Source organism: Tardiphaga sp. 285_C5_N1_2, assembly GCF_052076065.1.
GTDB lineage: Bacteria > Pseudomonadota > Alphaproteobacteria > Rhizobiales > Xanthobacteraceae > Tardiphaga > Tardiphaga robiniae.
Window position 1 is genome coordinate 5,799,553 of the sequence record NZ_CP197241.1, and the last position, 223,039, is coordinate 6,022,591.

Annotated in this window: 223 protein-coding genes and 4 tRNA genes (1 of these 227 cut by a window edge); 96 read left to right on the forward strand and 131 right to left on the reverse strand. The window is 61.8% G+C overall.

Going from position 1 to position 223,039, the window contains the following annotated elements; translation table 11 throughout:
- The 10 genes from accD to aroA form a co-directional block, all read right to left on the reverse strand.
- Positions 1–541, reverse strand: partial view of an acetyl-CoA carboxylase, carboxyltransferase subunit beta gene (gene accD, locus AB7951_RS27405; RefSeq protein ID WP_093757882.1) — the 5' portion only. Its footprint begins 389 nt before the window's first position; only the first 541 of its 930 coding nucleotides appear in the window; the start codon lies at positions 539–541; its stop codon lies off the left edge, out of view.
- A 105-nt stretch (positions 542–646) separates the two neighbouring features.
- On the reverse strand, positions 647–1,483 hold the full coding sequence (gene trpA / locus AB7951_RS27410; protein WP_439062048.1) for a tryptophan synthase subunit alpha: 837 nt from the start codon (positions 1,481–1,483) through the stop codon (positions 647–649).
- Positions 1,480–2,697, reverse strand: a complete 1,218-nt coding sequence (gene trpB, locus AB7951_RS27415) for a tryptophan synthase subunit beta (protein ID WP_120287734.1) — start codon at positions 2,695–2,697, stop codon at positions 1,480–1,482. The genes trpA and trpB overlap by 4 nt, the downstream gene beginning before the upstream one ends.
- Positions 2,697–3,353, reverse strand: coding sequence for a phosphoribosylanthranilate isomerase (locus AB7951_RS27420; protein WP_120287733.1), 657 nt, complete (start codon positions 3,351–3,353; stop codon positions 2,697–2,699). Before AB7951_RS27420 ends, trpB begins: the two co-directional genes overlap by 1 nt.
- 57 nt (positions 3,354–3,410) lie before the next feature.
- Positions 3,411–3,800 carry a LapA family protein gene (locus AB7951_RS27425; protein WP_199711988.1) on the reverse strand — a complete coding sequence of 130 codons (390 nt, stop codon included), beginning with the start codon at positions 3,798–3,800 and terminating at the stop codon, positions 3,411–3,413.
- Positions 3,801–3,887: 87 nt separating this feature from the next.
- Positions 3,888–4,199, reverse strand: a complete 312-nt coding sequence (locus AB7951_RS27430) for an integration host factor subunit beta (RefSeq protein WP_089266402.1) — start codon at positions 4,197–4,199, stop codon at positions 3,888–3,890.
- A 161-nt stretch (positions 4,200–4,360) separates the two neighbouring features.
- A complete protein-coding gene (gene sppA, locus AB7951_RS27435; protein ID WP_120287731.1) occupies positions 4,361–5,341 on the reverse strand; it encodes a signal peptide peptidase SppA in 981 nt (326 codons plus the stop codon).
- Positions 5,342–5,541: 200 nt separating this feature from the next.
- Positions 5,542–7,245: a 30S ribosomal protein S1 gene (gene rpsA / locus AB7951_RS27440; RefSeq protein WP_068730324.1), complete on the reverse strand. Its 1,704-nt coding sequence runs from the start codon at positions 7,243–7,245 to the stop codon at positions 5,542–5,544.
- Positions 7,246–7,507: 262 nt separating this feature from the next.
- Positions 7,508–8,146, reverse strand: a complete 639-nt coding sequence (gene cmk, locus AB7951_RS27445; RefSeq protein ID WP_093757876.1) for a (d)CMP kinase — start codon at positions 8,144–8,146, stop codon at positions 7,508–7,510.
- Between the two features lie 111 nt (positions 8,147–8,257).
- Positions 8,258–9,607 carry a 3-phosphoshikimate 1-carboxyvinyltransferase gene (aroA, locus tag AB7951_RS27450; protein ID WP_199711987.1) on the reverse strand — a complete coding sequence of 450 codons (1,350 nt, stop codon included), beginning with the start codon at positions 9,605–9,607 and terminating at the stop codon, positions 8,258–8,260.
- A gap of 147 nt (positions 9,608–9,754) precedes the next feature.
- On the opposite strand from aroA, the gene AB7951_RS27455 reads away from it, so the two are divergent.
- From AB7951_RS27455 to AB7951_RS27465, 3 genes are all read left to right on the forward strand, one after another.
- Positions 9,755–10,168: a TIGR02300 family protein gene (locus AB7951_RS27455; RefSeq protein WP_068730321.1), complete on the forward strand. Its 414-nt coding sequence runs from the start codon at positions 9,755–9,757 to the stop codon at positions 10,166–10,168.
- An 81-nt stretch (positions 10,169–10,249) separates the two neighbouring features.
- Positions 10,250–10,325: transfer RNA gene (locus tag AB7951_RS27460), tRNA-Ala, on the forward strand.
- Between the two features lie 203 nt (positions 10,326–10,528).
- On the forward strand, positions 10,529–10,765 hold the full coding sequence (locus AB7951_RS27465; protein WP_089266885.1) for a GIY-YIG nuclease family protein: 237 nt from the start codon (positions 10,529–10,531) through the stop codon (positions 10,763–10,765).
- A gap of 23 nt (positions 10,766–10,788) precedes the next feature.
- On the opposite strand, the gene AB7951_RS27470 is transcribed toward AB7951_RS27465, so the two are convergent.
- Positions 10,789–11,247, reverse strand: a complete 459-nt coding sequence (locus AB7951_RS27470; RefSeq protein ID WP_120287729.1) for a MarR family transcriptional regulator — start codon at positions 11,245–11,247, stop codon at positions 10,789–10,791.
- Between the two features lie 161 nt (positions 11,248–11,408).
- Between AB7951_RS27470 and AB7951_RS27475 the strand changes: the two genes are divergently transcribed.
- The 10 genes from AB7951_RS27475 (at position 11,409) to AB7951_RS27520 (ending at position 20,141) form a co-directional block, all read left to right on the forward strand.
- On the forward strand, positions 11,409–11,834 hold the full coding sequence (locus AB7951_RS27475; RefSeq protein ID WP_120287728.1) for an organic hydroperoxide resistance protein: 426 nt from the start codon (positions 11,409–11,411) through the stop codon (positions 11,832–11,834).
- A gap of 222 nt (positions 11,835–12,056) precedes the next feature.
- The gene (locus tag AB7951_RS27480) at positions 12,057–13,265 is read left to right on the forward strand and encodes a CaiB/BaiF CoA transferase family protein (protein WP_120287727.1); all 1,209 of its coding nucleotides are present in this window, start codon (positions 12,057–12,059) and stop codon (positions 13,263–13,265) included.
- Between the two features lie 166 nt (positions 13,266–13,431).
- Positions 13,432–14,745, forward strand: a complete 1,314-nt coding sequence (gene ugpB / locus AB7951_RS27485; RefSeq protein WP_120287726.1) for a sn-glycerol-3-phosphate ABC transporter substrate-binding protein UgpB — start codon at positions 13,432–13,434, stop codon at positions 14,743–14,745.
- A 105-nt stretch (positions 14,746–14,850) separates the two neighbouring features.
- Positions 14,851–15,732: a sn-glycerol-3-phosphate ABC transporter permease UgpA gene (gene ugpA / locus AB7951_RS27490; protein WP_089266387.1), complete on the forward strand. Its 882-nt coding sequence runs from the start codon at positions 14,851–14,853 to the stop codon at positions 15,730–15,732.
- The gene (ugpE, locus tag AB7951_RS27495; protein ID WP_089266386.1) at positions 15,732–16,580 is read left to right on the forward strand and encodes a sn-glycerol-3-phosphate ABC transporter permease UgpE; all 849 of its coding nucleotides are present in this window, start codon (positions 15,732–15,734) and stop codon (positions 16,578–16,580) included. Before ugpA ends, ugpE begins: the two co-directional genes overlap by 1 nt.
- A gap of 6 nt (positions 16,581–16,586) precedes the next feature.
- Positions 16,587–17,684: a sn-glycerol-3-phosphate import ATP-binding protein UgpC gene (locus AB7951_RS27500; RefSeq protein ID WP_120287725.1), complete on the forward strand. Its 1,098-nt coding sequence runs from the start codon at positions 16,587–16,589 to the stop codon at positions 17,682–17,684.
- Positions 17,685–17,842: 158 nt separating this feature from the next.
- Complete coding sequence (locus tag AB7951_RS27505) at positions 17,843–18,268, forward strand: Hsp20 family protein (RefSeq protein ID WP_068730313.1); 426 nt, start codon at positions 17,843–17,845, stop codon at positions 18,266–18,268.
- A gap of 106 nt (positions 18,269–18,374) precedes the next feature.
- Positions 18,375–18,641 (forward strand): DUF1150 family protein, encoded by a 267-nt coding sequence (locus tag AB7951_RS27510; protein ID WP_089266380.1) that lies wholly within the window; start codon positions 18,375–18,377, stop codon positions 18,639–18,641.
- A gap of 357 nt (positions 18,642–18,998) precedes the next feature.
- The gene (locus AB7951_RS27515; protein ID WP_439062046.1) at positions 18,999–19,586 is read left to right on the forward strand and encodes a hypothetical protein; all 588 of its coding nucleotides are present in this window, start codon (positions 18,999–19,001) and stop codon (positions 19,584–19,586) included.
- A 27-nt stretch (positions 19,587–19,613) separates the two neighbouring features.
- The gene (locus AB7951_RS27520; protein ID WP_120287723.1) at positions 19,614–20,141 is read left to right on the forward strand and encodes a hypothetical protein; all 528 of its coding nucleotides are present in this window, start codon (positions 19,614–19,616) and stop codon (positions 20,139–20,141) included.
- 112 nt (positions 20,142–20,253) lie between these two features.
- On the opposite strand, the gene ptsN is transcribed toward AB7951_RS27520, so the two are convergent.
- The 7 genes from ptsN to AB7951_RS27555 all read right to left on the reverse strand — a co-directional run bounded on the left by ptsN (position 20,254) and on the right by AB7951_RS27555 (position 26,801).
- Positions 20,254–20,715, reverse strand: a complete 462-nt coding sequence (ptsN, locus tag AB7951_RS27525) for a PTS IIA-like nitrogen regulatory protein PtsN (RefSeq protein WP_089266376.1) — start codon at positions 20,713–20,715, stop codon at positions 20,254–20,256.
- 223 nt (positions 20,716–20,938) lie between these two features.
- Positions 20,939–21,544 carry a ribosome hibernation-promoting factor, HPF/YfiA family gene (gene hpf / locus AB7951_RS27530; protein ID WP_089266375.1) on the reverse strand — a complete coding sequence of 202 codons (606 nt, stop codon included), beginning with the start codon at positions 21,542–21,544 and terminating at the stop codon, positions 20,939–20,941.
- 59 nt (positions 21,545–21,603) lie between these two features.
- On the reverse strand, positions 21,604–23,280 hold the full coding sequence (gene rpoN, locus AB7951_RS27535) for an RNA polymerase factor sigma-54 (protein ID WP_441256097.1): 1,677 nt from the start codon (positions 23,278–23,280) through the stop codon (positions 21,604–21,606).
- Between the two features lie 90 nt (positions 23,281–23,370).
- Positions 23,371–24,387: an LPS export ABC transporter ATP-binding protein gene (lptB, locus tag AB7951_RS27540; RefSeq protein WP_120287721.1), complete on the reverse strand. Its 1,017-nt coding sequence runs from the start codon at positions 24,385–24,387 to the stop codon at positions 23,371–23,373.
- Between the two features lie 197 nt (positions 24,388–24,584).
- The gene (locus tag AB7951_RS27545; RefSeq protein WP_120287720.1) at positions 24,585–25,265 is read right to left on the reverse strand and encodes an LptA/OstA family protein; all 681 of its coding nucleotides are present in this window, start codon (positions 25,263–25,265) and stop codon (positions 24,585–24,587) included.
- Complete coding sequence (lptC, locus tag AB7951_RS27550; RefSeq protein WP_089266371.1) at positions 25,262–26,011, reverse strand: LPS export ABC transporter periplasmic protein LptC; 750 nt, start codon at positions 26,009–26,011, stop codon at positions 25,262–25,264. Before lptC ends, AB7951_RS27545 begins: the two co-directional genes overlap by 4 nt.
- A 175-nt stretch (positions 26,012–26,186) precedes the next feature.
- Positions 26,187–26,801 (reverse strand): ribonuclease D, encoded by a 615-nt coding sequence (locus AB7951_RS27555; RefSeq protein WP_068730302.1) that lies wholly within the window; start codon positions 26,799–26,801, stop codon positions 26,187–26,189.
- Between the two features lie 162 nt (positions 26,802–26,963).
- On the opposite strand from AB7951_RS27555, the gene AB7951_RS27560 reads away from it, so the two are divergent.
- Positions 26,964–27,782: an NYN domain-containing protein gene (locus AB7951_RS27560; RefSeq protein ID WP_120287719.1), complete on the forward strand. Its 819-nt coding sequence runs from the start codon at positions 26,964–26,966 to the stop codon at positions 27,780–27,782.
- Between the two features lie 33 nt (positions 27,783–27,815).
- On the opposite strand, the gene AB7951_RS27565 is transcribed toward AB7951_RS27560, so the two are convergent.
- From AB7951_RS27565 to AB7951_RS27575, 3 genes are read right to left on the reverse strand one after another with little or no spacing between them, the layout of a single operon-like run.
- Positions 27,816–28,196, reverse strand: a complete 381-nt coding sequence (locus AB7951_RS27565) for a cupin (protein WP_089266367.1) — start codon at positions 28,194–28,196, stop codon at positions 27,816–27,818.
- A gap of 24 nt (positions 28,197–28,220) precedes the next feature.
- Positions 28,221–29,720 carry a 4-hydroxyphenylacetate 3-hydroxylase N-terminal domain-containing protein gene (locus AB7951_RS27570; protein WP_120287718.1) on the reverse strand — a complete coding sequence of 500 codons (1,500 nt, stop codon included), beginning with the start codon at positions 29,718–29,720 and terminating at the stop codon, positions 28,221–28,223.
- Between the two features lie 51 nt (positions 29,721–29,771).
- A complete protein-coding gene (locus AB7951_RS27575) occupies positions 29,772–30,302 on the reverse strand; it encodes a flavin reductase family protein (protein ID WP_210269356.1) in 531 nt (176 codons plus the stop codon).
- A gap of 202 nt (positions 30,303–30,504) precedes the next feature.
- On the opposite strand from AB7951_RS27575, the gene AB7951_RS27580 reads away from it, so the two are divergent.
- Positions 30,505–31,044 (forward strand): MarR family winged helix-turn-helix transcriptional regulator, encoded by a 540-nt coding sequence (locus AB7951_RS27580; protein ID WP_158596735.1) that lies wholly within the window; start codon positions 30,505–30,507, stop codon positions 31,042–31,044.
- Between the two features lie 27 nt (positions 31,045–31,071).
- Here the strand turns inward: AB7951_RS27580 and AB7951_RS27585 are convergent, their stop codons facing one another.
- From AB7951_RS27585 to AB7951_RS27615, 7 genes are read right to left on the reverse strand one after another with little or no spacing between them, the layout of a single operon-like run.
- Positions 31,072–31,761, reverse strand: coding sequence for a response regulator (locus tag AB7951_RS27585; protein WP_089263002.1), 690 nt, complete (start codon positions 31,759–31,761; stop codon positions 31,072–31,074).
- Positions 31,758–34,478 (reverse strand): DUF4118 domain-containing protein, encoded by a 2,721-nt coding sequence (locus AB7951_RS27590; protein ID WP_439062045.1) that lies wholly within the window; start codon positions 34,476–34,478, stop codon positions 31,758–31,760. The genes AB7951_RS27585 and AB7951_RS27590 overlap by 4 nt, the downstream gene beginning before the upstream one ends.
- A gap of 40 nt (positions 34,479–34,518) precedes the next feature.
- The gene (locus AB7951_RS27595; protein WP_093757851.1) at positions 34,519–35,124 is read right to left on the reverse strand and encodes a K(+)-transporting ATPase subunit C; all 606 of its coding nucleotides are present in this window, start codon (positions 35,122–35,124) and stop codon (positions 34,519–34,521) included.
- 11 nt (positions 35,125–35,135) lie between these two features.
- Complete coding sequence (gene kdpB, locus AB7951_RS27600; RefSeq protein WP_120287716.1) at positions 35,136–37,259, reverse strand: potassium-transporting ATPase subunit KdpB; 2,124 nt, start codon at positions 37,257–37,259, stop codon at positions 35,136–35,138.
- Between the two features lie 20 nt (positions 37,260–37,279).
- A complete protein-coding gene (gene kdpA, locus AB7951_RS27605) occupies positions 37,280–38,983 on the reverse strand; it encodes a potassium-transporting ATPase subunit KdpA (RefSeq protein WP_089263010.1) in 1,704 nt (567 codons plus the stop codon).
- Positions 38,984–39,011: 28 nt separating this feature from the next.
- The gene (locus AB7951_RS27610) at positions 39,012–39,101 is read right to left on the reverse strand and encodes a K(+)-transporting ATPase subunit F (protein WP_081421711.1); all 90 of its coding nucleotides are present in this window, start codon (positions 39,099–39,101) and stop codon (positions 39,012–39,014) included.
- Between the two features lie 10 nt (positions 39,102–39,111).
- Positions 39,112–39,270 (reverse strand): hypothetical protein, encoded by a 159-nt coding sequence (locus tag AB7951_RS27615; protein ID WP_158596734.1) that lies wholly within the window; start codon positions 39,268–39,270, stop codon positions 39,112–39,114.
- A gap of 211 nt (positions 39,271–39,481) precedes the next feature.
- On the opposite strand from AB7951_RS27615, the gene AB7951_RS27620 reads away from it, so the two are divergent.
- The 3 genes from AB7951_RS27620 (at position 39,482) to AB7951_RS27630 (ending at position 41,607) form a co-directional block, all read left to right on the forward strand.
- Positions 39,482–39,937 (forward strand): hypothetical protein, encoded by a 456-nt coding sequence (locus AB7951_RS27620; protein ID WP_441256098.1) that lies wholly within the window; start codon positions 39,482–39,484, stop codon positions 39,935–39,937.
- Positions 39,938–40,051: 114 nt separating this feature from the next.
- The gene (locus tag AB7951_RS27625) at positions 40,052–40,975 is read left to right on the forward strand and encodes a 2-dehydro-3-deoxygalactonokinase (RefSeq protein WP_439062043.1); all 924 of its coding nucleotides are present in this window, start codon (positions 40,052–40,054) and stop codon (positions 40,973–40,975) included.
- Positions 40,972–41,607: a 2-dehydro-3-deoxy-6-phosphogalactonate aldolase gene (locus AB7951_RS27630; RefSeq protein ID WP_120287715.1), complete on the forward strand. Its 636-nt coding sequence runs from the start codon at positions 40,972–40,974 to the stop codon at positions 41,605–41,607. The genes AB7951_RS27625 and AB7951_RS27630 overlap by 4 nt, the downstream gene beginning before the upstream one ends.
- Positions 41,608–41,757: 150 nt before the next feature.
- On the opposite strand, the gene AB7951_RS27635 is transcribed toward AB7951_RS27630, so the two are convergent.
- A tRNA-Leu gene (locus AB7951_RS27635) sits at positions 41,758–41,844 on the reverse strand.
- A gap of 163 nt (positions 41,845–42,007) precedes the next feature.
- On the opposite strand from AB7951_RS27635, the gene AB7951_RS27640 reads away from it, so the two are divergent.
- A complete protein-coding gene (locus tag AB7951_RS27640) occupies positions 42,008–42,976 on the forward strand; it encodes a complex I NDUFA9 subunit family protein (protein ID WP_439062042.1) in 969 nt (322 codons plus the stop codon).
- A 69-nt stretch (positions 42,977–43,045) separates the two neighbouring features.
- Here the strand turns inward: AB7951_RS27640 and AB7951_RS27645 are convergent, their stop codons facing one another.
- Positions 43,046–43,855 (reverse strand): undecaprenyl-diphosphate phosphatase, encoded by an 810-nt coding sequence (locus AB7951_RS27645; protein WP_170849629.1) that lies wholly within the window; start codon positions 43,853–43,855, stop codon positions 43,046–43,048.
- 205 nt (positions 43,856–44,060) lie between these two features.
- On the opposite strand from AB7951_RS27645, the gene AB7951_RS27650 reads away from it, so the two are divergent.
- Positions 44,061–44,753 (forward strand): glutathione S-transferase family protein, encoded by a 693-nt coding sequence (locus AB7951_RS27650; protein ID WP_068730287.1) that lies wholly within the window; start codon positions 44,061–44,063, stop codon positions 44,751–44,753.
- The gene (queG, locus tag AB7951_RS27655; RefSeq protein ID WP_120287713.1) at positions 44,702–45,937 is read left to right on the forward strand and encodes a tRNA epoxyqueuosine(34) reductase QueG; all 1,236 of its coding nucleotides are present in this window, start codon (positions 44,702–44,704) and stop codon (positions 45,935–45,937) included. Before AB7951_RS27650 ends, queG begins: the two co-directional genes overlap by 52 nt.
- Here queG and AB7951_RS27660 read toward each other — a convergent pair.
- Together AB7951_RS27660 and AB7951_RS27665 are read right to left on the reverse strand one after the other, a co-directional pair.
- Positions 45,897–46,367, reverse strand: coding sequence for a nuclear transport factor 2 family protein (locus tag AB7951_RS27660; RefSeq protein WP_120287712.1), 471 nt, complete (start codon positions 46,365–46,367; stop codon positions 45,897–45,899). The genes queG and AB7951_RS27660 overlap by 41 nt on opposite strands.
- Before the next feature lie 66 nt (positions 46,368–46,433).
- Positions 46,434–47,216 carry an alpha/beta fold hydrolase gene (locus AB7951_RS27665; RefSeq protein WP_120287711.1) on the reverse strand — a complete coding sequence of 261 codons (783 nt, stop codon included), beginning with the start codon at positions 47,214–47,216 and terminating at the stop codon, positions 46,434–46,436.
- Between the two features lie 309 nt (positions 47,217–47,525).
- Between AB7951_RS27665 and infC the strand changes: the two genes are divergently transcribed.
- Entirely contained in the window at positions 47,526–48,065 is a 540-nt protein-coding gene (gene infC, locus AB7951_RS27670; protein WP_086936983.1) for a translation initiation factor IF-3, read from the forward strand.
- A gap of 114 nt (positions 48,066–48,179) precedes the next feature.
- Here the strand turns inward: infC and AB7951_RS27675 are convergent, their stop codons facing one another.
- Complete coding sequence (locus AB7951_RS27675) at positions 48,180–48,326, reverse strand: hypothetical protein (RefSeq protein WP_158596733.1); 147 nt, start codon at positions 48,324–48,326, stop codon at positions 48,180–48,182.
- Between the two features lie 293 nt (positions 48,327–48,619).
- On the opposite strand from AB7951_RS27675, the gene rpmI reads away from it, so the two are divergent.
- The 6 genes from rpmI to AB7951_RS27705 all read left to right on the forward strand — a co-directional run bounded on the left by rpmI (position 48,620) and on the right by AB7951_RS27705 (position 54,724).
- Entirely contained in the window at positions 48,620–48,820 is a 201-nt protein-coding gene (gene rpmI, locus AB7951_RS27680) for a 50S ribosomal protein L35 (RefSeq protein ID WP_068730283.1), read from the forward strand.
- A 68-nt stretch (positions 48,821–48,888) separates the two neighbouring features.
- On the forward strand, positions 48,889–49,248 hold the full coding sequence (rplT, locus tag AB7951_RS27685; protein ID WP_068730282.1) for a 50S ribosomal protein L20: 360 nt from the start codon (positions 48,889–48,891) through the stop codon (positions 49,246–49,248).
- Between the two features lie 206 nt (positions 49,249–49,454).
- Positions 49,455–50,537, forward strand: coding sequence for a phenylalanine--tRNA ligase subunit alpha (gene pheS / locus AB7951_RS27690; RefSeq protein ID WP_089263024.1), 1,083 nt, complete (start codon positions 49,455–49,457; stop codon positions 50,535–50,537).
- Positions 50,534–52,939: a phenylalanine--tRNA ligase subunit beta gene (gene pheT, locus AB7951_RS27695; protein ID WP_120287710.1), complete on the forward strand. Its 2,406-nt coding sequence runs from the start codon at positions 50,534–50,536 to the stop codon at positions 52,937–52,939. Before pheS ends, pheT begins: the two co-directional genes overlap by 4 nt.
- Positions 52,936–53,703: a sulfite exporter TauE/SafE family protein gene (locus AB7951_RS27700; RefSeq protein WP_244558212.1), complete on the forward strand. Its 768-nt coding sequence runs from the start codon at positions 52,936–52,938 to the stop codon at positions 53,701–53,703. Before pheT ends, AB7951_RS27700 begins: the two co-directional genes overlap by 4 nt.
- A 73-nt stretch (positions 53,704–53,776) precedes the next feature.
- Positions 53,777–54,724, forward strand: a complete 948-nt coding sequence (locus AB7951_RS27705) for an MBL fold metallo-hydrolase (RefSeq protein ID WP_441256099.1) — start codon at positions 53,777–53,779, stop codon at positions 54,722–54,724.
- Between the two features lie 25 nt (positions 54,725–54,749).
- Here the strand turns inward: AB7951_RS27705 and AB7951_RS27710 are convergent, their stop codons facing one another.
- Entirely contained in the window at positions 54,750–56,153 is a 1,404-nt protein-coding gene (locus AB7951_RS27710) for a flavin monoamine oxidase family protein (RefSeq protein ID WP_120287708.1), read from the reverse strand.
- 194 nt (positions 56,154–56,347) lie between these two features.
- On the opposite strand from AB7951_RS27710, the gene AB7951_RS27715 reads away from it, so the two are divergent.
- Complete coding sequence (locus AB7951_RS27715) at positions 56,348–57,235, forward strand: YiiX/YebB-like N1pC/P60 family cysteine hydrolase (protein ID WP_120287707.1); 888 nt, start codon at positions 56,348–56,350, stop codon at positions 57,233–57,235.
- Positions 57,236–57,244: 9 nt separating this feature from the next.
- Here the strand turns inward: AB7951_RS27715 and AB7951_RS27720 are convergent, their stop codons facing one another.
- Genes AB7951_RS27720 through AB7951_RS27730 form a run of 3 tightly spaced genes read right to left on the reverse strand, consistent with a single transcriptional unit; the run spans position 57,245 to position 60,424 of the window.
- Positions 57,245–58,096: a carbohydrate ABC transporter permease gene (locus AB7951_RS27720; protein WP_068730277.1), complete on the reverse strand. Its 852-nt coding sequence runs from the start codon at positions 58,094–58,096 to the stop codon at positions 57,245–57,247.
- Positions 58,097–58,109: 13 nt separating this feature from the next.
- Positions 58,110–58,988: a carbohydrate ABC transporter permease gene (locus AB7951_RS27725; protein ID WP_089263663.1), complete on the reverse strand. Its 879-nt coding sequence runs from the start codon at positions 58,986–58,988 to the stop codon at positions 58,110–58,112.
- A gap of 53 nt (positions 58,989–59,041) precedes the next feature.
- Positions 59,042–60,424: an ABC transporter substrate-binding protein gene (locus AB7951_RS27730; RefSeq protein ID WP_089263039.1), complete on the reverse strand. Its 1,383-nt coding sequence runs from the start codon at positions 60,422–60,424 to the stop codon at positions 59,042–59,044.
- Positions 60,425–60,564: 140 nt separating this feature from the next.
- Between AB7951_RS27730 and AB7951_RS27735 the strand changes: the two genes are divergently transcribed.
- Positions 60,565–61,317, forward strand: a complete 753-nt coding sequence (locus AB7951_RS27735) for a sulfate transporter family protein (RefSeq protein WP_120287706.1) — start codon at positions 60,565–60,567, stop codon at positions 61,315–61,317.
- On the opposite strand, the gene nth is transcribed toward AB7951_RS27735, so the two are convergent.
- Positions 61,314–62,090, reverse strand: coding sequence for an endonuclease III (nth, locus tag AB7951_RS27740; RefSeq protein ID WP_120287705.1), 777 nt, complete (start codon positions 62,088–62,090; stop codon positions 61,314–61,316). The two genes, AB7951_RS27735 and nth, sit on opposite strands and share 4 nt — an antisense overlap.
- Positions 62,091–62,112: 22 nt before the next feature.
- Between nth and AB7951_RS27745 the strand changes: the two genes are divergently transcribed.
- Together AB7951_RS27745 and AB7951_RS27750 are read left to right on the forward strand one after the other, a co-directional pair.
- On the forward strand, positions 62,113–62,631 hold the full coding sequence (locus tag AB7951_RS27745) for a DUF2244 domain-containing protein (protein WP_120287704.1): 519 nt from the start codon (positions 62,113–62,115) through the stop codon (positions 62,629–62,631).
- 81 nt (positions 62,632–62,712) lie between these two features.
- Positions 62,713–63,594: a methylated-DNA--[protein]-cysteine S-methyltransferase gene (locus AB7951_RS27750; protein WP_439062041.1), complete on the forward strand. Its 882-nt coding sequence runs from the start codon at positions 62,713–62,715 to the stop codon at positions 63,592–63,594.
- A 43-nt stretch (positions 63,595–63,637) separates the two neighbouring features.
- On the opposite strand, the gene AB7951_RS27755 is transcribed toward AB7951_RS27750, so the two are convergent.
- From AB7951_RS27755 to AB7951_RS27765, 3 genes are all read right to left on the reverse strand, one after another.
- Entirely contained in the window at positions 63,638–65,005 is a 1,368-nt protein-coding gene (locus AB7951_RS27755; protein ID WP_120287703.1) for an MFS transporter, read from the reverse strand.
- 76 nt (positions 65,006–65,081) lie between these two features.
- Positions 65,082–66,611 (reverse strand): aldehyde dehydrogenase, encoded by a 1,530-nt coding sequence (locus AB7951_RS27760; protein ID WP_120287702.1) that lies wholly within the window; start codon positions 66,609–66,611, stop codon positions 65,082–65,084.
- On the reverse strand, positions 66,608–67,258 hold the full coding sequence (locus AB7951_RS27765; RefSeq protein ID WP_115032048.1) for a GntR family transcriptional regulator: 651 nt from the start codon (positions 67,256–67,258) through the stop codon (positions 66,608–66,610). Before AB7951_RS27765 ends, AB7951_RS27760 begins: the two co-directional genes overlap by 4 nt.
- A gap of 171 nt (positions 67,259–67,429) precedes the next feature.
- Here AB7951_RS27765 and AB7951_RS27770 point away from each other — a divergent pair, with 171 nt between their 5' ends.
- Positions 67,430–68,221 (forward strand): alpha/beta fold hydrolase, encoded by a 792-nt coding sequence (locus AB7951_RS27770; RefSeq protein WP_120287701.1) that lies wholly within the window; start codon positions 67,430–67,432, stop codon positions 68,219–68,221.
- Positions 68,222–68,247: 26 nt separating this feature from the next.
- Here the strand turns inward: AB7951_RS27770 and AB7951_RS27775 are convergent, their stop codons facing one another.
- The 8 genes from AB7951_RS27775 to dnaK form a co-directional block, all read right to left on the reverse strand.
- The gene (locus tag AB7951_RS27775) at positions 68,248–68,871 is read right to left on the reverse strand and encodes a 2,3-bisphosphoglycerate-dependent phosphoglycerate mutase (protein WP_089263055.1); all 624 of its coding nucleotides are present in this window, start codon (positions 68,869–68,871) and stop codon (positions 68,248–68,250) included.
- A gap of 22 nt (positions 68,872–68,893) precedes the next feature.
- The gene (gene dapB / locus AB7951_RS27780; protein WP_089263057.1) at positions 68,894–69,709 is read right to left on the reverse strand and encodes a 4-hydroxy-tetrahydrodipicolinate reductase; all 816 of its coding nucleotides are present in this window, start codon (positions 69,707–69,709) and stop codon (positions 68,894–68,896) included.
- Positions 69,710–69,829: 120 nt separating this feature from the next.
- Positions 69,830–70,132 (reverse strand): DUF1330 domain-containing protein, encoded by a 303-nt coding sequence (locus tag AB7951_RS27785; RefSeq protein ID WP_120287700.1) that lies wholly within the window; start codon positions 70,130–70,132, stop codon positions 69,830–69,832.
- 23 nt (positions 70,133–70,155) lie between these two features.
- Positions 70,156–70,872 carry an orotidine-5'-phosphate decarboxylase gene (pyrF, locus tag AB7951_RS27790; RefSeq protein ID WP_089263059.1) on the reverse strand — a complete coding sequence of 239 codons (717 nt, stop codon included), beginning with the start codon at positions 70,870–70,872 and terminating at the stop codon, positions 70,156–70,158.
- 6 nt (positions 70,873–70,878) lie between these two features.
- Positions 70,879–71,457 (reverse strand): NADPH-dependent FMN reductase, encoded by a 579-nt coding sequence (locus AB7951_RS27795; RefSeq protein WP_093757831.1) that lies wholly within the window; start codon positions 71,455–71,457, stop codon positions 70,879–70,881.
- Positions 71,458–71,502: 45 nt separating this feature from the next.
- Positions 71,503–72,105 carry a class I SAM-dependent methyltransferase gene (locus AB7951_RS27800; RefSeq protein WP_093757830.1) on the reverse strand — a complete coding sequence of 201 codons (603 nt, stop codon included), beginning with the start codon at positions 72,103–72,105 and terminating at the stop codon, positions 71,503–71,505.
- Positions 72,106–72,197: 92 nt separating this feature from the next.
- Positions 72,198–73,340 carry a molecular chaperone DnaJ gene (gene dnaJ, locus AB7951_RS27805; protein ID WP_120287699.1) on the reverse strand — a complete coding sequence of 381 codons (1,143 nt, stop codon included), beginning with the start codon at positions 73,338–73,340 and terminating at the stop codon, positions 72,198–72,200.
- 183 nt (positions 73,341–73,523) lie between these two features.
- Complete coding sequence (gene dnaK, locus AB7951_RS27810; protein WP_120287698.1) at positions 73,524–75,422, reverse strand: molecular chaperone DnaK; 1,899 nt, start codon at positions 75,420–75,422, stop codon at positions 73,524–73,526.
- 380 nt (positions 75,423–75,802) lie between these two features.
- Here dnaK and AB7951_RS27815 point away from each other — a divergent pair, with 380 nt between their 5' ends.
- Together AB7951_RS27815 and pncA are read left to right on the forward strand one after the other, a co-directional pair.
- Complete coding sequence (locus tag AB7951_RS27815; protein WP_120287697.1) at positions 75,803–76,747, forward strand: hypothetical protein; 945 nt, start codon at positions 75,803–75,805, stop codon at positions 76,745–76,747.
- An 85-nt stretch (positions 76,748–76,832) separates the two neighbouring features.
- Positions 76,833–77,549 carry a bifunctional nicotinamidase/pyrazinamidase gene (gene pncA / locus AB7951_RS27820; protein WP_120287696.1) on the forward strand — a complete coding sequence of 239 codons (717 nt, stop codon included), beginning with the start codon at positions 76,833–76,835 and terminating at the stop codon, positions 77,547–77,549.
- A 54-nt stretch (positions 77,550–77,603) separates the two neighbouring features.
- Here the strand turns inward: pncA and grpE are convergent, their stop codons facing one another.
- Together grpE and hrcA are read right to left on the reverse strand one after the other, a co-directional pair.
- Entirely contained in the window at positions 77,604–78,203 is a 600-nt protein-coding gene (gene grpE, locus AB7951_RS27825) for a nucleotide exchange factor GrpE (RefSeq protein WP_120287695.1), read from the reverse strand.
- A gap of 105 nt (positions 78,204–78,308) precedes the next feature.
- Positions 78,309–79,397, reverse strand: coding sequence for a heat-inducible transcriptional repressor HrcA (hrcA, locus tag AB7951_RS27830; RefSeq protein ID WP_120287694.1), 1,089 nt, complete (start codon positions 79,395–79,397; stop codon positions 78,309–78,311).
- A gap of 153 nt (positions 79,398–79,550) precedes the next feature.
- Here hrcA and rph point away from each other — a divergent pair, with 153 nt between their 5' ends.
- Genes rph through hemW form a run of 3 tightly spaced genes read left to right on the forward strand, consistent with a single transcriptional unit; the run spans position 79,551 to position 82,094 of the window.
- Positions 79,551–80,273, forward strand: coding sequence for a ribonuclease PH (gene rph, locus AB7951_RS27835; protein ID WP_093757824.1), 723 nt, complete (start codon positions 79,551–79,553; stop codon positions 80,271–80,273).
- Between the two features lie 35 nt (positions 80,274–80,308).
- Positions 80,309–80,944 (forward strand): RdgB/HAM1 family non-canonical purine NTP pyrophosphatase, encoded by a 636-nt coding sequence (gene rdgB / locus AB7951_RS27840; RefSeq protein ID WP_441256100.1) that lies wholly within the window; start codon positions 80,309–80,311, stop codon positions 80,942–80,944.
- On the forward strand, positions 80,931–82,094 hold the full coding sequence (gene hemW, locus AB7951_RS27845; RefSeq protein WP_120287692.1) for a radical SAM family heme chaperone HemW: 1,164 nt from the start codon (positions 80,931–80,933) through the stop codon (positions 82,092–82,094). Before rdgB ends, hemW begins: the two co-directional genes overlap by 14 nt.
- A gap of 3 nt (positions 82,095–82,097) precedes the next feature.
- Here the strand turns inward: hemW and AB7951_RS27850 are convergent, their stop codons facing one another.
- A complete protein-coding gene (locus tag AB7951_RS27850; RefSeq protein ID WP_120287691.1) occupies positions 82,098–83,312 on the reverse strand; it encodes a penicillin-binding protein activator in 1,215 nt (404 codons plus the stop codon).
- Between the two features lie 225 nt (positions 83,313–83,537).
- On the opposite strand from AB7951_RS27850, the gene rsmI reads away from it, so the two are divergent.
- Genes rsmI through gshB form a run of 3 tightly spaced genes read left to right on the forward strand, consistent with a single transcriptional unit; the run spans position 83,538 to position 85,872 of the window.
- A complete protein-coding gene (gene rsmI, locus AB7951_RS27855; RefSeq protein WP_120287690.1) occupies positions 83,538–84,494 on the forward strand; it encodes a 16S rRNA (cytidine(1402)-2'-O)-methyltransferase in 957 nt (318 codons plus the stop codon).
- A complete protein-coding gene (locus AB7951_RS27860; RefSeq protein ID WP_120287689.1) occupies positions 84,481–84,894 on the forward strand; it encodes a YraN family protein in 414 nt (137 codons plus the stop codon). Before rsmI ends, AB7951_RS27860 begins: the two co-directional genes overlap by 14 nt.
- Positions 84,895–84,930: 36 nt before the next feature.
- The gene (gene gshB / locus AB7951_RS27865) at positions 84,931–85,872 is read left to right on the forward strand and encodes a glutathione synthase (protein ID WP_120287688.1); all 942 of its coding nucleotides are present in this window, start codon (positions 84,931–84,933) and stop codon (positions 85,870–85,872) included.
- Positions 85,873–85,884: 12 nt separating this feature from the next.
- Here the strand turns inward: gshB and AB7951_RS27870 are convergent, their stop codons facing one another.
- Positions 85,885–86,067, reverse strand: coding sequence for a hypothetical protein (locus AB7951_RS27870; RefSeq protein WP_141137046.1), 183 nt, complete (start codon positions 86,065–86,067; stop codon positions 85,885–85,887).
- Here AB7951_RS27870 and AB7951_RS27875 point away from each other — a divergent pair.
- Positions 86,066–87,046, forward strand: coding sequence for an MBL fold metallo-hydrolase (locus AB7951_RS27875; RefSeq protein ID WP_089263086.1), 981 nt, complete (start codon positions 86,066–86,068; stop codon positions 87,044–87,046). The two genes, AB7951_RS27870 and AB7951_RS27875, sit on opposite strands and share 2 nt — an antisense overlap.
- Positions 87,047–87,118: 72 nt before the next feature.
- Here the strand turns inward: AB7951_RS27875 and AB7951_RS27880 are convergent, their stop codons facing one another.
- Positions 87,119–88,153 (reverse strand): diguanylate cyclase domain-containing protein, encoded by a 1,035-nt coding sequence (locus AB7951_RS27880; RefSeq protein WP_439062040.1) that lies wholly within the window; start codon positions 88,151–88,153, stop codon positions 87,119–87,121.
- Positions 88,154–88,335: 182 nt separating this feature from the next.
- Between AB7951_RS27880 and AB7951_RS27885 the strand changes: the two genes are divergently transcribed.
- The 4 genes from AB7951_RS27885 to AB7951_RS27900 all read left to right on the forward strand — a co-directional run bounded on the left by AB7951_RS27885 (position 88,336) and on the right by AB7951_RS27900 (position 93,963).
- The gene (locus AB7951_RS27885; RefSeq protein ID WP_120287686.1) at positions 88,336–89,874 is read left to right on the forward strand and encodes a YifB family Mg chelatase-like AAA ATPase; all 1,539 of its coding nucleotides are present in this window, start codon (positions 88,336–88,338) and stop codon (positions 89,872–89,874) included.
- 107 nt (positions 89,875–89,981) lie between these two features.
- Positions 89,982–90,464 (forward strand): hypothetical protein, encoded by a 483-nt coding sequence (locus AB7951_RS27890; protein WP_120287685.1) that lies wholly within the window; start codon positions 89,982–89,984, stop codon positions 90,462–90,464.
- A 163-nt stretch (positions 90,465–90,627) separates the two neighbouring features.
- Positions 90,628–92,874 (forward strand): ATP-binding protein, encoded by a 2,247-nt coding sequence (locus tag AB7951_RS27895; protein WP_439062039.1) that lies wholly within the window; start codon positions 90,628–90,630, stop codon positions 92,872–92,874.
- 138 nt (positions 92,875–93,012) lie between these two features.
- Positions 93,013–93,963 (forward strand): GNAT family N-acetyltransferase, encoded by a 951-nt coding sequence (locus AB7951_RS27900; RefSeq protein ID WP_120288088.1) that lies wholly within the window; start codon positions 93,013–93,015, stop codon positions 93,961–93,963.
- 4 nt (positions 93,964–93,967) lie between these two features.
- On the opposite strand, the gene coaA is transcribed toward AB7951_RS27900, so the two are convergent.
- Genes coaA through hisB form a run of 7 tightly spaced genes read right to left on the reverse strand, consistent with a single transcriptional unit; the run spans position 93,968 to position 98,621 of the window.
- Entirely contained in the window at positions 93,968–94,921 is a 954-nt protein-coding gene (gene coaA, locus AB7951_RS27905; RefSeq protein WP_089263094.1) for a type I pantothenate kinase, read from the reverse strand.
- Between the two features lie 28 nt (positions 94,922–94,949).
- Entirely contained in the window at positions 94,950–95,270 is a 321-nt protein-coding gene (locus AB7951_RS27910) for a phosphoribosyl-ATP diphosphatase (RefSeq protein ID WP_089263096.1), read from the reverse strand.
- A gap of 48 nt (positions 95,271–95,318) precedes the next feature.
- Complete coding sequence (gene hisF, locus AB7951_RS27915) at positions 95,319–96,080, reverse strand: imidazole glycerol phosphate synthase subunit HisF (protein ID WP_068730242.1); 762 nt, start codon at positions 96,078–96,080, stop codon at positions 95,319–95,321.
- A gap of 10 nt (positions 96,081–96,090) precedes the next feature.
- Entirely contained in the window at positions 96,091–96,822 is a 732-nt protein-coding gene (gene hisA, locus AB7951_RS27920; protein WP_120288087.1) for a 1-(5-phosphoribosyl)-5-[(5-phosphoribosylamino)methylideneamino]imidazole-4-carboxamide isomerase, read from the reverse strand.
- Complete coding sequence (gene hisH / locus AB7951_RS27925) at positions 96,819–97,469, reverse strand: imidazole glycerol phosphate synthase subunit HisH (RefSeq protein ID WP_120287684.1); 651 nt, start codon at positions 97,467–97,469, stop codon at positions 96,819–96,821. The genes hisA and hisH overlap by 4 nt, the downstream gene beginning before the upstream one ends.
- The gene (locus AB7951_RS27930; RefSeq protein ID WP_089263100.1) at positions 97,466–97,996 is read right to left on the reverse strand and encodes a DUF2628 domain-containing protein; all 531 of its coding nucleotides are present in this window, start codon (positions 97,994–97,996) and stop codon (positions 97,466–97,468) included. The genes hisH and AB7951_RS27930 overlap by 4 nt, the downstream gene beginning before the upstream one ends.
- Before the next feature lie 31 nt (positions 97,997–98,027).
- Positions 98,028–98,621: an imidazoleglycerol-phosphate dehydratase HisB gene (gene hisB, locus AB7951_RS27935; protein ID WP_120287683.1), complete on the reverse strand. Its 594-nt coding sequence runs from the start codon at positions 98,619–98,621 to the stop codon at positions 98,028–98,030.
- Between the two features lie 201 nt (positions 98,622–98,822).
- On the opposite strand from hisB, the gene hslV reads away from it, so the two are divergent.
- From hslV to hslU, 3 genes are read left to right on the forward strand one after another with little or no spacing between them, the layout of a single operon-like run.
- Entirely contained in the window at positions 98,823–99,395 is a 573-nt protein-coding gene (hslV, locus tag AB7951_RS27940) for an ATP-dependent protease subunit HslV (RefSeq protein ID WP_120287682.1), read from the forward strand.
- Complete coding sequence (locus AB7951_RS27945; protein WP_439062038.1) at positions 99,392–100,003, forward strand: DUF2585 domain-containing protein; 612 nt, start codon at positions 99,392–99,394, stop codon at positions 100,001–100,003. The genes hslV and AB7951_RS27945 overlap by 4 nt, the downstream gene beginning before the upstream one ends.
- Before the next feature lie 41 nt (positions 100,004–100,044).
- Complete coding sequence (hslU, locus tag AB7951_RS27950) at positions 100,045–101,346, forward strand: ATP-dependent protease ATPase subunit HslU (protein WP_089263106.1); 1,302 nt, start codon at positions 100,045–100,047, stop codon at positions 101,344–101,346.
- A gap of 49 nt (positions 101,347–101,395) precedes the next feature.
- Here hslU and AB7951_RS27955 read toward each other — a convergent pair whose 3' ends face one another.
- Genes AB7951_RS27955 through AB7951_RS27965 form a run of 3 tightly spaced genes read right to left on the reverse strand, consistent with a single transcriptional unit; the run spans position 101,396 to position 104,419 of the window.
- The gene (locus AB7951_RS27955) at positions 101,396–101,992 is read right to left on the reverse strand and encodes a Smr/MutS family protein (RefSeq protein ID WP_120287681.1); all 597 of its coding nucleotides are present in this window, start codon (positions 101,990–101,992) and stop codon (positions 101,396–101,398) included.
- Entirely contained in the window at positions 101,989–103,746 is a 1,758-nt protein-coding gene (gene mltA / locus AB7951_RS27960) for a murein transglycosylase A (protein WP_439062037.1), read from the reverse strand. Before mltA ends, AB7951_RS27955 begins: the two co-directional genes overlap by 4 nt.
- Positions 103,724–104,419, reverse strand: coding sequence for a Tim44/TimA family putative adaptor protein (locus tag AB7951_RS27965; protein ID WP_068730234.1), 696 nt, complete (start codon positions 104,417–104,419; stop codon positions 103,724–103,726). The genes mltA and AB7951_RS27965 overlap by 23 nt, the downstream gene beginning before the upstream one ends.
- 504 nt (positions 104,420–104,923) lie before the next feature.
- On the opposite strand from AB7951_RS27965, the gene secB reads away from it, so the two are divergent.
- Positions 104,924–105,403, forward strand: coding sequence for a protein-export chaperone SecB (gene secB / locus AB7951_RS27970; RefSeq protein ID WP_068730233.1), 480 nt, complete (start codon positions 104,924–104,926; stop codon positions 105,401–105,403).
- Between the two features lie 61 nt (positions 105,404–105,464).
- Here the strand turns inward: secB and dnaQ are convergent, their stop codons facing one another.
- Genes dnaQ through AB7951_RS27990 form a run of 4 tightly spaced genes read right to left on the reverse strand, consistent with a single transcriptional unit; the run spans position 105,465 to position 108,259 of the window.
- Positions 105,465–106,166 carry a DNA polymerase III subunit epsilon gene (dnaQ, locus tag AB7951_RS27975; protein WP_089263111.1) on the reverse strand — a complete coding sequence of 234 codons (702 nt, stop codon included), beginning with the start codon at positions 106,164–106,166 and terminating at the stop codon, positions 105,465–105,467.
- Positions 106,167–106,198: 32 nt separating this feature from the next.
- Positions 106,199–106,798, reverse strand: a complete 600-nt coding sequence (gene coaE / locus AB7951_RS27980; protein WP_439060250.1) for a dephospho-CoA kinase — start codon at positions 106,796–106,798, stop codon at positions 106,199–106,201.
- Between the two features lie 16 nt (positions 106,799–106,814).
- Positions 106,815–107,423, reverse strand: coding sequence for a Maf family protein (locus AB7951_RS27985; protein WP_120287678.1), 609 nt, complete (start codon positions 107,421–107,423; stop codon positions 106,815–106,817).
- Positions 107,420–108,259: a pyruvate, water dikinase regulatory protein gene (locus AB7951_RS27990; RefSeq protein WP_089263669.1), complete on the reverse strand. Its 840-nt coding sequence runs from the start codon at positions 108,257–108,259 to the stop codon at positions 107,420–107,422. The genes AB7951_RS27985 and AB7951_RS27990 overlap by 4 nt, the downstream gene beginning before the upstream one ends.
- A 472-nt stretch (positions 108,260–108,731) precedes the next feature.
- On the opposite strand from AB7951_RS27990, the gene hemJ reads away from it, so the two are divergent.
- From hemJ to mnmG, 4 genes are all read left to right on the forward strand, one after another.
- A complete protein-coding gene (gene hemJ, locus AB7951_RS27995) occupies positions 108,732–109,154 on the forward strand; it encodes a protoporphyrinogen oxidase HemJ (protein ID WP_116659673.1) in 423 nt (140 codons plus the stop codon).
- A 274-nt stretch (positions 109,155–109,428) separates the two neighbouring features.
- Positions 109,429–110,694 carry a transcription termination factor Rho gene (gene rho, locus AB7951_RS28000; protein ID WP_068730228.1) on the forward strand — a complete coding sequence of 422 codons (1,266 nt, stop codon included), beginning with the start codon at positions 109,429–109,431 and terminating at the stop codon, positions 110,692–110,694.
- 234 nt (positions 110,695–110,928) lie between these two features.
- Positions 110,929–112,263: a tRNA uridine-5-carboxymethylaminomethyl(34) synthesis GTPase MnmE gene (mnmE, locus tag AB7951_RS28005; RefSeq protein ID WP_120287677.1), complete on the forward strand. Its 1,335-nt coding sequence runs from the start codon at positions 110,929–110,931 to the stop codon at positions 112,261–112,263.
- A gap of 337 nt (positions 112,264–112,600) precedes the next feature.
- Positions 112,601–114,472 carry a tRNA uridine-5-carboxymethylaminomethyl(34) synthesis enzyme MnmG gene (gene mnmG, locus AB7951_RS28010; protein WP_120287676.1) on the forward strand — a complete coding sequence of 624 codons (1,872 nt, stop codon included), beginning with the start codon at positions 112,601–112,603 and terminating at the stop codon, positions 114,470–114,472.
- Between the two features lie 32 nt (positions 114,473–114,504).
- On the opposite strand, the gene AB7951_RS28015 is transcribed toward mnmG, so the two are convergent.
- Both AB7951_RS28015 and AB7951_RS28020 read right to left on the reverse strand, forming a co-directional pair.
- Positions 114,505–114,693, reverse strand: coding sequence for a hypothetical protein (locus AB7951_RS28015; protein WP_092141968.1), 189 nt, complete (start codon positions 114,691–114,693; stop codon positions 114,505–114,507).
- Between the two features lie 85 nt (positions 114,694–114,778).
- Complete coding sequence (locus AB7951_RS28020) at positions 114,779–115,312, reverse strand: DUF4269 domain-containing protein (RefSeq protein WP_120287675.1); 534 nt, start codon at positions 115,310–115,312, stop codon at positions 114,779–114,781.
- A 102-nt stretch (positions 115,313–115,414) separates the two neighbouring features.
- Between AB7951_RS28020 and rsmG the strand changes: the two genes are divergently transcribed.
- The 3 genes from rsmG to AB7951_RS28035 all read left to right on the forward strand — a co-directional run bounded on the left by rsmG (position 115,415) and on the right by AB7951_RS28035 (position 118,005).
- Entirely contained in the window at positions 115,415–116,125 is a 711-nt protein-coding gene (gene rsmG, locus AB7951_RS28025) for a 16S rRNA (guanine(527)-N(7))-methyltransferase RsmG (RefSeq protein ID WP_120287674.1), read from the forward strand.
- Positions 116,112–116,966, forward strand: a complete 855-nt coding sequence (locus AB7951_RS28030) for a ParA family protein (RefSeq protein WP_068730223.1) — start codon at positions 116,112–116,114, stop codon at positions 116,964–116,966. Before rsmG ends, AB7951_RS28030 begins: the two co-directional genes overlap by 14 nt.
- Before the next feature lie 148 nt (positions 116,967–117,114).
- Positions 117,115–118,005: a ParB/RepB/Spo0J family partition protein gene (locus tag AB7951_RS28035; RefSeq protein WP_120287673.1), complete on the forward strand. Its 891-nt coding sequence runs from the start codon at positions 117,115–117,117 to the stop codon at positions 118,003–118,005.
- Here the strand turns inward: AB7951_RS28035 and holA are convergent.
- From holA to AB7951_RS28055, 4 genes are all read right to left on the reverse strand, one after another.
- Complete coding sequence (gene holA, locus AB7951_RS28040; protein ID WP_439062036.1) at positions 118,002–119,030, reverse strand: DNA polymerase III subunit delta; 1,029 nt, start codon at positions 119,028–119,030, stop codon at positions 118,002–118,004. The genes AB7951_RS28035 and holA overlap by 4 nt on opposite strands.
- Before the next feature lie 9 nt (positions 119,031–119,039).
- The gene (locus tag AB7951_RS28045; RefSeq protein WP_089263131.1) at positions 119,040–119,591 is read right to left on the reverse strand and encodes an LPS assembly lipoprotein LptE; all 552 of its coding nucleotides are present in this window, start codon (positions 119,589–119,591) and stop codon (positions 119,040–119,042) included.
- The gene (leuS, locus tag AB7951_RS28050) at positions 119,578–122,187 is read right to left on the reverse strand and encodes a leucine--tRNA ligase (RefSeq protein ID WP_441256101.1); all 2,610 of its coding nucleotides are present in this window, start codon (positions 122,185–122,187) and stop codon (positions 119,578–119,580) included. The genes AB7951_RS28045 and leuS overlap by 14 nt, the downstream gene beginning before the upstream one ends.
- Before the next feature lie 181 nt (positions 122,188–122,368).
- A complete protein-coding gene (locus AB7951_RS28055; RefSeq protein ID WP_120287670.1) occupies positions 122,369–124,066 on the reverse strand; it encodes a diguanylate cyclase domain-containing protein in 1,698 nt (565 codons plus the stop codon).
- A gap of 75 nt (positions 124,067–124,141) precedes the next feature.
- Here AB7951_RS28055 and AB7951_RS28060 point away from each other — a divergent pair, with 75 nt between their 5' ends.
- Complete coding sequence (locus AB7951_RS28060; protein WP_120287669.1) at positions 124,142–124,870, forward strand: YggS family pyridoxal phosphate-dependent enzyme; 729 nt, start codon at positions 124,142–124,144, stop codon at positions 124,868–124,870.
- Between the two features lie 9 nt (positions 124,871–124,879).
- On the opposite strand, the gene AB7951_RS28065 is transcribed toward AB7951_RS28060, so the two are convergent.
- Positions 124,880–125,389, reverse strand: coding sequence for a L,D-transpeptidase family protein (locus AB7951_RS28065; RefSeq protein WP_439062035.1), 510 nt, complete (start codon positions 125,387–125,389; stop codon positions 124,880–124,882).
- Positions 125,390–125,638: 249 nt separating this feature from the next.
- On the opposite strand from AB7951_RS28065, the gene AB7951_RS28070 reads away from it, so the two are divergent.
- Positions 125,639–126,325: a response regulator transcription factor gene (locus tag AB7951_RS28070; protein ID WP_068730214.1), complete on the forward strand. Its 687-nt coding sequence runs from the start codon at positions 125,639–125,641 to the stop codon at positions 126,323–126,325.
- Between the two features lie 72 nt (positions 126,326–126,397).
- Positions 126,398–126,847: a cyclic nucleotide-binding domain-containing protein gene (locus AB7951_RS28075; RefSeq protein WP_089263672.1), complete on the forward strand. Its 450-nt coding sequence runs from the start codon at positions 126,398–126,400 to the stop codon at positions 126,845–126,847.
- Between the two features lie 6 nt (positions 126,848–126,853).
- Here AB7951_RS28075 and AB7951_RS28080 read toward each other — a convergent pair whose 3' ends face one another.
- The 8 genes from AB7951_RS28080 to tesB form a co-directional block, all read right to left on the reverse strand.
- Positions 126,854–127,669 (reverse strand): exodeoxyribonuclease III, encoded by an 816-nt coding sequence (locus AB7951_RS28080; protein WP_120287667.1) that lies wholly within the window; start codon positions 127,667–127,669, stop codon positions 126,854–126,856.
- Between the two features lie 66 nt (positions 127,670–127,735).
- Positions 127,736–128,590 carry an outer membrane lipoprotein carrier protein LolA gene (locus tag AB7951_RS28085; protein WP_309941581.1) on the reverse strand — a complete coding sequence of 285 codons (855 nt, stop codon included), beginning with the start codon at positions 128,588–128,590 and terminating at the stop codon, positions 127,736–127,738.
- A 193-nt stretch (positions 128,591–128,783) separates the two neighbouring features.
- The gene (locus AB7951_RS28090; RefSeq protein ID WP_120287665.1) at positions 128,784–131,270 is read right to left on the reverse strand and encodes a DNA translocase FtsK; all 2,487 of its coding nucleotides are present in this window, start codon (positions 131,268–131,270) and stop codon (positions 128,784–128,786) included.
- Positions 131,271–131,308: 38 nt separating this feature from the next.
- Positions 131,309–132,538 carry an aminotransferase class I/II-fold pyridoxal phosphate-dependent enzyme gene (locus tag AB7951_RS28095; protein ID WP_120287664.1) on the reverse strand — a complete coding sequence of 410 codons (1,230 nt, stop codon included), beginning with the start codon at positions 132,536–132,538 and terminating at the stop codon, positions 131,309–131,311.
- A gap of 294 nt (positions 132,539–132,832) precedes the next feature.
- A complete protein-coding gene (locus tag AB7951_RS28100; protein WP_089263149.1) occupies positions 132,833–134,272 on the reverse strand; it encodes an ammonium transporter in 1,440 nt (479 codons plus the stop codon).
- A 54-nt stretch (positions 134,273–134,326) separates the two neighbouring features.
- The gene (locus tag AB7951_RS28105) at positions 134,327–134,665 is read right to left on the reverse strand and encodes a P-II family nitrogen regulator (RefSeq protein ID WP_068730208.1); all 339 of its coding nucleotides are present in this window, start codon (positions 134,663–134,665) and stop codon (positions 134,327–134,329) included.
- A gap of 468 nt (positions 134,666–135,133) precedes the next feature.
- Positions 135,134–135,472 carry a P-II family nitrogen regulator gene (locus AB7951_RS28110; protein WP_089263151.1) on the reverse strand — a complete coding sequence of 113 codons (339 nt, stop codon included), beginning with the start codon at positions 135,470–135,472 and terminating at the stop codon, positions 135,134–135,136.
- A 170-nt stretch (positions 135,473–135,642) separates the two neighbouring features.
- The gene (gene tesB, locus AB7951_RS28115; RefSeq protein WP_089263153.1) at positions 135,643–136,518 is read right to left on the reverse strand and encodes an acyl-CoA thioesterase II; all 876 of its coding nucleotides are present in this window, start codon (positions 136,516–136,518) and stop codon (positions 135,643–135,645) included.
- A gap of 142 nt (positions 136,519–136,660) precedes the next feature.
- Between tesB and AB7951_RS28120 the strand changes: the two genes are divergently transcribed.
- Positions 136,661–137,881 (forward strand): ubiquinone biosynthesis hydroxylase, encoded by a 1,221-nt coding sequence (locus tag AB7951_RS28120; protein ID WP_120287663.1) that lies wholly within the window; start codon positions 136,661–136,663, stop codon positions 137,879–137,881.
- Between the two features lie 25 nt (positions 137,882–137,906).
- Here AB7951_RS28120 and AB7951_RS28125 read toward each other — a convergent pair whose 3' ends face one another.
- Entirely contained in the window at positions 137,907–138,869 is a 963-nt protein-coding gene (locus AB7951_RS28125; protein ID WP_439062034.1) for a LysR family transcriptional regulator, read from the reverse strand.
- A gap of 102 nt (positions 138,870–138,971) precedes the next feature.
- Here AB7951_RS28125 and gstA point away from each other — a divergent pair, with 102 nt between their 5' ends.
- From gstA to AB7951_RS28140, 3 genes are read left to right on the forward strand one after another with little or no spacing between them, the layout of a single operon-like run.
- Positions 138,972–139,598, forward strand: a complete 627-nt coding sequence (gene gstA, locus AB7951_RS28130) for a glutathione transferase GstA (RefSeq protein WP_120287662.1) — start codon at positions 138,972–138,974, stop codon at positions 139,596–139,598.
- Positions 139,595–140,293, forward strand: a complete 699-nt coding sequence (locus AB7951_RS28135; protein WP_120287661.1) for a glutathione S-transferase family protein — start codon at positions 139,595–139,597, stop codon at positions 140,291–140,293. The genes gstA and AB7951_RS28135 overlap by 4 nt, the downstream gene beginning before the upstream one ends.
- Positions 140,294–140,300: 7 nt before the next feature.
- The gene (locus tag AB7951_RS28140; protein ID WP_439062033.1) at positions 140,301–140,630 is read left to right on the forward strand and encodes a DMT family transporter; all 330 of its coding nucleotides are present in this window, start codon (positions 140,301–140,303) and stop codon (positions 140,628–140,630) included.
- Positions 140,631–140,647: 17 nt separating this feature from the next.
- Here AB7951_RS28140 and AB7951_RS28145 read toward each other — a convergent pair whose 3' ends face one another.
- From AB7951_RS28145 to trxA, 3 genes are read right to left on the reverse strand one after another with little or no spacing between them, the layout of a single operon-like run.
- Positions 140,648–140,848, reverse strand: a complete 201-nt coding sequence (locus tag AB7951_RS28145) for a Trm112 family protein (protein ID WP_068730204.1) — start codon at positions 140,846–140,848, stop codon at positions 140,648–140,650.
- A gap of 47 nt (positions 140,849–140,895) precedes the next feature.
- On the reverse strand, positions 140,896–141,570 hold the full coding sequence (locus AB7951_RS28150; protein WP_120287659.1) for an LON peptidase substrate-binding domain-containing protein: 675 nt from the start codon (positions 141,568–141,570) through the stop codon (positions 140,896–140,898).
- Positions 141,571–141,600: 30 nt separating this feature from the next.
- On the reverse strand, positions 141,601–142,539 hold the full coding sequence (gene trxA, locus AB7951_RS28155) for a thioredoxin (protein WP_414716828.1): 939 nt from the start codon (positions 142,537–142,539) through the stop codon (positions 141,601–141,603).
- Between the two features lie 298 nt (positions 142,540–142,837).
- Here trxA and AB7951_RS28160 point away from each other — a divergent pair.
- The 4 genes from AB7951_RS28160 to AB7951_RS28175 all read left to right on the forward strand — a co-directional run bounded on the left by AB7951_RS28160 (position 142,838) and on the right by AB7951_RS28175 (position 145,715).
- Positions 142,838–142,912: transfer RNA gene (locus AB7951_RS28160), tRNA-Gly, on the forward strand.
- Positions 142,913–143,072: 160 nt separating this feature from the next.
- Positions 143,073–143,522: a hypothetical protein gene (locus tag AB7951_RS28165; RefSeq protein WP_170849625.1), complete on the forward strand. Its 450-nt coding sequence runs from the start codon at positions 143,073–143,075 to the stop codon at positions 143,520–143,522.
- Positions 143,523–143,779: 257 nt separating this feature from the next.
- On the forward strand, positions 143,780–145,048 hold the full coding sequence (locus tag AB7951_RS28170) for a PQQ-dependent sugar dehydrogenase (RefSeq protein ID WP_120287658.1): 1,269 nt from the start codon (positions 143,780–143,782) through the stop codon (positions 145,046–145,048).
- A gap of 76 nt (positions 145,049–145,124) precedes the next feature.
- The gene (locus tag AB7951_RS28175; RefSeq protein WP_120288085.1) at positions 145,125–145,715 is read left to right on the forward strand and encodes a cytochrome c4; all 591 of its coding nucleotides are present in this window, start codon (positions 145,125–145,127) and stop codon (positions 145,713–145,715) included.
- 55 nt (positions 145,716–145,770) lie between these two features.
- Here the strand turns inward: AB7951_RS28175 and panE are convergent, their stop codons facing one another.
- The 5 genes from panE to AB7951_RS28200 all read right to left on the reverse strand — a co-directional run bounded on the left by panE (position 145,771) and on the right by AB7951_RS28200 (position 150,370).
- Positions 145,771–146,694: a 2-dehydropantoate 2-reductase gene (panE, locus tag AB7951_RS28180; protein WP_120287657.1), complete on the reverse strand. Its 924-nt coding sequence runs from the start codon at positions 146,692–146,694 to the stop codon at positions 145,771–145,773.
- A gap of 151 nt (positions 146,695–146,845) precedes the next feature.
- A complete protein-coding gene (locus AB7951_RS28185) occupies positions 146,846–147,583 on the reverse strand; it encodes an SDR family oxidoreductase (protein ID WP_120287656.1) in 738 nt (245 codons plus the stop codon).
- Between the two features lie 13 nt (positions 147,584–147,596).
- Positions 147,597–148,211, reverse strand: coding sequence for a 2-hydroxychromene-2-carboxylate isomerase (locus AB7951_RS28190; protein ID WP_199711986.1), 615 nt, complete (start codon positions 148,209–148,211; stop codon positions 147,597–147,599).
- Between the two features lie 103 nt (positions 148,212–148,314).
- Positions 148,315–149,679 (reverse strand): MATE family efflux transporter, encoded by a 1,365-nt coding sequence (locus AB7951_RS28195; RefSeq protein WP_439062032.1) that lies wholly within the window; start codon positions 149,677–149,679, stop codon positions 148,315–148,317.
- Positions 149,680–149,764: 85 nt separating this feature from the next.
- Positions 149,765–150,370 carry a DUF2239 family protein gene (locus tag AB7951_RS28200; protein ID WP_439062031.1) on the reverse strand — a complete coding sequence of 202 codons (606 nt, stop codon included), beginning with the start codon at positions 150,368–150,370 and terminating at the stop codon, positions 149,765–149,767.
- A gap of 108 nt (positions 150,371–150,478) precedes the next feature.
- Here AB7951_RS28200 and AB7951_RS28205 point away from each other — a divergent pair, with 108 nt between their 5' ends.
- Positions 150,479–151,144, forward strand: coding sequence for a glutathione S-transferase (locus AB7951_RS28205; RefSeq protein ID WP_120287653.1), 666 nt, complete (start codon positions 150,479–150,481; stop codon positions 151,142–151,144).
- On the opposite strand, the gene AB7951_RS28210 is transcribed toward AB7951_RS28205, so the two are convergent.
- From AB7951_RS28210 to ggt, 3 genes are all read right to left on the reverse strand, one after another.
- Complete coding sequence (locus AB7951_RS28210) at positions 151,141–152,040, reverse strand: amidohydrolase family protein (protein ID WP_120287652.1); 900 nt, start codon at positions 152,038–152,040, stop codon at positions 151,141–151,143. The two genes, AB7951_RS28205 and AB7951_RS28210, sit on opposite strands and share 4 nt — an antisense overlap.
- Positions 152,027–153,331 carry an MFS transporter gene (locus tag AB7951_RS28215; RefSeq protein ID WP_120287651.1) on the reverse strand — a complete coding sequence of 435 codons (1,305 nt, stop codon included), beginning with the start codon at positions 153,329–153,331 and terminating at the stop codon, positions 152,027–152,029. The genes AB7951_RS28210 and AB7951_RS28215 overlap by 14 nt, the downstream gene beginning before the upstream one ends.
- An 80-nt stretch (positions 153,332–153,411) precedes the next feature.
- Complete coding sequence (ggt, locus tag AB7951_RS28220) at positions 153,412–155,157, reverse strand: gamma-glutamyltransferase (protein WP_120287650.1); 1,746 nt, start codon at positions 155,155–155,157, stop codon at positions 153,412–153,414.
- A gap of 106 nt (positions 155,158–155,263) precedes the next feature.
- On the opposite strand from ggt, the gene AB7951_RS28225 reads away from it, so the two are divergent.
- A complete protein-coding gene (locus AB7951_RS28225) occupies positions 155,264–156,655 on the forward strand; it encodes an MFS transporter (RefSeq protein ID WP_120287649.1) in 1,392 nt (463 codons plus the stop codon).
- A gap of 12 nt (positions 156,656–156,667) precedes the next feature.
- Here the strand turns inward: AB7951_RS28225 and purH are convergent, their stop codons facing one another.
- From purH to AB7951_RS28240, 3 genes are all read right to left on the reverse strand, one after another.
- Positions 156,668–158,260, reverse strand: a complete 1,593-nt coding sequence (gene purH / locus AB7951_RS28230; protein WP_120287648.1) for a bifunctional phosphoribosylaminoimidazolecarboxamide formyltransferase/IMP cyclohydrolase — start codon at positions 158,258–158,260, stop codon at positions 156,668–156,670.
- A 100-nt stretch (positions 158,261–158,360) separates the two neighbouring features.
- Entirely contained in the window at positions 158,361–160,052 is a 1,692-nt protein-coding gene (locus tag AB7951_RS28235; RefSeq protein WP_089263676.1) for a heparinase II/III family protein, read from the reverse strand.
- A gap of 183 nt (positions 160,053–160,235) precedes the next feature.
- Entirely contained in the window at positions 160,236–161,576 is a 1,341-nt protein-coding gene (locus tag AB7951_RS28240; RefSeq protein ID WP_120287647.1) for a transcription antitermination factor NusB, read from the reverse strand.
- Positions 161,577–161,771: 195 nt separating this feature from the next.
- On the opposite strand from AB7951_RS28240, the gene AB7951_RS28245 reads away from it, so the two are divergent.
- Both AB7951_RS28245 and AB7951_RS28250 read left to right on the forward strand, forming a co-directional pair.
- Positions 161,772–162,002: a DUF1674 domain-containing protein gene (locus AB7951_RS28245; RefSeq protein ID WP_115033144.1), complete on the forward strand. Its 231-nt coding sequence runs from the start codon at positions 161,772–161,774 to the stop codon at positions 162,000–162,002.
- Between the two features lie 111 nt (positions 162,003–162,113).
- Positions 162,114–162,629: a thermonuclease family protein gene (locus tag AB7951_RS28250; protein ID WP_439062030.1), complete on the forward strand. Its 516-nt coding sequence runs from the start codon at positions 162,114–162,116 to the stop codon at positions 162,627–162,629.
- Between the two features lie 63 nt (positions 162,630–162,692).
- Here AB7951_RS28250 and AB7951_RS28255 read toward each other — a convergent pair whose 3' ends face one another.
- From AB7951_RS28255 to acs, 3 genes are all read right to left on the reverse strand, one after another.
- Positions 162,693–163,208 carry a L,D-transpeptidase gene (locus AB7951_RS28255; protein WP_092141032.1) on the reverse strand — a complete coding sequence of 172 codons (516 nt, stop codon included), beginning with the start codon at positions 163,206–163,208 and terminating at the stop codon, positions 162,693–162,695.
- Between the two features lie 273 nt (positions 163,209–163,481).
- Positions 163,482–164,603 (reverse strand): Kelch repeat-containing protein, encoded by a 1,122-nt coding sequence (locus tag AB7951_RS28260; protein WP_439062029.1) that lies wholly within the window; start codon positions 164,601–164,603, stop codon positions 163,482–163,484.
- 38 nt (positions 164,604–164,641) lie between these two features.
- On the reverse strand, positions 164,642–166,591 hold the full coding sequence (acs, locus tag AB7951_RS28265; protein WP_199711985.1) for an acetate--CoA ligase: 1,950 nt from the start codon (positions 166,589–166,591) through the stop codon (positions 164,642–164,644).
- Positions 166,592–166,942: 351 nt separating this feature from the next.
- Here acs and AB7951_RS28270 point away from each other — a divergent pair, with 351 nt between their 5' ends.
- Positions 166,943–168,049, forward strand: coding sequence for a DNA topoisomerase IB (locus tag AB7951_RS28270; RefSeq protein ID WP_439062028.1), 1,107 nt, complete (start codon positions 166,943–166,945; stop codon positions 168,047–168,049).
- Between the two features lies 1 nt (position 168,050).
- On the opposite strand, the gene AB7951_RS28275 is transcribed toward AB7951_RS28270, so the two are convergent.
- From AB7951_RS28275 to tsaD, 4 genes are read right to left on the reverse strand one after another with little or no spacing between them, the layout of a single operon-like run.
- Entirely contained in the window at positions 168,051–168,758 is a 708-nt protein-coding gene (locus AB7951_RS28275; protein WP_120287644.1) for a class I SAM-dependent methyltransferase, read from the reverse strand.
- Positions 168,725–169,138 (reverse strand): EVE domain-containing protein, encoded by a 414-nt coding sequence (locus AB7951_RS28280; protein WP_120287643.1) that lies wholly within the window; start codon positions 169,136–169,138, stop codon positions 168,725–168,727. Before AB7951_RS28280 ends, AB7951_RS28275 begins: the two co-directional genes overlap by 34 nt.
- Positions 169,139–169,145: 7 nt before the next feature.
- Positions 169,146–170,126, reverse strand: a complete 981-nt coding sequence (locus tag AB7951_RS28285) for an NAD(P)H-dependent glycerol-3-phosphate dehydrogenase (RefSeq protein WP_120287642.1) — start codon at positions 170,124–170,126, stop codon at positions 169,146–169,148.
- 10 nt (positions 170,127–170,136) lie between these two features.
- Positions 170,137–171,210: a tRNA (adenosine(37)-N6)-threonylcarbamoyltransferase complex transferase subunit TsaD gene (gene tsaD / locus AB7951_RS28290; protein ID WP_120288082.1), complete on the reverse strand. Its 1,074-nt coding sequence runs from the start codon at positions 171,208–171,210 to the stop codon at positions 170,137–170,139.
- Positions 171,211–171,355: 145 nt separating this feature from the next.
- Here tsaD and AB7951_RS28295 point away from each other — a divergent pair, with 145 nt between their 5' ends.
- The 4 genes from AB7951_RS28295 (at position 171,356) to AB7951_RS28310 (ending at position 175,275) form a co-directional block, all read left to right on the forward strand.
- On the forward strand, positions 171,356–172,102 hold the full coding sequence (locus tag AB7951_RS28295) for a uroporphyrinogen-III synthase (protein ID WP_439062027.1): 747 nt from the start codon (positions 171,356–171,358) through the stop codon (positions 172,100–172,102).
- 56 nt (positions 172,103–172,158) lie between these two features.
- A complete protein-coding gene (locus tag AB7951_RS28300; RefSeq protein WP_120287640.1) occupies positions 172,159–173,322 on the forward strand; it encodes a hypothetical protein in 1,164 nt (387 codons plus the stop codon).
- Between the two features lie 7 nt (positions 173,323–173,329).
- A complete protein-coding gene (locus AB7951_RS28305; protein ID WP_120287639.1) occupies positions 173,330–175,045 on the forward strand; it encodes a heme biosynthesis HemY N-terminal domain-containing protein in 1,716 nt (571 codons plus the stop codon).
- 154 nt (positions 175,046–175,199) lie between these two features.
- A tRNA-Thr gene (locus tag AB7951_RS28310) sits at positions 175,200–175,275 on the forward strand.
- A 56-nt stretch (positions 175,276–175,331) separates the two neighbouring features.
- Here AB7951_RS28310 and AB7951_RS28315 read toward each other — a convergent pair.
- The 6 genes from AB7951_RS28315 to AB7951_RS28340 are packed head-to-tail and all read right to left on the reverse strand — an operon-like array spanning position 175,332 to position 179,907.
- A complete protein-coding gene (locus AB7951_RS28315) occupies positions 175,332–176,150 on the reverse strand; it encodes an ABC transporter ATP-binding protein (protein WP_246297923.1) in 819 nt (272 codons plus the stop codon).
- Positions 176,147–176,947 carry a pyrimidine utilization protein D gene (gene rutD / locus AB7951_RS28320; protein ID WP_120287638.1) on the reverse strand — a complete coding sequence of 267 codons (801 nt, stop codon included), beginning with the start codon at positions 176,945–176,947 and terminating at the stop codon, positions 176,147–176,149. Before rutD ends, AB7951_RS28315 begins: the two co-directional genes overlap by 4 nt.
- A gap of 31 nt (positions 176,948–176,978) precedes the next feature.
- Positions 176,979–177,770, reverse strand: a complete 792-nt coding sequence (locus AB7951_RS28325) for an ABC transporter permease (protein ID WP_089263216.1) — start codon at positions 177,768–177,770, stop codon at positions 176,979–176,981.
- Between the two features lies 1 nt (position 177,771).
- On the reverse strand, positions 177,772–178,158 hold the full coding sequence (gene rutC, locus AB7951_RS28330) for a pyrimidine utilization protein C (protein ID WP_093757765.1): 387 nt from the start codon (positions 178,156–178,158) through the stop codon (positions 177,772–177,774).
- Positions 178,159–178,165: 7 nt separating this feature from the next.
- Positions 178,166–178,894, reverse strand: coding sequence for a pyrimidine utilization protein B (gene rutB / locus AB7951_RS28335; RefSeq protein WP_120287637.1), 729 nt, complete (start codon positions 178,892–178,894; stop codon positions 178,166–178,168).
- Positions 178,894–179,907: an ABC transporter substrate-binding protein gene (locus tag AB7951_RS28340; protein ID WP_120287636.1), complete on the reverse strand. Its 1,014-nt coding sequence runs from the start codon at positions 179,905–179,907 to the stop codon at positions 178,894–178,896. Before AB7951_RS28340 ends, rutB begins: the two co-directional genes overlap by 1 nt.
- Before the next feature lie 133 nt (positions 179,908–180,040).
- Here AB7951_RS28340 and AB7951_RS28345 point away from each other — a divergent pair, with 133 nt between their 5' ends.
- From AB7951_RS28345 to AB7951_RS28390, 10 genes are all read left to right on the forward strand, one after another.
- On the forward strand, positions 180,041–180,955 hold the full coding sequence (locus AB7951_RS28345; RefSeq protein WP_158596732.1) for a LysR family transcriptional regulator: 915 nt from the start codon (positions 180,041–180,043) through the stop codon (positions 180,953–180,955).
- 77 nt (positions 180,956–181,032) lie between these two features.
- Positions 181,033–182,325 carry a glutamate-5-semialdehyde dehydrogenase gene (locus tag AB7951_RS28350; protein ID WP_120287634.1) on the forward strand — a complete coding sequence of 431 codons (1,293 nt, stop codon included), beginning with the start codon at positions 181,033–181,035 and terminating at the stop codon, positions 182,323–182,325.
- A gap of 30 nt (positions 182,326–182,355) precedes the next feature.
- Positions 182,356–182,985: a nicotinate-nucleotide adenylyltransferase gene (locus tag AB7951_RS28355; protein ID WP_256461223.1), complete on the forward strand. Its 630-nt coding sequence runs from the start codon at positions 182,356–182,358 to the stop codon at positions 182,983–182,985.
- Between the two features lie 312 nt (positions 182,986–183,297).
- A complete protein-coding gene (gene rsfS, locus AB7951_RS28360; RefSeq protein WP_068730459.1) occupies positions 183,298–183,711 on the forward strand; it encodes a ribosome silencing factor in 414 nt (137 codons plus the stop codon).
- A gap of 46 nt (positions 183,712–183,757) precedes the next feature.
- Positions 183,758–184,240 carry a 23S rRNA (pseudouridine(1915)-N(3))-methyltransferase RlmH gene (rlmH, locus tag AB7951_RS28365; RefSeq protein WP_120287633.1) on the forward strand — a complete coding sequence of 161 codons (483 nt, stop codon included), beginning with the start codon at positions 183,758–183,760 and terminating at the stop codon, positions 184,238–184,240.
- A gap of 126 nt (positions 184,241–184,366) precedes the next feature.
- Positions 184,367–185,671: a murein hydrolase activator EnvC family protein gene (locus tag AB7951_RS28370; RefSeq protein ID WP_374725622.1), complete on the forward strand. Its 1,305-nt coding sequence runs from the start codon at positions 184,367–184,369 to the stop codon at positions 185,669–185,671.
- Entirely contained in the window at positions 185,668–187,044 is a 1,377-nt protein-coding gene (locus tag AB7951_RS28375; RefSeq protein ID WP_120287632.1) for a S41 family peptidase, read from the forward strand. The genes AB7951_RS28370 and AB7951_RS28375 overlap by 4 nt, the downstream gene beginning before the upstream one ends.
- 145 nt (positions 187,045–187,189) lie before the next feature.
- Complete coding sequence (locus AB7951_RS28380) at positions 187,190–188,398, forward strand: divergent polysaccharide deacetylase family protein (RefSeq protein ID WP_439060186.1); 1,209 nt, start codon at positions 187,190–187,192, stop codon at positions 188,396–188,398.
- A gap of 105 nt (positions 188,399–188,503) precedes the next feature.
- A complete protein-coding gene (locus tag AB7951_RS28385; protein WP_068730156.1) occupies positions 188,504–189,007 on the forward strand; it encodes an RNA pyrophosphohydrolase in 504 nt (167 codons plus the stop codon).
- A 7-nt stretch (positions 189,008–189,014) separates the two neighbouring features.
- Positions 189,015–189,509, forward strand: a complete 495-nt coding sequence (locus tag AB7951_RS28390) for an RNA pyrophosphohydrolase (protein WP_093757758.1) — start codon at positions 189,015–189,017, stop codon at positions 189,507–189,509.
- A 43-nt stretch (positions 189,510–189,552) separates the two neighbouring features.
- Here the strand turns inward: AB7951_RS28390 and AB7951_RS28395 are convergent, their stop codons facing one another.
- From AB7951_RS28395 to AB7951_RS28415, 5 genes are all read right to left on the reverse strand, one after another.
- A complete protein-coding gene (locus AB7951_RS28395; protein WP_120287630.1) occupies positions 189,553–189,960 on the reverse strand; it encodes a F0F1 ATP synthase subunit epsilon in 408 nt (135 codons plus the stop codon).
- Positions 189,961–190,119: 159 nt separating this feature from the next.
- Complete coding sequence (atpD, locus tag AB7951_RS28400) at positions 190,120–191,562, reverse strand: F0F1 ATP synthase subunit beta (protein WP_089263243.1); 1,443 nt, start codon at positions 191,560–191,562, stop codon at positions 190,120–190,122.
- Between the two features lie 76 nt (positions 191,563–191,638).
- On the reverse strand, positions 191,639–192,514 hold the full coding sequence (locus AB7951_RS28405; RefSeq protein WP_068730146.1) for a F0F1 ATP synthase subunit gamma: 876 nt from the start codon (positions 192,512–192,514) through the stop codon (positions 191,639–191,641).
- A 121-nt stretch (positions 192,515–192,635) separates the two neighbouring features.
- The gene (gene atpA / locus AB7951_RS28410) at positions 192,636–194,171 is read right to left on the reverse strand and encodes a F0F1 ATP synthase subunit alpha (RefSeq protein WP_068730144.1); all 1,536 of its coding nucleotides are present in this window, start codon (positions 194,169–194,171) and stop codon (positions 192,636–192,638) included.
- Positions 194,171–194,731 carry a F0F1 ATP synthase subunit delta gene (locus AB7951_RS28415; RefSeq protein WP_089263247.1) on the reverse strand — a complete coding sequence of 187 codons (561 nt, stop codon included), beginning with the start codon at positions 194,729–194,731 and terminating at the stop codon, positions 194,171–194,173. The genes atpA and AB7951_RS28415 overlap by 1 nt, the downstream gene beginning before the upstream one ends.
- Positions 194,732–195,425: 694 nt before the next feature.
- Here AB7951_RS28415 and AB7951_RS28420 point away from each other — a divergent pair.
- Positions 195,426–195,917: a septal ring lytic transglycosylase RlpA family protein gene (locus AB7951_RS28420; RefSeq protein ID WP_089263249.1), complete on the forward strand. Its 492-nt coding sequence runs from the start codon at positions 195,426–195,428 to the stop codon at positions 195,915–195,917.
- A 190-nt stretch (positions 195,918–196,107) separates the two neighbouring features.
- Here the strand turns inward: AB7951_RS28420 and AB7951_RS28425 are convergent, their stop codons facing one another.
- The gene (locus AB7951_RS28425; protein WP_120287629.1) at positions 196,108–198,306 is read right to left on the reverse strand and encodes a primosomal protein N'; all 2,199 of its coding nucleotides are present in this window, start codon (positions 198,304–198,306) and stop codon (positions 196,108–196,110) included.
- A gap of 144 nt (positions 198,307–198,450) precedes the next feature.
- Between AB7951_RS28425 and AB7951_RS28430 the strand changes: the two genes are divergently transcribed.
- From AB7951_RS28430 to AB7951_RS28440, 3 genes are all read left to right on the forward strand, one after another.
- On the forward strand, positions 198,451–199,083 hold the full coding sequence (locus AB7951_RS28430) for a carboxymuconolactone decarboxylase family protein (protein WP_439060180.1): 633 nt from the start codon (positions 198,451–198,453) through the stop codon (positions 199,081–199,083).
- A gap of 84 nt (positions 199,084–199,167) precedes the next feature.
- Positions 199,168–200,151: a tyrosine recombinase XerC gene (locus tag AB7951_RS28435; protein ID WP_120287628.1), complete on the forward strand. Its 984-nt coding sequence runs from the start codon at positions 199,168–199,170 to the stop codon at positions 200,149–200,151.
- A 102-nt stretch (positions 200,152–200,253) separates the two neighbouring features.
- Positions 200,254–200,844: a DUF4337 domain-containing protein gene (locus AB7951_RS28440; protein ID WP_089263255.1), complete on the forward strand. Its 591-nt coding sequence runs from the start codon at positions 200,254–200,256 to the stop codon at positions 200,842–200,844.
- Positions 200,845–200,848: 4 nt separating this feature from the next.
- On the opposite strand, the gene AB7951_RS28445 is transcribed toward AB7951_RS28440, so the two are convergent.
- The 8 genes from AB7951_RS28445 to AB7951_RS28480 all read right to left on the reverse strand — a co-directional run bounded on the left by AB7951_RS28445 (position 200,849) and on the right by AB7951_RS28480 (position 210,151).
- Positions 200,849–201,742 carry an alpha/beta fold hydrolase gene (locus AB7951_RS28445; protein WP_439062694.1) on the reverse strand — a complete coding sequence of 298 codons (894 nt, stop codon included), beginning with the start codon at positions 201,740–201,742 and terminating at the stop codon, positions 200,849–200,851.
- Positions 201,743–201,769: 27 nt separating this feature from the next.
- A complete protein-coding gene (locus AB7951_RS28450) occupies positions 201,770–202,300 on the reverse strand; it encodes a hypothetical protein (RefSeq protein ID WP_068730456.1) in 531 nt (176 codons plus the stop codon).
- A gap of 38 nt (positions 202,301–202,338) precedes the next feature.
- Positions 202,339–203,742, reverse strand: coding sequence for a dihydrolipoyl dehydrogenase (gene lpdA, locus AB7951_RS28455; protein ID WP_120287627.1), 1,404 nt, complete (start codon positions 203,740–203,742; stop codon positions 202,339–202,341).
- 45 nt (positions 203,743–203,787) lie between these two features.
- On the reverse strand, positions 203,788–204,534 hold the full coding sequence (locus AB7951_RS28460) for an SDR family oxidoreductase (protein WP_120287626.1): 747 nt from the start codon (positions 204,532–204,534) through the stop codon (positions 203,788–203,790).
- On the reverse strand, positions 204,531–204,962 hold the full coding sequence (locus AB7951_RS28465; RefSeq protein ID WP_120287625.1) for a VOC family protein: 432 nt from the start codon (positions 204,960–204,962) through the stop codon (positions 204,531–204,533). The genes AB7951_RS28460 and AB7951_RS28465 overlap by 4 nt, the downstream gene beginning before the upstream one ends.
- 12 nt (positions 204,963–204,974) lie before the next feature.
- Positions 204,975–206,219, reverse strand: coding sequence for a 2-oxoglutarate dehydrogenase complex dihydrolipoyllysine-residue succinyltransferase (gene odhB, locus AB7951_RS28470; RefSeq protein ID WP_120287624.1), 1,245 nt, complete (start codon positions 206,217–206,219; stop codon positions 204,975–204,977).
- A gap of 116 nt (positions 206,220–206,335) precedes the next feature.
- Positions 206,336–209,293 (reverse strand): 2-oxoglutarate dehydrogenase E1 component, encoded by a 2,958-nt coding sequence (locus tag AB7951_RS28475; protein ID WP_120287623.1) that lies wholly within the window; start codon positions 209,291–209,293, stop codon positions 206,336–206,338.
- Positions 209,294–209,467: 174 nt separating this feature from the next.
- Positions 209,468–210,151, reverse strand: coding sequence for a TetR/AcrR family transcriptional regulator (locus AB7951_RS28480; RefSeq protein ID WP_120287622.1), 684 nt, complete (start codon positions 210,149–210,151; stop codon positions 209,468–209,470).
- 236 nt (positions 210,152–210,387) lie between these two features.
- On the opposite strand from AB7951_RS28480, the gene AB7951_RS28485 reads away from it, so the two are divergent.
- The 3 genes from AB7951_RS28485 to AB7951_RS28495 all read left to right on the forward strand — a co-directional run bounded on the left by AB7951_RS28485 (position 210,388) and on the right by AB7951_RS28495 (position 213,143).
- The gene (locus AB7951_RS28485; RefSeq protein ID WP_120287621.1) at positions 210,388–210,930 is read left to right on the forward strand and encodes an OsmC family protein; all 543 of its coding nucleotides are present in this window, start codon (positions 210,388–210,390) and stop codon (positions 210,928–210,930) included.
- A 69-nt stretch (positions 210,931–210,999) separates the two neighbouring features.
- The gene (locus tag AB7951_RS28490; protein WP_158596731.1) at positions 211,000–212,139 is read left to right on the forward strand and encodes an acyl-CoA dehydrogenase family protein; all 1,140 of its coding nucleotides are present in this window, start codon (positions 211,000–211,002) and stop codon (positions 212,137–212,139) included.
- A 125-nt stretch (positions 212,140–212,264) separates the two neighbouring features.
- Complete coding sequence (locus AB7951_RS28495) at positions 212,265–213,143, forward strand: rhodanese-like domain-containing protein (protein WP_120287619.1); 879 nt, start codon at positions 212,265–212,267, stop codon at positions 213,141–213,143.
- Between the two features lie 130 nt (positions 213,144–213,273).
- On the opposite strand, the gene sucD is transcribed toward AB7951_RS28495, so the two are convergent.
- The 6 genes from sucD to AB7951_RS28525 form a co-directional block, all read right to left on the reverse strand.
- Complete coding sequence (gene sucD, locus AB7951_RS28500; RefSeq protein ID WP_093757749.1) at positions 213,274–214,158, reverse strand: succinate--CoA ligase subunit alpha; 885 nt, start codon at positions 214,156–214,158, stop codon at positions 213,274–213,276.
- A 4-nt stretch (positions 214,159–214,162) separates the two neighbouring features.
- The gene (gene sucC / locus AB7951_RS28505; RefSeq protein ID WP_089263274.1) at positions 214,163–215,359 is read right to left on the reverse strand and encodes an ADP-forming succinate--CoA ligase subunit beta; all 1,197 of its coding nucleotides are present in this window, start codon (positions 215,357–215,359) and stop codon (positions 214,163–214,165) included.
- 206 nt (positions 215,360–215,565) lie between these two features.
- Entirely contained in the window at positions 215,566–216,531 is a 966-nt protein-coding gene (gene mdh / locus AB7951_RS28510) for a malate dehydrogenase (RefSeq protein WP_068730094.1), read from the reverse strand.
- A 207-nt stretch (positions 216,532–216,738) separates the two neighbouring features.
- Positions 216,739–217,923 carry a cell division protein ZapE gene (zapE, locus tag AB7951_RS28515; RefSeq protein ID WP_120287618.1) on the reverse strand — a complete coding sequence of 395 codons (1,185 nt, stop codon included), beginning with the start codon at positions 217,921–217,923 and terminating at the stop codon, positions 216,739–216,741.
- Between the two features lie 65 nt (positions 217,924–217,988).
- The gene (thpR, locus tag AB7951_RS28520) at positions 217,989–218,525 is read right to left on the reverse strand and encodes an RNA 2',3'-cyclic phosphodiesterase (protein ID WP_089263280.1); all 537 of its coding nucleotides are present in this window, start codon (positions 218,523–218,525) and stop codon (positions 217,989–217,991) included.
- A gap of 227 nt (positions 218,526–218,752) precedes the next feature.
- Positions 218,753–219,460, reverse strand: a complete 708-nt coding sequence (locus AB7951_RS28525; protein WP_120287617.1) for an arylesterase — start codon at positions 219,458–219,460, stop codon at positions 218,753–218,755.
- On the opposite strand from AB7951_RS28525, the gene AB7951_RS28530 reads away from it, so the two are divergent.
- Positions 219,459–220,199 carry an ABC transporter ATP-binding protein gene (locus tag AB7951_RS28530; protein WP_089263284.1) on the forward strand — a complete coding sequence of 247 codons (741 nt, stop codon included), beginning with the start codon at positions 219,459–219,461 and terminating at the stop codon, positions 220,197–220,199. The two genes, AB7951_RS28525 and AB7951_RS28530, sit on opposite strands and share 2 nt — an antisense overlap.
- A 4-nt stretch (positions 220,200–220,203) precedes the next feature.
- Entirely contained in the window at positions 220,204–222,771 is a 2,568-nt protein-coding gene (locus AB7951_RS28535) for an ABC transporter permease (RefSeq protein ID WP_120287616.1), read from the forward strand.
- The last annotated feature ends 268 nt before the right edge of the window (positions 222,772–223,039 follow it).

Genomic DNA, 223,039 nt, shown 5'->3' on the forward strand with positions numbered 1-223,039 from the left:
TGCGCGGCAGCTGCATCAGCGACAGAATGCCCTCCTGCATGCGCGCGCCGCCAGAAGCGGCGAAGACGATGAAGGGCGACTTCTTCTCGACGGCGAGCTCGAGCCCCCGCACCAGCGCTTCACCGGCAGCCATGCCGAGCGAGCCGCCCATGAAATCGAAATCCTGTACGGCGACGACGACGCCGGAGCCTTCCATCTTGCCGTAACCGACCTTGACCGAATCGTTCATGCCGGTCTTGGTGCGCGCATCCTTGATGCGGTCGACATATTTGCGCTCGTCGCGAAACTTCAGCGGATCGGCGATCACCTCGGGCAGCGCGACGTCGTACCATGTCTCGTTGTCGAAGATCGACTTCATGCGGGCGGTGGCACCCATACGCATGTGATAGTTCGAGCCGGGAATGACGAACTGATTGCTCTCGACGTCCTTGTAGAACACGAGCTGCCCTGTATCCGGGCACTTGATCCAGAGGTTCTCGGGCGTATCGCGCTTGAGGATGCTGCGGATCTTCGGCCGGACGACGTTGGTGAGCCAGTTCATATGTGTCTCCGCGTCGCTGAGATGATGCGTCGCTCTGATATCTATATGGCGGCCGGAACGGAGCCCGGCAACCGTTGTTCCCGGTTGATGGAGGCCAATTGTGGCTTATTCTGCAGCCTGTTTGGCCCCATGAACGCCCTGGGCGAGGGCTGCAGCCAGATCAGCGACCGCGCTGACAGTCCTGGCCGTGGCCTTGCCATCGGCGTCCAGCGAGCCCTTCAGCGCATCGATCAGCGCCGTTCCGACCACCGCGCCGTTGGCATGCCGGGCGATGTCATGCGCGGCTTCCGGCGTCCGGATGCCAAAACCGACGCAGACCGGCAGTTTCGTATGACGCTTGATCCGCGCCACGGCCGTGCTCACGACGGATGAATCCGCGCTAGCTGATCCCGTGATGCCGGTGACCGAGACGTAATAGACGAAGCCCGACGTGTTCGCGAGCACCGCCGGGAGGCGCTTGTCATCGGTGGTCGGCGTGGCCAGACGGATGAAGTTCAATCCGGCTTTGATTGCCGGCAGGCAGAGCTCTGCGTCTTCTTCCGGCGGTAGGTCGACGATGATCAGACCATCCACGCCGGCCGCCTTGGCATCGGGCAGGAACTTGTCGACGCCGTAAATATAGATCGGATTGTAGTAGCCCATCAGTACGATGGGCGTCTTGTCGTCAGCGGCGCGGAAATCGCGCACGAGCTGCAGCGTCTTGCGCAGCGTCATGCCGGCCTGCAGTGCGCGGAGGCCCGCGGCCTGGATCGACGGGCCGTCGGCCATCGGATCGGTGAAGGGCATGCCGATCTCGATGATGTCGGCACCGGCCTTGGGCAGCGCCTTGACGATTTCGAGCGCGGTGGCGGGATCGGGATCGCCGGCCATCACGAAAGTAACGAAAGCCGCGCGGCCTTCGGCCTTGAGTTCGGCGAAACGGGTATCGATGCGGGTGGTCACGACTGCCTGCCCTTCAGGATATCGCCGACCTGCGGGACGTCCTTGTCGCCGCGGCCGGAGAGGTTGACGACCATCAGGTGATCCTTCGGCAGCGTTGGCGCGAGTTCGCTCACCTTGGCGAGGGCATGGGCCGGCTCCAGCGCCGGGATGATGCCTTCGAGTTTCGACAGCAGCTGGAATGCGGCCAGCGCTTCCTCGTCGGTCGCCGACAGATATTTCACGCGGCCGATCGTATGCAGCCACGAATGTTCGGGGCCGATACCAGGATAATCGAGGCCGGCAGAGATCGAATGGCCTTCCTGGATCTGGCCATCTTCATCCATCAAGAGATAGGTGCGGTTGCCATGCAGCACGCCGGGACGGCCACCAGCGATCGATGCGGCGTGCAGGTTGGTGAGCCCGTGGCCCGCCGCCTCGACGCCGTAGATATCGACCGAAGGATCGTCGAGGAACGGATGGAAGAGCCCCATCGCATTGGAGCCGCCGCCGATGCAGGCGATCAGCGAATCCGGCAAACGACCTTCGATCTCCTGCATCTGCACACGAGTTTCCTCGCCGATGATTGACTGGAAGTCGCGCACCATCATCGGATACGGATGCGGGCCGGCGACGGTGCCGATGCAATAGAACGTGTTATGCACATTGGTGACCCAGTCGCGCAGCGCCTCGTTCATCGCATCCTTCAGCGTGCGCGCACCAACCTGCACCGGCACCACCTTGGCGCCGAGCATTTCCATGCGGATCACATTGGGCTGCTGACGCGCGACGTCCACTGCGCCCATATAGACGATGCATTCGAGGCCGAAGCGCGCACAGAGCGTCGCCGTCGCCACGCCATGCTGGCCGGCGCCGGTCTCGGCGATGATGCGCTTCTTGCCCATGCGGCGCGCAACCATGATCTGGCCGAGCACATTGTTCACCTTGTGCGAGCCGGTGTGGTTCAGCTCCTCGCGCTTCAGATAGATTTTTGCGCCGCCGAGATGCTCGGTGAGACGTTCCGCGAAATAGAGCGGCGACGGGCGGCCGACATAGGCCTTGAGATAACCATCCATCTCCTTGCGGAAGGCGGGATCGGCCTTGGCGTCCTCATAGGCCTTCTGCAGGTCGAGGATCAGCGGCATCAGCGTCTCGGCGACAAAGCGGCCGCCGAAAATGCCGAAGTGACCGGTGTCGTCGGGACCGGACCGATAGGAATTGGGAATGGCTTGAGTCATCAGGTCGTCAACTCTTCCGTTGCGCGCGCGGCGCGGATGAAAGCGCGGATCATGTCGGGATCCTTGATGCCCGGCGCGCTTTCCACGCCGGACGAAATATCGACACCGCCGGCCCGCGTGATGCGCAGGGCCTCGGCGACGTTGGCGGCATTGAGGCCGCCCGATACCATGAAGGGCAGCTTCAGATCGAGGTCTTCGAGCAGATGCCAGTCGAAGACCTCACCGAGACCACCGGGACGCGTTGCATCCTTCGGCGGTTTGGCATCGAACAGGATGCGATCGCAGACCGCGGCATAGCCGGGCAATGCGGCGAGATCGGCCCTGGTCTCGACGGCGAGCGCCTTCATCACCGGAAGGCCGAACCTCTGTTTGATATCACGCACCCGCGCCACGCTTTCGTTGCCGTGGAGCTGCAGGATATCGGGCCTCAAGGCATCGATACTGTTTTCGAGATCCGCGTCGTCGGCATCCACCGACAGCGCGACCTTCACGGCGCGCCCCTTCGACTGCTTGCCCAAAGCCCGCGCAACATCGAGCGTGACGTGACGCGGCGACGGCGGGAAGAACACGAAGCCGACCATATCCGCGCCGCCGACCAGAGCCGCGTCGAGCGTCTCCGGAGTGGATAGGCCGCAGATTTTGACGATCAGAGACATGCTTCAAATGGCCGCTGGCAATACCGGGAATGGCGGGAAAAGCCTATGCGCGGGGTTCTACAACGTCGCGCCGGACTTGTCTCGCTCACCGGCCATATAGGAGGAACCCGGCGCCGGAAGCCGCTGCACACCGTTCCGTGACGTGGTCGCGGTATGGGCGCGCAGATCGGCCAGTTCTGCACGGGCCCGCCTGATATCGGCCTCATGCTGACGTGCTGCGCGGCGCCAGTGCCCTTGCCTGAACCAGGTCGCCATGCCCCCTGCAATGACACCCAGGATGGCCGACAGGATGATCACAACAAATAGCGGCATCGTGGCACCGACTGCGGGATCGCTGCTGTTGAACGGATCGAAGGAGACCGTGACCATATGACGGTTGGCGACTGCGAACACGACGAAGACGATCGCGAGGGGGATGATGACCAGGGCTGAGAAGAATTTGCGCATCAACGTCTCTCGCGAAGGCGATGCGGGCGCGCATTCCGCTAATTGGCTCAGACCTGTCGGCCCGAATGCGCGCTACCTCAAAGTTCTTTATGACGCCGCGCTGGCTTCCGGCGCGCCATTCTCACGGTTGAGCCGCTCGCGCATTTCCTTGCCGGTCTTGAAGAACGGAACGCTCTTCTGGTCTACCGGAACATGCTCGCCAGTCCGCGGATTGCGGCCTGCGCGGGCGGGGCGATGCTTCACCGAGAATGCACCGAAGCCGCGAAGTTCGACACGGTCACCGCGTGCCAGCGCAGCCACGATCTCATCGAGAATCGCATTCACGATGTTCTCAACATCCCGCTGGTAGAGGTGCGGGTTATGCTCAGCGATGCGTTGAACGAGTTCGGATTTGATCATCGAGACGTTGGACTCTGAACGGGAGAATGCATTTCCGTGAAAATGCCTTGAACTGTCAAGACGCTAAATGAATTCGGGCACCTTCGAAAATGCGTGACAAATGCCCGAAACCGTTGTTGCAGCCTTCCTTGCAGTGCGGAAAGAACAGGACGAGCAGTTCCCTAGTTGGTGGTGGCCGGCCGCCACAGCGCCAGCATGCCATCGAGACCGAAGCCGTCCATGGCCTGCGCGAGGCCCGCCTGCTCGACCTGCCGCGCGATCGCGTTGAGACCCACTGCATCGAGTGTGATCGTCGCAGCAGCGCGCAGGAAGGTGAAATCGCTGAATTTAGGCGTCAGCTTGAAGTCGCGAACCGGCAGATCGCTCTTGATCTTCTTCTCGGCTACCAGCCACGCCACGGCGGCTTTCTCGTCGCCAAGCTGATCAATCAGCTTGAGGTCCACGGCCTGGCGCCCCGTAAAAACACGGCCATCGGCGACTTTCTGTAGTTGCGCGTCATCCATGGCGCGGCGGCTCTGCACAAGCCCACGGAACCAACCATAGGAGTCCTTCACGAGCGATTCCAGCGCTGCCCGCGCCTCCGGGCTGGTCGGCTCGAAACCATTGGGCGCCGCCTTCAGGGGCGAGGATTTGACCTGCTCGACCTCGACACCGACGGTCTTCATCAACCCCGTGAAATTGGGAAACTGGAACAGAACACCGATGGAGCCGACCAGCGAGCTCTGCTGCGCAACGATATGGTCGGATGCTAGTGCCGCGATGTAGCCGCCCGATGCGGCCAGGCCCTCGACGACAACGACCATCGGTTTCTTGGCCTTGAGGCGCATCAGCGCGTCATAGAGCTGCTCGGAGCCAGCCGTGGTGCCGCCCGGCGAATTGATATGTACCACCACCGCCGCCGCGGATGACTTCTCCAGCCGCTCCAGCGCCTCGACGCGATCATTGTTGCTCTGGATCAGGCCTTCGATCTTGATGCGCGCAATCGCCCCCGACGACGACAGCGCCTCGGAGCCCGACCGTGTCACGACGACGCCGACGACGACCACAGCAGCGACCGCGGCCAGCACCGCTGCCACGCGCCAGAACGTCAGCTTGCGACGTATCCTGCGGCGATCGACGATCACATCGGAATCAAGCGACATCGGAAATCTCCTAAGCCCTCGGCGAGAGCTGCGTCTGGCGGATGCTGCATCTGTCGTCCGGGCAGCGTTTACTTGAGGTATCTCAAATACATCAATTGCGAGGCAATATGAAGAAAACATGGTCGAAACAACAAAAAGGGCCCCGGTGAAACCGGGGCCCCAATTGGTAGCAACAAGTGAGTCGAAACTTACTTGCGCGCTTACTTGTCGGTGCTCTGCTTGAGCGCCTTGCCGAGAATGTCGCCAAGGGTCGCGCCCGAATCCGACGATCCGTACTGCGCGATGGCTTCCTTCTCTTCCGCCACTTCGAGAGCCTTGATCGACACCTGGACCTTGCGGGCCTTCTTGTCGAACTGGATCACGCGGGCATCGACCTTCTCGCCGACGGCGAAACGCTCAGCGCGCTGATCCGAGCGCTCACGCGCCAGTTCCGAACGCTTGATGAAGGTCGTGAAGTCGGTGCCGGCGATCTGAACGTCGATGCCGGATTCCTTCACTTCGATCACTTCGCAAGTCACGACAGCGCCCTTCTTGACGTCGCCCGGCTCTGCGAAGGGGTCGCCTTCGAGCTGCTTGACGCCGAGCGAGATGCGCTCCTTCTCGACATCCACGTCGAGGACGATGGCCTTGACCATGTCGCCCTTCTTGAAGTTGTCGATGACCTGCTCGCCCGGCTGCTTCCAGTCGAGGTCGGAGAGATGGACCATGCCGTCCACGTCGCCTTCGAGACCCAGGAACAGACCGAACTCGGTCTTGTTCTTGACTTCGCCTTCGACGGTCGAGCCGACCGGGAACTTCTCGACGAACACTTCCCACGGATTGCGCATGGTCTGCTTGAGACCGAGCGAAATGCGGCGCTTGACGCTGTCGACTTCGAGAACCTGCACTTCGACTTCCTGCGAGGTCGAAACGATCTTGCCGGGGTGCATGTTCTTCTTGGTCCACGACATCTCCGACACGTGGATCAGGCCTTCGATGCCCGGCTCCAGTTCGACGAATGCGCCGTAGTCGGTGATGTTGGTGACGCGACCCGAGAAGCGTGCGTTCAGCGGGTACTTCGCCTCGATGCCCTGCCACGGATCGTCGAGCAGCTGCTTCATGCCGAGCGAGATACGGTGGGTCTCGTGGTTGATCTTGATGATCTTGACCTTGACCGTCTGACCGATGGTGAGCACTTCGGTAGGATGGTTGACGCGGCGCCACGCGATATCGGTGACGTGCAGCAGGCCGTCGATACCGCCGAGGTCAACGAACGCACCGTAATCGGTGATGTTCTTGACGACGCCATCGATGACCTGACCCTCTTCGAGGTTCTGGACCAGTTCCTGACGCTGTTCGGCGCGGGTCTCTTCGAGAACCGTACGACGCGACACGACGATGTTGCCGCGGCGGCGATCCATCTTGAGGATCTGGAACGGCTGCGAGTTGTTCATCAGCGGAGCGACGTCGCGGATCGGACGAATGTCCACCTGTGAACGCGGCAGGAAGGCCACTGCGCCGTCGAGATCGACGGTGAAGCCACCCTTGACCTGGTTGAAGATGACGCCGTGAACCTTCTCGTTGTTGTTGAAGGCCTTCTCGAGCTTGCCCCAGCTCTCTTCGCGGCGGGCCTTGTCGCGCGACAGAACGGCTTCGCCCAGTGCGTTTTCGATCCGGTCGAGGAACACTTCGACTTCGTCGCCGACCTTGAGTTCGCTGTCACGGCCGGGACCGGCGAATTCGCGCAGTGCCACACGGCCTTCAGTCTTCAGGCCGACGTCGATGACGGCCATGTCCTTTTCAATCGCAACCACGATGCCCTTGATAACAGAGCTTTCCTGAAGGTTGCCGCCCGCGAAGGACTCGTCGAGCATTGCCGCGAAATCATCGCGGGAAGGATTATACGAAGAAGCAGTCGAAGCCATTTGTTCTCCAGATGCGGGTATCGCCGGCCGTTCGGGTTAATGGGCGTCTCAAATGTGAAGTGTCAGGGGTCCGCAACCTCTAACGACCGCCTTGCAGAAGGATGCAAGAACGGGCCGGCAGCATGCCTTCACGATCGAAACGTGGGTAGGGTCTTGATGGTGTCCGGAGCCTGAAGCGCGTATCGCAGCTCGAGATCGGGAGCGGGCTTTCCTCCAATGACGGCAACGGTTTTGTCTGAGGTCTTTCGGAAAGAAAGAAAAATCAGACCCGTTGCCGGCCCGCTCGGACGGCCTCGACAATGTCGATGGCGGCCCGGACGCCGCCTTCTATATCCAAATTGGAGTTATCCAGCAAGTATGCATCCGTGGCCGGCTTCAGAGGCGCAATCGGGCGGTTCTGGTCGCGTTCGTCGCGCCTGATGATATCCGCCAGCACGGCGGCCTCATCGGCCACCTCGCCCCGTCCAAGAGCCTCCAGGGTGCGGCGGCGGGCGCGGACCCTGGCATCGGCCACCACGAAGATCTTCACGTCCGCATGGGGGCAGATCACGGTTCCAATGTCGCGGCCGTCGAGCACCGCACCCGGCGGATCCTCGGCAAAACGACGCTGGAAGTTCAAAAGGACCTCCCGCACCCGGGGGATGGCCGAGACCACAGAGGCCGCATCACCGACTTCCTGGGTCTTTAGCGCCGGATTGCCGAATTTCTCGGGATCGAGCTCACTGGCGACAGCCACGGCCTGCGCCTCATCGGTCAGGTCCGCGCCAAGATCGAGCATCGCCTTGGCGACCGCGCGATAGATCACTCCGGTATCGAGGTGCCGGTAACCGTAATGGTGCGCAAGCCGTTTGCCCAGCGTGCCTTTTCCGGATGCGGCGGGACCGTCGATAGCAATAATCATGCGTTGCGCGTGCTCGTCTTGTCACGATGAATGGCGGTGGATCGGGAGTCAGGCTCGCGCGACCTGCGCGGGCTTAGCACCCGTCTCCTGAAATATCCACGCCAGCCCGGCTCACGAAAAATCAGCACCCAGCCGACGCATCATCGGGATGAAGTCGGGGAAGCTGGTGGCGATGAATGTCGTGTCGTCGATGGTCACCGGTCTGTCGGAAGCGAGGCCCATGGCCAGCGCCGACATGGCGATGCGGTGATCCATATGGGTGGCGACGAGGCCACCGCCAGCAACATGGCCGTTGCCGTGCACGATGAGGTCATCGCCGACGATTTCGACATTGACGCCGTTGACCCGCAGCATCGCCGCAGTGGCTTCCAGACGGTCGGATTCCTTCACGCGCAGCTCCTGCAGCCCGCGCATGATGGTCGTGCCCTCGGCAAAAGCCGCAGCCACCGCCAGCACCAGATATTCATCAATCATCGACGGCGCGCGCGCCGGCGGCACTTCGACGCCGTGCAGCTTCGACGCAGTGATCCGGAACTGTGCCATCGGTTCGCCGGCATCGCCGCGGATATCGCTTTCCTCGATGGATGCGCCCATCTCGCGCAACGTCGTGAACAGCCCGGTGCGCAGCGGATTGGTCATCACATCGGTGAGCACGATCTCGGAGCCCGGCACGATCAATGCCGCGACCATGGGGAATGCTGCGGAGGACGGATCTGCCGGCACCACAACATTGGCGCCCTTCAGTTCGGGCTGGCCCGTCAGCGTGATCTTGCGACCGTGTGCGCCTTCTTTCTCGGAGACGATCTCGGCGCCGAAATGCTTGAGCATCAGCTCGGTGTGGTCCCGGCTGGCCTCGGTCTCGATGAGCGTGGTGGTGCCAGGGGCCGACAGGCCGGCCAGCAGCACGGCCGACTTGATCTGGGCGGAGGCTACCGGGGTACGATAGACGATCGGCAGCGGATCACGCGCGCCTTTGAGCGTCAGCGGCAGACGCCCGCCGTCCTGGCTCGCGGTGACTTTAGCGCCCATCAATTCCAGCGGATCAACGATCCGGCGCATCGGCCGGCTGCGCAGCGACGCATCGCCATCGAATGTCGCCTCGATCGGGCAGCCTGCGACAGCCCCCATCACCAGCCGGCACCCGGTACCCGAATTGCCAAAATCCAGTGGCGCCTTGGGCGCGGCGAAGCCGGCAACGCCGACGCCGTTGACCTTCCACGCAAAATCGCCGGTTCGTTCGACGCTGGCGCCCAGCGCCTGCATCGATTTGGCGGTATTCAGGACGTCCTCACCCTCCAGCAGCCCCGTGATCCGGGTCTCGCCGACCGCCAGGGCACCCAGAATGAGGGCCCGGTGCGAGATCGACTTGTCACCGGGCACGCGGGCGCTACCGCGCAGGGCGCCGGATTTTCGCGCTGTCAGCGGGGTCGGCTGGGCGGCGGCTGTGTCTGATTGGGTCAAGATTGTGTTCCTTCGCGCAGGCGGCTCGTAGCATATGAGCCACGCTGCGTCACGCAGCGGTCATTCTCACGCAAACCGCTATTGACAGGGGCGCGTCAACTAGCCAAGTGAAGCACCGTTTTTCAAAAAATCCCCAGGACCCTTCACGTGGCCAAATCCGATCTCGGAACCAAACGCATTTGCCCCACGACGGGCAAGAAGTTCTACGACCTCAACAAGAGCCCGGTGATTTCGCCTTATACGGGCGAGGTTGTGCCGATTGCGCCGATTGCGCCGCCGCGGACCCGCGCGGATGCAGCCGCACGCGCAGCTGCAGCATCTGCCGCCGCGGAAACTCCGGAAGCCGCCGAGAGCGAAGAATTGGTCTCGCTGGAGGAAGCCGACGCCGAGGAGAATACCGGCAAGAAAGCTGCCGTGCTGGAATCCGAGGACGATATTGAAGTCGATGACACCATCGATGACGATGAAGACGATGATTCGACCTTTATTGCCGACGAAGAAGAAGGCGATGAGGACGTGACCGACATCATCGGCGACGTCTCGGGCGACGAAGAAAGTTAAGCTCAGAAGAGACTTGAGATCACCCCTGATATGTGATCTTGGTTTGCCGCGCGACGCCCCACCCAGTGCGTCGCAGGTATTGGGGCCATAGCTCAGCTGGGAGAGCGCTTGCATGGCATGCAAGAGGTCGGCGGTTCGATCCCGCCTGGCTCCACCATCCTTCGCTCGCTTCGCGAGCTTCGGCTCGGCGAGCCCTACTCCAAACCATCGGACGCGAAGCGAGCGAAGGATGTCCCGCCGTAGCCCGCAGGGCGTAGGCGGACCTCGGCAGCTTTTCTCCAAAAAATTCTCAATGCTTAAACTTCGCAATTAAACTGCCTTCATCTTTCGATGCTCTTCTCGCGCCTGTGGGACACGCCGATGAAGTATGTCTACATCCTCGAAAGCCTCGACTCGGAGCACTTCTACATCGGCATCGCAGACGATTTGCGAGCCCGGCTCACGAAGCATAATGCGGGCGAAGTAACGCACACCTCCAAATACCGGCCCTGGCGAATCAAAACCTACGTCGCCTTCAGTGATGAAAAGCAGGCATTCGCGTTCGAGAAGTACCTCAAGTCCGGATCAGGCCGCGCCTTCGCGAAAAAACGCCTCTAACTCCGCGGGCAGACGCCACACCGCTAATCCCCCAGCGCCGCATTCAGCCTGTCCCGCAGCGCCACGAGTTCGTTCTTCATCGCGGTCATTTCGCCCACCGTGCAGGCTGACGCCGCGAGGATTCCCTGTGGTACGGCCTTGGCTTTTTCACGCAGCGCCTGACCTTGCGCCGTCAATGCGATCAGCATCTGCCGCTCGTCTTCGATGCTGCGGGTGCGTTTGATCAGGCCGGCCGCTTCCAGCCGCTTCAACAGCGGCGTCAGCGTGCCGGAATCCAGAAACAGCCGCTCGCCGATGTCCTTCACAGGCACATTGTCCTGCTCCCACAGCACCAGCATCGCCAGATATTGCGGATAGGTCAGCTTCAATCGGTCCAGCAACGGCTTGTAGACGCGGTTGAACGCGTGGCCGGTCGAATAGACGGCAAAGCAGAGCTGGTTATCGAGCTGCAGCAGCGGAACAGGTGCGGGTTTCTTGGCCATGATGATCTCCGGAGCTTATTTGGCCACAGCTGACGCCAGACCCCAACCCCTTCACGATCAGTTGAGCACAATTCGATTGCGTCGCACATTTTATGCATTGTGCGCAATCTAATTGTGCGCAATTATAATAGGGCAAGACACAAACAACGAGGAGATCCACCATGTCTGTCAACGTGCTCTACAAGACCAGCGCCAAGGCAACCGGCGGCCGCGATGGCCATGCCGCAACCCTCGATGGCGCGCTCGACGTCAAGCTCACCACGCCGAAGGAACTCGGCGGCGCCGGCGGCGCCGGCAACAATCCCGAGCAGCTGTTCGCGACCGGCTATGCTGCCTGTTTCATCGGCGCGATGAAGTTCGTGGGCTCGCAGGGCGGCCCCAAGGTGCCCGCCGATGTGTCGGTCACCTCCACCGTCGGCATCGGCCCGCGCTCGGCTGGCGGTTTCGGCCTCGATGTCGAACTCGCGGTCTCACTCCCGGGCTTGCCGCGCGCAGAAGCTGAAGCGCTGGTCGAGAAAGCGCATCAGGTCTGCCCGTATTCCAACGCCACACGCGGCAATATCGACGTCCGCACCGTGATCGTCTGAGTCACAACGACGCAAACGAACTAACTCTCGATACGAACGGGCTCGGCCATCGGCCGAGCCCGTTCGCGTTCGTCTGGCGGTTGCACCATACCCTCGCTCTGGCCATAGCCGCTGCCCGGACAAGGCCATTGCTGACCGGCTGGAAGCCCGCTAGCTCTGACAGCTCTGACATGCTCTCTGGCATAAAAATATTCCAACGACACTTGAGAGAAGGCTGATTGAATGAGCTTGCCCATAGCTCCCGGCGCGATTGCCGGCCTGCGCGTGATCGATCTGTCGCGCGTTCTTGGCGGACCCTATTGCACCCAGATCCTGGCCGACCACGGCGCTGACGTCGTCAAGGTCGAGCCGCCCGCCGGCGACGAGACGCGCGACTGGGGCCCCCCCTTCCACGACGACGATGCGGCCTATTTCATCGGCACCAACCGCAACAAGCGCTCGATCGGTCTCGACCTCGCCTCCGAGGGCGGTCGTACTGTGCTGATGCGGATGCTCGAAAACGCCGACGTGATGATCGAAAACTTCAAGCCCGGCACGCTCGACAAATGGGGCATCGGCAACGATTTCCTGCGCGCGAAATTCCCGCAGCTGATCCATTGCCGCATCTCCGGCTTCGGCGGCGATGGCCCGCATGGCGGCCACCCCGGCTACGACGCGATCATCCAGTCGATGGTCGGCCTGATGGCATCGACCGGCTCACAGGAAAGCGGCCCGACCCGCATCGGCGTCGCGCTTGTCGACATGGCGACCGGTCTCTATGCCTGCGTCGGCATCCTGATGGCGCTCGCCGAGCGCGCCAAATCAGGTCTCGGTCAATTCGTCGAGGCAACGTTGTACGAAACCGGTCTCGCGATCATGCATCCGCATACCGCGAATTATTTCCACAACGGCGGCAAGCCGCCGGCGCTAACCGGCAACGAGCACCCGAACCTGGTGCCCTATGCCGTGTTCGCTGCCCGCGACGGCAACATCTTCATGGGCGTCGGCAATGACGGCACCTTCCGCAAGCTGTGCCGCGAACTTGGCAAGCCGGAACTCGGCACGGACGTGCGCTTCGCACGCAACCGTGACCGCGTGCAGAATCGCGATGCGCTGCGTGCCGAGTTGGAAGCGATCCTGAAGGATCACGACAGTGCACCGCTGTGCGAGCGCCTGCTCGGCGCTGGCCTACCGGCAGGCCCGGTGCAGTCGATCGACAAGGCGCTCGCCAATGCGCACACGAAGCATCGCGGCGATATCATCGAGAAGGACTGGTACAAGGGCGTCGCCTCGCCGGTCCGCTTCGACCGCACCAAAGCGAGCCTGCGCCACGTGCCGCCGAAGTTCAACGAGCACTTCAACGAGATCCTCACCGAGTTCGGCTACTCCGGTGATGAAATCAAGGAGCTGGTCGCCAAAGGAACCGTAAGCGGCTCCGAGCGCAAGCGATAAAACAACACGGGGCTGCGCGATCCGCAGCCCCGTTCGTCTTCGACTTTTTGCGGCTTCCCAACGCCGCTATTTCCCGCCTAGCATCCGCGCTGTCAAAATGTCGCATGCACGTCATCCGGCGCAGCTTTGTTGCAACGAGACGATGACGGCTAACGGGAGAAACTGGATGATCCGCCCCCAATTCGCACTCGCCACTTTGTTCGCATGCACGCTGGCGCTCGCTTCGCCCGCGCATGCAGTGACCGAGATCCAGTGGTGGCACGCGATGACCGGCGGCAACAACGACATCGTCAACAAGCTCGCGGCTGACTTCAATGCCAGCCAACCGGACTACAAGGTGGTCCCGACCTTCAAGGGCAGCTATCCCGACACCATGAATGCCGGCATCGCAGCATTCCGCGCCGGCACCGCACCGCACATCCTGCAGGTCTTCGAGGTCGGCACCGCGACCATGATGAGCGCCAAGGGCGCCGTCAAACCTGTCTACCAGCTGATGAAGGATGCGGGCGAGCCGTTCGATCCAAACAACTATCTGCCCGCGATCACCGGATACTATTCGACATCGAAGGGCGAAATGCTGTCGTTTCCCTTCAACTCGTCGTCGATGGTGATGTGGGTCAATCTGGATGCGCTGAAGAAGGCCAATATTGCCGAAATTCCCAAGACCTGGCCCGAAGTGTTCGAGGGCGCCAAGAAGCTCAAGGCGGCCGGCTATGCGACCTGCGGCTTCTCCAATGCCTGGGCGACCTGGGCCAATATCGAGCAGTTCTCGGCATGGCATAACGTGCCGATTGGCACGAAAGCGAACGGGCTCGACGGCTTCGACACCGAGCTGAAATTCAATTCGCCACTGCATGTCAAACATCTGCAGACGCTGATCGAATTGCAGAAGGACAAGACCTACGATTATTCCGGTCGCGCCAACGCCAGCGAGAGTCGCTTCGGCTCCGGCGAATGCCCGCTCTTCATGACCTCGTCCGGCTATTACGCGACGGCGAAGGGTACCGCCAAATTCGCCTTTACCTCGGTGCCGATGCCCTACTATCCCGACGTCACCGGCGCGCCACAGAATTCGATCATCGGCGGCGCCTCGCTGTGGGTGATGGGCGGCAAGAAGCCTGAGGAATACAAGGGCATCGCAAAATTCTTCAGCTTCCTGTCCGACACAGATCGGCAGGCCAAGCTGCATCAGGAGTCCGGTTATCTGCCGATCACCAAGGCCGCCTATGAAAAGACCAAGGCCGACGGCTTCTATGACAAGAACCCGATCCTGCAGACCCCGCTGAAGGAGCTGACCAACAAGGAGCCGACCGAAAATTCGCGCGGCCTGCGGTTCGGCAACATGGTGCAGTTGCGAGACATCTGGTCCGAGGAGATCGAGGCTGCGCTGGGTGGCCAGAAGACGGCACAACAGGCACTCGACACCGCCGTGAGCCGCGGCAACGCCATGTTGCGGACCTTCGAAAAGACTGCGAAGTAGTATTCAAGCGGACGCTGTCGTTGCCCGGCCTCGCGCGCAATTGCGCGCTTGGACGGGCGATGACATGAGCAGAATGAGGCTGCTTTCTGGGGCACGACGAACTGCATGGAAAAGTCCGCGGTCTTCAAGGGTAAGCTGCTGCCATATTTGTTGCTCGTGCCGCAGCTGGTCATCACCCTGGTGTTTTTCTACTGGCCGGCCAGCCAGGCTGTCTGGCAATCGTTTTTGCGCGAGGACGCGTTCGGCCTGAACTCGGAATTCATCGGGCTGGAGAACTATCAGGCGCTGCTTGCCCAGCCGGAATACTACAAGGCAATGGCGACGACCGTGGTATTCTCGTCGCTGGTCGCGGCGCTCTCGCTGTCGATCGCATTGTTGTTCGCCACCCAGGCCGACAAGAATCTGAAAGCAGCACCGACCTTCAAGGTCATGATGATCTGGCCCTATGCGGTGGCGCCGGCCGTCGCCGGCGTGCTGTGGCTGTTCATCTTCCATCCCTCCCTCGGCACCATGGCACGGCCGCTGCGCATGATGGGCTTCAACTGGAATCCGATGTTGAACGGCAACCACGCCATGGCGCTCGTCGTCATGGCCGCGGTGTGGAAGCAGATCGCCTATAATTTCCTGTTCTTCCTGGCCGGCCTGCAGGCGATCCCGCGCAGCGTACTAGAGGCCGGGGCGATTGATGGCGCCGGGCCGTATCGGCGATTCTGGACGATCACGTTCCCGTTGCTGTCGCCGACCACGTTCTTCCTGCTGGTCGTCAACGTCGTCTACGTCTTCTTCGACACTTTCGGCATCATCGACGCCGTTACCGGCGGCGGGCCGGCCGGGGCGACGACCACCATGGTCTACAAGGTCTATGCCGACGGCAGGCTCGGCGGCGACCTCGGCGGATCAGCTGCGCAGTCGGTGATCCTGATGGTGATCGTGATCGCGCTCACGGCCATCCAGTTTCGCTACGTCGAGCGCAAGGTGCAGTACTGATGGTCGAGCATCGCCGCTGGAACGACATCCTCGCTTACGCGATCCTGACTTTCGGCGTGTTCATCGTCGTGTTCCCGGTCTATGTCGCGCTGATCGCCTCGACCCATGACGCAGCAACGGTGGTCAACGGCAACATGCCAATGCTGCCGGGCAGCCATACGCTGGAGAACTACTACCGGGCCATCTTCGTCGGCGGATCGCGCGCCAGCCGCGAGCCGGTCGGCCATATGCTGATGAACTCGTTCGTCATGGCAATGGGCATCGCGCTCGGCAAGATCGTGATCTCGATCCTCTCCGCCTATGCGGTGGTGTATTTCCGTTTTCCGTTCCGCCAGACGGCGTTCTGGATCATCTTCGTGACGCTGATGCTGCCGGTCGAGGTCCGTATCTATCCGACCTACAAGGTAATCGCCGATCTGAAGATGCTCGACACCTATGCCGGGCTGATCCTGCCGTTGATCGCATCGGCCACCGGCACGCTGCTGTTTCGCCAGTTCTTCATGACCATCCCCGATGAACTGCTCGAAGCCTCGCGCATCGACGGCGCCGGCCCCTTTCGCTTTTTCAAGGATACGTTGCTGCCGCTGTCGGTCACCACAATGGCAGCGCTGTTCGTGATCCAGTTCATCTATGGCTGGAACCAGTATCTGTGGCCGCTGCTGATCACGACGCAGGAATCCATGCAGACCATCGTCACCGGCATCAAGAAGATGCTGACGACGACGGATGAACTCGCCGAATGGCAGCTCGCGATGGCGACAGCGATTCTTGCGATGGTGCCTCCTGTCGCCGTGGTGGTGTTCATGCAGCGGCTGTTCGTGCGCGGCCTGGTCGAGACGGAGAAGTAAATTCAGATGGCCAATGTTTCGCTGCGCAACATCCGCAAGACCTATCCAGGCGGCTTCGAGGCCATCAAGGGCATTGATTTCGAAATCGGCGACGGCCAGCTCTGCGTGCTCGTCGGACCAAGCGGCTGCGGCAAGTCGACCTTGCTGCGCATGGTTGCCGGCCTTGAGACCGTCACCTCCGGCGAGGTCGATATTGGCGGCCGTGTCGTCAACGAGATCGAGCCGGCGGATCGTGACATCGCCATGGTGTTCCAGAATTACGCGCTCTATCCGCATATGAGCGTCTACAACAACATGGCTTACGGCCTGCGCAACAGGGGCATGCCGAAGCCGGAGATCGATACGCGCGTGCGCGAAGCCGCGCAGACGCTCGAACTCGCCGGCATGCTCGATCGCAAGCCCAGACAATTATCCGGCGGCCAGCGCCAGCGCGTCGCCATGGGCCGCGCCATCGTCCGGCAGCCGAAAGTGTTCCTGTTCGACGAGCCACTGTCCAATCTCGATGCCAAGCTGCGCGTTGCCATGCGGGTCGAAATCCGCAAGCTGCAACGTCGCCTCAAGACGACGTCGATCTACGTCACCCACGATCAGTTGGAGGCGATGACGCTGGCGGATATTCTGGTGGTGATGAACGGCGGCCAGGTCGAGCAGATCGGCAGTCCGCTCGATATCTACCGCAAGCCGGCGACCACTTTCGTCGCCTCCTTTATCGGCGCGCCGCCGATGAACCTGATCAAGCTGGGCGGCGATGAGATCCGTGCGCAGTTCGCCGGCGACAGCCGCAGCGCCGCCGACGCCGGTATCCTGGGCGTCCGGCCGGAAGACCTTGCGATTTCCGGCGCGGCCGCAACTGACGGCGGCATCACGCTGAACCTGACGGTCGAGGCCATCGAACGGGTCGGCGCGGAAACGTTCGTCTATGGCACCCGTGCGCGGGCCGAGAAGGCCGTCAGCGCCACTCCGGGCGAGCTGCCCGAGGGCGAGGTCATCGTGCGTATCCCCGGCCAGGATGCCCCGGCCATCGGTGCTTCGATCCGCGCCACGGCTTCCCGCGACAAACTGCACCTATTCAGCGCTAACGGCCGCAACCGGATCGATATCTGATCGGTTTCAAGGCCTTAGTAACGGTTTCCCTGCAGTTTAGAGGTGCTTGAACCGGGCTTTGGCATGCCCATATTGTTGATTGACCGGTTGGCAGAGTGCCGATTGGCCAGGGGTGCCGTAAGGGCCCCTCAAAGTCGCTTCGAGAGGGCTTTGTAGGTATGTCTCGTGTTCCTTCGTTATCTAGTCCGTTCCTTTTGGGATTCGACGAGATTGAGCGTGCGCTCGATCGCGTCGTCAAAGGCGCCGACGGTTATCCTCCTTACAACATCGAGCGGTGCGACCGTAACAACGGTCAACCCGAACGCCTGCGGATCACGCTGGCGGTCGCAGGCTTCACCCGCGATCAGCTCGATGTGACCACCGAGGAAAACCAGCTCGTGATCCGGGGCCGCCAGCAGGACGACAAGACCCGGCAATACATCCATCGCGGCATCGCCGCGCGCCACTTCCAGCGCACCTTCGTGCTGGCAGAGGGGATGCTGGTGCTAGGTGCGGATCTGAAGAACGGGCTGTTGTCGATTGATCTGGCCAGGCCTGAGCCTGAAAGGGTCATTAAGACAATCGCTATCAATGAACACGAATAATGCATGACGCGACAAACTGGTTTCCGGTTTTCGATCAGGTCATGCATCCTGAGTATGGAACGAGTAGCGGACTCGACCGCTTGATCTCATAGAAGGAGTCGAGACGATGACTGAAGTTGTTACGATCAATGAAAATGCCGCCGTCACCACCGAAGCATTGGCGCATCTGGGCGAAGGTATGATCGCCTATGTGAAGCCGGTTCGCTCGGAAGATGTGCCGGGACTGTTCCCGCAGGCGCCGGAGATTGCGCCGGGATTGCAGCTGTTCGCGCTGCACGCCGCCGACGGCACGCCGATCATGCTCACCGACAGCCGTGAAGCGGCGATCGCGAATGCATGGAGCCAGGAATTGCAGACCGTCAGCGTTCACTAACGCGAACTGGCCAGCATGCAGACGTCAGGATACGCGGTGACAGCCGCGTATCCCAATGTCGAGTATCCCAGCGTCCAAACGACGATCATCACGCGCAGGCGCTCGGCTTGCATGACGCGGTATCTATTTAACCCGTCGTCAATATCGTGAGCACATCATCGGACGCAATCGATTCGTACGCGACCTCTCATCCGCTGCGCCATCTGAAAAACTGATCCCCCCATCAATAGCAATCTGGATATCCGACGCGATGGCATCATTGCGCCTGATCTTTGCTGCCGTTTCACAGAAGAAAATGGTGACCACGCATTCACCATGACTTGAGAAAATCTGGTCATGTTGAGATTCGAGGTCGCCATGAATGGATCGACACAAGCCCAGATAGTTCAAGTCGAAGACTTGCTACGGAGCTTCGGTGCAACGATCACCGCTCCGAAATCAGAGACAGTTCCCCGGACCGGCTCCTGGGGTTTTGATAGTCGGCCAGTGATCGCAGCCTGTTTCGCGATCCTCGTCTTTGCACCGGGCTGCGCAGCTGCCACCGTATTCTTGATGCGCGCCGACGGCACCGTCCCTCCCATCATCGCACCCGATAGCAACCCGCCTTTCGTGACCAAGTCAGACCGCTTGCCGCTCGGGCAATGGAGTATCGAGGCCGTTCAGAGCCTCGGCACTCTAAATAACGCGCGCCTTGCGGCGGCTGCCGCACTCGCAGATCCCATATTTCTCTCACCGATCCTGATCCGCGGCAGCCTTGAGGACGGCACGCTCACGGCCTTCGCTGAGCCCGCGGCCATGCCTGGGCCGACCATGCTGCTGTCAAAGCTGCGGGTGAAGCGTGACCTCCGGCGCCCCAAGCCACCCAAACTCGTCGCCGAAATCACTCACCCTGAGCCGCCACAACCAACCTTCTTCGAAAAGCTGTTCGGACGACGCTTCAACTAACTCAGTCACTCACAAGCGAGGAACACAATGCAAAACACTGCCGCGATGAACTCGGACGTCAAAGCTCTCCTCACTTTGCTGTTGCTGAAGACCGGCACCAGTTCGCCGGAGATTCACAATGCTCTGCAGCTTGCTGCCGCATCGCGGGTAATGATGGCGGAAGAATATGCCAATCCGATGCGCATGCAGGGCATAGAAGCTTCAGGCAGCAACGTCGCCAAGCTTCGTCCCGCAACCGCCGTCAACGTTCCTGAAACGTCAGCGGCCGTGCGACGCATGAAGCAGAGCGCAGACGCGATGAATTCCGACGTCAAGGCGCTGCTGACGTTGCTGCTGCTCAAGAGCGGCGCAGATTCCAACGAGATCCAGACCGCACTGCGGATGGCAGCATCGTCGCGCGCAGTCGCTGCAGCGGAAGAAGCAGAATCGATCCGTGCCGAAACGCAAGCCGAAGCTGCCTCTACGGCCATGAACGAGCTCGCATCGATCACCGCGCGGCAGGCGGTGCGCAACGAGTCGCTCGCTCCAATCTCGGCCAAGGAATTCGCAGCGTAAGCTGGCGAGGCCAACCAGCCTTCTATCTCCGCGCAAGCAGGGATCTGGTTCGGAATAGGAGAATCGCCCGGCCCAACCGGGCGATTCCAGCGTAAGCTGCAGGGTAAGATAGTTAGGCGGCTGTCGCTGGCGGCAAAGCGAGCACCGAATAGATCGCCTGAGCGTCACGGGAGGCACGCAGCTTTTTGGCGACGTCCTGATCGCGCAGCAGACGTGCGATCCGCGCCAGCGCCTTCAGATGATCGGCGCCCGCACCTTCCGGCGCCAGCAACAGAAACACCAGATCGACCGGCTGGCCGTCCATGGCCTCGAAATCGATCGGACGATCGAGGCGCGCAAACAGGCCGAACAGCTTGTCGAGCTTCGGCAACTTGCCATGCGGGATGGCAACGCCATAGCCCACGGCCGTCGTACCGAGCTTCTCACGCTGCAACAGCACCTCGAAAATGGCGCGGTCGTTCTGACCGGTGAGCGCGGAAGCGCGCGCAGCGAGCTCCTGCAGCGCCTGCTTCTTGCTGTTGACCTTCAACGCCGGGATTATCGCCTCGGGCGCGACCAGATCGGTAATCGTCATTGACCGTTCCGAGGATGTTTGACCGTCAGCGGGTAGTTAGAACCAAAACCGGCAGCGTCAAGAAAGACTGGAAAGGGACATCGTTCCTGTGATGGAAAACGCGCCGGGCGCGAACGCCCGGACGTACTCTAGCACCGGAACCCCCCATGCGAAATCCATTGACCGGTATAACCCTGTCAAAGGCGGCGGACCATAGGGAGGGGCCGTTTGGGCGTCAATGCCGTCAGGACGGTTTAACCACCGGTGGATCGACCCAACCCACGTTACCGTCGCCTCGGCGGTACACGATATTCACCCGACCGGTACTGCCATGCAGGAATAGCACGACGGCCGCGCCGGTGAAATCAAGTTCCATGACAGCTTCGCTCACCGAGAACCGCTTCAGCGACCTGGTCGATTCGGCAATGATGACCGGATCGTAGCCACTGTCGGCATCGCCCTCATGATCGGGCGCCTCAAGAATGTAGCTCGGCGCGTCCAAAGTCGGGGCCGTGAGTTCGGCCATCGCCTGATTTTCAGCATGCGTCTTGCGCGCGGAACGATCCTTCAGTCGGCTCTTGTAGCGACGCAAACGTTTCTCGATTTGAAGCAACGCCTGATCGGCACTGGCATAAGCATCCGCTGCATTGGAGTCCGCTTCGAGCGTAATTCCGGAATCGAGATGCAACGCACAATCGGTGCGGAAGCCGAAGCCGTCTTTGCTGAGCGTGATGTGACCGGAATAGTTGCCATCGAAATATTTGCGAAGGACCTCATCGGTCCGCTCGCTCACGCGGCCTCGCAAAGCGTCTCCGACATTGATGCTTTTTCCCGAGATACGAAGGGTCATGCTGATGCCTCGATTCTTCTGCCTTGAACCGACAGTATCCCGTTTCCACGGGAGTGCAATCAAGCTGGTGCAGTGTCGCGGGATCGGTCGGGTGCCCTGTCGGACGGAGTGGCGGGTGCCGTGAGTGCATTGCCGAGCATACTCTGCTTGTCGCGCCGGCGCTGAACTGAAGACGGGATACGCATGGCTTCACGGTATTTGGCAACGGTACGGCGCGCGATATCAATTCCGGCTTCGCGCAAGCGTTCCACGATCGTGTCGTCCGAAAGAATAAGAGAAAGACTTTCTCCATCAATCAATTGCTTGATGTGATGTCGCACCGCTTCAGCCGAATGCGCTTCGCCACCATCAGCCGACGCGATCGATGCCGTAAAGAAGTATTTCAATTCAAAGCTGCCGCGATTTGTCGCCATGTATTTATTGGCGGTAACGCGCGACACCGTCGATTCATGCATTTGAATGGCATCAGCAACCGCCTTGAGATTCAGCGGCCGAAGATGCGCAACACCCTGCGTAAAGAAGCCATCCTGCTGCCGGACGATCTCGGTCGCAACCTTCAGGATAGTACGCGCGCGCTGATCGAGCGCACGCACCAGCCAGGTCGCATTCTGTAGACAATCTGTGAAGTACGACTTGTCGCCATCCTTACGGATCGTTTTCGACAATTCGGAATAATAAACTTGGTTCACGAGAACGCGCGGCAGTGTGTCGCTGTTCAACTCAACATGCCAGCCGCCATCAGGACCCGGCCGCACATAGACATCAGGCACTACGGTTTGTGTTCGCGCCGAGCCAAACTTCAGACCGGGCTTCGGATCGAGTCTGCGAATCTCCCCGATCATGTCGGTCAGATCTTCGTCGTCGACGCCGCAGATTTTTCTGAGATTGCCGATGTCGCGCTTGGCCAGAAGATCGAGATGCTCGACCAATGCCTGCATCGCGGGGTCGTAACGGTTCTGTTCACGCAACTGGATTGCGAGACATTCGCTGAGACTGCGCGCGCAGACACCAGGCGGATCGAATTTCTGCAACGCACCGAGAACGCTTTGGACATCGTCAACAGAGGCGCCCAGCCGCTCATGCACGTCGCCGAGATCTTGCGGCAGGTAGCCGGCCTCATCGACGAGATCGATCAGATACTGACCGATCATGCGCTGCGCGGGCGACGAGAACGCCACCGAGAGCTGTTCGGCGAGATGGCTGCCGAGCGTCACTTCCGCGGCAACGAAGGCCTCAAGATTGTAACTATCGTCGTTGGAAGCGCCGCCGCCCCATTCGGTATAGGCGGTCGGAGCAGCATCTTGTGCGTTGCGTGCGGCGGCTTCGGCCGGCTCTTCGGAGAAGACGTTGTCCAACCCGGTGTCCAGGGTCTGCTCGATCTCGGCGCGGGTGCCGAGTTCGCGGTTCATCCACTCGTCGGGCGCCGGCGCATCGAAGCTGTCGCCGCCTGAACGATCGGAAAAATCGGAATGGTCGCCGCCATCGTCATGGCCGGAGGCATAGTCCGCCTCGTCCTGACCGGAGAACTCGCTGCGCTCGGGGCTGGCCTCGCCGGCCACCGGCGGCTCAGGACCGTCGCTGGCGCGTTCCAGCAGCGGATTGCGCTCCAGTTCATCTTCGACAAAGGTTGCGAGATCGAGATTCGACAGCTGCAGCAGCTTGATGGCCTGCATCAGCTGCGGCGTCATCACCAGCGACTGGGATTGCCGGAACTCTAGTCTCTGCGTCAGCGCCATGGAGGCAAAAACCGATCCAAAAGTTGGTCCGTTTCTTGCTTATCTCTTTCCCGGCCTGATGTACACGGCTTGACGAATTGTAAATTTGGTCTAGAGGCGGAATTCCTCGCCAAGGTAAAGCCGACGCACGTCCGGGTCAGCCACGATCTCCTCTGGAGATCCCTCCGTCAGGATTTCACCAGCATAGACGATGTAGGCGCGGTCTGTCAGCCCCAGCGTTTCGCGCACGTTATGGTCGGTGATCAGCACGCCGATGCCGCGATTGGTGAGGTGGCGGACCAGGTCTTGAATGTCACCCACCGCGATCGGGTCGATGCCGGCAAAGGGTTCGTCGAGCAGCATGTAATTCGGCCGCGTTGCCAGCGCGCGCGCGATTTCGACACGGCGACGCTCACCGCCGGACAGCGCGATCGACGGCGACTTGCGCAGTCTCTGGATGTTGAACTCTTCGAGCAGCCCGTCGAGCTCGCGCTCGCGCTTCTTGCGACTGGGCTCGACGACTTCCAGCACCGCACGGATGTTCTGCTCGACGGTAAGACCGCGGAAAATCGAGGCTTCCTGCGGTAGATAGCCGATGCCGAGGCGCGCACGCTGATACATCGGCAGCTGGGTGACGTCGTGGCCGTCAAGCTCAATGGCGCCGCTGTCGGGCTTGATTAGGCCGGTGATCATGTAGAACACCGTGGTCTTGCCGGCACCGTTCGGTCCGAGCAGGCCGACGGCCTCACCACGACGAACATAAATGCTGACGCCGCGGGTGACCTGGCGTGAGCCGAAGCTCTTTTTCACATTATGGACGGCCAGATAGCCCGCACGCGGGGCAGCTTTTGGTGCGGCGGCGCCGTTGGTCCGGGGCCGCGGCGGCGCCTTGTCCGGACGGCGGGCCGGTGCAGGCTGTGGGGCACGCGGCGCCTCACCCCGGGCCTGCGGAACCTGGGGCGTATCGGCCGGGGCGGTGCGCGCCAGTGGCGGCGCCTCACGGCTAGGATTGCCCAGCATGTCGCCCATGCTGTCGCCGAGCGCCGTGATGTCGACCGGCGACCGCGCAAAACCCTGCGGACCGCGTTTTGGAGCGCGCCGACGGAACATGCCGAGGAAATCAACCATTCGCGCTTCGATCAGCCTCTAAACGTCATCCGCGCCAGGTCGCGGCATGTTCGATCACTGGGAACAGCATGGCGGACTAGATGTCCCTTGCCCAGCCGAACGCCAAGCCTTCCATGTCGATTAAAACAATGGCGATAACGGGTTAGGCGGTCAGATTCAACCGGATCCGGCTCATTCATATCGGTAAACCCTTCGAATTACTTGGGTTTTCCGCCTCCGGACCCTGGTATGATGGAGGTCGGGCCACCGCCACCCTTCTGCCCGGACGACTCGAACATGCCCTGGACCCTGCCACTGTTGGATTCGACGCGTGAAGTACCCGTGGTCATATCCACGGTCAGACGATCGCCGCGCAGCACATTCTTGCCCTGGGTGAGCACAACATTGCCCTGCATCGTGACGAGATTGGTCCGGGTGTCGAACACCGCCGTCTCGCCGGTGACGACCTGGTCCTTCTGGGTGACGATGACTCCGCCGCGCGCTTCAAGCCGCTTGATCGCCGACGAACCGCCCGGGCCCGGCTGCGCCGCCTTGATCGGCGCCTTGGGCGCAGCCTTGGCCGCCGGCTCGTTGGCGGAGCCGCCGCCGTCATAGAAGACCACGAGAGTCTTCGACTTCATCGTGGTGTCGCCCTGCACGACCTTCACATCGCCTGCGAAGGTCGCTTCCTTTTTCTTGTCGCGCATTTCCAGCGATGCGGCCTCGATCTGGATAGGCTGATCGCGATTCTGCGAGAAGCCCTGCATCGCATTCGGCACACCCTGCATCGCGCTCTGCGCATGTGCATCGGCTGTGAAAGCCAGCACGAGCACGGCGATCGCAGCGCCGGTCACCCCGCGGAATCGGACATTACAGACGGGAAAAATCATCACATTCATTTCGCGTTGGCGCGCTTGCCGTTGGCGGCCCGCGGTTTCACGGGCTCCGGCGCGGCTTCGGGCTCCGCCACGGTCTCAGGCTGAGCCGAAGCGTCCGGCGAAGGCGGGTCCATCTTCAGGTTCATCGACACACCGCCCTCGAACCGAACCAGCTCACCGTGTTCCGTGATGCGCATCCGTTGCCCGAGCAAAGTGCCGTTGAGAAGTTTGACATCGACCGGTTCGTCCGACGTGACCGTGCCATTGGCAATATCAATGTTCGCCTGTGTCAGCTTGGCTTCGTAGCCGGTCGTCGTTTGCAGGAAAATGTCCTGATACAGATAGAGCATCTGCGATTTCGAATTGAACTTCCCGGTGCGGGCATCCATCGTCATCGTCGACTTGTCTTCCATCATCACCTTGGCGCGCAAGGTCGTTAGTTCGACATTGTCGGGATCTGTCAGATCCTGCGTCGCGGCCTTGGCCCATAACTCATAGGGCCGTCCGTCCGGCGAGAAACCGGCCAGATGCGGCGTCTCCATGGTGATCTTGGTCCCCGAAACGACCAGATTGCCCATGTCGAGCGGCAATTTGGCGAGGATCCGGAACGGATTGAAGATCGACACGCCGACAATTGCCGCCATCGACAGGATCACGACGGCAGGGACAGCAATCCGCAGCAGACGCACCAGACGGCTATGGCGTGCCGCGGCCCTGAACCGCGCATCCATGCCCGCCTGATAGCTGGGAATCTGAACTGAACTCACCGTCGCTCCAACGGGCCATGCCAAACAGGGCCACACCGAAAGGCCTGCCAAACCGGTGCCAGTCTACGCTGAAATGCACCGGTTTGCAGCCCCGCCCCACCAGAACGAGGAGTATGACCGAAACGCGGCGGGAGGGACCCTGAACTGTTTCAGAAGTCACTTCGCCGCAGGCCGGTCACGAATGAGCGAAAATGTCCTCGTTTTCCCAGCCTGAGAGGTCCAGTTTGGCCCGGGTCGGGAGGAAGTCGAAACAGGCCTGCGCCAACTCGGTGCGGCCCTCGCGCGCCAGCATGACGTTCAGTCGCTCGCGCAGCCCATGCAGATGCAGCACGTCCGACGCCGCATAGGATAGCTGGGCCTCGCTGAGGGTCTGACTGCCCCAGTCGCTCGACTGCTGCTGCTTAGACAGATCGACGCCGAGGACTTCGCGGACCAGATCCTTGAGACCATGCCTGTCGGTATAGGTGCGACACAGGCGGGAGGCGATCTTGGTACAATAGACCGGCTCCGGCATCACGCCGAGCGCGTTGTAGAGCGCAGCCAGATCGAAGCGGGCGAAGTGGAAGATCTTCGTCACCTTGGGATCGCCGAGCAGCTTCTTGAGGTTCGGCGCATCGGTGTGCCCCATCGGAATCTGCACCACGTCGGCGCTGCCATCGCCCGGCGACAACTGCACGACACAAAGCCGATCACGATGCGGGTTGAGCCCCATGGTCTCGGTGTCGATCGCAACCGAATCGGTGTAGCGGCTCAAATCCGGCAAATCGCCGCGATGCAGGCGGATGGTCATGGTCTCAATTGCCTCTTTCAGCGCCCGCGATTCGCGGGATTTGGGTGACTTTACCGCGCAATGGCCGGGCTGACGAGAGATACGCTCCCCCAGGCATGTTTCGCCTGCAGCAAAAAGCTGACAGACTGAGCGGGCCATTCATCCAGCGGGCAGAGGTTGCAGATGAACGTCGCACAGCAGCGTTTGCCCCGTTTCGCGGTCCTGATCGATGCCGACAACACGTCTCCGCAGATTGCCGGCAGCTTGTTCGAGGAAATCTCCAAATTCGGCGAAGCCAGCGTTCGCCGGATCTACGGCGATTTTTCGAGCCAACAGCTCAAGTCCTGGGCCGATATCCTGCAGAAATACGCCGTCGATCCGTATCAGCAATTCGCATATACAAAAGGCAAGAACGCATCCGACATCGCGCTCGTCATCGACGCGATGGACCTGCTGCATAGTGGGCGCTTCGACGGTTTTTGCCTTGTTTCTTCCGACAGCGATTTTACCCGCCTCGCCTCACGACTGCGGGAGCAGGGAGCGGACGTCTACGGCTTCGGCAATCAGAGAACGCCGGAAAGCTTTCGGCAGGCCTGTCGCCGGTTCATTTATACGGAAAATCTGATCCCCGACCGCGCCGCGGCTACTACAGAACAGCCCCCAAAAGCCGTTGCCCTCAAAAACCCTGCTGCGGCCGTTCCCATTCTGGAAAAGGTCGTTGCGCAACTCAGCAACGAGGAAGGCTGGGTCAGCCTGGACCGCATGGGCGAGCAACTGCCGAACTTCGTTTCCGATTTCGATGTCCGGACCTATGGTTTCAGAAAATTGAGCGATCTCGTGCGCAAGACTGAAATATTCGAGATCGAGAAGACCGAAACTGGTCGCCTGAGAGTACGAGCCAAGGCCAAAGCGAAGCCTCCTAAGGCGGATGCTCCGAAGAGAACGTCAATACGGGCAAGAAAAGCCAGGGATGCGCGCGAGAAAGCCGCCAGCCAGAGCTGACGGCTATCCTGATCAGGACTTGGCAGTGCTCTATCAGGCCGGGTCGAAATAGTGGATTTCCATCAACACGCAGCCGCCGACCGACTTGAACGGGCCGTGATAGGCACCGGGCGGACGGCAGGCATAGGTGTTCGGTTTGAAGGACTCGCCGCCGTTGCCCTGCTTGTCATTGCCGACGATCAGGTCGCCGGTGAACAGGAATACTTCTTCCCAATATTCGTGCACGAACGGCTCGGTGGTGTAGACGCCTGGCTCAAAGCGCAGCAGGCGGGTGCGGCTGCCACGCTTGTTCACTTCGTCGAGCGCCCCCGACAGGATCTTCTGCTGGATGCCTGCCGGATAGCCCGCGGGCGTCTCCCATCCCGAAGACATATCGACGGTACGGAATTCATCGTGAAGTTTATTGATGGCCATGGTCAGTTTTCCTGAAGGGACAGATCAAGCGACAGCGCGCGGCGAGGCGGCCGGCGTCGTTAAGGTGGAGACTTCGTCGGCAAGGTCATAGCTGGACAGCATCTTGTCGAGCAACGCCGCCGACCTCATCCAGTCATAGGTGCGGAAGGCATGGCCCTTGGTGACGAAGGTCGCGCCGGCGAAAAACATCTCGTATTGCGAGTGACGCGAGGCGAATTCGGAGCCGACCGCGTCCCAGGCCAGCTTGTAAAACTTAACCTTCTCGGTCGCGCTGGCCGCGGGGGACTGCTGGGTCTTGCCGATCAGACGCGCCAATTCCGGATTGGCGAAGTCCTTCACCGAGGACGGCAGCATGATCATGCCGCCGCCGGCGAGCTCGCGCAGCGTGTTGATGACCTTGGAATAGAGCTGCTGGGTGAGGACCTGTGCCGAATACAGCATCGCCCGGTCCGGCACGTAATAAGCGCCGCGCTGCGTGCCCTTGGTCTCCATCGCAACGACGAAGGCTTCGACCATCGACACTTCGGCTGCGAGCTGGCCTAGCATTTCCCTGACCTGCGGAAAGCCGGCGATACCATTGGTCTCGGCGGTCCGGTGCGCGATCCCGATCAGGAAGCGCAGCTTCACCGAGAGCCGGATCATGGCCTGATAGTTCTGATATACATGCGCCGGGGTCGCGTGGAACTGCTTCTGGCACATCGCGATGTCATCGACGATGAACACCCGATCCCAAGGCACCTTCACGTCGTCGAAATACAGCACGGCATCATTTTCATCGAAGCGGCTCGACAGCGGATTGTCGAACACGGATGGCGACGCGGCTTCATAGGACTTGCGCGACAGGACCTTCAGACCCTTGGTATTCATCGGAATCGCGAAAGACACCGCGTACTTCTCGTCGCCGGGCTGCAGCGGCTGGATACAGGTGACGAACACCTCGTTGGCCATGATGCCACCGGTGGCCAGCATCTTGGCGCCACGGATCGTCAGACCCTCGGAATCGCGCGACACCACGCCTGCTGACAGGAACGGATCGGCTTGCTCGGCGGCGCTCTTGGAGCGGTCGGCCTGCGGGTTGATGATCACATAAGTGAGGTAGAGGTCGTTGTCGCGGGCATAGCGATAGTAATCCGCCAGCGCCTTGGCGCGGTCCTTGTTGTAGGTCTCGAATACCTCGACGCCCATATACATACCGGCGATGCAGGAGGCGACGTGATCCGGCGCGCGGCCCATGAAGCCGGCATGCAGCTCGGTCCAGGCTTCCAGCCCGCGGCGGCGATTGACCAGCGCATCATAGCTGCCGGGCAATTCCCAGATCCGGTTGGCTCGGGTGCCAGTCTCGGTCTCGAAAGTCATCAGCTCGCGATTTTCCGGCGCGCTCTGGAAATCGAACATCCGTCCGATCGAAGCCACCGCCCCCCGGAAGGCCGGATGGGTGGTCACGTCATCCACCAGCTCGCCATCGAGATAGATTTCACGGCCGTCGCGCAGGCTCGCGATATGCTGTTCGCCGGTCTTGATCATGGGTTGCCTCGATCACTTTCAGTCATGGATAGCATTTTCAGGTGCGTTATTTCAGTAGTGCATCGGCAGCGGCCATTCCGGGCTGCGCTCGGTGCTTGCAAGGCTGCGATAGGCCCCACGGAAGAAGACCAACGGCTCGTTGGCCGGATAGGCGCTGAACTTCACCACCCGGCCGACGAAGATCACATGGTCCCCGCCGTCATATTGCGCGTATGGCGCACATTCGAAGTGTGCGAGCGCGCCGGCGATCAGGGGCGCCGCCTCATGGCCCAGCGTATGTTCGACCGCCGCCCACTTGTCGCCGAGCGCCCTGGCGAACTTGTTCGACAGATGCTCCTGATCGCGGCCGAGGATGTTCACGGCATAACCTTTGGCCTCGGTCATCGCCTTGAGGCTGAAGGCCTTGCGGTCGATCGAGAACAGGATCAGCGGCGGGTCCACCGAGACCGAGTTGAACGAACTCATGGTCAAGCCGATCGCCTGGCCATCGGCCGCTTCGGCCGTGATCACGGCGACGCCGGTGGCAAACTGTCCGAGCGCCTGTCGGAAGGCGCGAGGATCCACGTCCGCAGTGGCGCCCATGGTCATCTCCTGATCGCGAAACCTGAACGACGCGCATTAGCTTTATAACAAAGCTATATTATCGAACGAAAGTGCGCGCTGTCAAGCATGGCTGGCCTGCTATCAAAACGCACTGGTTCCAACTTGTTTGTGCGTAACGCCGCCGCTATACGACTCATAGGTGTGCGGGGACCTGATGGCGATTAAGAGCAAATCACGTAAAATGAAGGTAGAACCGACGATTTCGCGGCCACAATTGATGGTCGACGGATCGGATCGGGCTTTCCGTCAATTTGTCCATGACACATTGGCGTTTTCGGCGCGGCTTCAGGCTGTGCGCGGGCAACTCGGCGCAGTGATCGGCCTGTCCGGCACGCAATACACCGTGCTGATTGCCATTGCTCATTTGAGCGGCACGGATGAGAAGATCGGCGTCAATCAGGTCGCCGAGCACCTGCACTTCAGCGGCGCGTTCATTACGATCGAGATCAACAAGCTGGTATCAAACGGCCTTGTTGAAAAAGAGACCGATGAGGAAGATCGCCGCCGTGTCATTCTGACCATCACGCCGAAAGCGCGCGCGCTGCTCAATGAATTGGCACCCGTTCAGCGTCCGGTGAACGATATGCTGTTTCGCAGCATGTCGGCTGCGGATTTCGAGCGAACGCGCAAGCTGATGTCGGAGATGGTGGACGCCGCCGACGAGGCGATCCGGCTGCTGGACTACAACGCACCGGCATCGGTCGCCCGGCAGACCAAATAACCTGCTGTTTGACGGGTTTGTCGTTAGCTATTCTCCGGCGCGCAGCCGGTAGCCGATACCCGTTTCGGTCAGGACGAATTGCGGGCGCTCCGGATCGAGCTCGATCTTTTGACGCAGCTGGCGGACATAAACGCGCAGATATTGTGCGTCGGTGAGCTCGTCCCACAATTCCTTCAGCAGAAACCGATGGGTCAGCACCTTGCCGGCATGCTGCACCAGGACCCGCAGCAACTCATATTCCTTTGGTGACAGTTTCACCTCACGGTCACCCACCTTGACGATGCGGCGCACCAGATCGACCGACAATTCCCCGGAGCGGAATACCGGCCGCTCGCCATGAACCTGTAGCTGATGCCTGAGCGCAGCCCGCATGCGCGCCAGCAGCTCATCCATGCCGAACGGCTTGGTGAGATAGTCGTCGGCACCGAGATCGAGCGCCTGCACCTTGCCAGCCTCGTCCCCGCGGCTCGACAGCACCACGATCGGCACGCTGTCATCGCGGGCACGAATCATCTGCAGCAGATCGTGGCCCTGGATGTCCGGCAGGCCGAGATCAAGGATGATCACGGCCGGTTTCTCCGCCAGTTTCTCCAGCGCGATCTTGCCGTTGCTGGCCTCAAGGATGTCATAGCCCTGGGTGCTGAGGCCCATACGCAGCAATTTGCGGATCGGCGGCTCATCATCGATAATCAGGACCTTGATGGCGGCGGTGTTCATGCGGCGGTGTCCAGAGCTTCAGAGGCCGGCGGGATGGGAAGGCGGATGGTCAGCACGGCGCCTGATCGGTCGGCGCGATTGGTGGCCGAAATGGTGCCATGCATTGCCTCAACAAAGCCCCGGGAGATCGCAAGGCCGAGGCCGGTGCCCGCCCGAACGTGATCGCCCTTGTTGGCGCGATAGAATTTATCGAACACCTGCTCGAGATCGGCGGGTGGAATGCCTGCCCCCTCGTCCGTCACCTGCAGCGAGACTGAGTCCGCATCGCGTATGGCCCTGATCGTGATGGTGGTGTCATCCGGGGCATATTTCGCGGCATTATCAAGCAAATTGAACAGCACCTGCTCGAACAGGACCGCATCGAGCTCCAGCATGGGCAGGTTTGGCGCCAGATCGAGCGCGACGCGATGCCTGCTGAGGATCTTGCCGGCCCGGCGCAGCGCGCTGCCGACGATCTCCGCGAGATCCTGCAGCGTTGCATTCGGCACCACGGCACCGGACTCCAGTTTGGTCATATCCAGCAGATTAGCGATGAAACGGTTCAGCCGCTCGGATTCGTCGATCACCGTGCCGAGCAGATCGGCCTTCTCGGCCTCGCTGAGCTTCGACGATAGATCGCGCAGCGTGGAAGCCGCACCGAGCACGGAGGCCAGCGGCGTCTTCAGATCATGCGAGATCGAGGTCAGCAGAGCCTGACGCAGCCGGTCAGATTCGACGTTGCGCTCGGCGCGGTCCATGTCTTCGACGAGCTGTACGCGCTCGATGGCGAGTGCGCTCTGATCCACAAGCGCATCCAGCAACCGGCGCTGGTCGGGTGTCAGCAATGGCCCCGTGCGATCATCGTCGATGCCGATCACACCGATCGGTCCACGACCGGTCCGCATCGGCAGAAACAGCCGCTTCGCACCGGGCAATGTTTCAGAGCCACGACCGGCGGGGCGATCATTGCTCCAGGCCCAGTTGGCAGCGGCCAGATCCGCCTTGTCCAATTCGTCCTCAGGCGGATATCCGGCCTTGACGGTGATCACACCCTGCTCCGGCAACAGCAACACAACCCGCACCTTCAGCATCAATGCGATCTGATACGCGCTCGCCCACAGCACGTCGTCAAGCGCCGCCGTACCCGCGAGTTTGCGGCTGAACGCATAGAGCGACTCGGTTGTGCGCACACGGCCAAAGGCCGAGACGGCCTGGGTGCGCACCCGCGCCGCGACATTGGACACGAGAATGGCGATCAGCATGAAGAAGAAGAAGGCCGCCACATTGGTCGGATCGGTGATGGTAAGCGTATAGACCGGTGGCAGGAAGAAAAAATTATAGCTCAGCGATGCCACGACGCTCGCCAGCAGCGATGGCCAGAGACCAAAGCGCACGGCGACGCCGACCACGGCGGTGAGAAACATCAGATCGACATTCTCGATCCCGAAGATCGGACGCAGCAGCGTTGCGGCCCCAAGAGCCAGCGCCACGACTGCCAGCGCCGCAATATAGGGCTTTGCATCGAACGGCTCGACGCGATCGGTCATCTGCGCACGTTTCGCAGCCGGCTCCGTTGGCAACGCATCGCCGGCGATCACATGCACACTGATATTGCCGGCGCGCCGCACGAGATCATGCACCACCGAACCGCGCACCAGCTCGAACCACCACGACCGTGATGCCTTGCCAATCACAATCTGGGTAACGTTGTTGGCATGGGCATAGCCGAGCAGATCGTCGGCGATGCGCCGGCCTGCGCCCGGAATCGTCAGCGCTTCGGCGCCAAGCGCCTCGGCGAGCCGCAACGTATCAGCAAGCCGGTCGCGCTGTTCTTCAGTGAGTTGAAGGCTGCGCCGCGTCTCGATGCTGACCGTCGTCCACGGCGCGTGAAGCCGATCCGCGAGACGCTTGGTGTAGCGCACCAGCCCGGCTGAACGCGGGTCCTCACTGATACAGACCAGAATGCGTTCGCCGGCAGCCCACGGGCCGGCAATGGCATTGGCCTGCATATGCGTGAGCAATTGCTCATCGACCCGGTCGGCCGTCCGTCGCAACGCCAGCTCGCGCAGCGCCGTGAGATTGCCGGGCGAGAAATAATGCTCCAGCGCACGCTCGGCCTGTTTGGGGACGTAGACCTTGCCTTCCTTCAGGCGCTGGATCAGATCGTCCGGGGTGAGGTCGATCAGCTCGATGGCGTCTGCACGATCGAACACCGAATCCGGCACGGTCTCGCGCACCCGCACATGAGTGATTTGGGCGACCACATCATTCAGGCTTTCGATGTGCTGGATATTAACTGCCGTGTAGACGTCGATCCCTGCGGCCAATAATTCCGCGACGTCGAGATAACGTTTCGGATGCCGGCTGCCGGACGCGTTGGTATGGGCGAGTTCGTCCACCAATGCGATCTGCGGGCGCCGCGCGATCAGCGCATCGAGATCCATTTCCTCGAGGACCTGACCCTTGTGATCGATACGGCGCCGGGGAATGACTTCAAGGCCCGTGAGCAGCGCCTCGGTCTCCGCGCGGCCGTGGGTCTCGACGACACCGACCACCACATCGACACCCGCCTTGCGCCTGGCATGGGCGCTCTGCAGCATCTCATAAGTCTTGCCGACGCCGGGGGCGGCGCCGACGAAGATCTTCAGCCGCCCGGCGGCATCTTCCTCGCGCCTTGCTGTCTCCAGCAAGGCCTCAGGCGAAGGTCGTTGGTCGGGATCGCGGCGCTGATTTGCCATAAGGCAATATAGTCTCCGCTACGGCTGCGGCCTAGACGGCCTACTTCGGTGCGGCGGCGTCCAGCGCGAGATTCAAGGCAAGAACGTTAACGCGCGGTTCGCCTAGCAGACCGCCGAGGCGGCCTTCGACCTTATCTGTCACCAGCTGGCGGACGCGGTCCTCCGGCAGCTTGCGCGCCTTGGCGACGCGGGGCACCTGAAACAGCGCACCCTCCGGCGAAATGTTCGGGTCGAGACCGCTGCCCGAGGTGGTCACGAGATCGATCGGCACCGGCATCGACGGGTTCTCGGCCTTCAGTTTCTCGACGTCCTCCTTCACGCGGTCGATCAGCGCCTTGCTGGTCGGGCCGAGATTGGAGCCCATCGAGTTGATGGCATTGTAAGGCTGCGGCACCGTCTTTGTGGAATCCTGCGGGTCGGGACCCAGGGTCGCCGACGGGCGGCCGTGGAAGTATTCCTCACCCTTGAATTCCTGACCGATCAGGGACGAGCCGACAACCTTGCCGTCCCGTTCGATGAGGCTGCCTTGCGCCTGGTTCGGCATGATCGCTTCAGCGACGCCCGTCATCGCGAGCGGGTAGCCGAGACCGGTGATGGCCGTGAGGCCGAGCAGCAGAACGATGGCTGGGCGAATTTCTCTCAACATAATGTAGCTCCTCAAACCAGGTGCAGGGCGGTGACGACGAGGTCAATCGCCTTGATGCCGATGAACGGAACGATGATGCCGCCGAGGCCGTAGATCAGTAGGTTGCGGCCGAGCAGTGCGCCGGCGCCGATCGGGCGATAGGCGACGCCTTTCAGGGCGAGCGGGATCAGCGCAATGATGATGATCGCGTTGAAGATGATGGCCGACAGGATGGCGCTCTGCGGGCTCGCCAGCTTCATGACATTGAGCGCTTCAAGCTGCGGATAGAAGGCGAGGAAGATCGCCGGGATAATGGCGAAGTATTTCGCCACGTCATTGGCGATCGAGAACGTGGTCAGCGCCCCCCGCGTCATCAGGAGCTGCTTGCCAATTTCGACGACTTCGATGAGCTTGGTCGGATTGGAGTCCAGATCGACCATATTGCCCGCTTCGCGCGCCGCCTGCGTGCCGGTGTTCATCGCAACGCCCACATCGGCTTGCGCCAGTGCCGGCGCGTCGTTGGTGCCGTCGCCGCACATCGCCACCAACTTGCCCTTGGCCTGCTCGTCGCGGATAAGCTGCAGCTTGTCCTCAGGTGTGGCCTGCGCCAGGAAATCATCGACGCCGGCTTCGGCTGCGATGGCTGCAGCGGTCATCGGATTGTCGCCGGTGATCATGATGGTGCGGATGCCCATGCGGCGCAGTTCGGCGAAACGCTCACGGATGCCGCCCTTGACGATGTCCTTCAGATGGATGACGCCGAGCAGCTTGCCATCGCGCGCAACCGCCAACGGGGTGCCGCCGCCCTTTGCAATCTCGTCGGAGATCGCCTGGATTTCACGTGCCGTGTCCGACATCGCGGCCGGCTGCATCGCACGCACGGTATTGCCGGACGCGACGGCGAACGACGCGCCACCGTTGACGTAAGCGAGTATCGAATCCACCGCTCCCTTGCGGACCGACGAACCACCGGCATCGACACCGCTCATTCGGGTCTGTGCGGTGAACGGCACGAAAGTCGCTGACAGTTCGGCCATGTCGCGGCCGCGGATGCCGTATTTCTCCTTGGCCAGCACGACGATGGAGCGGCCTTCCGGGGTTTCGTCCGCGAGCGATGCAAGCTGCGCCGCATCAGCCAGTTCCTGTTCGGTCACGCCGCGCACCGGACGGAAGGCTGTCGCCTGACGATTGCCGAGCGTGATGGTGCCGGTCTTGTCGAGCAGCAGCGTATCGACGTCGCCGGCAGCTTCCACCGCACGACCGGACATCGCCAGCACGTTGAAGCGCACCAGACGATCCATGCCGGCAATGCCGATCGCCGACAACAGCGCGCCGATGGTGGTCGGGATCAGGGTCACGAACAAAGCCACCAGCACCACCACCGAGATCGAACCACCGGCATAAGCCGCATAGCTCGGGATCGTCACCGTCGCGAACACGAAGATGATGGTGAGGCCGACCAGCAGGATGTTCAGTGCGATCTCGTTCGGTGTCTTCTGCCGCTCGGCGCCTTCGACCAGCTTGATCATGCGATCGATAAAGGTCGAGCCCTGCGCCGCAGTGATGCGGACGCGAATCCAGTCGGACAGCACCTGCGTGCCGCCGGTCACCGCCGAGCGATCGCCGCCGGATTCACGAATGACAGGTGCGGACTCGCCGGTGATCGCCGCCTCATTAACTGAAGCGACACCTTCGATCACTTCACCATCGGACGGGATGTTGTCGCCGGCTTCCACCAGAACGACATCGCCAACCTTCAGGCTGGTGCCCGAGACCATGCGGTAGCTCTTGTCGCCGCTGTCGCTGCCGGTGAGCAGCTTGGCCTGGCTTTCGGTGCGGGTCTTCTTCAGCGATTCCGCCTGCGCCTTGCCGCGGCCTTCGGCGACGGCTTCGGCAAAGTTGGCGAACAGCACCGTGAACCAGAGCCAGAGGATGATCTGGAACGCAAATCCCAGATCGCTTCCGCCGGTGATGACGTTCTTGATGAAGATCACCGTGGTGAGTGCGGCGACGACCTCGACCACGAACATCACGGGATTCTTGATCATCAGCCGCGGATCAAGCTTTTTGAAAGCCGAGCCGATGGCTGGGATGACAATTTTCGAATCGAGCATGGCCGAGACCGGCACCCGCTTCTGCAGTTTCAACGTTTCCATGGACATAACTCCAAATCCGATCAGAACAGGGTGCTGGCGGTCATCGCGAGGTGCTCGACGATCGGCCCGAGCGCGAGTGCCGGGAAGAAGGTGAGACCGCCGATGATCAGGATCACGCCGATGACGAGGCCGACGAACAATCCGCCGGTGGTAGGCAAGGTACCGGCCGAAGCCGGAATCGACTTCTTCGCGGCCAATGATCCGGCCAGCGCCATGGCGGGCACGATCATGAAGAAGCGACCGACGAACATCGAACTCGCCAGTGTGAGGTTGTAAAAGAAGGTGTTGCCGGTGAGCCCGCCGAAGGCCGAGCCGTTATTGCCGGTGGCCGAGGTGAAGGCGTAGAGCACTTCGGTGAAGCCATGCGGCCCAGCATTGGCCATGGAGGCCACGGCCGAGGGCAGCACCACCGCCACCGCGGTCCAACCGAGATACATCAGCGGCAGGACGAGAATGGCAAGCATCGCCATTTTCACTTCGCGCGCTTCGATCTTCTTGCCGACATATTCCGGCGTGCGACCGACCATCAGACCGGCGACGAAGATCGCCAGCACGACGAACAGCAGCATGCCGTAGAGACCGGCACCGACGCCGCCGACGATGATCTCGCCGAGCTGCATGTTGATCAGCGGGATCATGCCGCCAATCGCGGTGAAGGAATCGTGCATCGCATTGACGGCGCCGCAGGATGCCGCCGTGGTGATGACCGCGAACAGGCTGGAGGCGACGATGCCGAAGCGCAGCTCCTTGCCTTCCATATTACCGCCGGTAAGACCGAGTGCATTCAGGCCTGTGGTGCCCGAGGCTTCGGCGCCATAGGTGATGGCAACGCCGACAATGAACAGCACACCCATCACTGCCAGAATCGCCCAGCCTTGCCTGGGGTTGCCGACCATGCGGCCGAACACATTGGTCATCGCCGCACCCAGCGCGAAGATCGAAATCATCTGGATGAAGTTCGACAGCGCCGTCGGGTTCTCGAACGGATGCGCCGCATTGGCGTTGAAGAAGCCGCCGCCATTAGTGCCGAGCATCTTGATGGCAACCTGCGACGCAACGGGGCCAACCGCGATGGTCTGCTTCGCACCTTCGAGCGTCGTCGCATCGACATAGGCGCCGAGCGTCTGCGGAATGCCCTGCCAAACCAGGAACAGCGTGTAGATGATGCAGATCGGCAGCAGCACATAGAGCGTGCAACGGGTGATATCGACCCAGAAATTACCGATGGTGCGCATCGACGACCGTGCAAAGCCGCGGATCAGTGCCACAGCCAATGCGATGCCGGCCGCCGCCGACAGAAAGTTATGTACCGTCAGACCCAGCATCTGGGTCAGATACGACATGGTGCTTTCGCCGCCGTAGTTCTGCCAGTTGGTGTTGGTGATGAAGGAGATCGCGGTGTTGAAGGAGAGATCTTCGGCGACCGCGGATTGCCCCGCAGGATTGAACGGCAGCACGGCCTGCAGCCGCATGATCGCGTAGAGGCCGAGGAAGCCGACCACGTGGAACAGCAGCATGGCAACCGTATAGGTCAGCCAGTGCTGCTCTCGTTTCTCGTCGACGCCACCGATCCAGTACAGCCCGGCTTCGACCGGTCGCAGAATCGGAGAGAGGAAAGTACGCTCGCCGTTGAAAACGGATGTCATGTAGCCGCCGAGCGGCTTCACCAGCGCGAGAACCACAGCGCAGTACAGAGCAATTTGAATCCAGCCAATCATTGTCATGTCAGTTGACCTTTTGAGGTGCGCGCGCTCAGAACCGCTCGGGCCGCAGCAGCGCGTAAGTGAGATAGATCAGCAATGCCGCGGACACGAAGCCGGCGAGCGTGTAATCGAAAATCATGATGCGCTCCTCACAGCCGCTCGCAGGCATAGGCGTAGCCCAGGGTGAGAATGAAAAAGCCGAGCCCGAGGGCCAGCATGACGATGTCCAGCATGGAATGCTCCTGATGCAATGACTGCGGCGGCACGGAGCAAACGGCTCGCGCGCCCGATGCACGATCAGGTGCCATTCAGGACGTAGGTTTTCGAGATGAGGCCAGCAGCGAACTTATAGGAATCTCATAAAGACGTGGCGGAGCGCGTGCGCGTGCGCCGCTAATCCTCGGGCGCTTATGCCGCCTTTATATCTTCGTGCCCGAAGCTGCCTCGTATTCAAATGACGGACTACGGATATTGCATGATGCGGTCTTCCGAAGATCGCGCTGTTCATGGAGACCCGTCATGTTCATCTCGATTCAGCGAACGCCCCTTTCCGATGCGCCCTCCGAAACGGCTCCGCTTGACGCTACGAGTTTCACCGCGATCTGCCTCGCCGCCTGCAAGCGCCTGCCGGCAATGCGCCGCACAGCGGAGGCCCAGCGCCTCGATCGCCTGGTCACTGCCGGCGCCTGGACCGATGCCGCGCTTGCCTTGATCGCGATCGAACTGCCGCGGTGGCAACTGCGTCGGCTCGCTTATGACGAAGGTGAATGGCATTGCGCTCTCTCGAACCAGCGTGACCTTCCAGATTGGCTGGACAGCGCCGTCGAGACGCATCACCCAGACTTGGCGACGGCGATCCTGGATGCATTTCGCGCTGTTGTTAGTCGCGGAGGCACGCCGCATCTGACGCAGGCGCCCGTGCGCGCGATCCAACCCACCGATTCCGAGGCGATGCTGTGTGAGAATTACTGTTGAGCGAAGAGGGGCGGTGCGAAATGCTGTAGCTAGACTGCCGCGAACAGCCTTCCAAGAGTGAGGCTTTCGGCTATGCTCGGCACGAATTCGTGCCATGACTAGCCAGAGCAAAACGTGACATCAGACAAACCGGCTTTCGTCGCGGTCGATTGGGGCACCAGCAGCTTTCGAGGCTGGTTGATGGCCGCCGATGGCAGCGTGCTTGCGGAGACGCGCGGGCCTGAAGGCATGCTGCATTGCGCGGCTGCAGGCTTCGCTCCGGTGCTCGCTGATCATCTTGCCAGACTTGGCGGAATGCAGAACGTGCCTGTGTTGATCTGTGGTATGGCCGGCGCACGACAGGGCTGGATCGAGGCGCCCTATCTGCACACACCGACACGCCTCGACGCCTTGCACGACGGTGCGCAGCGTGTCGACACGCAAGGCGACGTGCGTATCCTACCCGGCATCGCGCAAGCCGACGCCGCGGCACCCGACGTCATGCGCGGCGAAGAGACGCAACTGCTCGGCGTGACCGAGCCCGGCTTCACCGGTCTGGTCTGCATTCCCGGCACCCACAGCAAATGGGTCTGGATCGACGCTGGCAGCGTGGCGTCATTCACGACCTATATGACCGGCGAGCTCTTTTCGGTCATCACTCAACACAGCATCCTGAAACACGCGGTGGATCACGACGCACCGTCGCCCGCCGCGAATGACGCGTTCCGCGATGGCCTGCAACGCGCGCTCGATGCGCCGGTCGGCTTGACCGCCTCGCTATTCAGCTTGCGCGCGGCGCAACTGCTCGGCTTCCAGCAACAGGCCGACGGCGCGGCGCGCCTGTCGGGCCTCCTGATCGGCACGGAAATCGCCGATGCCGGATCGCGCTATGGCACGCGGCATCCGGTACGCCTGATCGGCGCCGGCGCGCTCAAGAATCTCTATGCGTCGGCGCTTGCAGCTGCCGGCTTCGAGGTCGCGATCGTTGATGCCGAACGCGCGTCGCAACACGGCCTGACCAAGGCCGCAATCCATCTGTGGGGAGCTCAGTTCACATGAACCAGCCAATCCGTTGGCCCTCCGTGAAGCGTCCGCTCGTCGCCATCCTGCGCGGCGTGCAGCCCGACGAGGTGGAGAGCATCGTCGAGACGTTGATCGACACCGGCTTCGAGATGATTGAAGTACCGCTGAACTCGCCCGATCCGTTCGAATCCATCGCACGGATCTGCAAACGATTTGGCAGCGACACCCTGATCGGCGCCGGCACCGTCCTCACCGCGAATGACTGCGCCCGCGTCGCCGATGTCGGCGGGCGTCTGATGGTGAGCCCGAATGTCGATGTCGATGTGCTGGCGATGGCGGCGAGCCGCGGCATGGTCACGATGCCCGGCGCGTTCTCGCCGACCGAAGCTTTCCTCGCGTTGCGCGCCGGCGCGTCCGCCCTGAAATTCTTTCCGGCATCGATCCTCGGCCCGTCCGGCATCGCCGCCATTCGCGCGGTTCTGCCCAGGGATGCTGTGATCGGGGCTGTTGGTGGTGTTTCCGACCGGAATTTCGCGGACTATATCGCCGCCGGCATACAGGTCTTCGGCCTTGGCAGCAGCCTGTATCGGCCTGGAATGAGCGCTATCGAGGTGAGGGCGACCGCACAGGCTTCTGTCGCCGCCTATGATCAGGCGATGGCCCGCTAGAAACAGAGTGCAGTGTCTGTTTGCGGTTGTCGCGCGCTTCGCGGGGGACGGCAGGGCAAGAACATCGCCGCGCCCGCAGGCATCGACCGCGCGGCCCCCAACTGTCAAATTTATTGAATTGCTCTGAATATCAGAGACTTAGGAGCACCGTGGTGCCCAGGAAAGGACTCGAACCTTCACGGCCGTTAAGCCACTGGCACCTGAAGCCAGCGCGTCTACCAATTCCGCCACCTGGGCACGTGCGAGGCACGTGGCGCGGTTAGTAGGGGGCCGTTACGCGCTTGTCAAATTGCTTCGTTCAATTCCAAATCCGCTGTACAGGCCCCGCGCGTTGGCGTATCGCGAATTGGTCTAAATTCCCCCGTTTTGCCCTTGCATGACTGACTCAAGGAACTGATCCATGGCTGCCCCCATCGACACCCTCGTTACGGTTTTCGGCGGATCCGGCTTCGTGGGACGCCATGTGGTCCGCGCGCTTGCCAAGCGCGAATACCGGATCAGGGTCGCCGTGCGCCGTCCGGAACTGGCCGGCCATCTGCAGCCGCTTGGCCGTGTCGGGCAGATCAATATCGTTCAGGCCAATCTGCGGCACCCGGCCTCGGTCAAGGCCGCAATGCGCGACGCCAGCATCGTCGTCAATCTGGTGGGTATCCTGACCGAAAGCGGCGCGCAGACCTTTGATGCCGTGCAGGCGCGGGGCGCCGGCGCGGTGGCGCAGGCTGCCGCCGAGATCGGCGCGCGGATGGTGCAGTTTTCAGCCATCGGCGCCGATGCCGATTCCGAATCGGCCTATGCCCGTGCCAAGGCAGCCGGCGAGCAGGCCGTGCTGGCGGCTGTGCCTTCCGCGACCATCCTGCGCCCATCGATCGTGTTCGGCCCCGAGGATCAGTTCACCAATCGATTTGCCAATCTCGCCCGGATGGCCCCAGTGATGCCGGTGTTCGGCGCCACGACCAAGATGCAGCCGGTCTATGTGGGCGATGTCGCCCAGGCTGCGGCCGATGCCGTCGACGGCAAGACCAAGCCGGGCGCCACCTATGAACTCGGCGGTCCGGAAGTGCTGACGATGAGTGAAATCATCGACATCATCCTCGCGACCATCGAGCGCAAGCGCATGACGCTGCCGGTGCCGACGGCCATCGCCAAGCTACAGTCCTATTTCCTACAATTCGCCCCGGGCGACTTCAAACTGACGCCGGATCAGGTCGCCATGCTTGGTGTCGACAATGTGGTGTCGGAAGCCGCCAAGATCGCTGGTCTGACGCTGGATGGCCTGGGTATTGCCGCTGATTCGCTAGAAGCGATTGCGCCACAATATCTCTGGCGCTTCCGAGCCACCGGTCAGTTCGCACATAACGGCATAAACTGACGATATCGTCCCCGCCTGGCACGCCGAGGGCGTGCGCGGCGGGGATGACAGCAGGATGTTTGGCAAAATTCAGTAGCCCAGCGCCAGCGCGATCAGGCCGAGCGTACCGACGATCACGCGCCACCATGCGAACAACGCGAAGCCGTGGCGGGTCACGTAGCCGAGAAAGCTTTTCACCACGATGATCGCGGTGATGAACGACACCACGAAACCGATAGCGATGATCACGCCGTGATCGACCGAGAGATCGGCCCGGCTCTTGTAGAGATCGTAGACGAAGGCACCGACCATGGTCGGGATCGCCAGGAAGAACGAGAACTCCGCCGCTGCGCGCTTTTCAGCACCGAGCAGCATAGCGCCGACGATGGTCGCGCCGGAGCGCGACACGCCAGGAATCATCGCCACGCATTGCGCCAGACCGATCTTCAGATACATCGGCAATGGAAACGTCGTGGCGTCGTGATGTACCGGCTCAAGATCGAGCTGATCGACCCAAAGCAGGATCGCGCCGCCGACGATCAGCGAAAAGCACACGACCCACGGATTGAACAGATAGCTTTTGACATAGCCGCCCGCAGCCGCGCCGATGATCGCGGCAGGCAGGAACGCGATCAGCACGCCGATCACGAAACGGCGCGCAGCAGCGTCGCCTTTGAACAGGTTCAGCGCGATATGCCATAACTTGCCGAAGTAAAGTGCAAGGATCGCCAGAATGGCGCCGAGCTGGATCAGCACGGCGAAGCTTTTCCAGAAATTGTCCTCGCCCAGATCGAAGAAGCGTTCCGCGAGCAGCAGATGCCCCGTTGAGGAAACCGGCAGGAACTCGGTGACACCCTCGACAATGCCGAGAATCACCGCCCTTATCGCATCAGACATCATCTGCTTATCTGTCCTTCGTCAGTGTGGGCCTGAAAAAGCCGGGTTCTTCTCGCCTATTCCCTTCATTGCTGCAATCGCAAATACCATCACATTCGCGGGTTGCCTCAGAGCCAAGCTTCGCTAGTTTGGCGCGCGCCGCGTGACACTTTTACCACCGACGCAACCGAGACGCTTTCTTAACGACCGCATAACTATCAAGGCCGGCATGTACACGCTTTACCATCACTCGTTCTGTCCGCATTCCCGCTTCATTCGTCTCGTACTCGGCGAATACGGACTCGATCTCACACTGGTGGACGAGCGGCCGTGGGATCGGCGCGAGGCATTTCTGGCGCTCAATCCTGCGGGAACTACGCCGGTGCTGCTCACCGACGGTTTCCCGCCGATTCCAGGCGCCGGAATCATCGCCGAATATATCGACGAGACCCATGGACCGGAGATGGGCGATCGCCGCCTGCTGCCTGTTGCGATGGCGGAACGCATCGAAGTGCGCCGGCTGATGGCCTGGTTCAACGAGAAATTCTTCGAGGAGGCGTCGGGTCCGCTGGTCACCGAACGCATCTACAAGCGCTTCATGAGCGAAGAGGTCGGCGGCGGCGCCCCGGCGATGGATGTGATTCGCGCAGCCACCGCAAATGTGCGCTATCATCTGGCCTATATCGGCTGGCTGGCGCGGACACGCAATTTTCTGGCCGGTGATCGACTGACTTATGCGGATCTGGTCGCGGCAGCTCATCTGTCGGCGATTGACTATCTGGGCGATGTGCCATGGAGCGAGGACGACGCAGCGAAGGCGTGGTACGCGCGGGTGAAATCCCGTCCGTCGTTCCGACCGCTGCTGAGCGAATGGCTGGCGGGCGTGCCGGCATCGCGGACCTATGTGGATCTCGATTTCTGAGCCCATCTGCTGACGATGCAATCGCCACTCTTCCCGCCGATCTCAAGGATACGCTGACGCGCGAGGCGAAGGCGCTTGGCTTCGATTCAATCGGGATCACCGATCCAGATGCCATCGCCGGCGTTCGCGAGCGGCTGCAGGAATTTCTCAACGCCGGCGCCCATGGTGATATGGAGTGGCTTGCCGACAATCCCGACCGCCGCGCCGACCCCAAGGTGATGTGGCAGGACGTTCGCTCCGTCATCATGCTCGGCGTCAATTACGGACCTGACGAGAACCCGCTTGAGATTCTAAAGCAGCGCTCGCATGCCGCGATCTCGGTCTATGCCCGCGGCGACGACTATCATGACCTCATCAAGAAGCGCCTGAAGCTGCTGGCGCGCTGGCTGATCGCGCAGGCTGGCGGCGACGTCAAAGTGTTCGTCGATACGGCCGCGGTGATGGAGAAGCCGCTCGCCGGCGCGGCAGGATTGGGCTGGCAGGGCAAGCATACCAATCTCGTCTCGCGCGAATTCGGCTCGTGGCTGTTTCTCGGCGCGATCTTCACCACGCTCGAACTGCCGCGCGATGCGCGCACCATCGATCACTGCGGCTCGTGCCAGGCCTGTCTCGACAGTTGCCCGACATCGGCCTTTCCGGCACCTTACAAACTCGATGCTCGGCGCTGCATTTCCTATCTCACCATCGAGAACAAGGGCCCGATCCCCCACGAGTTTCGTAAGCCCATGGGCAACCGCATCTATGGCTGCGACGATTGCCTCGCCGCCTGCCCGTGGAACAAGTTCGCTCAGGAAGGCCGCGAGATCAAACTCGCCGCACGCGATGAGTTGCGCGCGCCGTCGCTGGCCGAACTCGCGAAGCTCGACGATGCGGCTTTCCGCGCGTTCTTTACGAAGTCACCCGTGAAGCGTATCGGCCGCAACCGTTTCATCCGCAATGTGCTGATCGCCATCGGCAATTCGAACGACCTATCACTGGTAAGCGATGCGCAGCAGCTGCTGGGCGATGAAAGTCCTGTGGTGCGCGGGGCAGCGATATGGGCGCTGTCGCAACTAATGCCCGCAGACGAATTTGCCGCGCTGGCCACGCAACTCGGCGACGCTGAAAAGGATGGGAGCGTGAACGACGAATGGCAGCTTGCGCTCAGTTCGTCAGGTGTCGCGCCATCTCCGGTCGCGCTTTGAGCGCTTCACCCTGCTTGGCGACGATCTTGGCGATGCGCTCCGGCGCGAAATGCAAATCGACGAAGGCCGGCGCCGTATTGGCCACTTCGTGATAGTTCACGATCTTGCCGTCACGCAGCGTCATGATCGCAACGCCCTCGAACATCGCGCGGCCGCCATTGGCTTCCGGGAGCTTCGAGCGATAACTGAACGTGTAGCGCGCATAGAGCGTGGTGCCGTCGCTGACGGGCGTGTGCATGTCCCAACGAAAATCTTCCGCGGTCCGATAGAACCAGTCGTCGACCATGTCGGCGATTTTCACGCGGCCTTCGAATGCGCCGTAGAAGACGTCGTGATAGACGCCGTCTTCAGTGAACAGCGCAGCGAAGCTTTGGCCGTCACGCTGTTCAACGGCATCGCAAAATGCGCGCAAGAGTGCCGTAGCGTCCATCCGAATTCCTCCCGCTGATTGATCGCTCTTTTCAGGCGAGCCTATTCAACGGTACGGGTGATGCAATCAAAACTCCGCCACAGCCGACAATAGTCGCGCAATGTCCTGCGGGCGCGACAGCCGATGGTCGCCGTCCTGGATCATGGTCAGCACCACATCCTCGCTCGGCAGCCGTTCGGCAACGCGGAAAGCATGCTGCCAGGGCACGTCCGGATCCTGCCTGCCTTGAAGAATCCGCACGGGGCAACCCACATCGATCGCGCTGCCGAGCAGCAGGTGATTGCGCCCCTCTTCGATCAACCGCCGCGTGATCGGATAGGGCTCGCCATATTCCGACGGGCGCAGCCATTGACCGGTGGTCTCGATCTCCGCGCGGATTTCCGGCGAGAAGCCTTTCCACATCAGCTCTTCGGTGAAATCCGGCGCCGGCGCGATCAGCACCAGACCCTTCAGCGTCGCGCGCCCCACTTTGCCGCGTCGGGCCAGCGCGCGCGCCAGCAGGAGTGCCATCCAGCCGCCCATCGACGAGCCGATCACTACCTGCGGACCCTGGCAGGCTGCATCGAACGCCGCGAGGCTATCCTCCAGCCATTGGCCGATGGTGCCATCGACGAAATCGCCGCCGGATTCGCCGTGGCCGGAATAGTCGAAACGCACGCAAGCGCGGCCGTGCTCGGCGGCCCAGGCATCGAGCGCCACCGCCTTGCCGCCCTGCATGTCGGATTTGAAGCCACTCATCCAGAACAGGCCCGGAGCAGCGCCATCGCGGACCCGGATGGCGATCTGGCGGCGGCTACTGCCTGTACCTGCCGTGATGAAAGTGGGGTCGGTCGATACCGTTGTGCTCATCAAACCATCCCTGTTCGACCCTAAAATGCCGCTTGCTGTTTGATTGAGCAGGTCGGGATCGTCAACGTCCATACCATCCCAGGGAACGTCCGCCTCGATGCCGCGTTGCGCTCCTGTCAACCACGGCTTGCAGAACGGGTCTGGGAACTCTATTTGACCCAAGTCAGCCGTGTACTGCGCCTATGGCCTTTCGCGTGACGAAATTGCCTCGTATTTGAGTGATTGACGCTGCGTTGCGTGAGTTTGCTTGCTCCAAACGCCTTATTCCTTCACACTGCGGCCTTCCTAAACAACATTGGAGAGTTACCCATTCGCCGTCCCAACAGAGCCCCGCCCGCCGCAACCAAAGACGGGCCGCGCACCAACGATGAAATTCGCAATCTGCAGATCCAGCTGATTGATCAGACCGGCCTCAACCACGGCACCGTGGAAACCATTGCTGCGATCAAGATGGCGATGGAAGCCGGTATGGATCTGGTCGAGATTTCGCCGAATGTGAGCCCCCCCGTCTGCAAGATCATGGACTACGGGAAGTTCAAGTATTCGGCGCAGAAGAAGGCCGCCGAGGCCCGCAAGAAGCAGAAGATCGTCGAAATCAAGGAGATCAAGCTCCGCCCGATGATCGATGATCATGACTACGACGTGAAAATGCGCGCAATGCAGCGCTTCTTCGAAGAAGGCGACAAGGTTAAAATCACCTTGCGCTATCGTGGCCGCGAAATGGCGCACCAGGAAATCGGTACCAAGCTGCTCGACAAGGTCAAAGCAGACGTCGCCGAATACGCCAAGGTGGAGCAGGACGCGCGCTTCGAAGGTCGTCAGGTGGTGATGGTGCTCGCACCGCGCTGATCGTAGCGGCGACTGACCTTAACGAGGTTGGCAATCAGAAATTTCGGCCCGTCAGATTTCTGGCGGGCCTTTTTCTTTGGGAGAGTATTCGGAGATCGTTCGGAGCTGGGCGGCTCAGCCCGAAATGAGGGCGAGTGCACCGGCCAGCGCGAGAGCCGCGGCGAGGCCAGCGGCTGCGAACATCCAGCGGGTGGCGGTCTGAGCAGCAGCATCTTGCTGGATGGCAACCGCCTTTGCGGCGGCACGTGCATTCCGGGCCATTGTCGTCGTCCCTCTGTTTCTCTGGTCCGGATCACATAGGCATCCGGGGCGCGTCGGACCAGTCTGAAGCCATGCGCTAAACAGAGTGTTGAGCCGCGTTAATCGTTGCCATCGGAGCATTCCTCTGCCATAAGCGCAACCTTCGTCGCCCGGCTGATTAAGGGCTGCCGTGTCGACGACTGTGCTGACTTTCCGCAAACGGCGGTTAGTTGAGCATTTTCAACGCTCTAACGAGCATTTTAGCCGACGCAACGCCTTTCGGGGCGCTTTCTGCGTGGCCATAGGAGAGCCAAATGCCCAAGCTGAAGACCAAGTCGGGCGCTAAAAAGCGCTTTAAAGTCACCGGAACGGGTAAGGTCATGGCCGCCCATGCCGGTAAACGCCACGGTATGATCAAGCGGACGAAGAAGCAGATTCGTCAGCTCCGCGGCACCCGCGTGCTGTTCAAGACCGACGGCGACAACATCAAGCAGTACTTTCTGCCAAACGCCTGATCGCCCTTACGCCGCTTCATTGCGGCGGATATCACCCCTTTTGTTATTTCAGATGAAGGAGATCAGTCATGGCTCGCGTAAAACGCGGTGTGACGGCTCACGCCAAGCATAAGAAAGTCTACAAGGCCGCCAAGGGTTTCCGCGGTCGCCGCAAGAACACCATTCGCGCCGCAAAGGCCGCCGTCGACAAGGCCGGCCAATATGCGTTCCGCGATCGCAAGCGCAAGAAGCGTACGTTCCGCGCGCTCTGGATCCAGCGTCTCAACGCTGCCGTCCGTCCGCTCGGCATGACCTACAGCGTGTTTATCAACGGTCTCGCCAAGTCCGGCGTGACGGTCGACCGCAAGGTGCTCTCGGATCTCGCGATCAACGAGCCGGCGGCGTTCAACGCGATTGCTGAGAAGGCCAAAGCTGCACTCGCAGCCTAAGCCAGCAAAGGCCGCACTGGCGGCCTGAGCTCTCCACTCCGCGTATTCATCGACATTGTCATGGCCGGGCAGAAGCGTTCACGCGCTCCTGTCCCGGCCATTGACGTCTTAATCCCTGTGATACCCGTGCTGTAGAAGCTGGTGCCCGGCCTTCCGTCGGACGCGCAGACAGCAAGAGGCGCCCGCCTCTCTCATCGAGGTTGCTGATGTCCGATCTGACGACGCTCCAACAGACTATTCTGGCCGATATTGCCAATGCCTCCGACGAAGCCGCCCTGGAAGCCGTGCGCGTCGGCGCGCTCGGCAAGAAGGGTTCGATCTCCGCGCTGTTGTCGACTCTCGGCAAGATGACGCCAGAAGAACGCAAGACCGAAGGCGCGGCCATCAACCTGGCCAAGGACACCGTCACGCAAGCGCTGACCGCGCGCCGCGATGTGTTGAAATCCGCAGCCCTCGATGCACGTCTCGCTTCCGAGACCATCGACGTGACGCTGCCGCTGCGCGATGGCCCCGCTGAACTCGGCCGCATTCATCCGCTCAGCCAGACCTGGGACGAATTGACGACGATCTTCGCCGACATGGGCTTCGCCGTCGCCGAAGGTCCGGATATCGAGACGGACGACTACAATTTCACCAAGCTGAATTTCCCCGAGGGCCATCCCGCCCGCGAGATGCACGACACCTTCTACTTCAATCCGAAGGAAGACGGTTCGCGCCTGCTGCTGCGCACGCACACATCACCGGTGCAGGTACGCACCATGCTGAGCCAGCAGCCGCCGATCCGCGTGATCTGTCCGGGCCGCACCTATCGCAGCGATAGCGACCAGACTCACACGCCGATGTTCCATCAGGTCGAAGGTCTCGTCATCGACAAGGGTTCGCATCTCGGCCACCTCAAATGGATCCTGCACGAATTCTGCAAGGCTTTCTTCGAGGTCGACAACGTCAATATGCGCTTCCGTCCGTCGTTCTTCCCATTCACGGAGCCGTCGCTGGAAGTCGATATCCAGTGTCGCCGCGACAAGAACGAGATCCGCTTCGGCGAAGGCGAAGACTGGCTCGAGATTCTCGGCTGCGGCATGGTGCATCCGAATGTGCTACGCGCCTGCGGCATCGATCCCGATGTGTATCAGGGCTTCGCCTGGGGCATGGGCATCGATCGTATCGCGATGCTGAAATACGGCATGGCCGACCTGCGTCAGCTGTTCGAAGGCGACGTGCGTTGGCTCAATCACTACGGCTTCAAGCCGCTTGAAGTACCGACTCTGGCCGGAGGACTGAGCACGTGAAATTCTCGCTCTCCTGGCTGAAGGATCATCTCGAGACCGACGAGTCGCTCGAGACGCTGACCGACAAGCTCACCATGATCGGGCTCGAGGTCGAACATATCGACGATAAGGCGAAGCTGCTGAAGCCGTTCACGATCGCCGAGATCGTCACAGCCGTGCAACATCCCAATGCAGATCGGTTGCGCGTCTGCACCGTGAATGCCGGCGATGACAAGCTGCTGCAGATCGTCTGCGGGGCGCCGAATGCGCGCGCGGGACTGAAGACCGTCCTCGCCAGGCCTGGTACTTTTATCCCGGGTAAGGATTTCACCATCGGCCTCGGCAATATCCGCGGCGTCGAAAGCCAGGGCATGTTGTGCTCGGCCGGCGAACTCGGACTCCCCGACGCGATCGACGGCATCATCGAACTGCCCGCCGATGCGCCCGTCGGCGCGATCTATCCCGACTGGGCCAAACTCGGCGATCCCGTCATAGAAATCAACCTGACGCCCAATCGTCAGGACTGCACCGGCGTGTCGGGCATTGCGCGCGATCTCGCCGCGGCCGACATGGGCGTGTTCAAGAATCCCGGCATCAAGCCGATCAAGGGCGAATTCCCCTGCCCGGTGAAAGTCACCGTCGAAGACGCCAAGCTGTGCCCCGGCTTCGCACTGCGTCTCGTGCGCGGCGTCAAGAACGGCCCATCGCCGGAGTGGCTGCAGAAGAAGCTGACCTCCATCGGCCTGCGCCCGATCAATGCGCTGGTCGACATCACCAACTTCCTGACCTTCGACCGCGCCCGTCCGCTGCATGTGTTCGACGCCGCCAAGGTGAAGGGCGATATCGTTGTCCGCCGCGCACGTGACGGCGAGACGCTGCTCGCGCTCGACGGCAAGACCTACACGCTCGACAGCAAGGCCTGCGTCATCGCCGACGACAATGGTGTCGAGTCGCTCGCCGGCATCATGGGCGGCGAAGCGTCGGGCTGTTCGGAAGACACCACCGATGTACTGATCGAATCCGCGCTGTGGAACGAGATCAATATCGCGCAGACCGGCCGCAGGCTCGGGATCAATTCCGACGCGCGTTATCGGTTCGAGCGCGGCGTCGATCCGGTCTTCATGGTGCCCGGTCTCGAACTGGCAACCAAGCTAGTGATGGAACTGTGCGGCGGCGCACCGTCGGAGAGCATCGTCGTTGGCAAGCCCTACGGAGACGACCGTATCATCGACTTCCCGATTGCCGAGGTGAAGCGCCTCGCCGCCATCGACGTACCATTCCCGGAGATGCGACGCATCCTGACGCATCTCGGCTTCATGGTGGCCGGCAGCGGCCCCGTGGTGAAGGTCGCAGTGCCGTCATGGCGTAGCGACGTGACCGGCAAGGCTGACATCGTCGAAGAAGTCATGCGCATCTTCGGCGTCGACAAGGTGCCGATGACGCCGTTCCCGCGCGGCGATGCCCCGCGCAAGCCGGTACTGACGCAGATCCAGCAGCGCACCCGCCGCGCCAAGCGTGGACTGGCCGCGCGCGGCCTCGTCGAGGCCGTGACATGGTCGTTCATCTCGAAGCCGCATGCCGAAGTGTTCGGCGGCGGCGCGCCTGAACTGGCGTTGGCCAATCCAATCGCCGCCGATCTCTCCGACATGCGGCCGAGCCTGTTGCCCGGACTGATCGCAGCCGCTCAAGCCAATGCGCATCGCGGTTCGTCCGACCTAGCGCTGTTCGAAGTCGGCCAGATCTTCCGCGGCGATCGCCCGCAAGATCAGTTCATGGCTGCATCCGGCGTGCGGCGTGGCCTCGCCTCGTCGGCTGGCAGCGGCCGTCATTGGTCAGGCGCCAGCGCTGCGAACGCACTCGACGCCAAGGCCGATGCCTTTGCAGTTCTCGCAGCCGCAGGTGCACCGATGCAGGCGCTGCAGATCGTCGCCGGTGGCGCGAACTGGCTGCATCCCGGCCGTTCGGGTACGATCCAGATCGGACCGCAGAACGTCCTCGGTTATTTCGGCGAGTTGCACCCGCGCACGCTCGAAGCACTCGGTGCCGACGGCCCGTTGATGGCGTTCGAAGTGATCCTCGATCGCATTCCCGACGCCAAGCAGAAGGCGACCCGCGCCAAACCGACTTTGGAGCTCTCGGCGTTCCAGCCTGTGTCACGCGACTTCGCCTTCATCGTCGATCGCAAGGTCAGGTCCGGTGACATCCTCCGTGCGGCAGCCGGCGTGGACAAGAAGCTGGTCACCGATGTGACGGTGTTCGACGTCTATGAAGGCAAGGGCATCGACGACGACAAGAAGTCCGTCGCCATCGCCGTGGCCATGCAGCCGCGCGAGAAGACCCTGACCGATCAGGAAATTGATGCGGTGGCAGCGAAGATCGTGGCGGAAGTAACGAAGAAGACGGGCGGCACGTTGCGCGCATGATGGAATCACTCGGCCTGGTCCAGTATTCGACCACGTCGCTCGTTTTTATCACCGTCACCGCCTTCATCGCCGGACTGGCCCGCGGGTTTTCGGGCTTCGGTTCGGCGCTGATCTTCATGCCACTCGCCTCAAGCGTGGCCGGCGCGCAGGTCGCATCGCCCTTGCTCCTGCTGATCGACTTCTCGACCACGCTGACGCTGATCCCGAACGCCGCAAGACGAGCCGACAGGCGCGACGTCAGCATCATTTCGCTGGGCGCACTTATTGGCGTGCCACTTGGCACGATGGCCTTGGCCTGGGCCGATCCGCTAACCGTTCGCTGGGGCATCGTCGCACTGATCGTCACGATGCTGACGCTACTGATCTCCGGCTGGCGCTATCCCGGTAAGCCGACCGTTCCAGTGACGGTCAGTGTCGGCGGCGTCGCCGGCTTTTTTGGTGGCTTGGCGCAACTCGGCGGCCCGCCGATAGTGATGTATTGGCTGCGAGACGCGGCAGTCGCTGCCGTCACCCGCGCAAATATCATCCTGTATTTCGCGGTCGCAGACGTCTTGATCATCATCAGCTATACGATCGGCGGATTGTGGAGCACGGCCATCCTTGGGCTCGCGGTAGTCACCGGCCCCCTGTTCGGCCTCGGCCTGTGGATTGGCTCGAAACTGTTCGGCAAGGCTAGCGACGAGCTGTTCCGCAAGATCTGCTACGCCCTAATAGCCGTCTCGGCGCTGATCAGCCTGCCGCTGTTCGACGGCATATTTCACTGACGCTTGCGTGACTTGCGGCGCCAGCCGCCGCGGCGCTAGGGTCTCTCCAATTCAAGAACAACGGGAGAAGACCATGATCGATCGTCGCGACATGCTGAAGTTTGCCGCTGCCGGCGCCATGGTCCTCGCGGCGCGCCCCGCGCTGGCGCAGACGCCAGCAAAACCGCGCACCAGGATCATATTTCTCGGCACCAAGGGCGGCCCACGCGTCGGCGTCGGTGCATCCAATCCCGCCAACCTCGTTGTCGTCAACGACACGCCATTCGTGATCGATTGCGGCATGGGCGTCAGCCGGCAACTGGTCAATGCCGGCGTGCCGCTTCCCTCGGTGAAGTATATCTTCATCAGCCACCACCATTCCGATCACAATCTGGAATACGGCAACTTGTTCTACAATGCTTGGGCCGCAGGCCTCTCGACGCCGATCCACTCGTTTGGTCCCAAGGACATCGAGGCAATGACCCGGACTTACTGGGAGTTGAACAAATTCGACGTTGATACCCGCATCGAAGATGAAGGCCGCCCCGATCCGCGGCCGTTGCTCGTTGCCAAGGATATCACCGAGGATGGCGTGGTGCTGCAGACCGCCGACGTCAAGGTGACAGCGTTTCGCACTCCGCATCCGCCGATCGTCGACAGCTTCGCCTACAAATTCGAGACGCCTGACGGCGTCATCGTGTTCTCCAGCGACACCGCCTACAACCCGAGGCTAGCAGAGTTCGCCAAGGGAGCGGACGTGCTGGTGCATGAGGCACTTTACGTGCCCGCTGTTGCCCGGCTGGTGATCAAGACGAAGAACGGCGCAACGCTGAAAAAGCATTTGATGGAAAGCCACACCACCACCGAGGATGTCGGCCGCATCGCCGCCGCGGCTGGCGTGAAGGTGCTGGTGCTCAGCCACTTCGTGCCGGGCGACGATCCCGAAGTCACCGACGAGGACTGGATCTCGGGCGTGCGAAAGAATTTTTCCGGCAAGATCATCGTGGCCAAAGATCTGATGCAGCTGGCGCTACCGGTGTAGCGCCAATAGCAGCCTCACGTCGCGGCTACTCCAACCCCGCTCCGCTCGACCGCTGACGCCGCTGCTTCGTCCGCACCGGCTTGTCTGGTTCCGGCTCTTTCATTGCGCCGATCTTCTTGAGCGCCGCCTCTGCTGCGCGCTCGCCGCTTTCCCATGCGCCATCGACCGTGCCCCACAATGTTTCGTGCGTGGCTTCGCCGGCAAGGAACAGATTGCCCATAGGCTCAGCCAATACGCGGCGCGAGGCCTGGCCACCCGGTGCGGCCCCCGACATGGCTCCGAGCACGAATGGCATCGTATCCCAGCGCGTCGTTGCAGAACGCTTGATCGCCGGTTTGATATCGGAGCCGAACAGCTTCGTCAGCCATTCAACGGCGAAAGCCACCATCGCGGCCTCGCCCTGAGTTGCAAGGTCGCGGCCGAATGCGCCCGCGACATCGACGGTACACAGCGATGACCCGCCAATGTTCGCAAACAGTGCACCGGTACGTGTGCTCGTGCTTTGCTCGACCATCAGCTCATCGCGACCCAGCCCGAGCGGATTGCCAGTAAACTGTAGCGCGATACGGTCATAGCTGCCGAGGCTGAGTTTTGCCGCCGCGTCGAGCTGCCGCTTTGGCAGTTCCGGCGTGAACTTGATTGTCCCCGACGACAACACATTGCTTGATGCGGTGATGATCACCGCCCGCGCCGCAATGCGCCCTGACGCCGTCTCAACGCCGATGTCGCGTCCGCTCCAGGTCACGCGCGTCGCAGGGGTCGACAGCGCCACCGGAACGGCCTCGCCGAGCTTACCCATCAACGCCCCGAGCCCCTGGCGCGTGGCAACATCGATGGCGCGATCCTGCGCGCGCGAAAGATCCAGCGTCGAGAGATCCTTGAGGTCCTTGCCGGTCGCATAGGCTCCGAGCACGAAATCGATCGTGCCCGCCCAGTCCCCGAGATCCTTCGGCAGCGCCGCGGCGCAGGAGATGTCGGCGCGGCGCGCTGCCTCGTCGATGGCGCGATTGGCCCGCACGACCGCGGCGAGCAATTCCTCGGTCTCGCCGGCGCGGGCATTACGACGGCCGATGCGCAGCTTCTGACTCGGCGGCGATGGCGCGACATCGATTCCCACCGGCCGGGCAAGCTTCACCACTGCGTTGGTTTCCGGCGTGTGCAGCCAGCGCGCGCCGCGATCGAACGGGGCGTCGAAACTTGTCGCGTCTGTCATGCACCGTCCGCCAATCCGGCTGGAGGCCTCGACCACGATCACCTTGCGATTGGCCGCCTGGATGCGACGCGCCGCAGCGATGCCCGCAGCGCCCGCGCCAATCACGACAATGTCAGCATCCCGCGGCAGCGACGCGGCCAATGTCCTTGCGCCGAACAGCGGCACAAGTGTCAATGCTGCGGACGCCGACAGGAAATCTCGGCGTGAAATCGTCATGACATGGTTTCCGAAATTTTATGATGCATGAGAACGTCTCGCGAACCTTGCCGTATTCGAGGGTGTGCGGCAACCGTCGTGGTGAATGAATTGTCACCAGCGCCGCGCGGGCATGAACCAAATTGCAATGGCTCTCGACCATGATGGAGCCAGGGAAAGCGGTCGACATGAACCGCGCTGGGGGAGTCACGATCATGGGCCTCATGCTCGATACGGTCGGGAAACTGATCGCGAAATATCTGCAGAAGGAACTGCCCGGCTACGAGCCTTTCACGCCGAGCGACCCCGAACGCCTGCGCGGTATCATCGAGGAAGGTGACGTGCTGCTGGTCGAAGGCAACAACCGCGTCTCCGGCATCATCAAATATCTCACGCAATCGACCTGGTCGCATGCCGCGCTCTATGTCGGCCCAATCGATGGTGCTGCAGAGCCGAACGGCGAGCCGCATGTGCTGATCGAGGCCAATATCGGCGAAGGTGTCACCTCGGCACCGCTGTCGAAATATTATCCGTTCCACACCCGCCTGTGCCGCCCGGTCGGTCTGTCCTACGAGGACCGCACCACTGTGTGTCGCTACGCCATCAACCGGATTGGCTTTGGTTACGACACCAAGAACATTCTCGACCTGATGCGCTTCCTGATCCCGCTGCCAATACCGCAGCGCTGGCGGCGGCGCATGATCGCTTTCGGCTCCGGCGATCCCACCAAGATCATCTGCTCGGCATTGATCGCGCAGGCTTTCGATGCCGTGCGCTATCCGATTCTGCCGAAAATCACCCGCGCCGGTAGCCGCCAGGCCCGTCGCGAGATTCTGCACATCCGCGATTCATCGCTGTATATGCCCAGGGATTTCGATATCTCGCCCTATTTCGAAGTGGTGAAGCCCACCATTGAACTCGGATTCGACTACACGGCATTGCATTGGGCCGACAAACAAAAGCCGCTCCGGGAGGTGGCGGGCACTTTCGATCCATTTCCGGACGTCTTCGGCACGCCGACGCTCATTCCTGAGACGACTGACACGGAAGCGGAAGTGGCTGACGAAGACGTGAGCAGGCCTCGGATCAGGCTAATCGCCTGATCCGCCACTTCAAGACTTGACCGCGCCCGCTGTGAGTCCGCCGACCATGTAGCGCCGGAAGGCGTAATAGACTGCAGCTGGTGGTAGCGCGTAAATAAAGCCCGTGGTCATCAGCAATTCCCAGGGCGAGTCATCAGCGGCCAGGAAGTTGCCGAGCGCGACGGGTAGCGTGATCTCGGTATCCTTGGACAGCAGCAGGAAGGCGTAGAGATATTCGTTCCAGGCGAGCAGCAGCGCATAGGTCCCGATCGCGACCAGCGATGGCAACATCAGCGGCACATAGACCATCCGAAACAGTTGCAGCGGCGTCGCGCCATCCATGATGGCGGCTTCGTCGAGCTCGAGCGGCAGCTTGTCGGACGCCTGCTTGAGCACCCAGATCGCATAGGGCGAAGCAATGGTCACCATCGCCAGGATCAGCGACCAGTGATTGTTGAGCAGGCCGTAATTGCCCATGGTGCGATACATTGGCACAGCGAGGAATGCGGCGGGAATGAAATAGGTGAACAGCGCCATGTTCATCACCGTTCGGCCGCCGCGGACGCGCAGGCGACTGATCGCAAAGGCCGCCGATGTCGCAATCACCAGCGTCAGCGCACCGACCGCCACCGCGATGACGACCGAGTTCAGGAACTGCGCCCAGAAATCGCGCAGGAAATAGTGCTGCTGATTGAACACGATTCTGAAATTGTTCAGCGTCGGATGGTCGGGCCACAACTTGCCCGCGAATGCATCCTGCTTCGGCGAGATCGCGAACAGGAACATGTGATAAATGGGAATCAGCGTCCAGATCAGCACGGGAATGCCAATCAACAACAGTCGCGCTTCGGTGCCGACCTCTCGTAGCGTTGGCACTCTCATCGGGTGAACCTCTTCATCGAGAGAGCCGTTTCATCATGAAATAGACCAGCGGCAGCACAAGCGGCATCGCGCAAACGATGGATGCCATCGACATGTCGAGCTGATCGAGGCGGAGATAGCGAATCCCCAATGTAGACAGAACATGAGTGAGATCGGCTGGCCCGCCTCCCGTCAACAGATAGACGCTGTTGAAGTCGCCGAGCGTCCAGATCATCGAAAGCAGCGTGCAGGTGAGATACAGCGTCTGCATCGATGGCCAGGTGATGAAGCGGAATTTCTGCCACCAGCTGGCGCCGTCCACATCGGCGGCCTCGAACATGTCCGTCGAGATTGCCAGACGTCCTGTCATCAGGATCAGCGTCCAGAACGGCAGCGACTTCCAGATGTGGACCATGATCGCCAGCGTCAGGCCGATAGCGGGATCGTTCAGCCAGTTGGGCCCATCCTCGCCAGTAAACTTGAAGATCAGATTATTGATCACGCCCCATTCGGGATTGAACATGAAGCGCACCGACAGGATGGTCGGGATCGACGGCACCGCCCAAGGCAGGATGAACAGTACCGACAGCCAGCGTATCCATGTCCGTGACTGCACGAAGAAGCCGGACAGAAACAGAGCGATCAGCATCTTCACATTGATGCCGATAATCAGGAAGATCAGCGTGTTGACGACGGCGCGCGCGAATACCGGATCGTTATAGAGCGCGACGTAACTCGCCGGGTGCCGCGCCAGCCACAAGCCATAACCGATCGGATAGACCACGAAGGCGGCGAACACGAGCAGATAGGGCGCGATCATCACGACGCCCCAGACCTGCGGCGTCGTCAGGCGGGCCGACCATGGCCGGCGTGGCAGCGTATCGGCGGGAGCGGGATAGGTGATCGTGGCCATGCTGTACACCATTGCAAAAGCCGGCCGCGAGGGGCGGCCGGCTTTGTCTCGGACTAACCCGCGATTTCCTTGATGCGGGCGATCAACTCATCGACGGCCTTCTCGACCGGCACCTTCTCGCTGACCACGCGGTTCATCGCCTTGGCCCAGACGTTCTCGTTATTGAGGATCGTGAACTTGTAGTTCTTCACGAAATCGAACGACGAGGTGCCTCCCGTGAACTGGGTGTAGACCGCCTTGCGATGCTTGTCGGCCTGCCAGAACGGGCTTGCCTGTCCGGCCTTGGTCACCGGGAACCAGCGACCCAGCGCACCTTCGACATAGGGGCCAAGGTTTTCTTCTTCCATCAGGAACTTGACGAACTCCTTGGCGCCCGCCTTGTTCTTCGACTGCGAGAAGATCATCCCCGTCTTCACGTCTGAGCGATACTTGATCGGCGTGCCGTCCGGCTTCAGCGGGAACGATGCCGTGACGATCGTCTCTTCATAGGCCTTCTTGCCGGCAGCGCGCTGCTCCGGCGTCAACGTCTGGTTCTGCGAATCCTCGAACCACTTCGCCGCGATCGAAATCGTGAAGTTGTGGGTCATGATGATGCTCTTGTTGTGGAAGGCGACATTGTTGTCGGGGTCCTTCCACGTCGTCGAGGATGGCGGCGTGCAGCCCTTGATATAGGTGTCGGTATAGTCCCTGAGCGCGCCGATCAGACCTTCCTTGACCTTGGGGTCGTCCACCAGAAGCTTGCCATCGTCGTCCACCAACTTGACGTTATAGGCATCCATGAAGGTGTAGAATGACTGCAGCGAGTCCGTGGACTCCACGCCCATCGGCTGGCCGACACCATAGGCACGGCTGCCTGATGCCTTGCGATAGGCCGGCTGGACCTTATCGCACCAGAACGACCAGTAGCCCTTCCAGTCCTTGGGAATATCGCTGATCTTGTAGCCGGCCTGCTCGAGCAGATCGCTCCAGATCTCCACATGCATCGACTGCTGCTTCAGCGGAAAGCCGTAATACGCCTTCTTCTTGGTCTGGCCGTTCATCAGATAGGCCGTCTCGACCGTATTCGGCGCGAATTTATCCATCATCGGCTTTAGGATGTCGGTGATATCTTCCAGCTTGCCTTCGAAGGCCCATTTGCCGGATGCCTGCACATCGTAGGTGTCGGCATAGGCGACATCTGGCGGCGTGCCGGAATCCAGCGCGGCCACGGTCTTCGGGATCATGTCCTGAATGGCATATTGCGAGAGTTCGACCTTGATCTTGGTTTTGTCTTCGAACTTCTTGATCGCCGCCAGCAGCGATTCATCTTCAGACTTATAAAATCCCTTGCTGAACCAGACGGTGATGCTTTGCTGCGCGAAGGCGGGCGCTGCGGTCAGAAACAAGCCGGAAGCGGCAGTGGCGAAAACAAGCGCACGGGTACCCTTGGTGATCAAGACGTCGTCCTCCCTGATGATTGTTTTTCTTGAGACTACCTCTTTCTATTTATCCGTCCAGTGAAGAAGTCGATGCTGCGCTGCACTTGTCTGACAACTTCGCAAGGGTTACGTCTTCGTGATTGCAAGGAGAAAATCGGATGCTTGTCGCTGCCGCCAAGGCGCTATCGCAAATTCTTTCACCGCCGATGCGCAGCATCCTGTGGAAGTCGATCGGACTTGCCCTGGTTTTAATCACTGTCCTGGCAATCGGCATGCAGCGGTTGTTGAACTGGGCTGCCACTTCGGGCGGCGTCTGGGCCGAAAGCACGATCGGGTCGGACTACCACACGATGATCAATGTGTTGTCCTGGATCTTGTCGATTGCCGCCGGTCTCGGCGTCGTCGCCGGCGCAATCTTTCTGATGCCGGCGATTACGTCACTGGTCGCCAGCGTGTTCGTCGATGATGTTGCCGATATCGTCGAGCGCGAGCACTATCCCGCGGAGCGGGTCGGCGTCGCATTGCCGTTCGGGCTCGCTATCACCGAAGGCGGCAAGACGGCGCTGCTGACCATCGCGGTCTATCTGATCGCGCTGCCCTTCGTATTCTTCGCCGGTATTGGTTTCGTCGTCTTCTTCATCGCGACAGCCTGGCTGCTCGGCCGTGAATATTTCGAGCTGGCCGCCATGCGGTTCCGCTCGCCGGCGGACGCCAAGGCGATGCGCAAGCAGCATGCGGCGACGGTGTTCACCGCCGGGCTATTCATCGCAGCCTTCGTCTCGATCCCGATCGTCAACCTGGCCACACCGCTGTTCGGCATGACCTTCATGGTCCATATGCACAAGCGATTGAGCGGGCCGCGACCGGAGCTGATCGAGCCGGGTTGCGTAACGAAGATGCCGGTCGCCTAGACCACCGTCTTCTCCGGCCACTGGCACAGATCGTTGATCAGACACACCTCGCAGCGCGGCTTGCGCGCGAGACACGTATAGCGGCCGTGCAGGATCAGCCAATGATGAGCATGCAGCATGAACTCGTCGGGGATCACGCGCTCCAGCTCCAGCTCCACGTCGAGCACGTTCTTGCCCGGCGCCATGTTGGTGCGATTGCCGACGCGGAAGACATGGGTGTCCACAGCCATCGTGTGCTCGCCAAACGCCATGTTGAGCACGACATTGGCGGTCTTGCGCCCCGCCCCCGGTAACGACTCGATTTCGGCGCGGGTGCGCGGCACGACGCCGCCGAATTCGCGGATCAGCTTTTCCGACAGCGCGATAACGTTCTTCGCCTTGGTGCGATAGAGGCCGATGGTCTTGATATAGTCCCGCACCGTCTCTTCGCCGAGATCAATCATTTTCTGCGGTGTATCGGCGATAGGAAACAGCGCGCGCGTCGCCTTGTTGACGCCGGCGTCAGTCGCCTGCGCGGACAACACCACTGCGACCAGCAATGTGTAGGGGTTGAGATGTTCGAGCTCGCCCTTGGGCTCGGGATTAGCCTTGCGGAAGCGCGAGAAGGCTTCATGGACCTGGGCTTTGGTCCAAGGCTTCAACTTGATGGGTTTCAGCTTGATGGGCTTCGGCTTGGCGACCTTCTTCGCAGGCGCCTTTACCGCTTTCGCTACAACCTTCTTTGCAGGACTGGACTTTGCGCTGGCGGCGAGCTTGCGGGTGATTTTCGGCATCAAAGGGATATACTGAGGGACCATGACATCAGGCAACGACTTTGACGTCTCGCAGGAACCGATGCTGTTCAGCGCGCTGCTGCGTCCGCATCACGCGCTGGGTCGCAAGGGCTTCCTCGTGCTCATGGGTTTCATCAGCATGGTCTCGTTCGGCGCGGGGATGGCCTTCCTGTTGATGGGCGCCTGGCCGGTGCTCGGCTTTTTCGGCCTCGACCTGCTGGCGATCTATATCGCCTTCAAAGTCTACGACAGACGCGCCAGGGCCACCGAAGAGATCACGGTCACGCCGTCGGAAATCCGTGTGCGCCGGGTCAGCCCATCAGGCGACGTCGTGGAATGGGCATTCAATCCACTCTGGGTGCACATCGATCAGGTGTGCCACGCCGAATTCGGCATCGAGCAGCTTTTTCTGGTGTCGCGCGGCCGTCGGGTGTCGATCGCACGGTTCCTCGGCGCGGAGGAAAAGGCGAGCTTCATCAAAGCCTTGATGGAAGCGCTCCAGGTCGCCAAACGCGGCCAGACCTATAATCCGGTGAGCTGATGATCCATCGGGAAACGGGTGGTTTGCGCGCCGGGGCAGGCCTACATCAATATCATGATGAATCTTGCCAGAGACCTAGCGATGACTGAGCATCGCCCGATCAAGCCGGGCCAGCGCGACGCGGCCCTGCGCGATTACGATTCCGTGCGCCGTGCCATCGGCTTCATGCACTCACAGTGGCGGGACCAGCCGAACATCGAGGCCGTGGCGGATGCCGCGAGCGTGACGCCGGACGAGTTGCATCACCTGTTCCGCCGCTGGGCGGGACTGACTCCGAAAGCGTTCATGCAGGCGCTAACGCTCGACCACGCCAAGCACCTGCTGCGCGATTCCGCCAGCGTGCTCGACGCCGCGCTCGACTCAGGCCTTTCCGGCCCGGGCCGGCTGCACGATCTCTTCGTAACCCATGAAGCGATGTCACCCGGAGAATGGAAAACCGGCGGCGCCGGCATGGAGTTGCGCTACGGCTTCCATCCCTCACCGTTCGGCACCGCGATCGTGATCGCCAGCGACCGCGGCCTTGCGGGTCTCGCTTTCTCCGATCCGGGCGACGAACAGCGCGCTTTCGCCGACATGAGCCGGCGCTGGCCGGCGGCCACATTGATTGAGGACACTCCCGGCACGGCCGGACTGGCGCAGCGCATCTTCGACAGCAAGCTGTGGCGCCCGGACCAGCCGCTGCGGGTGGTGTTGATCGGGACGGATTTCGAAGTCCGCGTCTGGGAAACGCTGCTGAAGATCCCGATGGGTCGTGCGGTCAGCTATTCGGATATCGCCTGCAAGATCGACAACCCGAAGGCCGCACGCGCCGTCGGCGCGGCCGTGGGCAAGAACCCGATTTCCTTCGTGGTGCCGTGCCATCGCGCGCTCGGTAAATCCGGCGCGCTGACGGGTTATCATTGGGGCATTACACGGAAGCAGGCCATGATCGGCTGGGAAGCCGGACAGGTGGGAGCGAATTAGCAGCAATGGGCCGCAGTTTCCTGCGGCCCATTGGACTGAATGACTAGGACGCTTCCTTCAGCACGGGCGCTGAGGATTCGTCGGTCTTCATTTCTTCAAGGCTGCGGTTCCGTGGCTCAATGCCGAACGCCCACACCGTGATGATCTGCAGCACCAGCAATCCGATCATCAGCGCCATTACGCCCGCAACGCCGCGCGCCTCGAACAGGGTCACCACCAAGAACGGCGTCACGATGGTTGCGCCGCGCCCCAGCGTGTTGACGATCCCCGACGCCCGCAAGCGCACTTCGGTGGGGAACAGTTCGGGGATATAGATGCCGAACAGCAACGCAACCAGCACATAGATCGGGATCGTGAGCGCGAAACCGACCGCTGGCAGCAGAAGCGGATCGGAAATCATCGGATAGATGATGCCCAACACCACCGCGATCAGCGACGAACCGATGATGGTCGGCTTGCGGCCCCAACGGTCGGCCGTCAGCGCGCCGATGGCCGAGCCGACCGGAGCACCCAGCGCCATCAGTAGCGAGTAACTGAACGACGTGGCGACACTCAATCCCTGTTTGATGAAGAACACCGGCAGCCAGGTCACGAAGCCATACAGCAATGTGTTGATGGTGATCAGGCAGATCGAACCGACGATCATGCGCGACAACAGTGGGGGCGCGAATAGCGACGACAGCTGGCCGGACGCCTGCACGGTCGAGACCGTGGTCACCGGCGGCAGCGGCTTGCCTTGGGCGGCCTCACTCTCGATCTTCTGCATGAGCGCCTCTGCCTCCTCGCGGCGGCCGACGGCCTCGAGCCAGCGCGGCGACTCCGGCAGGTTCTTGCGCATGTACCAGACCACCAGCGCACCGATGCCGCCGAGCACGAACATGGCGCGCCATCCGAACATCGGTACCACGAACGAGGCCACCAGTAGCGCCACCGGCAGGCCACTGACGACGCAGACGGCCATCAGCCCCAGATACTTGCCCCGCGAACGCGCGGGAACGAACTCGGTCATCGTCGAGTAGCCGACCACGTTTTCGGCACCGAGCCCAAGACCCATCACGAAGCGGCACAGGATCAGGATGGTCATGTTTGGTGCGAATGCCGCCGCAAGCGATGCCACGCCGAACAGCAGCAGATTGAACTGGTAGGAGAACCGACGGCCGTAGCGATCGCCGAGAAAGCCGGTGCCGAACGAGCCGAGCATCATTCCGAAGAACGTCGCCGAAATGAACAGCGCATTCTCCGCGAGCGTCGAGAAGCCGCTCTTGAGCGTCACGCCCAGCACTGTTCCTGCGATATAGATGTCAAAGCCGTCGAAGAACATTCCAATCCCGATCAACGTCATGATGCGGTAGTGGAACGGTCCGATCGGCAGCCGGTCCAACCGGCCGCCCGCATTTACTGATGTCGGCATCGTCGTCTCTCCCTGTTTGTTTCCATATCGATTGGCGCCGTCCCTCTGTGGGGGATCTGTTGGCGATCGCTTTGCTCTAGTTCAGTCGCTTCTGCCCCGCCGTGTCGCGATACCAGTCGAACGGGCCATCGCCCGTCGCCACCATCACGCTCTTGGTGTTGAAGTGATCGTCGAAGCTTTCGGTGCCGCATTCACGGCCGATGCCACTGTCGTCCACGCCGCCCCAGGGCGATGCAGGATCGAGGCGATGATGATCGTTGATCCAGACGATACCCGCCTTGACGCGGCCGGCCACGCGATGCGCGCGCGCGACGTCACGGGTGCGGATCGCCGCGGCCAAGCCGAACGGAGAATCATTGGCCAGACGCAACGCGTCGGCCTCGTCCTTGAACGGCGTGACAGATGTGAACGGACCGAACACCTCTTCCTGGAAGATGCGCATGTCCGACCGAACATCGGCGAATACCGTGGGCTCCACAAAGAACCCGTTTTCGTGACCGGCTATCTTTGCCGCAACGCCACCAGCAACCAGCCGGGCGCCATCCTCGTGGCCAAAACGCGCATAGGACAGCACGCGGTCACGCTGGCGCGCCGAGATGACCGGGCCGAGCTGCGTGTTGGGATCGAACGGATCGCCGATACGGATAGACTTCGTCTTGGCCTGTAGCTTCGCTACGAACTCGTCGTAGACCGAGGCCTGCACGATATGCCTGGAAGCGCAGACGCAAGTCTGGCCGGCACCGATGAAGGCACCGAAGGCAGCGTAGTTCACTGCCTGATCGACATCGAAATCGTCGAACACCATGACAGGCGTCTTGCCGCCGAGCTCCATGGTCTGATGCGCGAACACTTTCGCCGCGGATGATCCGGCGATGCGCCCCGCTTCAGTGCCACCGGTCAGCACCAGCTTGTTGATGTCAGGGTGTTCGGACAGCATCTTGCCGGCGCTCGGGCCGTAGCCGAGCACGATATTAAATACGCCCGGCGGCAGGCCGGCTTCGGTGAAGATCTGCGCGAGCTTCAACGTGGTCAGGGGCGTATATTCCGACGGCTTGACGACGGTGACGCAACCGGTGGCCAGAACGGCAGCCAGCGACTTGCACAGGATCATCAGCGGATGATTGAACGGCGTACAGTTCGCCACGATCCCGATCGGCGTGCGCAGCGTATAGTTGAGATACGCGCCTTCAACCGGAATGACGGAATCGCGCCGCGCCAGGGCGACGCCCGCGAAGTAGCGGAAGAAGTCCGGGAGGCGCGAGAGTTGCGCACGTGTCTCGTTGACTGGACGGCCGTTGTTCAACGTTTCCAGCCGATACAGCGTGTCTAGGTTGGCCTCGAACGCATCGGCAAGCTTGTTGATGAGGCGGGCGCGGGCGCGCGTATCCATGCCGCCCCATGCGCGTCCTTCGAACGCCGCACGCGCGCTCTTCATCGCATGATCGATATCGGCCGTGGTCGAATTGGGGATTCGCGCGATGACGTCGCCCGTAGCCGGGTTCCGCACATCAATCATCTCGCCGTTGCCGGCTTCGACTTCGCGGCCATCGACGAAATTGCCGTGGATCTCGACATCGATGGAGCCTGTTTTTGTTGGAATGTTCATAGATCTCTCCCTTCGACGATGATCGCGTTACGCGCCAAGGCAGGCAGCACGCGCTTTTCTGTTTTCTCGATGTGAGCCTTGATGATGCGCGCCGCGCCGCGCTGGTCGCGGCGCTGCATGGCGTCGATCAGGCTGACGTGCTCGCCCACGAGCTGCATGTGATCGCGGCCCTTGACGTTGGCGATGCTGATACGCACCAGCCGGTCGGCCTGTTCGATCAGATCGCGCGCGGCCGACGCCATGCGCCGGTTGCCGGACGCCTGTGCCAGCGCGATGTGGAAGGCGCGGTTATAATCGATGAAATCTTCCGCCGAGCCGTCGAACGACCTGTATTGGTCCAATCCGCGCAGGATGTTGTCCGAGGCGTGCTCGATCGCTTCCGACACACAGGCCGGCTCGACCGCATAGCGAAACCGCAACAGGTCCCGGGCGTCCGAGATCGAGATCGGATTGACCCGATAACCCTGGCGCGGCTGCACCGTCACGAGATGCTCGCGCTCGAGCCGCAGCAAAGCCTCGCGTACGGGCTGGCGGCTGACCGCATAGCGCTCCGCCAGCTCCTGCTCCCGCATATCATCGCCTGGCAAAAAGCGACACATTAGGATATCAGACCTGAGGCTGTTGTAGACATTATCTCGAAGAAGCACGGATATTTCCTCTGATTCTCCGACAAAGATGCATCTCGTGAAATATCACGTCAAGTCAGATTTGCGCGATCGAGGACTTGCTTTTAGGCTCCGGTCCGGGACACAACAGGACAGGCGGATGCGACAGCCGACCAGGCTGCGGGCTGCAAGCTTTTGACTAGAGAGGCAAAAATGGCAGATCGGCGCTTGGCAAACGGCACCGTCAATGCAGCGCAATTCGGCGAAGGACCGGCCATCGTGCTGCTTCACTCGCTGCTGTCTGACCGGGCAAGCTTCGACAGCATCGTGCCGTCGCTGGCCAAGACCCACCGTGTCATCGTTCCCGAATTGCCGGGTTTTGGGGGATCAGACGCCGTAAGCGGCGGACTGGCGGCCGTAGCGGACCGCGTGGCGGAGGCCGTCAGGGACTGCGGCGACGGCGCGGACACGATCGTGCTCGGTAACGGCTATGGCGGTTTCGTTGCCTTGCAGATGGCGATCCGCCATCCCGGCATCGCAGGCCGTCTGGTTCTCGCCGATTGCGGCGCAGCGTTTTCCGAATCCGGCCGCGAGGCGTTCCGCAACATGGCGACGGCAGCATCGACCAAGGGATTGCCGGCGGTTACCGATGTCGCGATGCGACGCTTGTTCGCCGCTGAATTTCAGGAACAGAACCCGGAGCTGATGCGCGATCGCCGCGAGGCCTTTTTGCGCACGGATCCCGGCGTGTTTCAGAGTGCCTGCGAGTCCCTGGCGACGCTGGACCTCCGGCCTGAGATCGGGACCGTCAAAGTGCCGGTGCTGGTACTGGTCGGCGAGCACGATGAAGCGACGCCACCACCGATGTCCAGAGAGCTTGCTGCCGGACTACCTGATGCACGGCTGATCCTGCTTCCGGGCTGCGCGCATGTCCCGCAATTGCAGAAGCCGGACGTCTTTCTCGATGCGATCTCGGATTTCGTGTCGGCTGCGATGGCGCGCTAGCCGCGCCACGCAACCGAGCGCGTCGATCAACCCGCCAGATCGAGTTTCGACGCCACCGTCGCATCGGCATTGAGCCGATAGATCACCGGCACGCCGGTCGCGAGCTCCCGCGCCAGAATGCCTTCCGGCGTCAGCTTCTCCAGCACCATGATCAGGGCACGCAGCGAATTGCCGTGCGCGGCGACCAACGTGCGTTCGCCGCGCAGCACGCAGGGCAGGATTTCCTGCACGAAATACGGCAGCGTGCGCGCCAGCGTATCCTTCAGGCTTTCGCCGCCGGGCGGCGGCACGTCATAGGAACGGCGCCAGACATGGACCTGCTCCTCGCCCCATTTGGCGCGGGCGTCGTCCTTATTGAGGCCGGAGAGATCACCGTAATCGCGCTCGTTCAGCGCCAGATGTTTCGTGATCGGCAGGCCGGTCTGGCCCATCTCTTCCAGTGCGAGATTGAGCGTGTGCTGCGCGCGGGTCAGCGCCGAGGTGAACGCGACATCGAAGGTCAGACCCTGCGCCTTCAGCTTGCGGCCGGCTTCCTTGGCCTCTGCGACGCCCTTCTCGGTGAGATCAGGATCTTTCCAGCCGGTGAAAAGGTTCTTCAGATTCCATTCGCTCTGCCCGTGACGGACGAGGACGAGAAGACGTTCGTTCATCGAGAATTCCGTTTCGTTCTTCTTACATTTCACCAAGGCCGAGCACGTCAGCCATCGAGTACAAACCTGGCTTTTTTCCATGCGCCCACATCGCCGCCTTCAGCGCACCATGGGCGAAGATCATGCGATCCTCGGCCTTGTGCGACAGCTCGATGCGTTCATGGGGACCGGCGAAGATCACCGTATGATCGCCAGCGACAGTGCCGCCGCGCAGCGAGGCAAAGCCGATATCGCCGGTCTTGCGCGCGCCGGTGAGACCATCGCGGCCACGGGCCGAATGTTGCTCGAGCGGAATCTTGCGGCCCTCGGCAGCAGCCTGACCCAGCATGAAAGCCGTGCCCGAGGGCGCGTCGATCTTGGCCTTGTGATGCATCTCCAGCACTTCGATGTCGAAGCCGTCATCGAGCGACTGCGCAACGCGCTTCACCAGCGCGGCGAGCAGATTGACGCCGAGGCTCATATTGCCCGACTGCACGACGATGGCCTGACCGGTCACGCTCTTGATCACCGCGTTGTCCGACGACGACAGGCCGGTGGTGCCGATCACGTGAACGAGGCCGCGCTGGGCTGCGATCGCAACATTGGCGATGGTCGCCGCAGGCACCGTGAAATCAAGGATACCATCGGCATCCTTCGACAGCGTCCAGAGGTCGGCCGAGAGTTTGACGCCGTTCTCGGGAAGGCCGGCGAGCACGCCGGCATCCTGTCCGAGCAGCTCCGAGCCGGGCGCCTCGAGCGCACCGGAAACGACAGCGCCGGGGGTTTCGGAGATGGTGCGGATCAGCGCGCGGCCCATTCGGCCGCCGGCGCCAGCAACGATCAGTCTCATATCGGACATTGAACGATCCTCAGTATCTCAAGGCGGTATAGCGGCGCGTTGCCACGGCGGCAACACGCCCACGGTACCTAAAGTCCTTAGATACCAATCAGATCAAACACATGCTTAAGGCCCTGCCGCTCAAGGCTGCGGACCGTCATACCCCTCGATGATCACGAGATCGCTCTCGCCGTGCGGGCTGCGCATCGCGACCAACCGCTGGTATTCCGGCGAATTGTAACAGGCTAGCGCGGTCGTGTAGTCCTTGAATTCGAGCACAACATTGCGCGAGCGCGACGTGCCTTCCTTGGCCTCGAACTGACCACCGCGCACCAGGAATTTGGCCCCGAATTTATTGAAGACCGGGCCGTTCTCGGCCACGTATTGCTTGTAGCCGTCCATATTGTGCACGTCGACGCGTGCAATCCAGTAAGCCTTGGCCATCTGTCTCTCTCCCTGTCCCGTTCTTACTTGTTCGCCAGTGCCTGCGTAATTTCGGCGACGATCGCCTCGGCCGCAGCCTTCGGATCAGCAGCTTCCATTACCGGACGGCCGACCACCAGATAGTCCGAACCTTCGGCAATCGCGCGTGCCGGGGTCATGATCCGCTTCTGATCGCCCACGTCACTGCCCGCAGGGCGCACACCGGGCGTGACCAGACACATCTCAGGCTTGATATGCTTGCGCAGGTTCGCCGCCTCTTCCGGCGAGCAGACGAGGCCATCGATACCGAGCGCCTGCGCCTGCTGCGCGCGCGCGGCGACGAGATCGCTGACACCGAGTTGATAGCCCGCGGCCTTCAGATCCTCGTTGTCGTACGAGGTCAGTACTGTCACCGCGAGGATCTTCAGGCCGGAGCCCTTGCTGGCATTGGCCGCCGCCTGCATGGTCTGCGGATAGCCATGCACGGTGAGGAAGGTCGCGCCGAGCTTCGCCACGCTTTCCACACCGCGCGCGACGGTGTTGCCGATGTCGTGCATCTTCAGATCGGCGAACACCTTCTTTCCGGTATCGGCGAGCTTGCGCACCAGCGGCAGACCACCAGCATAGCCGAGCTGATAGCCGATCTTGTAGAAAGTCACGCTGTCGCCGAGCCGCGCGATCATCGCTTCGGCAGCGTCAACATCCGGCAAATCGAGCGCGACGATCAGGCGGTCGCGGGGATCAATGGTCTGCAACGTCATCTCGTCTCACTTCATCTGCTGCGCAACATCGATAAGCTGGCGCACCATCGCCGTCATCGCATCCTTGTCGGCGGCGTGTTTCAGCCGGTCCATATCGTCATAGGCCTCACCGGCGAACGCCAGCGTGAGCTGGTTCGGGATCACCATCGCGCGACACGCCGACAGCACCAGCCGCAAGGCCTGCAAACAGCGCGCACCGCCAAGCCGCCCATTCGAAGCCGCAGCGATCGCAAACGGCCGCTCGCGAAACACCTGGCCCTTGCTCTCATGCGTGTCTTCCACGCGCGAGATCCAGTCGATCGTATTCTTCACCAGCGGCGGCAGCGACGCGTTGTATTCAGGCGTCACGATCAGCACACCATGATGCGCCGATATCATACGCTTCAGATCGAGCGCATGTTTCGGTACGCCGGAATTGCTCTCGAGGTCGCCGTCATAGATCGGCAGCGGAAAGTCGCCGAGCGAAATCCTGGTGGCATCGACATCGGCGCGAACCAGCGCGTCAATGGCGACAGCCGCGAGTTTCGCATTCAGCGACCCTGTGCGCAGCGAGCCTGGAATAACGAGGATCTTGATCGCAGCCATGATTCCGATCGTCGGGGCGAAGCCACCGCGCGATCGCGGCCGGCACTAGCGTTTGCGATACACCCAGACGCGCGCCGGCGGAAGGTTCATCCAGATCCGCTCGGAGGCCTCTGTGGACACGCCGGGCAGCGATTTGGGGATCGGCGGCGCCACCGAATAGGTGAACTGCACGAAGGGCGCGTTCGGCGACATCGCCGCGAAGGCATCGCGGATCAGCTTGAGGCGCGTCAGCATCGGCTTAGTGACCAGCGGCAGGCCGGAGACGACGGCGGAGGCGGGCTCTTTCAGCACATCCCACAGGGTATCGCGCAATGTGTAGGCGTCGCCCTGAACGATCGTCGCCTGCGGGTAGCGCTCACGCAGCAGTGCGCAAAAGGTGGGATTGAATTCGACGAGCACCAGACGCTTCTGGTCCACCCCATGCGCGACGAGCGCAGAGGTGATCGCGCCGGTGCCTGGTCCAAGTTCGATGACCGGACCCGTCGCGTCATTGTCGACATATTGCGCCATCGTGCGGGCAAGAGCTTTGCCCGACGGCATCACGGCACCCATATGCAGCGGCTTATCGATCCATGAACGGAGGAAGCGAACCTCGTCGTCGAGACGGAGCGGCTTCTTCAACGTACGCGCGGACGAGTGCAGAGGCATGTCGCTTCCAGGCAGACCGCGGAACGTGCGGAACGTCAGAATTTCGTCATAAAGAGGTATAGGCAACAATAGAAACGGTCAAGCTTCCAACGTCAGGAGCTTGTCCGCGTTCCGAAGAAGTCCTTGACCTTAGTGAAGAAACCCGCGGCTTCAGGTTGCGTTGCACCCGAAGATAGTTTCTCGAATTCGGCCAGCAGCTCCTGCTGCTTTTTCGTCAGGTTCTGCGGCGTTTCCACGACGACCTGGACATACATGTCGCCGGTCTGGCGCGAGCGCAGCACCGGCATGCCCTTCGACGAAACGCGGAAGCGGCGCCCGGACTGGGTGCCCGAGGGAACCTTGACCTTGTTGCGCCCGCCTTCGATGGTCGGCACTTCGAATTCGCCGCCCAGCGCGGCCGTCACCATCGATATCGGCACGCGGCAATGCAGGTCCGCGCCATCGCGCTGGAAGAAGTCGTGCGAGGCCAGCGTCAGGAAAATATAGAGATCGCCCGACGGGCCACCGCGCGCGCCGGCTTCGCCTTCATTGGCAAGACGAATGCGGGTGCCGTCCTCGACGCCCGCTGGAATGTTGACCGAGAGCGTGCGCTCGCGCTCGACCCGGCCAGCGCCGGAGCAGCTCGGGCACGGATCCTCGATCATCTGACCGCGGCCCTGACAGCTCGGGCAGGTCCTTTCCAGCGTGAAGAAGCCCTGGGCCTGACGGACGCGGCCGGCACCGCCGCAGGTCGAACAGGCCTTCGGCTTGGTTCCTGCCTTGGCGCCGGTGCCGGAGCAGGCTTCGCAGGTCACCGCGACCGGAATCTCGATCTGTGCGGTCTTGCCGGAGTAAGCCTCCTCCAGCGTGATTTCCATGTTGTAGCGAAGATCTGCCCCGCGCTCGCGGCCGCCGCTGCGGCCACCGCCACGTTGTCCGGCCATGCCGAACAGGTCTTCGAAAATGTCGGAGAAGGACGAGGCGAAGCCGGATCCGAAGCCCGGACCACCGCCGCCACCATTGCCCTGTTCGAAGGCCGCATGGCCATAACGGTCATAGGCCGCGCGCTTGTCGCCGTCCTTGAGAACGTCGTAGGCCTCGGCAATTTCTTTGAACTTCACTTCAGCGGCGGCATCGCCTGGATTCTTGTCCGGATGCCATTTCATCGCAAGCTTGCGAAACGACGTCTTCAGGGTCGCATCATTCGCGCCGCGCTCGACTTCCAACGTCTCGTAATAACATTGCTTGGTGGACATCAGTCAGATCCGCCCGAAATTGGTCCTCATCCCGAGGAGCATCCCAGAAGAACGCATCGATGAAGATGCTACTCCCGCACTAACAAAACTTACCTAACAAGGCCCGCCTGACAAAAAACAACCCTCATCCTTCGAGACGCGCACCGCGCTACTCAGGATGAGGGTCATCGTTCCGCTCGCCTATCAGGCCGACTTCTTCGGCTTGTCGTCGTCGACTTCCGTGAACTCGGCGTCGACCACGTCATCCTTCTCGGCATCGCGCTTGGCGTCAGCCTCGGCCTGCTGGGTGTACATCGCTTCGCCGAGCTTCATCGAAGCCTGCGCCAGCGTGTTGGTCTTGGCCTTGATCGCCTCGGCATCATCACCCTTCAGAGCTTCCTTCAGGTCGCTCATGGCATCCTCGATAGCGCGACGCTCGGTCTCACCGACCTTGTCGCCATGCTCGCTCAGAGCCTTCTCGGTCGAATGCACGAGGGCATCGCCGTGGTTCTTGGCATCGACAGCCTCGCGACGCTTCTTGTCCTCGGCAGCGTTCGCTTCGGCGTCCTTGACCATCTTCTGGATGTCGGACTCGGACAGACCGCCGGATGCCTGGATCCGGATCTGCTGTTCCTTGTTGGTCGCCTTGTCCTTCGCCGACACGTTGACGATGCCGTTGGCGTCGATGTCGAAGGTCACCTCGACTTGCGGCATGCCGCGCGGAGCCGGCGGAATGCCCATCAGGTCGAACTGGCCGAGCGGCTTGTTGTCGGCTGCCATTTCGCGCTCACCCTGGAAGACCCGGATGGTGACGGCGTTCTGGTTGTCCTCGGCCGTCGAAAACACCTGGCTCTTCTTGGTCGGGATCGTCGTGTTGCGCTCGATGATGCGGGTGAACACGCCACCCAGCGTCTCGATGCCCAGCGACAGCGGGGTCACGTCGAGCAGCAGCACGTCCTTGACGTCGCCCTGCAGCACGCCGGCCTGAATGGCGGCGCCGATGGCCACGACTTCGTCCGGGTTGACGCCCTTGTGGGGCTCCTTGCCGAAGAACTGCTTCACGACTTCCTGGATCTTCGGCATGCGGATCATGCCGCCGACCAGAACCACTTCGCCGATTTCACCGGCGGTGAGACCGGCATCCTTGAGCGCCTTGCGGCAAGGCTCGATGGTCTTCTGCACGAGATCGTCGACCAGCGCTTCGAACTTGGCGCGGGTCAGCTTCAACGTCAGATGCTTCGGACCGGAGGCATCCGCCGTGATGAACGGCAGGTTGATTTCGGTCTGGGTCGTCGACGACAGCTCGATCTTCGCTTTTTCAGCAGCTTCCTTCAGACGCTGCAGCGCCAGCTTGTCGTTGCGCAGGTCGATGCCCTGCTCTTTCTTGAACTCGTCGGCGAGGTAGCCGACCAGACGCATGTCGAAGTCTTCACCGCCGAGGAACGTGTCGCCGTTGGTGGACTTCACTTCGAACACGCCGTCGCCGATCTCAAGGATCGAGACGTCGAAGGTGCCGCCGCCGAGGTCGTACACCGCGATGGTTCCGGACTTCGACTTGTCGAGGCCGTAAGCGAGCGCAGCCGCAGTCGGCTCGTTGATGATGCGCAGCACTTCGAGGCCAGCGATCTTGCCGGCATCCTTGGTGGCCTGACGCTGAGCGTCGTTGAAGTAAGCGGGCACGGTGATGACGGCCTGCTCGACCTTCTGGCCGAGGTGAGCCTCCGCGGTCTCCTTCATCTTCTGCAGCGTGAAGGCGGAGATCTGCGAGGGCGAATAGGTTTTACCGTCGACTTCGACCCAGGCGTCGCCATTGCCACCCTTGGCAATTTTGTAGGGGACGAGCTTCTTGTCCTTCTCGACGGTCGGATCGTCATAGCGGCGGCCGATCAGGCGCTTCACCGCGAAAATGGTGCGCTCGGGATTGGTAACTGCCTGGCGCTTGGCCGGCTGGCCGACGAGGCGCTCGCCATCATCGGTAAAAGCCACGATGGACGGCGTGGTCCGCATGCCTTCCGCGTTCTCGATGACCTTCGGCGTTTTGCCATCCATGACGGCGACGCAGGAATTCGTCGTACCGAGGTCGATACCGATGACCTTTCCCATGCTCTCATATCCTTTTTCTGCGGCAGGTTGGCTGGGCCCTGACGGCACCCCGCTCCCAACCCCCAAACATCAACTATTCGCGATATTGCGACGGTAGGCCTCATATAGGAGGGGGGGTGGTGGCCGCAAGGCATCTGGCACACTCCAGACCCATGAAAACACGACCGATGCGCGAAATTAATATTTGGTGAAACAGACCCTTGGCGGTTGTTTCGCCAATACGCGACGGATGGGCGCGGACGGCGCCGGGAACGGATTTATGGCTTGATCTGTTGGCGGAACAGGGCAACCGTGAACGCCCTTTCCGGCCGGTCGCGTGACGGCCAAGGCCGGAGCCCCGCACCATCGAACAGCCTCAATACAAATCCAGTAGATTTTTCATGAAACATGCTGCGCCCCTGTTCGCTTTGACCATGCTGACGACCATTTCGGTCGCCCACCGCCCCGCTTTGGCGGCTGATCCCGTCTTCCCGCCGGGTGTCCGTGTGGGTCTGGCCCCGCTGGTTGGCCTCGCCCCGGCAAAGACCTTTGTCGGCTTCGAGACATCCGATCAGGGCGTCAAGGTGCTCATGACCGAACTGCCGGCCGCCGCCTTCAACGAGGTCGAGACTGCGTTCAAGGCCAATCCGGCTGGTATGGCCGCGAAGCCCGAGAGCATCGAGACCACGGCCGGAAAGGCCTTCTACACGATCGAGAATGCCAAGGACGCGACCGGCAATGTCAGGCGCTATTCGATGATCGTCGGCGGCGGGACCTTCTCCGGCTATGTCGCCGTGCAAGTCCCGGAAAACGCCCAGAAAATCTACACCGACGACGCGGTGCGCCAGATGCTCTCATCCGCCGTGGTCCGCAAGGAGGTGCCGCTGGCAGAACAACTCGGTCTGATGCCGTTCAAGGTCTCGGAAATGAGCGACTTCAAGACCGTCCGCACGCTGGCGCCGGGTGCCGCGCTATTGCTGGCCGACTCGAGCGATGAGAACAGCATCGAAACGAGTCCTTTTGTGGTGATCGGCAGCCTGGCCTCCGCGCCGGAAAAGGCTGAAGATCGCGGCCGCTTTGCCCAGCAGGCCGCAGGCACGATTCCCGGCCTGCGCGAAGGCCGCATCACCATGTCGGAGCCGCAACGGATCGACGGCATGGCAGGCTGGGAGACCCGTATCGACGCCGTCAGCGGCAAGAACAACACGCCGGTCAGCGTGGTACAGTGGCTGCGCTTCGGCGGCGGCAAAATCACGATGCGCATTATTGCAAGCGCACCGCGCGATGATTGGGCCAAGGCGTTTCCGCGCTTCCGCGCCGTGCGCGACGGTATCGAGCCGCGCTAAAGAACGCACGGCCGTCCTCACGGCCCGCTTTACGATCTCCCCGTGACCTGATTTGCTGGGCCAATTCGGTACGGGGAATTTCGCGATGCTCAACAGACGTCAGGTTCTCGGGGGGCTTGGAGCCGTAGCCATGACCAGCCTAGCTCCCAGAACACTATCCGCCGCTGGCAAGGTCAGCCTCGATCGTACATCCGTGTTGCTGGTGATTGACGTGCAGAACTGCTTCCTACCGGGCGGCAGCTTGGCCGTGAAGGACGGCGACAAGGTCGTCCCGGTCATCAACGGCATCGCGAAGAAATTCGCCGATGTGGTGATGACGCAGGACTGGCACACGCCGGGCCATATCTCCTTCGCATCCAGCCACAGCGACAAGAAGCCGTTTGAGACCCTTGAGGTGAAATACGGCAAGCAGGTGCTGTGGCCGGATCACTGCGTGCAGGGCACTGAAGGGGCTGCGCTCTCGAAGGATCTCGCCATCCCGCATACCGAACTGATCTTGCGCAAGGGCTTCAACAAGGACGTCGACAGCTACTCGGCCTTCACCGAGGCCGACGGCAAGACCACCACCGGTCTCGCCGCCTATCTGAAAGCCCGCAAATTGCAGCGCGTGTTCATCGCCGGTCTCGCCACAGATTTCTGTGTCGCGTGGTCCGCCCTCGATGCGCGAAAAGCAGGTTTCGATGTCTATGTGATCGAAGATGCCTGCCGCGGCATCGACACGCAGGGCTCGCTGGCCAAGGCCTGGGCCGACATGAACAAAGCCGGCGTGAAACGGATTCAGTCAGGCGATCTGGCGGCTTAACTCTCGCTGTCATCGCCCGGCTTGACCGGGCGATCCAGCTCTTACTACGCAGCTTTACTCCGACGCTACAGGCGCCGCCTTGGCCCCACCCTTCGACACGCCGACCAGCGCCGGGCGCAGTACGCGTTCGCCGATGGTGTAGCCGGCCTGCACAACCTGAACGACGGTGCCCGCAGGCACGGAAGCATCGGGCACTTCGTACATCGCCTGCTGGAAATTCGGATCGAACTTCTCGCCCGACGGATCGAACTTCTTCACGCCGTTCTTTTCCAGCGTGTTGAGCAGCGAACGCTCGGTAAGCTCGACACCTTCGAGGAGCGCCTTCAGGCCCGGATCGGCCGCGGCCTTGGTGTCGGCAGGCACGGCATCCAGCGCACGCTGCAGGCTGTCGGCGATATCGAGCACTTCGCGCGCGAAATTGGCGATCGCATAGGTGCGGCCGTCGGCGACTTCCTTCTGCGTCCGCTTGCGCAGATTTTCCATCTCCGCCAGCGTGCGCAGCATCTTGTCGCGCGATTCCGCTGCTTCCTTGGTCAGGGCCTCGACCGAATTCGGTTCCGGATCGTCCGGCATGATGTAGGGCTTGGAGACCACCGGATCGGCGGCCTGCGCCGTCTTGTCCTGATTGTCGTTCTGCCCATTGGAATCAGTCATCACGCTGCCTTCTCAAAAACACGCCAAAATGGTGGGATTGCTGAGCGGGATATCGGGGTTTGAGCGCCGAAAATCAAGCGCAACCAGCCGGATTCGGCCGATCTGTCAGCCGCCAAGCATGCGGCTGACGATGCGCGCCGCGTAATCTACCATCGGGATCACCCGCGCATAGTTCAGCCGGGTCGGGCCAATGACACCGAGAACGCCGACAATATGGCCGGCACCATCGCTATAGGGCGCAATGATCGTGGACGAGCCGGACAGCGAGAACAGCTTGTTTTCCGAGCCGATGAAGATGCGGACACCTTCGGCCGTCTCCGCCCGGCCGAGAAGATCGATCACCTCGCGCTTGGCTTCGAGATCGTCGAACAGGAGGCGAACGCGTTCAAGATCCTCCAGCGCATGGAGATCCTCGAGCAGATTGGCCTGGCCGCGCACGATCAGCTGCCGATCATCCTTCTCGCCACCCGACCAGCTGGCAATGCCGGCGGCAATCACCTTCTGGGTCAGTTGATCGAGCTCGATCTGGTTCTGGGTCAGTGCCGTTTCCAGTTCCAGCCGGGCCTCGGCCAGCGTACGGCCGCGAATCCGGGCATTGAGGAAGTTCGACGCCTCGTTCAGCGCCGACGACGGCACGCCCGGCGGCAGGGTCAGCACGCGGTTTTCGACCTGGCCATCCTCGGCAACCAGCACGACCAGCGCCTTTTCGGGCTCTAAACGGACGAATTCGATGTGTTTCAGCCGCACATTGGACTTGGCGGTCAAAACTACCGCCGCTGCGCGGGTCAGGCCGGACAACTGCGTCAGCGCCTCGCCGAGCGCCGCCTCCACAGTCTGCGAGCGCCCCACCGAGGACAATTGCTGCTGGATCGACTGCCGCTCCGACTCGGTGAGGTCACCGACCTGCATCAAGGCATCGACGAAAAACCGCAGTCCGAGTTCGGTCGGCAGCCGTCCGGCAGAGGTGTGCGGCGCATAGATCAGACCGAGCTGCTCAAGGTCCGACATGACGTTGCGGACCGAGGCCGGCGACAGCGGAACCGTGATCAGGCGTGAAATATTGCGCGAACCGACAGGTTCGCCGGTGGCGAGATAGCTCTCGACGATCTGCCGGAAGATCTCACGCGATCGCTCATTGAGCTGGGCGAGGCCGGCATGCGGCGAAATCAGGCCGATCGGATCGTGGTGGACCACAGGATACTCCTTGAGGACCTAATCTGTCGCTCCGGCGGGCGGGATACAAGCACCATTGCGGTTGTGGAACCTGCCCTGCCCTTGCCGCTACGCTCCGTGCCCCCTAAAAGCACCGCGAACAGGCTTTCTCTGGACATTTGGAAGGATTTTCTCATGCGGCCAAGCCGTCGTGCGCCCGATGAACTGCGCGCCGTGTCGCTGGAACGCGGCGTGGTCAAATATGCCGAAGGTTCCTGCATGGTGAAATTCGGCGACACTCATGTGCTGGTGACCGCCACGCTGGAAGAGCGCCTGCCGCCATGGCTCAAGGGCCAGGGCCGCGGCTGGGTCACCGCCGAATACGGCATGCTGCCCCGCGCCACGCTGGAACGCACCCGCCGCGAAGCCGCATCCGGCAAGCAGGGCGGCCGCACCGTCGAGATCCAGCGCCTGATCGGCCGCTCGCTGCGCGCTGCCGTCGACCTCGAAGCGCTCGGCGAACGCCAGATCACCATCGACTGCGACGTGATCCAGGCCGATGGCGGCACCCGCACGGCGTCGATCACCGGCGCATGGGTTGCGCTGGCCGACTGCATCTCATGGATGAAGAACCGCAACATGTTCAAGAACGGCGGCGGAAACGTGCTGCGCGACAATATCGCGGCGATTTCCTGCGGGATCTATCAGGGCACCCCCGTGCTTGATCTCGACTATGCCGAGGATTCCGAAGCCGATACCGACGCCAATTTCGTGATGACCGGCGACGGGCGCATCATCGAGGTGCAGGGCACCGCCGAGAAGACGCCGTTCACGCAGGACGAGTTCTTGAAGCTGATGGCCCTGGCGCAAAAGGGCGTCGGACGCCTCGTCGAGCTGCAGAAAATGGCCATCGCGTGATTCCGCAAGTCATCAAGCAGGCGTAGACTCGCATCATGCATCGTCGAATCACTGGGAAGCTCGTCATTGCCACCCACAATCCCGGCAAGCTTGCCGAGATGCGCGACCTCCTGGCCCCCTACGGCATCGAAGCAGTGTCGGCCGGCGAGCTCGGTCTCGCCGAACCCGACGAGACCGGCAACACCTTCAAGGCCAATGCCGCGATCAAGGCGATTGCCGCGGCCAATGTCGCGCAACTGCCCGCCTTCGCAGATGATTCCGGCCTCGTCGTCGATGCCCTCGACGGCGCGCCCGGCATCCTCTCGGCGCGCTGGGCCGGCGATTCCAAGGACTTTACCGGCGCAATGACGCGCATCGAGCGTTTGCTGCAAGAGCGCGGCGCGACCTCGCCTGACAAGCGCACCGGGCATTTCGTCTCGGCGCTCTGCGTGGCGTGGCCCGACGGTCATCTCGAGGAAGTCGAAGCGCACGCCCACGGCACGCTGGTCTGGCCACCACGCGGCACTGCCGGTTTCGGCTACGATCCGACATTCCTGCCCGATGGTCACGCTCGCACCTATGGCGAGATGACCGCGGTCGAGAAGCACGGGTTGCCGCCACTCGGCGAGGGCTTGTCGCATCGCGCCAGGGCATTCGTGAAACTCGCGGAGATCTGCCTTGAACCCCGCTGACGCACAGCAAGACGCTTTCGGCGTCTATGTGCACTGGCCGTTCTGCCTGTCGAAGTGCCCGTATTGCGACTTCAACAGCCACGTCCGTCATCACGCCGTCGACGAAGTACGTTTCGCGCGGGCCTTCGCACGCGAGATCGAAACCACGGCTGCCCGCACGCCTGGCCGCACGGTGACGTCGATCTTTCTCGGCGGCGGCACGCCGTCGCTGATGCAGCCGCAGACCGTCGGCGCAATTCTGGATTCGATCGGCAAGTACTGGAACGTCGCCTCCGACGTCGAAGTATCACTCGAAGCCAACCCGACCTCCGTCGAAGCGACGCGCTTTCGCGGCTATCGCGAGGCCGGCGTCAACCGCGTGTCGCTCGGCGTGCAGGCGCTAGACGATGCGTCGCTGAAGTCGCTCGGACGTTTGCATACGGCGCGCGAGGCACTCGATGCCGTCGCCATCGCGCGCAGCGCGTTCGATCGATATTCGTTCGATCTGATCTATGCGCGCCCCGACCAGACCCCGCAGATGTGGACCGACGAACTCAAGCTCGCCATCTCGGAAGCCGCCGAACATCTATCGCTGTATCAGCTGACCATCGAGGAAGGCACGCCGTTCTTCGGATTGCACGCCGCCGGGAAACTCAAGACCCCGGACGAAGGCCTCGCGCGCACGCTTTATGACGTGACGCAGGAGGTTTGCGCACAGCAGGGCCTGCCATCTTACGAGATTTCCAACCACGCTCGCCCCGGTGCGGAGTGCAAGCACAACCTCGTCTACTGGCGCGGTCAGGAATATGCCGGCATCGGGCCTGGCGCCCATGGCCGCCTCGACATCGACGGTGTCAGACATGCCATTGCCACCGAGAAGCGTCCGGAAGCCTGGGTGATGCGTGTGGAAGACAACGGCCACGGCGTCACGTCGGATGAATTGCTCAACAGCGAAGAACGCGCCGACGAATATTTGCTGATGGGCCTGCGCCTCGCCGAAGGCATCGATCCCGCGCGCTATCAGATGCTGTCTGGCCGCGCGCTGGATGAGAAGCGCATCGCCATCCTGCGCGAGGAAGGCGCCATCGTCGTCGAGCAGAACGGCCGCCTGCGCGTGACGCAGGAGGGATTCCCTGTGCTTGATGCTGTCGTGGCAGATCTGGCGGCGTAGGCGCTACGCCCCGAAACTCTTCGGCGAGCCCGCCACGGCCTGACCACCACCCGACGCAACCTTCATCACGGCGAGGCCGCGATCGTTGCCGCCATCGCTGCGGAAACGAAACAGACCATCGATGCCGGCAAAGCCGGATGGATTGGTGAGCGTTTCAGGTGCGAAGCGCTGTCCGCCTTGGGTGCGCGCCAAAGCGGCGACCAGCGCGACCGCATCGTAAGCGAGCGTCGCGGTACGCACGGGATCGCCGCCATATTTCGCGCGATAACGGCCCGCAAAGGCACGAAACCCTGCAGGATCTGGCGCGGCATAGAGCCCACCCTGCAAAGCCGCGCTGTTGAAGACGCGCGGATTGTCCCACAGGCCCGTGCCGAGCAATTGCACATTGCGCAGATTGGCACCCGCCGCAGTCAAGGCATCAGCCGTTGCGACAACCGCGTCGCCATCGTCAGCAATGAACAACGCGTCGGCGCCGGTGAGGGATGCGGCAATGTTGCGTGCTGCGCTGGAGCGGTCAGCACCATAGCGCTCAAAAGCGACGACGCGGCCACCCTTGCGCGCGACGGCCTGCTTGAACGCAACTTCGACCACATTGCCATAGGCGTTCTCGGGCAGCATCGCCGCAAAGGAGCGTTTGCCCGTGCCCGCGGCGTAATCGACGATGCGATTGACGTCGGACTCGGGTAGGAAGCTGAGCAAATAGACACCACGGCCGGCGACACTGGAATCGGTCGAGAACGCGATCACCGGCACGTTGCGCGCGCGCGTGAGCTGCGCGGTGGCCGGCACTGACAGCGCAAACAACGGTCCGAGAATGATTTCGGATCCTTCGTCGAGCGCCTGCTGGGCGGCCTGCTGCGCGCCCTGCGCACTGCCATTGTCGTCCTTGATCAGGAGTTGAATGCTGGGATTCTGGAATTCGGTGAGCGCCATTTCGGCGGCGTTCTTCATCGACTGCGCGGCGACGCCAGCATTGCCGGAAGCCGACAGCGGCAGGATCAGTCCGACTTTCGTGCCCCCGGTGCCGATGGCTTGCGACTGCTGCGCCGGTCCGGCAGGCGGTCCCGATGGCGCCGTCGGTCCGGTGCCAAACGCATTGGTCAGCGTCGATTGCACACCCGCGCAGGCCCCGAGCAGCGGCCCGCCCAGCAGCAGGCCGACAGCCGTCCGCCGTGTTGCGCCCTTGGTCCCGGATTTGGGGTCGAACGGATCCGCCATCACTTCTCTTCTTTCGGCCGTATCAGATCGGCCCGCCTCGTCACCCACTATATAGTGTGAGGCGCGGATTCAGACATATTGTCGGCGATAAGTTAACCAAAACAAAAGCTTTATGTCCGGCATACCCCGTCACCGCGGCCGGATTAGCACGACGGGAATGAACCACGGCCAAACGCCGAAAAAACGGCTGTCCCCCTTTGGCGCAATTCGCTCTACATTGTCGCCATGCGCGCAACACCCCTCTCCTCATCGCCTGCGGACGCCGCGGCGCCATCGGCCCGGACCTTCACGGTCTCCGGCCATTTGCTCATGGCACCGAAAGCTGTTCCGGGGCTGCATCTCGTAGCCACGCCAATCGGCAATCTTGGCGACATCACCCTGCGCGCGCTGGAGACCCTGGCAGGGGTCGATATTATCGCCTGCGAAGACACCCGCATCACCCGCCGCCTGACCGAGCGCTACGGGATCACCGGCACACTCAAGCAATATCATGAGCACAATGCCGAACAGGCACGGCCAAAAATTCTTGAAAAGCTGTCGCAGGGCGCGTCCATCGCGCTGGTGTCGGATGCCGGCACGCCACTGATTTCCGACCCCGGCTTCAAGCTGGTGCGGGAAGTAACCGCAGCAGGCTTCAATGTGATTTCGCTGCCGGGGCCATCCTCGGTGCTGGCCGCGCTGGCCGTCTCTGCCCTGCCGACCGATCGCTTTTTCTTCGAGGGCTTTTTACCGTCGCGGCAGATGGCGCGGCGATCCCGCCTGACCGAGCTGGCTGCCATCGATGCCACGCTGGTGATGTTCGACTCCGGCAACCGCGTGCAGGACACGCTGGCCGATCTCGCGGACATCATGGGCAACCGCGATGCGGCGATCTGCCGCGAACTCACGAAGATGCATGAAGAGGTCAATCGCGGAGCGATTGCCGATCTGGCCAAGGAGGCCGATGGGCTGGAAACCCGGGGTGAATTCGTCCTGGTGATCGGGCCGCCGGCCGCCGATGCGCAAGCCATGACCGAAGACGACCTCGATGCCCTGCTGCGCAACTCGCTGCAGCGCGACAGCGTCAAGGACGCCGTGGCGCATGCGGTCGAACTGTCCGGCCGGCCGCGCCGCGCCGTCTATGCCCGCGCGCTGGAGCTGGCCAAGGAGATTCACAGGGACTCAGGCGATGGCGAAGACTGACAAAGTCTCCGCCCCGAAGCGCGCAGCCAGACCGGCTGCGCCGGAGCGCGTCGCCGCGTTCAATACCGGCCTCTCCGCCGAAAGCCGTGCCGCTGCTTTGCTGCTGGCCAAGGGCTACCGCATCCTGGCCCGCCGCTTTCGTAGCCCCCATGGCGAGATCGACATCGTCGCCAGAAAACGCAGCCTGATTGCCTTTGTCGAGGTAAAGGCCCGCGCCAGCCTGGACGAGGCCGCCTATGCGGTGACACCACGTCAGCAGGCCCGGATCATGGATGCCGCCCAGGGCTGGCTGATGGCGCATCCCGAACATGCAGAATTCGACCTGCGTTTCGACGTCGTGCTGATTGCGCCAAGACATTTGCCACGCCATCTGTTAGCGGCATTCGACGCCAGTACCTGAATTTTCGCTTTCCCGACCACAATTCCGGACCCCAGCATGACCTTGAACGTCGCCGTCCAGATGGACCCCATTGCGCGCATCAATCACAAGGGCGATTCGACCTTCGCGATGTTGCTGGAAGCCCAGAAGCGTGGCCACAAACTGTCCTATTACACGCCGGACAAGCTCTCGCTGCGCGGCAATGACGTGGTGGCGCCAGTGCAATCGCTGTCGGTGCGCGATATCGAGGGCGATTATTTCACCCTCGGCGATCCCACCCGCACCAACATGGAATCCTTCGACGTGGTGTTGCTGCGGCAGGACCCGCCATTCGATCTCGCTTACATCACCTCGACGCATCTGCTCGAGCGCATTCATCCGAAGACGCTGGTGGTCAATGATCCGGCCTCGGTGCGCAACGCGCCGGAGAAGATCTTCGTGATGGGCTTCTCGGACTTGATGCCGCCGACGCTGATCTCGCGCGACAAGGACGAGATCAATGCATTCCGCGCCGAGCATGGCGCCGTGGTGATGAAGCCGCTGCACGGCCATGGCGGCGCAGCGGTGTTTCGCGTGCTGCCGCAGGACATGAATTTCGGTTCGCTCTACGATCTGTTCTCCGTGACCTTCAAGGAGCAGTGGGTCATCCAGCGCTTCCTCCCCGAAGTGAAGCATGGTGACAAGCGCATCATCCTGATCGACGGCGAATTCGCGGGTGCCGTGAACCGCGTGCCGGCTGAAGACGATTTGCGCTCCAACATGGTGCGTGGCGGCGCCGCCAAGGCCACCGAACTCTCGCCGCGTGAGCGCGAAATCTGCGAACGTGTCGGACCGGCACTGCGTGATCTCGGTCTGCTGTTCGTCGGCATCGACGTGATCGATGGCAATCTCACCGAGATCAACGTGACGTCGCCCACGGGCATTCGCGCCATCGCCAAGCTTGGCGGACCGGATGTCGCGGCGCGGGTCTGGGACGTGATCGAAGCGAAGCGGAAGTAAACTCCGCTCGCGTCACTCGCTGCGCTGCGTCAATACTTGACGCAGCAGTTTGAATTCCATTTGTCGCAATTCTCCGCCTGCTGCTTTTGCTTGCCAGTCATGGACGGCAAGCGCAGCATGCCGATGCACGCTCGACCAATCGAGCGGCCCGCTACATGTGGCGGCAAGCAAAAGCATATCAGTGGAGAAACGCATGACTTCAGAAGTTTCGCGAAGGTCCCTGCTCTCGCTCGGCGCTGGTTTGGGCGCAAATCTTCTCGCTCCCGGCCTCATCGGCAGCGCATCGGCCAAGGCACCAAAGCTCGGCACACAGGCGCCCTACTTCCACCGTTTCATGTTAGGCAGCGCGGAAGTCACCGTTGTCTCCGACGGACCTTTGCCGCTCGGCGATCCCTCCGGCACATTCGTCGGCGTACCCAAGGAAGACGTGCAGAAGATGCTGACGGATAATTTCCTCAGCAGCAGCAATGTCGTGCTCGAACAGAACGCGCCGATCGTCAACATGGGCGACAGACTGATCCTGTTCGACACCGGCATGGGCACGTCGCAACTGTTCGGCAACACCACGGGTCGCCTGCAGAAAAGTATGGCCGAAGCCGGTATCAAGCCCGGCGATATCGATGCCGTGGTGTGCTCGCACGCCCATATCGATCATATCGGCGGTATCGTCGATGCCAATGACAAGCCGCTATTTCCCAACGCGCAGATCTATCTCAGCGAGGAAGACTTCAAGTTCTGGACCGACGAAGGCAAGCTCGGTTCGCCGCTCAAGGACTTCATCGTCCATGCGCGCAAGAACCTGCTGCCGGTGAAGGATCGCCTGGTGTTCTTCAAGGACGGCCAGGAGTTCCTGCCGGGCGTCACCGCCATGCATGCACCTGGCCATACGTTCGGCCACCACATGTTCATGATCCAGTCGGACGGAAAGTCCTTCGCGTTCCTCGGCGACCTCACCCATCATCAGGTGCTGTTGCTGGAGAAGCCGCGGATGGAGTTCGCCTATGATTCCGATCCGAAGATGGCCGCGGCAACGCGGGTAAAGATGCTCGACATGCTCGCGGCCAACAAGACCGCCGTGATGTCCTATCACTTTGCCTGGCCGGGTTATGGCCATGTGGTCAAATCGGGCGACGGCTTCCGCTATATCGCCGAGCCGATGGTGATGAATCTCTAGCGGAAGTCCTGCGACTTTCCTGCGGCGATCTTGAGACAGTGACCGCCGCAGGAATTCCGCAGCAATTTATCCTCACGCCGCGGATGAGGCGTCCCTCTGACGTCTCTCCGCTCCGCGTTTGTAGATCCGGAACGTGCCACGTCCGGCATCCTTCGCCGCATAGAGCGCCGAATCGGCCATGGCTGCCAATTGCGATGACGTGCAGTTATCGGCCAGCGCGATGCCGATTGATGCGCCAACCCGCAACTGTTGTCCGCGATGATCAATCGGCAGTCCCAACTGCGTGACAATCGCACGCGCCGTCTCCGAGGCTTCCTCGAATTCCGCGTGAGGCCCCAGCAGAACCGCGAATTCGTCACCGCCGAGTCGTGCGACCAGTTCCGCACCGGCACAGATGTTGCGAATTCGATTTGCAACGACGGTCAGGCAGGCATCGCCCGCTGCGTGGCCGAAACAGTCATTGACCGGCTTGAATTCATCGAGATCGATCAACAGCAGCGCGCCGAACGGCTTCACCTTGATGGCCGACGCCGCATCGAACAGCGACAGCTTGGTTTGAAACTGGCTGCGATTGGCGAGGCCGGTCAGCGTATCGAATTCGGCGAGATAGCGGTTGCGATCCGCCAGAATTTTCTCTTCGGTGATGTCTTGCTTCATGCCGAAGATGCGGACGGCAACGCCATCGACCGACTCGACAGTGGCCGTGATCCTGATCCAGCGCCGGTTGCCCTTGAAGGTGATGATCTCCGCATCGAGACTGAAGCCCGTGCGATCCTCGATGGCCTTGCTGCGCCGCTTCGTCAGTTCCCTGACGGATTCTTCGGGATAACAGGCGAGCGCCTCCTCGCGAATCGGCGTCGAGCCACGCGGTAGATCGAAGATGTCATAGACAACATCGGTCCAGACCAGCGATTCATCGGAGAGGTCGCATTCCCAGACGCCGATTCGCGCTGCCGCCGAGGAGCGATCGAATATCTTCCGGCTATGCGCCAGCGAAGCAGCCTGTTGATCGATGATGGCCTGTTGAGCTTCGATCTGCGCCTTCAGCGCAGCGATCAGGTCGGCGTCATCCGGAGCGTCTGGCGGCATCGACAAGCGATCTGACATCTGCGGGCACCCAGTCTTCGTCTCGAAGCTCATAGGATGCTTTGCATGACGTGTTTAAGATTTTCTACGCCAATGGCCGACTTCAGCCGAAACCAGCATACTTTACCGCTACATTTCGTTCACTGATTGTTCTTGATGTAGAAGCAACCTTAGGTTACGCTCTCATCTCGAATGAGGGCGGCATGGTTCAACGTGTTTCCACCGTAGCCTTTGAGGGGATCGAGGCCCGCGCGGTCGACGTGCAGGTTCAGGTCGTGCCCGGTCTGCCGAATTTTTTGATCGTCGGCCTGCCCGACAAGGCAGTATCCGAAGCGCGCGAACGGGTCCGTGCCGCGCTGGTCGCCTCGGGTCTGGCGCTGCCGGCACGGCGGATCATCGTCAATCTCGCGCCCGCTGACTTACCCAAGGAAGGCAGCCATTACGATCTGCCGATCGCGCTGGGATTGATGGCCGCGATCGGCGCGATTCCGCCGGATGCATTGACGGGCTTCACCGTGCTCGGCGAACTCGGTCTCGATGGCTCGCTCGCGCCAGTGGCTGGCGTACTGCCTGCAGCGATCGGCGCCAATGCGCGGGACGAGGGATTGATCTGCCCAGAAGCCTGCGGCGCGGAAGCCGCCTGGGCCAGTCCCGATATCCAGATCATCGCCGCGACGTCGCTGATCCAGATCGCCAATCACTTCAAGGGTACGCAGGTTTTGTCACGGCCGCAGCCGAAGATACATGCGCGTGAAGAAACGCTGCTGGATCTGCGCGACATCAAGGGACAGGAAAGCGCCAAGCGCGCGCTGGAGATCGCTGCCGCGGGCGGCCATCACCTGCTGATGGCAGGGAGTCCAGGATCAGGCAAATCCATGCTGGCGGCACGGCTCCCGTCGATCCTGCCGCCACTATCGCCGGCGGAGCTCCTCGAAGTCTCGATGATTGCGTCGGTGGCCGGCGAGATCAAGGACGGCGCACTCACCTCACGCCGGCCGTTCCGCGCACCGCATCATTCTGCCAGCATGGCCGCACTCACCGGGGGCGGCCTGCGCGCGCGGCCGGGCGAGATTTCGCTGGCGCATCAAGGCGTGCTGTTTCTCGATGAACTGCCGGAGTTCGATCCGCGCGTGCTGGATTCGCTGCGCGCACCGCTGGAGAATGGCGAGGTCGCCGTGTCGCGCGCCAATCACCGCGTCACCTATCCCGCTCGCTTTATGCTGGTTGCCGCGATGAATCCATGCCGCTGCGGCCACGCTTTCGAGCCGGGCTTCTCTTGCAAGCGCGGCCGCATCGATCGCTGCACCTCGGATTATCAGGCGCGCATCTCGGGCCCCTTGATGGACCGCATCGATCTGCGCATCGAAGTCCCGGCGGTGACCGCAGCAGATCTCATTCTGCCGCCACCTTCCGAGGGTTCTGCCGAGGTCGCGGCGCGTGTCGCCGCCGCGCGCGATCTGCAGACCATGCGCTATGCCGCGGCGGGATTGCCGGGCACACATACCAATGCCTCCGCGCCCGCCTCCGTGCTGGAAACGGTTGCGCAGCCCGATGCGCAGGGACTGACATTGTTGCGCGATGCCGCCGAAACGATGCGACTGACCGCGCGCGGTTATCACCGCGTACTGCGCGTGGCGCGGACGCTGGCGGATCTCGACGGCGCCGAGAAAATCGGGCGGCTGCATCTGGCCGAGGCGTTGTCTTACCGCGCGCTGGCGGAGGACATTCGCCGAGCTGCTTGACGTCTCCTCCTCGCCACTGATGTGGACGTCAACGCGATAGTAACGAGTTTTGTTTACGCTCTGCTCACCATAACCCCGCGTTGCGGGGCCAGGGCGAGTACCGTGTCATGCTGCGTTTCAAGATTTTAGCCTCGACGATTCCCCTGGCGCTGGCAGCCTTTCTCGCCCGCGGCGATCTCGTGAGCGGAACGCATCCCTGCATCTCCACCGGTGAGACCACCATCCAGATCGCCGCCATGCCTTGGCAGGCGCAATCGCATGTCAGCTTCACCAACGATCCCCAGCAGGCGACCGTCCGTGTGCAAATCGTCGATAGTGCTGACACCGCCGACTTCGTCGTACTTGATGATGTCGACGCCGCGGAACCGGATGCTTGTCCCCTCACTGCTGCGACGCGCTTCATCCGCATTGCCGACACATCCGCGAGTTCGGAACCCGCCATCTATCTGTCGGAGGAAGGTGACGCCGACTACCGGATCTTCGTGAAGTCTCGCAGCTTCACGGCGCGCGATGCCGCCGCGCTGATCGTCAGCGCCCGCAGCCGCACCCCGGCGTGGATGGCAGCGGCCAGCCTCCAAGCCGCGCATTAACGCTTCATCAACCATGTCTGCGCGGGTAAATTCAAAACTGCCACCGCGCAAGCACTTGGCAACAACATCCCCGCATTGTCTCCGACATCTGCGATCGCCTGGTCGCGGCCTGTAGTCGCGTGCAAGCGCGAGCCGTGATGTGACCAAGCCGGAGTGCTGATCTGTGGCGAAAGGTGTTTTCCGGATCAAGGTCTACTTCCGCCGCTTCGCGCGCCGTTTTCCGTGGCTTGCTTTCGTCATCCGCTCCTTCGTGATGTTCTCGGCTGCCTTCGGTGGCGCCTATGGTTTCATCTCAGGTTCGACCTCGAAAGACTCAGGTTACGACCCGCATGCTTTTGCGATCGGTGCCAGCTTTCTGTTCGCGCTGGCCTGCGTCGCCTTGGCCACCATGAGCATCCGTATGCGCTTCATAGGCAAGCGGATGCGCAAATTGGCTGCGCATAACGAAGCCCTGGTCGATCGGAACTGGGAATTGAAAGAAGCCGAAGAGCGCGCGCGCAGCCTGTTCGAGGCACAGGGCGACCTCATTGTGATCCGTGACAGCGAAGGCTGCATCACCTTCGTCAACGATGCTTATTGTGCGCTGGCGGAACAATCGCGCGAAGCATTGATCGGCAGCCACTTCGAACTCACGCTGCTGGAGCAGGGCGATATCGCCAACGAGCCCAACGGCACCAGCATGCACGATCAGAAGATCGCCACGGCGACCGGTCCGCGCTGGATCGCCTGGCGCGAAGGTCTGGTGCGGATCGATGCGGGCCAGCCCGCCGAGTTGCAATGCGTGGGTCGCGATGTCACCGACCGCACCCAGACCGAACGCGCCCTCGGTGAAGCGCGCGACCATGCCAATGCCGCCAACCGCGCCAAGTCGCGGTTCCTCGCGATGGCGTCCCATGAAATCCGCACGCCGCTGAACGGCATTCTCGGCATGAGCGGCTTGCTGCTCGATACGCCGCTGACACCCGAACAGACCACTTACGCCAAGGCCGTGAAGACCTCCGGCGATGCGCTGCTGTCGCTGATCGAGGAGCTGCTAGATTACTCCAAGATCGAGGCCGGCAAGATCGATCTGGAACATCGACCCTTTGCACTAGCCGGATTGATCGAGGACATCACCGAATTGCTGGCGCCGCGCGCGCAGGCACGCAATCTCGAAATCGCGGCCTATGTCGATGAACGATTGCCGCTGACAGTGATGGGCGATGCGGCGCGCCTGCGCCAGGTGCTGCTCAATCTCGCCGGCAATGCCATCAAGTTCACGGCGACCGGCGGCGTAGCGCTGATCGTCGAACCCGGCATCTGGCCGAACGAAGTCTCTTTCCTGGTGCGTGACACCGGCATCGGCATCGCGCCGGATGCGCAGCAGCGCATCTTCCGCGAATTCGAACAGGCAGACGAGGGTACCGCGCGGCACTATGGCGGAACGGGTCTTGGCCTCAGCATCAGCGAGCGCATCGTCAAGCGCATGAACGGCCGCATCACGCTGCAGAGCACGCTCGGTGCCGGCTCGACATTCGAAGTGTCTATCCCGCTCACCGCTTCCGACAGCGGCGCCGCGACCTTCGTGCCGCCGGATCTCACGGGCCTTTCGGTGATGCTGGTGGCGCCACAAACCATCGAAGCTTCGCTCACAGCCCTGCGACTCGGGCGATGGGGCGCGCAGACCTGCACTGTGTCCGATCTCGCCGTCGCGCAAGCGCTGCTACCCGAACGTTCATGGCACGCCATCATGATCGATCGCGCTCTTGGTGCTGACGCTGCCGAGCGGCTTGCGAACGCTGCAATTCCGCACGCGCTGCGACGGATCGTGCTGTTCACGCCGGCGATGCGTCATGAGCTGCAGCCCACAACGCCAAGTGCGTTCACCGGCTATCTGGTGAAGCCACTGCGTGCGACCTCGCTCGCCGCGCGCCTCACATTGCAGACGGACTCACCGACAATCGCCGCCGATGATCCGTTGGATCGTGATCCGGCCACATCGGAACCAACGGCGGCGATAGCACCCAGCCTCTCGATCCTAGTCGCCGAAGACAACGAGATCAACGCGCTACTGATGCGCTCGTTGCTGACGCGGCTTGGCCACAAGCCGGTCGTGACCACCAATGGCGAAGAGGCACTGGAATCCTGGCTCGCCTCCGACTCCGCAGGCACGCCCTATGACCTCGTCCTGATGGATATCCAAATGCCGAAGCTCGACGGCATCGAGACCACCAAACGCATTCGCGCGCGCGAGGCCGGTCAACGCGTCAGGCGTACCCCGATCCTGGCCCTCACAGCGAATGCACTGGTCGAAGATCGCTATGCCTGTTTCGAGGCCGGCATGGACGGCTTCCTGATGAAGCCGCTGGACCGCGACAAGCTCGCCGAAGCCCTCAAGGGACTCGCCAAGATGCGGCACGTCGCCGCCTAGCAGCTCCACCTTCGCTGTCACACCCCCGCAACACGCCCGTCACACGGCTGTTGAGCGCCCGTGATGTCTGGTGCGGATAAGCCGCATCGATGATTCGCGTGATGCCTGCGGCACAAGGCGATTGAGTTGGGGATGGCCATGCACGGCAACGAACTGGTGCGACCGAAGCAGGGTTTCATGCAGATGTTGCGGCCCCAGAACATGAGCGCCGCTGCGCAGACTGCGATCACCTGGTTCAAGCCGCCGCTGCATCTCGATCCGGCCAACGGTATTCCCGTCGCCACGAGTTCGCTGGGCCGGATGGGTCCGCTCGAAGTTCGCCTCGCGCAGGACAAGCGCGATGTGAAGCGCGCGCAGCGTCTGCGCTACAAGGTATTCTACAAGAACGGCACCGCGATCGCCGACGCCGCCACCATGCTGGCGCGTCGCGACAAGGATGCATTCGACAAGATCTGCGATCACCTTCTCGTCGTCGATCACGACGCCAAGCCCACACTGTCCGGCAAGCAGCCCGTGGTCGGCACCTATCGCCTGCTACGCCATGAGGCGGCCATGCAGAACGGGGGTTTCTATACCGACAGCGAATTCGATCTGTCGGGGATGATCGAGCGCCATGCCGGTCTGCGGTTTCTCGAACTCGGTCGCTCCTGCGTGCTGCCGCGCTACCGCAACAAGCGCACCGTCGAATTGCTGTGGCAGGGCATCTGGAGCTACGTGCGACAGAACAAGTTCGACGTCATGATCGGTTGCGCCAGTTTTGAAGGCACCGATCCGGATCGCCTCGCTCTGCCGCTGTCGTTCCTGCATCACAACGCCCGCGCGCCCGAAGCCTGGCGCGCCCGCGCGCATCCGTCGCGCTATGTCGAGATGAACCGGATGGCCGCGGATGCCATCGACACCAAGGCGGCGCTTCGTGCGCTACCGCCGCTGATCAAAGGCTATCTACGGATCGGCGCCATGATCGGCGACGGCGCCGTGATCGATCATCAGTTCGGCACCACCGACGTTCTGATCGTGATGCCGGTGACGTCAATCGGCGCACGCTATATCGAGCATTTCAGCACGGACACCTCACGCCACGCGGCGTAATCGCTTAGAGGCGACGCAGCGCGACGTTTTCCACTACGTGATCCGCACCCTTTTTGAGGATAAGCGTCGCACGCGGTCGCGTTGGCAGGATGTTGTCTTCGAGATTGGCGAGGTTGGTGCGCTCCCAGATCGCCAGCGCCGTCGCCGTCGCTTCTTCATCCGACAGCAATGCGTAGCGATTGAAGTAGGATCGCGGATCGTGGAATGCGGTGTCGCGCAGCGCCAGAAACCGTCTCACATACCAGTCGCGCAGTACCGGCTCATCGGCGTCGATATAGACGGAGAAGTCAAAGAAGTCGGAGACCACAGGCACCGCCTTGCCGTCGCGCGGGAGGCGGCCGGTCTGTAGCACATTGACGCCTTCGACGATCAGGATGTCGGGCTGATCGACCTCGACCCACTTGTTTGGGACCACGTCGTAAGTGAGATGCGAATACACAGGCGCGCGGACGGCATTGCGGCCGGCTTTGATGTCACTGAGAAACTGTAGCAGCGTTGGCAGATCGTAGCTTTCGGGAAAGCCCTTCTTCTGCATGATGCCTTCGCGCTCAAGCACCGCATTCGGATAGAGAAAGCCGTCGGTAGTGACGAGATCGACCTTGGGGCGCGGCGACCATCTTGCGAGCAGTGCCTGCAGCACGCGGGCAGTGGTCGACTTGCCGACCGCCACCGACCCGGCGACGCCGATGATATAGGGCATCTTGCGATCCTCGATGCCGAGGAACTTGCGCTGCGCGTAATACAGACGTTGTGTCGCCGTGACATAGATCGAAAGCAGGCGGGACAGCGGCAGGTAAATCTCTTCGACCTCGCGCAGATCGAGGCGATCATACATCGAACGCAGGGCGGCGATCTCGCCGGCCTCCAGCGTCATCGGCGTATCGTCGCGCAGCTTGGCCCACTGCTCGCGCGAGAAATTCCGATAGGGATTGTATTGTTGGTCTGCCCGCATATCCATGAAGCGGTCCCCGTTGTGATCGACGCTGTTACTCGCTCTTGCGCGACGCTTTCTCTTGCAGTCCGGATTGGGACGTGCGCTGACCGAGCGCCGCCTCGACCTCCTGAATCGTTACGCCGCGCGCTTTCAGCAGCACCAGCAGATGAAACAGCAGGTCGGCACTTTCATTGATCAGATTGGTGCGATCGTTCTCGACCGCCGCGATCACGGTTTCGACCGCTTCCTCGCCGAATTTCTTGGCGCAATGCTCCGCGCCCTTGTCGAGCAGCTTGCGGGTATAGGACGCGTCGCCACCCGCCGCCGCGCGGGCGTCGATAGTATCGGCAAGGTCATGAAGCGTAAAAGCCATTTCGGCGCCTTGTTGGCTGGGCAGCGCAAACTCCTGCCAGAGATTGACCTAGGGGTCGAGCCGCATCGGCAGTCCGGCCCGGACCATATGCTCCTTGGCCTCGCGAATGGTAAATTCCCCGAAGTGAAAAATCGAGGCCGCCAGCACCGCGGTGGCGTGGCCGCTCCTGATACCTTCCACCAGATGATCGAGATTACCGACGCCGCCCGAGGCGATCACCGGTACGCCGACGCTGTCGGCGATGGCCCGGGTCAGTTCGATATCGAAGCCGGAGCGGGTGCCGTCGCGGTCCATCGAGGTGAGCAGGATTTCACCCGCGCCCAAGGACACGACTTCCTGGGCGAATTCGATGGCATCGATGCCAGTCGACTTGCGGCCGCCATGGGTAAAGATCTCCCAGCGCGAGCCGGACCGTTTGGCGTCGATCGCCACCACGATGCACTGGTCGCCGAACTTCTCGGCGGCTTCCTTGACGAACTGGCGATTGGCCACCGCGGCCGAATTGATCGAGACCTTGTCGGCACCGGCGCGCAGCAGCGTCTTGATGTCGTCCACCGTACGCACGCCGCCGCCGACCGTCAGCGGCATGAAGCAGGCTTCAGCGGTGCGACGCACCACATCCATCATGGTGCCGCGGTTTTCGTGGGTAGCGTTGATATCGAGGAAAGTGAGCTCGTCGGCGCCAGCGGCGTCATAGGCGATCGCAGCCTCTACGGGATCGCCGGCATCGCGCAGGTCGACGAAGTTGACGCCCTTCACCACGCGTCCATCCTTGACGTCGAGGCAGGGGATGACGCGGACTTTGAACATGGCTCGGTCCTTATGCCGCCTGCTTGATGAGCTTCAGCGCCTCGGCCGGATCAATCCGCCCGTCATACAGCGCACGGCCGGAGATCGCGCCTTCGAGCTTCGCAGCACGTGGCTCAAGCATGGCCTTGATATCATCGATGGAGGCGAGACCGCCCGAGGCGATCACCGGAATTGAAATCGAATCTGCCAGCGCAATCGTCGCATCCCAATTGATACCCTTGAGCAAACCGTCGCGCGCGATATCGGTGAAGATGATGGCGGCGACGCCAGCATCTTCAAAACGCTGCGCGATTTCCAGTGCAGTGACGGTCGAGGTCTCAGCCCAGCCCTCAACGGCAACCTTGCCGTCGCGGGCATCCAGACCGACGGCGACCTTGCCCGGAAATTTCTTCGCGGCTTCCTTGACCAGAGCTGGATCGCGCACCGCGGCCGTTCCGATGATGACGCGGGTAATGCCCTTGGAGAGCCAGGCTTCCACCGTCTTGAGATCGCGAATGCCGCCGCCGAGCTGCACCGGCATCTTGATGACCTTCAGCATCGATTCCACGGCCTGCGCATTCACCGGCTTGCCTGCAAAGGCGCCATCGAGATCGACGACATGAAGATATTCGAAGCCTTGAGTCTCGAAGTCGCGCGCCTGTGCCGCGGGATCAAGGTTGAACACAGTGGCGCGCGCCATGTCGCCCTGCTCAAGGCGAACGCACTGGCCGTTTTTCAGATCGATGGCGGGAAAGAGAATCACGGCTTCCACTTCAGAAAGTTCGAAATCAGAGCCAGCCCGAAACGCTGGCTCTTTTCGGGATGAAATTGCGTACCGATCGCGGTGTCCTTGCCGACGATGGCAGTGATAGGACCGCCGTAATCGGCGCGCGCCAGTACATCGGCCTCGTTGACCGCATTCAGGTGATAGGAGTGCACGAAATAGGCGTGTCGACCCTTCGGGCCGAGCGGCAGGCGCTCCAGCACGGCGTGCTCACGCACCATATCGAGCGTATTCCAGCCCATATGCGGGATCTTCAGGTTCTCTTCGCGTGGCTTGATCTTCTCGACATCGCCGGCGATCCAACCCAGCCCGTCGGTCGTGACGTGCTCCTTGCCCTTGGTCGCCATCAGCTGCATGCCGACGCAGATGCCGAAAAAAGGTCGAGCCTTGTCGCGCACCGCTTCGGTCATCGCCTCGACCATGCCGTCCAGTGAATCCAGTCCCTTGCGGCAGTCCGCAAAGGCGCCGACGCCAGGCAGCACGATGCGATCGGCGCGGAACACCGCTTCGGGATCGCGCGTGACGATGATTTTCTCCGGCACATCCATGCTGCGCGCGGCGCGCTCGAACGCTTTCGCTGCGGAGTGCAGGTTGCCGGAGCCGTAATCGATAATGGCAACGCTCACCGTGTCACTCCCGGTTGCGGGAATAACCCGATGATGTCGTTTTGCGCCGGAGACGGCGGACGTGAGAAAGACTGGCTGGGAACGTGACGGGTCGGCGGCGGACCGCCGCGATCGCTCGCCCACTGATCGTTGACTGCGTTGTGCTGCGCGGTCCAGCGATCGAAGAAGCGACGCTCGGCGGCATCCTTGTTATCGGCGACGACCACATCGAGCTGACGCCACTTGCCGCGCGACAGCGTCCAGCGTCGCAGGCTGGCCGCCTCGAAGCCCATCAGCAGCGCGAACAGCAGCATCACGACGAAACGGGCGCCGAGATCGACCTTCAACATCGACAACGCGACTTCGCCGGCGATCGACAGCACGACATAGCCGAGCAGTGCCCACCACAGCCGATGATAGATCAGCCAGATCAGGCCGGCGACGAACGCCCAGAAATGGAATCCATCGCGCACGAACTCGAACTTGTCCGTTGCCGCAAACGGCTCAGGGCCGGCACCGCGAGGCGCATGAACTGTGTAGACCGGCATGGCAAACTCCGCCCGAAACCGTAGAGGCCGATCAGCCGCCGAGCTGACCCTTGGTGGATGGCACTTCGCCGGCATTGCGCGGATCGATCGCAACACCCGCCCGCAGTGCCCGCGCCAGACCCTTGAAGCAGGATTCGGCAATGTGATGGCTGTTCTCGCCATATAGGGTTTCGACGTGCAAAGTCACGCCCGCATTGCCCGCAAAGGCATTGAACCACTCGCGCACCAACTCGGTGTCGAATTCGCCGATCTTGTGGGTCGGGAAGGTGGACTTGAACACCAGCACCGGCCGGCCGGAAATATCCAGCGCCACCCGGGTCAGGGTCTCGTCCATCGGCATATAAACCGAGGCATAGCGGGTGATCCCGGCCATATCGCCAAGTGCCTGCTTGACCGCCTGGCCAAGCGCGATGCCGACATCCTCCACCGTATGATGGAAATCGACATGAAGGTCGCCGACCGCTTTCACGGTGACGTCGATGCGGGAATGGCGGGCGAGCAGATCGAGCATATGGTCGAAGAAGCCGATTCCGGTGGTCGATTTGGATACACCGGTACCGTCGAGGTTCACGGAGACCTCGATATCGGTTTCCTTGGTCTTGCGCCTGATCGTCGCCGTGCGCATGAAAACGCCTCTCCGCCTGCTGAAAACGCGCCCTTTTAACAGGGAGATGACACCTTCGCTACCGCGGGAGAGCCGATTCCGGACCGATCTTTGCGCCTATGGTGACCGGAATCCGCGCCCATCGGCCGCTGGCCTATGCTTCCTCGCCGGATTTGCAACGGCCGGTATCCGTGCCTAGATCAGGCGCTCAAGAGGGTTTCCATGAACGCATCCTATTCGGCCTCCCATGACGGACCGTCTCCGGTCTGGCACGGCACCACCATCCTGACCGTCCGCAAGGGCGGTAAAGTCGTGATCGGCGGCGACGGCCAGGTCTCGATCGGCCAGACGGTCATCAAATCCAACGCCAAAAAGGTCCGTAAACTGGGCAAGGGCGACGTGATCGGCGGCTTTGCCGGCGCCACGGCGGACGCCTTCACGCTGTTCGAGCGTCTCGAAGCCAAACTGGAGCAGTATCCCGGCCAATTGACCCGGGCGGCCGTCGAACTCGCCAAGGACTGGCGCACCGACCGGTATCTGCGCCGGCTGGAAGCCATGATGATCGTCGCCGACAAGGACGTCTCGCTGGTGCTGACCGGCACCGGCGACGTGCTCGAGCCGGAAGCCGGCGTGATGGCCATCGGCTCTGGCGGCAATTACGCGCTGGCGGCAGCGCGGGCGCTGGTCGACACCGACCAGGATGCCGAGACCATCGTGCGCAAATCACTCGATATCGCCGCCGATATCTGCGTCTACACCAACCGCAACGTGACGCTGGAAATGCTGGAGGCATGACCGTCGCGGGTCACAATACCCGCGCGTCGTCCGGCAGCGACCTCTCGGTCAAGCAGGGCGTCGTCATCGCACTCGGCCTGCTCGCCCTGCAGGCGACTCTTCTTTATGCGATGGGGCGATTGCCGATCTGCGCCTGTGGCTACGTGAAGCTATGGCATGGCGTAGTGCTGAGTTCGGAGAATTCACAGCACCTCACCGACTGGTACACATTCTCTCACATCATCCACGGCTTCTTGTTTTACGCCGCCACCTGGCTGCTGTTTCCACGACTGTCCTGGATCGCGCGGCTGATCGTTGCGATGCTCGTCGAAGGCGGCTGGGAGCTGCTGGAAAATTCGAGCTGGATCATCGAGCGCTATCGCGCCGGAACGATGTCGCTGGATTATTTCGGCGACAGCATCGTCAATTCGCTGGCTGATACACTGTCGATGATCACGGGCTTCATCCTGGCGCGGAAGCTGCCGGTCGCCGCGACCGTCGCGATCGCGCTTCTGTTCGAGATTCTGGTCGGCCTGCACATTCGCGACAATCTCACTTTGAACGTGATCATGCTGATTCATCCATTCGAAGCGATCCGAAGCTGGCAGGCCGGGCCACCCATTATCTGATCCGCTTGTCCCCACGCCCTTCTCAACTTACGTAGAGTGACATGACCGACTTTTCTCCCCGCGAAATCGTAAGCGAACTCGACCGGTTTATCGTCGGCCAGCACGACGCCAAGCGCGCGGTATCGATCGCGCTGCGCAATCGTTGGCGGCGCCTGCAACTGACCGGATCGCTCCGCGAGGAAGTGCTGCCAAAGAACATCCTGATGATCGGCCCCACCGGCGTCGGTAAGACCGAGATCGCACGGCGGCTGGCGAAGCTCGCCGGCGCGCCTTTCATCAAGGTCGAAGCCACCAAGTTCACCGAGGTCGGCTATGTCGGCCGCGACGTCGAGCAGATCATCAGGGACCTCGTCGAGGTCGCGATCTCGCTGACCCGCGAGCGCAAGCGCAAGGACGTCCAGGCGCGCGCGCAGCTCGCCGCCGAGGATCGCGTAGTCGACGCGCTGGTCGGCGCCACCGCAAGCGCAGCAACGAAAGAGTCGTTCCGCAAGAAGCTCCGCACCGGCGAGCTCAACGATAAGGAGATCGAGATCGAGGTTCAGTCCTCCGGCGGCCCCTCGATGTTCGAAATCCCGGGAATGCCCGGCGCGCAGATGGGCGCGATCTCGATTGGCGATATCTTCGGCAAGATGGGCAAGAGCACCAAGACGCGCCGCCTGCGCGTGGAAGATGCACATGAGCCGCTGGTGAATGAGGAAGCCGACAAGCTGCTCGACAGCGACGCACTCGTGCAGGAAGCGATTTCAGTGGTCGAGAACAACGGCATCGTGTTTCTCGACGAGATCGACAAGATCTGCGTGCGCGACGGCCGCAGCGGCGGCGAAGTCTCCCGCGAAGGCGTTCAGCGTGACCTGCTGCCGCTGATCGAAGGCACCACCGTCTCCACCAAGCACGGCGCGGTGAAGACCGACCACATCCTGTTCATCGCATCCGGCGCATTCCATATTGCCAAGCCGAGCGATCTCTTGCCGGAATTGCAGGGCCGCCTGCCGATCCGCGTCGAGCTTAATGCGCTGACCCGCGACGACATGCGCCGCATTCTCACCGAGCCGGAAGCTTCGCTGATCAAGCAATATGTGGCGCTGCTGCAGACCGAAGGCGTGACGCTGGAATTCGCCGACGATGCCATCGATGCACTGGCCGATGTCGCCGTTGCCGTGAATTCAAGCGTCGAGAATATCGGCGCACGACGTTTGCAGACGGTGATGGAGCGCGTGCTCGACGAGATTTCCTTCGCTGCGCCCGATCGCAACGGCGAGACCATCCGAATAGATGCCGCCTATGTGCAGAAGCATGTGGGGGATCTGGCGAAGAATTCGGATCTGAGCCGGTTTATTTTGTGAGACGAAGCACCGACCTCTCGCTCCCTCGCCCCGCTCTTGCGGGGAGAGGTTAAGAACGCGCCCGCCTGATCCGCACATACAGCGCACCGGCGCCGCCGTGCCCGATATGCGCTTCCTCGAATCCCACCACCAGCGACCGAAACTCCGGCAGGCCCAGCCAGAGCGGCACCTGGCGGCGCAGGACACCGCGTTCGGATTCCGGGCCGGTCGTGCGGCCCTTGCCGGTGATAACCAGCACGAAAGTCATGCCGTCATGGCTGGCGCGATGCAGGAATGCCGACAGCGCGTGATGCGCGCGCGTCTGTGTCATTCCGTGCAGATCGATCCGCGCGTCGATGTCCTTGCGACCGCGCGAGAGCTGCGAACGCTCGCGACGCCCGAGCGGCGCCAGAGGCGGCACCGGCGGCGGCGCAGGCTTTGCGGTTTTGAGGACTGCCGGCGGTGCCGAGGTCATCTTCTTGGGCGCCGCGACTTTCACAAGCGTTGGCCCGTCTTCCTCAGGCTCCGGCTTCACCACACGCTTCTTGCGCAGCGGCTTGACCTGTTTGGCGACCAATTCCCAGAGCGCGCGCTCCTCTTCGCTCAGCGTGCGGCGACGGCGCGGCGCCACGGGATCGATAAGTTGCGGTGGACGTGAACGCTTCATTGCCAGGGGAAACGGAAGAGGGACTGCGGCTGCTTCGCTGCGCGACGATACACGCGGTGCCTGGCTTTGGCACGTTTCGGTTTCACTTCCCGTTTCACTTCAGGTTTTACTTCGGGTTTTTTCTGCGACTTCGCCTCGGCTGCGACTTGAGGCGCGACCACAGGCCGAGCCTCCGGTAATGGCACTGTCGTAGCCGCGGCTGGCGGGGATGCCGGAGCGGGTACGATTGCAGCCGCAGCCGGTTTTGCAGCTGGCAATGGTGTCGTCGTTGTCGCGGCTCGCGCTGCGGATTTCGACGCGACCGATGTCTCAGACCTGGACGTATCGGGCCTTGCTGCAGCCTTGTTATCGATCGCGGAATTTTCGACCTTCGATGCTTCGACCGGCTTCGGCTCGGTCTGCGGAAACAGCTTTGCGATTGTCTCCGACGGCCGCGCATCGGGCAGCGGCATGTGATGGCCGCGCACAGAGGGATCGAGACTCTTCGGCACCAGCATAACAAAGCGCGCAGGATGGCGCATCCGGCCGGCGACTCGGCCAGCTTCTGCGCCGGCCCCAAAATACAGATCGGCACGGGCCGGGCCGACAATGGCCGAGCCGGTGTCCTGCGCTACCATCAGGCGACGGAACGGCGTCTTTGCCGTATCCGAGTCGACCGGCAGATCGCCTTCGATGAAGAACGGTGTGCCATAGACATGCAGCGACTTGTCGACGGCGATGGATCGGCCCGGCGTCAGCGGCACGCCTTGCGCACCGACGGCTTCGTCCTTGTCGGAGAGCTGCACTTCGCGAAAGAAGACATAGGAGCGATTCTGCCGACGCAGTTCGCTCGCGGCATCCGGGTTCTCTTCCATATATTGCCGGATACGCTGCATCGACATCTGCTCGCGCGGAATGATGCCACGATCAATCAGCACGCGACCGACCGGCGTATAGCGATAGCCATTATGCGCATCGTAATTGATCCGCACCGTGCCGCCGTCTTCGAGGCGAACGCGCGCCGAGCCCTGGATCTGCGTGAACAGCAAATCGGTCTGGCTCTTCAGCCAGACGATTTCGAGCCCGCGCCCGGCGATGGCGCCGTCTTCGATCTCACCACGATCATAATAAGGCACGAGTTTGCGACGACCGATCTTGCGGAACACATCGCCGCCATTCGGCATGCTTGCGGATGACTGGCGATAGCCGCGCACAAACAGATTCGACGGGCGGCGATAGACCGGCACGGTGTAAACGTCAGTCTTCGTGCGCGAACCGTCGATCACCGGCTCATAGTAGCCGGTGACGAAACCTTCAGGCTCGCCGAGCCGTGAGATACGCAGCGGCAGAAAATGGTCTTCGAAGAAAGCGCGGGCCTTGGCGCCATCGGAAATCTCGGCAGTTCTCGCAGCCCGGCAGGGATCGCGGAGCGTGGTGCCGAGCGCCTTCGAATCAGTTGGTGGGTTGCGTTGAGCAACAATCGGCTTGCAGCTGGTGCGAAAAGCCTGGAAGGCGAGGAGGTGATCGTCCTCGCTCCAGCCGGCGATATCGGCCCAATTCACCGGCGCATATTGGCTGCCTGTGAATTCGAACGGCCATTCCCGCGGCGGATTGTGCCGCGGCGCATACACAAATTGTGCAGGATCATTCTTGACGTGCTTGGCGTGACGCCGGACCCGTGCGTCTGCAGAGACAGGGACCAACGCAGCAGCAATCACGCACAGCGCGGCAAGCCGGCCGAGCCTGGCAGCGTTATTGCACGCTGCCGGTGCCAACCAGCTTCCAATTCGGATCGCGCGAAGTGATGTCGCGGGCAAAGGTCCAGACGTCGGTGATGTCGCTGACCTTGTCGGCATTGCCGTCGACCACAGCGCCGGTCTTGTCGCGCGTCACCGAAATCATCTGCGACACGAAACGTACGGTGAGCTGTGCCGCGCGATCGCGCACTTCGGCGCCGACGAGTTCGGCCTTGTCGATGGAGACGAAACGGGTCTCGGTCTTCTGCTCGTTCTTCTCGCGGTCCTTGATGACGGCGTCGAACGAGTCGAACACTTCCGATGACAGCAGATCCTTCAGCGACCGACGATCGCCATTGGCAAAGGCCAACACGATCATCTCATAGGCGCCCTTGGCGCCGGTGATGAAATGGCGCGGATCGAACGACGAATCCTGGTCGACGATGGCATCGAGACCGGCGGCGAGCGGCGTGCCCGGTTCGGTGATGCCCTTCCAGCGCTCGGCGGGAGAGACGTCGGCGGCCGGTGCCGGCGCAGCCTGATCGATCGGACCGCCGGGCATCGGCACGACATTGCCTTCGGGCGGCAGAGCATCACGCGCGGCGCGGTCGAAGGGCGGACGCTCCTCGCCGGTGCGCTGTCCGAGCACGTTGCGCAGGCGGATGAAAATGAAGACCGCCAGTGCCAGGAAGATGATGGTGTAAATGTCCACGTCTTATTGCTTTCTGATCGGTGCCGGGCATGCCCGGCGGAAGACTATGCCGCCCATCGCGGTGCTGAAATCGGCTCCCACAGGGTCGGGAGATCGCGTCATGGGCGAACCTGCTCCATGTAGACATGAAACTAAGCCCAGCCAATGGCGCGCCATCGTGTCCGGCTGCGGCAAAGCGGCCTTCGCACCGGCAGCCTCGACCGCAACCGTTTCGATAAATTCTAGCGCGTTTGTCTGTCAGAGGAAATCGGATCGAACGAGGAAAACCCGCACTTTCAGTCATTTAACGTGAATTCGGGGCGAATATGACCGGTTTTGCACCTGGATGCCCAAGCGGTGGGTCAAACCAGCGATTTTCTAGCGTCCAGGTTGTGGCGTGGCATCCTTGTCGAGTGCCGCAGGCCTATGATAGCCACTCGCCGCGATCACCTCATTCGACCGTTCGTGCGGACGCCCGCGACGAACCGGTTCCACCCGCCCGGCAGCGCTTCAGGAGAATTTTCGATGGCAAACGGCAACGGCACCCCTCCGGAGCAGTCCCCCCCTCAGCTTAATGTACTGGCGCAGTACACCAAGGACCTGTCGTTCGAAAACCCGAACGCCCCAGCCTCGCTGGCACCGCAGGCCCAGCAGCCAAACATCAATATCCAGATCAATGTCGGCGCCAACAATCTCTCCGAGAGCGAATATGAAGTGACGCTGTCGGTCGAGGGCAAGGCCGAGAACGCCGGCTCGGTGCTGTTCTCGTTCGAACTGGCCTATGCCGGCGTATTCCGCATCGTCAACGTGCCGCAGGAAAACCTGCACCCGCTGGTTATGATCGAATGCCCGCGCCTGCTGTTCCCGTTCGCGCGCGAAATCATCGCCACCGCTGTGCGCGATGGCGGCTTCCCGCCGCTGATGCTCGATCCCGTGGATTTCGTCGGTCTGTACCGGCAGAACCTGGAACGTCAGGCTCAAGCCGACGCTGGTCCGGCAAACTAAGTTCGGGTGCTCCAAACAATAAGCTTACCTCATGGCCGGGCTTGTCCCGGCCATTGTCGTTTTACGACGGCGTTCCCAGAAATTCGTTCCAGATTGCCTTCTCGCCCATCGTTGCGACAAAGGCGCGGTGCTCGGCGCGATCGGCTTCGGTCACGCGCGGCGCAAGTGCGATCTCGCGCTGGCGGCGCGGTGCGTCATTGATGCTGCCAGTGCGCTGCGCGGGCGCTTCGTCCGCCAGGATAAGTTGCGACTGCCGGGCGCCAATGAGGTCGATATAGACTTCCGCCAGCAATTCGGAGTCGAGCAGCGCGCCGTGCTTGGTGCGGCGGGAATTGTCGATCGCATAGCGGGCGCAGAGATCGTCGAGCTTGTTCGACACACCGGGATGCTTGCGGCGCGCCAGCAGCAGCGTGTCAACGAGACGCTCGCGCGGCACCGGCGGGCGCTTGATGCGATCGAGTTCGGCATTGATGAAGCCGAGGTCGAACATGCCGTTATGAATCACCAGCGGCGAATCGCCGATGAAGGCCATGAAGTCGTCGACCACTTCGTGAAACAGCGGCTTGGTTGACAGGAACTCGGCCGACAGCCCGTGCACGTTGAATGCTTCCTGAGGCATGTCACGCTCGGGATTGACGTAGACATGGAAGGTCTGGCCGGTCGGCATCCGGTTGAAAATTTCGAGGCAACCGATTTCCACCAGCCGATCGCCCCGGAGGGGATCGAGGCCGGTTGTTTCGGTATCCATGACGATTTCGCGCATCGCAATAAGCCGGTTGTCGAATCAGGGAGCGGTTACGGCCGCCGTTGCGGCATCTTAACAGCCTCGGCGAGAATTTCACGGATCTGCTCCCGCACGGGATCCAATCCGTTCGATGTATCCACCACGAAGTCGGCGCGCTTGCGCTTTTCGGCGTCAGGCAGCTGCCGCGCCAGAATGGCGTCGAGTTTCTCGGCCGTCATACCCTCGCGCGCCAGGATGCGCTCACGCTGCTGTTCGGGATTGGTGGACACGACGACTACAGCATCGACCCGCTTTTCCCCGCCGGTTTCATAGAGCAGGGGCACATCGACGACTGCCACCGGCGCACCCGACTTCTCTGCATCGTCCAGGAATTTTCTGTGATAGGCGCCGAGCAGCGGATGCACGATCTGCTCGAGCCTCTTCATCGCGGCGGCATCGTGCACCACCAGCGGCGATAGCTTCGCGCGGTCGACCTTGCCATTCACGGTGGTTCCGGGAAACGCCGCCTCGATCAGCGGTGCAGCTTCGCCCTCATAGATCATGTGCACGGTGGCGTCGGCGTCATAGACCGGCACGCCGGCTTCCATGAACAACTTCGCCGTGGTGGATTTCCCCATTCCGATCGAACCGGTCAGCCCCAATACGCGCATCAATTCCTCATAAAAATCAGATCGCGATCATCTCTTCGCCGCGCAGGAAACTCAACAGCGGCAGCAGCGGTAGGCCGAGAATGGTAAAGTGATCGCCTTCAATCAGCTCGAACAGATGCACACCCAGACCTTCGAGCTGATAGGCGCCGACACTCGTCGTCACCTTGTCGCCCGCAGCGTCCAGATAGGCATTGATCGCCTCATCATCCAGCTTGCGCATGGTCATATGCGCCACGGAGACATTGGAGAACAACGTCGCACCATCGCAAACGACGGCAAGCGCTGAATGCAATTCGTGGGTCCGGCCCGCGAGGATCGCAAGTTGTTCGGCCGCCTGTTCCCGTCCGGCGGGTTTGCTGAACATCCGATCGCCGAGCGCCAGGATTTGATCGGCGCCAAGAACATAGCGGCCGGGATGACGCAGCGAGATAAAGGCTGCCTTCCGCTCGGCTAGCAAGGCTGCGATCTCGCCAGGCGCCGTCAATCCGGATTTCTGCTGGATGCCGCGCTCGTCGATATCCGCCGGCATCGCGTCAAACGTAATGCCAGCATTCGCCAGCAACTCACGACGCGCCAAACTTTGCGACGCCAGGATCAGCGGTTGCACGCCACGCCAAATGGTCATTCGGACATCCTCTGACGCTGGCGATCGGCCAACAGTTTCATGATGGCCGCCGCGGTTTCCTCGATGGAGCGACGTGTCACTTCCAACAAAGCCCAGCCGTATTTGGCGCTAAGCTTGCGAGCATAGGTGACTTCGTCCGTGACCGACTGGCGATCGATATAATCGTCATTGGCCGTATCACTGCCAATGCTGAGAAGCCGGTTCTGGCGAATCTGAATCAAGCGCTCCGGCGTCGCGTGCAGGCTGACCACCAGCGGATTTTTCAACGTCTCAAGCTGATGGGGAATGGGGATGCCGGGGACGAGCGGCACATTGGCCGTGCGCACACCACGATTGGCAAGATAGATCGATGTCGGTGTCTTCGACGTGCGCGAGACGCCGACCAGAACCACATCCGCTTCTTCGAGGCCTTCCACATGCTGGCCATCGTCATGCATCATCGAATAATTCAGCGCGTCGATACGCTTGAAATATTCGGCGTTGAGCGTGTGCTGCGCACCGACGCGGCCGGTGGTCGACGCACCAAGATAAGCCTGAAACAGCTGCATCACTGGCCCGATGATCGACAGGCTCGGGCTGTTGATCTCCTGGCACTTGGCTTCCAACCGGCCAACCAGATCTTTTTCCAGCAGCGTGAAGAGAACGATGCCGGGCGCTTCCTCTATTTCGGAGAGCACGCGATCGAGTTGTTTCTGGCTGCGGACCAGCGGATAGACATGCTCGACCGGCGTGACATTCGCATATTGCGCCGCGACGGCGCGGGCCACCGTGATCAACGTCTCACCGGTCGAATCGGAGACCAGATGAAGATGAAAATAGCTGCCGGTGGTGGGCACCATGATCGTGTATGTCCTGTGAATCTCTGTGGAGCTTTTCCGGGAAATCGACCATCGCCTCGGCGGGCCCGGGATAACTCGGTTTTTTCTTCACAGGGCTCATGAAGAGGAAAAGCTCTGAGGCTGCTCTGAATGATAATGGGGTTATCCGGGTTTGTCTTGGGATAATCCAGTGCACGGCGACGGTAAGCCTTTGCGCTGCATATCGAACTTGCATGCAAGCCGCTTTGGGGAAATCACGTGGCGATGTGCATAAGCGTGGGACAGTTCCGGGATTGTTTTGGGCGGCTGAAATCCACTGTCACTTAGACTCAAACCTAAGATTCTATAAATATTATTTAAGAGAAGGATGCCTTGCGGATAGTGCGGTGATCCGCTCTGTATCGGCGCGTCCTGCAACGCGGCTTTCCGGTGAAATGTTCCGGTGTCTGCACGTGCGGTGTGACGCAGCGATGCTGGAAAGAACTTTCGAATGTATGAATGGGCCAAGGCGCTGCATGTGATCGCCGTCATCTCCTGGATGGCGGGGATGCTCTATCTGCCGCGACTGTTCGTCTATCACTGCGATGCGGAGATCGGCTCGAAGCAATCCGAAACCTTCAAGGTGATGGAGCGTCGTCTGCTCAAGGCGATCATCAATCCGGCGATGATCGCCACCTGGATCCTCGGCCTGTATCTCGCCTGGGCCGGTCACTGGTTCAGCTCGGGCTGGTTTCACGCCAAACTGACGCTGGTGCTGCTGATGTCTGGTGTTCATGGCTTCCTGAGTGCCCGGGTGCGTGATTTTGCTCAGGACAAAAATACGCGGACTTCTAAATTCTATCGAATTATCAACGAGGTACCCACAATTTTGATGATCCTGATCGTCATTTTGGTGATCGTGAAGCCGTTCTAGGCCAAATTTGTCATCACAACCGCCGTTTCGGCTCCTTGCGCGACACCCTGCGATTTTCTATATTCGCGTCATCCCACCCCACGCAGGCGGATGTGGTTTGTACCGGTTTCGCTTTTTGAACCGGCCACCGCATCAGGTTTGAAGCTCCTTCAGCACCTTCCTCGCTCAAGACTTCCTGGCCAGAGACCTGCGGACTTTCCTGATCTTTTCCAGCGTCCGCATCCGTCTTGGCTACCTCGCGCTCCCTCCCCGACTTTCCACAGGATCCCTCCCAATGCGGGAAATGAAACTCCAGGACCTCAAGGCCAAGACGCCAGCCGAGCTTGTCTCGTTTGCGGAAGAGCTCGGGGTCGAAAATGCCAGCACCATGCGCAAGCAGGAGCTGATGTTCGCGAGCTTGAAGCAGCTGGCGATCAAGGAAACCGACATCATCGGTGAAGGCGTCGTTGAGGTTCTCTCCGACGGCTTCGGCTTCTTGCGGTCACCCGATGCGAACTACCTGCCGGGTCCGGACGATATCTACGTCTCGCCCTCGCAGATCCGCCGTTTTGGCCTGCGCACTGGCGATACGGTCGAAGGCCATATCCGCAGCCCGAAGGAAGGCGAACGTTATTTCGCTTTGCTCAAGGTCAATACGCTCAACTTTGAAGATCCCGAGAAGTCGAAGCACAAGGTCAATTTCGACAACCTCACCCCGCTGTTTCCGGACCAGCGCTTCCGCCTCGAGCTGGAAGATTCGACCCGCCGCGATCTCTCGGCGCGTGTCATCGACATCGTCGCGCCGATCGGTAAGGGTCAACGCGCACTGATCGTCGCGCCGCCGCGTACGGGTAAGACCGTGCTGATGCAGAACATCGCGCATTCGATCACCGCCAACCACCCGGAATGCTATCTGATCGTTCTTCTGATCGACGAACGTCCGGAGGAAGTCACCGACATGCAGCGTTCGGTGAAGGGCGAAGTCGTTTCCTCGACCTTCGACGAACCGGCCGTCCGTCACGTTCAGGTCGCCGAAATGGTGATCGAGAAGGCCAAGCGCCTTGTCGAACATGGCCGCGACGTGGTCATCCTGCTGGATTCGATCACCCGCCTTGGCCGCGCCTACAACACCGTGGTGCCGTCATCCGGCAAGGTGCTGACCGGTGGTGTCGACGCCAACGCGCTGCAGCGGCCGAAGCGCTTCTTCGGTGCGGCCCGTAATGTGGAAGAAGGTGGTTCGCTGACCATCATCGCTACCGCGCTGGTCGATACTGGCAGCCGTATGGACGAAGTCATTTTCGAAGAATTCAAGGGCACCGGTAACTCGGAACTCATCCTGGACCGCAAGGTCTCGGACAAGCGGACCTTCCCGGCGATCGATATCTCGCGCTCGGGCACCCGCAAGGAAGAGCTCATCACCGATCCGCAGCTGCTCAAGAAGATGTATGTGCTCCGCCGGATCCTCAATCCGATGGGCACGATGGACGCTATCGACTTCCTGCTCGACAAGCTTCGCAACACGAAGAACAACTCGGAATTCTTCGATTCGATGAATACGTAAGTTTCGAGGCTGTTCGAGCGAACAGCTTCAGGACTGCAAAACGCGCCGTTGCGAAAGCAGCGGCGCTTTTTTGTGTCGGTTCTTTGTACTGGCCGTGACTGTCATTCCGGGATGTACGGAGGTCGGCGAAGACGCCTGATGCACAGACCCGGAATCACGGATTGTCTTAAACATCTCGGGATTCTGGGTTCAGAATCCCCATTGCATCGCATCGCCCCCATCGGCAAATAGGCGATGCATCCACGCGACCAGACGATCTACGCTTTGTCCTCCGGCCGCCCGCCGACGGCGATTGCGATTGTCCGCGTGTCAGGTCCTCAGGCAGGTGAGGCGCTGACGCGTCTGGCAAGGAAGCTGCCGGCGCCGCGGATGGCCACCCATGTTCTCCTCTCGGATGACCGGCTCGGCCCGATCGACGATGCGGTGGTGCTGTGGTTTCCGGGGCCAGCGAGCGCGACCGGCGAGGACATTGCCGAGTTTCATATCCACGGTGGGCGCGCGGTACTGGCCTCCTTGTTCGAGGTGCTGGGCGCTATCGACGGCTTGCGGCCGGCGGAGCCCGGCGAATTTACACGCCGAGCGTTCGAGAACGGCAAGCTCGATCTGACTGAGGCGGAAGGCCTCGACGATCTGATTCACGCGGACACTGACCGGCAGCGGCGTCAGGCGCTGCGGCAGCTCAAGGGACTGCTCGGCGACAAGGCGCGCAACTGGCGACAGCAGATCATCGAGGCGCTGGCCCTGGTCGAAGTCGGCATCGATTTTTCTGACGAAGGCGACGTATCCGCCGAATTGCTGGCGCCGGCTTTGGCGAAAGCATCGGCGCTGCATCGGGAGATCGAGGAGGTGCTGGCGGCGCAGGGTCGAAGCGAGCGGTTGCGCGACGGTCTGGTGGTGGCCATCGCGGGTCAGCCTAATGTCGGCAAATCGACGCTGATGAATCAGCTCGCCCGGCGCGACGTGGCAATTGTTTCACCGCATGCCGGCACCACCCGGGACGTTATCGAGGTGCAGCTGGACCTCGACGGTTATCCGGTGACGATCATCGACACCGCCGGCATCCGCGAGACAGCGGATCCGGTGGAAGAGGAGGGCGTGCGCCGGGCGCGGGCTCGGGCGGCCGAAGCGGATCTGGTGCTATGGCTGGTCGACTCCGGCGCGGAGGCGTCCAATCCGGGGCAATGGTTGGCGGAATCTGAAACGCCGGTCTGGGTGGTCCGGAACAAGGTCGATCTGATCCAGGGTGTGTCGGACGGGCCAGACTTGTTGATCGCAATTTCTGCAGAGCGCGGCGATGGCCTCGCACAACTGTTGGCCCTGCTGGTCGACTTCGCCGGTCGGTACTTTGGGAGCGGTGAGGCTGGGCTGATTACCCGGGAGCGGCAGCGTCTTTTGCTGCGCAGCACATCGAGTTTGCTGCAGCATGCTGCAGCATCGGCTGAGCAAGGGGAAGAATTCGTTGCCGAGGATATGCGTGCTGCGGCGCAGCAATTGGGACTGCTGCTGGGACGTGTCGATGTGGAAGATATCCTCGATAGCATCTTCCGAGATTTTTGTATAGGTAAGTAATATTTCTTTATTCATTTTTTAATGAAATGAATATTGAATCAATTCGGCGTGGAACTCTCGGTACGTGGAACTCTCGGTAAAAGTATAGAGATTTCAGCCATCATTGCGAGCGAGCGAAGCAATCCAGAAGGCCGGGTAGCTGTCTTGCAAAAACAAGACTCCTTCGTTGCAATATGCCCCTCGCCACGGCGCGCTAACAAGAGGCTAAACAAGAGTCTGTTTCACGTGAAACAGTCCGGCTCTCTGATCCTCTTCAAGGACGTCTGTTGTTTCACGTGAAACACCGCCTGTGGATTTCCCTTCAATCCTGGCGTCACCCGCGTTAGAAGCTGCGGCCATGCAGGACAAGTTTGACGTCATCGTAATCGGGGGAGGCCATGCCGGCTGCGAGGCCGCGGCTGGTGCTGCGCGCATGGGCGCGCAGACGGCACTGGTCACGCACCAGTTCGCGACTATTGGCGCGATGTCCTGCAACCCCGCCATCGGCGGTCTGGGCAAGGGTCATCTGGTTCGCGAAGTCGATGCGCTGGACGGATTGATGGGACGCGTGGCCGATGCCGGCGGCATCCAGTTCCGGATGCTCAATCGCAAGAAGGGCCCGGCCGTCCGCGGCCCGCGCACCCAGGCGGACCGCAAGCTTTACGCTGCAGCGATGCAGGCGGCGATCGTGGCGACCGAGAATCTGAGTGTGGTTGAAGGCGAGGCCGACGACCTGCTGATGTCAAATGGCCGGGTCACTGGCATCCGTCTGGCCGACGGCCGCGAACTCTCCGCCGGATCGGTGGTCATCACCACTGGGACCTTTCTGCGCGGCCTGATCCATCTCGGCGAGAAGAACTGGCCCGCTGGCCGGATCGATGAAGCTCCCGCACTCGGCCTGTCCAAGGCGTTCGAGCGCGTCGGTTTTACCCTCGGACGGCTCAAGACCGGCACGCCACCGCGGCTCGATGGGACCACCATCGACTGGGCCGGGGTAGAGATGCAGTCCGCCGACGATCCGCCGGAGCCGTTCTCGGTCATGACCGAGCGGATCACCAATCCGCAGATCCAGTGCGGCATTACGCGCACCACACCGGCCACCCATGAGGTGATCCGCGCCAATGTGCATCGTTCGCCGATGTATTCCGGCCAGATCAAGAGCTCAGGGCCGCGCTATTGCCCGTCCATCGAGGACAAGATCGTCCGCTTTGGCGATCGCGATGGTCACCAGATCTTCCTGGAGCCGGAAGGCCTCGATGACTCCACGGTCTATCCCAACGGCATCTCTACCTCACTGCCCGAGGAGGTTCAGGCTGCGATCCTGGCCTCGATCCCCGGTCTCGAGCGAGTCCGCATGGTCCGCCCGGGTTATGCGATCGAATATGACCACGTCGATCCCCGCGAACTCGATCCGACGCTGCAAACCAAGCGCGTCCCTGGCCTGTTTCTGGCCGGGCAGATCAATGGCACCACAGGATACGAAGAAGCCGCCGCCCAGGGTCTCGTCGCCGGTCTGAATGCGGCTTTGGTGGCGAGCGGTAGCCAGTTGACCGTATTCGATCGCGCCGATGGCTATCTCGGCGTGATGATCGACGATCTGGTCACCCGCGGGATTACCGAGCCCTATCGGATGTTCACTTCGCGGGCCGAGTATCGTCTCACGCTGCGTGCCGACAACGCCGATCAGCGCCTGACCGACAAGGGTATCAGCCTGGGATGTGTCGGCAGCGCTCGTTCGGTCCGGCATGGCGCCAAGATGGAAGCCCTCACCGTCGGTAAGGCCCTGACCCAGGCGCTGTCGATCACTCCTAACGGGGCGGCGAAGCATGGTCTGGTGCTCAATCACGACGGTCAGCGTCGCTCTGCCTTCGATCTCCTGTCCTACCCAGAGACCGAATGGGCCACCGTGATCCGGATCTGGCCAGAATTATCGGCCATTGACCCAGCGATCGGCACCCATATCGAGATCGATGCCAAATATGATGTCTATCTGAAGCGTCAGACCGCGGATGTGGAGGCTTTTCGCCGTGACGAGGGTCTCTCGCTGGTGGATGTCGACTATGATGCGGTCCCCGGACTGTCCAATGAGGCCCGGGCGAAGCTCAAGGCAGCGCTTCCTCACACTGTGGGGCAGGCGGGACGTCTGGATGGTATGACTCCGGCCGCATTGGCCATTCTCGCGGCCTATCTCCGCCGCGAAGCACGCAAGCCGAAGGCTGCTTTGGCCTAGTCGGTTGTTTCACGTGAAACAGGAAGCCGAAATCAACGCGGCTCCGTTGAAGATGGCTTCGCTGGCCGGCGGGGCCAGAAGGCAATAGCTGCGACGGCCACCGTAAAGAGGATCACGGCGACGATCGTCTGGACCACATCGAAATTGAGTGCATCACGCGAGACGAACAGCGCCGTGATGGGTGCTGCCAGCATCAGGAAAAGCCGTACGATCACACTCATGGTCATCTGCCTCCAACGATGATTCATTGGAGGCCGGACTCGTCCTGCTCGCATTGATCCTGGTCAACTCACTGTCCTGAATCCTCTATACTGCAAACCCTTGCGCCCTCAGGACGGCATTCAGCTGGTTATCAGAGGTGCTGAACAGGTCGTACAGGACGGCGTAAGGGTCGCCTTCAAGCTTGAGAGCACGCGCAAAGGCAGGCTCTGTCTTTACTCCTCCGGCCCGTAACGCGCAGATGGCGGTGTGGAAGGCGGGTCCGCCCAGGGTCAGCAGTCGCTTCTCGACCTCGAAGTGCCGCCAGCCAGCTTGATCCTGTACCGGAGTCGAGCTGACGAAGATTTCGAATGGCCATCCATACGCTTCGAATGTCGCGATCACCGGTCGGCCTTTGGCCGACCATTGATAGATGGCAAAGCTTTCGGACTCGCCGAAGTGCTTCCAGACAAGTTCAACAGCCGCGGACAGGTCGGCGGCGCAACAGATGATATCGATGTCACTGTTGGGCCGGGCGACACCGAGCGGCAGCGTGCCGATCACATGCGGGTCGAATGGTTCGAGGATGCGGAGCAGGCCGGCGCGTCGAAGGGCATCCTGATAGGTCGGTCGCTCATTCATCGGCAATTCCCGCCCGGATTCGTCGCCTCAATCCGGCAATTTGATAGCGGCTGTAATGGACTCAGAGTATGGATGGGTCCCAACAGCTTTTCAGACAATCCAATGGCGCAACGATCCCAGCAAGCGGCTCCCGCACCCCGGCTCGATGCCGATAAGGCTGCGGCCTTGCGGCTGACACCTGTTTCACGTGAAACGGAAGACAGGCTCGATCGCTATGTCGACCTGTTGCTGCAGTGGCAGGCCAAGACAAATCTGATTTCGCCGGCCACGCTTCCAAATCTCTGGACGCGCCATATCTCGGATTCGCTGCAGCTTCTGAACCTCGCGCCTTCAGCCATGACCTGGCTCGACTTCGGCAGCGGCGGAGGTTTCCCCGGTGTGGTTCTGGCCTGTGCCATGGGTGATGTCGCTGGCGGACATGTTCATCTCGTCGAGCGCAACGCCAAGAAGGCGGCGTTCCTGCGCGAAGCGCTGCGAGTGACGCAAGCCCCAGGCACAATTCATCTGGCTGACATCGGGGATAATGTGGATAGATTTCCCGAGCATGTCGATTGCATCACCGCGCGTGCCGTTGCCTCGTTACATATCGTCATCGGTTTCGCCGAGCCCCTGATGAAGTCGGGCACAAAAGCCTTATTTCTCAAGGGTCAAGATGTAGAATCGGAATTGACCGAAGCTACTAGATATTGGAATATAAGCCCGCGCCTGCATGCCAGCCTGACCGGCGGACAAGGCTGGATCGTCGAACTCGACCGGATCGAGCGACTGACCCCGTCCGCAAACCAAAATGGCCACACCAATGACCGTAATTGATCAGCAATATCAAGAGCATACGTCAAATACGGTGCCTGGCCATCCCCGCATCCTGGCGCTGGCGAATCAGAAGGGCGGCGTTGGCAAGACCACGACCGCGATTAATCTCGGCACCGCACTCGCCGCGATCGGCGAGCGCGTGTTGATCGTCGATCTCGATCCGCAGGGCAATGCGTCCACCGGTCTCGGCATCGATCGTCGCAATCGCAACTGCTCGACCTATGACGTTCTGATCGGCGAAGCGCCGCTGCGCGACGCCGTCGTCGTCACCGCCGTGCCGCGTCTGCACATAGCCGCCTCGACTATGGATCTGTCGGGCCTCGAGCTTGAACTCGGTTCGGCCCGCGACCGCGCCTTCCGGCTGCGCGATGCGATCGGCGAGTTGAACAACAATGTCTCGCCGGGCTCCGACTATACTTACGTGCTGATCGATTGCCCGCCATCGCTCAACCTTCTCACCGTCAATGCCATGGCCGCGTCGGATGCGATTCTCGTTCCGCTGCAGTGTGAGTTCTTCGCACTCGAAGGTCTGTCGCAATTGTTGCAGACCGTGGAGCAGGTGCGCTCGACGCTGAATCCGAACCTGTCGATCCATGGCATCGTGCTGACCATGTTCGACTCGCGCAACAACCTGTCAAACCAGGTGGTTGCCGATGTCCGCGAATTCATGGGCAGCAAGGTCTACGAGACCATGATTCCGCGCAACGTCCGCATTTCGGAAGCGCCGTCCTACGGCAAGCCGGTGCTGGTCTATGACCTGAAGTGCTCGGGCTCTGAAGCCTATCTGCGGCTCGCGACCGAAGTGATCCAGCGCGAGCGCGACCTGCGCACCGCTCACTGAGCAAGTCGGGTGGGCAAAGCACAGCGTGCCCACAACAGCGGATTGCAAACGATAATGGCAGGCACGGCGCAAGTACGCCTTGGCCCAGCCTGCAACCGAATTTCAAGTTTGAGTACGGAGTGGCGCGATGAGTTCGAAGGGATTGGCGATGGCTGATGAAGCGCGTTCGCGGCTGGGCCGCGGTCTTGCAAGTCTGATCGGCGATGTCGGCGGCGAAGCCGCGCATGTCGAGCGTCCTTCGCGTAACCAGCGCAAGGTGCCTATCGAATTTCTCAAGGCCAATCCGCGCAATCCGCGGCGGGTCTTTGCGGATGCGGAACTCAGCGAACTCGCGGCGTCGATCAAGCAGCATGGCGTGATCCAGCCGATCGTGGTGCGGCCGGTGAAGGGTAGCAACGATCGCTTCGAGATTATCGCCGGCGAACGCCGCTGGCGCGCGTCGCAGATCGCCGGTCTACATGAAGTGCCGATCGTGCCGCTCGACGTGACGGATTCGGCCGCGATGGAAATCGCGATCATCGAAAACGTCCAGCGCGAAGATCTCAACGCGATGGAAGAGGCGCAGGGCTATCACGCGCTCGCCGAGACCTACAAACACAGCCAGGACGAGATCGCGAAAATCGTCGGCAAGAGCCGCAGCCATGTCGCCAACATGATGCGCCTCACCAAGCTGCCCGAGGACGTGCAGGGCCTGATCGCTTCCGGTCAGTTGTCCAACGGTCACGCTCGCGCGCTGATCAACCTGCCGGACGCATCGGGCGCTGCGAAGCGGATCATCGCCGAGGGACTGAACGTTCGTCAGACCGAAGCACTCGCGCACGAAGAGGGCGTGCCGGAACGCGCGCCGCAGAAGCCCCGCACGTCGTCTCCCAAGGCGGCGAAGGATGCCGACACGATCGCGCTGGAAAAGCGGGTCAGCGACGTGCTCGGGCTGAAGGTGTCGGTGGATCACCGCGATCCCGGCGGCACCGTGATCATCAAGTATCGTGATCTCGATCAGCTCGACGAAATTCTGAAGCGGCTGGATTCGGAGAGCTAACCGCGCCGCCTTGCATTCACGGCAATCGACATCAACGCCCTCTGTGCGATCACCGCGCCGAGGGCGTTTTGCTTGCGGACGTCGAGGGCGGCGACAGCGAGCTGGTCGATGATGTTCACCAGCCGCTGTGCGGAGAAATTTCGCAGCGCTGCTTCCACCGTTCCCTTGCGGGAAAAATGCAGCCGCGGAAATCCGCTTTCCACGGCTGCTGATGCCGAACTACCAGCCTCCACCAGCAGGCTGGCTTTGTGCAGCAATGCGGCCTGGCGCTGCGCGGCCATCATGATCATGCCCGGATAAGTTCCGGCGATCATCGCCTTGTTGAACTCGACTTCCACCGCGGCGGGATTCCCGGCAAAGGCGCCGTCGACAATTGGATCGATCTTCAGCTCGGACGCGTCGGCGACGACGGCCATCACGTCGTCGAGCGTGACTTCGCCGGTACCATGCGCATAGAGCGTGAGCTTGCGGAGCTCGTTACGCGATGCCTGCCGATCGCCGCCGAGCAGCGACATTAGTGTGGCGCGTGCATCCGGCGCCATGCGGAGATTGGAGACGCGGAGCTCTTCATCGATAAGCTTTGCGAGATCGCGCTCGGTGTCGGGGTAACAGGCGATGGCCACCGCGGTCCTGGCCTTCTCGCAGACTTTCCGCAAAGGTGATTCCGGCCTGAGCTCGCCGGCCTCGATCACGATGCGGCAGTCCTTGATGTCGGAATCGGCGAGCGTGTCGACGCCGCTGGAAAAATTCTTGGAGCCTGCGCGGACGCGGATCGCGCGACGACCGCCGAACAGCGGCACCGTCATGGCTTCTTCGACGAGACGCGACGGCTCGGCGGCCAAATCATCGCCGTCCATGCGAACCAGCGAAAATGGATCATTGGGATCGTCGACCGCGGATTTCATCAGCGCGTCGGCGCGTTCGCGAACGAGTCCAGCGTCAGCTCCGTAGAGCAGGATAATGGGCCGGCCGGCATCCGGCCTGGCCAGGAACGTGTCGATATCTTTTCCGCGAAGCGCGACCACGCGACAGGCTTAGGTGCCGGCGTAGAAGAACGACGCCAGACGGGTATTGATGTTGTCAGCGATCTCACCCGCCGCGCGGTCCTCGGCGTCGCGATAGGCGCGGGCACGGGCGAAGCGCTGCAGCTGACCGGGGATGTCATAGGTGACGCGGGAGAAGGTGCTGCCGGTCAGGACCTGCTTTCCGGTGGCGATCTCGATCAGGCCATAGGTCGCGTCGATACCGTAATTTTCGCTGGTCGGCAGCGCGGTATTCGGGTCGACGATCAGCGAGGTCCGGCTTGGGTTGAAACGGATCTTCAGCTGATAGGTCGGCGGCAGGCCGGTAGCGCTGCCGTACATCTTGAACATCAGTGCATTGCGGATATTCACGCCGACACGGGCTTGCGGCGACGCGTTGGGATAGTCTAGCGGCGGAACCTCGACGCCCTGCAGCTTCTCGCGCAGGCCGGGTTTACCGTCGCCACGCTCGGCATACATCGGCTGGAAGCAGCCGGCCGTCAGCGCCGCCAGGGTGGCGACGACCATGAGCCGGGCGGCAATACGGGATTTAGCCGACAACATTCACGATCCTCTGGGCGACGACGATGACCTTCTTGACGGGTTTGCCGTCGAGAGCTTGTTTTACAGCATCGAGCGCCAGAGCGGCAGCCTCAATTTCCGGGTTAGTCGCTTCCCGGGCCACTGTGACTTCTCCGCGCTTCTTGCCGTTGACCTGTACCGGCAGGGTCATGGTGTCTTCAACCAGCAGATTGGGCTCGATTTGCGGCCAACGGGCTTCCGAGATCATGCCCGGTTGCCCCAGTACGCCCCAGCATTCCTCGGCCAGATGCGGCATCATCGGCGCAAACAGTTGAACAAGAATGACCGAGGCCTCGTGCAGCGCCCAGCAGACGTCCGGGGCCAGAGTTCCCGGCTTCGCTAAAGCTTCGCCCAGCACATTGGAAAATTCGCGGATATGGGCGAGGCAGACATTGAAATGCAGCTTTTCGATCTCGGTCGAGACCTTGCTGAGCGCGCCATGGGCCGCCTTGCGGATCGCCAAGGCATCGGGGCCGAATTCAGCCGGCCGGGCTGCCGGCGCCGATTTGCCGTGCGCGGCTGATTCGTTGATCTGCCGCCACAGACGCTGCACGAAGCGCGAAGCGCCTTTGACGCCTTCTTCGCTCCAGATGACGTCGCGGTCGGGCGGCGAATCCGACAGCATGAACCAACGGGCGGTATCGGCGCCGTAGGTGCCCATGATGTCGTCGGGGTCGACTGTGTTGCGCTTCGACTTCGACATCTTTTCGATCGGGCCGATGGTGATGTCTTCGCCAGTGGCGATCAGCGTAGCGCGTTGGCCGTTACCGCCGATCTCGATGTTGATCTCGGCCGGTGAGGCGAAGGTGCCGTCCTGTTTCTTGTAGGTCTCGTGCACCACCATGCCTTGCGTGAACATGCCGGCAAACGGCTCGTCGAAATTGACGTGGCCGGTGGCCTTCATGGCGCGGGTGAAGAAGCGGCTGTACAGCAGATGCAGGATCGCGTGCTCGACGCCGCCGATATACTGATCGACAGGCATCATTCGATTGGCAACGGCGGTCGTCGTGGGTGCCGACGTGTTCCATGGATCCGTGAAGCGCGTGAAGTACCAGGACGAATCCACGAAGGTGTCCATGGTATCGGTTTCGCGCCGCGCATCCGCGCCGCAGTTCGGGCACTTCACATGCTTCCACGTCGGATGATGATCGAGCGCATTGCCCGGCTTGTCGAAGGAAACGTCCTCCGGCAGCACGACCGGCAGATCCTTGTCCGGCACCGGCACGATATCGCAGCTCGGGCAGTGGATGATCGGGATCGGGCAACCCCAATAGCGCTGACGTGAGATGCCCCAGTCGCGCAGGCGGAAATTGATCTCGCGCTTGCCCCAGCCGTCCTTCTCGAAAATCTCGAGCGACTTCTTCATCGCTTCTTCGCAGGTCATCACACCGGGTGCACCCACCCAACGGACATACTGCACAGTCTCACTTTTCGCCGGAGCGAAAGCGATGTTACCAACGCGCTCATCGTTACCGACGGGCACGAACACGTCGAGCACCGGCAGGTCGTACTTGCGCGCAAAATCCAGGTCGCGCTGATCGTGTGCGGGGCAGCCGATGATGGCGCCGGTGCCGTAATCCATCAGCACGAAGTTTGCGATATAGAGTGGCAGTGTCCATGACGCGTCGGCGGGATGCGTGACCTTGATGCCGGTGTCAAAGCCGAGCTTCTCGGCTGTGTCGATCTCGGCCTGCGAGGTGCCCATGCGATGGCATTCCTCGATGAAGGCGACAACGTTGGGGTCTTTTTCTGCCAGCGCTTTCGCCAGCGGATGATCCGGCGAGATCGCAGCGAAAGTCGGGCCATACATCGTGTCCGGGCGTGTCGTGAACACCGGCAGTTTGTCGAATCCCGCGGGTGCGCCGATCAGTCCGAACTGGAAATGCAGACCTTCCGACTTGCCGATCCAGTTGCGCTGCATTAGGCGCACCTTGTCGGGCCAGCGATCCAGCGTATCCAGGGCAGACAGCAGCTCGTCGGAATATTTACTGATCTTGAAGAACCACTGGGTCAGCTCGCGCTGCTCCACCAGCGCCCCTGAGCGCCAGCCGCGGCCGTCGATCACCTGCTCATTGGCCAGCACGGTATGGTCGACCGGATCCCAGTTCACCTTGGACTTCTTGCGCTCGGCCAAACCTGCCCGCATGAAATCGAGAAACATCTTCTGCTGATGCTTGTAGTAGGTAGGGTCGCAGGTTGCGAATTCGCGCGACCAGTCCAGCGACAAACCCATGGTCTGCAGCTGCTTTTTCATCGACGCGATGTTCTCATAGGTCCACGCCTTCGGAGCGACTTTGCGCTCGATCGCGGCGTTCTCGGCGGGCAGGCCGAACGCATCCCAGCCCATCGGATGCAGCACGTTCTTGCCCTGCGCGCGCTGGAAGCGCGCAACCACGTCGCCCATCGTATAGTTGCGGACATGGCCCATATGGATGCGCCCCGACGGATAGGGGAACATCTCGAGTACGTAATACTTCTCGCGCGGATCGTCGTTCTTGGTGGCGAAGATCGCCTTGTCGTCCCAGACGCGCTGCCAGCGCGGTTCGGTCTCGCGGGCGTTGTAACGTTCGTTGCTCATGGTGTTTTTGAAATCCGCCGGCCGGTTCGAGCGCTTCTCAGATCATGGACGCGCGAACGAGGTCGCAAACCGGTGCTTGCTCGGGCTGAATTCGCGCTGAGGCGGGGGACTAGGCCATAAAAGGCCGCGTTAGGTCAATGGTTTAAGACAAGAAACGGGCCAGGGGCGGGGGCCCGCCGTCTCACCCCGCCAGCGACACGGCCGTGCCATATGCCCGGACGAAGCCGTGCTCCACCACGGTGTTGCGGCCACGCCGTTTGGCGGCGTAGAGCGAGGCATCGGCTGCCTCGATCAAATCGTTCGCCGTCTCCAGCGTAGCTGGCATCGTCGAGGCCACGCCGACACTGACCGTGACCCGCTGATGTGCGCTGGTGGCATGGGAGACCGCCAGGTTCCAGATTGCCGCGCGTACCATTTCGCCGATTTGGACGCCGCGGGCGACCTCGGTGCCCGGCAGCAGCAGGCAGAATTCCTCGCCGCCATAGCGTCCGGCAAAGCCCGAGCAGCGATCGGCCAGGCTGGAGAGAGCTTCGCCGACGCGCGCCAGGCAAGCATCGCCTTCGGGATGGCCATAGGTGTCGTTGAAGAGTTTGAAGTGATCGACGTCGATCATCAGCAGCGTCAGATGGTCGCCGGATTGCTGGGCCTTCAGCCATTCGAAATCGAGGCGGCTCTGGAAGCCGCGCCGATTGGCAAGGCCAGACAGCATGTCGATGGAGGCAAGCACCGTGAGCTGCTCGTTGCTGGCGCGCAATTCGCGTTCGCGACCACGCAACTGCGCCGCCATGCCGTAAAATGCGCGTGCCAGCGGTACGAACTCGGCCGGCAGCTTGTTCCGCGCTACGCGGGCCGACCAGTCGCCGCGACCGAAGCGCTGCGCCATGGTCTCCATCATCTGGATCGGCTTGATGATCAGTCGCTCCGCAACCACCAGCGCGCCAAGCAGAACGAACAGGCAAACGAAGGCGAGCTGCAAATAGGCGGTGCGGATCTCGCGATCGGCAACCGCCGAGACTCGGGCCTCGTCGATGCTGACGATCAATTGCGCGCCGGTACCAGGGATTGTCGCGAATGATACGGTGCGCTGTGAACCGTCACTGGCGCTGAATGACAGCGAACCGGTCTGCTTATCCGTATTGCGCAGATGCGCTTCGAGCATCGGCAATAGAGCAAGGTCTTCCATCGGCCGACCAATCGCGCTGGCGTTTGTCGGCGGCGCTGCAAGCACGGTGCCGGCATGATCGACCAGCAGTGTCGTGACACCGGGCCGGTCGCCGAGATTGCCCATGATCTTCGACATCCAGTCGAGATTCACCGCCGCCAGTACCACGGCATCGTCGTCCTTAGTCAGGCCCGGTGCGAGATAGGCAGCCATCACTGTCGGCTGGTTCGTCAAGCGGCTGAACAGATAATCGCTGACGACAAACTCACCGGTCGCTATCGCTTTCTTGAAATAGGGGCGATCGCTGAAATCGAATCTCTGCTCGATGACTTCCGGCCAGGTCGAGCACATGGCGATGCCATCCGCGCCGGCCACCGTCAGGCTGCGCAGCCACGGCATATCGCCGCGGAGGCTCGCCCGCATGATGGCGCAGCTCCGATTCACCTGAGCGGCCGACGTATAGATGTAGGCGGATGATTTCAGCACGGCCTCGATCGAGGCGAAAACTTCGCGCTGTGCATCGGCGCTGTGCTGGGCGACACCAGCGAAATCACGCGCGGCCGTCGCGATCTGGTGGGTACGCGTCGCATCGAGTGAGCGAATTCGCTCCGCCATCAATGGCCCGACCAGAATGAGGGCCAACAGGACCAGTCGAGCGCGAATACCGAGAGCTCCCCTAAGCCTCGCTTTATTGCGGTTAATACCGATGCGTGACATCTTCGATCCCTAAGCCCCGCGGACATAGGTACTCCAAAGCCTTCAAAAAGCCTTTCCCGGATTCGTTAAACTGCAATGGATCTCAAGAAAGTTCGCGCCTTGGTTGAAAATAAATCCGTGCAAGAGTCGTCAGGCGTAACGTCTTCTTTACCAACCGACGGACTCGCTTCGGTTGAGTACGATATCTTCCGTGCATGTAACGAAGCACGGCGGGACCGCAGTTCTGTGACGTTGATCGCGGTGTCGAAGACGTTCGAGGCTGACGCAATTGCGCCCGTGATCCAGTCCGGTCAGCGTGTGTTCGGCGAAAATCGCGTCCAGGAGGCAAAATCCAAATGGCCGGCGTTAATCGCCACTCAACCCGCGATTGCGTTGCATTTGATAGGGCCTTTGCAGTCCAACAAGGCCAAGGAAGCGGTCGCCTTGTTCGATGCGATTCACTCTGTCGATCGACCGAGCATTTGCGAAGCGTTAAGCAAGGAGATGAAGGCGCAGCAGCGGACGCCCCAGCTCTTCGTACAGCTCAACACTGGTGAGGAACCGCAAAAGGCCGGCATCGCACCGGGCGAGGCTGATGATTTCCTGGCGCGTTGCCGCGATACGTACGGGCTGACGATTTCCGGACTGATGTGCATTCCGCCGGTTGAGGATGCGCCAGCGCCGCATTTCGCGCTGACGGCGAAGATCGCTGCACGTAACGGGCTCACGCAATTATCCATGGGAATGAGCGCCGACTTCGCCATCGCCATCCAGTTCGGCGCAACTCATGTGCGCGTCGGCTCGGCGATTTTCGGACGTCGCTAGGCCATCGGCCTAGCCGATAACGATCTTCGTCTTCGGTCCGATCCGGGCCAGCAGCCGCAGCATGGCTGGCTTGGTCATGGCCACACAGCCCGCGGTCGGTGCGAGTTTCGGGCGGGCCAGATGCAGGAACACTGCACTGCCTCGCCCTGCGATCCGTGGTCGGGTGTTCTGGTCGATCTCGATGATGAAATCGTAGAGATGATCCTCGCGGGCCAGTCGGTCGCCGTCATTTCCATGATCGAGCCGGACCGGCCGATTGTAATGCCGGTCTGATGGTTCTTCGCACCAGCCATCCATCGGCGTGATGGGGCGGATCGGCAGGAAGCTACGCGGACGTGGATTACGGTCGGCCCGCCACCACAGTCGGATGGGGCGAAACGTCCCACGCGGCGTTCCGCCATCGCCTTCGCGTTTGTTCGCCTTGATTCCGCCGCGGCCGAGCGCGACGGGTATGGTTGTGTGGTCGGTCGTCAGCCATCCACGGAGTCTGTCTCCGGCTGACGCGCGAATGTGAACCATAGTTAGCGGTCGATCACGCAAGCTTGTTCGATAAGTGTCTGAAATAACGAGACTTCCCATCCGAATCGCGAACTCCGCCTTGCTATTTACCGCAAATGTTCTATTTCGCGCTGCAGCAGTACATTCGCCGGGAATGTCGCTGATTTTGCGCTAGAATATGCGTTAACGGCGAAGCCTGTCACGATTTCTGGCCCACTGTTTCAGCGCGGCGAACAACGCTCCGCCGCAGCCGTTCAAAGGATTGTCGCAATGCCCAATGCCCGCAAGATCTTGATCGTGGATGACGATACTGATTTGCGCGAGGCGCTGGTCGAGCAGCTTTCGCTGCACGAAGAGTTCGAGGCCTCTGCCGTCGACACCGGCGCCAAGGGCGCTACTGCAGCCAAGGCCAATTCCCCCGATCTGGTGCTGATGGATGTTGGCCTGCCCGACACGGACGGTCGCGAAGTCGTGCGCAGCTTGCGCAAGGGTGGCTTCAAGGCGCCGATCATCATGCTGACCGGCCACGACACCGATTCCGACACCATTCTCGGTCTGGAATCCGGCGCCAATGATTACGTCGCCAAGCCGTTCCGCTTCGCCGTGCTGCTGGCGCGTATTCGCGCACAGCTCCGTCAGCACGAAGCCAGCGAAGATGCCGTCTTCACCGTCGGTCCCTATAGTTTCCGGCCTGGCTCCAAGATGCTCACCGGCGCCAATGCCAAGAAGGTTCGCCTGACCGAGAAGGAAACCGCGATCCTGCGCTTCCTGTATCGCGCCGGCCAGTTGCCGGTGTCTCGCGAGACGTTGCTGCAGGAAGTCTGGGGCTACAATTCCGGCGTCACCACACACACGCTGGAAACGCATATCTATCGGTTGCGTCAAAAGATCGAGAAGGACGCCGCCAATCCTGAAATTCTGGTGACGGAAGCCGGTGGCTACAAGTTGGTGCCGTGATACGATTGGGGAGCCGATTCGCCATTAGCTGTTCGGTGCCCTCCTTCGCGCGTCCCGATCACACGGTTCTACATGTCGATCGATGATGATGTAGCCCTGCTTGAGCGCGTCCCAACATTGCGCCTGTTGGGTATCGCCGCTTTGCGCGTGATCGCGATCGGCTCCGAACAGCAGGAATTTGCGCGGGGCTCCGTGTTGTTCCGGCAGGGCGACGATGCCGATTGCGGCTATGTCGTCCAGAACGGCGCATTCCGCATCAGCCTCGACGACGGCAGCGATCATGAAGTGATCGCGGGGCCCGGCACATTGATGGGCGAACTTGCACTGCTGGTAGCGATGCAGCGGCCATCGACGGCGGTCGCCACGGAATATTCCAGCACGATCCGGATCACGCGCAGCCTGTTTCAGCGCGTGCTCGACAGCGATCCCGCGGCCGCGCGCCGTCTGCGTGACGACATGGCGACTCGCGTCAGCCAGCTCGCCAGCGATGTGACGCTGATCGGCGCCAAGCTCAGCCAGTAACTGATATCAAAGCTCCAGCACCGTCGTGACCGGTACGTGGTCCGATGGCCGCTCCCAGCCGCGTGCATCTGATGTGACGGTGAAGTCGCGGATCGAATCCTTCAGTGCGGACGACACCCAGATGTGATCGAGGCGGCGGCCGCGATTCGACACCGCCCAGTCGGCGGCGCGGTAGCTCCACCACGTGTAGATCTTTTCCGACAGTGGAATGCGTTCGCGCGCGACGTCGATCCAGTTGCCCTCGCTCTGCACGGCGAGCAGCTTTTCGCACTCGATCGGCGTATGCGACACGATTTTCAGCATCTGCTTGTGCGACCACACGTCATTCTCATGCGGTGCCACATTGAGATCGCCGACCAGGATATGACGCGCATCGCCGCGCGGATGCAGCGGCTCGCAGGTCTTCATCTCGTCGAGGAACGAGAGCTTGTGCGCGAACTTCGCATTCACGTCCGGATCCGGAACGTCGCCGCCGGCAGGCACATAGAAATCATGCACGATCAGCGGCACGGCCATGCCGGCCTTTTCGCCGAACGATACCGAGATGTGGCGTGAGTCCAGATTGTTGCAGAACACGCGGATGTCGCTGCTCTCGAATGGAAGTTTCGAGACGATGGCGACGCCGTGATAGCCCTTCTGCCCGTTCAGCACGACATGGTCATAACCGAGCTGTTTGAAGCGCTTGAGCGGAAAGGCATCGTCCGGGCACTTGGTTTCCTGCAGACACAGCACATCCGGCTGCATCTCTTCGAGAAACTTGGCGACAAGGTCGATGCGCAATCGCACCGAATTGATATTCCAGGTGGTCAGGGAAAAACGCATGGAAATCCGATGGTGAGACGGCGCAAGCGCGCCTGCTCATCATGAGGGCATCACCTGCAGCGAAAACTAATTCGCGCCGCTGGTGGGATACTTGGTGAAGTCGATCTTGAACAGCCCCGGGTCGGGCTTTTTCGCGGTATCGAGATTGTAGATCGCGACCGTGGTGTCATAGCCCTGCGGGTCGGTGACGGTCCACTGCTTGAGCTGTCCATCCTTGGTGCCGACCATCAGCATCAGGCGCGAGGTGCCGACCAGCGCGTTCTTTTCCTCAATGGTCACCGACGTATAGAGGTCGTCAGCGCTGACGGCGACCACATTGGTGTCCTTCATCAGATCGATGCGATCGGACAGCAGATAGCGCAACGGTGTCTGCGACAGCGGGTAGATGTCCTGGGTTGCCAGCTTGGAATCGCGGACGGCGAGCGACTGGCCGTCGGACACCATGGCGATGGTCGTCGGTGCATCATATTCGAAACGGACCTTGCCGGGCTTCTGGATGAAGAAGTCACCGGTGGTGCGGCTGCCGTCCGGGCCCACCTGAACAAAGTTACCGCTCAGATTGCTGAGCGATGACAGATAGCTGCTGACCTTGCTCGCCTGCGCCTTCTGATTGGCGTCGAAGCTCATGAAAATGCTGGCGGGAACGTTGCGGCGCGGATCCGGAATGATTGGATTCGGTGGCGTGGATGTCGTCGCCGATGTCTTGGGTGCGATTGCAACTGGCGGCCGAACGGCCTGGGGCTCGGAGGCCGACATCTGGAAACTGCCATTGCTGCGCGCCTGCGGTGCAGGTCGCGGCAATGGGATTGACTGGGCATGGGCCGAGGGCGCCACAATGGCGGCGACAAACGTCGCGACGAGGCCGGCTGCGCCGATGCGCAGGAAAGACCGGTCTGCGGCGTGATGGGTCGGGCGTCTCATCAAGGCGTCGTCCTGCTCGGCGGGTTCGGCGCATTTTACCGCGCTTTGCGTCAGAATGGGTACCGGTTTTGCGGTCCGGCCGGTGGTCTCTTGCGCCCCCGCCGCGGCTGGCGCCGCCAGCGCAGGCGCTAACCCGGAGCTGTGGCGATTTCGCGACTCAAAAGCGGGATTGTCCATCGGCGGGGTCAAACTCTCAGAACCCGCTTTCTTCTTCTTCGATCAGAATCTCGCGTTTACCGGCATGGTTGGGCTGACCGACGATGCCTTCGTTTTCCATGCGCTCGATCAGCGACGCTGCGCGATTGTAACCGATCTGCAGCCGGCGCTGGATGTAGCTGGTCGACGCCTTCCGGTCGCGCTTCACGATGGCAACGGCTTGCTGGAACAGATCGCCACCACCGCCATCGGCACCCATGCCGGTCGAATCGAATACCGCGCCGTCCTCGCCCTCTTCCGGTTCTTCGGCGGTGACCGCCTCGAGATATTCCGGCTCGCCCTGCGTCTTCAGGTGGCGCACCACCTTCTCGACTTCCTCGTCCGACACGAAAGGACCGTGTACGCGCGAGATGCGGCCGCCGCCAGCCATATAGAGCATGTCGCCGCGGCCGAGCAGTTGTTCGGCACCCATCTCACCCAGGATGGTGCGGCTGTCGATCTTCGACGTGACCTGGAAGGAGATACGCGTCGGGAAGTTCGCCTTGATCGTGCCGGTGATGACGTCCACCGACGGACGCTGCGTGGCGAGGACGACGTGGAGACCGGCGGCGCGTGCCATCTGCGCGAGACGCTGCACCAGGCCTTCGATGTCCTTGCCGGCGACCATCATCAGGTCGGCCATTTCGTCGACAATGATGACGATATAGGGCAACGGCGCGAGATCGAGTTTCTCTTCCTCGTAGATCGCCTTGCCGGTTTCCTTGTCGAAGCCGGTGTGAACGGTGCGCGAGAGCTCCTCGCCCTTGGCCTTGGCTTCGACGAGACGCGCATTGTAGCCGTCGATATTGCGGACGCCGAGCTTGGCCATGCGCTTGTAGCGCTCTTCCATCTCGCGCACGGCCCATTTCAGCGCGACGACGGCCTTCTTCGGATCGGTTACGACCGGCGTCAGCAGATGCGGGATGCCGTCATAGACGGAGAGTTCGAGCATCTTCGGATCGACCATGATCAGGCGGCACTGATCCGGCCGCAGCCGGTAGACCAGGCTGAGAATCATGGTGTTGATCGCGACTGATTTGCCCGAACCGGTGGTACCGGCGATCAGCATATGCGGCGTGCGCGCAAGATCGATGATGATGGACTCGCCGCCGATATTCTTGCCGAGGCAGAGCGGGAGCTTGATGCTGCCGTCATTGGTGTCCTGCACGGTCAGCAGTTCGCGCAAGTAGACGTTTTCGCGATGGGCGTTCGGCAGCTCGATGCCGATGGCGTTGCGACCGGGGACAACGGCGACGCGGGCGGACAGCGCGCTCATGGAGCGCGCGATGTCGTCGGCAAGGCCGATCACGCGCGACGACTTGATGCCGGGTGCGGGTTCGAGTTCGTACAGCGTGACGACGGGGCCGGGATTGGCTTTGACGATTTCGCCGCGCACGCCGAAGTCCTGCAGCACGCCTTCCAGCGCGCGCGAATTGGCTTCCAGTTCGGCCTTGCTGAGCGGCTTGCGATCGGCGGCCTTCGGCGCGGTGAGCATGCCGACGGAGGGCAGTTCGAACTTGCCGTTGGATTTGCGCACCGGCTCCTTGGTCGAGGATTTCTTGCGGGCCTTCGGGGCGGGCTCCTCTTCCTCTTCTTCTTCCTCGTAGTCGTGCTCTTCGTCCTCGTCGTGATCGCTCTCGTCTTCGTCATGCGGTGCGATGGAGGGACTGTTGCGACGACCGCCGAGGTTCGGTTCCTGACGTTCGAAGGAGGCCGCCCGCGCCTTGGGCTCGCTCGCGACCATCTTGCCGTAGACCAACGAGAGGAAACGGCCGAGACGCGCCTTCGCGCTCATCACGGCATGCGCCGCCCAGCCAAGCGAGACCGAGATCGAGCTGCGATCGCGGGTTTCGTCTTCCTCGAATGGCTCGTCGTCTTCCTCGATATCGATCTCGCCAAACTCTTCCTTCGCTTGCGCGCCATAGCCGCAGGCGATCAAGAAAGTCACGATCATCGCCGCGCAGAGAATAAAGCCGAGGACGAATCGATAGATGAAGCCGACGGGGCCGAAGACCACCGCGGGCGCGCGAAACAGCGCGTCGCCGACCACGCCACCGACGCCGGTCGGCAGGGGCCACGACCCGCCATGCTGCCAGCAGCTGGCAAAGCCTGATGCGATGATGGTGCAAAGGACCCAGCAACCGATACGCAGCGCTTCGCGGTCGAAATGCCGATGCGTCATCATCCGCCAGCCCCAGACGGCGATGGTGAGAATCATCATGATCGCGCCGAGGCCGAGGATCTGCATCAACAGATCGGCACCGATCGCGCCGGGATAACCGGCGACATTGCGGATCGCACGCGAGGTGGCATGGCTCAGGCTCGGGTCCTGCACGGACCACGTCATCATCGCTGCCGCCGCGACACCTGCGGCGCAGACCAGGCCAAAGCCCGCCAGTTCACGCAGACGTCGTCCCAGCATCTCGCGAATCGACGCGGGCAGATGGCCGACGAGAGGAATGACGCGTTCGATCGTGGTGCTCATACCGGAGTGCTCATGCGCCCTGCATCAATCCAGGATCTTCAATTCAAAATCTTCACCAGCCGATGCAAAGCCTCGGCTGTCGTTTCACTGTCCTGCACCATGGCCAAACGAATATAGCCGGCGCCGGGATTGCTGCCGTCGGCCTGCGGGCGCGCCAGATAACTTCCGGGCACCACGCGCACGCCGCCATCGCGATATAGTCTCACGGCTGCCTCTTCGTCGCCGCCATATGCGGAGACATCGAGCCACAGACAGAAGCCTCCGGCCGGTCGCTTGTAGCCGTAGCGATTGCCGAGGATCTGATCCGCAAGATCGAACTTCAAGCGGTAGAGCCTGCGATTCTCTTCCACATGTGCTTCGTCGCTATAGGCGGCAACCGCGACCTGCTGCAGCGGTACCGGCACCTGCGGCGCGGCCACATTGCGCAATTCGTGAAACGCGCTCAGGAATTTCTTGTCGCCGGCGACGAAGCCGACGCGCATGCCAGGCAGATTTGAGCGCTTTGACAGCGACTGAAACGCAACGACATTGGTGTAGTCAGGTCCGGCTGACGCCAGCATGCTGCCGGGCGCGGCCTGCGTGTAGATCTCCGAATAGCATTCGTCGGACAGCACGATGAAACCGTAGCGCAGCGCGAGGTCGTGCAGCTTCTTGAAGTAAGCGGGCGTCGCGACGGCGCCTTGCGGGTTGGCCGGGGATGCGACGTACATCGCCACCGTGCGCGCCAGCGTGGCCTCATCGAGTGCGTCGAGATCGGGAAGGAAGCCGTTGGCCACGGTGGTCGGCATGAAGATCGGTTCGCAACCTGCGGCACGCGCACCGGCGCCGTAGGCTGGATAGAACGGATTTGGCAGCAGGATCGCCGGGGTGCCTTTGCGCGGGCCGACAAAGCGCGCGGCCGTGATCGCGGCGAAGAACAGGCCTTCACGGCTGCCATTCAGCACCAGTATTTCGGTTTCCGGATCGAGGTCGCGCGGGAGATTGAACCGCGTACCCATCCACGTAGCGGCGGCGCGGCGGAATGGCTCAATGCCCTTGGCGATCGGATAGCGGCCGAAATCGGCGGTGTGTTTGGCGAGGACCGGTCCGACGAAATCCGGCACCGGGTGCTGCGGTTCGCCCAATGACAGTGTGATCAGCGGTTGGCCGGGCTGATATGGCGCCAGCAATTCCGTCAGTCGCGCAAACGGCGAACGCTCGCCATCGGGCCCAGCCGAGGTCCGGCTGCCAGCGCCTTGCGCCGCGGAAGGAGGAGCGGTGAGTGCCATCAGGAAAACGCCAGTACTTTCAAGGCAGCCGATCGCCCCATGAGATCGGCCGAAACGAGATCAAACCACCATAGATACGGCGAGGTTAAGACGCGATTAACCATCGAGGGGCCGGCCTTGCTATCACGTGTTCGGCGGCCGTCCAGGCCTACGCGGGGATCAGAATGGCCCCCAAAAAGTGAAAGGCCCCAGCTTGCGCTGGAGCCCTTCGACGGTTGGGACATTGCCGGGTAGTGTCCCAACCGATCCCTTTGTGAGCATCCCGGACCGATGATCCGGGATGGCTCGTGACGCTTACATGTTGTAGGCGCGTTCGGTGTGCTCGGTGACGTCCAGGCCTTCGCGCTCGACTTCAACATTGACGCGGAGACCGACGATCACGTCGACGACCTTGAACAGGATCGCCGAACCGACGCCCGACCACACCAGCGTGGTCGCGACAGCCTTACACTGCGCGATCATCTGGGTGACCATGTCGTAGTCGCCGATCTTGCCGGCGACGTAGTCCATGACGCCCGTGCCGCCGAGGGCCGGGTTGACCAGGATGCCGGTACCGAGCGCGCCGATGATGCCGCCGACGCAATGGACGCCGAACACATCGAGCGAGTCGTCATAGCCAAGCGAGTTCTTCACGACGGTGCAGAAGAACAGGCAGACGACGCCTGCGACCAGACCGAGAACCATCGCGCCCATCGGGCCCGAGAAGCCGCAAGCCGGGGTGACGGCGACGAGGCCGGCAACCGCGCCCGATGCTGCGCCGAGCAGCGACGGGTGACCCTTGGTCATCCACTCCGCGAACATCCAGGCCATCGCCGCAACCGCAGTTGCGAGGAAGGTGTTGGTCATTGCGAGAGCGGCAGTGCCCGAGGCTTCGAGGTTCGAACCGACGTTGAAGCCGAACCAGCCAACCCACAGCAGGGACGCGCCGATCATGGTCATGGTCAGCGAGTGCGGAGCCATCAGCTCCTTGCCGTAGCCGGTGCGCTTGCCGATGATCAGGCAGCCCACGAGGCCAGCAATGCCGGCGTTGATGTGAACGACGGTGCCGCCAGCGAAGTCGAGAGCGCCCCACAGGAACACCTGGCCGGCATCGGCCATGACTTCATCAAGCTTGGCCTGAGCCGCAGCCTTCGCATCGGGAGCCGCAGCCGCAACAGCCTTGGCGGCTGCAACGATGGCGTCCGGACCAGCCCAGTACCAGACCATGTGCGCGATCGGGAAGTAGATCAACGTCACCCAGAGCGGGATGAACAGTGCAATCGCGGCGAACTTGGTGCGTTCTGCGAAGGCGCCGACGATCAGGCCGGGGGTAATGGCGGCAAAGGTCATCTGGAAGCAGAAGTAGACGAGTTCCGAGATGTTGGCGTCTGCGGTGAACGAAGCAGCCATCGAGTCAGGCGTCACGCCGGCGAGGAACGCCTTCGAGAAACCACCGATATAGGCCGAACCGCCAGTGAACGTGATGCTGTAGCCGTAGAGAGCCCAGATCACCATCACGATGCAAGCGGTGTAGAGGACCTGCATCAACACAGAGAGCATGTTCTTGGAGCGAACGAGGCCGCCGTAGAACAGGGCGAGGCCCGGGACGGTCATCAACAGAACCAGCACCGTCGAGGTCATCATCCAGGCGTTATCGCCCTTGTTGACCGTCGGATCGGCGTAAGCCGCAGTTGCGGCGAACAGGCCAACGGCGAGTGCCGCCAATCCCGCGCCAGAGGGACGCTTAAACGTCATTGTGTTTGACTCCTGATTGAAGAATGGGTGAGCGCGAAATCCGAGGAATTCGACTTAGAGGGCTGCAGCATCGGCCTCGCCGGTGCGGATGCGAACCGCGTGGTCGAGGTTGATGACGAAGATCTTGCCGTCGCCGATCTGGCCGGTCTTGGCGGCGGTGGTGATGGCTTCGATGGTCTTGTCGACCTGATCGGAAGCGACAGCCACCTCGATCTTGATCTTGGGCAGGAAGCTCACCGCATATTCAGCGCCGCGATAAATTTCCGTATGGCCCTTCTGTCGGCCATATCCTTTGACTTCCGTCACCGTCAAACCATGAACGCCAATGGCGGTCAGGGCATCACGGACTTCCTCAAGCTTGAATGGCTTGATGATCGCCATAACAATTTTCATGGGTCCTATCCCCGCTTGGGCCCGACCGAAAACCGACCGGGCGATCTCGACTGAGGTTCACCACGCGGAGAAGTTCACTACGCGGGCACAGCCAGACCAGATAGAATCAAATGCCGTGCCAGATCGGCGGAATTCTCTAACGGTTTATGAATCCCCAGCTTTTCGCGTTTCTCACGTGATGAGACAGAGTGCGCTATTCGGTCGCGCCCAAACTCTAATCAATCCTGCTCAAAATGAAAGCATGACAGGCTCTCGACATATTCCTGCTTAGGCGGCGGGCAGCCCAGAGGTGTCCAAATACGTCAATTCGAGGCAAAAAACTCGAAATTGTCTAATCTGCAGGCCTTCCAACTGGCGCGCGTGGAATTGACAGGGCTCAACCCGGGCAAGGCCGTAGAGCCCTTCGGGCGTATTCGAGCGGACTGAGAGCAGCTCTGGCTGAAAGCCCGTGGGGCGCTGGTGTATTGCCTAAAGCGCGTCGCTGTCGGTCTCGCCGGTGCGGATACGCAGGGCGTGGTCGATCGGGGTCACGAAAATCTTGCCGTCGCCGATCTGGCCGGTCCGGGCTCCGGTGGAGATGACCTCGACCGCCTTGGCCGCGAGGTCGGACGCCACAGCGATTTCGAGGCGCAGTTTGGGCAGGAAGTTCACAATATACTCGGCGCCGCGATACATCTCCGTATGGCCCTTCTGCCGGCCATAGCCCTTCACTTCGGTCACCGTCATGCCGTGGACGCCGATGGCCGTCAGAGCCTGACGCACTTCATCGAGCTTGAAGGGTTTGATGATCGCGACCACGAGCTTCATGCAGGATTCCTCTTCGGGGGGCGGTGTACGACCCTGCTTACGCAATCAGACAGCTTTATGCCATCCCCGTTGGCATGGCGCGTGGAAATTGGGCGGCGACGCTGCCTTCGGGGCGGGCCGTTTGCACGCCAAGACGGCGAAGCGGGATTCATGGCTGGAAGCGGAGCAACTTACGTCGCCGGCTTCTCGCGGCGCTCGCGCACTGAGCCTTCCTGCGCCACGGTCGCCACCAGCGTGCCGTCGGGCTTGAAGATCAGTCCGCGCGCGAGGCCGCGACCGTTCTGGGCGCTCGGCGAATCCTGGCTGTAGAGCAGCCATTCGTCGGCGCGGAACGGGCGGTGAAACCACATGGCGTGATCGAGACTGGCCGCCATCGCCTGACCGTCGAACAAGGTGCGGCCATAGCGGGCCATGATGGAATCGAGCAGCGAAAAGTCCGACGCATAGGCCAGCGCGCACATATGGAGCGCCGGATCGTCGGGCAGCTTCGCGGCGGTACGAATCCAGAAATTAATCCGCCCCTCCGGAATCTTCTCGCCAGCATAACGCTGGAATTCCACCGGACGCAGCTCGATCGGCCGATCGGACTCGTAATAGCGGCGGATGAAATCGGGCATCTTCTCGATGATCGGATGTTTCGAGAGCTCTTCCGCAGTGAGCTTGTCCGGCGGCGGCACGTCCGGCATCGGATCCTGGTGGTTGAACGAGTCCTCCTCCTCGGCGTGGAACGACACCATCATCGAGAAGATCGCGTGGCCATGCTGGATCGCGGTGACACGCCGGGTCGAATAGCTCTTGCCGTCGCGCAGGCGCTCGACCTCGTAGACGATCGGAATCTGCGGGTCGCCGGGCAGAATGAAATAACAATGCAGCGAATGCGGCATGCGGCCTTCGACGGTGCGGCACGAAGCCACCATGGCCTGGCCGATCACCTGGCCGCCGAACACCCGTTGCCAGCGCGTTTTCGGGCTGCGCCCGCGGAACATGTTCACCTCGATGGTCTCGAGATCGAGGATATCGATCAGATCGATCAGGCTCTTGGACATGTCGGCATCTTTCGCTCAGCGGCAATATTAAGGGAGGTTTACCAAGACCTTGGCCGTGCAGGCCCCGGTCCCATTGCCGCCCTTGTTTCGCGATCCTGTTTCGCCCAGCTATAAGCGCGTGGCAACAGCGAGAACGGATATCATGGCGGCACAACGAGGCATTGTCATCGGCGGCGGAGCGTTTGCCGGGTTGGCATTGGCACTGGCGTTGCGGCAGGGGCTTGGCCCCGATCTGCCGATCATTGTCGCCGATCCCGCGCTGGCGAACCGGCCGAGCCGCGATCCGCGCGCCACGGCCATCGTTGCTGCCTGTCGGCGGCTGTTCGATGCTCTCGGTGTCTGGGATGCTGTGGCTGCCGAAAGCCAGCCGATTCTCGACATGGTCGTCACCGATTCCAAGCTGGAAGACGCCACCCGTCCGACCTTCCTGACCTTCGGCGGCCATGTGGAGCCGGGCGAGCCGTTCGCACATATGGTCGAAAATCGCCGGCTGATCGACGAACTCGTGATCCGCGCCGAAGCGGCGGGCGTTGATCTGCGTGCGACCGCGGTGACGACATTCGATTCACGGGCCGACGGTGTCAGCGTCACGCTCGGGGATGGCAGTGTGATCGAGGCAGCACTTCTTGTCGCTGCCGATGGCGCGCGCTCGAAGCTGCGCGAGCGTGCGGGCATCGCGACCCATGGCTGGGATTATGACCAGTCCGGTATCGTCGTCACCGTCGGCCATGAGCGCGATCATGACGGACGTGCCGAAGAACACTTCCTGCCCGCCGGGCCGTTTGCAATTCTGCCTTTGACTGGCAAGCGTTCGTCGCTGGTGTGGACCGAGAAGCGCACGGAAGCCGCACGCATCGTTGCGTTGCCGGACGATGAATTCCATGCCGAGCTTGAGCAGCGTTTCGGCCTGCACCTTGGCGAGGTCAAAGCGCTCGACAAGCCGCGGGCCTTTCCGCTCGGCTACTTCGTCGCGCGCTCCTTCATCGGCGAACGGCTGGCGCTGATCGGCGACGCTGCGCATGTGATCCATCCGATCGCGGGGCAGGGACTCAATATGGGTCTGAAGGATGTCGCGGCATTGGCAGAAACCATCGTTGATGCTGCACGTCTTGGGATGGATTTCGGCCAGAGCGATGTCTTGGAGCGCTACCAGCGCTGGCGCCGCTTCGACACCATGACAATGGGTGTCGCCACCAACGTGCTGAACGTCCTGTTCTCGAACGATCTGCCCTTCGTGCGCAGCATCCGCGACATCGGTCTCGGCATCGTCGACCGGCTGCCACCGCTGAAGGGCGCGTTCATCAAACAGGCTGCGGGATTGTCGGGGGAAGTGCCGCGGCTGTTGAAGGGCGAGGCACTGTAGGCAGCACGTCATGCGGTTATGCCGCTCAACGTGGTGAAGGTGTCTGCTTCTTCTCGCCTTCGAACAGCGGGCGCTCGCGGATCAATCCTTCGCCGACGAGATCGAAGAAGGCCCTGACGCGCGCCGTATTCTTCAAATCCGCATGAGTCACGATCCAGAGTTCACCCTCAAGTTCCTTGAGGGGCTCAGATAGTGCTCTTGCCACCCCGGCGTCGTGATCTGCGAGATAGCACGGCATTAGCGCGAGCCCGATGCCGGCCTTCGCTGCGACGAGCTGGTTGACCAGACTGTTTGTCCGATAGACGAAGGCGTTCGATGGCGCGGCGCGCGACAGCCAGTCGGCGGCTCCGATGCCTGATGTTGTTTCCTCCCAGCCGATCAAGGAATGGCGATCGATCTCGGATGGATTCGATAACAGGCCGCCAATTGCCTCGAGATAGGCAGGGGCCGCATAGAGCCCCCACGCGATGGCCGACAGTCTGCGTCCCCAAAGATCGCCTTCCTTCGGACGGATAGGGCGCAATGCGATGTCGGCTTCGCGGCGCGACAGGCTCAGTACGCGGTTGTCGATCACCAACTCCACGACAATGCCGGGGTGAGTCTGCTGGAAGGCGGCGAGAAGCGGCGTCAGCCGGCTATAGGCCAGCGTTTCGGACGACGTGACCGTCAGGCGGCCCGACAAACGATGGTCACGACCTGATATGTCGCGATCAAGCGCCAGCGCCTCGTCCTCCATGCGCTCCGCGCCGGCAGCCATCCGCGCACCGGCCTCCGTCGCCTGGTAGGCGCCGCCTGGAAGTCGTTCGAATAGGCGCACGCCAACCTTGTCCTCCAACGCTTTCAGGCGGCGGAAGGCCGTGGAGTGATCGATGCCGAGTGTTATCGCCGCCGCCGTCAGGCTGCCCGCGCGTTGGATGGCGAGCGCCAGCCGAAGTTCGTTCCAATCATCCATGCCGACGAAGATAGCAGTGTGGCTGCTTGCAGTCACGCAAGCGTCGCTGGCGAAATGCCAATGGGACTTGCGTTTGCGCGGGCGCTACCTTGCTGGTGCGATAGCGAGCCCACGACGGATGCAATGAAAGATCGAACCATGAAACTCTATTACGCCACCGGTACCTGTTCGCTCTCGCCGCACATTGTTGCGAACGAAGCGGGTATTCCGCTTGAACTCGTGCGGGTGGATATCCGGAAGTCGCCCCACGTCACCGAGGCGGGTAGCGACTATTCGGCGGTGAACCCGAACGGCTATGTGCCGGCGCTGGCGCTTGATGATGGCACAGTGCTGACCGAGGGCACGGCGATCGTTCAATACCTTGCGGACCTCAAACCCGAAAGCAGGTTGGTGCCACCTGCGGGCACACCGCAGCGTGTCGAGCTGCAATCCTGGCTCAATTTCATTGCCACCGAACTCCACAAGATGTTCAGCCCGTGGCTGTTTCACCCCGAGTATGGCGCGCAGGCAGGAGACGTTGCACGCGCAAAGATCGCAGAGCGGCTGGCGTCGGTCGAGCTCCATCTGGCGGCGGGCAGGCCGTTCCTGCTCGGAGAAAACTTCACGGCGGCCGACGCCTATCTGTTCACGATCGTCGGGTGGTCCAACTTCGCAAAGGTGGATCTGTCCAACTTTCCGTATCTGCGCGACTTCATGGCCCGCGTCGAAGCGCGGCCCGCCGTGCAGCAGACCATGCGCGCCGAGAGAATAAAGGTGAGCGCATGACCCTGGATCAGCCAGACGCGTCAGCACTGACGCTGGTCAGCCATCATCTCTGCCCTTACGTGCAGCGAGCGGCCATCGTGCTTGCTGAAAAGGGGGTCCTTTTCGAGCGGCGCTATATCGATCTCGCGCACAAGCCGGACTGGTTTTACGCGATCTCGCCGCTGGGCAAGGTTCCGCTTCTGCTTGTCCGGCGCGACGGCAATGACACCGCCGTACTCTTCGAGAGCGCGGTGATCTGCGAATATCTCGAAGAGACGCAGATGGGCGTGCGGCTTCACCCATCCGATCCGCTCGAACGAGCCGGGCACCGTGGCTGGATCGAGTTCGGCTCGTCAATCCTCGCGGATTTGTGGGGATTCGAGACGGCCACCGACGCGAACAGTTATGAAGCGAAGCGGAAGATGTTGGCCGGCAAATTCGGTCGCATCGAGGAGGTGCTAACTGCAGCGCCGTTTTTCGCGGGGCAGCACTTCAGTATGGTCGATGCGGCTTACGCGCCGATCTTCCGCTACTTCGATGTGTTCGATAGCATCGCTGACACGGAAGTCTTCGCCCAAACACCCAAGGTTCGGGCATGGCGCGCAGCGTTACGCGGACGTCCGAGCGTAGCGAACGCCGTCACGGCCGACTACGCCGACCGGCTGCGCGCATTCCTCGCTGAGCGCGACGCACATCTTCTCAAGATCGCAGCATGAGGCAGCCATGAGCCAGGGCGTCGCATGGCTGCTACTGATCGTGGCCGGGCTTCTGGATGTGGGGTGGGCGATTTCGATGAAATATGCCACGGGTTACACCCGACCGGGCTGGACCATCCTGTCGCTGATTTTCCTCGCCGCGTTCGTCTACCTGCTTGGTCGGGTTCTGGAGGTTCTGCCGGTCGGGTCCGCCTACGCGGTATGGGTCGGGATCGGCGCAGCCGGGACGGTCTTGTTCGGAAGCATGCTGTTTGGCGAGTCGATGAGTCTGCTGCGCGGCGGCGGGGTCGCCCTCATCGTCGCGGGTATCGTCGCCCTGAGATTTGCGCCGGCATGAGCCGCCATATCAGAAACTCAGTCGATCTTCCGCGCTTCTTCCGGCAGCATGATCGGAATGCCATCACGGATCGGATAAGCAAGCTTGGCCTGGCGCGAGATCAGCTCCTGGCGGGCGGCATCGAATTCGAGTTGGCCCTTGGTCAGCGGGCACACCAGAATCTCGAGCAGCTTGGCGTCGACGGTGCTTTCAGCGCGCTCGATTGGCGGTGTGGTCATGGGTGCGCTCCGGTGATGCGGTCGTTGATCATGGTTATTTATCAGAATTACTGCAGCGGTGGGTCGCCGCTGGTGCGCTTCTTGGCCAGATCCATTTCAGTGACAGCGATCAGGATCTCGGCGCGGGTCTTGAGGTCAGGGGCTTCGAGCATCGCCTGCTTCTCTGGTGGACCATAGGGCGACATCATCGCCAGCGCATTCACCAGGGCCTCGTTGGGCGCCTTGTCGATACCTTCCCAATCCACTTTCAGGTTGTTGGCCTTGAGGAAGTCGGTGAGCACCGCGAGCAGCGCGGCCCGGTCGACATCGTCTTCGCCCTTGCGTGCGGTGAAATCGTCGATGAAGGGGAAGTAGTCGACCTTGCACTGCCGATATGCCGTCAGCACCGAGAGTTCCTGCACCACCTCGAAACGGGAAACGCCGGTCAGTTCGAGGATGTAGCGGCCGTCACCGGATTCGGCGAGCTGGGTGATGCGCCCGACACAGCCGACTTTGAACAGTGCCGGTCTGGCCTCATCCGGCGAATGCGCCGCATCGGGCTGGATCATGCCAATCAGCCGGTGCCCGTCGCGAAGCGAATCGTCGATCATCGCGAGGTAGCGCTGTTCGAAAATGTTCAGCGGCATCTGGCCGCGCGGTAGCAGCAGCGCGCCCGGCAGCGGAAACACCGGGATCACCTCGGGAAGTTCGGCAGGCCCGCGATAGTCGGCATTGATGGGCATGTCCGGTTCCGATTCGTCACACGAGAAGAATTACGAGAACAGGATAGTCGATAACCGCCTGCGGCCGTCAACGGTGGCCTCATCCGTCGGTCCCCAAGCGTCGAAGAACTGGATCAATTGCTTGCGGGCGCCGTCGTCATCCCATTTGCGATCACGCTTGACGATTTCAAGCAGGTGACCCGTGGCCTCACTGCGCTGATTGGCGCCATTGAGCGCGATCGCAAGGTCGAAGCGGGCCTGATGGTCGAGCGGATTCGCGGCGACCTTCTGTTCCAGTTCGGTGACCGGACCGAGCGCACTGGCCTGTTCGACCAGATCGATCTTGGCCTGCACGGCCTTGACCGCAGCGTCCTCACGCTTCGCGACCGGGACGAGCTCAAGGGTCTGCTTGGCCTGCTCGATGGCGCCGGTCTCGACGTAACAGCGGGCAAGGCCAGCAATGGCGGCGATATTGCCGGCATCGGCGGCAATCACCTCGCCATAGATCGAAGCGGCGGTGGCCGGATCGCCTTCAGCCAGAATCGCTTCGGCTTCCTGAAGCAGTTCTGCTGCCGTGGGCTCGGCGCCGGGCATGCCGGCTGTCAGCTTGTCTATGAACGCATTGACCTGGCTCTCCGGAACCGCACCCATGAAGCCATCGGCCGGCTGGCCGTTGACGAAGGCGATCACGGCGGGGATCGACTGGATGCCCATCTGGCCGGGAATCTCCGGATTCTCGTCGATGTTCATCTTGACCAGCTTCACCTTGCCCTTGGCGGCGGTCACGGCTTTTTCGATGACAGGAGTCAGCTGGCGGCAGGGACCACACCAAGGCGCCCAGAAGTCGATCAGGACCGGCTGGCGCTTGGATTCCTCGATGACGTCCTGCACGAAGGTGCGGGTGGTCGTGTCCTTGATGAGAGCGGTTGCTGCCTGCGGCGTCGAACCTGCCTGCGGCGCCTGTGCGCCGCCCTGATCCATGATGGTCACGTGAACCTCGCTCGATGTCTGAAAAATTTGGCTGCTTCTAGCATGGCCTGAGCGATTAAATGGCGTCCGTGACAGTAATTTGCAATCCGGTGAAATAGGTCCGGCAGGGACCGATTCCACCCGAGAGGCGACATTTCGCTGTTTTGACCCATTTTCTGGGCAAAATCGGGCTCAAAGGGCCATAAATCGCGATTAACTCGCCGCGATCCGAGTTGCAGTCTAACTGTTGCATTCGCCACCGGCATTTGGCATAGGTCTGCGCGTCGGCGGCGAGCAATCGCCGCCTGTCTTCTCGGATGCGGGTGTAGCTCAGTGGTAGAGCACGACCTTGCCAAGGTCGGGGTCGAGGGTTCGAATCCCTTCGCCCGCTCCAGAATTTTCCTGGTTTTTTGGCATCAGTTTTATCGATCACAGGCCGCCGTCCGGCGGCCTTGTCGTTTGTGATCCGCAGGCACGTAGATCCGCCCCGCATCGCTTGAAATCATCGGGCGTTGGGCAGACAATCCACGGGCGAAGCGGGTACGAGACTGACGATGCCGTCGACCACTGATTCCAACCTGGAAATTGCCAAGCGTGCCAATGACGAGGCGCGGGCGGATTTTGCGACCTGGGTGATGATGGCGAAGCTGAAAAGCCTCGACGCGCTGCCACAGGAAGCCCAGACATTCTATGCGGGCTATCTCGCGCTGCTGGCCCGTGGCAAACAATCCGAGCCAGCCGCGGCCGAAGCCACCATCCAGACTGTCTACCGCAGCTATTATTCCCGCATGGGCGGCACCGGCATCGCGCCCATCATCAAGACGGCTTCGAGATCAAGACCAATGCCCGACGACAACAATAACAACGTCACGCCTTTTCGCCGGATCAAGCCCAACACGCCACCGCCCCCGCGCGAAAAGAAGAAGCTGCCGGTCGCGTTGATCTTCATCGGGTTGATCTTGCTGGCCGTGGCCTGGCGCTATCTCACCAAGGGCAGCCTTTAAAAAACGTAGCAGTGATCGCGCGATGATGCGGTGCGATGCGCCAATTGCATCAGGCTACTGGAACTAACTTTCAAAATTTTTTTCAAGATGTCGTCGTGATGGCGACGTCTTTCATTTGCGCGAGCGTTAGTTGCGCTTTTCACCTGCGACATTTGTGCTAGCATCTCACTGTCTGAGAAAATCACAGACCAATAAAGTTCGTCTCGAACGTTCAATAAGACATAGCAGCCGCAACAAGCTGCACAGGGAGTGACGCGATGAAATCGATGACTGGTCGATCCGTTGTTGCGTGCGCCGCCATCCTCGCTACGGCGATCGGCATGGCCTCGCTCAATCAAGCGAGCGCACAGCAAAAGCTCAAGAGCTACAAATCCGATACCAAGGAATTCTGGACCAATCCGCCGGACGACTGGTTCCTCGGTGACGAGACCGAGGCGCAAAAGGGCCTCGCGCCGCCGTCGGGGCCGCCGACCGGTGCGTCCGATGCCGAACTCGCAGCCATGATGAAGAAGATCAAGCTGCCGCCGGGATTCAAGATCGAGGTCTATGCATCCGGCGTGCTGGCGGCGCGGCAGATGGCCTGGGGCGATAAAGGCACGCTCTTTGTCGGCTCGTTCGGTCTCGGCAACGTCTATGCGATCACCGACAAGGGCGGCAAGAAAGAGGTCAAGACCGTCATCAAGGGCATGAAGATGCCGACGGGCATCGCCTTCCAGGACGGTGCGCTCTATGTGATCGATATCAACAAGCTGATCAAATACGAGAATGCCGAGGCAAATATCGACAAGCTCGGTGACGGCAAGGTGGTCTATGACGATATGCCGTCATTCGCGGCACATGGCTGGAAGTATCTCGCGCCCGATAAAGATGGCTGGTTCTACGTTCCGTTCGGACCTCCCTTCAACATCGGCATTCCGCCGACCAGCCTGTCGCAGATCCGCCGTGTCGATCCCAAGACCGGCAATGCCGAAATCGTGGCGCTCGGCGTTCGCAACAGCGTCGGCGGTGACGTTGATCCCCGCACCGGCAAATACTGGTTCACCGAAAATGCGCGGGACTGGATCAGCGACGATATGCCGAGCGACAAGCTCAACATGATCTCGAAGCTTGGTGAGCATTTCGGCTATCCGCATTGCCATCAAGGCAACATGCCGGATCCGAAATTCGCCATGGGGCACAAGTGTTCGGAATTCACGCCGCCGGTGTTGAATCTCGGCGCCCATGTCGCACCCCTGGGGATGAAGTTCTATACCGGCAGCATGTTTCCTGCCGAGTACAAGAACAACATCTTCATTGCGGAGCATGGCTCGTGGAACCGGCACAAGTATCAGGGCGCACGTATCAAGCGTGTGATCGCCGGGCCGGATGGGAAGAACGCCAAGCAGGAGATCTTTGCCTCCGGCTGGATCGAGGGTGACCAGGGTTATCTCGGCCGCCCTGCCGATATCGTTCTGGCCAAGGATGGATCGCTGCTGATTGCCGACGATTGGGCAGGCGCAATCTATCGCATCAGCTACGCGAAGTAAGTCGCGAATTGCGTGAGGCTGGAGTTGTGTCATCCGCAGCTCCAGCCTCATGTATTCTGGAATGGGAATGTGGCTCATGCATCGTTCTGCAATCGCGGCTGTTCTTGTCTTTCTAGTTCTTGGTTCTGGGTCCAGTCCGGCTGATGCCGCCGATATCGCCGCGGGCAAGGAGAAAGCCGAGCTCTGCAGCGGCTGTCACGGCGAAAACGGCATCTCGCAAATGGAGAACATCCCTTCGCTCGCCGCACAGCCGGATCTGTTTATCCAGTGGCAGCTGGTGTTCTTCCGCTCGGGCACCCGCAAGAACGAACAGATGCAGCCGATCTTGGAGCAGATCGACAACAACGACATCCGTAATCTCGGCGCCTATTTCGCCTCGCTGAAGCCGCCGGAGGGCAAAAAGCCCGATGACAATCCGGATCTGTCGGCCAAGGGCGCGCAAGCGGCGGTCGGCCGGCGCTGTGCATCGTGTCACACGGAGAGCTACGCCGGTACCAAGGCGGTGTCACGCATCGCCGGACAGCGCGAGGACTATCTCGTCAAGGCGCTGCGTGACTACAAGTCCGGCGTCCGCGCCGGTGGCGGCATGGCAGCGATGGCTGAGGTTGCCTATTCGCTAAGTGAAGAAGAGATCACTGCGCTGGCGCATTATCTGGCGCATCTATGAGGGGAAATCCGTAGCCCGGATTGCGATTGGCCTGATCCGGGCTACGTTGCGATGCTTACGCTACCCGCTGATGCTCATACGCCTTGAGATGCGTATAGATCATCCGCAGTCGCGGCACGGCAACCTTGGCGGCATCGGCGCGGGCGATGACATCGCCGACGATCTGGTCGGCCTCGATCTGCGCCTTGTTGAGGATGTCGCGATACATCGAGGCGGTCATCTTCGAACCCTCTGCTGTCAGCATGCCCTCGGTGCGTTCGAGGAAGGCCGCCCGCGGTGCGAAGCCGTTGGCCTTGGCGACGCCGCTCATCTCATCCCGCACGCCGAGGATGAAGTCGCGGCCGCCAGGTGCCGCGACGATGTCACCGACAGCGCCGCGCATGGCGCTGGTGGAGCCGGCGATTGTCGCCAGGAACACCCATTTCTCCCACATGTCCTGCATGATGTTGTCGGAGGCCGAGCCGCCGAAATTGCCGGTCGCTAGGATCGCGGCAATCGCCTTCACGCGATCTGAACTGCCGCCCTTGCGTTCGCCGAAGCTGAGCACCTGCATCGGCGCCATCTGGACGACCTCGCGCGCCTCGTTGAGCGTCGCTGCAATCTGGCATTGGCCGCCCATGACCTTCTCGGCGCCGAACTTCTTCTCCAGTACGTCGAGATGCTTCATGCCGTTGAGCAGCGGAATGATCGCCGTGTTCGGCCCAACCGCGGGTGCAAAGGACGCGATGGCGTCGTCGAGGTCGAAGGCCTTGCAGCTCAGCAGTACGACATCGAATTTCTCCTTGATCGCATCGGCCTGCACCGTCGGCGGATTCTTCAGGGTCACGTCGCCGTGCGGGCTCTTGATGACAAGGCCGGCGCTTGCCAGCTCACCGGCGCGCTTCGGGCGAACCAGGAAAGTGATGTCATTGCCGGCCTGCAACAGCCTGCCGCCGAAATAGCCGCCGATGGCACCGGCGCCGACCACGAGAATACGCATTGGGATGAGTCCATGTTGGATTGGAACGTGAAGCTGTCAAACAGTAGCCCGTCATTACGAGCGAAGCGAAGCAATCCAGTTCCTTGTCGATGCAGGGCTGGATTGCTTCGTCGCAAGGGCTCCTCGCAATGACGGCTGTGGTGTGAGCGGACTACCACTTCTCTCCGAACGGGCGGATCTCCAGCTCGAAAGTCCAGGCGCTACGCGGCTGCTGATAGAGCTGCCAGTATGACTGGGCGACCGACGCAGGCGGCATCAACAAATCGGGATTGTTGAGCGCCTCCTTGCCCCACATCTGCTCGCGGCGTTCGCGCACCCAGGCGGTGTCGACGCCGCTGTCGATAATCAGATGGGCGACATGAATGTTCTTCGGGCCGAGCTCGCGGGCCATCGCCTGAGCCACTGCACGCAACCCGAATTTGGCCGATGCAAAAGCGGCAAAGCCACTGCCGCCACGCAAGCTCGCGGTGGCGCCTGTGAAGAAGATGTTGCCCTGGCCACGCGGCATCATCAGCCGTGCAGCTTCGCGCCCGGCCAGGAAACCGGAATAGCAGGCCATCTCCCAGACCTTGCGAAACACCCGCTCGGTCGTCTCCAGAATTGGGAAATTGACGTTGGCGCCGACATTGAAGATGCAGACCTCCAATGGCGCATGCGCATCGGCGTCATTGAGGAAGGCGGCGATCTCGTCTTCCTTGCGGGCATCGAGCGAGCGCGCCACGATCGTGCCGCCCATGGCCTCGATCTCTGCCACCAAAGGCGCCAGCTTGTCGCCGTTACGGCGGCCGGCGAACACCGTGAAACCTTCGGCGGCGAATTTCTTGGCGATCTCCGAGCCGATAAAATCACCGGCGCCGATGACCGCGACAGTCGCATTGCGCTTCTGCATGATGTGCTCTCCGCTATTTGCCGGCGCCGGTAATCAATTCCTCGACCTCGCGCAGCTGTTCCTTGCCAAAGAACATCTCGTCGCCGACGAAGAAGGTCGGCGAGCCGAAGGCGCCGCGCTCGACTGCGGTCTGCGTGTTCGCGACCAGCACCGCCTTCACCTCGGGCTCCTGTCCGCGTGCGAACAGTCTTGCGCCATCGAGACCCGACGCGGTCAGCGCTTTGATGGCCACGTCGGGGTCATCCATCTTCTTTGGCTCACCCCACATATGATGGAATGCCGCCTCGACGTATTTCTCGAACACGCCGTCGAGCTGTGCCGCAACGGCGACGCGCATCAGGTTCAGCGTGTTGACCGGGAAGAACGGATTCATCGTGTAGGGCTTGACGCTGAAGCGCTTCACGAACCGCTCGGTCTCGATTTGATGAAATTCACGTTTGTTCTTGACGCCGGCATAGGTCTCCGCCGGCGAGCGATTATTGGTCGCCTTGAAGATGCCCCCCAGCAGGACCGGGACGTATTCGAATGTCACGCCGGTGCGCGCTTCGATCGCCGGGATCGCCAGATGGCTGAGATAGGCGTTGGGGCTGCCGAAATCGAACAGGAATTGTGGCGACGTCTTGGTCAAGGCGGTCTCCCGAATTTTTATTGGGTGCAGTGTGGCGCAGCACGTGCGATGCGTCCACATCTTTTATGATGACCGTAATGCTATGGCTTGACGGCGGACAGTGTCAGATCAGACGCTGTACGGTCCGTTTGCGCCACACCAGCATGTAATAGCTCATCTGCAGAACAAACATGGCGCAGAAGGTGATGGGGTAGGCGGCCCAGACGCCATCGAGACCGATAGTGCGGCTGAGGATGACGGCCGAGGGCACCTCGATGGCAACGATGGCGAAAACCAGAAGCGCCAATGGTGCGAATACCGTTCCGCTGGCACGCATCATTCCGGAGAAGGTTGTGGCCATGCCGAACAGGACCGAACTCCACAGTACAATGTGAAGCGATCGCTGTGCGAGTTCGAGGACCGCGGGATCAACAATGAAAAAGCTCATGAGCGTGCGGGAGAACAGGTAGGCGATCGCCACCAGTCCGCCGGTCAGGACGAGGTTCATCAGCAATCCGGTGCGGACGATGGCGCCGAGCCGGTCGGCCTGGCCGCGGCCGATGGCCTGCGCGCCGAAGATCGAGACCGTAATCGAGATCGAAATGGCCGGAAACTGCACATAGCTCAAGATCTGGTTGACCGCGCCATAAGCGGCGGTCGCGTTGGAGCCGAAGCCGTTGACGAGGCCGAGCAGCACAAGTTCGGCGACCGACATTACGGCCATGCCGATCGCGGAAGGGATACCGATCCGCAACACCTTGCGCAGCAGCGCGGGGTCAAGCCGTATTTTGCGCAGGAGCTCCGCGTCGGGCGCGAGCGCGTGTTTCTTGCGGCGCAGGTACATGGCGAGCCAGAGCAGCGTGAACGCGCTCGACGCGGCCGCGGCGCAGGCAGCGCTGGCCACGCCAAGCCGCGGCAGCCCAAACCAGCCCTGGATCAGCGCCGGTGTGACGGTGAGGCCTATGAATGTGGATAGTGCCAGCGCCCATAGCGGCGTCACGGTGTCGCCGACGCCGCGCATCATCGATGTCATCAGAATGAAGATGAAGGTCGCCGGCATCGCCAGCATCATGATCCGGGCATAGGCGCTGGCCTGGTCGAGAACATCCGCCGGTGTCGCAAGCGCAACCATCATTGGTCGGCTCAACAGGGCGCCGAACACCGCGATGATGACCGCTAGCAGAAGGGCGACAGCGAGGGTCGTGCCGGCCACCGCCTTTACCTTGTGGCGCTCGCCCGCGCCCCAGGCCTGGCCAATCAGCACCGACGCGCCCGCTCCCAATCCCACGACGAAGGAGATGAAGAAAAACATTATTGGAAAGAACACCGATGCCGCCGCGAGCGCATCGACGCCGATCATCTGGCCGACATAGATGCTGTTGATGGTGCCGAACAGCGATTGCAGAATATTGCTCAGCATCATCGGTGCAAGGAAGGTGAGAAACGTCCTCCACAAAGGACGCGGTGTCATCGGCAAAGGCTCAGACATAGCGGGTTCTCGGTTGGCACGAAGACATAACGGTCCGTTAGCGCGCGTTGATGCGCACGGTGTTGTGGTGGTTGATGGGGCGCGATCAGGCCGGTGGGGCGGCGGCCTGATCACGAAATGCGAGTATTACGATGTGATCGCGGATATCGACTGGCCAATTCGCGATGAGTTCGGTGAAGCGCCGTCGATCGCCGGCAAACAGCGCGCGCGACGCTTCCTCGAAGCCCGGCCGATCGCCGGCCATGGTCGACATGAAGTGATAGGCAGCATCGCGCGCGGCGCGTTGACGATCCCTGTCGCCACTCGCGCGGCGGGCATTTTCTACCAGCTTGCGTAGCGCGACTGAGGCACCGCCCGGCTGTGCGCCGAGCCAATCCCAGTGTCGCGGCAACAGCGTTATTTCGCGGGCGACGACGCCGAGCTTCGGCCGGCCACGGCCACGGGGCTCAGCGGGCGCGTCGGTTTCCGGCTCGATAGTTGTTGGCTGAGGCAGGCGGGCGACGACCTCGCGATGGCTGCCGCGCAAATCGATATCGAGTGACTTGCCGGTGGCATTGTCGAAAATGACGATCGGATCGGCGATTGCGCCGGTCGCGATCTTGATTGCGATCGCGACCTCGGCCAATGGCCCAGAAGCCAGCAGCTTCGGACCGGCAAAGGCGCTAAACGGAGGAACACTCATTTCAGTCATGGGATAAGCCCGTCTCATCATCAAGATCGATGCTAATTATACCCGGGTAATATATCTGTCAATATTACCCGGGCAATAATTGAGCGCGCCAGGTCGCAAAGGATCGCCATGCTTACAGTTCATCACCTGAATAACTCGCGCTCCCAGCGCGTCCTGTGGCTGCTCGAGGAGCTCGGCGTTCCCTATGAGATCATCAGATATAACCGGCAGCCCAACATGCTGGCGCCGCCGGAGCTGCGGGCGATCCATCCGCTCGGCAAGTCGCCTGTCATCACCGATAGCGGCAACACGATCGCCGAGTCCGGTGCGATCGTCGAATATCTCGTCAAAACCTACGGCAACGGCCGGCTGATTCCGCCTGACAACACACCGGAGCGCCTGCGCTTCACCTATTGGCTGCACTACGCCGAGGGATCGGCGATGCCGCCGCTCCTGTTGAAGCTGATCTTCCTAATGCTGCCGAAGCGCGCGCCGCTGCTGATGCGCCCGGTGGTCAATGCCATCGCGGCGAAAGCGCTGAACACGCTGGTCGATCCGCAACTCAAACAGCACATGGCGTTCTGGGAAGGCGAACTGTCGAAGAGCGAATGGTTCGCGAGCAGCGAGTTCACTGCAGCCGATATCCAGATGAGCTTCCCGCTCGAAGCAGCGTCCGCGCGCGCCGGGCTGGAACAAGGACACCCCAAGGCGATGGCGTGGCTCGCGAAGATCCACGCGCGGCCCGCCTATCAGCGTGCGCTGGAGAAGGGCGGGCCGTATTCGGTGGGGCGCTAGACCGCGGGGAAGCCGAACAGCTTCTGCGGATTGTTCGTGAGGATACGATTGCGCATCGCCTCATCCGGCACCCACTCTGCAAGCAGGTCGAGCAGCTCGCTTACGCCCATCATCACATCCCAGTTCGCCACATGCGGCCAGTCGGAGCCCCAGATGCAACGATCCGGATTGGCGGCGACCAGCTTCTGGGCGAAGGGAATCGTATCGCTGTAAGGCGGCCCACCCTGGATGCTGGTGCGATAGGCGCCGGAGAGCCGCACCCATGTGCCGTCGCGCACGAGGCCGACCAGAGCGTCGAAGCCCGGATCGTTGATGCCGCGTGAGGTCGGGAAGTGTCCCATGTGGTCAACGAGGAATGGCACCGGCAGTTTCGCAAAGCGTGAGGCGAGAGCCGGAATATCCTTGGCATCGATCAGAAATTGCAGATGCCAGCCCATCTCGCGGCAGAGCGACGCGTAGTCCTCAAGCTGCGCGAAACCCATCCCGCCGCCATAAAGCACGTTGAGCCGGAGGCCGACGACGCCGGCTTCTTTCAGCGCGGCCTTCTCCTTCTCGGGGCAATCCAGCCCCATCACGGCGATGCCGCGCAGCCGCTGGCGATTGGCGGTGAGCGCGTCCACCAGCAGGCGGTTGTCGGTGCCATGCACGCTGACTTGCGTTAGCACGCCGTAAGTCATGCCGGTCGCATCGAGCATCGATAGATAAGATGCCGCCGTGGCCTCCGGCGGCGTGTAGCTCCGCCCGGCGACGAACGGATAGTCCGGCGGCAGACCGATCACATGGGCATGGGTATCGACGGCACCACGCGGCACGGTGAACCGTGTCACGCTGCGCTGGGTCGGTTGCGGCCCCGGGCAAGCCCGGGGTTCGCTGGGGGATGAATCAGGCGTCTGCATAGAGAATACGTCCGCGGGTTTCAGGCAACGCATAGGCTGCGAGGAAGAACAGGCCGTAAGCCAGCACTGCGAAGATCGCGATGGCATTGCCGAGGGTGGTGGTGTTGGACAGCGCGCCGACCAGGAACGGGAACAGAGCGCCGATGCCACGGCCGAAATTGTAGCAGAAGCCCTGGCCCGATCCGCGCAGACGTGTTGGATAGAGCTCCGTGAGGAACGCGCCCATGCCGGAGAAGTAGCCCGACGCAAAGAAGCCGAGCGGGAAGCCGAGGATCCACAGCACTTCGTTGGTGAGCGTCACCTGTGTGTAGAGCAGGATGACTGCGATGGCGCCGAGCGAGAAGGTCAGGAACAGGTTGCGGCGGCCGATGCGGTCGGCGAGCCATGCACCGACGAGATAACCGATGAAGGAGCCGACGATCAGCGCCGAAAGATAGCCGGTCGATGAGACGATCGACAGCTTGCGCTCGGTGGTGAGGAAGCGCGGCACCCAGAAGGTGATGGCGTAATAGCCACCCTGGCAACCGGTCGCAGCAAGCGACGCAAGGATCGTGGTCTTCAGCATCGGGCCGGCAAAGATTTCGCTGAGCTTGGGCCGATCGCCGCTGGCGTTCTGCTTGGCGCGGGTCTCCGCGGCGATGACCGGTTCTTCGACGTAGCGGCGCAGATACAGCACCAGCAAAGCCGGCAGTGCGCCGATGGCGAACATCCAGCGCCACGCCGTCTCTGGTGGAAGCCATGAGAACAAGACCGCTTGTGACAGCACGGCGAGGCCCCAGCCGATCGCCCAGCCGGACTGTACAGAACCGACTGCGCGGCCGCGATACTGCGGGCGGATGGCCTCGCCCATCAGCACAGCGCCTGCAGCCCATTCACCGCCAAAGCCGATGCCGAGCAGCGCACGCGCCACCAGCAGCTGATCGAAATTCTGCACGAAGGCACAGATCAGCGAGAAGAACGAGAACCACAGGATCGTTAGCTGCAGCGTGCGGACGCGGCCGATCCGGTCGGCAAGATAGCCGCCGAGCCAGCCACCGATCGCGGAGGCAAGAAGTGTCACGGTGCCAGCGAGGCCGGCAGTACCGGGATCGACCTTCCACATCACGATGATGGTGCCGATCACCAGCGGATAGATCATGAAATCCATGCCATCGAGTGCCCAGCCTGTGGCGCAGGCCCAGAACGTGCGGCGCTCCGGTGGATTCATATCGCGATAGAAGGCCAGAAGGCTGGTGTCTTCGATTTCCGCGCGCTCAATGGCGCCGGGATCGGTTGGTCGGTTGCCGCTCATGGTTGTTTCCCCCGTTTGTCATCTTGGTTCGGGGGCGCTCACCCGCGCGCCCCTGGGGGCACCGGATATGTCATTGGACGTCAGTACCCAGATGCCTCAGCGCCACGCGTACGCGGATCAGGGGCACCAAGCAAGCCGTCTGGCGTCACCAAAATAGAATTGGCCGAAGTCTGGCCCATCGGCTCGATCACCCTGTGGCCCATGGCACGCAGTGCGTTGAGAGTCTCTTCGCTAAAGCCGCGTTCGATGCGGACTTCATCGGGCAGCCACTGGTGATGCAGGCGCGGCGCGGCCACGGCCGACATAATGTTCATCCTGTAGTCGATCACATTGACGATCACCTGCAGCACTGTCGAGATGATGCGGCTGCCGCCGGGCGAACCGGTGACGAGTACCGGCTTGCCGTCCTTCAGCACGATGGTAGGTGACATCGATGACAACGGGCGCTTGCCGGGACCGGGTAGGTTGGCTTCGAAGCCGACCAGGCCGAAGGCATTCGAGGCGCCGGGTGCTGCGGTGAAATCGTCGAGCTCGTTATTCATCAACACGCCCGTGCCATCGGCGACGAGGCCGACACCGTAGGGAAAGTTGAGCGTATAGGTATTGCTCACAACATTGCCGGCAGCATCGACCACGGAATAGTGGGTCGTGTTCTGCCCTTCACGCGGAGGCACCGCAGACAGCGCGTCGGTCCATGGCGTCGCCTTGTCGAGATCGATCGAGGCGCGCTGTTTGGCGGCGTAGTCTTTCGAGGTCAGTATCGCAATCGGTGCATTGACGAATGCGGGATCGCCAAGATAGCGCGCACGATCGGCATAAGCGCGTTTCATAGCCTCGATCAGTAGATGCAGCGACGGCGCCGAGCCTTGCCGCAAGGTTGCCACTGGAAAGCCTTCGAGGATGTTGAGTGTTTCCAGCAGCACTGTGCCGCCGGATGATGGCAGTGGCATCGAGACGATATCGTAGCCCCGATAGCTGCCGCGCACCGGCTGGCGGATCACCGGCTGATAGGCCTTGAGGTCTTCGATCGCAAAAATGCCGCCGGCCTTGTTGATGCCATCGACCAGCTTCTGCGCCACCGGGCCTTCGTAGAATCCGCGTGGCCCTTGCGCGGCGATTGCCGTCAGCGTCGCAGCAAGGTCGCTCTGGGTCAGCGTATCGCCCGGTTGCAGCGCTGTGCCATCGGAGCGCGAGAAGATCTTCACCGATGATGGCCAGCGCGCGGTGCGTCGTTGCAGATCGGGCAGCGTGGCGGCGATATCGTCCGCCACGACGAAGCCGTCGCGCGCCAGCGCAATCGCGGGCTGCAGCAGATCCGACCATGTGAATTTGCCCGAACCGTATTTTTCCAGCGCAAGCGCGAGCCCTGCCACCGTGCCGGGGACGCCGATGCCCAATGCGGAGTCACGCGATTTCGCGATATCCGGCTTGCCGTCATTGCCGAGAAACATGTCACGGGTGGCTTTGGCCGGCGCGGTCTCGCGGTAATCGATGGTGATGTCCTCGCCGGCGGCGGTATGGATCACCATGAAGCCGCCGCCACCGATATTGCCGGCGCGCGGATAGGTGACGGCCATGGCGAAACCGCTCGCAACAGCCGCATCGATCGCATTGCCACCGTGCGCCATGACATCCGCACCGACTTTGGCGGAGATCTTCTCCTGGGCGACGACCATGCCATGCGTGGCAGCGATGGGTTTGAGCGTGCCTGACGGTGCGGGGGTATAGACGTCACGCGACTGCTGCGCGTTTGTCGATGCCGGGACGACAAGTATAAAAGCGAGTGCTGCGACGCACGTACAACGCAGGAAAGCAAACAGTGCCATCGATCACTCCGGCTGACAGCGGACATGATCGCATCGCCGTCTCGAATGCTATATGGCTTGTGAAACGTACGAGACAACACTCTGTGATTCGCGGGGGATACCACGCATGGCGGTCGCCGCCGCTTCATCAGCCTCTGTGACAGCGGCGCCAAAGACCTATCCACCGCGCTCTGCGGTGATCAGCTGGATGTTTTTCGACTGGGCGGCCCAGCCTTACTTCAGTCTCATCACAACCTTTGTTTTCGCGCCCTATTTCGCCACGCGCGTGGCATCCGACGCCGCCACCGGGCAATCTCTGTGGGGTTTCGCTACTGCTGCGGCCGGGTTGATCATCGCGCTGGCATCGCCGATGCTTGGCGCGATTGCCGATGCGAGCGGCCGCCGCAAGCCGTGGATCGCAAGCTTCGGTGCGATCTTCGTGATCGGCGCCTGCATCATGTGGATCGGCAAGCCCGGCGATCCCGCTATCATCCTGCCGCTGCTGATTGCCTATGGCTTGGCGACCATCGGCGTGGAATTTGCCACCGTGTTCAACAATGCGATGATGCCGACGTTGGTGCCGCCGGATAAAATCGGCCGCCTGTCCGGTTCGGGCTGGGCGCTCGGCTATGTCGGCGGCATTCTCAGCCTGATCATCGTGCTCGGCTTCATGGCTGCGAACCCGACCACGGGGCGCACATTGTTCGGTCTGGTCCCGATCCTCGGTCTCGACCCCGCGACGTTCCAGGGCGATCGCATTTCGGCGCCGCTGTCGGGCCTGTGGTTCGTCGTCTTCGTGCTGCCGATGTTTCTGCTGACGCCGGATTTTCCTGCAAAGGTTTCGCCCGGTCACGCCGTGCGTGCAGGTCTGACCGATCTCAGGCACACGCTAAGCGATCTGCCGAAGCATCGCTCGATGATGGCATTCCTGATAGCCAACATGATCTACACGGACGGGCTGGTGTCGCTGTTTGCTTTCGGTGGCATCTATGCGGCCGGCACGTTCGGTTGGAATACGATTCAGATCGGCACGTTCGGTATCATCCTGGCCATTGCCGGAACGTTCGGCGCCTTCGTCGGCGGCAAGCTCGACGATGCGTTCGGACCGAAGCGTGTGATCACTGGCAGCATCCTGCTGCTGCTGACCTCGATCATTGCGATCCTGCTGATTGATCGCGAAACCATCTTCTTCATCAAGGTCACGCCGCCAGTGCCTGGTGGCGGCCTGTTCGCGGCGCCTGCGGAGAAGGCCTATCTCGCGCTGGGTTGCCTGATCGGCATGGCGGGCGGTCCGCTGCAGGCGGCATCGCGCACGCTGTTGATCCGGTTGGCACCGCAAGATCGCATCGCGCAGTTCTTCGGTCTGTTCGCGCTGACCGGAAAGGTGACGTCCTTCATGGGGCCGCTATTGATCGGCCTCGTCACCGCGGTCACCGCCAGCCAGAAGGCTGGCATGGCGGTGCTGGTGCTGTTCTTCGTTGGAGGCCTCGGCCTGCTCGCGCGTGTGCGGGAAGCCTGAGCCTCGAAAGTCTCAGTGCTTGAAGTGGCGGACGCCGGTGAACACCATGGCGATTCCGGCGTCATCCGCCGCCTTGATCACTTCATCGTCGCGGATCGAACCGCCTGGCTGAATCACGGCCGTGGCTCCGGCCTCGATCGCCACCAATAGTCCGTCGGCGAAGGGGAAGAACGCATCTGATGCGACGACCGATCCTTTGGTCATAGGCTCGGCGAGTTTCAGTTCGGCAGCAGCATCCTGCGCCTTACGTGCGGCAATCCGAGCGGAATCGACCCGGCTCATCTGGCCTGCACCGATACCGACGGTGGTAAGGTCCTTCGCGTAAATGATCGTGTTCGATTTGACATGCTTGGCCACACGGAATGCAAATTTGAGATCGCGCAATTCAGCGTCCGTCGGCTGCCGTTTGGTAACCGGCTTCAGGATCATGTCATCGACCACCGCGTTGTCACGGCTCTGCACCAGTAGGCCGCCGGCCACCGTCTTGTAGGTCAGGCCCGGCGCGCGGGGATCAGGCAGACTGCCTGCCAGCAGCAGGCGGATATTCCGTCGTTTGGCGATGATGGCGATTGCTTCTTCGGTGGCGTCCGGCGCGATGATCACCTCGGTCAGGATCTCGGTGATGGTCTGCGCGGTCTCCGCGTCCAGCGTGCGATTCATGGCAATAATGCCGCCGAAGGCCGAAGTAGAATCGCAGGCCAGTGCCTTGCGATAGGCGTCGATCAGGTTGCTGCCTTCGGCCACGCCGCAGGGGTTGGCGTGCTTGACGATGACGCAGGCTGCGGTGCGCTTTGGATCGAACTCGGCGATGCATTCATAGGCCGCATCGGTGTCGTTGATATTGTTGTAGGAAAGTTGCTTGCCCTGCACCTGCCGCGCCGAGGATACGCCGGGGCGGAGTTCGGGCGTGCGATAGAACGCAGCGGTCTGATGCGGGTTCTCGCCGTAACGCAGCGCTTCGACCAGTTTGCCGCCGACGGCACGGAAATCCGGTGCGGTGATCTTCAACTGATCCGCGAACCAGTTCGAGATCGCAGCATCATAAGCTGCGGTGCGCGCATAGGCCTTGGCTGCCAGACGGCGGCGCAGCGTCAGCGTGGTCGCGCCCTTGTTGGTCGCGAGTTCATCGAGCACCGACTGATAATCGGAGGGCTCGACGACGACGGTGACGTCGTCATGGTTCTTGGAGGCTGCGCGGATCATTGCCGGACCGCCGATGTCGATATTCTCGATACAATCCTCATAGGAGGCGTTCTTCGCGACGGTCTCCTCGAACGGGTAGAGGTTCACGACGAGCAGATCGATCTGCGAAATTCCGTGATCCTTCATCGCCTTGGCGTGTTCGGCATTGTCGCGGATCGCGAGCAGGCCACCATGGACCTTGGGGTGCAACGTCTTGACCCGGCCATCCATCATTTCCGGGAAGCCGGTGAGGTCGGACACGTCCGAGACCTTCAGGCCCGCCGCAGCGATCGCCTTGGCGGTACCGCCGGTGGAAACGAGGTCGATGCCGTGGGCGGACAGCGCCCGTGCGAATTCGATCAGCCCGGACTTATCGGAAACGGACAATAGAGCGCGAGTAACCTTGCGCGGATGGTCGGTCATGATGCGTATCCCGTGGGAGAAGGACGCCGCGTAGCATGGTTTCGCGGTGCAAGAAACCGCAAGGGCTTGCATGCCAGCAATTTCGTCGGGAAGGTCTGATTTACAACGGCAATTCCGGCTCACGGCGGGCATTGCGGCGGGCCGTAGTCTGCGACGGCGAGGAGGCCGAGCGGGCAAAACTCCAGCGGATGCTGGAGGTCTGCTGGGCGTTCTGGTGGATCACGATCTGGGCGGTTCGGCGCGGTCCGTCATTGCCCGCCAGGAACACGCTGTCCTCCAGCTCGACCTTGTCGTCCAGCGCCTCGAAGGTCCAGACGTCGCGGTTCGGCAATACCAGCATGACGCCGCGGGCGTCGCTGAGCCGGCTGGCCTTTACCGACGGGTGCAGATGGAAGCGCAAGGCGTAGTCGGTATTGCTGCCCTTGAGCCGCGCGCCGGGCGCCGCCGCGACGATGTCCTCGCCCTCGAGTTTCGAACCGTCCTCGGAGATCATCAGCACGCGCCGATGGGTGACGCCAAAACGCGGGTGGTAGCCGTCATGCGCGGTGGTCAGGATGGTGCCGTTCGAGGTGATCTCGCGATAACTCTCCACCACATGCGGGCCGTTGACGATCGGCGCGCCCTGCAGAAACTTCTTCATCGCGCTGCGTTCGACGAACTGGCACGATGAGGTGTTGTGATAGGTCATCGTCGAATGCGCCGGCGTGCCCCGGGCGAAAGCGCGCCAGTTGTCGCGCCCGGTCGACGGCATGCCGCAATTGATGACGATGCGGCTCGGGCCGGACGACAGTTCGAACGACAACGTACCGGCATGGGCGTCGTGGCTCACACTGGACGGTGGTGGCGGGCCGGTGTCGATGATCACGGTCATCTGACCGGCCTCGAGACGCTGGAAGCCGGTATGCGGCATATGCGCCATCGGCACGCCATGCGTGTCGTCATAGGCCAGCAGCGTCGCCAGCAGATGCGATGGCGCATTGCTCATACCGTTGAACAGTGCGAATGAGCCGTCGCCATGACGGAAGAATCGCAGCATCGGCATCATGCGATCGATCGCATTCAGTAGCGCCGGCGGTGGCGCGATGTTGCGGGCGGCAAAAGTCTGCCGCAGCGGCAGCAGATCGATCAGCAATTCGATCAACGCGCCCGGATTGCGCGAGATATGCCCGCCGTCCGGTAGAATCTGGCGCTGCAATTCGTCGGAAAGTTTGCGCGTCGCAGTACGGATGTGGCGCGCCTGATTGGCGAGGCAGAGGGATGCGTAACACAGAGCAATGAGCACCTGCAGCTTTGGCACGCCGTCGGGTGCATGCGACAGCGCGTAGCGTAGCGAGCGGATCTCGCGGCTGAGCGAGCGCAGATAGCGGCGATAGAATTTGCCGTCGGTATCGCCGAGTACCAGTGGTGCCTGCGATAGCAGCGAGATCACACGGCGGGCGATGACGTCGGCGCGGCGTCCGACCGGGCGCTTGCGCGACGTATTCGACATCCAGTCGTCGATCAGCGAGCGCGCATTGGCGCGGGTGATGGCGGTGTCGGCGGCGCGCAGATGGCGGAGCCAGCCGAAGCCGAGCAGCGAGACTTCCCAGTCTTCCGACGGCGGTTCCAGATCGAAGATCGAGCGGCCGTGACAGGTGACGATCTTGCCGGCGAAGACGAAGCGCCCGGCATAGATTTCGGCGGCGCGGGTGGCATCGGTGGTGCGCAGATCATGCGGCGCGATGATGAGGCGATCTGTGCGTCCGGGCCAGAGCCGGGCCAGCGCTGCCGATCCGCCAGACGCGCGCGACATCGCGCTCCGCGCGAAGCGGCCGAGGATCAGCCCCGAGATACGTCTGCGATGTGCGACCACGCGCGCCTTGAACTGGAAGAGAAAGGGTTGTTGCGAATCCTTTTAGCCGGAAACGCGATCCGCACACAGTACAAGGAAGCCCCCTGTGGAAGCCTCGCGAATCGGGAGATTACTCTGTGAATATCAGGATTTAATGAGTCGCGCCGCATAGAAGCCGTCGAGCCCGCCGAGCCGAGGATCGGCATGGGGCAGATGGCTCGGCAAAGTGCGCAGATCGCCCTCGGGGGTGACGATCTCGGCCAGGCCGGCAACTTCACTGGCGTCGGCGGGGGCGCGGCGCATGCTGGAGTCCTTGGCCAGCAGGTCGGCGATGGCCTGTTCGCCTTCTTCGGGCTCCAGCGAACAGGTGCAATAGACCAGGGTTCCGCCGGGCTTCAGGATGGAGGCGGCCTTCTGCAGCAGGCGCCGTTGCAGCGCCGTCAGCATGACGATGTCGGAGTCCTGTTTCAGCCAGGCGACGTCGGGGTGCCGCCGGATCGTGCCGGTGGAGGAGCAGGGCGCATCCAGCAACACGCCGTCAAAACCCTCGCCGGGATATTCGGTGCCGTCGACGACGACGGTTTCGGCCTCGAGCGACAGCCGCGCCAGATTTTCGCGCAGCCGCGCCACGCGGTTCGGCGAGCGGTCGATAGCAGTGACCTGTGCGCCGCCCTGGACCAATTGCGCAGTCTTGCCGCCCGGCGCGGCGCAGAGATCGACGATGCGTTTGCCCTTGAGGTCGCCGAACAGTCGTGCCGGCAGTGCCGCCGCGGCATCCTGCACCCACCACTGGCCGTCATCGAAACCGGGCAACATGGTCACCGAGCCCTGCAGCAAGGTTCGGACGGAACCGGTTGGAAGCACTTCGCCGTGCAGGCGCGTGGCCCAGGCATCGGCTTCGGATTTGACGGTGAGATCGAGCGACGGCTCATGGCTCAGCGCCACGGCCATTTCCTTGGCTGCCGTCCCGCCGTAATGGGCCGTCCAGCGCGCCATCAGCCAGGGCGGGATGTCGAGAGTCTGGGCGGCAACTTCGTCGATCAGCGGCTGGCCTTCACGGGCGCAGCGTCGCAATACGGCATTGACCAGCCCTGCATATTTCGCGGCCTTACGGTCGGATTGCACCATGCGGACCGAGAGGTCGACGGCGGCGTGATCCGGCACATCCATCCAGAGGATCTGGGCAGCACCAATCAGGAGCGCGCTCTGCGCACGCGGGGCATCGGTGGGGACACCGCGGTCGAGCAGGCGGGAGAGAATATGCCCGAGCGTACCGAGCCGGCGTAGGATCGTCGCAACCAGACGTCGCATCAGCGCGCGGTCGCGGTCGGATAGCGTTTTCAGGCCGGGATGGGCCGCGGCGCCTTCGAGCTGGTCGTCGAGGGTCCGATGCTTGTGCAATACGCCGTCGAGAATATCCGCCGCAATCCGTCGCGCGGCGAGGCCGGGGACCTCGGTTGGCGGTGCGTATCTTACTTGCGACATGCGAAAACATCACGACGGAGGGGGGGCAATGGCGCGGGCAGGCTCAGCATGCGGCCACTGGATGGGAGCGATTCTGTCGCATGCGAATATGCCAAATGTAAGAATCGCCCTTATATGCTCACAGTCGAACGGCAACTGTTCGACATTGATTTATGTAACGCGTGCCGCCCTTGCCGGTTCAGCAGGAAACCTGAGATGAACGACATTCCTTCCGAGTCCGCAACGTCTTTGCCGGAGCCTGAGCCGGCACCGAAGAAAGTTTTGACGCCCGCCGCGCAGCGTGCGCTGGCCGAGGCAGAAGAACGCCGGGCTGCAGCCGCAGCGGCACATACTGCGGCGAAAGCGAAAGAGTTCCAGGGACCTGAAGGCCCGGAGCCCACGCGCTTTGGCGACTGGGAACGTAAGGGCATTGCGTCCGACTTCTAACTCTTCGGATCACTAAGCCAGATTCTTCTGGCTGGTTGTTTCGACTCACATTATCGCAGGACGATGACCCCAGCATCGCGCATTCACCGTGCGTCGCCGTGGCGATCCCGCATGTCCGCGGCGATGCCGTGGGTATTCGTGCTTGGCCTGGCCGCCGGCACCATGTTGCCGGTGAAGCGTTGGCTGCCGTTCCTGCCCGGCGCGGATCAGACCGAGGCGGCCCGCGATTCCGAGGCGATCGTCAGGCGCGCCGGCAATGCTGAGGCGCGCTACTCGATCGAGATGCGCTATGCCATCGACGGCGATACTTTTGGCGCGCGCGTGCATCTTGGGTCGGGTGAAGACGTCAGCGTGCGCATTCGTTTGCGTGGCATCGATGCGCCAGAGCTGAAGGGGCAATGCGCGCGCGAGATTCAGAAAGCAGAAACCGCGACGGCTGCACTGACCAAGTTGCTCCGCGAGGGAAGTCTCACGATCTACAATATCGGGCCTGACAAATATCCCGGCCGCGTGGTCGCCGATGTCGCGACCAGGCAAACGCCCAACGTGTCTGCAGCAATGCTCAACGCAGGGCACGCGCGCCCGTATGGTGGCGGTCATCGCAACGGCTGGTGCGATAACCGCTGAGATCAGCAAAACAAAAAGCCGCGCATCATGCGCGGCTTTTCAGAATAGCGAAGCTGCCAGCGATCAGCGCTGGGTGACGATCACAGGCGTGCCGACCGAGACGCGCGAATAGAGGTCGGTGATGTCTTCGTTGTACATGCGGACGCAACCGTAAGAGACATAGCCGCCGATCGAATTGGGGCGGTTGGTGCCGTGGATGGCATATTCGCCGCCGGCAAGGGTCATCGCTGCAACGCCCATCGGATTAGCTGGCGAACCGCCCGCAATCACATCGGGGATATTCGGATTGTCACGCTTGACGTCGGCGGGCGGAGCCCAGGCCGGCTGGCGGTACTTGCCGTCGATCTTGGTGGCGCCGGCCCACTGTTTGCCGGGCTTGCCGACACCGACGGGATAGCGCACGGCCTGACCCTGTTCGAGCACGAGATAGAGCTTACGCTCATTGGTCTTCACGACGATGGTGCCGGGGGCATAGTCGCCGTGGAAGCCGACCACATTGGGCGCTGCCTGCGCGGTGGGGGACATCAGGGCGCCAACGACAACGGTGGCTGCCAGCGCACGAGCAATCTTCAAGGACATCGATCTCTCCAGTTCGGCCCGGCCGGTAGCGGCCGACGAGGTCGTGCCGCCTCTCAAGGCGACGAAAACAATTGCACACGGGAAATTCTCAACCAGTCGCGTAAACAACCGGTCTCTGCCAGCGCGGGGGAGTGCGCCAACGAGCGCCTAAAGAGGAAATCCGCTGAACAAAGTAAATGCCCGGAAAACAACACTCGCTCTAAATTGGCCGGGGGTGGCCATCCGGCCCTGACAATCGCGTGAGGCCAGCCAGATGCAATGCGTTGGAGGTCACTAGGCCAGCGTAAAGGCCTCATGGACGGCGGATTGTACCGCGCCGCCGAGGACAGCGCCGCCACCGGCCACATAGATCCAGTCACCAATAACTGTGGCGCCGACCGCATGGCGCGGGGTCAGCATCGGCGCGTGGCTCTGCCAGGTGTCGGAGGCCGGATCGTAGCTTTCCATCTGTCCGTACACCTTGCCCTGGGTGAGCTGGCCGTTCTGCACCACGCCGGATTCGCCGCCCATGGCAAACAGCCGGTCGCGATACACGACAAGGCCATGGCCCGAACGGGTCGTCGGCAGTGCGGCGCGCAGCTCCCATGTGTCGCGCTCGGGCAGATACACATGGTGCAGATCGGTATTGTACTCGAACGTATTGAAACGCCCGCCGATCACATGGATCACGCCGCGCGTGGCGACGCAGCCGACATGGTCGCGCGCACCGGGCAGTGCCTTGCGGGTCTCCCATTTGTCGGTCTTGGGATCATAGACTTCGTGCCAACTGACACTGGCGCGCTCAGCCGCCGGTTCCGACGCGCCGCCGATCAGATGGATTTTGCCGTTCAGCGCAACGGCAGCGCCGGCACCGCGTGGTCGCGGCAAAGGCGCGATATTGTCCCAGCGGTTGGCGGCGACATCGTAGGCATAGGCGTTCTGATCCGAGCCGCGGTTCTGCTGCATGAAGCCGCCAAGCGCATAGACCCGTCCGGCATCGGCGGCGACCGAGACGTGATTGGCGCCGCGCGGCAGCGGCGCGGCGTCGAGCCACCGATCTGACGCGGGATCGTAGACATGGTGATAGGGCCGGTCGACACGGCCTTCGCCATAGCCGCCGACGATATGCATGCGATCGGCCCATGAGGTCGCCCAGGCCATCTCGCTGCGCGGCAAGGGCAACGCCGCACGCGATATCCATTTGCCTTGCGGCCCTTTCGACGCCGGACTCTCCGTGACGCGCTGCGCTTCCTGCTCGGGCGTCATGTGATGCGGTACGCCGCCTTGCAATTTGGCGTAGGGCTCTTTCGACGATGGTGCCGCAGGCAATGCGGGATGACCGGCATGTTGCGCACGGGCGGAGGCTCCGCCCGCGACAACTGCAGCACTTCCCAACACGAATGACCGACGATCCACCACATCACTCCGTGTTTGCCGACAGATTGGGCGAGCGGTTACGCCCCCGGCTTCTTGTTCTGCCGATGCTCGACGAGGTCGGTGACCACGGCGGGATCGGCCAGTGTCGATGTATCACCCAGAGATGACGGTTCGTCTTCGGCGATCTTGCGCAGGATGCGACGCATGATCTTGCCGGAGCGGGTCTTTGGTAGACCCGGTGCGAACTGGATCAGGTCCGGCGAGGCGATCGGGCCGATGTCCTTGCGAACCCAGGCCACGAGCTCCTTGCGGAGCTCTTCAGTCGGCTCGACGCCGTTCATCAGCGTGACGTAAGCGTAGATGCCCTGGCCCTTGATGTCGTGCGGATAGCCGACCACGGCGGCTTCCGACACTTTCTCATGTGCGACCAGCGACGATTCCACTTCCGCGGTGCCCATGCGGTGGCCGGAGACATTGATGACGTCGTCGACGCGGCCGGTGATCCAGTAATAACCGTCGGCATCGCGGCGGCAGCCGTCGCCGGTGAAGTACTTGTTCTTGTAGGTCGAGAAATAGGTCTGTTCGAAACGGGCGTGATCGCCATAGACCGTCCGCATCTGGCCAGGCCATGACTTGGCGATGCAAAGATTGCCCGAGGTCTCGCCGTCGAGCACCTTGCCGTCGGCATCGACGATCTCGGGGACGACACCAAAGAACGGCCGCGTCGCCGAACCCGGCTTCAGTTTCGTGGCGCCGGGCAGAGGCGTGATGAGAATGCCGCCGGTCTCGGTCTGCCACCAGGTGTCGACGATCGGCGCCCGCGCCTCGCCGACCACGTGATAGTACCACTCCCAGGCTTCCGGATTGATCGGCTCGCCGACCGATCCCAGCAATCGCAGGCTCTTGCGCGAGGTTTTCTTCACCGGCTCGTCGCCGGCCTGCATCAGCGCGCGGATCGCGGTTGGCGCGGTGTAGAAGATGTTGACCTGATGCTTGTCGATGACTTCCCAGAAGCGCGACATCGACGGATAGTTCGGCACGCCTTCGAACATCAGCGTGGTCGCGCCGTTGGCCAGCGGCCCATAGAGAATGTAGCTGTGACCGGTCACCCAGCCGACGTCGGCGGTGCACCAGTAGACATCACCCTCGTGATAGTCGAACACGTATTGATGCGTCATCGAGGCGAACAGCAGATAGCCGCCAGTGGTGTGCAGCACGCCCTTGGGCTGGCCGGTGGAGCCCGACGTGTAGAGGATGAACAGCGGATCTTCCGCATTCATCGGCTCGCAGGGGCATTCGGTGGTCACGACTTCGGCGGCCTCGCGATACCAGAAGTCACGGGCGGGATCCATATTCACCGGCGTGCCGGTGTGTTTGACGACGACGACCCAGTCGACACCGCCGGCCTTGGCGACCGCGGCATCGACATTGTTCTTTAGCGGCACCTTCTTGCCGCCGCGCAGGCCTTCATCGGCGGTGATGATGATCTTCGACTGGCAGTCAGTGATGCGCTGCGCCAGCGAGTCCGGCGAGAAGCCGGCGAAGACCACTGAATGGACCGCGCCGATGCGCGCGCAGGCCAGCATCGCGTAAGCGGCTTCCGGAATCATCGGCAGATAAATCGTGACGCGGTCGCCTTTGCCGACATTGCGGTTGCGCAACACGTTGGCCATCTTGCAAACTTCGTCGTGCAGTTCCTGATAGCTGATGTGCTTCGACTGCGAGGGGTCGTCGCCTTCCCAGATGATCGCGGTCTGGTTGGCGCGCTTCGGTAGATGGCGGTCGATGCAGTTATAGGCGGCGTTCAATACGCCATCCTCGAACCACTTGATCGAGATCTTGCCTGGGGCAAAGGACGTGTTTTCGATCTTGGTGGGGGCGTGGCTCCAGTTGAGGCGCTTGGCCTGCTCGGCCCAGAAGCCGTTGGAATCGCTGATCGAGCGCGCATACATCTCATTGTATTTCGCGTCATCGACGAAGGCGCGCGTCGTCCACTCAGCCGGTACGTCGTAAATCTTGTCGGACATCGTCCCCTCCACCACCGTGCGACCGCTGCGCGAATTCGCCGCCAGCCGGTTCTCGTTGCGCGCAATATGCGCCGGCGCGAGATAGCTGGACAAGCGGGGCCGGACTAGGCCTTTGGTCGGTCCGCAAGGTCGCAGCCCCGATCACGTTCGCGTTTTGACGGCCCGGAAACTTCATCATAAAGCCAATTCAGGCGCTAAACGGTAACCAGTAACCGAAATTGCGTGCTCGTGGACTCGCAATAGTTGCGGGAAGCCCCTAAATCGCCCTCGCAGGGACGGCCAAGCGGCCCGGAACCAAAAATCAATAAACGGCATTAGCAGAGACACAGGGCCGACGAGGCAGATAACACTATGATGGAACAGCAGAATTTCGCGCCTTCCCGGGCCGTTTCCGCCCGTTCCGTCGCGCGGCCAGGCCGTATGGCCAAGCCAAGCCCCGCGAGTGTGGAGGTTTTGGCCCGTGAAATGGGCCTGAAGCTTGGAGATCAGTCTGAGCTGACGATCCGCCGGCTCAAGCGCGGAAAATCGTATTCCTTCATCAGGGCCAACGGCACCCCGATCAAGCATATCGGGACGATCAAGCGGCTGAACTCCATGGCAGTGCCCCCGGCCTATGCCGAGGTCCGCTATGCCGCTGATCCTACGTCGCATTTGCAGGCCGTAGGCCGCGACGCGGCCGGCCGCCTGCAATACCGCTATCACTCGGATTGGGAGAAGGTCCGCGAGCAGCGCAAGGCGCATCGGCTGGCGAAGCTGGTGGCGGCACTGCCGAAGATCCGCCGCAACGTCTCGGCGCTTCTGGCTGGCGACGAGCCGACGCGTGAGTTCGCGCTCGCCGCTGTCATCGAACTGGTCACGCGCACCGCGATCCGTGCCGGCAATGAGAGCTATATGAAGCTGTCGGGCACCCGCGGCGCTACAACGCTGATGAAGTCGAACGTGCAGCTCGAAGACGATTGCATCGTGCTCACCTTCAAGGCCAAGGGCGGCAAGGCAGTGCGCAAGGAGTCCAACGCGTCGAAGCTCGTCCGCGCGATTGGTATCCTGCACGACGTGCCGGGCAAACGCCTGTTCCAGTATCGCGACAATGCTGGCCGCATTCACAAGGTCAACACGGCAGCAGTGAACGCCTTCCTGCGCGATATCGCCGGCATCAAGATTTCACTGAAGGATTTCCGCACTCTGATGGCGTCGGCGACGGTGGCTGAAACCCTGTCACGGATAGAGCCGGCAGCCAGTGAGCGCGGGCGCAGGAAGCAGGTGCTCGAAGCCGTGCGGTCGGCGGCGGACGAATTGCAGAACACGGCGGCGATCTGCCGCAAGAGCTATGTGCACGATACCATCGTCACCGCCTTCGAGGACGGCGTCCTCGCGCGCATCGCCGCGACGCAAACGGGCTATCGCTCGCAATCGAAGCGCGAGCAGCTTCTGGCGCAGGTGGTGGCAGAGGCGGGTTGAGTCAGGCGAGCGTCCACACCGCAGTGTTCTTGATATCCGCATCTTCGAGATCGCGCGTCACCGGCACCTTGTATTCGGTCAGCTTGCGCAATTTGTCCTTCGGCAGATAGCTGCGACCGGGATCGCCGATCAGTACCGTCGCGCCGCGCGCCGCCTGCGCTGAAAGAAATGCAAAGGCGCGCTCTGCGGTGTCGCGTTCATAGAAAATATCGCCTGCCAGAATCGTTTGTGCGGGCGGGACAGACGAGCCGCCGAGCAGATCGTCACCGCGAACATTTATCGTAACGCCATTTTCAGCCGCGTTCAGTGCGATGGCCGTGCGCGCAAAGGCGTCGATGTCATAGGCGAAGACGCTGCTTGCTCCGGCTTTCATCGCGGCGATAGCCACCAGCCCCGATCCTGTTGCGAAATCGATGATGGTCTTTTCAGCAACATGCCCGGGATGATCGATAACAAAGCGCGCCAGTGCCTGTCCGCCGGCCCAGGCGAAAGCCCAGAATGGAGGCGGTAGTCCGGCCTCGCCAAGTTCCTCTTCTGTCTTGCTCCACAGCGGTACGGCCTCGTCGGCTGTGTGCAGCACAATGTTCGGCACCAGTGGCACCAATCGCAGGCGCGTATTGGCGCGGATGAAAGCTACGGGATCAGTGATTGCAAGATTGGCCGCGCCGTCGGCGCTCACAATCCGCCCATTTTGCAGAGCAGCTTCCATTCCTCCGCGGTCACCGGCTGCACCGAGAGCCGCGACAGTTTCAGCAGCGCCATCTCGCCGAGCTTTGGCTCGGCCTTCACGGCAACGAGCGTCACCGGCGTCTTCAAAGGCTTGTCGGCGGCAATGTCGACGCAGACGAACTTGCCGGATTCGTCGGTCGGGTCGGGATAATGCTCTTTCACGATCTCGACGATCCCGACAACTTCCTTGCCTTCGTTGGAATGATAGAAGAAGGCGCGATCACCTTTCTTCATGGCCATCATGTTGAGCTTGGCGCTGTGGTTGCGCACGCCGGTCCAGGCTTCGCCCTTCTTGCCCTTCGCCACCTGCTGGTCCCACGACCACACCGAAGGCTCCGATTTCACCAGCCAGTATTTCATCACGTCTCTAACCTTCTGCCTTGAACGGCCGCGTCAGCAGGCCATCGATTGCCTGATCGATGGTTGTCTGGCCGGCCAGAATTGCCGCCACGGCCTTTGCCACCGGCATATCGACGCCCTTCGATGTCGCAAGCTCGATCAGCACCGGCGCCGTGAATTCACCCTCGGCAAGTTTGTCGCGCGCCGGCTGTTCGCCGCGGCCCAATGCAACGCCGAGCGAAAAATTACGCGATTGCGCGCTCGAACAGCTCAAGATCAGATCGCCAAGACCTGACAGTCCCGACAGCGTCTCGGTGCGCGCGCCACATGCGATGCCTAGTCGCAGTAATTCGCTGAAGCCGCGCGTCGTGAGTGCTGCAAGGGCCGACGCGCCGAGCTGCTTGCCGGCGACGATACCCGCCGCAATTGCCAGTACGTTCTTCGCCGCACCGCCGATCTCGACGCCGCGCACATCGGTGGAGTGATAGGGACGGAACGTCGCCGAACCCAGGGCCTGCACGAGCGCGACAGCGATATCTTCGTCGGCGCAGGCGAGTGTCACTGCTGTGGGCAGGCCCGCTGCGACATCGTCGGCGAAATTCGGTCCCGACAGAATGGCAGGGATCGCATGCGGTGCGACGTCGGCGATGACTTCCGTCATGAATTTGTGACTGCCGCGCTCGATGCCCTTGGCGCAGGCGACCACCGGAACGCCTGCCGGCAATAGCGGCGCGAGCGCCGTCAATGCCTCGCGCAACTGTTGCGACGGGACGGCGAGCAGAATGATATCGGCGCGCGCTGACAGCGAAAGATCGGCGGTGACGAAGACAGAGTCATCGATGGCAGCGCCGGGCAATCTCGGATTGGCGCGCGATACCTGCATCAGTTCGGCGGCTGCAGTCGAGCGTGCATAGAGCACGACCTCGCGGCCGGCGCGCGCCGCGACATCGGCCAGCGCCGTGCCGTAAGCACCAGCGCCGATCACCGCCACAGAGTTTAAGTCGGCCATGATGTTCCCGTCAGTAAGCCGCGCGGGATTTGGAATGGCCTGCCGGCGCCTTGGCGTCAGCGTCGAGCAGCCAGCGCGCGCGGGGCGGTGCTTCCATCGTGTCGGTGAGTCCCAGCGCAAGGCGCTCTGCGCCGGCCCAGGCGATCATCGCGCCGTTGTCGGTGCACAGTGCCGGCGGCGGGATGATCAGCGTGGTCTGCGCTTTTGCGGCGACGGCCTGCAGCGCACCGCGGATCGCCTGGTTGGAGGCGACACCCCCTGCCGCGACCAGTGCATGCGGCGGGCCGAATTGGTCTTCGAACAATCTGAGGCCGACGCTCAATCGATCCGCCGTCGATTCCAGCGCCGCCGCCTGGAAGCTGGCGCAGAGATCCGCGATGTCCTGCTCTTCCAAAGGAATGAGCCGGCTGGCCTCGTTGCGTACCGCAGTCTTGAGACCTGACAGCGAAAAATTCGCATCGGGCCGGCCAAGCATCGGCCGCGGAAACGCAAAGCGCTTGGGATCGCCACCGGCAGCGGCCCGCTCCACTTGCGGACCGCCGGGATAGGGCAGGCCGAGCATCTTTGCGACCTTGTCGAAGGCTTCGCCCATGGCGTCATCGACGGTGGTGCCGAGCCGGACATAGTGGCCGACGCCGAGCACCGCGACGATCTGGGTATGACCGCCGGAAACGAGAAACAGGCAATACGGAAACGCCAAGGAAGTGGTCAGCCGCGGCGTCAGCGCATGGGCTTCGAGATGGTTCACGGCCACCAGCGGGGTGTCATGCACCATGGCTATGGCTTTTGCGGTGGTGAGACCAACAATGACGCCGCCAATCAGGCCGGGTCCGGCGGCTGCGGCCACACCGCTCAGTTGCGCGAAATTGACGTCGGCGTCCTTCATGGCGCGGCCGACGATGCCGTCGAGCAGGTCGATATGGGCGCGCGCGGCGATCTCGGGCACCACGCCGCCATAGGGCGCGTGGTCGCCGATCTGCGAATGGACGATATTGGACAGGATCTTGCCGCTGCCGTCGGGCTGGCGTTCGATAACGGCGGCCGCGGTCTCATCGCAGGTCGTCTCGATTCCCAGCACCAGCATCGGTTGGTCGATGGTCACTATCGGTCCTTGCTAAATCAGCCAAATCCGGGCTTTTCCTGTCCCCGGCGTAGCATTGCGGGGTTGCAAGGTGCAATCACTCGATGCCCTGCGTGGCATGCGAGACCCCCGAAACCGGACCTCAGATATGGCTATTCTCGTCACTCGCCCGCAGCCGGACACTACCCGCACCGCCGCCGTCTTGCGCGCGCGGGGCTTCGAGGTGCTGGCGGCGCCGATGCTGCGCTTCGAAAAGGTGATGCTGTCCATCGATTCGGATGCGGATTTCGGCGCGGTGATCGTGACGTCGTCCAATGCGCTACGCGCACTCGCCGATCAGCCGGTGCAGGCAACCCTGCTTCACCTGCCGCTGATCGCGGTCGGTGACCGGACCGCAGAGGCCGCGCGCGATCTCGGCTTTGCCAAGGTCGTGTCCGCCGAAGGTGATGCTGCGGCGCTGCGGGACCTATTGACGGAGAGCAGCAAGAGCAAGCTGCTGAACAAGACCCGCCCGCTCCTTTATCTGGCCGGCGCCGATCTTGCGCGGGATCTCGCTGGCGAACTCGGTGCGCGCGGTTTCACGGTGGTGACACAAACCACCTACCGGATGATGCCGGTGGCCGATCTGCCGGATGATGTTGCTGCGGCCTTCGTGGCCGGCAGAATCGAGGCTGTGCTGCATTATTCGCGGCGGAGCGCGCGGGCATTCTTCCAGGCGGTGGGCTTATCGGGCGTCGAGATCGCTGCCCTCGCAGTTCCACACTATTGCCTTTCAGCTGCGGTCGGTACGATTGCGCATGATGCCGGAGCCAGCCAGGTCGTGGTGGCGCAGACCCCGGACGAAAATGCCCTGCTCGCGGCGCTGGACCGTGCCATCGCGCCATTATCGCGTTAAGACTGCTGTGACCAAATCCCGGTAGGGATCGGGCATGTCACGAGGGAACCGACGCCATGGCCGACGATAATGAGACGGGATCGTCTCCGGATGCCGGTCGGCCCAAACGGCCGCCGCCAACCATCGAATTGACGGCTGCCGAGGTCACCGAGCGTCCGGCTGCAGCGGAGCCTGCGGTACCGGAAACAGCATCGGAGTCCGTCGATACCGCACCGTCGGACATGCCGCCGTCCGAGCCCGCCGCGGAGGCTGCGGTTGAAAAGCAGGCGCCCATCTCGCCTGCGCGTGCACCTGTCCTGGTTCCCGCCGCCGTTGGCGCGGTTGCCGGTGCGCTTGTCGCCGGGATCGCATGGTTCGGCCTGAGCGGCATTGCTTCGAGTGACAAGGCAGATGTCGATGCGCTGACCTCTCGCATTGCGCAGATCGAAGCGCGCCCGGTCGCTGCGCCGGATACGGGGCTGGCAACGCGGATCGATACGCTCGAGAAATCCATCGCGGGATTGCGCGGCGATCTCACTGCCGCGAAGACACAATCGGATCGTGTCGTCGCCGACATCAATCAACTCAAATCCGCGCCGCGTACCGCGACCGGTGTGGTCGATCTCGGGCCGATCAATGAGCGGCTCGGGCAGATCGAACGTGCAGCCGGCGAGTTGAAGTCTTCGGCCGCCCAACAGAATACCAAACCTTTCGATGACACGGTCTTGCGCCGTATCGTTGCGGCGTCGTTGCTCGATACGTCGGTGCGCCAGGGTGAGCCCTTTGCGACGGCGCTTGCGGCGGTCAAACCGCTTGCCGGCAATGCCAATCAGCTGAAGCCGCTCGATGCGTTTGCAATGACGGGCGTACCAAACGCAGTCGCACTCAGCCGTGAACTGCTTGCAGTGTTACCGAAGCTCACACCCGCGCCGGCGGACACGCCTGCGGTAGGCGCAGGTTTCATGGATCGTCTGCAGGCCGGCGCGGCCAAGCTGGTGCGCATCGAGCGCACCGATGCTGTCGGCGCAGGTAGCAACAGCGGCGCTGTGTCACGCGCGTCTGCGGCTGCGCGCAGCAACGATATCGCCACGGCCAGGCGTGAGTTGCTGACGCTGTCGCCAGCGGATCGTGCCGTGGTTCAGCCCTGGCTCGATAGAGTCGATATGCGCGATGCAGCGCTGGCGGCTTCACGTCAATTCGCAGCCGACGCGATGGCGGCGCTTTCCAAACCAGCGCCATAGGAATCCGATGTTCCGCATTATTCTGTTTCTTGTGTTGATAGCACTTGCGGCCGCTGGCGCCGCCTGGGTCGCCGATCAGCCCGGCGATGTCGTGATATCCTGGGGCGTCTGGCGCGCTTCGCCGTCGGTGCCGGTGTTTGTGCTGGTGCTCGGCCTGACAATCGTCGCGGTGGTGTTCGCCTGGTCGCTCCTGCGTGGTTTGTGGGGTGCGCCGAAGCGAATGCGCCGTCGTCGCCATGAAAAGCGTCAGGCGCGCGGGCGTCAGGCCATCACCCATGGTCTGCTGGCGATCGGGCAGGGCGATGGCCACGCCGCGCGGCGTCATGCCGATATCGCCAAACGTTTGACGACTGACGATCCGCTCGCTCTGTTGCTGCATGCCCAGTCCGCCCAGCTCGATGGCGACCGCGCCGGTGCGCATCGTGCGTTTCAGGCGATGGCTGAGCGTAGCGATACGCGGCTGCTGGGTCTGCGCGGTCTGTTCATCGAGGCGCAGCGCAGCGACGATCCCGTCGCCGCCGTGACGATTGCCGAAGAAGCGCTGAAACTGTCGCCGGCATCGACATGGGCGTCGCAAGCCGTTCTTGGCTTCCGCTGCGCGCAGAGCGATTGGACCGGCGCGCTGAAAATCCTCGACAACAATTTTGCCTCTGGCCTGATCGATCGCGCGGCGTTTCGTCGGCAGCGCGGCGTGCTGCTCACCGCGCGTGCGCTGGAGCTTGAGACACAAGATCGCGATCTGTCCCGCGACAGCGTGACCGAGGCGATCAAGCTTGCGCCAACTTTGGTGCCAGCCGCCGTTCTCGCCAGCCGATTCCAGAGCGAGGCACATCAGACTCGTCGGGCAATGAAGATCATCGAGACAGCGTGGCTGGCGCAGCCGCATCCGGATCTCGCCGACGCCTATGCCCATGTGAAGCTCGGCGATTCCGCGCGGCAGCGGCTGGTGCGTGTCGAGACGCTGGCGTCCAAAGCGCCAGGCCATATCGAAGGCGCGCTGGCGATCGCCCGTGCGGCCATCGATGCCGCCGAATTCACGCGCGCCCGCGAAACACTGGCGCCGTTCACGACCGACTCCACCCAGCGCGTTGCGATGCTGATGGCGGAAATCGAACGTACCGAACATGGCGACAGCGGCCGCGCCCGCGCCTGGACATTGCGTGCCGTGCGCGCGTTGCATGATCCGGTCTGGACGGCGGACGGCTATGTGTCGGATCGCTGGCGGCCGGTATCGCCGGTCACCGGCCGAATTGATGCGTTCCAGTGGCAGACGCCGCTGGCCGCACTGCCGTCGGACAGGGCCTCGACGATCGAGACCGAGATTTTGCGCGAAACCGTGCTGGCTCCGCCGCCCGCGATGCCAAAACCCGTGGTGCCCGTGCCGGTCGAGGTCACACCCTCCGCGCCGGCTCAGGACCTCGCGGTGGAACCTGAAGTACCAGCACAGCCCGAGCCGGTGGCCGATGCTGCGCCCGAGCCCGCCGAAGCGCCGCCGCCGCTCCCGAAACCGGCCCCCGCGCCGCCACCGCTGTTCCGCGACCGCAGCGATATCGCCAGCGCCGCGAAGCCCGCCGTGGCTATTCCGGCCGTCATTCCCATCGTCAGGCCTCCGGACGATCCCGGCGTGGACGAGGCGGACGATTATCGCGATGAATTCGCAGAACTGAATGCCGGCCAGCAACAGGGTGGTTGGCGCGGCTTTCTGCGCCGTTGGGGCGGCTAACGCCCCTGATTCAGGCCGAAATGGTCGGTTTCGGCGGGGGGGTCGCTCAGTTTTTCGGTTGCCGGAGAGGTCTCGGCTTCTTGCAAAGCAACGCCCCGGGCGATATCAGATGCCCCAGCGTTTTTGGCCGAAAAGCCGAATCGCCGCTTGGTTCGCCGCAATAGCTCAGTTGGTAGAGCACGTCATTCGTAATGACGGGGTCACAGGTTCGAGTCCTGTTTGCGGCACCATTTGCGCTCCGGCGCCATCCGTTTCTGTCGCAACTGTCAGTCGCAGCTTTGACGCTTCATGCGGCCGTGGCAGGCATTTCCAGGTCGGCCCAGATCTTGGCGAAATAGGCCTGGAAGGCAGCATCGGTGCGCAGCGCTACGGGATCGCGACCTGCCTTGGGCAAATCGATGACATGAAGCGCCCGCACGGTCGCCGGACGCGCGCTGAGTACCAGAACGCGGTCGGCCATGGCGATGGCTTCGCCGATGTCATGGGTGACCAAAATCGCGCTCTTGCCATTTTCGGCGATGATGCGTGACACGTCGGCCTGCAGCAGCAGGCGGGTCTGGAAATCCAGCGCCGAGAACGGCTCATCCAGCAGGATCACCTGCGGGTCGAAGGCCAGCGTGCGCATGATGGCCACGCGCTGGCGCATGCCGCCTGACAAGGTTGCGGGCTTGGCGTTCTCGAAACCGGCCAAGCCGTAGGCGCGGATCAATTTCATGGCGATGTCGCGCGACGTCTGTCGCGGCGCACCGCGCACTTCCAAGCCGAGCATCACATTGTCGATGACGGAACGCCACGGCAGCAGCAGATCCTTCTGGAGCATATAGCCGACATGTCCTGCGGCGTCGTCGACGCGGATGCCTGCGACCTCGACATGGCCGCGCGTCGGTTTCAGCAAACCGGCAATGACATTGAACAATGTGGACTTGCCACAGCCGGACGGGCCGACAATGGCCAGGGTTTCGCCCTGCCGCAGTTCGAAGCTGACGTCGCGTATGGCCTCGACATATTGCTTGCCGCTTCCAAACGATGCGCCGACCTGTTCCGCCCTGAGCACCGTAGATATAGTTGACGACGACGACGAGGCGATTGGTGTCATGGCGTTCATGCGTCCACCTCGCTGCAGAAGCCGAGTAGCATGTTATTGAAAACGTCGGGTATCACGGCGGTGAAGGCATGGGCGCCCCATTCCACTTCGCGAACGCGCGCGCCCGGAATGGCGGCAGCCAGTTGTTGCGAGAGATAAGCAGGTACCAGGCTATCGTCCCGCGACGAGGCCAGCAGTGTCGGCGTTGCAATGGTCGCGAGCGCGTCGCCCGGGTCGAAGGCGAGAAACATGTCGATCCGCGCATTCATCGTCGCCGCTGTCGGGAAGTGCGCGAGGATGCGCTCTTCTTCCGCGTCGAGCTGCGCGGCGTTGTCGGAAATCCATCGCGGCGGATAGAGAAACAGTGGCTGCGCACGCACATAGGCTTTCGGGCCGGACTGATTCAGGATCTGTTTGCGCACTTCGAAACAGCGCCGCAGGAACGGATCGGCGCGACCCCAGCCGTTCACCACCACCAGGCTGCGCAAGCGCGCGGGGTCGCGCAGGGCAAGTTCAATTCCGACGATGCCGCCGATGGCATGGCCCACCACATGTGCATTGCTGACACCGGCGTGGTCGAGCACATGCGCGATGTCGTCGGCCATGCCCGAGATTGATCGTGGCGGTGCGGTGTTATCAGCGCTGCGGCCGGTGCCGACGTGGTCGTAGAGGATGACCTGGTGGCGCTGCGCGAGTGCGGCGACCTGCGGCGCCCAGAACGATCCGCTGCCGCCCATGCCGGCCGACATGAGGATCGCCGTTCCGTGTCCATGAGTTTCGTAATAGATGTCGGCGTCACCGCCGCTTGCATAGGGCATGGGTTGTCTTGCGGGTTCGAGCGATGGAAAGTCAGAAGCGCAGGCGGCGTTCGAGAATGTCGATCGCGCCGTACATCAGTAGCGCCACGGCCATGAGCGCGGCGATGCCGACCCACACGGCGTTCAAATCGTAAAGCACACCGGCATAATAGATCATGTAGCCGAGGCCCTCTTTCGAGGCGATGTATTCGCCGACGACTGCGCCGATCAGCGCGAAGCCGACATTGAGACGGAAGGCGGACACGATCCACGGCATGGCGCCCGGAATGACGACAGTACGCCAGGTCTTCCATCGGCTGGCACCGAGCGAGCGCATCAACTTGATCAGGTCGCTATCGACTTCCTTGGCGCCCTGTTGCGCGGTGATCACCGCGACGATGAAGGTAATGATGGCGGCGATGGCGATCTTCGACGAGATGCCGATTCCGAACCACACGATAATCAAGGGTGCGAGTGCGATCTTCGGCAAGCCGTTGAGCGCGATGAGATAGGGGCGCAGCACCGCCGCGCTGGTGGGAAACAGCCAGAGCAGCAGCCCGACGGCGCTGCCGGCAATAGTGCCGATCAGGAATCCGGCGATGGCTTCCCAGGCAGTCAGCGCAGCATCGCGCAGGAGTTCTCCGTTGGCGATCAGAATAGAGGCCTTGGCGAAGATGCCGCTTGGCCGTCCGTAGAGATAGACCGCGATCCATTTGAAGCTGATAGCAATTTCCCAGGCAGCAAGTAACAGAGCTAGCAGTGCCACTTGCAGCAGCGCGATCCGCAGGACCGGCGGCATCAGCCGCCGCGCGACATTGGCTTGGGTGGCTTCGATGGTCGTCACATCAAGCTCGCTTGTGTGCGATCGACGCGATCTCGACGAGGCAATCCGGTTTCACCAGTCCGCACTGGATGCAGTAGCGAGCCGGCTTCTCGCCGGGGAAGTATTCGGCATAGACCTTATTGACGGCGCCGTAATTGGCCCAATCGGTTACGAAGATGGAGTTGAAGGTGACATCGGCCATCGTGGCGCCTGCGGCAGTCAGCACGCTCTTGATCGTCTCAAGGATGTGCCGGGTCTGCGCCGCCGCATCGCCGACATGAACGACGTCGTTGTTCTTGTCGAAGGCCAGCGTGCCGGACACATAGATCACGCCGTCGGCCATCATGCCGGGCGAGTAAGGTGCGAGCGGCGGATGAGTGCCGGGCGGAATAATCGCGCGATCTGTCATGGGATCCTCAGGCTTTCGTGGAGGTTTCAGTCTGCGCGAATGCGCGGCGGAAATCGGCCGTGCTGGAAACCCAGCCGAAGAAGGTTTCGATGTTGAAGACAGCCGCCTTCTGGACGTAGTCGGGGCCGGCCTGATGCGTCGCGTCTTCGAGCATCACGCCGAAATATTCGAGATGGAAGCCGTCGCGCAGAGTCGATTCCACGCAAACATTGGTGGCAACTCCGCAGAAGACGAGATTGCGGATGCCGCGCGCGCGCAGGATGCTGTCGAACTGGCTGTTGAAGAAGCCGCTGTAGCGCGGCTTCGGTACCACGATGTCGCCGGGCTGCGGCTGGAGTTCATCGACGAGCGCGTAGTCCCAGCCACCCTTGGCGAGCAGGCTGCCTTGCAATTCCGGGCGCGCGCGCATGGTCTTGAGTGCGTTCGATTTGTGCCAGTTCGGGGAGCCCGGACCGCCGGCCTCGACATAGTCGGCGTCCCAGCCGTTCTGGAAATAGATCACAGGGACGCCGGCCTCGCGCGCGACCTCCAGCGTCTCCTTGACGGCCACGATCGCTGCCTTGGCGCCGGTCACGTCGAAGCCCGCGAGATCCAGATAGCCGTTCGGCGACGCGTAGGCGTTCTGCATGTCGACCACGATGACTGCGGTCTCCTCGACCGCGAGCCGCAACGGCTCGGGGCGTGCGGGCAAGGTGACGTAGCGCCGTTCAGACGGAAAGCTGGTTGAGACCGACATCACGCCAATCCGAATTCTTTGGTCGCTTTCTCGGCGAAGCGATTGTCGACCATTTGTGCATAGGGAAGCGTCGTTGAGACTGCGCCGCCGCCTTGTTCCAGCAACATCGCGCGATCCCATTCCTCGGCGGAGATGGTGGGGTTTTTCGGAATCGCCGTCTTGCTGCCAAAGAAGTTCTTCGTCGCATTTCCGACCACCGACGGCGAGACTTTCGGAAAGTACTTCTCTGCGACCTCGGTGAAGACAGCATTGTTCTCGTGCATCATCTTCTGCGCCTCGGCGATGGCGTTACAGAAGCCTTGCACCGCCTCCGGGTTGGAGGCGATCACGTCTTCGGTGGCCATGGCCGTCGTGAAACATAGCGGACCAAGCAGATCGGCGAATGATAGCGATGGTACGAGGCCAAACTGTTCGGCGCCGATGCTGATATCCCATTCGAATGCGGTGGCGATGTCGGCACGGCCATCCTTGACGGCTGCGGCCTGGGCGCCCGGTGGCAATTCCAAGAAGGTGACGCCCGCTTCCTTGGGGTCGAACTTGCCGACCGTCTTCATCGCGTAAGTCGGGACCTGGATCGTCGAGGACGGAAATTTCAGCGTCGCGATGGTCTTGCCGCGGAGATCATCGATGGTGGTGATCTTGGTGTCCGGGCGGGTCATTCCCCACATCGACACGCCGCCGACGATCTTGGCGATATTCTTGAGCTTGCCGCCTTCACGCGTGGCGTTGACCGACATGCCAGGGCTGGTGACGCCGATCTGGCCGCGGCCGGACAGCAGGATCGGCACCGGCAGGGCGATGCCGCCCGCGGTCGACAGGTCGGTATCGAGGCCATGTTTGGCGAACAGGCCCTTATCGGCGGCGACATAGAGCGAGGCATACATGCCGAGCCGGATGGCTTCGGACACCAGAACCTTGCGCCCGGCGGCAAAGGCCGGGCCTCCCAGGCCTGCGAACGGTGCCGCTGCGGCGCCGATGAGCGAATATTTGAGTAGGTTGCGCCTGTCGATCATGCCTCTGTCCATTGCCGATGTCAGATGGTGCGCTGCATAGTTTTTAGCCGCAGCGGGTTTTCGCATAAAATTGTTGCACCCGTTAATTTCATTAACAAGTCGGGAAAAACAGATATATTTATCTGTAATGCTTATGAATATTGACCTCCGGCAACTCCGTGCCTTCGCCGAGGTGGTTCAGGCTGGCAGCTTCAGCCGGGCTGCGCGGAAACTTGGCGTTTCCCAGTCCGCCCTCAGCCAGGCCGTTCGCCAGCTCGAGGACGAGCTGCAGGTCCGGCTGCTGGACCGGACGACGCGCAGCGTTCAACTCAGCAAGGTCGGTGCCGAATTCCTGCCGGGGATCCAACGCCTGCTGGCGGATCTCGATCACCAAATTCAGGATTTACGCGATCTGCGCGAGCATCGCCGCGGCCATGTTACGGTGGCCTGCGTGCCGTCGGTGGCGTTGCGTCTGATGCCGGTGGTGCTAGCGAATTTCCAGCGCGAATATCCCATGGTGAGCGTGACGCTCAAGGAAGTGTCACGGCATCAGATCATTGCCGGGCTGCGCAGCGGCGACGCCGAGCTCGGCATCGCCAATGTGCCGGGTGAGGATGCGGATCTTGACGCGACGAAGCTGCTGACGGATCGTTTTGCGCTGGTGATGCGGCGGGATCATCAGCTGGCGTCACAAAGCACCGTGAACTGGATGGACGGCGTCGCTGCAGGCATGATCGCAATGGCGACCGGCACCGGGATCCGGTTGGAAATGGAACGCGGTCTGCAGGAACTGGGGCGTAGCAACCCGCTGCATGAGGCCGAACACCCGGCGACCCTGCTCGCCATGGTCGAGGCCGGCGTCGGCGTGGCGCCATTGCCAGGTCTGGCGTTGCCGGCGACGGACCACCCCGTGCTGACCTTCCGCAGGCTGCTTGATCCGGCCATCGAGCGCGATCTGTATCTGATCCGTCGCGTCGGGCGTGACCTGTCGCCGGCCGGTCGCGCGCTTTACCGCGGCATCCAGCTCGTGGCGCAATCGATCCGCGAGCGCACAGCGGCAGGATGGTAGCGAACACGCTTTGACCTTGCTCCCGTGAGTCCCTATTTTGGGGTCGTGAATTCCCATTCCGCCCATTTGAGCCCGCCATGACCGCCTCGCTGAAAGCCATCGACGGATCGGCTGATCTGCCTGTCCTGATGAACGACCTCGCCCGGAGCGCCCGTGCGGCTGCGCGTGCGTTGGCGGTGGCCCCAACGGAACAGAAGAACCGGGCGCTTGCGGCCATGGAGCGCGCGATCCGTGCCGGTGCGCCTGCGATTCTGGCGGCCAATGCCGAGGATGTCGCCGAGGTGCGCGCCAATGGCGCCACATCGGCCTTTATCGATAGGCTGACCCTGACCGAGGCGCGCGTGCACGCGATGGCGGATGGCATCCGCGTCATCCATGACATCGCCGATCCCGTCGGCGCCGTCACCGAGAGCTGGCAGCGGCCGAATGGCATGACCATCGAGCGCGTGCGGGTGCCGCTCGGCGTCGTTGCGGTGATTTTCGAGAGCCGTCCGAATGTCGCGGCGGATGCCGGCGTGCTGTGTCTGAAGTCCGGCAATGCCGTGATCCTGCGCGGCGGCTCCGACAGTTTCCGCTCCTGCCGTGCAATTCATGAATGTCTGGTGCAGGGCCTGCGTGAAGCCGGTCTGCCGGAAGCCGCGATTACGCTCGTGCCGACGCGCGATCGTGCGGCGGTTGGCTTGCTGCTCACCGGCCTCAATGGCGGCGTCGATGTGATCGTGCCGCGCGGCGGCAAGAGCCTGGTCGCGCGTGTCGAGGCCGAAGCGCGGGTCCCGGTATTCGCACATCTCGAAGGCGTCAATCATACCTATGTCGATCGTACCGCCAAGCTCGATATGGCGAAATCGATCGTGCTGAATGCGAAGATGCGCCGTCCCGGTGTCTGCGGCGCGACGGAAACGCTGCTGATCGACCGCGCGGTGGCAGGTACGCATCTCAAGCCGCTGGTGGAAATGCTGATTGATGCGGGCTGCGAGGTGCGCGGTGACGCTGCCGTGCAGCAGGCCGATGCGCGCGTCAAGCCTGCAACGGACGAGGACTGGGACACCGAATACGAAGATGCGATCATCTCGGCCAGGGTCGTCGATGGTGTCGATGATGCGCTCGCGCATATTCGCGATCACGGCTCGCATCACACCGATGCGATCGTCACCGAGGACGTCGCGGTGGCTACGAAGTTTCTCAACGAGGTGGATTCGGCAATCGTGCTGCATAACGCCTCGACGCAGTTTGCCGACGGCGGTGAATTCGGCTTCGGTGCCGAAATCGGAATCGCCACCGGCAAATTCCATGCGCGCGGCCCGGTCGGTGCCGAGCAGCTCACCAGTTTCAAATATCGCATTCACGGCACCGGACAGACCAGGCCGTGATGATGTGCGTTTCGGCGCGTGGAGACTGAATTGGATTTGCATTCAGTCCCGCCGGCGCAGGGCATACCGCCACATAGTCCCGGCATGCGGATCGGTCTGCTTGGCGGATCGTTCAATCCGCCGCATGCCGCGCATCGGGCTATCAGCCTGTTCGCGATGAAACGGCTGCAGCTGGATCGCGTCTGGTGGCTGGTGTCGCCGGGCAATCCGCTGAAGGATCAACGCAATCTGCACGATCTCGCCGAGCGCGCAGCGGCTGCGAAGGCGATGGCCGATCATCCGCGCATCGATATCACCTGTCTCGAGAGTGTCATCGGTACGCGCTATACCGTCGACACCATCAGCTACCTCCGACGTCGATGTTCGCAAGCACGATTTGTCTGGATCATGGGTGCCGACAATCTCGCCCAGTTTCACCGCTGGGAGAGCTGGCAGGTGATTGCCGGAGAGGTGCCCTTTGCGGTCATCGACCGACCGCCGCAGAGCTTCCAGGGACTGGCATCGACCGCCGCCCAGGCCCTCGGCCGTTATCGGATACCGGAGCAGGACGCTGGGTCATTGGCCGACCTGAAGCCCCCCGCATGGGTATTTTTGACCGGTTTGAAGCTGAATCTGTCCTCCACCCGGCTGCGGAACCCGGATGGCAGCTGGAAGACGTAATTCCACAACACTCGCCCGATAAGTGCTATAGGGCGGGCGCTGGAATATTGAATCCGGCATTCCCACATGCATACTTGATCTCACCGGGCGTCGGATTCGGCGTCCCAATACAGTGAAAGGAATGGTCCTCTGGCCACTTCTGTATTGTCCAAGACGGGCGCCAAGAAAGCCCCGTCAAAGGTTGCCCCACCCAAGAAGTCCGCTTCGGTAAAGAAGGCTGCCGCGCCTAAAAAGGCTGCCGCAACCAAAACCGCAAAGCTGAAGGCTGCAGCCAAGACACCCGCTGCTGCAAAAGCTGCACCGAAGGCTGTCATTCCGAAGAAGGTTGCTTCGCCCAAGGCAAAGAAATCTGCTGCGGCAGTGCGCGATAGCGCGACCGAAACGCTCAATCTCGTTCTCGCCCGCCTTGACGACATGAAGGCCGAGGAAACGGTGACCATCGACCTGCGCGGCAAGTCGGCTTTCTCCGATTACATGGTCGTGACCACCGGTCGGTCAAACCGCCATGTCGGCGCGGTGGCCGAAAATGTCGCCAAGGGTCTCAAGGAAGCCGGTCAGAAGAAGCTGCATGTCGAAGGCCTGTCCAATTGCGATTGGGTGCTGATCGATACCGGCGAAGTCATCCTGCATGTCTTCCGGCCTGAAGTTCGCGAATTCTATAATCTGGAACGTTTGTGGACGCAGAGCCCGTCGGATGAACCGCGGATCGATCTGAAGGCTGTTTGAGCCAGCGGGAATTCGGCAACGGCGCGACGCGTGCTAGTCTGTGCCGATGCATCTTCTTGTGATTTCCATCGGCAAGCTCAAGCAGGGTCCGGAACGCGAGCTCGCGGAACGGTACCGTGATCGTTTCGACGATATTGGCCGCAAGCTCGGTTTTCGCGGCCTTGCGATTCATGAAATTTCGGAAAGCCGCGCACGCGATGCGGCGACCCGGATCAATGAGGAAGCAGCGGCGATTTCGGCGCTGATTCCGGAAAAGGCTGTATTAGTAGCGCTCGACGAGCGTGGCAGCAGCGTGGACAGTGTCAGTTTCGCTCGCCATATCGGGCAGTGGCGGGACGAATCGGTGCCGCATAATGTTTTTGTCATCGGCGGGGCGGACGGACTTTCGCCCGAATTGCGGCGCAAAGCCAAACTGAGCATTGCATTCGGCTCGGCGACCTGGCCGCATCAAATGGTTCGCGTCATGCTTCTGGAACAGATTTACCGGGCCGCTACAATTTTAGCTGGCCACCCGTATCACCGCGTTTAGCTCGCTATATTGAGCGTATCGCGTTTGAAAGAAGGCGCTGTCGAAACCACGATGCTGTCACCGCGGTCCATTCCATCTGAACACGACGCCGTTCGCCGCGGGATGTCGAACGCATCGTCGTTATCCATGATGCTGGTATCAGCGACTCTTGCAGGTTTGATGACGACGTCAGTCCGTGCGCAAACCGCTGCGCCGATCCAGCAAGCGAATGCGCCGTCACCCGATATCATTCGTCAACGCGAGCAGGAGCTTGAAGCGGTCCGCGCGCAGCAGAAGAGCGCTGCGGAGCTGCAGGCGAAATTGAAAGCCGATATCGCGGCGATCGGACAGGATCGCGGCAAGCTCAGTCAGCAGCTCATCGATATTGCCGCCCGCGTCCGCAGCGTCGAAACCCGGATCGACGATGCCGAAGTACGATTGCGGCCGCTGGATGCGCGCGAGCAGAAGATCCGCGGCACGCTGGAATCGCGCCGCGGCGAAATCGTCGAAGTGTTGTCCGCCTTGCAGCGCGCCGGCCGCCGTGCGCCGCCGGCTTTGCTGGTGCGTCCGGAAGATGCGCTGAAGTCGCTGCGCACCGCGATGCTGCTCGGCTCCGTTGTGCCCGAGATGCGCGCGCGCGCCGAGCAACTGGTGGCTGACCTCAGCGAACTCGTGAATTTGCGCAAGGCGATCTCGACCGAGCGCGATCAGCTTGCTGGCGATCGCGACAAGCTGAAGGAAGAACAGACACGCCTCGCGTCCTTTACCGAGGAGCGCCAGAAGCAGCAGTCGGCTGCGGAAAAGGACATGGAAGCGGAAGCCGCGCGTGCGCTGACGTTGTCCCGTCAGGTCGACAGTCTGCAGGGCCTGATCGCGAAGATGGAGCAGGACTCCAAGGCGGCGGCGAAGGCAGCAGCCACAGCCAGTCTGCAGGGCACGCCGGCGGCGCTCAGCAACGGCAAGCCGAATATCGGCGCCTTCAAGGATCCCGGCCGGCTCAGTCCGGCGATCGCCTTTGCGTCGGCAAAGGGCATGCTCGCACTTCCGGTCAACGGGGTTAAAATTCGCAATTTCGGCGGTTCCGACGGTGTGGGTGGCGTCGAAAAGGGCATGTCACTGGCCGCACGGGCGGGTGCGCAGGTCACAACACCGTGTGACGGCTGGGTTGTTTATTCCGGTCCGTTCCGTAGCTATGGACAACTCTTGATCCTCAATGCCGGGGGCGGGTATCATGTCTTGATCGCCGGGATGGAGCGTATTTCGGTGAACATTGGTCAGTTCGTCCTTACCGGGGAACCGATCGCTGTCATGGGATCAACATCCCGGGTAGCATCCGTCCTTGCGGCCAATGCCAGCCAGCCTGTGCTTTATATCGAGTTCCGGAAAGACGGGACTCCCATTGATCCAGGCCCATGGTGGGCCGCTAACGAAGGCGAAAAGGTTCGCGGATGATGCGCAAGACTTCCATAATTCTGCTGAGTGCTGCCACTGGCGCCGCCTTGACGCTCTTCGTGACTCAGCCACGCGCCGTGTTCATGGGCACCAGTGCCCGCGCAGCGACCTCGGATACCTACCGCCAGCTCAACCTGTTCGGCGACGTGTTTGAGCGCGTCCGCAGCGACTATGTCGAGAAGCCCGACGACAGCAAGCTGGTCGAATCGGCGATCTCCGGCATGCTCACCGGTCTCGATCCGCATTCCAGCTACATGGACGCCAAGAGCTTCCGCGACATGCAGGTGCAGACCCGCGGTGAGTTCGGCGGTCTCGGCATCGAAGTCACCATGGAAGACGGCCTGATCAAGGTGGTGTCACCGATCGACGATACCCCGGCATCGAAGGCCGGTATCATGGCCAACGACATCATCACCAGCCTCGATGAAGAAGCCGTGCAGGGTCTCACCCTGAACCAGGCCGTCGAGAAGATGCGTGGCCCGGTCAACACCAAGATCAAGCTGAAGATCATCCGCAAGGGTCAGGACAATCCGCTCGACGTCACTCTCGTGCGCGACAACATCCGTGTTCGCTCGGTGCGTGCTCGCGTTGAAAGCGACGATATCGCTTACATCCGCATCACGACCTTCAACGAGCAGACCACCGAAGGCCTGAAGCGCGAGATCGCGGCTCAGACCGCGGCGATCGGTGCTGACAAGGTCAAGGGTTACATCATCGACCTCCGCAACAATCCCGGCGGTCTGCTTGAAGAAGCCGTCACGGTTTCCGACGCGTTCCTCGAGCGTGGCGAGATCGTCTCGACTCGCGGTCGTAACGCCGAAGAAACCCAGCGCCGCACGGCGCATGCTGGCGATCTGACCAAGGGCAAGCCGGTGGTCGTGCTGATCAATGGCGGTTCGGCTTCGGCATCAGAAATCGTCGCCGGCGCGCTGCAGGATCACAAGCGTGCGACCACGATCGGTACGCGCTCGTTCGGCAAGGGCTCGGTGCAGACCATCATCCCGCTGGGCTCCGGCAACGGTGCGCTGCGTCTGACCACGGCGCGTTACTTCACGCCGTCGGGCAAGTCGATCCAGGCCAAGGGCATCGTCCCGGACATCGAAATCGTGCAGGACGTGCCGGATGAGCTGAAGTCCCGCGACATCAAGGGCGAGGCTTCGCTCCGTGGCCATCTGAAGAACGATGGCGACGAGAAGACCGGTTCGCAGTCCTATGTGCCGCCGGATGCCAAGAATGACAAGGCGCTGAAGGCCGCTGCCGATTTGCTCCACGGCATCAAGGTGACGTCGAACGCAATCATCACGCCGCCGCCGGGAGCCGCTGCTGCTGCGGACAAGCCAGCAGACGATAAGGCGGCCGCCAAGCCGAACTGATCGGCGAATACGCATCAATTCTGCGGAAAGGGCGGCCTTCGGGTCGCCCTTTTTGTTGCAATCCTTCCAGGTGATCCCGCGCCCTTCCGGGTGCCGTGGCCGCGACCGGGCGTGTTATTGTCCGGTCGGCTGATTCGGGAGATCCATGGCAGTGTCGGCGGACGATCTGAGCGCCCCGCTTGGACAAAAATCGACGCGTAAGCGGCGGTTCCGGCTGCCTTTTTCCGGAACGCAGGCGCTTGCCACGATCCTCGCCTTGCTGCTGCTCGGTTTTCTCGGTGTTGCCATCTTCAATAATAACCCGATGGGCGGCGAGCCGGTAGCGCGCGTAGCGATCAAGGCACCTGCCGCGACTGATGATCAGAAGGTCGCCGCCAAGCCGCCGGTCGAGGTCAAGCACGGTACGCCCGAGACGGCCAAGGCACCCGAGGTTCCCGGCCAGAAGACCATTACCATCATCGACGGCTCCAGCGGCGCCCGTAAGGATGTCGTGGTGTCGAGCGAGGGGTCGGACAACGCTGCGGCCGATGTGTCGCCGCCGGTCATGACGGGGATCGATCAGAAACTGCTGGAGAAATCCCGCCACGGCATGGTGCCCATCGCCATCGGCGCGCTGAAGCCGGTCACGGCCTATGCCGCGGGCTCCGAGGCCGAGCGCGCCAGGGCGATGAAGATGCCGAGCATTTCCATCGTTATTGGCGGCCTCGGCGTCGGTGCAGCCAAGACCACCGATGCCATCATGAAGCTGCCGCCGGCCGTGACGCTGGGCTTCACGCCCTATGGCTCGGATCCCGGCAAACTGGTCGAGCGCGCCCGTGCGCAGCGCCACGAGGTGCTGCTGCAGCTGCCGATGGAACCGTTCGACTATCCCGACAACGATCCCGGCCCGCAGACGCTGTTGTCCTCGGCTACGGCCGAGCAGAACCTCGATCGCATGATGTGGCATATGAGCCGCTTCCAGGGCTATGTCGGCGTCGCCAATTTCATGGGCGCGCGCTTCATCGCCACTGACACGGCGATGCAACCCATTGCGCGTGAGGCCAGCAAACGCGGGCTTGCATTGTTCGACGATGGCTCGACGCCGCGCAGCGTTGCCGCCGCAGCCGCCGAAGGGCAGGGCATGCCCTTCGCACGCTCCGATGTTGCCATCGACGCGGTGCCGACCTCCGCAGACATCGACAAGGCGCTAGCGCGGCTCGAGGGGCTGGCCAAGGAGCGGGGTGTGGCTGTCGGCGTCGCTTCGGCGCTGCCGATCTCGATCGAACGTATCAGCGCCTGGGCGAAAACCCTTGAAAGCCGCGGGGTCATGCTGGTGCCATTGACAACCGCGATGCTGAAATCAAAATCAAGCTAGCGTCTTTGGGCTAGGGTGAATTCGGCACGGCCGAATCGCTGCGATTCAGCAAGGTCGAATCGCTGCGTAAAGAGTGCTCGAACGGACGCGAGAGGCATTGACGGAATGGCGCGCTACGAAGACCTGCCCTATCGAACTTGCGTCGGAATGATGCTGATCAACCCGCAAGGGCTCGTCTTTATCGGCCGACGTGCCGGCGGTATCGAGCACGTCGATGACATGCATGTCTGGCAGATGCCGCAGGGCGGCGTCGATCCCGGTGAGGACACCTGGGAGGCAGCCAAGCGCGAGCTCTATGAAGAAACCAGTGTCCAATCGGTCGAGAAGCTCGGCGAAGTGCCGGACTGGTTGATCTACGACATTCCCCGCACGGTGGCCGGGCGGGCCTGGAAGGGTCGCTATCGCGGCCAGCGGCAGAAATGGTTCGCCGTACGCTTCACCGGCGATGACAAGGAAATCAACGTCACGCACCCCCCGGGTGGCCACAAGGCCGAGTTCATCAATTGGCGCTGGGAGCCGATGAAGAACCTTCCGGAGCTGATCGTGCCGTTCAAGCGCCCCGTCTATGAGCGGGTGGTGAAGGAATTTGCCGGTCTGGCGGACGGCTAGCGCCGCAATGACGGATAACCGGCCCTATCGCCCCAATGTGGGCGTCGCACTGTTCAATGCCGACGGCAAAGTTCTGATCGGCCGCCGCTTCAAGGATGACGGGCCGGAGATCATTCTGCCGGGCCTGGAATGGCAGATGCCTCAGGGTGGTATCGATCCCGACGAAGATCCCCGCGTCGCCGTGATGCGCGAACTATGGGAAGAGACTGGCGTCAGTCATGCCGACTATCTCGGCGAGACCGGCTGGATGACCTACGACTTCATCCCGTTCGAGAACCCCAGCCATCGCTTTGCGCAGTTCCGCGGGCAACGGCAGAAGTGGTTTGCACTGAAATTCACCGGGGATGATGCCGAAGTCGATCCGCTCACGCCGCGCAATGACCAGCCGCCTGAATTCGACGCCTGGCGTTGGGAGCGACTGGATCGCGTCGCGGATCTCGTGGTGCCGTTCCGGCGGGAGGTCTATCGCGCCGTGGCCGAGAGTTTTGCGAAATTTGTCTGAGGCGAAGCCCTGACGAAACGAAGCGCTACCCGGGCTATAGCGCTTAGTGCATCGCCGTCGAGGTGATGTGCTGCTGGATGACCTTGAAGTGGTCGAGGCGCTCGATAGCGCGGTCCAGAGCGGAGCCTTCCTTCTCGGCCAGCTTCTCTTCCATCTCGGCGATGTCCTTGGCGAAAGCTTCGCGGTCAAGCTCGGCGATTGAGGTTGCGACGTCAGCAAGAACCGTCAAGCCCTTGTCCGAGACTTCGGCAAGGCCACCGAGCACAATGATCTTCTCATGCTTGCCACCGGTGGTGACAGTCATGATGCCCGGGCGCAACGCGACTACCACAGGCGCGTGGCCGGCCATCACACCGACATCGCCCTCGGCGCCGGGAATATCGACCTGCTCGACTTCGCCTGTGAAAGCGAGCTTTTCCGGTGAGACGAGATCGAAGTGGAACGTGGCCATGTCGTTATCCGCTGACTGCTCCCTCCCCCCTTGCGGGGGAGGGTTGGGGAGGGGGGTAACCATGGGCGAAGGCGCTTGTGGCACACCCACCCCGGCGCAAATGCGCCGACCCTCCCCGCCTAGCGAAGCTTTGCTTCGCGCGGGGGGAAGGTAAGAACTTTATGCCGCTTCCGCAGCCAGCTTCTTGCCCTTCTCGACGGCTTCTTCGATCGCACCGACCATGTAGAAGGCGGCTTCCGGCAGATGATCGTACTTGCCTTCGCAGATCGCGCGGAAACCCTTGATGGTGTCGGCGAGCTCGACGAACTTGCCCGGCGAACCCGTGAAGATTTCAGCGACGAAGAACGGCTGCGACAGGAAGCGCTCGATCTTGCGGGCGCGGGCCACGGCCAGCTTGTCCTCTTCCGACAGTTCGTCCATGCCGAGAATGGCGATGATGTCCTGCAGCGACTTGTACTTCTGCAGCACCTGCTGAACCATACGCGCGGTCTCGTAGTGCTCCTGGCCGACGATCAGCGGGGATAGCATGCGCGAGGTGGAGTCGAGCGGATCCACTGCGGGGTAGATGCCCTTTTCCGAAATCGCACGGTTGAGCACGGTCGTCGCGTCCAAATGGGCGAACGAGGTAGCAGGCGCCGGATCGGTCAAGTCGTCGGCTGGAACGTAGATGGCCTGCACCGAGGTGATCGAACCCTTATGCGTGGTGGTGATACGCTCCTGCAGCGCGCCCATGTCAGTCGCGAGCGTTGGCTGATAACCCACCGCCGAAGGAATACGGCCGAGCAGCGCTGACACTTCCGAACCTGCCTGGGTGAAGCGGAAGATGTTGTCGATAAAGAACAGCACGTCCTGGCCCTGATCGCGGAAGTGTTCGGCGACGGTCAGGCCGGACAGAGCAACGCGCATGCGGGCGCCCGGAGGCTCGTTCATCTGGCCGAACACGAGAGCGCACTTCGACTTCACGGCCGGATCCGGATTGTGCGGATCGGCGTTCACCTTGGACTCGATGAACTCGTGATAGAGATCGTTACCTTCGCGGGTACGCTCGCCGACGCCGGCGAACACCGAGTTGCCGCCGTGCGCCTTCGCGACGTTGTTGATCAGTTCCTGAATGAGAACCGTCTTGCCGACGCCGGCGCCGCCGAACAGGCCGATCTTGCCGCCCTTGGCGTAAGGCGCGAGCAGATCGACGACCTTGATGCCGGTGACGAGAATTTCAGCCTCGGTGGACTGCTCGGTATACATCGGCGCTTCCTGATGGATAGCGCGGTTGCCTTCCGAAGCGATCGGACCGCCTTCATCGATCGGCTCCCCGATCACGTTCATGATACGGCCGAGGGTGCCGACGCCAACAGGAACCTGGATCGGCGAGCCAGTGTCGGTGACTTCCTGACCACGGACCAGACCTTCGGTGGTGTCCATCGCGATGGTGCGGACCGTCGATTCGCCGAGATGCTGGGCGACTTCGAGAACCAGGCGGTTGCCACCGTTCTTGGTTTCGATCGCGTTCAGAATTGCGGGCAGGTAGCCTTCGAACTGCACGTCGACGACGGCGCCGATGACCTGGGTGATACGTCCGGTCTGGTTGGCGGATGCGGCCATGAAAACTTCTCCATAAACTTCAAGGACTCGGAAGTCCGAAACTTGAACGGCGGCCCATGAGGCCGGAAGGTTGTTGTTAGATCGCCTCGGCGCCGGAGATGATTTCGATCAGCTCCTTCGTAATCATCGCCTGGCGGGTGCGGTTGTAGATCAATGTCTGCTTGCGGATCATGTCGCCGGCGTTGCGCGTAGCGTTGTCCATCGAGCTCATCTGCGCGCCGTAGAACGAAGCGTTGTTCTCGAGCAGAGCGCGGAAGATCTGCACCGCAAGATTGCGCGGCAGCAGGCCGTCGAGGATCTCATCCTCGGCGGGCTCGTAGTCGTAGCTCGGCGTTGGGCCGGCATCGGCTTTAGGCGCCTCGACCACCAGGGGAATGATCTGCTGGGCGGTCGGGATTTGCGCGATCACCGACTTGAAGCGGGAATAGAACAGCGTGCAGACGTCGAATTCGCCAGTGTTGAAGAGTTCGAGAACCTTCTTGGCGATGTCGTTGGCATTGACGAAGCCGAGCTGACGCACCGAACGCAATTCGAGATGACCGACGATCTGCTTGTCGAAATTACGGCGCAGTTGCTCGTAGCCCTTGCGACCAACGCAGAAGAATTTGACCGTCTTGCCTTGGTTCATCAGCGCCAGTGCGCGTTCGCGCGCCAGACGGACGATCGAGGAATTGAAAGCGCCGCACAGGCCACGCTCGCCGGTGCAGACCAGCAGCAGATGAACCTGATCCTTGCCGGTGCCGACGAGCAGCGCCGGACCGGAGCCTGCCGTTGTAGCGCCGGCAATGCTGGCGATCACGGTATCCATCTTCTCGGCGTAAGGTCGTGCAGCTTCGGCAGCGGTCTGCGCACGACGCAGCTTCGACGCTGCGACCATCTGCATCGCCTTGGTGATCTTCTGCGTCGCCTTGGTCGAGGCGATGCGGACGCGCATGTCTTTAAGTGAGGCCATTCTCAGTCCACCCCGGCGATCTGGCCGTTTGGCCGATCGCGAACCTCTCGTTCGAAACGCCCGACCTCGTGCCGGACATCAACGCGAATGGCCGGCAGGAGCCGGCCATTCATTGACAGTATTAAGCAGCGTAGGTCTTCGCGAAGCCTTCGACGACGGCCTTGAGCTGGGCGGCGACGTCATCCTTGAGATCGCGGCTGTCGCGGATCGCGTTGAGGATCTCAACGTTCTTGCCGCGCAGCAGCGACAGAAGACCGTCTTCGAAGCCCCGAACCTTGGCGATCGGCAGAGTGTCGAGATAGCCGTTGGTGCCGGCCCAGATCACGCAAACCTGCTCTTCCATCTTCAGCGGCGAGAACTGCGGCTGCTTCAGGAGTTCGGTCAGACGCGCGCCGCGGTTCAGCAGGCGCTGGGTCGACGCGTCGAGGTCGGAGCCGAACTGCGCAAAGGCCGCCATTTCGCGGTACTGCGCGAGCTCACCCTTGATCTTGCCGGCGACCTTCTTCATCGCCTTGGTCTGCGCGGCGGAGCCGACGCGCGACACGGACAGACCGACGTTCACGGCAGGACGGATGCCCTGGAAGAACAGGTCGGTTTCAAGGAAGATCTGACCGTCAGTGATCGAAATCACGTTGGTCGGAATGTAGGCGGACACGTCGTTGGCCTGGGTTTCGATGACCGGCAGCGCCGTCAGCGAACCATTGCCCTGGGAATCATTGAGCTTCGCAGCGCGTTCGAGCAGACGCGAGTGAAGATAGAACACGTCGCCCGGATAGGCTTCGCGGCCTGGCGGACGGCGCAGCAGCAGCGACATCTGGCGGTAAGCAACGGCCTGCTTCGAAAGATCGTCATAGATGATGACGGCGTGCATGCCGTTGTCGCGGAAGAATTCGCCGATCGTGCAGCCGGTGAACGGCGCGATGTACTGCATCGGAGCCGGATCGGAAGCGGTCGCAGCGACGACGACGGAGTATTCCATCGCACCCTGCTCTTCGAGCACCTTCACGAACTGAGCAACGGTCGAACGCTTCTGACCGACGGCGACGTACACGCAGTACAGCTTCTGGCTCTCGGGAGCGCCAGCAACGTTCAGCGACTTCTGATTCAGGATGGTGTCGAGCGCGATTGCGGTCTTGCCGGTCTGACGGTCACCGATGATCAGCTCGCGCTGGCCACGGCCGACCGGGATCAGAGCGTCGACCGACTTCAGGCCAGTTGCCATCGGCTCGTTGACCGACTTGCGCGGAATGATGCCCGGTGCCTTGACGTCGACACGCATACGCTTGTCGGCCTGGATCGGACCCTTGCCATCGATCGGATTGCCGAGCGCGTCGACCACGCGGCCGAGCAGACCCTTGCCAACCGGCGCGTCCACGATCGAACGGGTGCGCTTAACAGTCTGGCCTTCTTTAATTTCGCGGTCAGCGCCGAAAATAACGACACCGACGTTGTCGGTTTCGAGGTTCAGCGCCATGCCGCGGGTGCCGTTCTCGAATTCGACCATTTCACCAGCCTGGACGTTGTCGAGGCCGTAGACGCGGGCAATGCCGTCGCCGACGGACAACACCTGTCCGACTTCAGAAACTTCAGCTTCCTGGCCGAAATTCTTGATCTGGTCTTTGAGGATCGCGGAAATTTCTGCGGCGCGGATGTCCATCAGCCTGCCTCTTTCATCGAGTGCTTGATCGAGTTGAGTTTGGTGCGAAGCGAGCTGTCCACCATGCGGCTGCCGAGCTTGACGACAAGCCCGCCGATGATGGACGGATCGACTTTCACGTTGAGCGCGACGTCCTTGCCCGTCACTGACTTCAGCGCGGTCTTGAGAGCGTCGAGATTCTTGTCACTGAGCGGCTCGGCGACGGTGACGTCAGCCGTGGCTTCGCCCTTAAACTTGGCTACCAGCGCATTGAAGCCGCGGGCCACGTCGCCAATGGCGAACAGGCGGCGGTTGGCGGTGAGGACCTTGAGAAAGTTGGCGGTGATGCCGGTAATTCCGGCTTTCTCCAGAACCGAAGCGAGGGCCTTGCCCTGAATCTCTGCAGAGAACACCGGACTGCGAACCAGTCGCGCCAGGTCGGCGCTGTCGGCCAGCATCGCTGCGAATTTGTCGAGATCGGCCTTCACCGCATCGACGGACTTTTCGTCACGCGCCAGCTCAAACAGAGCCGTTGCATAACGACCGGACATTCCCGAAACCGACGGATCTTGTGTTGCCACGAATTGCGCTCTTCAGGCTGTCAAACTCGCAAGGGAATAACTATCGCCTGAATGTGGCGCCTAGCGATCCAAGTCCTTGGAATTCAAGCGGGACTTCGATTTTTAGGTCACAACAAAATGTCGTGACCCGTTCAAATCGCGGCTTTGCTAACATAGCCCGCGCGCTGGTGCAACGCGACGAAAGCGTTTGATGATGCCTTGTCGCAGGCCCTCGCAAAGAATCATTTCAGGGAGATGTGACGCGCCAATCGGGTCGCTGACGGAGTGTTTCATCGTCCATCTCCGAGGCGGAATTTCTTATTCCGCATGACGGTACACGGTGCCGATTCTTTTGAATCACGCAATGTCGCGTGCGGTGAGTCGGCAATTGAAATCGCGGCGGGCAGCGCGGCGTGCGCGTTTCATGTCACCGGTTCGGACTGCTTAACATTTACTTACCGAATGCTATCCATGCACGGCGATCACTTAGCTATTCAGTATAGTTATGTAATATGTAGTATATTTAATAGTTAAAAATTCATTAAAGCGGCTCATTAGGCATGTTCTGTTCCATCACAAGATATTTCATCTGGTCATGGAACGATTGCGTTGCCTATTTTACGCCTCATTACGTCGTCAAACGCTCAGCCAATGAAATTGGGACGGGGGTCCACTTGCCACATTTGTGGCAATACTGTCTGAGGGACAACAACTTATGCTGCGTTACGGAAAATCGACGCTGGGCGCTATCGCCCGGCCGCGTACGGCAATCGCTGTCATGACTGCCGCTCTTGTTCTCGGGGGAACGGTTTCTGAGGCTTCGGCCAAATCCCGGCACCATCGCCATCACCACAAGCACCATCACGTCGCCAAGGCTTCGCCGTCGCTGTTCGATGCCAATGCGTCGATCGCGCCTTCGACCGGCGGCCGCAGCTTCTCAGGTGTTGCGTCCTATTACGGCAATGAGTCCGGCAGCCGCACTGCGTCGGGTCAGCGCTTCAATCAGAATGCGATGACTGCCGCGCATCGTTCGCTGCCGTTCGGCACCAAGCTGCGCGTGACCCATGGCGGTCGCAGCGTTGTTGTCACCGTCAACGATCGCGGCCCGTTCATTCGTGGCCGCGTACTCGACCTGTCGAAAGGCGCAGCCAGCGCGATCGGTTTGACCGGCCGCGGTGTTGGCCGTGTCGTTGCGGAAGTCATGTAAGCAAGACAAACGCGTCGCGTCCCTGATCTTCCAAGTTCAGTAGCGTTGTGTGTGTATTGAGTAGAGTAAGCGTTGAGTAAAAGAGCCTGCTGTCATCAAAAGACAGCAGGCTTTTTCTGTTTTTGCGTTGTCAATTCACACCGTCATTCCAGGTTCGCTCACAAGAGTGAGCCTTCCGGAATGACGAAGCTCAAAGAAAGCTCTGCGGATCGACATCGACTTCGAGCTTTAGGTTGCCTGTAGGCTTTGGGCCGTGCGCCAGCCAGTCGCGGAGATAGTGCGACAGGTCGACATTGCGCGCCGACTTCACCAGCAGTCGGAAGCGATAGCGACCTTTGATCACGGCGAGCGGTGCTTCGGCGGGGCCGAGCACCATGATGCGCTCGTCGATCGGCGCCACGGCGGCGAGCTTGCGCGCGTAGCCCTCCGTGGTTGGCCGGTCGCCGCCTGAGATGATCAGGCTCGCCAGCCGTCCGAAGGGCGGATAGCCCGCGCGCTCGCGCGCCTCGATCTCGCTGGCATAAAACGCTTCGCGATCGTTTGCGATCAACGCCTTCATCACCGGATGTTCCGGCTGATGGGTCTGCAGATAGCCGACGCCGCGGCCCTGTTCACGTCCGGCGCGGCCGATGACCTGATTGAGCATCTGATAGGTGCGCTCCGCGGCGCGCGGATCGCCATTACCGAGGCCCAGATCGGCGTCGATGACGCCGACCAGATTGAGCCGCGGGAAGTTATGACCCTTGGCCACGAGTTGCGTGCCGATGATGACATCGACACGGCCTTCGGCGATTTCGGCCAGTTCCGTGCGCATCGCATCGATCGACGTAATAAGGTCGCTCGACAGCACCATGGTGCGTGCATCCGGAAACAGGCTCGCCGCTTCCTCCTGCAAGCGCTCGACGCCCGGGCCGACAGCGACCAGCGATTCCTCGGCCTGGCAATGCGGGCATTGATGCGGACGATGCATCGAGAAGCCGCAGTGGTGACAGACAAGCCGCTGGCGAAAGCGATGATCGACCAGCCAGGCATCGCAGATGGTGCAGGCAAACCGGTGTCCGCAGCCGCGGCATAACGTCAGCGGCGCATAGCCGCGGCGATTGAGGAACAGCAGCGCCTGTTCCTTGCGCTCGATGGCGATCTGGATCTTTTCGGCGAGGCGCGGCGCAATGAAGCGGCCGCGCATCGGCCCTTCGCGGCGCAGGTCGATGGCCTCGATATGCGGCATGTGCTGACCGCCGAAGCGTGAGGGCAACGCGATGCGCTGATAGCGTCCCTTGCGCGCGTTGACCTCGGACTCGACCGACGGTGTCGCCGAGGCCAGCACGATGGGAATTTTGGCGATCGACGCCCGCACCACTGCCATGTCGCGGGCGTGGTAATGCGCGCCTTCGTCCTGCTTGTAGGCTTGGTCATGTTCCTCATCGACGATGATCAGGCCGAGTTTCGCGTAAGGCAGAAACAGCGCCGAACGCGCACCGACGATGACATGGGCCTCGCCATTGGCGATCGACGCCCAGTTGCGCGCGCGGGTGCGCGGTGTCAGTTCGGAATGCCACTCCAGCGGCCGCACGCCGAAGCGTTTTGAGAAGCGCTCCAGGAATTGCCCCGTCAGCGCAATTTCGGGCATCAGGATCAGCACCTGTTCGCCGCGCCTGATCACCTCGGCAACCGCCTCGAAATAGACCTCGGTCTTGCCGGAGCCGGTGACGCCGTCGAGCAAAGCGGCGTGAAAATCCCCCTTGGCGGCGAAGGTCCGCATCGCCTCGGCCGCGACGGCCTGATCGTTTGAAAAGTCCGGTTCGGCGAAGGTGGGATCAGGCGCTGGCGGCGGTAGCGCGCGGGGCATGGCTTCAATAGCAAGCGTGCCTTCATCGACGAGGCCGTCGATTACGCCTGCGCTGACGCCGGCCTCCTTGGCTGCCTCAGACTTCGCGTGCAGCAGGCCGTCCGACAGGATCTCGATCAGCCGTGCGCGTGCCGAGGTCATGCGCTTGGGCACTTCGCCGACCAGGCGGACGCCCATGCGCACCCGCTCCGGGCCGAGGTGCTCGCCCATCCGCAGAGTCATCTTCATGACCATGCCGCGCGCGGACAAAGTGTAATTCGCCACCCAGTCGACCAGGCTGCGCAATTCCTGCTTCAGCGGGGGGACATTGAATTTCTCGCCAACCTCTTTCAGGCGATTGTGCAGGCGGGGGTCGGGATTGGCATTTTCTGCCCAGACCACGCCGATCACCTCGCGGGCGCCGAGCGGTACGCTGACGACATCGCCGGGCTGCAGGTCGAGGCCACGGGGCACGCGATAGGAATAAGCCTGGTTCAGCGCGACCGGCACCAGCACGTCAACGACGCCAGACGATGTTTTGGTGCGCGCAGCTTCGTCCATCGGCGGAATCAGACTCGAATTGGGGTATCCGCTAACCTAAGCTCGCGGTGCGGTCCGGACCAGTGTCCGCCGGATGGCCGGTCTTATGACCGATCGGCCGCCACGACAATGAAACGAGAACAAGAACCCGCAGGGAGAAACATCATGCGCCACAAGCTCGCCGGGACTCTAGCCTCACTTCTCGTGCTGTCAGTTACCGCCATCCCCGCACGGGCACAGGACCGGATGCCGCCGATCCCGGCCGACAAATACACCGAAGCGCAGAAGAAAGCTGCCGAGGAGTTCGCCGGCGGCCGGGGCTACGAGGTCCGTGGCCCCTTCGTGCCGCTGATTCGCAGCCCGGAAGTCATGCTGCGCGCCAAGGCGATGGGCGATCATCTCAGGTTCAAGAGCGCACTGGCGCCGCGGCTCAGCGAAATGATCATCCTGATCACCGCACGCGAATGGACCCAGCAATATGAGTGGGTTGCGCATCATGACATCGCGATCAAGGCCGGCTTGCGCAACGACATCGCCGATGCGATTGCCGATGGCCGGCGTCCTGTTGGCATGGCCGAGGACGAAGAGGCCGCCTACGACATGTCGATCGAGATCCAGCGCACCAAACGCGTGAGTGATCCGACCTGGAACAAGGCCGTCGCCAAATTCGGCGAGCAGGGTGTTATCGATCTGCTCGGGATCAATGGCTATTACACCTTCCTGGCCATGGCCATGAATGCAGCGCGAACAGGCCTCCCGGCCGGTGTCGCGGAGCCCCTGAAGCGGTTCCCGGATTGACGATGCCGGCGGTTCACCAAAGTGAAACGAGCAGGGTGTGATAATCTCCGCCCGTTCGCGCATGGCGAACCGCAAGGCATTCCGATGGCCAAGCTTTCCGACAAAAAACCAAACGCACCCGCACCTATCGATCTCATTTGCGCCGATGCTGATGTCTCGCTGCAAATGACGCGCTGGCTGTCGCATTTGCGTGCCGAGCGACGGCTGTCGCCGAAGACGCTGGAGGCTTATGCGCGGGACGTCCGGCAGTTTCTGACATTTCTCGCCGAACACTGGGGCGCGCTCGTCTCGCTGCCGCGTTTCGCCAAACTGGAAACCAGCGATGTCCGTGCCTTCATGGCGGCACGGCGTAGCGACGACATCGGCGGCCGCTCGCTGATGCGGGCGCTGGCTGGTCTGCGGTCGTTCGGGCGATTTCTGGAGCGTGAAGGCAAAGGCAACGTCGGTGCGCTGTCAGCGATACGCGCGCCCAAAATCGGCAAGAGCCTGCCGAAGCCGTTGCAGATGGTCTCGGCCAAACGCCTGGCCGATGCGGATGAGCGCGCGGGCGAAAATCGCGATCCGTGGATCTGGGCGCGCGATGCCGCGGTGATGGCGCTGCTCTACGGGTCCGGCTTGCGTATCTCCGAAGCACTTGGCCTGAAGCGCCGCGACGTGCCGGCAGCCGGCGCGGGCGATGTGCTGATCGTCAACGGCAAGGGTAACAAGACCCGTATGGTGCCGGTGCTGCATAATGTGCTGGAGCTCATCGCCGACTACGCCGCGCAGTGTCCGCATCCGCTCCCTGCCGATGGCCCGATGTTCGTCGGCGCGCGCGGCGGGCCGCTTAGCCCTCGGATCATCCAGTTGACCATGGAGCGGATGCGCGGCGCGCTCGGCCTGCCCGACAGCGCCACGCCGCACGCGCTGCGCCATTCCTTTGCCACCCATCTGCTGACCCGCGGTGGTGACCTGCGCGCGATCCAGGAATTGCTCGGTCATGCCTCGCTGTCGACCACACAGATCTATACCGGCATCGACACCGAGCGGCTGTTCGAGGTCTACAAGACCGCACACCCGCGAGCGTAGGCCAGGCAAGCCCCAGCTGTAGTAGAAGTGTCATGAGCTGCCCCTTGCGAAGTCGCCGCGGTTCGGTCAAATCGACACATCGACCAACCGGAGGGGATTACGATGGGCGCGCACGAAAGTATGGAGCACGCGGAGCATGCCGAGCATGCATCCGGCTCGAACAAGAATATTGCACTACTGATTGCCGTGATCGCGCTGTTTCTGGCGTTCTCGGAAACCCTCGGCAAGGGTGCGCAAACCGAATCTATCAGCAAGAACGTCGAGGCATCCAACCTCTGGGCGTTCTTCCAGGCCAAAAGCATCCGCCGCACCGTCGTTCAGGCGACGTCAGATCAGGCCAGGCTCAGCCTCGGCCTGATGGGTGACGATGCCGCCAAGGCCGCACTGTCCAAGCAGATCGACGACTGGAAGAAGACCGCGGATCGTTATCGCTCCGAGCCGGAGACCGGCGAAGGCTCCGAACAGCTCGCTGCCCGTGCCAAGGAAGCCGAGCATGCGCGCGACCTCGCAATGGCGCGTTATCATCACTATGAAGTGGCCTCCGCCGCATTCCAGATCGGCATCGTGCTGGCATCGGCCACGATCATCACCGGCATGATCGCGCTGGCCTGGGTATCAGGTGCACTGGCCGTTGCCGGCGTCGCCTTCACGGCGATCGGCCTGTTCGCGCCGCATGCGGTTCATCTCATGTAACGACTTAAGCCGAAGCGGTCCGGCATAGCTGCAGGACCGCTTCGGCAAACGCCTTGGGCGCTTCCTGCGGTACATTGTGGCCAACGCCCGCGATGACGCGGCGCTCGTAAGGGCCCGTAAAATACTGGCCGTGATTCTCGGAATTCTTTACTGGTCCAACGCCATCGTCAGCGCCGTGCAGAACGATAGTCGGGACATCGATCTTCGGCTGCGCCGCAAGCTGGGTCTCCAGAAAAGCATAATTTGGATCGCCGGCAACACTGCCGGTACGGTGCATGTAGGAATGCACGACCACATCAACGAAGTCATCGTTGTCGAAGGCCGAGGCCGAGCGCTCGAATGTGGCGTCGTCGAACGCCCAGCTGGGCGACCACATCTTCCAGAGCAGTTTGGCTAGTGCGTCGCGGTTCTGGATCAGGCCGTTGCGGCCGCGTTCGGTATGGAAATAATACTGATACCACTGTCGCGCTTCCTGCTCGGGAGCGGATGGCCGCGCCGCATTCGTCAGGTCCTGGATGTTGTAGCCGGTGCAACTGACGAGACCGTGTACGCGTTCGGGCCATAGCGCAGAGACGACGCAGGCCGCGCGGCCGCCCCAGTCATAGCCTGCGACAACAGCCTTGCCGATACGCATCGCGTCCATCAGCTCCAGCAGATCCTGTCCGAGCGCAGCCTGTTGCCCCGAGCGGATGGTCGCACTGGAAAGAAACCGCGTTGGCCCATAGCCACGCAGATAGGGCACGATGGTACGAAAGCCGGCAGCGTTGATGATGTCGACCGCGTCGTCATAGCCTCTGATGTCATAGGGAAAACCATGCATCAGCAGGACGGGTAGGCCGTCATTCGGTCCGCTATGTTCATAAGCAATATCGAGAAGGGGAGTTTGGATGCGTGCCAGTTCAGCCAAGTCGTTCTCCCGTTCGATCTACCGCGCCGAATGCGCCCGATGACGCAGCCGTTGTACCAGCCGCATCCAACGCGACGATGAATTGGAGCGGAACATCGCCATCGTCGCCTTGATTCTTGCAGTCACAGGCGCGACCAATTCGCCGGCCCGGCGGCGGATGTCGAGAACGAATTCGTAGAGCTTCCGAAACCAGTTCATCTGCAACAGCTTCGGCCGTGTCACATCGAAGATGAACGCGGCGACGCCGACGCCGAGAAACTTGCTGAACACGATGAGCGCGAAAGCGCTGATCCAATACTGATGCATAAGCAGCCAGGCGCCGGCCAGTTTCAACGGAAACAGCAGGATCGCCGGAATAACAAACACGACCAGCGTCAACATTGGCGACAGCCGCGCGATTCGCGCGGCCAGCCATTCCTTGAATGCGCGCAGCGGAATCGCTGCAACGATGCGCGCGACGACCGGTTCGAGATGATCCCACAGCCACGCTTCGATCAGGAAGATCAAAGCGAGGAAGAACCATAGCGGCTGCAGCACGCGTCGCATCATGGCGTTCGTCTCCCAGCCGGCGTCGCGCCGGCCGTGACTCACATATGGATAGCGCGCTTGGCTACTGCAAATGCAGCTTCCTTCACCGCCTCGGAGCGGGTCGGATGGGCATGGCAGGTGCGGGCCAGATCTTCGGCGGAACCGCCGAATTCCATCAGCACGCAGGCTTCATGGATCATTTCGCCGACTTCGCGGCCGATCATATGCACGCCGAGCACGCGATCGGTCTTCGCATCTGCGAGAATCTTCACGAAACCATCGGTGGTCTGGTTGACCTTGGAGCGGCCATTGGCCGTGAACGGGAACTTGCCGACATTGTAAGCGATACCGGCAGCCTTGAGCTCTTCCTCGGTCTTGCCGACGGCGGCGACTTCCGGCGTGGTGTAGACCACGCCCGGGATCACGTCATAGTTCACATGACCGGCTTGGCCTGCAAGAATCTCGGCGCAGGCAACGCCTTCGTCTTCCGCCTTGTGCGCCAGCATCGGGCCCGCGACGACGTCGCCGATAGCGTAGACGCCCTTCACGTTGCTCGAGAAGTGATGGTCGATCTTGACGCGACCGCGTTCATCGAGCTCGACACCTGCTTCCTTGAGGCCAAGCGCTTCGGTATAAGCGACGCGGCCGATCGCCACGAGAATCACGTCGGCTTCGATGGACTCGGCAGCGCCGCCCGCGGCTGGCTCGATCTGCGCCTTCAGTTTCTTACCGGACGTATCGACGCCGGTGACCTTGGCGCCGAGCTTGAAGGTCATGCCCTGCTTCTCGAGCATGCGCTGGAACTGCTTAGCGACTTCGCCATCCATGCCGGGCAGGATACGGTCGAGGAATTCCACGACGGTGACTTCGGCGCCGAGGCGGCGCCACACCGAGCCGAGTTCGAGGCCGATCACGCCGGCGCCGACCACGATCATCTTCTCCGGCACCTTGTCGAGGGACAGTGCGCCGGTCGACGACACGATGCGCTTCTCGTCGATCTCGATGCCCTTCAGCTTGGCGACGTCAGAGCCGGTAGCGATGACAATGTTCTTTGTCTCCAGCGTCTGGGCCTTGCCGTCGGCGCCGCTGACTTCGACCTTGCCGGTGCCGAGCACACGGCCGGTGCCCATCACGACGTCGATCTTGTTCTTCTTCATCAGGAATTCGACACCCTTGACGTTGCCGTCGATGCCTTGCTGCTTGAAGTTCATCAGCGCCGGAAGATCGAGCGTCGGGGCGGACACCTTGATGCCCATCTTGGCGAAGGAGTGGCCGGCTTCCTCAAAAAGCTCTGACGAATAGAGCAAAGCCTTCGAGGGCATGCAGCCGATGTTCAGGCAGGTGCCGCCCAGCGTGCTGTTCTTCTCGACGACGGCGACCTTCATGCCGAGCTGCGCCGCGCGAATCGCGCAGACATAACCGCCGGGTCCGGTGCCGATAACAACGAGGTCGTAAGAAGCCATGATGCAGTCCTGTATTGTCTTCAGATGATATGGGGTGTCAGAGCCTCAGCGGCCACCGGACACGTCGATAATGGTGGATGTGACGTAAGAAGCCTCGTCCGACAGTAACCAGACGATGGCATTGGCAACTTCATCCGCAGTGCCGACGCGCTTCATCGGTACGTTGACGGAAAGACGATGCGCGCGGTCCGGCTCGCCGCCTGACGCGTGAATATCGGTATCGATCAAACCCGGCCGAATGCCGGCAACGCGAACGCCTTCGGCTGCGACTTCGTGTCCCAATCCGATGGTGAAGGAATCGATCGCGCCCTTCGAGGCGGCATAGTCGACATAGGTGTTCGGCGCACCTAGTTTGGCGGCTACCGATGACAGATTGACGATGACGCCACCCTTGCCGCCATGCTTGGTCGACATCCGTTTCACGGCTTCGCGGGCGCAGAGAATGCTTCCGGTGACATTCACCGTCATCATGTTGGCGATGCGTTCGGCAGTCATCTGATCGACGCGGATGGAAGGGCCGACAATGCCGGCATTGTTGACCAGGGCGCCGAGAGGACCAAAGGCGTCCGCTGCCTTGAACAGCGCAAGAATGTCAGCCTCGGAGCCGACATCGCATTTCACCGCGATGGCCTTGCCGTTGGTCGCTTCGATCTTCGAAACGACCTCGTTGGCGGCGGCTTCGTTGCTGGCATAGCCGACGACGACCTTGAAGCCACGTGAGGCCGCCAGCAGCGCGGTGGAACGACCGATGCCGCGGCTTCCGCCGGTAATGATCACGACGTTGTCGCTCATGCGTCGCTCCCGGTGAGTGCGGCGTTGAAGGACCAGATGTGTCCGAACGGATCGCGAATGGTGCCGTAGCGGGCCCCCCAGAAAACATCCTGAGGCGCCATCACGACTTCTGCTCCCGATGTTTCCGCGCGGGCGATCGCGGCGTCGACATCTTCAGGCTTGGGCAGATTGATATTGATCGTCATGCCGGCGCCGCCGCGGGTCTGCGGCGACAGGATGTGGCCACCAAACTCGGGAAATTCGTCATGCAGCATAACTTCGCTGCCGAACATTTCGAGATTGGCGTGCATGACCCGCTTGCCGTCGTCGGCCATTGCGTGGAACGAACACTTCGCGCCAAGCGCCTTCTCATAGAAGGCAATGGCTTCAAGCCCACCCTTGACGCAAAGGTGGGCCTGAATTGGCGGAGGGTTCGGTCCGAACGCCATGGCGACCTCGGGTTAGAGATCCAGAACGAGACGGGCCGGATCTTCCAGGCTTTCCTTGACGCGAACGAGGAATGTCACGGCTTCCTTGCCGTCGATGACGCGGTGATCGTAGGACACCGCCAGATACATCATCGGGCGGATCTCGATCTTGCCGCCGACCACGACCGGACGTTCCTGGATCTTGTGCATGCCGAGGATGGCCGACTGCGGTGCGTTCAGGATCGGCGTCGACATCAGCGAGCCGTAGATGCCGCCATTGGTGATGGTGAAGGTGCCACCCTGCATTTCGTCGATCTTGAGCTGGCCGTCGCGGGCGCGCTTGCCGAAATCTGCAATGGTCTTTTCGATGTCGGAGATCGACTTGGTATCGCAGTCGCGCACCACGGGAACGACGAGGCCCTTGTCAGTGCCAACGGCAACGCCGACGTGATAGTAGTTCTTGTAGATCAGGTCGGAGCCATCGATCTCGGCATTCACGGCCGGAATATCCTTCAGCGCCTGCACGCAGGCCTTGGTGAAGAAGCCCATGAAGCCGAGCTTGGTGCCGTGCTTCTTCTCGAACACATCCTTGTACTGCGAGCGCAGCGCCATCACGTTGGTCATGTCGACCTCGTTGAAAGTCGTCAGCATCGCGGCGGTGTTCTGCACGTCCTTGAGGCGGCGCGCGATGGTCTGACGCAGGCGCGTCATTTTCACGCGCTCTTCGCGGGCAGCATCGTCAGCGGGTGACGGCGCACGTACCTGCACGGCGGCGGCAGACTGATTGATCGGCGTGGGTGCCGACGCAGCCTTTTCGATCGCAGCGAGCATGTCGCCCTTGGTCACGCGGCCATCCTTGCCCGAGCCGGGGACGGTGGCGGCATCGATGCCGCTCTCGGCCGAGATCTTGCGGACCGACGGCGCCAGCGGCGCATCGACGGGTGCAGACTTTTGAGCGGGAGCAGGCGTAGCAGCGGCGGGTGCGGCGGCCGGAGCCGGGGCAGCGGGCTTCGCGGGAGCTGCAGCCGGCTTGGCGCCGACGGCACCATCGGTGATCTGGCCGAGCAGTGCGCCGACGGCCACGGTCTCGCCGTCCTTGGCAACGATCTCGCCGAGCACGCCAGCGGACGGCGCGGGCACTTCGATTGTGACCTTGTCGGTCTCGAGTTCGACCAACGGCTCGTCAACGGCGACGGCATCGCCGGCCTTCTTGAACCAGCGGCCGATGGTGGCTTCCGTCACGGATTCGCCGAGCGTGGGAACGCGAATTTCAGTCATTGTCTATTTCCTCTTGTGGCGTGGCGACCCGCTCGGTCATTCCTGCCTGAACTTGAAATCGATGGGGATATGCGAACGCCCCGCGGGTGCGGGGCATTCGCCAATAGAATGGAGGCTTAGCCGAGCGCTTCGTCGAGGAAGGCCTTGAGCTGGGCGAGATGCTTGGACATCAGGCCGGTGGCGGTCGCTGCCGAAGCAGCGCGGCCGGCATAACGCGGACGCTTGTGGGTGGCGTTGATCTGGTTGAGCACCCATTCAAGATACGGTTCGATGAAGTGCCAGCCGCCCATGTTGCGCGGCTCTTCCTGACACCAGACGAATTCCGCACCCTTGAAGCGGGTCAACTCCTGCACCAGCGTCTTCAGCGGCACCGGATAGAGCTGCTCGATGCGCATCAGGTAGACGTCGTCGATGCCGCGCTTCTCGCGCTCCTCGTAGAGGTCGTAATAGACCTTGCCGGAGCACAGCACGACGCGACGGATCTTGTTGTCGGCAGTGAGCTTGATCTTCTCGTCCGGCAGCTTCTCCGCATCGTCGAACAACACGCGATGGAACGAGGTGTCGGCGCCGAGTTCGCTCAGCTTCGACACCGCACGCTTGTGGCGCAGCAGCGACTTCGGCGTCATGACGATCAGCGGCTTGCGAATCTCACGCTTCAACTGACGACGCAGCATGTGGAAGTAGTTGGCCGGAGTGGTCGGATAGACCACCTGCATGTTGTCTTCCGCGCACATCTGCAGGAAACGCTCAAGGCGTGCGGAGGAATGCTCCGGGCCCTGGCCTTCATAGCCGTGCGGCAGCAGGCAGACGAGGCCCGACATACGCAGCCACTTGCGTTCGCCCGAGGAGATGAACTGGTCGAACAGCACCTGTGCGCCGTTGGCGAAGTCGCCGAACTGCGCTTCCCAGATGGTCAGCGCCTTCGGCTCGGCCAGCGAGTAGCCGTATTCGAATCCGAGCACGGCTTCTTCGGACAGCAGCGAGTTGATGACCTCGTAGTGACCCTGGTCGGGCTTGAGGTGGTTGAACGGCGTGTAGCGGCTTTCGTCTTCCTGGTCGAACAGCACCGAATGGCGCTGCGAGAAGGTGCCGCGCTCCGAGTCCTGGCCGGACAGCCGGACATGGTGGCCTTCTTCCATCAGGGTACAGAATGCCAGCGCCTCGCCGGTCGCCCAGTCGATGCCTTCGCCACTGTCGATCGCCTTGGCGCGGGTGTCGAGGAAACGCTGCACCGTGCGGTGAACGCGGAAACCATCGGGCACCTTGGTGATCTTGGCGCCGATCTCCTTCAGCGTCTTGACGTCGACGCCGGTCACGCCGCGACGGGGATCTTCCTCCTGGTCGGCATATTTGAAGCCGGCCCACTTGCCGTCGAGCCAGTCAGCCTTGTTCGGCTTGTAGCCGGCGCCGGCTTCGAGCTCGGCATCAAGACGGGCGCGCCAGTCGGCCTTCGCCTTGTCGACTTCGCCTTCGGTCATCACGCCATCGGCGATGATGCGCTTGGCATAGATATCCAGCGTCGACTGATGCGCGCCGATCTTCTTGTACATCACCGGCTGGGTGAACGCCGGCTCGTCGCCTTCGTTATGGCCGTGGCGGCGATAGCAGAACATGTCGATGACGACAGGCTTGTGGAACTTCTGCCGGAACTCGATCGCGATCTTGGCGGCGAACACCACCGCTTCCGGATCGTCGCCGTTCACATGGAAGATCGGAGCATCGATCATCTTCGCAACGTCGGACGGATAGGGCGACGAACGGGAGTAACGCGGATAGGTGGTGAAGCCGATCTGGTTGTTGACGATGAAGTGGATCGAACCGCCGGTGCGATAGCCCTTCAGGTCCGACAGCGCGAAGCATTCCGCAACCACACCCTGACCTGCGAAGGCCGCATCGCCATGCATCAGCAGCGGCAGCACTGAAATACGCTGGTCCGGTGGATCACCATTCTGGTCCTGCTTGGCGCGGACCTTTCCGAGCACCACGGGATCGACGATTTCAAGATGCGACGGGTTCGCCGTCAGCGATAGGTGGATATTGTTGTTGTCGAACTCGCGATCCGACGAGGCGCCGAGGTGATACTTGACGTCACCCGAGCCTTCGACCTCGTCCGGATTGGCCGAACCGCCCTTGAATTCATGGAACAGCGCGCGGTGCGGCTTGCCCATCACCTGGGTCAACACATTGAGGCGACCGCGATGTGGCATGCCGACGACGATGTCACGGACACCCAGGCTGCCGCCGCGCTTGATGATCTGTTCCAGCGCCGGGATCAGTGATTCGCCGCCGTCGAGGCCGAAGCGCTTGGTACCGGTGAACTTGACGTCGCAAAACTTCTCGAAGCCGTCGGCTTCGACCAGCTTCTGGAGGATGGCGCGGCGGCCTTCCGGCGTGAAGCTGATTTCCTTGTCCGGGCCTTCGATACGTTCCTGGATCCACGCCTTCTGCGCGCGGTTGGAAATGTGCATGAACTCGACGCCGAGGGTCTGGCAGTAGGTGCGCTGCAGGATCGCAACGATCTCACGCAGCGTGCCGTATTCGAGGCCGATGACGTTATCGAGGAAGATCTTGCGGTCGTAGTCGGCATCGGTGAAGCCGTAGGAGCGCGGATCGAGTTCCTCGTGATCCTTCTGGCCTTCGATGCCCAGCGGATCGAGATTGGCGTGGAAATGGCCGCGCATGCGGAAGGCGCGGATCAGCATCAAGGCGCGCACCGAATCGCGCGTCGCCTGATTGATGTCGCCGGTCGGGGCGGCAGCACCGGGCTGCGCGGTCTTGGCGGCGAGCTTGGCACTCATCACCTTCTCGACCTGGGCCCAGTTGCCGTCCATGGCGGAGGTCAGGTCGTCCTTCGGCGTCAGCGGCCAGTTGGCCTTCTCCCAGGACGGGCCTTCGGCGTTCTTCTGAACGTCGGCGGGCGAGTCCTTCAGGCTCTTGAAGAACTCCTGCCACTCGGCATCGACCGAGGAGGGGTCCTTTTCGTAACGGGCATAGAGTTCGTCGATGTAAGTGGCGTTTGCGCCTTGCAGAAATGAGGAGAGTGCAAAGGCGGCGTTCGCGTCCTGGCGAGACATGATGGCGTCCTGATTTGGTATCGCGCGGAAATTTTAACGAGGGCTGATCCGGTTGCCGGACCATCCTAAAGTCGAGCGAGCTTCTACCCTATTTAATCCGAATGTGCGCCCTGAAAAGCACGAAGAACTGAATATTTCGTCAATTCTTTGTGCGCGAGATTTTGTCCGCTGATTTCAGTCGACGACACTGAGGTCTTCCTTGGCCAAAGCGGCGGCGCCGCCTTGCAGTCCGGCGCGTCGGGTGCGGCGGATTTTGGGCGGTCCGCAGGCCTCGTCGAGCAGGGCATTGGCGGCCATGCCGGCGGCGTCTGCCACGGTCGGATCGCGGGTCACCATGGCGGCGACGATGGCGCCGTCCATCAAGAGGCCGATCTGGTGCGCGAGAAAGTCCGGCTTCTTGGCGCCGGCGGCCTCGGCCAGTCCGGAGATGTGCTTGAGAATGAATGATTTATGCCGGATCGTGATGTCGCGCAGCCGGGTCTCGTCCTTGGCGTGCTCGCCGACTGCATTGATGAAAACACAGCCATAATAGGTCTCTTCGGCAAACCAGCTCTTCAGCGCGGGGAAGATCGAATCCAGCTTTTCGCGCGGGGTTTTGGCGCGTTCCACGGCCGCAATGAACCAGCCGCGCCAGGTCTCGCTCTCAGCCCTGAGCACGGCGTCGACCAGATCGTCCTTGGATTTGAAGTTCTTGTAGAGCGTGGTTTTGGCCGTGCCGGCCTCGCTGACGATGGCGTCGATACCGGTGGCATTGATGCCATTTTTGCAGAACAGCCTTGTCGCCGCGACCATCAGCCGCTCGCGCGGCGTCACCTGCGGAACACTGCTTTCGACGGCCTGCGGCATCGCATCGGTCATGCCCTGTCATATGTCATGCCGCGCGCGACGTGCAAGCGATCATCGGTTCCTGACCAATATTCGAGCGGGCAAACGCCGGCTTGGCGCGTTAAGCGGCAGTCTGGCCGTCGACCTATTTTGCGCCATTCACCCAACCAACTGATATCGCGGTGCTTTCAGGCTTCGCGCTCACTGGCATGCTTTCTGCAAAGATACAGAACGTTCTGTATCTATCCATTGTCCAAGGGAGAAACCAAATGACTGCTGTTGCCGCCAAAACCGCCCTGACCGGCTGCCTTGCGCCGATCGACAAAGGCGGGCTCGAACAGCTGATCGCCAACGGCAAAGCCAATCCCAATGTCATCAAGACGCTGAAGTGCAAGACGGTGGCCGAGGGCAAGTTCCGCCACGCCAACTACATCCGCAACCTGCCGCCTTACATCGTCGATGAGCCGCCGGCGCTGCTCGGCGACGACACTGCGCCGAATCCGTCAGAGGCGTCATTGGCGGCGCTTGGCTCCTGCATCGCCGTCGGTCTGCACGCCAATGCCGTGCATCGTGGCTGGACCGTCAACAAACTCGAACTGCAGCTCGAAGGCGATCTCAACATCACAGCTGTCTGGGGCACCGGCGATATCAGCGAGAAGCCGGTCGGTTTTACCGATGTGCGTATCAAGGTCGACATGGAATGCGAAGGCGTTCCGCAGGCCGAGATCGATGCGCTGATCGATCATGTCAAGAAGTGGTCGCCCGTCGCCAACACCTTCACGCGTCCGGTCAATCTCGAAGTCTCTGCCTGAATGTGAGGTCGCGCGGTCGCAGCGATGCGGCCGCAACTTCTCTCTTCCTTGCGCGTGACGGAGATCGACATGACCACGACGGCAGTGCTGCGGAAATCGGATGATGTTGAGGTGACGGATGACACGCCGTCGCTTGTCGAACGAATGGCCGCCGTCGCGCGCACGGATCTTTCACCGATCGCTTTGGAGATCGATGAAGGCACGATCTATCCCGATCGGGCGCTGCGCCGTCTCGGGGAGGTCGGTGCCTGGTCCGCACATGCTGATCTCGGTGAAACCATCGCGGGCATCACCACCATCGGCGAGACCTGCGGCTCCACGGCCTTCATGGCGTGGTGCCAGAACACGCTGGTCTGGTACATTCTCAACTCCGACAACGCCGCGCTGAAGGCGAAGTATCTGAGCGATGCCGCAAGCGGCAAACTGCTCGGCGGCACCGGCCTCTCCAATCCGATGAAGAGCTTCTTTGGCATCGAGAAGCTCAAGCTGAAAGGTCGCCGCACGGATGGCGGCTATATCGTGCGCGGTGCGCTGCCATGGGTGTCGAATCTCGGCCCCGACCATATGTTCGGCACCATCTTCGAACTCGATGACGGCTCCGGCGAGAAGGTGATGTTCCTCGCCGAATGCGCCGACGAGAATCTCTCGCTGACGCCATGCAAGCCGTTCCTCGCGATGGATGGCACCGGCACCTACGCCGTGCAATTTCGCGACGTCTTCATTCCAGACGATCAGGTGCTCGCGGCGCCGGCGATGCCTTTCGTGAAGAGAATTCGCGCCGGGTTCATCCTGATGCAGATGGGCATGGGCCTCGGGCTGGTGCGCGATTGCGTTGCTATCATGCATAGCGTCAAGCCGTCGCTCGCCCACGTCAATTGCTTCCTGCCGCAGCAGCCCGAGGATTTCGCCGGGCTTCTCGCGAAAATGGAGGCCGAGACGATGATGCTCGCCGCCACACCCTTTGACACGAGCAATGCCTATTGGCGTAGCGTCGTCGAACTGCGTCTGCGCGCCGGCGACGCCGCCGTCGCCGCAGCCCATGCAGCGATGCTGCATTGTGGCGCGCGCGGCTATCTCAAATCGCACCGCGCCCAGCGCCGACTGCGCGAAGCCTATTTCGTGGCGATCGTCACCCCCGCCACCAAGCAGCTCAGAAAAATGCTCGCAGACAATGCGCGCGAATATCAGGGAGACCAGGGCGGGGCGTGATCCCGATCATGCAAATGATCCCGATCACGCGAACGGAAAGCGAATTGACTTAAGTCACGGTGAAACGACAGGCGATCCAGCACAAACGACTCAACAACGACGGTTCAACACAGTGGAGGCTTTCAATGGCTGAAGTTCTCATTTCCGCAGACGACCTCGTCACGTTCATGAAGTCAGAACCTTGTGTCATCATCGACACGCGCAATCCCGACGCCTATGCGGCCGGGCATATCCCCGGCGCCGTCAATCTCCATGAGATCTTTACGTTCCTCGCCACCTCGACGCCGGAAGGCATGGACGAGCTGAAGAAGAAGTTCGCGGCGGCCTTCGGCGGTGCCGGCCTGTCCGGCAGCGAGACTGCGGTGATCTACGAACAGTCGATGAATTCGGGCTTCGGCCAGTCCTGCCGCGGCTACTTCCTGCTGGAGTTTCTCGGCTATCCCAGGATCAAGGTTCTGCATGGCGGCTTTGAAGCCTGGACCATGAAGGGCCTGCCGACCACCACGGATGTTCCGACGCCGACAGCAGCATCCTTCGCGATCAAGTCGGAAGCCGGTTCGATCCTGATCGACGCGGCCACCATGCAGGCCGCACTCGACAATCCGTCGATCGCGATCCTCGACGTGCGCGATGTCGATGAATGGATCGGCGAAAGCTCGTCGCCCTATGGCAAGGATTTCTGCCCGCGTATGGGCCGCATTCCCGGCGCGGTCTGGATCGAGTGGTACCGCATGATGAAACCGACGTCGGAAGGTCCGCGCTTCAAGTCGAAGAACGAGATTCTCGCCGAATGCGCCACTGTCGGCATCACGCCGTCGACCACTGTCTATCTTTACTGCTTCAAGGGCGCACGCGCGTCGAACACGTTTCTCGCGCTAAAGAACGCCGGCGTGGCTGATGTCCGGATGTATTTTGGTTCGTGGAACGAATGGTCGCGCGATACGAAGTATCCAATCGAGGAAGGTTTGCCGCTGGTTGGCGAGAAGCAGGCGCAGGCGGCGTAGAACTCCATTGTCCTCGCCCGGCCGGGCGCGCAATTGCGCGCTTTGACCGGGCGATCCAGTCAGCGTGTCAAAACAAAAGGCCCGCTCTCACGAGCGGGCCTTTCTCATTCTCAGCGCTTTTGAGCTCAGCTTAGCCCTTCAGCACATCCACCAGCGTGGTGCCGAGGCGGGCCGGCGACGGCGAGACGCGGATGCCGGCGGCTTCCATGGCTGCGATCTTCGACTGGGCGTCACCCTTGCCGCCCGACACGATGGCGCCGGCGTGGCCCATGCGACGGCCGGGAGGTGCGGTGACGCCGCCGATGAAGCCGACCATCGGTTTCTTGCGGCCGCGCTTGGCTTCGTCCTTGATGAACTGTGCCGCGTCCTCTTCCGCCGAACCACCGATTTCGCCGATCATGATGATCGAGGTGGTCTTGGGGTCGGCCAGGAACATCTCGAGCACGTCGATGAATTCGGTGCCCTTGACCGGATCGCCGCCGATGCCAACCGCCGAGCTCTGGCCGAGGCCGGCCTGGGTGGTCTGGAACACGGCTTCATAGGTCAGCGTGCCGGAGCGCGACAGGATGCCGACGCTGCCGGGCTTGAAGATGTTGGCCGGCATGATGCCGATCTTCGATTCGCCAGCGGTGACGACGCCCGGGCAGTTCGGCCCGATGAGGCGTGACTTGGAGCCGGACAGCGAGCGCTTGACGCGCACCATGTCGAGCACCGGAATGCCTTCGGTGATGCAGACGATCAGCGGGATTTCCGCGTCGATGGCTTCGCAGATCGCGTCCGCAGCACCCGGCGGCGGCACATAGATCACCGACGCATCGGCGCCGGTCTTGTCGCGGGCCTCGGCCACGGTGTCGAACACCGGCAGGCCGATATGGGTGGAGCCGCCTTTGCCCGGCGAGGTGCCGCCGACCATCTTGGTGCCGTAGGCAATCGCCTGTTCGGAGTGGAAGGTGCCGTTCTTGCCGGTAAAGCCCTGGCAGATGACCTTGGTGTTCTTGTCGATCAGGACGGACATCGGCTTACTTTCCCTTCACGGCGTTGACGATCTTCTGAGCGGCGTCGTCGAGATCGTCGGCGGGCAGAACGTTGAGACCGGATTCACGGATGATCTTCTTGCCTTCCTCGACATTGGTACCTTCGAGGCGGACAACCAGTGGCACCTGGAGGCCGACAGCCTTCACTGCGGCGACAACGCCGGCAGCGATGACGTCGCATTTCATAATGCCGCCGAAGATGTTGACCAGGATGCCCTTCACGTTCGGATCGGCAGTGATGATCTTGAACGCTGCGGTCACCTTCTCCTCGGAAGCACCGCCACCGACGTCGAGGAAGTTGGCCGGGCTTTCGCCATACAGCTTGATGATGTCGAGCGTGGCCATTGCGAGGCCCGCGCCGTTGACCATGCAGCCGATGGTGCCGTCGAGCGCGATGTAAGCGAGGTCATATTTCGACGCCTCGATTTCCTTGGCGTCTTCTTCGGTCGTGTCGCGCAGCGCGACGATTTCCGGGTGACGATACAGCGCGTTCGAGTCGAACGACATCTTGGCATCGAGGCACTTCAGCTCGCCCTGCTTGGAGATGATCAGCGGATTGATCTCCAGCATGTCCATGTCCTTGGCGATGAATGCGGTGTAGAGCTGCGACACCAGCTTCTCGGCCTGCTTGGCGAGATCGCCCTTGAGGCCAAGCGCCTGAGCCACGGTGCGGCCGTGGTGGCCCATCACGCCGGTGGCCGGATCGACCGAGAAGGTCACGATCTTGTCCGGGGTGTTATGCGCGACTTCCTCGATGTTCATGCCGCCTTCGGTCGAGACGACGAAAGCAACGCGCGAGGTTTCACGGTCGACGAGCAGCGAGAGGTAGAATTCCTTTTCGATGTCCGAGCCGTCTTCCAGATAGATCCGGTTGACCTGCTTGCCCGCGGGGCCGGTCTGTTCGGTCACGAGGGTCGCGCCGAGCATTTCCTTGACGAACTGCTTGGTCTCGTCGATCGATTTGGCGAGGCGGACGCCGCCCTTGTCGCCGGCCGATGCTTCCTTGAACTTGCCCTTGCCGCGGCCGCCGGCGTGGATCTGGCTCTTCACCACCCACAACGGACCGCCGAGCTGTTTGGCGGCAGCTTCAGCTTCCTCGGCCTTGAGGATTGGCACGCCCTTGGAAACGGGCACGCCGAATTCCTTCAGCACGGCCTTCGCCTGATATTCATGGATATTCATAAGTTGCTCCCGAACCCCGGATGGTGAACTTGGAATTCACGTCATTTTCTTTGAACTGGCATACCGTATACCAAGCATGCTGCAAGTCAAAGCCGACGATAATTCCGTGTGACGGACGAATTGGCTGAGGGGTTCGTTGCAGTGTTTGCCAACGTCGTCAAATGCAAAACCGGCACCCAGAGGGTGCCGGTGAAGTGAGCTTGATCTTAGCCGAGCAGGTCGGGTGCGATCTTCTTGCAGGCGTCCATCAGGCCGACCACCGAAGCTACCGACTTGTCGAAGCCTTCCTTGTCCTTGCCGAGGAGTTCGATCTCGACGATGCGCTCGACACCCTTGGCGCCGATCACGACGGGAACGCCGACATACATGTCCTTGACGCCGTATTCACCGTTCAGGTGCACGGCGCAGGGCAGAACGCGCTTCTTGTCCTTGAGGTAGCTCTCGGCCATCGCGATGGCCGAAGCGGCCGGAGCGTAGAAGGCCGAACCGGTCTTCAGCAGGTTGACGATCTCGGCGCCGCCGTTACGGGTACGGTCGACGATTTCGTCGATGCGGGCCTGCGAGGTCCAGCCCATCTTCACGAGGTCGGGCAGCGGGATGCCGGCAACGGTCGAATACTTGACCAGCGGAACCATGGTGTCGCCGTGGCCACCGAGCACGAAAGCGGTGACGTCTTCGACCGACACATTGAATTCATCGGCCAGGAAGTAGCGAAAGCGCGCCGAGTCCAGCACGCCGGCCATGCCGACGACCTTGTTTGCCGGCAGGCCGCAAGCCTTCTGCAGCGCCCAGACCATCGCATCGAGCGGGTTTGTGATGCAGATGACGAAGGCATTCGGGGCGTACTTCTTGATGCCTGCGCCAACCTGCTCCATCACCTTGAGGTTGATCGAGAGCAAGTCGTCGCGGCTCATGCCCGGCTTGCGCGGCACGCCGGCGGTGACGATGATGACGTCCGAACCTTCGATCGCCTCATAGGAGTTGGCGCCGGTCAGCTTGGAGTCGAAGCCGTCGACCGGTGAGGACTGCGCGAGATCGAGCGATTTGCCCTGCGGCACACCTTCCGCAATGTCGAACATCACGACGTCGCCGAGTTCTTTCAGGCCGACGAGGTGAGCAAGTGTTCCGCCGATCTGACCAGAACCAATCAATGCGATTTTGTTACGCGCCATGGGAAATCTATCCTTTAAGCCCGAAGGGGTAGGGAGGGAGCAGGAAATGCTGACAGGCTGGTTATCCCTTTCGCGGACACCGTTCAAGTCGGAGCCTGCCCAATTGTCGAGCGCCGGCCTGCAATGCAAATTATTATGAGTGAACTGGAAATTGGAATCGCTCGCGAAAGTACCGATTCCGCTTTGATATCCATCTGATTGCGCGCGTCAGGTTTCGACCAGGCCCGTGGTGGCGCCTGACGCGGTGGAATCGCTGCGGCCATGGGGTAGGGCCAGATATGTTTCAGAGCCCATCTCGAACAGGCGCGAGGCGGTTCGTGCGAATTCCATCGCCTCGAAGCCTTCGCTGGCCTGATACAGCGCGTGCGGTTCGCCGGCCGCCGAGGCCATCAGCTTCACGGCATTGTCATAGAGCGTGTCGATGAGTGCGATGAAGCGTTTGGCGGCGTTGCGGTCGCCGTAGTCCATCATCGGAATATGTTCGATGAACAGCGTGTGATAGTCGTGCGCCAGTTTCAGATAGTCTGACGCGCCAAGCGGCTTCTCGCAGAGATCGCCAAATGAAAACCGGGCCACGCCCTGCGCTTCCAGGGGAACACGCAGCGTGCGGCCCTTGATCGAGATATCACGCGACTTTGCGGGTGCGCCGCCCGTGAGCTTTGCCCAGGCCTTGTCGAGCGCAGCCTTTGCTGCATCATCGTCCGGCACCAGCCAGCTCTTTACGCCGGCCAGTTTTTCCAATCGATAGTCGGTGCGTGAATCCAGCTTGCGCACCTCCATATGATCTTCGATCTGTTTGATGAACGGCAAGAACAGCGCGCGGTTGAGCCCGCCTTTGTAGAGATTGACGGGTTCGACATTGGACGTCGCGAAGACGACGGTGCCGAGTTCGAACAGCCGTGCGAACAGTCGGCCGAGGATCATCGCATCGGCGATGTCGGTGACGTGAAATTCGTCGAAGCAGAGGAGCCAGGCTTCGTCGAAGATCGAATTCGCCGTCAGCGCGATGACATCGCCGTCGGGGAGCTCGCCGCTCGCGATTTTCTGGCGAAAATTATAGATGCGCTCATGGGTGTCGGCCATGAACTCATGGAAATGAGCGCGACGCTTGTGCGTGACCGCGCTGGCTTCGAAGAACAGGTCCATCAGCATGGTCTTGCCGCGGCCGACCTCGCCATGGACGTAGAGACCGCGCGGCGGTTGCATATCCTTGTCGCCGAACAGGCGTCCAAAGAAGCCCTGCTTGCGCGGTGGCTTATAAGTGGACAGCGCAACGTCGAGCGCCGCGATGGCCTCGACGGCGCCGGCCTGCGCCGGGTCAGCCTCGATAGCGCCGGAGGCAACGAGGGCTTGATATTGTTCGCGGAAGGATTGCGGAGGGCTGGACGACATGGGGCCCTAACGGCCCCATGCGCCCGGAAAATGCAAGATGCGAATTGGTCGAAGCGGATATGCGCTCATGCGCAGAGCGCGTAGGAATCCTCGACCAGATAAGGGCCGCCGCCCGTGGATGCCCGCGAGGAGAACAGCACGAAGCGCGAGGCGGTGAAGATCTTCGTCGGGAAGTAGCCGCGCACCGAAAGATAGTCGGCGACGTCGCGGTCGCAGGAATCGCGCAGTCGGGCCAGCGTGACATGCGGCGTGAATTTGCGGCCCTCGGGCTCGAGCCCGCAGCGGCGCACCAGCCGTTCCAGTTCGGATTGCAGTTCAAGCAGCGGACGGCTCGGCTCGACCGCAGCGACGACAGCGCGGGGTTTCTTGCCGCCGAAGCTCGAAAGGCCACGCACCGCGACCTCGAAGGGTCTGCGCTCCACGCGTGACATCAGATCAGCGATTTCGTTGGCGGAAACGCCATCGATATCGCCGATGAAGCGAAGCGTGACATGATAATTTTCGGGATCGATCCAGCGTGCGCCTGGCAGGCCGCCACGCAAATTGGCCAATGTCTGGCCGATCTCGGCTGGTATCTCCAGTCCGGCGAACAAACGCGGCATAGTCAGCTCCTCTTTGCCGGGGCGCGATTTTCGCCGAAAGGTGCTGACTACGGTGTGCTTACGCACGCCCGCACCCCTCGGCGAAAATCATGCCCGAACAAACGAGCCGGTGACGAATCACCGATGTCTTTTTTTACCCGACTTCTGTGACTCTGCGAAGCAGATGCCGCGCTCGGTGCATGAAGGTTCCGTGAAAAACCGTCATTAAGGTTGAGGCTGCCTGTTTCTCAACTGCGTTGCCCAGCGATCGTGCCGACAAATGCCTCGACGCTGGGCAGGATGTTTTTCACGACGATGTCGACGCCATCCGCTGTCGGATGCATCGCGTCGGCCTGGTTGAGTTTACTGTCACCGGCGACGCCTTCGAGAAAGAACGAATAGAGCGGCACGCCAAATTGCTTGGCGAGATCCGGATAGATCGAATTGAACTTTTCCGCATAGTCGGCGCCGTAGTTCGGCGGTGCCACCATGCCGCAGAGAAGCACGGCGATGTTGCGGGCCTTCAGCCGCGTCAGAATCTCGGTGAGCGCCGCACGCGGGACCTTCGGATCGGTGCCGCGCAGCGCGTCGTTGGCGCCGAGTTCGACGATCACGCCCTGCGTCCCCTCGGGCACCGACCAGTCGAGCCGCCCGAGGCCGCCCGAGGTGGTATCCCCGGATACACCCGCATTGATCATCTCGACCTCTATCCCCTTGTCCTTCAGGGACTTTTGTAGCCGGACCGGAAACGCGGCTGCCGCCGGCAGGCCATAACCTGCGCTCAGGGAGTCCCCCAGCACGACCAGTTTGACGGGCTTGGCCGTGCCGGTGGCGGCCGTCTGCGCCGTAGCGGTGGGGATCGGAAGTGCGACCGTCAGCCCGGCGACGACCAGCCACATAAACGTGCGCAGCAGCCCCTCGACCGCCGCAAACGAAGTGCCATATGAAGCTCGCATGGATACTTTCATTGAAGCCTCATCATCGGCCGGCGTTTCGCCGGACACCATTTCAATCTCTAACATCAACCTCTCGCTCGGCACCGGCGCCGCGCGTGTGCATATCCTCAAGGATATCAGCCTGCGCGTCGGATCGGGTGAAGCGATCGGGCTGATTGGCCCGTCGGGCTCCGGCAAGTCCACGCTGCTGATGGTGATGGCGGGGCTGGAGCGTCCTGACTCCGGTCAGGTGGTGGTCAATGGCACCTCTTTCAATGATCTCGATGAGGACGGATTGGCGCGGTTTCGTGGCCGTCATGTCGGCATCGTCTTCCAGTCCTTTCACCTGATCCCGACCATGACGGCGCTGGAGAATGTCGCGGTACCGCTGGAGCTGGCAGGTCATCCCGACCCAGCCGGCCGTGCGGCGCGCGAGCTGGAAGCGGTCGGTCTCGGCGCCCGTCTGCATCACTATCCGACCCAGCTTTCCGGTGGCGAGCAGCAGCGCGTCGCGCTGGCGCGCGCATTGGCGCCGGATCCTGCGATCCTGGTCGCCGACGAGCCGACCGGCAATCTCGACGAATCCACCGGCGGCCAGATCGTCGATCTCTTGTTCGCGCAGCACGCGCAGCGCGGCATGACGCTGGTGCTGGTGACTCACGACAATACGCTGGCGCATCGCTGCGACCGCGTGGTGCGATTACGTTCCGGCCGGATCGATGGGCCCGCCACCGAGCGCAACTGGGTCGAGACGGCCTGATCCGATGACCATCACCGAGACCATTCCTAACAGCCGAGGCCCGTCGCTGGCGTTGCGTTACGCTTTCCGCGAGATGCGCAGCGGCCTGCGCGGCTTCTACGTTTTCATCGCCTGCATCGCGCTGGGCGTCATGGCCATCGCAGGCGTTGGCTCGGTCGCGGCAAGTTTGGGCGAGGGCGTGGCGCGCGAAGGCCGTACGCTGCTCGGCGGCGACGTGGCATTCTCGCTGATGCAGCGTGAGGCCAAGCCGGAAGAACTCGCCTTCTTGCGCGCACGCGGTGCGGTGTCGGTTGCCGCAACGCTGCGCGGCATGGCGCGCGCGCCGGACGGCAATCTTGCGCTTGTTGAGATCAAGGCCGTCGATGGCAGCTATCCCTTGCTCGGCAAGGCGACCCTGGCGCCGGACATGCCGATGAGCGATCTGCTCGCCGAACGTGACGGGGCCTATGGCGCCGCGACGGATACGACATTGATGGCCCGGCTAGGCCTCAAGGTTGGTGACCGCCTCACGGTCGGTAATGCGACGTTCGAGCTTCGCAGCGAAATTTCAGCGGAGCCCGACAAACTCGCTGGCGGTGTCGGGTTCGCGCCGCGTTTCCTCACCAGTGAGGACGCTCTGCGCGCCACCAAGCTTCTGCAGCCCGGCAGTCTGGTGCGCTGGATCTATCGTGTTCGCCTGCCGGACACCGTTTCCGGCGATCGCGCTGCCAAGGCGCTGGCTGACGATGCGCGTGCCCAATTGCCGCAAGCCGGCTGGGAAATCCGTTCGCGCGACAACGCGTCGCCGCAGCTTGAGCGTACCATCACGCGATTCACCCAGTTCCTGACATTGGTCGGCCTCGCGTCCCTGCTGGTCGGCGGCGTCGGCGTCGCCAATGCCGTGAAGAGCCATATTGATCGCCGCCGCGATGTCATCGCGTCGTTGAAAGCGCTTGGCGCGACTGGCCGCGACGTATTCGCGATCTACCTCACCCAGGTACTGGTGCTGGCGGTGATCGGCTCGCTGATCGGTATGGTGGTCGGTGCGTCCTTGCCGTTTGCCATTGTCGGCCTGTTCGGCAAGCTGCTGCCGCTGCCGGTGGTGCCGGCGCTTCATCTCGGTGAGCTGGCATTGTCGTTGCTGTACGGGCTGCTGACGGCGCTGGCCTTCGGCCTATGGCCCTTGGCGCGCGTACACGACGTGCCGGTTGCGGCGCTGTTTCGTGATGCGGCACTGACGGAATCGCACCGGCCGAAGCTGCGCTATATGCTCTGGATGGCACTCGTGGTCGGGCTACTGATCGCGGTGGTGGTCGGGCTCGCTTACGACAAACGTGTCGCTGCCGTATTTGTGGTGTCGTCGATGGTCGTGTTCGCCTTGCTGCGCGGTATCGCCGGCGCATTGATGGCTTTTGCGCGCAAATTACCGCGGCCGAGCATGACCATGCTGCGGCTGGCTATTGCCAATATCTACCGGCCGGGCGCGCTGACGCCGTCGGTGGTGATGTCGCTCGGGCTCGGCCTGACGGTGCTAGTGACCGTCACCCAGATCGACGGCAATCTGCGCCGGCAGTTCATGGCAGCGCTGCCGGAGAAGGCGCCGTCGTTCTATTTCATCGACATTCCCTCCACCGAGGCAGACCGCTTCAGCGCGTTTCTCAGGGAGAAGCAGCCGCAGTCGACCGTCGAGGATGTGCCGATGTTGCGCGGCCGGATCGTTGCCGCGCGCGGCGTCAAGGCGGAAGACCTCAAACCGTCATCCGATGCCGAATGGGTGCTGCAGAGCGACCGTGGCCTCAGTTACACCAACGAGGTTCCGCGTGGCTCCAAGCTGGTCGAGGGCGAATGGTGGGCACCCGACTATAGCGGGCCGCCACTGGTGTCGTTCGAGAAGAAGCTGGCCGACGGGCTCGGGCTCAAGCTCGGCGACGAGGTCACCGTCAATGTGCTCGGCCGCGATATCACCGCCAGGATCGGCAATATGCGGTCCGTCGACTGGCAGAGCCTCGGCATCAATTTCGTGCTGGTGTTCTCGCCCAATACCTTCCGTGGTGCGCCGCATACCCATATTGCCACGCTGACCGAACCGAAGTCCGATCCCTCCCAGGACGCCGGTCTGGTCAAGGCGGTGGCCGACGCATTCCCAATGATCACCACCGTCCGGGTCCGAGAAGCGCTCGACACTGTGGGATCGGTTGTCACAAATCTCGTGCTGGCGATCCGCGGTACCAGCGCGGTGACGCTGCTCTCGGCCATTCTCGTGCTCGGTGGCGCGCTGGCCGCCGGTCACCGGCATCGCGTCTATGACGCCGTTATCCTCAAGACCCTCGGCGCCACGCGTGCGCGGCTTCTGGGTGCCTATGCACTCGAATATCTGATGATCGGCCTGGCCACGGCGGTGTTTGGGGTCATCGCCGGCTCGGTGGCGGCGTGGCTGATCGTCACGCGCCTGATGACGCTGAGCTTCGTCTGGCAGGCTGGCAGCGCGGCTGGCGTCGTGCTGGCGGCGCTAATTGTCACAGTGGGCCTGGGCCTGGTGGGTACGTTGGTAGCCTTGAACCAGAAGCCTGCCACCGTGTTACGGAATTTGTGACCTGTTTTGACACGAAGCAGCCTTTGCGCGGGCTGATTCGTGCAAAATGACTGAGAAATCGCCAAGCTTGCGTCAGGCTGAAAGTTTACCAGGATGCCTGAATACAAATCGGAGCGACATTCCGCCACGCGTGGAAGCTTGCAGCGAATGTGTTAGTTTACCACATACCCTTTGGGTCAGACATCGAGTGCAGATGACGTCGATTTTTTATGAAATCGAGTTTAGTGTCAGGAAGCGCAGATATCTGGGATATAATTTGAACCGGCGA

Excerpts from the sequence above, each read along its gene's own strand:
- trpB (WP_120287734.1), bottom strand. The coding sequence starts at position 2,697 with ATGACTCAAGCCATTCCCAATTCCTATCGGTCCGGTCCCGACGACACC.
- AB7951_RS27420 (WP_120287733.1), bottom strand. The coding sequence starts at position 3,353 with ATGTCTCTGATCGTCAAAATCTGCGGCCTATCCACTCCGGAGACGCTC.
- AB7951_RS27425 (WP_199711988.1), bottom strand. The coding sequence starts at position 3,800 with ATGCGCAAATTCTTCTCAGCCCTGGTCATCATCCCCCTCGCGATCGTC.
- AB7951_RS27430 (WP_089266402.1), bottom strand. The coding sequence starts at position 4,199 with ATGATCAAATCCGAACTCGTTCAACGCATCGCTGAGCATAACCCGCAC.
- sppA (WP_120287731.1), bottom strand. The coding sequence starts at position 5,341 with ATGTCGCTTGATTCCGATGTGATCGTCGATCGCCGCAGGATACGTCGC.
- rpsA (WP_068730324.1), bottom strand. The coding sequence starts at position 7,245 with ATGGCTTCGACTGCTTCTTCGTATAATCCTTCCCGCGATGATTTCGCG.
- cmk (WP_093757876.1), bottom strand. The coding sequence starts at position 8,146 with ATGATTATTGCTATCGACGGTCCCGCCGCATCCGGAAAAGGCACGCTG.
- AB7951_RS27465 (WP_089266885.1), top strand. The coding sequence starts at position 10,529 with ATGAAGTATGTCTACATCCTCGAAAGCCTCGACTCGGAGCACTTCTAC.
- AB7951_RS27470 (WP_120287729.1), bottom strand. The coding sequence starts at position 11,247 with ATGGCCAAGAAACCCGCACCTGTTCCGCTGCTGCAGCTCGATAACCAG.
- AB7951_RS27475 (WP_120287728.1), top strand. The coding sequence starts at position 11,409 with ATGTCTGTCAACGTGCTCTACAAGACCAGCGCCAAGGCAACCGGCGGC.
- AB7951_RS27480 (WP_120287727.1), top strand. The coding sequence starts at position 12,057 with ATGAGCTTGCCCATAGCTCCCGGCGCGATTGCCGGCCTGCGCGTGATC.
- ugpB (WP_120287726.1), top strand. The coding sequence starts at position 13,432 with ATGATCCGCCCCCAATTCGCACTCGCCACTTTGTTCGCATGCACGCTG.
- ugpA (WP_089266387.1), top strand. The coding sequence starts at position 14,851 with ATGGAAAAGTCCGCGGTCTTCAAGGGTAAGCTGCTGCCATATTTGTTG.
- ugpE (WP_089266386.1), top strand. The coding sequence starts at position 15,732 with ATGGTCGAGCATCGCCGCTGGAACGACATCCTCGCTTACGCGATCCTG.
- AB7951_RS27500 (WP_120287725.1), top strand. The coding sequence starts at position 16,587 with ATGGCCAATGTTTCGCTGCGCAACATCCGCAAGACCTATCCAGGCGGC.
- AB7951_RS27505 (WP_068730313.1), top strand. The coding sequence starts at position 17,843 with ATGTCTCGTGTTCCTTCGTTATCTAGTCCGTTCCTTTTGGGATTCGAC.
- AB7951_RS27510 (WP_089266380.1), top strand. The coding sequence starts at position 18,375 with ATGACTGAAGTTGTTACGATCAATGAAAATGCCGCCGTCACCACCGAA.
- AB7951_RS27515 (WP_439062046.1), top strand. The coding sequence starts at position 18,999 with ATGAATGGATCGACACAAGCCCAGATAGTTCAAGTCGAAGACTTGCTA.
- AB7951_RS27520 (WP_120287723.1), top strand. The coding sequence starts at position 19,614 with ATGCAAAACACTGCCGCGATGAACTCGGACGTCAAAGCTCTCCTCACT.
- ptsN (WP_089266376.1), bottom strand. The coding sequence starts at position 20,715 with ATGACGATTACCGATCTGGTCGCGCCCGAGGCGATAATCCCGGCGTTG.
- hpf (WP_089266375.1), bottom strand. The coding sequence starts at position 21,544 with ATGACCCTTCGTATCTCGGGAAAAAGCATCAATGTCGGAGACGCTTTG.
- rpoN (WP_441256097.1), bottom strand. The coding sequence starts at position 23,280 with ATGGCGCTGACGCAGAGACTAGAGTTCCGGCAATCCCAGTCGCTGGTG.
- lptB (WP_120287721.1), bottom strand. The coding sequence starts at position 24,387 with ATGGTTGATTTCCTCGGCATGTTCCGTCGGCGCGCTCCAAAACGCGGT.
- AB7951_RS27545 (WP_120287720.1), bottom strand. The coding sequence starts at position 25,265 with ATGAATGTGATGATTTTTCCCGTCTGTAATGTCCGATTCCGCGGGGTG.
- AB7951_RS27555 (WP_068730302.1), bottom strand. The coding sequence starts at position 26,801 with ATGACCATCCGCCTGCATCGCGGCGATTTGCCGGATTTGAGCCGCTAC.
- AB7951_RS27560 (WP_120287719.1), top strand. The coding sequence starts at position 26,964 with ATGAACGTCGCACAGCAGCGTTTGCCCCGTTTCGCGGTCCTGATCGAT.
- AB7951_RS27565 (WP_089266367.1), bottom strand. The coding sequence starts at position 28,196 with ATGGCCATCAATAAACTTCACGATGAATTCCGTACCGTCGATATGTCT.
- AB7951_RS27570 (WP_120287718.1), bottom strand. The coding sequence starts at position 29,720 with ATGATCAAGACCGGCGAACAGCATATCGCGAGCCTGCGCGACGGCCGT.
- AB7951_RS27575 (WP_210269356.1), bottom strand. The coding sequence starts at position 30,302 with ATGGGCGCCACTGCGGACGTGGATCCTCGCGCCTTCCGACAGGCGCTC.
- AB7951_RS27580 (WP_158596735.1), top strand. The coding sequence starts at position 30,505 with ATGAAGGTAGAACCGACGATTTCGCGGCCACAATTGATGGTCGACGGA.
- AB7951_RS27585 (WP_089263002.1), bottom strand. The coding sequence starts at position 31,761 with ATGAACACCGCCGCCATCAAGGTCCTGATTATCGATGATGAGCCGCCG.
- AB7951_RS27590 (WP_439062045.1), bottom strand. The coding sequence starts at position 34,478 with ATGGCAAATCAGCGCCGCGATCCCGACCAACGACCTTCGCCTGAGGCC.
- AB7951_RS27595 (WP_093757851.1), bottom strand. The coding sequence starts at position 35,124 with ATGTTGAGAGAAATTCGCCCAGCCATCGTTCTGCTGCTCGGCCTCACG.
- kdpB (WP_120287716.1), bottom strand. The coding sequence starts at position 37,259 with ATGGAAACGTTGAAACTGCAGAAGCGGGTGCCGGTCTCGGCCATGCTC.
- kdpA (WP_089263010.1), bottom strand. The coding sequence starts at position 38,983 with ATGACAATGATTGGCTGGATTCAAATTGCTCTGTACTGCGCTGTGGTT.
- AB7951_RS27610 (WP_081421711.1), bottom strand. The coding sequence starts at position 39,101 with ATGATTTTCGATTACACGCTCGCCGGCTTCGTGTCCGCGGCATTGCTG.
- AB7951_RS27615 (WP_158596734.1), bottom strand. The coding sequence starts at position 39,270 with ATGGCACCTGATCGTGCATCGGGCGCGCGAGCCGTTTGCTCCGTGCCG.
- AB7951_RS27620 (WP_441256098.1), top strand. The coding sequence starts at position 39,482 with ATGTTCATCTCGATTCAGCGAACGCCCCTTTCCGATGCGCCCTCCGAA.
- AB7951_RS27630 (WP_120287715.1), top strand. The coding sequence starts at position 40,972 with ATGAACCAGCCAATCCGTTGGCCCTCCGTGAAGCGTCCGCTCGTCGCC.
- AB7951_RS27640 (WP_439062042.1), top strand. The coding sequence starts at position 42,008 with ATGGCTGCCCCCATCGACACCCTCGTTACGGTTTTCGGCGGATCCGGC.
- AB7951_RS27645 (WP_170849629.1), bottom strand. The coding sequence starts at position 43,855 with ATGATGTCTGATGCGATAAGGGCGGTGATTCTCGGCATTGTCGAGGGT.
- AB7951_RS27650 (WP_068730287.1), top strand. The coding sequence starts at position 44,061 with ATGTACACGCTTTACCATCACTCGTTCTGTCCGCATTCCCGCTTCATT.
- queG (WP_120287713.1), top strand. The coding sequence starts at position 44,702 with ATGGCTGGCGGGCGTGCCGGCATCGCGGACCTATGTGGATCTCGATTT.
- AB7951_RS27660 (WP_120287712.1), bottom strand. The coding sequence starts at position 46,367 with ATGGACGCTACGGCACTCTTGCGCGCATTTTGCGATGCCGTTGAACAG.
- AB7951_RS27665 (WP_120287711.1), bottom strand. The coding sequence starts at position 47,216 with ATGAGCACAACGGTATCGACCGACCCCACTTTCATCACGGCAGGTACA.
- AB7951_RS27675 (WP_158596733.1), bottom strand. The coding sequence starts at position 48,326 with ATGGCCCGGAATGCACGTGCCGCCGCAAAGGCGGTTGCCATCCAGCAA.
- rpmI (WP_068730283.1), top strand. The coding sequence starts at position 48,620 with ATGCCCAAGCTGAAGACCAAGTCGGGCGCTAAAAAGCGCTTTAAAGTC.
- rplT (WP_068730282.1), top strand. The coding sequence starts at position 48,889 with ATGGCTCGCGTAAAACGCGGTGTGACGGCTCACGCCAAGCATAAGAAA.
- pheS (WP_089263024.1), top strand. The coding sequence starts at position 49,455 with ATGTCCGATCTGACGACGCTCCAACAGACTATTCTGGCCGATATTGCC.
- AB7951_RS27700 (WP_244558212.1), top strand. The coding sequence starts at position 52,936 with ATGATGGAATCACTCGGCCTGGTCCAGTATTCGACCACGTCGCTCGTT.
- AB7951_RS27705 (WP_441256099.1), top strand. The coding sequence starts at position 53,777 with ATGATCGATCGTCGCGACATGCTGAAGTTTGCCGCTGCCGGCGCCATG.
- AB7951_RS27710 (WP_120287708.1), bottom strand. The coding sequence starts at position 56,153 with ATGACGATTTCACGCCGAGATTTCCTGTCGGCGTCCGCAGCATTGACA.
- AB7951_RS27715 (WP_120287707.1), top strand. The coding sequence starts at position 56,348 with ATGGGCCTCATGCTCGATACGGTCGGGAAACTGATCGCGAAATATCTG.
- AB7951_RS27720 (WP_068730277.1), bottom strand. The coding sequence starts at position 58,096 with ATGAGAGTGCCAACGCTACGAGAGGTCGGCACCGAAGCGCGACTGTTG.
- AB7951_RS27725 (WP_089263663.1), bottom strand. The coding sequence starts at position 58,988 with ATGGCCACGATCACCTATCCCGCTCCCGCCGATACGCTGCCACGCCGG.
- AB7951_RS27735 (WP_120287706.1), top strand. The coding sequence starts at position 60,565 with ATGCTTGTCGCTGCCGCCAAGGCGCTATCGCAAATTCTTTCACCGCCG.
- nth (WP_120287705.1), bottom strand. The coding sequence starts at position 62,090 with ATGCCGAAAATCACCCGCAAGCTCGCCGCCAGCGCAAAGTCCAGTCCT.
- AB7951_RS27745 (WP_120287704.1), top strand. The coding sequence starts at position 62,113 with ATGACATCAGGCAACGACTTTGACGTCTCGCAGGAACCGATGCTGTTC.
- AB7951_RS27750 (WP_439062041.1), top strand. The coding sequence starts at position 62,713 with ATGACTGAGCATCGCCCGATCAAGCCGGGCCAGCGCGACGCGGCCCTG.
- AB7951_RS27755 (WP_120287703.1), bottom strand. The coding sequence starts at position 65,005 with ATGCCGACATCAGTAAATGCGGGCGGCCGGTTGGACCGGCTGCCGATC.
- AB7951_RS27760 (WP_120287702.1), bottom strand. The coding sequence starts at position 66,611 with ATGAACATTCCAACAAAAACAGGCTCCATCGATGTCGAGATCCACGGC.
- AB7951_RS27770 (WP_120287701.1), top strand. The coding sequence starts at position 67,430 with ATGGCAGATCGGCGCTTGGCAAACGGCACCGTCAATGCAGCGCAATTC.
- AB7951_RS27775 (WP_089263055.1), bottom strand. The coding sequence starts at position 68,871 with ATGAACGAACGTCTTCTCGTCCTCGTCCGTCACGGGCAGAGCGAATGG.
- dapB (WP_089263057.1), bottom strand. The coding sequence starts at position 69,709 with ATGTCCGATATGAGACTGATCGTTGCTGGCGCCGGCGGCCGAATGGGC.
- AB7951_RS27785 (WP_120287700.1), bottom strand. The coding sequence starts at position 70,132 with ATGGCCAAGGCTTACTGGATTGCACGCGTCGACGTGCACAATATGGAC.
- pyrF (WP_089263059.1), bottom strand. The coding sequence starts at position 70,872 with ATGACGTTGCAGACCATTGATCCCCGCGACCGCCTGATCGTCGCGCTC.
- AB7951_RS27795 (WP_093757831.1), bottom strand. The coding sequence starts at position 71,457 with ATGGCTGCGATCAAGATCCTCGTTATTCCAGGCTCGCTGCGCACAGGG.
- AB7951_RS27800 (WP_093757830.1), bottom strand. The coding sequence starts at position 72,105 with ATGCCTCTGCACTCGTCCGCGCGTACGTTGAAGAAGCCGCTCCGTCTC.
- dnaJ (WP_120287699.1), bottom strand. The coding sequence starts at position 73,340 with ATGTCCACCAAGCAATGTTATTACGAGACGTTGGAAGTCGAGCGCGGC.
- dnaK (WP_120287698.1), bottom strand. The coding sequence starts at position 75,422 with ATGGGAAAGGTCATCGGTATCGACCTCGGTACGACGAATTCCTGCGTC.
- AB7951_RS27815 (WP_120287697.1), top strand. The coding sequence starts at position 75,803 with ATGAAACATGCTGCGCCCCTGTTCGCTTTGACCATGCTGACGACCATT.
- pncA (WP_120287696.1), top strand. The coding sequence starts at position 76,833 with ATGCTCAACAGACGTCAGGTTCTCGGGGGGCTTGGAGCCGTAGCCATG.
- grpE (WP_120287695.1), bottom strand. The coding sequence starts at position 78,203 with ATGACTGATTCCAATGGGCAGAACGACAATCAGGACAAGACGGCGCAG.
- rph (WP_093757824.1), top strand. The coding sequence starts at position 79,551 with ATGCGGCCAAGCCGTCGTGCGCCCGATGAACTGCGCGCCGTGTCGCTG.
- rdgB (WP_441256100.1), top strand. The coding sequence starts at position 80,309 with ATGCATCGTCGAATCACTGGGAAGCTCGTCATTGCCACCCACAATCCC.
- AB7951_RS27850 (WP_120287691.1), bottom strand. The coding sequence starts at position 83,312 with ATGGCGGATCCGTTCGACCCCAAATCCGGGACCAAGGGCGCAACACGG.
- rsmI (WP_120287690.1), top strand. The coding sequence starts at position 83,538 with ATGCGCGCAACACCCCTCTCCTCATCGCCTGCGGACGCCGCGGCGCCA.
- AB7951_RS27860 (WP_120287689.1), top strand. The coding sequence starts at position 84,481 with ATGGCGAAGACTGACAAAGTCTCCGCCCCGAAGCGCGCAGCCAGACCG.
- gshB (WP_120287688.1), top strand. The coding sequence starts at position 84,931 with ATGACCTTGAACGTCGCCGTCCAGATGGACCCCATTGCGCGCATCAAT.
- AB7951_RS27875 (WP_089263086.1), top strand. The coding sequence starts at position 86,066 with ATGACTTCAGAAGTTTCGCGAAGGTCCCTGCTCTCGCTCGGCGCTGGT.
- AB7951_RS27870 (WP_141137046.1), bottom strand. The coding sequence starts at position 86,067 with ATGCGTTTCTCCACTGATATGCTTTTGCTTGCCGCCACATGTAGCGGG.
- AB7951_RS27880 (WP_439062040.1), bottom strand. The coding sequence starts at position 88,153 with ATGTCAGATCGCTTGTCGATGCCGCCAGACGCTCCGGATGACGCCGAC.
- AB7951_RS27885 (WP_120287686.1), top strand. The coding sequence starts at position 88,336 with ATGGTTCAACGTGTTTCCACCGTAGCCTTTGAGGGGATCGAGGCCCGC.
- AB7951_RS27890 (WP_120287685.1), top strand. The coding sequence starts at position 89,982 with ATGCTGCGTTTCAAGATTTTAGCCTCGACGATTCCCCTGGCGCTGGCA.
- AB7951_RS27900 (WP_120288088.1), top strand. The coding sequence starts at position 93,013 with ATGCACGGCAACGAACTGGTGCGACCGAAGCAGGGTTTCATGCAGATG.
- coaA (WP_089263094.1), bottom strand. The coding sequence starts at position 94,921 with ATGGATATGCGGGCAGACCAACAATACAATCCCTATCGGAATTTCTCG.
- AB7951_RS27910 (WP_089263096.1), bottom strand. The coding sequence starts at position 95,270 with ATGGCTTTTACGCTTCATGACCTTGCCGATACTATCGACGCCCGCGCG.
- hisF (WP_068730242.1), bottom strand. The coding sequence starts at position 96,080 with ATGTTCAAAGTCCGCGTCATCCCCTGCCTCGACGTCAAGGATGGACGC.
- AB7951_RS27930 (WP_089263100.1), bottom strand. The coding sequence starts at position 97,996 with ATGCCGGTCTACACAGTTCATGCGCCTCGCGGTGCCGGCCCTGAGCCG.
- hisB (WP_120287683.1), bottom strand. The coding sequence starts at position 98,621 with ATGCGCACGGCGACGATCAGGCGCAAGACCAAGGAAACCGATATCGAG.
- hslV (WP_120287682.1), top strand. The coding sequence starts at position 98,823 with ATGAACGCATCCTATTCGGCCTCCCATGACGGACCGTCTCCGGTCTGG.
- AB7951_RS27945 (WP_439062038.1), top strand. The coding sequence starts at position 99,392 with ATGACCGTCGCGGGTCACAATACCCGCGCGTCGTCCGGCAGCGACCTC.
- hslU (WP_089263106.1), top strand. The coding sequence starts at position 100,045 with ATGACCGACTTTTCTCCCCGCGAAATCGTAAGCGAACTCGACCGGTTT.
- AB7951_RS27955 (WP_120287681.1), bottom strand. The coding sequence starts at position 101,992 with ATGAAGCGTTCACGTCCACCGCAACTTATCGATCCCGTGGCGCCGCGC.
- secB (WP_068730233.1), top strand. The coding sequence starts at position 104,924 with ATGGCAAACGGCAACGGCACCCCTCCGGAGCAGTCCCCCCCTCAGCTT.
- dnaQ (WP_089263111.1), bottom strand. The coding sequence starts at position 106,166 with ATGCGCGAAATCGTCATGGATACCGAAACAACCGGCCTCGATCCCCTC.
- coaE (WP_439060250.1), bottom strand. The coding sequence starts at position 106,798 with ATGCGCGTATTGGGGCTGACCGGTTCGATCGGAATGGGGAAATCCACC.
- AB7951_RS27985 (WP_120287678.1), bottom strand. The coding sequence starts at position 107,423 with ATGACCATTTGGCGTGGCGTGCAACCGCTGATCCTGGCGTCGCAAAGT.
- hemJ (WP_116659673.1), top strand. The coding sequence starts at position 108,732 with ATGTATGAATGGGCCAAGGCGCTGCATGTGATCGCCGTCATCTCCTGG.
- rho (WP_068730228.1), top strand. The coding sequence starts at position 109,429 with ATGCGGGAAATGAAACTCCAGGACCTCAAGGCCAAGACGCCAGCCGAG.
- mnmE (WP_120287677.1), top strand. The coding sequence starts at position 110,929 with ATGCATCCACGCGACCAGACGATCTACGCTTTGTCCTCCGGCCGCCCG.
- mnmG (WP_120287676.1), top strand. The coding sequence starts at position 112,601 with ATGCAGGACAAGTTTGACGTCATCGTAATCGGGGGAGGCCATGCCGGC.
- AB7951_RS28015 (WP_092141968.1), bottom strand. The coding sequence starts at position 114,693 with ATGAGTGTGATCGTACGGCTTTTCCTGATGCTGGCAGCACCCATCACG.
- AB7951_RS28020 (WP_120287675.1), bottom strand. The coding sequence starts at position 115,312 with ATGAATGAGCGACCGACCTATCAGGATGCCCTTCGACGCGCCGGCCTG.
- rsmG (WP_120287674.1), top strand. The coding sequence starts at position 115,415 with ATGGCGCAACGATCCCAGCAAGCGGCTCCCGCACCCCGGCTCGATGCC.
- AB7951_RS28030 (WP_068730223.1), top strand. The coding sequence starts at position 116,112 with ATGACCGTAATTGATCAGCAATATCAAGAGCATACGTCAAATACGGTG.
- AB7951_RS28035 (WP_120287673.1), top strand. The coding sequence starts at position 117,115 with ATGGCTGATGAAGCGCGTTCGCGGCTGGGCCGCGGTCTTGCAAGTCTG.
- AB7951_RS28045 (WP_089263131.1), bottom strand. The coding sequence starts at position 119,591 with ATGTTGTCGGCTAAATCCCGTATTGCCGCCCGGCTCATGGTCGTCGCC.
- leuS (WP_441256101.1), bottom strand. The coding sequence starts at position 122,187 with ATGAGCAACGAACGTTACAACGCCCGCGAGACCGAACCGCGCTGGCAG.
- AB7951_RS28055 (WP_120287670.1), bottom strand. The coding sequence starts at position 124,066 with ATGTCACGCATCGGTATTAACCGCAATAAAGCGAGGCTTAGGGGAGCT.
- AB7951_RS28060 (WP_120287669.1), top strand. The coding sequence starts at position 124,142 with ATGGATCTCAAGAAAGTTCGCGCCTTGGTTGAAAATAAATCCGTGCAA.
- AB7951_RS28065 (WP_439062035.1), bottom strand. The coding sequence starts at position 125,389 with ATGGTTCACATTCGCGCGTCAGCCGGAGACAGACTCCGTGGATGGCTG.
- AB7951_RS28070 (WP_068730214.1), top strand. The coding sequence starts at position 125,639 with ATGCCCAATGCCCGCAAGATCTTGATCGTGGATGACGATACTGATTTG.
- AB7951_RS28075 (WP_089263672.1), top strand. The coding sequence starts at position 126,398 with ATGTCGATCGATGATGATGTAGCCCTGCTTGAGCGCGTCCCAACATTG.
- AB7951_RS28080 (WP_120287667.1), bottom strand. The coding sequence starts at position 127,669 with ATGCGTTTTTCCCTGACCACCTGGAATATCAATTCGGTGCGATTGCGC.
- AB7951_RS28085 (WP_309941581.1), bottom strand. The coding sequence starts at position 128,590 with ATGAGACGCCCGACCCATCACGCCGCAGACCGGTCTTTCCTGCGCATC.
- AB7951_RS28090 (WP_120287665.1), bottom strand. The coding sequence starts at position 131,270 with ATGAGCACCACGATCGAACGCGTCATTCCTCTCGTCGGCCATCTGCCC.
- AB7951_RS28095 (WP_120287664.1), bottom strand. The coding sequence starts at position 132,538 with ATGGCACTCACCGCTCCTCCTTCCGCGGCGCAAGGCGCTGGCAGCCGG.
- AB7951_RS28100 (WP_089263149.1), bottom strand. The coding sequence starts at position 134,272 with ATGACGTTTAAGCGTCCCTCTGGCGCGGGATTGGCGGCACTCGCCGTT.
- AB7951_RS28105 (WP_068730208.1), bottom strand. The coding sequence starts at position 134,665 with ATGAAAATTGTTATGGCGATCATCAAGCCATTCAAGCTTGAGGAAGTC.
- AB7951_RS28110 (WP_089263151.1), bottom strand. The coding sequence starts at position 135,472 with ATGAAGCTCGTGGTCGCGATCATCAAACCCTTCAAGCTCGATGAAGTG.
- tesB (WP_089263153.1), bottom strand. The coding sequence starts at position 136,518 with ATGTCCAAGAGCCTGATCGATCTGATCGATATCCTCGATCTCGAGACC.
- AB7951_RS28120 (WP_120287663.1), top strand. The coding sequence starts at position 136,661 with ATGGCGGCACAACGAGGCATTGTCATCGGCGGCGGAGCGTTTGCCGGG.
- gstA (WP_120287662.1), top strand. The coding sequence starts at position 138,972 with ATGAAACTCTATTACGCCACCGGTACCTGTTCGCTCTCGCCGCACATT.
- AB7951_RS28135 (WP_120287661.1), top strand. The coding sequence starts at position 139,595 with ATGACCCTGGATCAGCCAGACGCGTCAGCACTGACGCTGGTCAGCCAT.
- AB7951_RS28140 (WP_439062033.1), top strand. The coding sequence starts at position 140,301 with ATGAGCCAGGGCGTCGCATGGCTGCTACTGATCGTGGCCGGGCTTCTG.
- AB7951_RS28145 (WP_068730204.1), bottom strand. The coding sequence starts at position 140,848 with ATGACCACACCGCCAATCGAGCGCGCTGAAAGCACCGTCGACGCCAAG.
- AB7951_RS28150 (WP_120287659.1), bottom strand. The coding sequence starts at position 141,570 with ATGCCCATCAATGCCGACTATCGCGGGCCTGCCGAACTTCCCGAGGTG.
- AB7951_RS28165 (WP_170849625.1), top strand. The coding sequence starts at position 143,073 with ATGCCGTCGACCACTGATTCCAACCTGGAAATTGCCAAGCGTGCCAAT.
- AB7951_RS28170 (WP_120287658.1), top strand. The coding sequence starts at position 143,780 with ATGAAATCGATGACTGGTCGATCCGTTGTTGCGTGCGCCGCCATCCTC.
- AB7951_RS28175 (WP_120288085.1), top strand. The coding sequence starts at position 145,125 with ATGCATCGTTCTGCAATCGCGGCTGTTCTTGTCTTTCTAGTTCTTGGT.
- panE (WP_120287657.1), bottom strand. The coding sequence starts at position 146,694 with ATGCGTATTCTCGTGGTCGGCGCCGGTGCCATCGGCGGCTATTTCGGC.
- AB7951_RS28185 (WP_120287656.1), bottom strand. The coding sequence starts at position 147,583 with ATGCAGAAGCGCAATGCGACTGTCGCGGTCATCGGCGCCGGTGATTTT.
- AB7951_RS28195 (WP_439062032.1), bottom strand. The coding sequence starts at position 149,679 with ATGTCTGAGCCTTTGCCGATGACACCGCGTCCTTTGTGGAGGACGTTT.
- AB7951_RS28200 (WP_439062031.1), bottom strand. The coding sequence starts at position 150,370 with ATGACTGAAATGAGTGTTCCTCCGTTTAGCGCCTTTGCCGGTCCGAAG.
- AB7951_RS28205 (WP_120287653.1), top strand. The coding sequence starts at position 150,479 with ATGCTTACAGTTCATCACCTGAATAACTCGCGCTCCCAGCGCGTCCTG.
- AB7951_RS28210 (WP_120287652.1), bottom strand. The coding sequence starts at position 152,040 with ATGCAGACGCCTGATTCATCCCCCAGCGAACCCCGGGCTTGCCCGGGG.
- AB7951_RS28215 (WP_120287651.1), bottom strand. The coding sequence starts at position 153,331 with ATGAGCGGCAACCGACCAACCGATCCCGGCGCCATTGAGCGCGCGGAA.
- ggt (WP_120287650.1), bottom strand. The coding sequence starts at position 155,157 with ATGGCACTGTTTGCTTTCCTGCGTTGTACGTGCGTCGCAGCACTCGCT.
- AB7951_RS28225 (WP_120287649.1), top strand. The coding sequence starts at position 155,264 with ATGGCGGTCGCCGCCGCTTCATCAGCCTCTGTGACAGCGGCGCCAAAG.
- purH (WP_120287648.1), bottom strand. The coding sequence starts at position 158,260 with ATGACCGACCATCCGCGCAAGGTTACTCGCGCTCTATTGTCCGTTTCC.
- AB7951_RS28235 (WP_089263676.1), bottom strand. The coding sequence starts at position 160,052 with ATGTCGCGCGCGTCTGGCGGATCGGCAGCGCTGGCCCGGCTCTGGCCC.
- AB7951_RS28240 (WP_120287647.1), bottom strand. The coding sequence starts at position 161,576 with ATGTCGCAAGTAAGATACGCACCGCCAACCGAGGTCCCCGGCCTCGCC.
- AB7951_RS28245 (WP_115033144.1), top strand. The coding sequence starts at position 161,772 with ATGAACGACATTCCTTCCGAGTCCGCAACGTCTTTGCCGGAGCCTGAG.
- AB7951_RS28250 (WP_439062030.1), top strand. The coding sequence starts at position 162,114 with ATGTCCGCGGCGATGCCGTGGGTATTCGTGCTTGGCCTGGCCGCCGGC.
- AB7951_RS28255 (WP_092141032.1), bottom strand. The coding sequence starts at position 163,208 with ATGTCCTTGAAGATTGCTCGTGCGCTGGCAGCCACCGTTGTCGTTGGC.
- acs (WP_199711985.1), bottom strand. The coding sequence starts at position 166,591 with ATGTCCGACAAGATTTACGACGTACCGGCTGAGTGGACGACGCGCGCC.
- AB7951_RS28270 (WP_439062028.1), top strand. The coding sequence starts at position 166,943 with ATGATGGAACAGCAGAATTTCGCGCCTTCCCGGGCCGTTTCCGCCCGT.
- AB7951_RS28275 (WP_120287644.1), bottom strand. The coding sequence starts at position 168,758 with ATGGAAGCTGCTCTGCAAAATGGGCGGATTGTGAGCGCCGACGGCGCG.
- AB7951_RS28280 (WP_120287643.1), bottom strand. The coding sequence starts at position 169,138 with ATGAAATACTGGCTGGTGAAATCGGAGCCTTCGGTGTGGTCGTGGGAC.
- AB7951_RS28285 (WP_120287642.1), bottom strand. The coding sequence starts at position 170,126 with ATGGCCGACTTAAACTCTGTGGCGGTGATCGGCGCTGGTGCTTACGGC.
- tsaD (WP_120288082.1), bottom strand. The coding sequence starts at position 171,210 with ATGCTGGTGCTGGGAATCGAGACGACCTGCGATGAGACCGCGGCCGCC.
- AB7951_RS28295 (WP_439062027.1), top strand. The coding sequence starts at position 171,356 with ATGGCTATTCTCGTCACTCGCCCGCAGCCGGACACTACCCGCACCGCC.
- AB7951_RS28300 (WP_120287640.1), top strand. The coding sequence starts at position 172,159 with ATGGCCGACGATAATGAGACGGGATCGTCTCCGGATGCCGGTCGGCCC.
- AB7951_RS28305 (WP_120287639.1), top strand. The coding sequence starts at position 173,330 with ATGTTCCGCATTATTCTGTTTCTTGTGTTGATAGCACTTGCGGCCGCT.
- AB7951_RS28315 (WP_246297923.1), bottom strand. The coding sequence starts at position 176,150 with ATGAACGCCATGACACCAATCGCCTCGTCGTCGTCGTCAACTATATCT.
- rutD (WP_120287638.1), bottom strand. The coding sequence starts at position 176,947 with ATGCCCTATGCAAGCGGCGGTGACGCCGACATCTATTACGAAACTCAT.
- rutC (WP_093757765.1), bottom strand. The coding sequence starts at position 178,158 with ATGACAGATCGCGCGATTATTCCGCCCGGCACTCATCCGCCGCTCGCA.
- rutB (WP_120287637.1), bottom strand. The coding sequence starts at position 178,894 with ATGTCGGTCTCAACCAGCTTTCCGTCTGAACGGCGCTACGTCACCTTG.
- AB7951_RS28340 (WP_120287636.1), bottom strand. The coding sequence starts at position 179,907 with ATGATCGACAGGCGCAACCTACTCAAATATTCGCTCATCGGCGCCGCA.
- AB7951_RS28345 (WP_158596732.1), top strand. The coding sequence starts at position 180,041 with ATGAATATTGACCTCCGGCAACTCCGTGCCTTCGCCGAGGTGGTTCAG.
- AB7951_RS28350 (WP_120287634.1), top strand. The coding sequence starts at position 181,033 with ATGACCGCCTCGCTGAAAGCCATCGACGGATCGGCTGATCTGCCTGTC.
- rlmH (WP_120287633.1), top strand. The coding sequence starts at position 183,758 with ATGCATCTTCTTGTGATTTCCATCGGCAAGCTCAAGCAGGGTCCGGAA.
- AB7951_RS28370 (WP_374725622.1), top strand. The coding sequence starts at position 184,367 with ATGATGCTGGTATCAGCGACTCTTGCAGGTTTGATGACGACGTCAGTC.
- AB7951_RS28375 (WP_120287632.1), top strand. The coding sequence starts at position 185,668 with ATGATGCGCAAGACTTCCATAATTCTGCTGAGTGCTGCCACTGGCGCC.
- AB7951_RS28380 (WP_439060186.1), top strand. The coding sequence starts at position 187,190 with ATGGCAGTGTCGGCGGACGATCTGAGCGCCCCGCTTGGACAAAAATCG.
- AB7951_RS28385 (WP_068730156.1), top strand. The coding sequence starts at position 188,504 with ATGGCGCGCTACGAAGACCTGCCCTATCGAACTTGCGTCGGAATGATG.
- AB7951_RS28390 (WP_093757758.1), top strand. The coding sequence starts at position 189,015 with ATGACGGATAACCGGCCCTATCGCCCCAATGTGGGCGTCGCACTGTTC.
- AB7951_RS28395 (WP_120287630.1), bottom strand. The coding sequence starts at position 189,960 with ATGGCCACGTTCCACTTCGATCTCGTCTCACCGGAAAAGCTCGCTTTC.
- atpD (WP_089263243.1), bottom strand. The coding sequence starts at position 191,562 with ATGGCCGCATCCGCCAACCAGACCGGACGTATCACCCAGGTCATCGGC.
- AB7951_RS28405 (WP_068730146.1), bottom strand. The coding sequence starts at position 192,514 with ATGGCCTCACTTAAAGACATGCGCGTCCGCATCGCCTCGACCAAGGCG.
- atpA (WP_068730144.1), bottom strand. The coding sequence starts at position 194,171 with ATGGACATCCGCGCCGCAGAAATTTCCGCGATCCTCAAAGACCAGATC.
- AB7951_RS28420 (WP_089263249.1), top strand. The coding sequence starts at position 195,426 with ATGCTGCGTTACGGAAAATCGACGCTGGGCGCTATCGCCCGGCCGCGT.
- AB7951_RS28425 (WP_120287629.1), bottom strand. The coding sequence starts at position 198,306 with ATGGACGAAGCTGCGCGCACCAAAACATCGTCTGGCGTCGTTGACGTG.
- AB7951_RS28430 (WP_439060180.1), top strand. The coding sequence starts at position 198,451 with ATGCGCCACAAGCTCGCCGGGACTCTAGCCTCACTTCTCGTGCTGTCA.
- AB7951_RS28435 (WP_120287628.1), top strand. The coding sequence starts at position 199,168 with ATGGCCAAGCTTTCCGACAAAAAACCAAACGCACCCGCACCTATCGAT.
- AB7951_RS28440 (WP_089263255.1), top strand. The coding sequence starts at position 200,254 with ATGGGCGCGCACGAAAGTATGGAGCACGCGGAGCATGCCGAGCATGCA.
- AB7951_RS28450 (WP_068730456.1), bottom strand. The coding sequence starts at position 202,300 with ATGATGCGACGCGTGCTGCAGCCGCTATGGTTCTTCCTCGCTTTGATC.
- lpdA (WP_120287627.1), bottom strand. The coding sequence starts at position 203,742 with ATGGCTTCTTACGACCTCGTTGTTATCGGCACCGGACCCGGCGGTTAT.
- AB7951_RS28460 (WP_120287626.1), bottom strand. The coding sequence starts at position 204,534 with ATGAGCGACAACGTCGTGATCATTACCGGCGGAAGCCGCGGCATCGGT.
- AB7951_RS28465 (WP_120287625.1), bottom strand. The coding sequence starts at position 204,962 with ATGGCGTTCGGACCGAACCCTCCGCCAATTCAGGCCCACCTTTGCGTC.
- odhB (WP_120287624.1), bottom strand. The coding sequence starts at position 206,219 with ATGACTGAAATTCGCGTTCCCACGCTCGGCGAATCCGTGACGGAAGCC.
- AB7951_RS28475 (WP_120287623.1), bottom strand. The coding sequence starts at position 209,293 with ATGTCTCGCCAGGACGCGAACGCCGCCTTTGCACTCTCCTCATTTCTG.
- AB7951_RS28480 (WP_120287622.1), bottom strand. The coding sequence starts at position 210,151 with ATGACCGATGCGATGCCGCAGGCCGTCGAAAGCAGTGTTCCGCAGGTG.
- AB7951_RS28485 (WP_120287621.1), top strand. The coding sequence starts at position 210,388 with ATGACTGCTGTTGCCGCCAAAACCGCCCTGACCGGCTGCCTTGCGCCG.
- AB7951_RS28490 (WP_158596731.1), top strand. The coding sequence starts at position 211,000 with ATGACCACGACGGCAGTGCTGCGGAAATCGGATGATGTTGAGGTGACG.
- AB7951_RS28495 (WP_120287619.1), top strand. The coding sequence starts at position 212,265 with ATGGCTGAAGTTCTCATTTCCGCAGACGACCTCGTCACGTTCATGAAG.
- sucD (WP_093757749.1), bottom strand. The coding sequence starts at position 214,158 with ATGTCCGTCCTGATCGACAAGAACACCAAGGTCATCTGCCAGGGCTTT.
- sucC (WP_089263274.1), bottom strand. The coding sequence starts at position 215,359 with ATGAATATCCATGAATATCAGGCGAAGGCCGTGCTGAAGGAATTCGGC.
- mdh (WP_068730094.1), bottom strand. The coding sequence starts at position 216,531 with ATGGCGCGTAACAAAATCGCATTGATTGGTTCTGGTCAGATCGGCGGA.
- zapE (WP_120287618.1), bottom strand. The coding sequence starts at position 217,923 with ATGTCGTCCAGCCCTCCGCAATCCTTCCGCGAACAATATCAAGCCCTC.
- thpR (WP_089263280.1), bottom strand. The coding sequence starts at position 218,525 with ATGCCGCGTTTGTTCGCCGGACTGGAGATACCAGCCGAGATCGGCCAG.
- AB7951_RS28530 (WP_089263284.1), top strand. The coding sequence starts at position 219,459 with ATGGATACTTTCATTGAAGCCTCATCATCGGCCGGCGTTTCGCCGGAC.
- AB7951_RS28525 (WP_120287617.1), bottom strand. The coding sequence starts at position 219,460 with ATGCGAGCTTCATATGGCACTTCGTTTGCGGCGGTCGAGGGGCTGCTG.
- AB7951_RS28535 (WP_120287616.1), top strand. The coding sequence starts at position 220,204 with ATGACCATCACCGAGACCATTCCTAACAGCCGAGGCCCGTCGCTGGCG.